The sequence below is a fragment of the Glutamicibacter sp. 0426 genome, assembly GCF_001906485.1.
Lineage (GTDB): Bacteria > Actinomycetota > Actinomycetes > Actinomycetales > Micrococcaceae > Glutamicibacter > Glutamicibacter nicotianae.
Map to the genome: position 1 here is coordinate 572,508 of NZ_MPBI01000001.1, position 230,686 is coordinate 803,193.

At 61.7% G+C, this 230,686-nt stretch carries 210 protein-coding genes, 7 tRNA genes, 2 pseudogenes and 1 riboswitch (2 of these 220 only partly in view); of the genes and pseudogenes, 145 read left to right on the forward strand and 74 right to left on the reverse strand.

Annotated features, from left to right (window positions below; translation table 11 throughout):
- The 10 genes from BKX98_RS02735 to hisF form a co-directional block, all read left to right on the forward strand.
- Positions 1-1,258, forward strand: the 3' portion of a protein-coding gene (locus BKX98_RS02735; protein WP_073706066.1) for an RsmB/NOP family class I SAM-dependent RNA methyltransferase. Its footprint begins 266 nt before the window's first position; 1,258 of the gene's 1,524 nt are visible here — the last part of the coding sequence; its start codon lies off the left edge, out of view; it ends in the stop codon at positions 1,256-1,258.
- 28 nt (positions 1,259-1,286) lie between these two features.
- The gene (rpe, locus tag BKX98_RS02740; RefSeq protein WP_066138876.1) at positions 1,287-1,949 is read left to right on the forward strand and encodes a ribulose-phosphate 3-epimerase; all 663 of its coding nucleotides are present in this window, start codon (positions 1,287-1,289) and stop codon (positions 1,947-1,949) included.
- Positions 1,950-1,990: 41 nt separating this feature from the next.
- Positions 1,991-2,128, forward strand: a riboswitch (FMN riboswitch).
- A gap of 115 nt (positions 2,129-2,243) precedes the next feature.
- Positions 2,244-2,945, forward strand: coding sequence for a nicotinamide riboside transporter PnuC (pnuC, locus tag BKX98_RS02745; protein WP_038991902.1), 702 nt, complete (start codon positions 2,244-2,246; stop codon positions 2,943-2,945).
- Positions 2,946-2,958: 13 nt separating this feature from the next.
- The gene (ribD, locus tag BKX98_RS02750; protein ID WP_073706067.1) at positions 2,959-3,999 is read left to right on the forward strand and encodes a bifunctional diaminohydroxyphosphoribosylaminopyrimidine deaminase/5-amino-6-(5-phosphoribosylamino)uracil reductase RibD; all 1,041 of its coding nucleotides are present in this window, start codon (positions 2,959-2,961) and stop codon (positions 3,997-3,999) included.
- Between the two features lie 34 nt (positions 4,000-4,033).
- On the forward strand, positions 4,034-4,657 hold the full coding sequence (locus BKX98_RS02755; RefSeq protein WP_038991814.1) for a riboflavin synthase: 624 nt from the start codon (positions 4,034-4,036) through the stop codon (positions 4,655-4,657).
- Positions 4,657-5,904 carry a bifunctional 3,4-dihydroxy-2-butanone-4-phosphate synthase/GTP cyclohydrolase II gene (locus BKX98_RS02760; protein ID WP_066138870.1) on the forward strand — a complete coding sequence of 416 codons (1,248 nt, stop codon included), beginning with the start codon at positions 4,657-4,659 and terminating at the stop codon, positions 5,902-5,904. The genes BKX98_RS02755 and BKX98_RS02760 overlap by 1 nt, the downstream gene beginning before the upstream one ends.
- Positions 5,905-5,939: 35 nt before the next feature.
- The gene (gene ribH, locus BKX98_RS02765; RefSeq protein ID WP_066138867.1) at positions 5,940-6,431 is read left to right on the forward strand and encodes a 6,7-dimethyl-8-ribityllumazine synthase; all 492 of its coding nucleotides are present in this window, start codon (positions 5,940-5,942) and stop codon (positions 6,429-6,431) included.
- Between the two features lie 72 nt (positions 6,432-6,503).
- Positions 6,504-6,767, forward strand: a complete 264-nt coding sequence (locus BKX98_RS02770) for a phosphoribosyl-ATP diphosphatase (RefSeq protein ID WP_038991810.1) — start codon at positions 6,504-6,506, stop codon at positions 6,765-6,767.
- A gap of 142 nt (positions 6,768-6,909) precedes the next feature.
- On the forward strand, positions 6,910-7,758 hold the full coding sequence (gene hisG / locus BKX98_RS02775) for an ATP phosphoribosyltransferase (protein WP_038991809.1): 849 nt from the start codon (positions 6,910-6,912) through the stop codon (positions 7,756-7,758).
- Between the two features lie 21 nt (positions 7,759-7,779).
- Positions 7,780-8,550: an imidazole glycerol phosphate synthase subunit HisF gene (gene hisF, locus BKX98_RS02780; protein ID WP_073706068.1), complete on the forward strand. Its 771-nt coding sequence runs from the start codon at positions 7,780-7,782 to the stop codon at positions 8,548-8,550.
- A 54-nt stretch (positions 8,551-8,604) separates the two neighbouring features.
- On the opposite strand, the gene BKX98_RS16720 is transcribed toward hisF, so the two are convergent.
- The 4 genes from BKX98_RS16720 to BKX98_RS02790 form a co-directional block, all read right to left on the reverse strand.
- Positions 8,605-9,495, reverse strand: a complete 891-nt coding sequence (locus BKX98_RS16720) for a hypothetical protein (RefSeq protein ID WP_143180998.1) — start codon at positions 9,493-9,495, stop codon at positions 8,605-8,607.
- A gap of 5 nt (positions 9,496-9,500) precedes the next feature.
- Positions 9,501-10,139 (reverse strand): DUF6318 family protein, encoded by a 639-nt coding sequence (locus BKX98_RS16725; protein ID WP_143180999.1) that lies wholly within the window; start codon positions 10,137-10,139, stop codon positions 9,501-9,503.
- A 568-nt stretch (positions 10,140-10,707) separates the two neighbouring features.
- Positions 10,708-11,016, reverse strand: coding sequence for a hypothetical protein (locus BKX98_RS16730; protein WP_143181000.1), 309 nt, complete (start codon positions 11,014-11,016; stop codon positions 10,708-10,710).
- A gap of 104 nt (positions 11,017-11,120) precedes the next feature.
- Positions 11,121-11,762: a TIGR03085 family metal-binding protein gene (locus BKX98_RS02790; RefSeq protein ID WP_038991805.1), complete on the reverse strand. Its 642-nt coding sequence runs from the start codon at positions 11,760-11,762 to the stop codon at positions 11,121-11,123.
- A 134-nt stretch (positions 11,763-11,896) separates the two neighbouring features.
- Between BKX98_RS02790 and hisI the strand changes: the two genes are divergently transcribed.
- The 12 genes from hisI to pyk all read left to right on the forward strand — a co-directional run bounded on the left by hisI (position 11,897) and on the right by pyk (position 27,302).
- Positions 11,897-12,298 (forward strand): phosphoribosyl-AMP cyclohydrolase, encoded by a 402-nt coding sequence (gene hisI / locus BKX98_RS02795; protein ID WP_038991804.1) that lies wholly within the window; start codon positions 11,897-11,899, stop codon positions 12,296-12,298.
- A 103-nt stretch (positions 12,299-12,401) separates the two neighbouring features.
- Positions 12,402-13,973, forward strand: a complete 1,572-nt coding sequence (locus tag BKX98_RS02800; RefSeq protein WP_073706070.1) for an anthranilate synthase component I — start codon at positions 12,402-12,404, stop codon at positions 13,971-13,973.
- Complete coding sequence (locus tag BKX98_RS02805) at positions 13,970-14,560, forward strand: Trp biosynthesis-associated membrane protein (protein ID WP_066138853.1); 591 nt, start codon at positions 13,970-13,972, stop codon at positions 14,558-14,560. The genes BKX98_RS02800 and BKX98_RS02805 overlap by 4 nt, the downstream gene beginning before the upstream one ends.
- A 158-nt stretch (positions 14,561-14,718) precedes the next feature.
- On the forward strand, positions 14,719-14,967 hold the full coding sequence (locus BKX98_RS02810) for an HGxxPAAW family protein (RefSeq protein WP_066138850.1): 249 nt from the start codon (positions 14,719-14,721) through the stop codon (positions 14,965-14,967).
- Position 14,968: 1 nt separating this feature from the next.
- Positions 14,969-15,793, forward strand: coding sequence for an indole-3-glycerol phosphate synthase TrpC (trpC, locus tag BKX98_RS02815; RefSeq protein WP_073706071.1), 825 nt, complete (start codon positions 14,969-14,971; stop codon positions 15,791-15,793).
- A gap of 110 nt (positions 15,794-15,903) precedes the next feature.
- Positions 15,904-17,235, forward strand: a complete 1,332-nt coding sequence (gene trpB / locus BKX98_RS02820; protein ID WP_038991799.1) for a tryptophan synthase subunit beta — start codon at positions 15,904-15,906, stop codon at positions 17,233-17,235.
- Complete coding sequence (trpA, locus tag BKX98_RS02825) at positions 17,236-18,018, forward strand: tryptophan synthase subunit alpha (RefSeq protein WP_073706072.1); 783 nt, start codon at positions 17,236-17,238, stop codon at positions 18,016-18,018. It abuts the gene before it with no gap.
- Entirely contained in the window at positions 18,018-19,052 is a 1,035-nt protein-coding gene (lgt, locus tag BKX98_RS02830) for a prolipoprotein diacylglyceryl transferase (protein ID WP_073706073.1), read from the forward strand. The genes trpA and lgt overlap by 1 nt, the downstream gene beginning before the upstream one ends.
- Positions 19,053-19,173: 121 nt before the next feature.
- Entirely contained in the window at positions 19,174-19,386 is a 213-nt protein-coding gene (locus BKX98_RS16735; protein ID WP_143181001.1) for a hypothetical protein, read from the forward strand.
- A gap of 236 nt (positions 19,387-19,622) precedes the next feature.
- The gene (gltB, locus tag BKX98_RS02835) at positions 19,623-24,242 is read left to right on the forward strand and encodes a glutamate synthase large subunit (RefSeq protein ID WP_369826758.1); all 4,620 of its coding nucleotides are present in this window, start codon (positions 19,623-19,625) and stop codon (positions 24,240-24,242) included.
- Entirely contained in the window at positions 24,235-25,704 is a 1,470-nt protein-coding gene (locus BKX98_RS02840) for a glutamate synthase subunit beta (RefSeq protein WP_073706074.1), read from the forward strand. The genes gltB and BKX98_RS02840 overlap by 8 nt, the downstream gene beginning before the upstream one ends.
- A gap of 86 nt (positions 25,705-25,790) precedes the next feature.
- Positions 25,791-27,302 carry a pyruvate kinase gene (gene pyk, locus BKX98_RS02845; RefSeq protein WP_073706075.1) on the forward strand — a complete coding sequence of 504 codons (1,512 nt, stop codon included), beginning with the start codon at positions 25,791-25,793 and terminating at the stop codon, positions 27,300-27,302.
- 185 nt (positions 27,303-27,487) lie between these two features.
- Here the strand turns inward: pyk and BKX98_RS02850 are convergent.
- Positions 27,488-27,572 (reverse strand) — tRNA-Leu (locus tag BKX98_RS02850).
- Positions 27,573-27,761: 189 nt separating this feature from the next.
- On the opposite strand from BKX98_RS02850, the gene BKX98_RS02855 reads away from it, so the two are divergent.
- The 4 genes from BKX98_RS02855 (at position 27,762) to BKX98_RS02870 (ending at position 30,786) form a co-directional block, all read left to right on the forward strand.
- On the forward strand, positions 27,762-28,379 hold the full coding sequence (locus tag BKX98_RS02855) for an ANTAR domain-containing response regulator (RefSeq protein WP_066138831.1): 618 nt from the start codon (positions 27,762-27,764) through the stop codon (positions 28,377-28,379).
- 290 nt (positions 28,380-28,669) lie between these two features.
- Positions 28,670-29,902 (forward strand): inorganic phosphate transporter, encoded by a 1,233-nt coding sequence (locus tag BKX98_RS02860; RefSeq protein ID WP_038991795.1) that lies wholly within the window; start codon positions 28,670-28,672, stop codon positions 29,900-29,902.
- Positions 29,899-30,147, forward strand: coding sequence for a hypothetical protein (locus BKX98_RS02865; protein WP_073706076.1), 249 nt, complete (start codon positions 29,899-29,901; stop codon positions 30,145-30,147). Before BKX98_RS02860 ends, BKX98_RS02865 begins: the two co-directional genes overlap by 4 nt.
- Positions 30,148-30,240: 93 nt before the next feature.
- On the forward strand, positions 30,241-30,786 hold the full coding sequence (locus tag BKX98_RS02870) for a dihydrofolate reductase family protein (RefSeq protein WP_038991793.1): 546 nt from the start codon (positions 30,241-30,243) through the stop codon (positions 30,784-30,786).
- A 79-nt stretch (positions 30,787-30,865) separates the two neighbouring features.
- Here the strand turns inward: BKX98_RS02870 and BKX98_RS02875 are convergent, their stop codons facing one another.
- Positions 30,866-31,348 carry a hotdog fold thioesterase gene (locus tag BKX98_RS02875; protein WP_073706077.1) on the reverse strand — a complete coding sequence of 161 codons (483 nt, stop codon included), beginning with the start codon at positions 31,346-31,348 and terminating at the stop codon, positions 30,866-30,868.
- 85 nt (positions 31,349-31,433) lie between these two features.
- Here BKX98_RS02875 and polA point away from each other — a divergent pair, with 85 nt between their 5' ends.
- From polA to BKX98_RS02900, 5 genes are all read left to right on the forward strand, one after another.
- Positions 31,434-34,046, forward strand: coding sequence for a DNA polymerase I (gene polA / locus BKX98_RS02880; protein ID WP_233125288.1), 2,613 nt, complete (start codon positions 31,434-31,436; stop codon positions 34,044-34,046).
- A gap of 68 nt (positions 34,047-34,114) precedes the next feature.
- On the forward strand, positions 34,115-35,023 hold the full coding sequence (locus BKX98_RS02885; protein WP_223308734.1) for a polysaccharide deacetylase family protein: 909 nt from the start codon (positions 34,115-34,117) through the stop codon (positions 35,021-35,023).
- A gap of 70 nt (positions 35,024-35,093) precedes the next feature.
- Positions 35,094-36,407, forward strand: a complete 1,314-nt coding sequence (locus BKX98_RS02890) for a GNAT family N-acetyltransferase (RefSeq protein WP_052253822.1) — start codon at positions 35,094-35,096, stop codon at positions 36,405-36,407.
- 219 nt (positions 36,408-36,626) lie between these two features.
- The gene (gene rpsA / locus BKX98_RS02895; protein WP_038990737.1) at positions 36,627-38,102 is read left to right on the forward strand and encodes a 30S ribosomal protein S1; all 1,476 of its coding nucleotides are present in this window, start codon (positions 36,627-36,629) and stop codon (positions 38,100-38,102) included.
- A 323-nt stretch (positions 38,103-38,425) separates the two neighbouring features.
- A complete protein-coding gene (locus BKX98_RS02900; RefSeq protein ID WP_143181003.1) occupies positions 38,426-39,670 on the forward strand; it encodes a hypothetical protein in 1,245 nt (414 codons plus the stop codon).
- Between the two features lie 28 nt (positions 39,671-39,698).
- On the opposite strand, the gene BKX98_RS02905 is transcribed toward BKX98_RS02900, so the two are convergent.
- The 3 genes from BKX98_RS02905 to BKX98_RS02915 all read right to left on the reverse strand — a co-directional run bounded on the left by BKX98_RS02905 (position 39,699) and on the right by BKX98_RS02915 (position 43,313).
- Complete coding sequence (locus BKX98_RS02905) at positions 39,699-41,399, reverse strand: HNH endonuclease signature motif containing protein (RefSeq protein ID WP_073706080.1); 1,701 nt, start codon at positions 41,397-41,399, stop codon at positions 39,699-39,701.
- Between the two features lie 61 nt (positions 41,400-41,460).
- Positions 41,461-42,642: a class I SAM-dependent methyltransferase gene (locus tag BKX98_RS02910; RefSeq protein WP_233125265.1), complete on the reverse strand. Its 1,182-nt coding sequence runs from the start codon at positions 42,640-42,642 to the stop codon at positions 41,461-41,463.
- The gene (locus BKX98_RS02915; RefSeq protein WP_073706081.1) at positions 42,639-43,313 is read right to left on the reverse strand and encodes a YigZ family protein; all 675 of its coding nucleotides are present in this window, start codon (positions 43,311-43,313) and stop codon (positions 42,639-42,641) included. Before BKX98_RS02915 ends, BKX98_RS02910 begins: the two co-directional genes overlap by 4 nt.
- Positions 43,314-43,338: 25 nt before the next feature.
- Between BKX98_RS02915 and coaE the strand changes: the two genes are divergently transcribed.
- The 5 genes from coaE to BKX98_RS02940 all read left to right on the forward strand — a co-directional run bounded on the left by coaE (position 43,339) and on the right by BKX98_RS02940 (position 48,202).
- Positions 43,339-43,935: a dephospho-CoA kinase gene (coaE, locus tag BKX98_RS02920; protein WP_073706082.1), complete on the forward strand. Its 597-nt coding sequence runs from the start codon at positions 43,339-43,341 to the stop codon at positions 43,933-43,935.
- A 2-nt stretch (positions 43,936-43,937) separates the two neighbouring features.
- On the forward strand, positions 43,938-44,186 hold the full coding sequence (locus tag BKX98_RS02925) for a hypothetical protein (protein WP_066138801.1): 249 nt from the start codon (positions 43,938-43,940) through the stop codon (positions 44,184-44,186).
- Between the two features lie 72 nt (positions 44,187-44,258).
- A complete protein-coding gene (uvrB, locus tag BKX98_RS02930) occupies positions 44,259-46,346 on the forward strand; it encodes an excinuclease ABC subunit UvrB (protein ID WP_038990744.1) in 2,088 nt (695 codons plus the stop codon).
- 246 nt (positions 46,347-46,592) lie between these two features.
- The gene (locus tag BKX98_RS02935) at positions 46,593-47,624 is read left to right on the forward strand and encodes a TerC/Alx family metal homeostasis membrane protein (protein WP_223308732.1); all 1,032 of its coding nucleotides are present in this window, start codon (positions 46,593-46,595) and stop codon (positions 47,622-47,624) included.
- A gap of 110 nt (positions 47,625-47,734) precedes the next feature.
- The gene (locus BKX98_RS02940) at positions 47,735-48,202 is read left to right on the forward strand and encodes a MarR family winged helix-turn-helix transcriptional regulator (protein WP_073706083.1); all 468 of its coding nucleotides are present in this window, start codon (positions 47,735-47,737) and stop codon (positions 48,200-48,202) included.
- An 80-nt stretch (positions 48,203-48,282) separates the two neighbouring features.
- Here the strand turns inward: BKX98_RS02940 and BKX98_RS02945 are convergent, their stop codons facing one another.
- Positions 48,283-49,569: an alpha/beta fold hydrolase gene (locus BKX98_RS02945; protein ID WP_073706084.1), complete on the reverse strand. Its 1,287-nt coding sequence runs from the start codon at positions 49,567-49,569 to the stop codon at positions 48,283-48,285.
- Positions 49,569-50,057, reverse strand: a complete 489-nt coding sequence (locus BKX98_RS02950; protein WP_038990749.1) for a GNAT family N-acetyltransferase — start codon at positions 50,055-50,057, stop codon at positions 49,569-49,571. Before BKX98_RS02950 ends, BKX98_RS02945 begins: the two co-directional genes overlap by 1 nt.
- Before the next feature lie 62 nt (positions 50,058-50,119).
- Here BKX98_RS02950 and BKX98_RS02955 point away from each other — a divergent pair, with 62 nt between their 5' ends.
- Positions 50,120-50,872: a metal-dependent hydrolase gene (locus BKX98_RS02955; protein ID WP_073706085.1), complete on the forward strand. Its 753-nt coding sequence runs from the start codon at positions 50,120-50,122 to the stop codon at positions 50,870-50,872.
- A gap of 51 nt (positions 50,873-50,923) precedes the next feature.
- Positions 50,924-51,874 carry a phosphotransferase gene (locus tag BKX98_RS02960; protein ID WP_083586596.1) on the forward strand — a complete coding sequence of 317 codons (951 nt, stop codon included), beginning with the start codon at positions 50,924-50,926 and terminating at the stop codon, positions 51,872-51,874.
- Between the two features lie 15 nt (positions 51,875-51,889).
- Here the strand turns inward: BKX98_RS02960 and BKX98_RS02965 are convergent, their stop codons facing one another.
- From BKX98_RS02965 to BKX98_RS02975, 3 genes are all read right to left on the reverse strand, one after another.
- Positions 51,890-52,081, reverse strand: a complete 192-nt coding sequence (locus BKX98_RS02965) for a hypothetical protein (protein ID WP_013349261.1) — start codon at positions 52,079-52,081, stop codon at positions 51,890-51,892.
- A 72-nt stretch (positions 52,082-52,153) separates the two neighbouring features.
- Positions 52,154-52,609, reverse strand: coding sequence for an NUDIX domain-containing protein (locus BKX98_RS02970; protein ID WP_038990752.1), 456 nt, complete (start codon positions 52,607-52,609; stop codon positions 52,154-52,156).
- Positions 52,609-55,143: an RNA helicase gene (locus BKX98_RS02975; RefSeq protein WP_073706086.1), complete on the reverse strand. Its 2,535-nt coding sequence runs from the start codon at positions 55,141-55,143 to the stop codon at positions 52,609-52,611. Before BKX98_RS02975 ends, BKX98_RS02970 begins: the two co-directional genes overlap by 1 nt.
- Positions 55,144-55,220: 77 nt before the next feature.
- Between BKX98_RS02975 and BKX98_RS02980 the strand changes: the two genes are divergently transcribed.
- Together BKX98_RS02980 and BKX98_RS02985 are read left to right on the forward strand one after the other, a co-directional pair.
- Positions 55,221-56,012 (forward strand): methyltransferase domain-containing protein, encoded by a 792-nt coding sequence (locus tag BKX98_RS02980; RefSeq protein WP_073706087.1) that lies wholly within the window; start codon positions 55,221-55,223, stop codon positions 56,010-56,012.
- A gap of 114 nt (positions 56,013-56,126) precedes the next feature.
- On the forward strand, positions 56,127-56,564 hold the full coding sequence (locus BKX98_RS02985; protein ID WP_073706088.1) for a GNAT family N-acetyltransferase: 438 nt from the start codon (positions 56,127-56,129) through the stop codon (positions 56,562-56,564).
- A gap of 23 nt (positions 56,565-56,587) precedes the next feature.
- Here the strand turns inward: BKX98_RS02985 and BKX98_RS02990 are convergent, their stop codons facing one another.
- Positions 56,588-57,247: an MBL fold metallo-hydrolase gene (locus BKX98_RS02990; protein WP_073706089.1), complete on the reverse strand. Its 660-nt coding sequence runs from the start codon at positions 57,245-57,247 to the stop codon at positions 56,588-56,590.
- A gap of 79 nt (positions 57,248-57,326) precedes the next feature.
- Here BKX98_RS02990 and BKX98_RS02995 point away from each other — a divergent pair, with 79 nt between their 5' ends.
- From BKX98_RS02995 to secG, 16 genes are all read left to right on the forward strand, one after another.
- Positions 57,327-57,704, forward strand: a complete 378-nt coding sequence (locus tag BKX98_RS02995) for a GntR family transcriptional regulator (RefSeq protein WP_038990756.1) — start codon at positions 57,327-57,329, stop codon at positions 57,702-57,704.
- A gap of 305 nt (positions 57,705-58,009) precedes the next feature.
- The gene (locus tag BKX98_RS03000) at positions 58,010-58,273 is read left to right on the forward strand and encodes a hypothetical protein (protein WP_073706090.1); all 264 of its coding nucleotides are present in this window, start codon (positions 58,010-58,012) and stop codon (positions 58,271-58,273) included.
- A gap of 31 nt (positions 58,274-58,304) precedes the next feature.
- On the forward strand, positions 58,305-58,580 hold the full coding sequence (locus tag BKX98_RS03005; protein WP_143181004.1) for a hypothetical protein: 276 nt from the start codon (positions 58,305-58,307) through the stop codon (positions 58,578-58,580).
- Between the two features lie 93 nt (positions 58,581-58,673).
- Positions 58,674-59,135 carry a hypothetical protein gene (locus tag BKX98_RS03010; RefSeq protein WP_143181005.1) on the forward strand — a complete coding sequence of 154 codons (462 nt, stop codon included), beginning with the start codon at positions 58,674-58,676 and terminating at the stop codon, positions 59,133-59,135.
- A 285-nt stretch (positions 59,136-59,420) separates the two neighbouring features.
- On the forward strand, positions 59,421-62,291 hold the full coding sequence (uvrA, locus tag BKX98_RS03015) for an excinuclease ABC subunit UvrA (protein WP_073706093.1): 2,871 nt from the start codon (positions 59,421-59,423) through the stop codon (positions 62,289-62,291).
- 86 nt (positions 62,292-62,377) lie between these two features.
- On the forward strand, positions 62,378-63,082 hold the full coding sequence (locus BKX98_RS03020; protein WP_073706094.1) for an HAD hydrolase-like protein: 705 nt from the start codon (positions 62,378-62,380) through the stop codon (positions 63,080-63,082).
- Positions 63,083-63,754: a 1-acyl-sn-glycerol-3-phosphate acyltransferase gene (locus tag BKX98_RS03025; RefSeq protein WP_038990762.1), complete on the forward strand. Its 672-nt coding sequence runs from the start codon at positions 63,083-63,085 to the stop codon at positions 63,752-63,754. It abuts the gene before it with no gap.
- A 3-nt stretch (positions 63,755-63,757) separates the two neighbouring features.
- Positions 63,758-65,701: an excinuclease ABC subunit UvrC gene (gene uvrC / locus BKX98_RS03030; protein WP_073706095.1), complete on the forward strand. Its 1,944-nt coding sequence runs from the start codon at positions 63,758-63,760 to the stop codon at positions 65,699-65,701.
- A gap of 9 nt (positions 65,702-65,710) precedes the next feature.
- Complete coding sequence (rapZ, locus tag BKX98_RS03035; protein WP_038990765.1) at positions 65,711-66,604, forward strand: RNase adapter RapZ; 894 nt, start codon at positions 65,711-65,713, stop codon at positions 66,602-66,604.
- Between the two features lie 5 nt (positions 66,605-66,609).
- Positions 66,610-67,635 carry a uridine diphosphate-N-acetylglucosamine-binding protein YvcK gene (gene yvcK / locus BKX98_RS03040; protein WP_073706096.1) on the forward strand — a complete coding sequence of 342 codons (1,026 nt, stop codon included), beginning with the start codon at positions 66,610-66,612 and terminating at the stop codon, positions 67,633-67,635.
- Between the two features lie 27 nt (positions 67,636-67,662).
- Complete coding sequence (gene whiA / locus BKX98_RS03045) at positions 67,663-68,643, forward strand: DNA-binding protein WhiA (protein WP_073706097.1); 981 nt, start codon at positions 67,663-67,665, stop codon at positions 68,641-68,643.
- Between the two features lie 61 nt (positions 68,644-68,704).
- Positions 68,705-69,334, forward strand: coding sequence for a superoxide dismutase (locus tag BKX98_RS03050; RefSeq protein WP_038990769.1), 630 nt, complete (start codon positions 68,705-68,707; stop codon positions 69,332-69,334).
- 183 nt (positions 69,335-69,517) lie between these two features.
- On the forward strand, positions 69,518-70,525 hold the full coding sequence (gene gap, locus BKX98_RS03055; RefSeq protein ID WP_038990771.1) for a type I glyceraldehyde-3-phosphate dehydrogenase: 1,008 nt from the start codon (positions 69,518-69,520) through the stop codon (positions 70,523-70,525).
- 16 nt (positions 70,526-70,541) lie between these two features.
- The gene (gene pgk / locus BKX98_RS03060; protein WP_073706098.1) at positions 70,542-71,771 is read left to right on the forward strand and encodes a phosphoglycerate kinase; all 1,230 of its coding nucleotides are present in this window, start codon (positions 70,542-70,544) and stop codon (positions 71,769-71,771) included.
- Positions 71,772-71,773: 2 nt separating this feature from the next.
- Positions 71,774-72,589: a triose-phosphate isomerase gene (tpiA, locus tag BKX98_RS03065; RefSeq protein ID WP_066138750.1), complete on the forward strand. Its 816-nt coding sequence runs from the start codon at positions 71,774-71,776 to the stop codon at positions 72,587-72,589.
- Between the two features lie 22 nt (positions 72,590-72,611).
- Entirely contained in the window at positions 72,612-72,863 is a 252-nt protein-coding gene (secG, locus tag BKX98_RS03070) for a preprotein translocase subunit SecG (RefSeq protein WP_038990774.1), read from the forward strand.
- Between the two features lie 67 nt (positions 72,864-72,930).
- On the opposite strand, the gene BKX98_RS03075 is transcribed toward secG, so the two are convergent.
- From BKX98_RS03075 to tkt, 9 genes are all read right to left on the reverse strand, one after another.
- Positions 72,931-73,626 (reverse strand): TrkA family potassium uptake protein, encoded by a 696-nt coding sequence (locus BKX98_RS03075; protein ID WP_052253671.1) that lies wholly within the window; start codon positions 73,624-73,626, stop codon positions 72,931-72,933.
- Positions 73,619-74,980: a TrkH family potassium uptake protein gene (locus BKX98_RS03080; RefSeq protein WP_073706099.1), complete on the reverse strand. Its 1,362-nt coding sequence runs from the start codon at positions 74,978-74,980 to the stop codon at positions 73,619-73,621. Before BKX98_RS03080 ends, BKX98_RS03075 begins: the two co-directional genes overlap by 8 nt.
- Before the next feature lie 193 nt (positions 74,981-75,173).
- Complete coding sequence (locus BKX98_RS03085) at positions 75,174-76,154, reverse strand: FAD-binding oxidoreductase (RefSeq protein ID WP_073706100.1); 981 nt, start codon at positions 76,152-76,154, stop codon at positions 75,174-75,176.
- A gap of 93 nt (positions 76,155-76,247) precedes the next feature.
- Complete coding sequence (gene pgl / locus BKX98_RS03090; RefSeq protein WP_073706101.1) at positions 76,248-76,988, reverse strand: 6-phosphogluconolactonase; 741 nt, start codon at positions 76,986-76,988, stop codon at positions 76,248-76,250.
- Entirely contained in the window at positions 76,978-77,919 is a 942-nt protein-coding gene (locus BKX98_RS03095; RefSeq protein WP_073706102.1) for a glucose-6-phosphate dehydrogenase assembly protein OpcA, read from the reverse strand. Before BKX98_RS03095 ends, pgl begins: the two co-directional genes overlap by 11 nt.
- Positions 77,916-79,436, reverse strand: coding sequence for a glucose-6-phosphate dehydrogenase (zwf, locus tag BKX98_RS03100; RefSeq protein ID WP_038990780.1), 1,521 nt, complete (start codon positions 79,434-79,436; stop codon positions 77,916-77,918). Before zwf ends, BKX98_RS03095 begins: the two co-directional genes overlap by 4 nt.
- Positions 79,437-79,443: 7 nt before the next feature.
- Positions 79,444-81,018: a glucose-6-phosphate isomerase gene (locus BKX98_RS03105; protein WP_073706103.1), complete on the reverse strand. Its 1,575-nt coding sequence runs from the start codon at positions 81,016-81,018 to the stop codon at positions 79,444-79,446.
- Positions 81,019-82,122: a transaldolase gene (tal, locus tag BKX98_RS03110; protein ID WP_073706104.1), complete on the reverse strand. Its 1,104-nt coding sequence runs from the start codon at positions 82,120-82,122 to the stop codon at positions 81,019-81,021.
- Positions 82,123-82,140: 18 nt separating this feature from the next.
- Positions 82,141-84,255 carry a transketolase gene (tkt, locus tag BKX98_RS03115; protein WP_073706105.1) on the reverse strand — a complete coding sequence of 705 codons (2,115 nt, stop codon included), beginning with the start codon at positions 84,253-84,255 and terminating at the stop codon, positions 82,141-82,143.
- 802 nt (positions 84,256-85,057) lie between these two features.
- Between tkt and BKX98_RS03120 the strand changes: the two genes are divergently transcribed.
- Positions 85,058-86,005, forward strand: a complete 948-nt coding sequence (locus BKX98_RS03120; protein ID WP_052253674.1) for a heme o synthase — start codon at positions 85,058-85,060, stop codon at positions 86,003-86,005.
- 811 nt (positions 86,006-86,816) lie between these two features.
- Here the strand turns inward: BKX98_RS03120 and BKX98_RS03125 are convergent.
- From BKX98_RS03125 to BKX98_RS03135, 3 genes are read right to left on the reverse strand one after another with little or no spacing between them, the layout of a single operon-like run.
- Entirely contained in the window at positions 86,817-87,755 is a 939-nt protein-coding gene (locus tag BKX98_RS03125; protein ID WP_073706106.1) for a heme A synthase, read from the reverse strand.
- Positions 87,756-87,785: 30 nt separating this feature from the next.
- Entirely contained in the window at positions 87,786-88,550 is a 765-nt protein-coding gene (locus BKX98_RS03130; protein WP_038990784.1) for an ABC transporter permease, read from the reverse strand.
- Entirely contained in the window at positions 88,547-89,500 is a 954-nt protein-coding gene (locus BKX98_RS03135; RefSeq protein ID WP_073706107.1) for an ABC transporter ATP-binding protein, read from the reverse strand. Before BKX98_RS03135 ends, BKX98_RS03130 begins: the two co-directional genes overlap by 4 nt.
- Positions 89,501-89,690: 190 nt before the next feature.
- Between BKX98_RS03135 and BKX98_RS03140 the strand changes: the two genes are divergently transcribed.
- The 6 genes from BKX98_RS03140 (at position 89,691) to BKX98_RS03165 (ending at position 94,919) form a co-directional block, all read left to right on the forward strand.
- Positions 89,691-90,476 carry a metalloregulator ArsR/SmtB family transcription factor gene (locus tag BKX98_RS03140; RefSeq protein ID WP_073706108.1) on the forward strand — a complete coding sequence of 262 codons (786 nt, stop codon included), beginning with the start codon at positions 89,691-89,693 and terminating at the stop codon, positions 90,474-90,476.
- Positions 90,473-91,933 (forward strand): Fe-S cluster assembly protein SufB, encoded by a 1,461-nt coding sequence (gene sufB, locus BKX98_RS03145; RefSeq protein WP_038990787.1) that lies wholly within the window; start codon positions 90,473-90,475, stop codon positions 91,931-91,933. Before BKX98_RS03140 ends, sufB begins: the two co-directional genes overlap by 4 nt.
- Positions 91,934-91,935: 2 nt before the next feature.
- Positions 91,936-93,216: a Fe-S cluster assembly protein SufD gene (gene sufD / locus BKX98_RS03150; RefSeq protein WP_083586597.1), complete on the forward strand. Its 1,281-nt coding sequence runs from the start codon at positions 91,936-91,938 to the stop codon at positions 93,214-93,216.
- A 61-nt stretch (positions 93,217-93,277) separates the two neighbouring features.
- Positions 93,278-94,036, forward strand: coding sequence for a Fe-S cluster assembly ATPase SufC (gene sufC, locus BKX98_RS03155; protein ID WP_038990788.1), 759 nt, complete (start codon positions 93,278-93,280; stop codon positions 94,034-94,036).
- Between the two features lie 10 nt (positions 94,037-94,046).
- On the forward strand, positions 94,047-94,391 hold the full coding sequence (locus BKX98_RS03160) for a metal-sulfur cluster assembly factor (protein WP_038990789.1): 345 nt from the start codon (positions 94,047-94,049) through the stop codon (positions 94,389-94,391).
- A 183-nt stretch (positions 94,392-94,574) separates the two neighbouring features.
- The gene (locus BKX98_RS03165; protein WP_038990859.1) at positions 94,575-94,919 is read left to right on the forward strand and encodes a metal-sulfur cluster assembly factor; all 345 of its coding nucleotides are present in this window, start codon (positions 94,575-94,577) and stop codon (positions 94,917-94,919) included.
- Between the two features lies 1 nt (position 94,920).
- Here BKX98_RS03165 and BKX98_RS03170 read toward each other — a convergent pair whose 3' ends face one another.
- The 6 genes from BKX98_RS03170 to BKX98_RS03195 all read right to left on the reverse strand — a co-directional run bounded on the left by BKX98_RS03170 (position 94,921) and on the right by BKX98_RS03195 (position 100,331).
- Positions 94,921-96,102 carry a thiolase family protein gene (locus BKX98_RS03170; protein ID WP_073706109.1) on the reverse strand — a complete coding sequence of 394 codons (1,182 nt, stop codon included), beginning with the start codon at positions 96,100-96,102 and terminating at the stop codon, positions 94,921-94,923.
- Positions 96,099-97,544, reverse strand: a complete 1,446-nt coding sequence (locus tag BKX98_RS03175; protein WP_073706110.1) for a class I adenylate-forming enzyme family protein — start codon at positions 97,542-97,544, stop codon at positions 96,099-96,101. Before BKX98_RS03175 ends, BKX98_RS03170 begins: the two co-directional genes overlap by 4 nt.
- A gap of 4 nt (positions 97,545-97,548) precedes the next feature.
- Positions 97,549-98,130, reverse strand: a complete 582-nt coding sequence (locus BKX98_RS03180) for a biotin transporter BioY (RefSeq protein WP_038990792.1) — start codon at positions 98,128-98,130, stop codon at positions 97,549-97,551.
- A gap of 43 nt (positions 98,131-98,173) precedes the next feature.
- Complete coding sequence (locus BKX98_RS03185) at positions 98,174-98,779, reverse strand: energy-coupling factor transporter transmembrane protein EcfT (RefSeq protein WP_038990793.1); 606 nt, start codon at positions 98,777-98,779, stop codon at positions 98,174-98,176.
- The gene (locus BKX98_RS03190) at positions 98,776-99,465 is read right to left on the reverse strand and encodes an energy-coupling factor ABC transporter ATP-binding protein (protein ID WP_038990794.1); all 690 of its coding nucleotides are present in this window, start codon (positions 99,463-99,465) and stop codon (positions 98,776-98,778) included. The genes BKX98_RS03185 and BKX98_RS03190 overlap by 4 nt, the downstream gene beginning before the upstream one ends.
- 149 nt (positions 99,466-99,614) lie before the next feature.
- The gene (locus tag BKX98_RS03195; protein WP_073706111.1) at positions 99,615-100,331 is read right to left on the reverse strand and encodes a LysE family translocator; all 717 of its coding nucleotides are present in this window, start codon (positions 100,329-100,331) and stop codon (positions 99,615-99,617) included.
- A 156-nt stretch (positions 100,332-100,487) separates the two neighbouring features.
- Between BKX98_RS03195 and BKX98_RS03200 the strand changes: the two genes are divergently transcribed.
- Positions 100,488-100,934, forward strand: coding sequence for an Lrp/AsnC family transcriptional regulator (locus BKX98_RS03200; protein ID WP_066138706.1), 447 nt, complete (start codon positions 100,488-100,490; stop codon positions 100,932-100,934).
- Here the strand turns inward: BKX98_RS03200 and BKX98_RS03205 are convergent.
- The gene (locus BKX98_RS03205; protein WP_073706112.1) at positions 100,931-102,148 is read right to left on the reverse strand and encodes an MFS transporter; all 1,218 of its coding nucleotides are present in this window, start codon (positions 102,146-102,148) and stop codon (positions 100,931-100,933) included. The two genes, BKX98_RS03200 and BKX98_RS03205, sit on opposite strands and share 4 nt — an antisense overlap.
- Positions 102,149-102,440: 292 nt before the next feature.
- On the opposite strand from BKX98_RS03205, the gene BKX98_RS03210 reads away from it, so the two are divergent.
- A complete protein-coding gene (locus BKX98_RS03210; protein WP_073706113.1) occupies positions 102,441-104,123 on the forward strand; it encodes an FAD-binding dehydrogenase in 1,683 nt (560 codons plus the stop codon).
- A gap of 105 nt (positions 104,124-104,228) precedes the next feature.
- Here the strand turns inward: BKX98_RS03210 and BKX98_RS03215 are convergent.
- Positions 104,229-104,302, reverse strand: a tRNA-Arg gene (locus BKX98_RS03215).
- Positions 104,303-104,461: 159 nt separating this feature from the next.
- Between BKX98_RS03215 and BKX98_RS03220 the strand changes: the two genes are divergently transcribed.
- The 3 genes from BKX98_RS03220 (at position 104,462) to ettA (ending at position 107,640) form a co-directional block, all read left to right on the forward strand.
- Positions 104,462-105,304 (forward strand): CPBP family intramembrane glutamic endopeptidase, encoded by an 843-nt coding sequence (locus tag BKX98_RS03220; RefSeq protein ID WP_083586598.1) that lies wholly within the window; start codon positions 104,462-104,464, stop codon positions 105,302-105,304.
- Between the two features lie 90 nt (positions 105,305-105,394).
- Positions 105,395-105,844, forward strand: coding sequence for a single-stranded DNA-binding protein (locus tag BKX98_RS03225; protein ID WP_066138692.1), 450 nt, complete (start codon positions 105,395-105,397; stop codon positions 105,842-105,844).
- A gap of 113 nt (positions 105,845-105,957) precedes the next feature.
- Positions 105,958-107,640, forward strand: a complete 1,683-nt coding sequence (ettA, locus tag BKX98_RS03230; protein WP_038990800.1) for an energy-dependent translational throttle protein EttA — start codon at positions 105,958-105,960, stop codon at positions 107,638-107,640.
- Positions 107,641-107,708: 68 nt separating this feature from the next.
- On the opposite strand, the gene BKX98_RS03235 is transcribed toward ettA, so the two are convergent.
- Positions 107,709-108,215, reverse strand: a complete 507-nt coding sequence (locus tag BKX98_RS03235; RefSeq protein WP_073706114.1) for a flavin reductase family protein — start codon at positions 108,213-108,215, stop codon at positions 107,709-107,711.
- 133 nt (positions 108,216-108,348) lie between these two features.
- On the opposite strand from BKX98_RS03235, the gene soxR reads away from it, so the two are divergent.
- Positions 108,349-108,855 carry a redox-sensitive transcriptional activator SoxR gene (soxR, locus tag BKX98_RS03240; RefSeq protein ID WP_073706115.1) on the forward strand — a complete coding sequence of 169 codons (507 nt, stop codon included), beginning with the start codon at positions 108,349-108,351 and terminating at the stop codon, positions 108,853-108,855.
- 111 nt (positions 108,856-108,966) lie between these two features.
- Positions 108,967-110,703, forward strand: a complete 1,737-nt coding sequence (locus BKX98_RS03245) for a 2Fe-2S iron-sulfur cluster-binding protein (RefSeq protein WP_073706116.1) — start codon at positions 108,967-108,969, stop codon at positions 110,701-110,703.
- A 31-nt stretch (positions 110,704-110,734) separates the two neighbouring features.
- Here BKX98_RS03245 and BKX98_RS03250 read toward each other — a convergent pair whose 3' ends face one another.
- Positions 110,735-111,628 (reverse strand): acyl-CoA thioesterase II, encoded by an 894-nt coding sequence (locus BKX98_RS03250; protein ID WP_038990804.1) that lies wholly within the window; start codon positions 111,626-111,628, stop codon positions 110,735-110,737.
- Between the two features lie 189 nt (positions 111,629-111,817).
- Between BKX98_RS03250 and BKX98_RS03255 the strand changes: the two genes are divergently transcribed.
- The gene (locus tag BKX98_RS03255; RefSeq protein ID WP_038990861.1) at positions 111,818-112,462 is read left to right on the forward strand and encodes a hypothetical protein; all 645 of its coding nucleotides are present in this window, start codon (positions 111,818-111,820) and stop codon (positions 112,460-112,462) included.
- A gap of 56 nt (positions 112,463-112,518) precedes the next feature.
- Here BKX98_RS03255 and BKX98_RS03260 read toward each other — a convergent pair whose 3' ends face one another.
- The 3 genes from BKX98_RS03260 to pepN all read right to left on the reverse strand — a co-directional run bounded on the left by BKX98_RS03260 (position 112,519) and on the right by pepN (position 116,160).
- Positions 112,519-113,037, reverse strand: coding sequence for a globin (locus tag BKX98_RS03260; protein WP_052253678.1), 519 nt, complete (start codon positions 113,035-113,037; stop codon positions 112,519-112,521).
- Between the two features lie 12 nt (positions 113,038-113,049).
- The gene (locus BKX98_RS03265; protein WP_073706117.1) at positions 113,050-113,526 is read right to left on the reverse strand and encodes an OsmC family protein; all 477 of its coding nucleotides are present in this window, start codon (positions 113,524-113,526) and stop codon (positions 113,050-113,052) included.
- A 78-nt stretch (positions 113,527-113,604) separates the two neighbouring features.
- Positions 113,605-116,160, reverse strand: coding sequence for an aminopeptidase N (pepN, locus tag BKX98_RS03270; protein ID WP_073706118.1), 2,556 nt, complete (start codon positions 116,158-116,160; stop codon positions 113,605-113,607).
- Between the two features lie 289 nt (positions 116,161-116,449).
- Here pepN and BKX98_RS03275 point away from each other — a divergent pair, with 289 nt between their 5' ends.
- From BKX98_RS03275 to BKX98_RS03335, 13 genes are all read left to right on the forward strand, one after another.
- Positions 116,450-116,923 carry a ribose-5-phosphate isomerase gene (locus BKX98_RS03275; RefSeq protein ID WP_038990807.1) on the forward strand — a complete coding sequence of 158 codons (474 nt, stop codon included), beginning with the start codon at positions 116,450-116,452 and terminating at the stop codon, positions 116,921-116,923.
- Positions 116,924-116,925: 2 nt separating this feature from the next.
- On the forward strand, positions 116,926-117,894 hold the full coding sequence (locus tag BKX98_RS03280; protein ID WP_073706119.1) for an Fpg/Nei family DNA glycosylase: 969 nt from the start codon (positions 116,926-116,928) through the stop codon (positions 117,892-117,894).
- Between the two features lie 186 nt (positions 117,895-118,080).
- Positions 118,081-118,151 (forward strand) — tRNA-Gly (locus tag BKX98_RS03285).
- A gap of 662 nt (positions 118,152-118,813) precedes the next feature.
- Positions 118,814-118,888, forward strand: a tRNA-Pro gene (locus tag BKX98_RS03290).
- 142 nt (positions 118,889-119,030) lie between these two features.
- A tRNA-Pro gene (locus BKX98_RS03295) sits at positions 119,031-119,105 on the forward strand.
- 156 nt (positions 119,106-119,261) lie between these two features.
- Positions 119,262-119,336: transfer RNA gene (locus tag BKX98_RS03300), tRNA-Pro, on the forward strand.
- Between the two features lie 86 nt (positions 119,337-119,422).
- Positions 119,423-120,754, forward strand: a complete 1,332-nt coding sequence (gene tig / locus BKX98_RS03305; RefSeq protein ID WP_038990810.1) for a trigger factor — start codon at positions 119,423-119,425, stop codon at positions 120,752-120,754.
- A gap of 223 nt (positions 120,755-120,977) precedes the next feature.
- Entirely contained in the window at positions 120,978-121,601 is a 624-nt protein-coding gene (locus BKX98_RS03310) for an ATP-dependent Clp protease proteolytic subunit (RefSeq protein WP_255209556.1), read from the forward strand.
- A gap of 47 nt (positions 121,602-121,648) precedes the next feature.
- Positions 121,649-122,308 carry an ATP-dependent Clp protease proteolytic subunit gene (locus BKX98_RS03315; protein ID WP_073706120.1) on the forward strand — a complete coding sequence of 220 codons (660 nt, stop codon included), beginning with the start codon at positions 121,649-121,651 and terminating at the stop codon, positions 122,306-122,308.
- A 169-nt stretch (positions 122,309-122,477) separates the two neighbouring features.
- Positions 122,478-123,770, forward strand: coding sequence for an ATP-dependent Clp protease ATP-binding subunit ClpX (gene clpX / locus BKX98_RS03320; protein ID WP_073706121.1), 1,293 nt, complete (start codon positions 122,478-122,480; stop codon positions 123,768-123,770).
- A 42-nt stretch (positions 123,771-123,812) separates the two neighbouring features.
- Positions 123,813-124,421, forward strand: a complete 609-nt coding sequence (locus BKX98_RS03325; RefSeq protein ID WP_038990814.1) for a DsbA family protein — start codon at positions 123,813-123,815, stop codon at positions 124,419-124,421.
- 926 nt (positions 124,422-125,347) lie between these two features.
- Positions 125,348-126,355, forward strand: coding sequence for a serine protease (locus BKX98_RS03330; protein ID WP_038990816.1), 1,008 nt, complete (start codon positions 125,348-125,350; stop codon positions 126,353-126,355).
- A 48-nt stretch (positions 126,356-126,403) separates the two neighbouring features.
- A complete protein-coding gene (locus tag BKX98_RS03335) occupies positions 126,404-126,613 on the forward strand; it encodes a hypothetical protein (protein ID WP_038990817.1) in 210 nt (69 codons plus the stop codon).
- A 61-nt stretch (positions 126,614-126,674) separates the two neighbouring features.
- On the opposite strand, the gene valS is transcribed toward BKX98_RS03335, so the two are convergent.
- On the reverse strand, positions 126,675-129,293 hold the full coding sequence (valS, locus tag BKX98_RS03340; RefSeq protein ID WP_038990818.1) for a valine--tRNA ligase: 2,619 nt from the start codon (positions 129,291-129,293) through the stop codon (positions 126,675-126,677).
- A gap of 144 nt (positions 129,294-129,437) precedes the next feature.
- On the opposite strand from valS, the gene BKX98_RS03345 reads away from it, so the two are divergent.
- From BKX98_RS03345 to BKX98_RS03400, 12 genes are all read left to right on the forward strand, one after another.
- On the forward strand, positions 129,438-129,869 hold the full coding sequence (locus tag BKX98_RS03345) for an isoprenylcysteine carboxylmethyltransferase family protein (protein ID WP_158024649.1): 432 nt from the start codon (positions 129,438-129,440) through the stop codon (positions 129,867-129,869).
- 58 nt (positions 129,870-129,927) lie between these two features.
- Entirely contained in the window at positions 129,928-130,692 is a 765-nt protein-coding gene (locus tag BKX98_RS03350; protein WP_073706122.1) for an SDR family oxidoreductase, read from the forward strand.
- Between the two features lie 30 nt (positions 130,693-130,722).
- On the forward strand, positions 130,723-131,463 hold the full coding sequence (locus tag BKX98_RS03355) for a sirohydrochlorin chelatase (RefSeq protein WP_038990820.1): 741 nt from the start codon (positions 130,723-130,725) through the stop codon (positions 131,461-131,463).
- A gap of 67 nt (positions 131,464-131,530) precedes the next feature.
- Positions 131,531-133,231 carry a nitrite/sulfite reductase gene (locus BKX98_RS03360; RefSeq protein WP_073706450.1) on the forward strand — a complete coding sequence of 567 codons (1,701 nt, stop codon included), beginning with the start codon at positions 131,531-131,533 and terminating at the stop codon, positions 133,229-133,231.
- The gene (locus tag BKX98_RS03365; RefSeq protein WP_073706123.1) at positions 133,228-133,950 is read left to right on the forward strand and encodes a phosphoadenylyl-sulfate reductase; all 723 of its coding nucleotides are present in this window, start codon (positions 133,228-133,230) and stop codon (positions 133,948-133,950) included. The genes BKX98_RS03360 and BKX98_RS03365 overlap by 4 nt, the downstream gene beginning before the upstream one ends.
- An 11-nt stretch (positions 133,951-133,961) precedes the next feature.
- Positions 133,962-134,885: a sulfate adenylyltransferase subunit CysD gene (cysD, locus tag BKX98_RS03370; protein ID WP_073706124.1), complete on the forward strand. Its 924-nt coding sequence runs from the start codon at positions 133,962-133,964 to the stop codon at positions 134,883-134,885.
- A 1-nt stretch (position 134,886) separates the two neighbouring features.
- Complete coding sequence (locus tag BKX98_RS03375) at positions 134,887-136,182, forward strand: sulfate adenylyltransferase subunit 1 (RefSeq protein ID WP_073706125.1); 1,296 nt, start codon at positions 134,887-134,889, stop codon at positions 136,180-136,182.
- Entirely contained in the window at positions 136,169-137,266 is a 1,098-nt protein-coding gene (locus BKX98_RS03380; RefSeq protein ID WP_073706126.1) for an ABC transporter substrate-binding protein, read from the forward strand. The genes BKX98_RS03375 and BKX98_RS03380 overlap by 14 nt, the downstream gene beginning before the upstream one ends.
- A complete protein-coding gene (locus BKX98_RS03385) occupies positions 137,266-138,009 on the forward strand; it encodes an ABC transporter ATP-binding protein (RefSeq protein ID WP_038990827.1) in 744 nt (247 codons plus the stop codon). The genes BKX98_RS03380 and BKX98_RS03385 overlap by 1 nt, the downstream gene beginning before the upstream one ends.
- Positions 137,981-138,838, forward strand: a complete 858-nt coding sequence (locus BKX98_RS03390; RefSeq protein ID WP_038990828.1) for an ABC transporter permease — start codon at positions 137,981-137,983, stop codon at positions 138,836-138,838. Before BKX98_RS03385 ends, BKX98_RS03390 begins: the two co-directional genes overlap by 29 nt.
- The gene (gene cobA, locus BKX98_RS03395) at positions 138,831-139,610 is read left to right on the forward strand and encodes a uroporphyrinogen-III C-methyltransferase (RefSeq protein WP_073706127.1); all 780 of its coding nucleotides are present in this window, start codon (positions 138,831-138,833) and stop codon (positions 139,608-139,610) included. Before BKX98_RS03390 ends, cobA begins: the two co-directional genes overlap by 8 nt.
- Positions 139,611-139,627: 17 nt before the next feature.
- Positions 139,628-141,082 carry an FAD-dependent oxidoreductase gene (locus BKX98_RS03400; RefSeq protein WP_073706128.1) on the forward strand — a complete coding sequence of 485 codons (1,455 nt, stop codon included), beginning with the start codon at positions 139,628-139,630 and terminating at the stop codon, positions 141,080-141,082.
- 231 nt (positions 141,083-141,313) lie between these two features.
- Here BKX98_RS03400 and BKX98_RS03405 read toward each other — a convergent pair whose 3' ends face one another.
- The 5 genes from BKX98_RS03405 to helR all read right to left on the reverse strand — a co-directional run bounded on the left by BKX98_RS03405 (position 141,314) and on the right by helR (position 148,025).
- Positions 141,314-141,766 carry a DUF2871 domain-containing protein gene (locus BKX98_RS03405; protein WP_038990831.1) on the reverse strand — a complete coding sequence of 151 codons (453 nt, stop codon included), beginning with the start codon at positions 141,764-141,766 and terminating at the stop codon, positions 141,314-141,316.
- Positions 141,759-143,861 carry an MMPL family transporter gene (locus BKX98_RS03410; RefSeq protein WP_073706129.1) on the reverse strand — a complete coding sequence of 701 codons (2,103 nt, stop codon included), beginning with the start codon at positions 143,859-143,861 and terminating at the stop codon, positions 141,759-141,761. The genes BKX98_RS03405 and BKX98_RS03410 overlap by 8 nt, the downstream gene beginning before the upstream one ends.
- 111 nt (positions 143,862-143,972) lie before the next feature.
- A complete protein-coding gene (locus BKX98_RS03415; RefSeq protein WP_198934345.1) occupies positions 143,973-144,593 on the reverse strand; it encodes a response regulator transcription factor in 621 nt (206 codons plus the stop codon).
- Positions 144,587-145,834, reverse strand: a complete 1,248-nt coding sequence (locus BKX98_RS03420) for a sensor histidine kinase (protein WP_073706131.1) — start codon at positions 145,832-145,834, stop codon at positions 144,587-144,589. The genes BKX98_RS03415 and BKX98_RS03420 overlap by 7 nt, the downstream gene beginning before the upstream one ends.
- Positions 145,835-145,847: 13 nt before the next feature.
- A complete protein-coding gene (gene helR, locus BKX98_RS03425) occupies positions 145,848-148,025 on the reverse strand; it encodes an RNA polymerase recycling motor ATPase HelR (RefSeq protein ID WP_073706132.1) in 2,178 nt (725 codons plus the stop codon).
- A gap of 449 nt (positions 148,026-148,474) precedes the next feature.
- Here helR and ileS point away from each other — a divergent pair, with 449 nt between their 5' ends.
- Genes ileS through ndk form a run of 4 tightly spaced genes read left to right on the forward strand, consistent with a single transcriptional unit; the run spans position 148,475 to position 153,975 of the window.
- Positions 148,475-151,735: an isoleucine--tRNA ligase gene (gene ileS, locus BKX98_RS03430; RefSeq protein WP_073706133.1), complete on the forward strand. Its 3,261-nt coding sequence runs from the start codon at positions 148,475-148,477 to the stop codon at positions 151,733-151,735.
- Positions 151,736-151,791: 56 nt separating this feature from the next.
- Positions 151,792-153,087: a folylpolyglutamate synthase/dihydrofolate synthase family protein gene (locus tag BKX98_RS03435; RefSeq protein WP_369826761.1), complete on the forward strand. Its 1,296-nt coding sequence runs from the start codon at positions 151,792-151,794 to the stop codon at positions 153,085-153,087.
- Complete coding sequence (locus tag BKX98_RS03440) at positions 153,087-153,518, forward strand: DUF4233 domain-containing protein (protein ID WP_038990837.1); 432 nt, start codon at positions 153,087-153,089, stop codon at positions 153,516-153,518. The genes BKX98_RS03435 and BKX98_RS03440 overlap by 1 nt, the downstream gene beginning before the upstream one ends.
- A gap of 40 nt (positions 153,519-153,558) precedes the next feature.
- Positions 153,559-153,975, forward strand: coding sequence for a nucleoside-diphosphate kinase (gene ndk / locus BKX98_RS03445; RefSeq protein WP_038990838.1), 417 nt, complete (start codon positions 153,559-153,561; stop codon positions 153,973-153,975).
- 64 nt (positions 153,976-154,039) lie between these two features.
- On the opposite strand, the gene BKX98_RS03450 is transcribed toward ndk, so the two are convergent.
- From BKX98_RS03450 to BKX98_RS03465, 4 genes are all read right to left on the reverse strand, one after another.
- Complete coding sequence (locus BKX98_RS03450; RefSeq protein ID WP_038990840.1) at positions 154,040-154,231, reverse strand: hypothetical protein; 192 nt, start codon at positions 154,229-154,231, stop codon at positions 154,040-154,042.
- A gap of 354 nt (positions 154,232-154,585) precedes the next feature.
- Entirely contained in the window at positions 154,586-155,887 is a 1,302-nt protein-coding gene (locus BKX98_RS03455) for an AI-2E family transporter (protein ID WP_038990842.1), read from the reverse strand.
- Positions 155,888-156,141: 254 nt separating this feature from the next.
- Positions 156,142-156,729, reverse strand: a complete 588-nt coding sequence (locus BKX98_RS03460) for a GNAT family N-acetyltransferase (protein WP_073706135.1) — start codon at positions 156,727-156,729, stop codon at positions 156,142-156,144.
- Between the two features lie 269 nt (positions 156,730-156,998).
- Positions 156,999-157,622, reverse strand: coding sequence for a vitamin K epoxide reductase family protein (locus BKX98_RS03465; RefSeq protein ID WP_073706136.1), 624 nt, complete (start codon positions 157,620-157,622; stop codon positions 156,999-157,001).
- Positions 157,623-158,228: 606 nt separating this feature from the next.
- Between BKX98_RS03465 and BKX98_RS03470 the strand changes: the two genes are divergently transcribed.
- From BKX98_RS03470 to BKX98_RS03520, 11 genes are all read left to right on the forward strand, one after another.
- Positions 158,229-161,066: an Rne/Rng family ribonuclease gene (locus tag BKX98_RS03470; protein WP_073706137.1), complete on the forward strand. Its 2,838-nt coding sequence runs from the start codon at positions 158,229-158,231 to the stop codon at positions 161,064-161,066.
- A gap of 227 nt (positions 161,067-161,293) precedes the next feature.
- Complete coding sequence (gene rplU, locus BKX98_RS03475; RefSeq protein WP_073706138.1) at positions 161,294-161,602, forward strand: 50S ribosomal protein L21; 309 nt, start codon at positions 161,294-161,296, stop codon at positions 161,600-161,602.
- A 49-nt stretch (positions 161,603-161,651) separates the two neighbouring features.
- Positions 161,652-161,906 (forward strand): 50S ribosomal protein L27, encoded by a 255-nt coding sequence (rpmA, locus tag BKX98_RS03480; RefSeq protein WP_013349162.1) that lies wholly within the window; start codon positions 161,652-161,654, stop codon positions 161,904-161,906.
- A 124-nt stretch (positions 161,907-162,030) separates the two neighbouring features.
- Positions 162,031-163,620: a GTPase ObgE gene (obgE, locus tag BKX98_RS03485; RefSeq protein WP_073706139.1), complete on the forward strand. Its 1,590-nt coding sequence runs from the start codon at positions 162,031-162,033 to the stop codon at positions 163,618-163,620.
- A 3-nt stretch (positions 163,621-163,623) separates the two neighbouring features.
- Positions 163,624-164,781, forward strand: a complete 1,158-nt coding sequence (gene proB, locus BKX98_RS03490) for a glutamate 5-kinase (RefSeq protein WP_038990846.1) — start codon at positions 163,624-163,626, stop codon at positions 164,779-164,781.
- 16 nt (positions 164,782-164,797) lie between these two features.
- Entirely contained in the window at positions 164,798-166,084 is a 1,287-nt protein-coding gene (locus BKX98_RS03495) for a glutamate-5-semialdehyde dehydrogenase (protein WP_143181033.1), read from the forward strand.
- Between the two features lie 118 nt (positions 166,085-166,202).
- The gene (locus BKX98_RS03500) at positions 166,203-166,415 is read left to right on the forward strand and encodes a hypothetical protein (RefSeq protein ID WP_038990848.1); all 213 of its coding nucleotides are present in this window, start codon (positions 166,203-166,205) and stop codon (positions 166,413-166,415) included.
- Between the two features lie 2 nt (positions 166,416-166,417).
- Entirely contained in the window at positions 166,418-167,023 is a 606-nt protein-coding gene (gene nadD / locus BKX98_RS03505) for a nicotinate-nucleotide adenylyltransferase (RefSeq protein WP_073706141.1), read from the forward strand.
- 82 nt (positions 167,024-167,105) lie between these two features.
- Entirely contained in the window at positions 167,106-168,494 is a 1,389-nt protein-coding gene (locus BKX98_RS16960) for a hypothetical protein (protein ID WP_158024650.1), read from the forward strand.
- A 57-nt stretch (positions 168,495-168,551) separates the two neighbouring features.
- Positions 168,552-168,932: a ribosome silencing factor gene (gene rsfS / locus BKX98_RS03515; RefSeq protein WP_073706143.1), complete on the forward strand. Its 381-nt coding sequence runs from the start codon at positions 168,552-168,554 to the stop codon at positions 168,930-168,932.
- Between the two features lie 72 nt (positions 168,933-169,004).
- A tRNA-Ala gene (locus BKX98_RS03520) sits at positions 169,005-169,080 on the forward strand.
- Positions 169,081-169,304: 224 nt separating this feature from the next.
- Here the strand turns inward: BKX98_RS03520 and BKX98_RS03525 are convergent.
- The 4 genes from BKX98_RS03525 to BKX98_RS03545 all read right to left on the reverse strand — a co-directional run bounded on the left by BKX98_RS03525 (position 169,305) and on the right by BKX98_RS03545 (position 173,305).
- Positions 169,305-170,504 (reverse strand): IS1249 family transposase, encoded by a 1,200-nt coding sequence (locus tag BKX98_RS03525; RefSeq protein WP_073706144.1) that lies wholly within the window; start codon positions 170,502-170,504, stop codon positions 169,305-169,307.
- Between the two features lie 114 nt (positions 170,505-170,618).
- Positions 170,619-171,020 (reverse strand): hypothetical protein, encoded by a 402-nt coding sequence (locus BKX98_RS03530; RefSeq protein ID WP_143181006.1) that lies wholly within the window; start codon positions 171,018-171,020, stop codon positions 170,619-170,621.
- 1,248 nt (positions 171,021-172,268) lie between these two features.
- Complete coding sequence (locus BKX98_RS03540; RefSeq protein WP_143181007.1) at positions 172,269-172,496, reverse strand: hypothetical protein; 228 nt, start codon at positions 172,494-172,496, stop codon at positions 172,269-172,271.
- 440 nt (positions 172,497-172,936) lie between these two features.
- Positions 172,937-173,305, reverse strand: coding sequence for a hypothetical protein (locus tag BKX98_RS03545; RefSeq protein WP_158024651.1), 369 nt, complete (start codon positions 173,303-173,305; stop codon positions 172,937-172,939).
- A gap of 180 nt (positions 173,306-173,485) precedes the next feature.
- On the opposite strand from BKX98_RS03545, the gene BKX98_RS03550 reads away from it, so the two are divergent.
- The 4 genes and pseudogenes from BKX98_RS03550 to BKX98_RS03565 all read left to right on the forward strand — a co-directional run bounded on the left by BKX98_RS03550 (position 173,486) and on the right by BKX98_RS03565 (position 177,744).
- Positions 173,486-175,216 carry an HNH endonuclease signature motif containing protein gene (locus BKX98_RS03550; RefSeq protein WP_073706148.1) on the forward strand — a complete coding sequence of 577 codons (1,731 nt, stop codon included), beginning with the start codon at positions 173,486-173,488 and terminating at the stop codon, positions 175,214-175,216.
- Positions 175,217-175,527: 311 nt separating this feature from the next.
- A pseudogene (locus tag BKX98_RS03555) lies at positions 175,528-176,415 on the forward strand (magnesium and cobalt transport protein CorA); the annotation flags it as partial.
- A 22-nt stretch (positions 176,416-176,437) separates the two neighbouring features.
- Positions 176,438-177,079 carry a GyrI-like domain-containing protein gene (locus BKX98_RS03560; protein WP_233125267.1) on the forward strand — a complete coding sequence of 214 codons (642 nt, stop codon included), beginning with the start codon at positions 176,438-176,440 and terminating at the stop codon, positions 177,077-177,079.
- On the forward strand, positions 177,070-177,744 hold the full coding sequence (locus BKX98_RS03565) for a DNA alkylation repair protein (protein ID WP_073706150.1): 675 nt from the start codon (positions 177,070-177,072) through the stop codon (positions 177,742-177,744). Before BKX98_RS03560 ends, BKX98_RS03565 begins: the two co-directional genes overlap by 10 nt.
- Positions 177,745-177,781: 37 nt before the next feature.
- Here the strand turns inward: BKX98_RS03565 and BKX98_RS03570 are convergent, their stop codons facing one another.
- The 3 genes from BKX98_RS03570 to BKX98_RS03580 form a co-directional block, all read right to left on the reverse strand.
- Positions 177,782-179,158, reverse strand: a complete 1,377-nt coding sequence (locus BKX98_RS03570; protein WP_066138557.1) for an amino acid permease — start codon at positions 179,156-179,158, stop codon at positions 177,782-177,784.
- The gene (gene hisC, locus BKX98_RS03575; protein WP_073706151.1) at positions 179,155-180,219 is read right to left on the reverse strand and encodes a histidinol-phosphate transaminase; all 1,065 of its coding nucleotides are present in this window, start codon (positions 180,217-180,219) and stop codon (positions 179,155-179,157) included. Before hisC ends, BKX98_RS03570 begins: the two co-directional genes overlap by 4 nt.
- 206 nt (positions 180,220-180,425) lie before the next feature.
- Positions 180,426-180,935, reverse strand: coding sequence for an Lrp/AsnC family transcriptional regulator (locus tag BKX98_RS03580; RefSeq protein WP_073706152.1), 510 nt, complete (start codon positions 180,933-180,935; stop codon positions 180,426-180,428).
- 135 nt (positions 180,936-181,070) lie between these two features.
- Here BKX98_RS03580 and BKX98_RS03585 point away from each other — a divergent pair, with 135 nt between their 5' ends.
- The 4 genes from BKX98_RS03585 (at position 181,071) to BKX98_RS03600 (ending at position 184,514) form a co-directional block, all read left to right on the forward strand.
- Positions 181,071-181,919 (forward strand): SDR family oxidoreductase, encoded by an 849-nt coding sequence (locus BKX98_RS03585; protein ID WP_073706153.1) that lies wholly within the window; start codon positions 181,071-181,073, stop codon positions 181,917-181,919.
- A 75-nt stretch (positions 181,920-181,994) separates the two neighbouring features.
- Positions 181,995-182,870 carry a VOC family protein gene (locus tag BKX98_RS03590; RefSeq protein WP_073706154.1) on the forward strand — a complete coding sequence of 292 codons (876 nt, stop codon included), beginning with the start codon at positions 181,995-181,997 and terminating at the stop codon, positions 182,868-182,870.
- A gap of 9 nt (positions 182,871-182,879) precedes the next feature.
- Positions 182,880-183,878, forward strand: a complete 999-nt coding sequence (locus BKX98_RS03595; protein WP_073706155.1) for an epimerase — start codon at positions 182,880-182,882, stop codon at positions 183,876-183,878.
- Between the two features lie 9 nt (positions 183,879-183,887).
- Positions 183,888-184,514, forward strand: coding sequence for a pentapeptide repeat-containing protein (locus BKX98_RS03600; protein WP_073706156.1), 627 nt, complete (start codon positions 183,888-183,890; stop codon positions 184,512-184,514).
- Here BKX98_RS03600 and BKX98_RS03605 read toward each other — a convergent pair.
- Positions 184,498-185,418: a LysR family transcriptional regulator gene (locus tag BKX98_RS03605; RefSeq protein WP_073706157.1), complete on the reverse strand. Its 921-nt coding sequence runs from the start codon at positions 185,416-185,418 to the stop codon at positions 184,498-184,500. The genes BKX98_RS03600 and BKX98_RS03605 overlap by 17 nt on opposite strands.
- 78 nt (positions 185,419-185,496) lie before the next feature.
- Between BKX98_RS03605 and BKX98_RS03610 the strand changes: the two genes are divergently transcribed.
- On the forward strand, positions 185,497-187,224 hold the full coding sequence (locus BKX98_RS03610; protein ID WP_073706158.1) for an FAD-binding protein: 1,728 nt from the start codon (positions 185,497-185,499) through the stop codon (positions 187,222-187,224).
- Positions 187,225-187,341: 117 nt separating this feature from the next.
- Positions 187,342-187,974 carry an AmiS/UreI family transporter gene (locus tag BKX98_RS03615; RefSeq protein ID WP_073706159.1) on the forward strand — a complete coding sequence of 211 codons (633 nt, stop codon included), beginning with the start codon at positions 187,342-187,344 and terminating at the stop codon, positions 187,972-187,974.
- Here the strand turns inward: BKX98_RS03615 and BKX98_RS03620 are convergent.
- A complete protein-coding gene (locus BKX98_RS03620; RefSeq protein ID WP_073706160.1) occupies positions 187,971-189,653 on the reverse strand; it encodes an ABC-F family ATP-binding cassette domain-containing protein in 1,683 nt (560 codons plus the stop codon). The genes BKX98_RS03615 and BKX98_RS03620 overlap by 4 nt on opposite strands.
- 70 nt (positions 189,654-189,723) lie before the next feature.
- Here BKX98_RS03620 and BKX98_RS03625 point away from each other — a divergent pair, with 70 nt between their 5' ends.
- Positions 189,724-190,626 (forward strand): hypothetical protein, encoded by a 903-nt coding sequence (locus BKX98_RS03625; RefSeq protein WP_073706161.1) that lies wholly within the window; start codon positions 189,724-189,726, stop codon positions 190,624-190,626.
- Between the two features lie 151 nt (positions 190,627-190,777).
- Complete coding sequence (locus BKX98_RS03630) at positions 190,778-193,330, forward strand: esterase-like activity of phytase family protein (RefSeq protein WP_073706162.1); 2,553 nt, start codon at positions 190,778-190,780, stop codon at positions 193,328-193,330.
- A 67-nt stretch (positions 193,331-193,397) separates the two neighbouring features.
- On the opposite strand, the gene BKX98_RS03635 is transcribed toward BKX98_RS03630, so the two are convergent.
- The gene (locus tag BKX98_RS03635; RefSeq protein WP_038991245.1) at positions 193,398-193,745 is read right to left on the reverse strand and encodes a hypothetical protein; all 348 of its coding nucleotides are present in this window, start codon (positions 193,743-193,745) and stop codon (positions 193,398-193,400) included.
- Positions 193,746-193,861: 116 nt separating this feature from the next.
- Positions 193,862-194,644: a hypothetical protein gene (locus BKX98_RS03640; RefSeq protein ID WP_143181009.1), complete on the reverse strand. Its 783-nt coding sequence runs from the start codon at positions 194,642-194,644 to the stop codon at positions 193,862-193,864.
- Positions 194,645-194,703: 59 nt separating this feature from the next.
- Between BKX98_RS03640 and BKX98_RS03645 the strand changes: the two genes are divergently transcribed.
- Positions 194,704-195,765: a PLP-dependent cysteine synthase family protein gene (locus BKX98_RS03645; RefSeq protein ID WP_073706163.1), complete on the forward strand. Its 1,062-nt coding sequence runs from the start codon at positions 194,704-194,706 to the stop codon at positions 195,763-195,765.
- On the opposite strand, the gene BKX98_RS03650 is transcribed toward BKX98_RS03645, so the two are convergent.
- Entirely contained in the window at positions 195,762-196,118 is a 357-nt protein-coding gene (locus tag BKX98_RS03650; RefSeq protein ID WP_073706164.1) for a cupin domain-containing protein, read from the reverse strand. The genes BKX98_RS03645 and BKX98_RS03650 overlap by 4 nt on opposite strands.
- 119 nt (positions 196,119-196,237) lie before the next feature.
- Between BKX98_RS03650 and BKX98_RS03655 the strand changes: the two genes are divergently transcribed.
- The 9 genes from BKX98_RS03655 to BKX98_RS03695 all read left to right on the forward strand — a co-directional run bounded on the left by BKX98_RS03655 (position 196,238) and on the right by BKX98_RS03695 (position 206,962).
- A complete protein-coding gene (locus tag BKX98_RS03655) occupies positions 196,238-196,999 on the forward strand; it encodes a YggS family pyridoxal phosphate-dependent enzyme (protein ID WP_073706165.1) in 762 nt (253 codons plus the stop codon).
- A gap of 160 nt (positions 197,000-197,159) precedes the next feature.
- Positions 197,160-198,884 (forward strand): ubiquinone-dependent pyruvate dehydrogenase, encoded by a 1,725-nt coding sequence (poxB, locus tag BKX98_RS03660; protein WP_073706166.1) that lies wholly within the window; start codon positions 197,160-197,162, stop codon positions 198,882-198,884.
- 74 nt (positions 198,885-198,958) lie between these two features.
- Positions 198,959-199,696 (forward strand): YggS family pyridoxal phosphate-dependent enzyme, encoded by a 738-nt coding sequence (locus BKX98_RS03665; RefSeq protein WP_038991236.1) that lies wholly within the window; start codon positions 198,959-198,961, stop codon positions 199,694-199,696.
- Between the two features lie 512 nt (positions 199,697-200,208).
- Complete coding sequence (gene nrdH, locus BKX98_RS03670; protein WP_013349130.1) at positions 200,209-200,439, forward strand: glutaredoxin-like protein NrdH; 231 nt, start codon at positions 200,209-200,211, stop codon at positions 200,437-200,439.
- A 43-nt stretch (positions 200,440-200,482) separates the two neighbouring features.
- Positions 200,483-200,968, forward strand: a complete 486-nt coding sequence (gene nrdI, locus BKX98_RS03675; protein ID WP_073706167.1) for a class Ib ribonucleoside-diphosphate reductase assembly flavoprotein NrdI — start codon at positions 200,483-200,485, stop codon at positions 200,966-200,968.
- Positions 200,965-203,103, forward strand: a complete 2,139-nt coding sequence (gene nrdE / locus BKX98_RS03680) for a class 1b ribonucleoside-diphosphate reductase subunit alpha (RefSeq protein WP_038991232.1) — start codon at positions 200,965-200,967, stop codon at positions 203,101-203,103. The genes nrdI and nrdE overlap by 4 nt, the downstream gene beginning before the upstream one ends.
- A gap of 214 nt (positions 203,104-203,317) precedes the next feature.
- Positions 203,318-204,292: a class 1b ribonucleoside-diphosphate reductase subunit beta gene (gene nrdF, locus BKX98_RS03685; RefSeq protein WP_073706168.1), complete on the forward strand. Its 975-nt coding sequence runs from the start codon at positions 203,318-203,320 to the stop codon at positions 204,290-204,292.
- 132 nt (positions 204,293-204,424) lie between these two features.
- Complete coding sequence (locus BKX98_RS03690) at positions 204,425-205,696, forward strand: MFS transporter (protein ID WP_073706169.1); 1,272 nt, start codon at positions 204,425-204,427, stop codon at positions 205,694-205,696.
- A gap of 51 nt (positions 205,697-205,747) precedes the next feature.
- Positions 205,748-206,962, forward strand: a complete 1,215-nt coding sequence (locus BKX98_RS03695; protein WP_073706170.1) for an FAD-dependent oxidoreductase — start codon at positions 205,748-205,750, stop codon at positions 206,960-206,962.
- Positions 206,963-207,030: 68 nt separating this feature from the next.
- On the opposite strand, the gene BKX98_RS03700 is transcribed toward BKX98_RS03695, so the two are convergent.
- On the reverse strand, positions 207,031-207,234 hold the full coding sequence (locus BKX98_RS03700; RefSeq protein WP_013349123.1) for a cold-shock protein: 204 nt from the start codon (positions 207,232-207,234) through the stop codon (positions 207,031-207,033).
- Positions 207,235-207,910: 676 nt separating this feature from the next.
- Entirely contained in the window at positions 207,911-208,846 is a 936-nt protein-coding gene (locus BKX98_RS03705; protein WP_073706171.1) for an NAD(P)/FAD-dependent oxidoreductase, read from the reverse strand.
- 75 nt (positions 208,847-208,921) lie between these two features.
- Between BKX98_RS03705 and BKX98_RS03710 the strand changes: the two genes are divergently transcribed.
- On the forward strand, positions 208,922-209,497 hold the full coding sequence (locus tag BKX98_RS03710; protein WP_038991224.1) for a helix-turn-helix transcriptional regulator: 576 nt from the start codon (positions 208,922-208,924) through the stop codon (positions 209,495-209,497).
- A 72-nt stretch (positions 209,498-209,569) separates the two neighbouring features.
- Positions 209,570-210,388, forward strand: a complete 819-nt coding sequence (locus BKX98_RS03715; protein ID WP_073706172.1) for a thioesterase family protein — start codon at positions 209,570-209,572, stop codon at positions 210,386-210,388.
- Here the strand turns inward: BKX98_RS03715 and BKX98_RS03720 are convergent.
- Positions 210,385-210,999, reverse strand: coding sequence for a uridine kinase (locus BKX98_RS03720; RefSeq protein ID WP_052253751.1), 615 nt, complete (start codon positions 210,997-210,999; stop codon positions 210,385-210,387). The two genes, BKX98_RS03715 and BKX98_RS03720, sit on opposite strands and share 4 nt — an antisense overlap.
- A 95-nt stretch (positions 211,000-211,094) precedes the next feature.
- On the opposite strand from BKX98_RS03720, the gene BKX98_RS03725 reads away from it, so the two are divergent.
- Positions 211,095-211,832: a lipoate--protein ligase gene (locus tag BKX98_RS03725; RefSeq protein WP_073706174.1), complete on the forward strand. Its 738-nt coding sequence runs from the start codon at positions 211,095-211,097 to the stop codon at positions 211,830-211,832.
- 62 nt (positions 211,833-211,894) lie between these two features.
- Here BKX98_RS03725 and BKX98_RS03730 read toward each other — a convergent pair whose 3' ends face one another.
- A complete protein-coding gene (locus tag BKX98_RS03730) occupies positions 211,895-212,173 on the reverse strand; it encodes a mycoredoxin (protein WP_073706175.1) in 279 nt (92 codons plus the stop codon).
- A gap of 126 nt (positions 212,174-212,299) precedes the next feature.
- Here BKX98_RS03730 and BKX98_RS03735 point away from each other — a divergent pair, with 126 nt between their 5' ends.
- A complete protein-coding gene (locus tag BKX98_RS03735; RefSeq protein WP_073706176.1) occupies positions 212,300-213,028 on the forward strand; it encodes an SOS response-associated peptidase in 729 nt (242 codons plus the stop codon).
- Here the strand turns inward: BKX98_RS03735 and BKX98_RS03740 are convergent.
- From BKX98_RS03740 to BKX98_RS03750, 3 genes are all read right to left on the reverse strand, one after another.
- Positions 213,025-213,549, reverse strand: coding sequence for a hypothetical protein (locus BKX98_RS03740; protein ID WP_073706177.1), 525 nt, complete (start codon positions 213,547-213,549; stop codon positions 213,025-213,027). The genes BKX98_RS03735 and BKX98_RS03740 overlap by 4 nt on opposite strands.
- Positions 213,550-213,649: 100 nt before the next feature.
- Positions 213,650-214,279, reverse strand: coding sequence for an MBL fold metallo-hydrolase (locus BKX98_RS03745; protein ID WP_038991218.1), 630 nt, complete (start codon positions 214,277-214,279; stop codon positions 213,650-213,652).
- Complete coding sequence (locus tag BKX98_RS03750) at positions 214,279-215,364, reverse strand: S-(hydroxymethyl)mycothiol dehydrogenase (RefSeq protein ID WP_038991217.1); 1,086 nt, start codon at positions 215,362-215,364, stop codon at positions 214,279-214,281. Before BKX98_RS03750 ends, BKX98_RS03745 begins: the two co-directional genes overlap by 1 nt.
- Positions 215,365-215,951: 587 nt before the next feature.
- Here BKX98_RS03750 and BKX98_RS03755 point away from each other — a divergent pair.
- The 3 genes from BKX98_RS03755 to BKX98_RS03765 all read left to right on the forward strand — a co-directional run bounded on the left by BKX98_RS03755 (position 215,952) and on the right by BKX98_RS03765 (position 220,444).
- A complete protein-coding gene (locus BKX98_RS03755; protein WP_233125289.1) occupies positions 215,952-216,260 on the forward strand; it encodes a DUF6504 family protein in 309 nt (102 codons plus the stop codon).
- Positions 216,261-216,296: 36 nt separating this feature from the next.
- Positions 216,297-219,752: a DNA polymerase III subunit alpha gene (locus tag BKX98_RS03760; RefSeq protein ID WP_073706179.1), complete on the forward strand. Its 3,456-nt coding sequence runs from the start codon at positions 216,297-216,299 to the stop codon at positions 219,750-219,752.
- An 83-nt stretch (positions 219,753-219,835) separates the two neighbouring features.
- On the forward strand, positions 219,836-220,444 hold the full coding sequence (locus tag BKX98_RS03765) for a nucleotidyltransferase family protein (RefSeq protein ID WP_038991214.1): 609 nt from the start codon (positions 219,836-219,838) through the stop codon (positions 220,442-220,444).
- Between the two features lie 6 nt (positions 220,445-220,450).
- Here the strand turns inward: BKX98_RS03765 and BKX98_RS03770 are convergent, their stop codons facing one another.
- Together BKX98_RS03770 and BKX98_RS03775 are read right to left on the reverse strand one after the other, a co-directional pair.
- Positions 220,451-220,891, reverse strand: coding sequence for a VOC family protein (locus tag BKX98_RS03770; protein ID WP_073706180.1), 441 nt, complete (start codon positions 220,889-220,891; stop codon positions 220,451-220,453).
- 125 nt (positions 220,892-221,016) lie between these two features.
- A complete protein-coding gene (locus BKX98_RS03775) occupies positions 221,017-222,594 on the reverse strand; it encodes an MFS transporter (protein ID WP_073706181.1) in 1,578 nt (525 codons plus the stop codon).
- Positions 222,595-222,673: 79 nt separating this feature from the next.
- On the opposite strand from BKX98_RS03775, the gene BKX98_RS03780 reads away from it, so the two are divergent.
- The 4 genes from BKX98_RS03780 to pdxS all read left to right on the forward strand — a co-directional run bounded on the left by BKX98_RS03780 (position 222,674) and on the right by pdxS (position 227,668).
- Positions 222,674-223,321: a helix-turn-helix domain-containing protein gene (locus tag BKX98_RS03780; RefSeq protein ID WP_073706182.1), complete on the forward strand. Its 648-nt coding sequence runs from the start codon at positions 222,674-222,676 to the stop codon at positions 223,319-223,321.
- A 108-nt stretch (positions 223,322-223,429) separates the two neighbouring features.
- The gene (thrS, locus tag BKX98_RS03785; protein WP_073706183.1) at positions 223,430-225,445 is read left to right on the forward strand and encodes a threonine--tRNA ligase; all 2,016 of its coding nucleotides are present in this window, start codon (positions 223,430-223,432) and stop codon (positions 225,443-225,445) included.
- 23 nt (positions 225,446-225,468) lie between these two features.
- On the forward strand, positions 225,469-226,035 hold the full coding sequence (locus BKX98_RS03790) for an HIT domain-containing protein (RefSeq protein WP_073706184.1): 567 nt from the start codon (positions 225,469-225,471) through the stop codon (positions 226,033-226,035).
- Between the two features lie 730 nt (positions 226,036-226,765).
- Positions 226,766-227,668 carry a pyridoxal 5'-phosphate synthase lyase subunit PdxS gene (pdxS, locus tag BKX98_RS03795; protein WP_073706185.1) on the forward strand — a complete coding sequence of 301 codons (903 nt, stop codon included), beginning with the start codon at positions 226,766-226,768 and terminating at the stop codon, positions 227,666-227,668.
- A 550-nt stretch (positions 227,669-228,218) separates the two neighbouring features.
- Here the strand turns inward: pdxS and BKX98_RS03805 are convergent.
- Positions 228,219-228,679, reverse strand: a pseudogene (locus tag BKX98_RS03805) (prevent-host-death protein).
- 444 nt (positions 228,680-229,123) lie between these two features.
- Here BKX98_RS03805 and BKX98_RS03810 point away from each other — a divergent pair.
- Positions 229,124-229,684 (forward strand): dihydrofolate reductase family protein, encoded by a 561-nt coding sequence (locus BKX98_RS03810; protein WP_073706186.1) that lies wholly within the window; start codon positions 229,124-229,126, stop codon positions 229,682-229,684.
- 74 nt (positions 229,685-229,758) lie between these two features.
- On the opposite strand, the gene BKX98_RS03815 is transcribed toward BKX98_RS03810, so the two are convergent.
- Both BKX98_RS03815 and BKX98_RS03820 read right to left on the reverse strand, forming a co-directional pair.
- Positions 229,759-230,526 (reverse strand): GNAT family N-acetyltransferase, encoded by a 768-nt coding sequence (locus BKX98_RS03815; RefSeq protein WP_073706187.1) that lies wholly within the window; start codon positions 230,524-230,526, stop codon positions 229,759-229,761.
- Positions 230,526-230,686: the final stretch of a M3 family metallopeptidase gene (locus BKX98_RS03820; protein WP_073706188.1), read on the reverse strand. It continues 1,852 nt past the right edge of the window; 161 of the gene's 2,013 nt are visible here — the last part of the coding sequence; the start codon falls outside the window, past its right edge — the gene reads right to left on this strand; its stop codon occupies positions 230,526-230,528. The genes BKX98_RS03815 and BKX98_RS03820 overlap by 1 nt, the downstream gene beginning before the upstream one ends.

The window sequence follows — 230,686 nt, forward strand, 5'->3', positions numbered from 1 at the left end:
ACTGGCCTACGGCGCCCTGCGTGGCCAGGGCTTCTACGACGCGATCCTGGCCACCTTGGTCGACCGCCCGCTGGCCGAGCTGGATCCGGCGATCCTCGATGCGCTGCGCCTGGGCGCCCACCAGCTGCTGGCTATGCGCGTGCCCAAGCACGCAGCGTTGGATGAAACCGTGTCGCTGGCCCGTGCGCAAATTGGCGCCGGCCCATCCGGCCTGATCAACGCGGTGCTGCGCCGCGTGTCCGCCCAGGAAGCCGCTGCATGGACCGAACAGCTGGGCAACGCCGCCGCATCGGATTCCGAGCGCCTGGCCATCGAGCACTCGCACCCGGACTGGATTGTCCGCGCCCTGCGTGGCGCACTGATCGCCCATGGCCGCGACGCGAGTGAACTTGAAGCCCTGCTGGAAGCGGACAACCTGGCCCCGGTGGTGAACCTCGTAGCCTTGCCCGGCCTGGGCGATCTGTCCGGAGCGCTGGAATCCGGCGCAGAGCGAGGCACCCTGCTCGCGGATTCTGCCACCTACAAGCACGGCGACGTCTCACGTGTACCTGGTGTCAAGGAAGGCACCGTGCGCGTCCAAGACGCCGGCAGCCAGGTCATGGCCCGCGCCCTGGCTGCTATCGAATTGCCCGAAGCCGGCGAAGACCGCTACTGGCTGGATATGTGCGCAGGTCCAGGCGGCAAGGCTGCACTGCTCGCGGCGATCGCCGTGCAGCGCGACGCCCGCCTGACCGCCAATGAGCCGGCCCCGCACCGTGCCCGGCTGGTCGAGAACTCCTTGGATGCTGTTCCGCATGACTACTGGATGGTCACCGGCGACGACGGACGCATCTTTGGCGGCGAGGATTATGCGGGGGACTACGACCGCATCATGGTCGACGCGCCATGCTCCGGACTGGGTGCACTGCGCCGCCGACCGGAATCACGCTGGCGAAAGGCACCACGGGACATCCCTGAGCTGACCAAATTGCAAGGCGAGCTGCTCGACGCCGCCTTCAACGCGGTACGCGTCGGAGGAGTCATCGGCTTCGTCACCTGTTCGCCGCATCAGGCGGAAACCCGCCTGGTTGTGGAAGACTTCTTGAAGCGTCACAAAAATGCTGCTCTGCTTGATACCAGCGCCGCCGTTTCCGCGGTGATGCATCAGGACGCCCCACCGGCAGGACACGCGCTGGCCGAGGGGAGCACCGTGCAATTGTGGCCCCATGTGCACGGCACCGATGCCATGTTCATGGCTATCCTGACCAAAAAAGCCTAGCCAAGCCCGAGTATTCCGAGGAGCATCCATGCCTAACGCGCGGATCAACCCGTCGATCCTGTCCGCAGACTTCGCCAACCTTGCCAGCGAGCTGGAACGCATCCACACCGCAGACGCGGTTCACGTGGATGTCATGGACAACCATTTCGTGCCCAACCTGACCCTCGGATTGCCGGTGGTTGATGCGCTGCGCAAGGTCAGCAAGCTGCCCATCGACGTGCACCTGATGATCGAGAACGCGGATCGCTGGGCGCCGGAATACGCGCAGCTCGGCGTGGACTCGGTAACTTTCCATGCCGAGGCATCGGCAGCCCCGATCCGCTTGGCCCGCGAACTGAGGTCGGCCGGCGCCAAGGCTTCCATGGCCCTGCGCCCGGCAACACCGATCGAACCCTACCTGGATATGCTCGGCGAGCTGGACATGGTCCTGCTGATGACCGTGGAACCAGGTTTCGGCGGGCAGAAGTTCCTGGATCTGGTCCTTCCGAAGATCAAGCGCGCCCGCGCAGCCATTGACGGCAGCGGCAAGCCGATTGCGCTGCAGGTCGATGGCGGCATTTCGCGCGACACGATCTTGCGTGCCGCCGAAGCCGGAGCGGATGTCTTCGTTGCCGGTTCCGCGGTGTACTCGGCAGAAGAGCCATCGGTGGAAATCGACGTATTACGCAATCTTGCGCTGGGTGGTCACTAGGACCACGCAAAGTGTGCCAGAATGTTTTCAGTAAACACGAATACGTGCTCCGGGGTCGGTGAAAGTCCGAACCGGCGGTCATAGTCCGCGACCCGCAACCAAAGCCACAAGCTGAGGGAACGGTTGAACTGGTGGAATTCCAGTACCGACAGTTAAAGTCTGGATGGGAGAAGCACGAATTTGATATGCCTTTTGGTACTGCCGGTAGCCCTCACAGGGGCTATCTTCTAAAGCAGAGCCACAGGCCCATCAAATGCACACCCCCGGAGCCGCCGCTTCGAGAAGGGTGGAATGATGGATTTCCTGCGGTGGCTCATTGAAGCTTTCAACTCACAAATTGCGATCGGCTCGTCGGCACTGCTGGTGCGCGAAGTCGTAGGCAATATCTTCGGCCTGGCCAGTGCCGTGGGCGGCATGCGACGCAAAGTCTGGGCCTGGCCCATTGGCATAGTCGGCAACCTCCTGCTGCTGACGGTCTTCTTGGGCAGCATTTTCGATACCGGCTACACAGCCAATCTCTGGGGCCAAGCAGGCCGCCAAATCATGTTCATTGCCGTATCGGTCTTCGGCTGGTACCGCTGGAAGCAGGCCAAGGACGGCACCGGCAGCGCGGTGACCCCGCAATGGGCGTCCGGCAAGACCCGACTGGGCCTGATTGCCGTGCTGATCCTCGGCACCGTCGCACTGACCCCGATCTTCCGCATGCTCGGATCCTATGAGCCGGTCTGGGCGGATGCCTGGACCTTCGTAGGCTCGTTGCTCGCAACCTACGGCATGGCCAAGGGCTGGGTGGAATTCTGGCTGATCTGGGTTGCCGTCGACGCAGTGGGCGTGCCCCTGCTGTTCTCCGCCGGATACTACGCCAGCGCCTTCATGTACCTGTTCTACGGCGCATTCACCCTGGTCGGCTTCTTCGTCTGGGCCAATTCCAAGCGCGGTGCCAAACCCCAGATCGAAACCGAAATGCTCGATCCGACTATTTCGCGCAAACGCTGAAAGGAATAGCACCATGATCACGACCCAGCAGCTCGACGCGGCATTGCGCACTGCGCTGGAAACCGCCGGTCGGGGCCACCGCGGAGCGAACCCGCTGGTCGGCGCCTGCGTTTTGGATGCAGAGGGAAATATCATTGCCACCGGTTTCCATATCGGTGCCGGGCACCCGCACGCCGAGATCGATGCACTGCGCCGACTGGGCAAGATGCCTGCGGCCAAGGCCCGCGAGCTGACGATGGTAGTAACCCTCGAACCATGCAACCACACCGGCCGAACCGGTCCCTGCGCCCAGGCCATTGTGGAAGCCGGCATTGGCCACGTGTACTACGCTGTCCCCGACAACACCGCCGCCAGCGGAGGCGCCGACTACCTGCGCAGCCACGGAACCCAGGCCACCCAGCTGGCTGATTCCTCCGCCGCGAAGCAGCTGAACCACCGCTGGTTCATCGCCAAGGAGGAGGGCCGGCCGTACATCACCGTCAAGATCGCGCAGTCGCTCGACGGCCGGATCAACGCACCGGACGGCACGAGCCAGTGGATCACGTCCACGGCGTCGCGCAATCACGCGCACGCCCTGCGCTCGCGAGTCGATGGCATCCTCGTCGGCACCAGCACCGCGATCATCGACAACCCGCGGTTGACCGCCCGAACCCCCGATGGCCAGTTGCAAGAGCACCAGCCCTTCCGGCTGGTCATGGGCGAGCGGGATCTGCCGGCTGATCTGGCGCTCGCCCAGGGTGATGACTGGGCGCAGGTCCGCAGCCACGACGTGCACGAGGTTATCGCCCGGGCCAATGAGCTGGGCCTGGCCCATTTGCTGGTTGAAGGCGGCGCCACAGTCGCCTCGGCCTTCATCGCAGCCGATCTGGCCGACGAGATCTACTGCTACCAGGCGCCGCTGCTGATCGGCGCAGGCAGCTCATCGGTCAACATGCCGAACACCACCACGCTTGCCGATGCGCGGCGCTTCCGGCTGGATTCGGCCAGCAACGAGTCTTTGACCAGGCTGGGCGACGACATTGCCCTGCATCTGGAACCGCTGCCCCGCGACTGATCGCCGGCAACCCCAAAATTTTCAAGGAGTAAACATGTTCACCGGAATTGTCACCGGCCAAGGCGTCATCGAAGGCATCGAGACCTTCACCGGCAAGGACCTGGCAGTATTGACCCTGCGCGCCCCGGGCCACACCGACAACCTGGGCCTGGGCGGCTCACTGGCCGTCAACGGGGTCTGCCTGACCGCCACCGAGATGGACGGGGAAAAGCTCAGCGTCGACGTCATGGGCGAAACCCTGCGCCGCACCACCATCGGCGCCCTGAAAACCGGCGACCAGGTCAACCTGGAACGCTGCACCCCAGCCGGCGGCCGGCTCGACGGACACGTGGTGCAGGGCCACGTGGACACCGTCGGCACGGTGCTGGCCCGCGAAGACCACGGCCAGTGGACCACCTTCCGCATCGGCATCGACGACGCGTACGCGCCGCTGACCGCCGAAAAGGGCTCCATTGCGCTGGACGGCATTTCGCTGACCATCACCGCGGTCTCCCCGGCAGCGGATGCCGGCAACCACTGGGTCGAGGTCGGCATCATCCCGATCACCCTGGCCGAAACCACCATGGGCACCCGCCAGGTGGGCGACAAGATCAATATTGAGGTCGACGTGCTCGCCAAGTATGTGGCACGCCTGAATGAATTCGGAGGCCAGCAGTAATGGCTACGTCAACGCTTGATTCCATCCCAACCGCGCTGGCGGCCCTTGCCGCGGGTCGTGCAGTTGTCGTTGTCGACGACGAAGACCGCGAGAACGAAGGCGACATCATCTTCGCCGCCCAGCACGCTACGGCCGAACTGATGGCCTTCACCATCCGCTACACCTCGGGGGTGATCTGCGTGCCGCTCGGCGCCCAACGTGCCGACGCGCTGCGCCTGGCTCCGATGGTCGGCATCAACCAGGACGCCAAGGGAACCGCCTTCACCGTCACCTGCGATGCCGCCGAAGGCATCACCACCGGCATTTCAGCCGCCGATCGTGCGCTGACCAGCCGCCTGCTGGCCGACCCGGACACCCAGCCGTCCCAGCTCTCCCGACCGGGCCACATCTTCCCGCTGCGCGCCGCAGCCGGGGGAGTGCTCGAACGCCGGGGCCACACCGAAGCAGCAGTGGACCTGTGCCAGGCCGCCGGGCTGGAACCGGTGGGCGTGATCGGCGAGATCACCAAGGACGACGGCGAAATGATGCGCCTGGATGACCTGCGGGTCTTCGCCGCCGAACACGACCTGCCACTGATCTCCATTGACGACCTGGCCCGCTGGCGCCGGGTCAATGACGAGATCGAGCTGACCGACCCGATCAAGCTGCCTACCGCCTTCGGGGACTTCACCGCCAGAGCAGCCACCGCAGAGAACCACGAGCACATCGTGCTCAGCCATGAAGGTCCCAATGGCGGCGCGCCGGGTAACCTGGTGCGCATCCATTCGGAATGCCTCACCGGGGACATCTTCGGCTCGTACCGTTGCGACTGCGGCGAACAGCTTCATGCATCGTTGGAAGCCATCGCCCGCGAAGGCGGCCACATCATCTACATCCGCGGGCATGAAGGCCGCGGCATCGGGCTGGCCAACAAGCTGCGCGCCTACGCGTTGCAGGAAGACGGCATGGACACCCTGGACGCCAACTTGCATCTGGGATTCCCGGCCGACGCCCGCGAATACTTCGCCGTCGCCGCAATTCTCAAGGCAATGGGCCTGGACGAGATCCGCTTGCTGAGCAACAATCCGGACAAGCAGCAACAACTGAACGACGCGGGAATCAAGGTGGCCGAGCTGGTCGGCCTGCAGATCGCGCCGCGCGAGCAGAACTCCGCCTACCTGCGGACCAAGCAGATTCGCTTCGGCCACCATCTGGACCTGCCCGATACCGACGATGACCAGCAATCCGACGCCTACCACGGCGCCTGAACACGACGAATCCAGAAGAACCAAGGAGCATCAAGATGAGCAAGCATGGCGCACCAACCGACGTCAGCGAACAGCTGGCCGCCCTGGCCAGTGACGAGAAGTTCTCCCAGCTCAAGGTGGCCATCGTAGCCGCCAGCTGGCACGAAGTGATCATGAACGGACTGATTGACGGTGCCCAGCGCGCCGCCAAGGACGCCGGCCTGGAATCCAGCACCACCCTGATTCGGGTACCGGGCACTTTCGAGTTGCCGGTCGCGGCTTCCACCCTCGCAGGGGACTACGACGCGGTCATCGCGCTGGGTGTGGTCATCCGCGGCGGAACCCCGCACTTCGACTATGTCTGCATGGCAGCGACCAATGGCTTAACCAATGTGAGTGTGGACACCAAAACCCCTATTGGTTTCGGCGTGCTCACCTGCGATAACGAAGAGCAGGCCCTGGACCGCGCTGGCTTGGAGAACTCCAGTGAGGACAAGGGCTATGAAGCCTACTCGGCTGCCGTCATGACAGTAGCCGCACTGCCTTAGCCGCGGGGCGGCCCTGTCACAAAGGGCCACCAGAATACGGCACCGGAAAAGAAAACAGCTAGGATAAGTTCCGTGAAAACTTTTGACGAGCTCTTCAGCGAACTATCGCTCAAGGCACAATCCCGCCCGGAAGGCTCACGTACCGTCACCGAACTCGACTCTGGTGTCCACGGCATCGGCAAGAAGATCGTCGAGGAAGCCGCCGAAGTTTGGATGGCTGCGGAGTACGAAACCGATGAGGCCGCGGCGGAGGAAATCTCCCAGTTGCTGTACCACCTGCAGGTTCTCATGATCGCCAAGGGCATGACCTTGGCCGACGTTTACAAGCATCTATAGCCGTCGCGCGACTGCGGCCTGATCCATTGCCGATCAGGCCGCAGTCAACGCACGGCGGCAGAAACAACGGCCAACGAATTAATCCTTGGCGCTTGTTTATGGCTAATCGCCGCAGCGCCATTCATGACGAAACGAGTCAAAAATGCTCCGCGTAGCCCTACCCAACAAGGGTGCCTTGTCCGAAATCGCTTCCACCATGTTCAAGGAAGCTGGCTACCTCCAGCGCCGCGATTCCCGCGAACTGGTCCTGGTCGACGAGGACAACCAAGTCGAATTCTTCTATCTGCGTCCCCGCGATATCGCTGTCTATGTCGGCCGCGGAATCCTAGACGTAGGCATCACCGGTCGCGACCTGTACCTCGATGCAGATGTCGACGACGCTGTCGAAGAGCAGCTCTCGCTGGGCATCGGCAAGTCGACCTTCCGCTTCGCTGCCCCGGTTGGCGCATTCAACGATGCCCAGCAGCTCAATGGCAAGCGCATTGCCACCAGCTACGACGTGCTGCTGCGCCACTACCTCGAGAAGTCCGGCATCGAAGCTTCAATCGTTCGCCTTGATGGCGCCATCGAGTCCTCGGTCCGCCTCGGCGTAGCCGATGCCATTGCCGACGTCGTTGAAACTGGCAACACCATCAAGGCCGCAGGCATGGAGATCTTCGGCGATCCGCTGCTGAACTCCGAAGCGGTCATGATTGGCCGTGTAGGGCACAAGCCATCTGGCCTGGATGTGCTGATCCGCCGCCTCAATGGCGTGCTCGTTGCTCGCCAGTACGTCATGCTCGACTACGACGTACGCCGCGAGTTGGCCGACAAGGCCTGCGCACTGACCCCAGGCCTGGAATCGCCAACCGTGTCGGACCTTGCCAACTCCGAGTGGGTCGCCGTGCGCGCCATGGTCAAGAAATCGCAGACGAACAACATCATGGACGAACTCTATGACGTTGGCGCACGTGCCATCTTGGTCAGCCAGATCCACGCCTGCCGCATCTAAGTAGACAAGGAAATTCCGCTGATGAGCGTTGCAATTCGTGTTATTCCTTGCCTCGACGTCGATGCCGGACGAGTCGTCAAGGGCGTCAACTTCGCGGGCCTTCGCGATGCTGGCGACCCAGTTGAGCTTGCCCGCCGCTACAATGACGCAGGTGCCGACGAGCTGACCTTCCTCGATGTCACCGCATCGAGTTCGGACCGTGAAACCACCTACGAAGTGGTCCGTCACACCGCAGAAGAAGTCTTCATCCCGCTGACCGTGGGCGGTGGCGTCCGCACTGCTGAAGACGTCGATCGGCTGCTACGCAACGGTGCCGACAAAGCCTCGATCAATACCGCGGCGGTGAACCGTCCCGAGGTCATCAACGAGATCACCCAGCGCTTCGGCTCCCAGGTGCTCGTGCTGTCCCTGGACGCGCGCCGCACCGATGATCCGTCGATCGCATCGGGCTACGAGGTCACTACCCATGGCGGTCGTACGGGCACCGGCATGTGCGCCGTAGCCTGGGCGAAGGAAGCTGCCGAACGAGGCGTGGGGGAGATCCTGCTGAACTCGATCGATGCTGATGGCACGAAGGATGGTTTCGATCTGGAAATGATCCGTGCGGTTCGCGCTGAGGTCTCGGTTCCGCTGATCGCTTCTGGCGGCGCGGGAAAGCCTGAGGACTTCCCTCCAGCGATCGAAGCGGGTGCCGACGCAGTATTGGCAGCCTCGATTTTCCACTTCGGACCGAAGGACATGATCGCCACGGTTAAGCAAGCGATCCGCGAAGCTGGTTACCCAGTTCGCTAGGATCCAAGCATGAGGCCCAGCACCACAAGGTGCTGGGCCTCATGCTGTACTTGGCTAATCGTTGGCAATGAGCTCCTTCTCAGTGCGCCAAACGTCGATTTCAATCGGTGTGCTTGCGACGGCGGCTTGACCGGGGATAGCTTGCCACGGACCGCCATCGAGGCTGAATTCTCCCCGGTAGAGAGTAATGACTCCTACCTTGAACTTGCCAGTCTCACCATAAGAATGACTTGTGGGGGTCTCATCTCTCAATGTATGGTTCGGCGCTGGTTCACCAGGGAAATTTAGATTCCGAGTGGTACCGTCGCCATAGTTCCAATTCCATTGAATTGGTATCGCCTTTATACGTGCCAAACTCTGCCCTATCTCCAAGTCGAAATATTGAACTTGGCTTGTTGCCCAGATATGAGTATGACCATTTCGCAAGGAAAAGTTTGCAGGAGAACTACTGATATCCGAAGCAACAATTGGAAATGATCGGAATTGTTCGAGCGTTACCGTGACGGATTCCTTGTTAATTTCCTCTATTCTTTGATCCTTCGGATCTTCTGGGCAAACTCGGAAAGAATCCACTATGTTGCCTTTGTTATCTCCTTCCACCACTAAAATTTGACGAATTATAGGGTAGGAACCGTCGTCGCAGACTCTTAGATCTGGGTTTGAACGGCATTCCATAAAGGAATCATTTGTAGGGTTGCATGAATCAAAATCACGGTAATCGTATTTAGGCCCCTGACGCTTTTCCTTGATCGGTTGTTTATCTCGATGGTATCCGCTGTCTTTGTCCTTCTTGGGGCAAAGTGACCATTTCACTCTTACATCCGTCTGACCGAGTGATTCTTTCTTTTGGCAAGGTATGAGATTCAACTGTTGCTCTGTTACCTGTACGGAATTAATTGAGGTAAAGAGTAAAAGTGAGGCTATGGTCAGTCGAAAATAAAGCATGAAAATTATTCTTCTTCTACAAGCAAATCTTCAACTGACCAGGACGAGTCAAATGACAACTGAAAAGTCGACAGAGTTGTTTTTACTTCTGAGTACTCCGCGACTACAGAATCAGGCTCTAAATACGTTTTGAAGGGTTCTGCAGAGAATCTAGCGGTGACGATGGCCTTTCCCGGCGCAGAAATATAAGAGTCGATCACTGATGCTTTGTATTCGCCGCCAACTTGCCATTCGCCTACGGAGGCACTCTCGTCAGCCGAGTCGATAATCGCTTCGGCGCATAATTTGCAACCGCGGGAAGTCACGTTCTTAATCGGATCGGTTTTAGTTGTTTCGACCGTGTAATTGATGAGGTCGAAGTAATAATTGGTGAATGCTGCTGCGCCTTCTTCTGAGTTTATTTTGGCGGCGGACGGTAGCTTTGGAATCGGAACGTTTTCCGCTGGCCCCTTCGCTGTGGCGGGTCTGTATTTATCAGACTCGCTCGGAGGAGGGGTAGTTGTCGGTGGACTCGATGCTGAAGGTGATGTGGAATTTTTAGCCGTTGATTCGGATGCTCCTTCGGTGTTCCCTGTGCTGCAGCCTGACAGTGCGAGTGCAACTGCAGCAACCGACGCGATAACTGCAACTTTCCGAGATTCCATCCGAACTCTCCATGATCATCGGGAATGCGAGGTTGTGCGCAATCCTATGCCCGTGTTTCAAGAAAGTGGAGAGTTTTCGATGAATCTGTGGAAAACCTGCCACAGCCTATTTCAGATCCTCTGTGAACTTCCGCCACTATTGATACGGCTCATACGTGCAGAGAGCAACCTCCTGGCCATCGGCTGCCGGCATGGCGTCAGCGTAGAACTTAGCAGTGTAACTGGTTCGAATGAATCCAGGCTCAAGTGTCGCGCCGTGTTGCTGAACGTGGATTATCAAGCGAGACGTCAGAGACTTTCCACCCGGTGTCGGTATATTCAAGTCCTACGGTGATCTCACCCAGATTTTGTTCTTCGAAGAATATGACTTCCTGATCTGGTCGTAGCAGGGAGCGTGGGGACAAGGTGAGCTCTCCCATCAGGTAGGCCTGGTTTCCGTCGAACTGGACGATGTAGTCCGTGCGGAGATAGTGGTAGCCACCGATCTGGCTGTCTTCTGGCCCTTTTCTCAGTTCGTCTTGATCTTGGAACGTTTTCCAGCATTGCTCCAATTCGCATTTGCCAGTAACTATCGGCGCGAAATCGGCGGGGGAGCGATAGAGGATTTCGTAATCGAGAAATCGGAAGAAGCGCCGTGCAGCTTCGAGCGCCCGTAATCCGATTTTTCATACAGAAGGCTTGCCGAGTCTGGAGGCTCCGGTTCGCTGGGTGGCGTCGCCTCTGCGGTGCAAGAACCGGTCGTCGATGAAGCCGAAGATTCGGCTTCGGCCGGTGCAACGGACACGATCAGCGCTGATGCCAGGGCGACCAGGACGAAAGCGGGGACTGCAGCGATAGCAGCACTAGAGTAACGGCGAACAATTTTCTGGGTGTTCATGTTCAAGCTCCGAAGCCGTTGGATATCGATTGCTCGAAATCCTAGGCCGGTGCGAAGCGAACATTGATGGCCCACCCACGAATGTGGATAAACGGGAGGGAGTGCTACAGCCCCGGCTTGAATCCCTTGACGATTTCCAAAGCGGTTTCGCCGCCCTCGAACAAGACCAGGCTCTGGTCGATGCGGCCGAACGAGTACATCATCAGTTCGGTCACCGGTCCGGTAATGGACACAGCGTTCGGCGCCTTCTTGGCAACATGGCGCTGGCCATCGGGACGCGTGAGAATAATGCCGATGGGCGCGTGGCGAAACAGCAGCCGGGACATGCGGGTCAGCGACTGCCAGAGCAGTTCTGTGTATTCCTTGTCCAGCACCCGCGGAGCCCATTGGCCGCGGGCCCGGCGAACATCCTCGGTATGGATGAAGAACTCCGAGAGGTTCGCCGACTGGTTGACCTTGTCGATGGCGAATGGCGAGAACGCGGGCGGACCCGAGCGGAAGCTGCGGACCAATTTCGCGTAGCCTTCCGGGGTCTGCGCCGCGACCACCATCTGGTTCAGTTTCGCTTCAAGCTTCTTGGAAAGCGGCTTGAAGAACGTACCAGCGGAAAGCAGCGAGCTTTCGCGCAACACGAGGTGCGCGGCGAGATGGCGGGTTTGCCAACCGTCGCAAAGGGTGTCGGCGGTAGGTCCTGCCGCAAGCAGGGTCTCGGCCAACGCAAGTCTGGAAGCCTGAACTAAGTGCATCACTTCTGAAACTAGCACGCTGCAACTGACTAATTGTGCAAGGCGAGAGAGGTGTCGCCCAGTCGGCATGGCGCGTCGACGAGCGGTACGTCACAGGTCTCAGGATTCCGCGGAAAACCAGTATGCTAATGGGGATGCCTACTTCTAACGACGGCTCGATTCCGAGCCCTGAATCCCACAGCCTCGACCCGGAGATCGCCTCTCGCCTCAAGCGCGATGCCAATGGCCTGTTTGCCGCCATCGCGCAGCAGTACGATTCCGGTAAGGTCTTGATGCTCGGCTGGATGGACGATGAAGCGCTGCACCGCACGCTGACCACCGGCCGGGTCACCTTCTATTCGCGTTCCCGCCAGGAGTACTGGCGCAAGGGCGACACCTCCGGCCACTACCAGTTCGTGAAGTCCGTGGCCCTGGACTGCGACGGCGACGCGCTGCTCGTCCAGGTCGACCAGGTGGGCGCCGCTTGCCACACCGGCACCGAATCCTGCTTCACCGATCGCGAATTGCCGGCCGTGGTGGGCCACCGTCCCGAGTAGGACTGCCGACGCACCGGCACCAGCAGCAGGCGGGCGCCGCGAATTCCGCACCCAGCTGCGCGTTGCCGCACCGGCTCGAAGAACACGTAGAAGAAGAACATTGATGAAAACCCTTGGCAAGATTTCCCCGTCCCGCGAGTCCTTCCGCGCCATGGCCGCGAACCGCCGCGTCATCCCGGTCACCATCACCGTGCTGGCCGACTCGCTCACGCCGATCGGCCTGTATCGCACGCTGGCACAGGGGCGGCCCGGAACCTTCCTGATGGAGTCGGCGGCCCCGGGCGGCGTCTGGAGCCGCTACTCGTTCATCGGGGTGAACTCTCCGGCCACGCTGAGTACCCGCGGGGGTGAAGCCTACTGGCAGGGGCACGCTCCTGACGGCCTGCCCACCGGCGGGGCGGGCGTGGAGGTGCTGCGCGACACCGTGCGTGCGCTGAAAACCGAACCGGTTCCCGGCATGCCTCCGCTGACCGGCGGCATGGTCGGCTTCATCGGCTGGGAATGCGTGCGCCATTGGGAGAAGCTGCCGAACCCTCCGGCGGACGACCTGAACCTGCCGGAGCTGAGCATGAACCTGGTCGCCGACATGGCGGCCCATGATGCGGCCGAGGGCACGGTCACGCTGATCGCCAACGCCATCAACTTCGATGGCAGCGACGAGAACGTCGATGCGGCCTACGACAGCGCCGTCGCCCGCCTGCAGGCGATGCTCGACCAGCTCGCGGTGCCGGTGGATTCGGCCGCGGCGGTGCTCACCGGCACCGATGTGCCGCGCGAAACCCTGATGGACGCAGTCACCCATTCCTGGGACGAGAACGAATACCTGGCGGCGCTGGCCAAGTCCAAGACCGCGATCGTGGACGGAGAGGTCTTCCAGATTGTCGTTTCGCGCCGCTTCGAGCTGGAAACCCAGGCCGACGCGCTGGATGTCTACCGGGTGCTGCGCGCAACCAATCCGAGCCCGTACATGTACCTGTTCAACTTCGTCAACGAGGACGGCGAACGCTTCGAGATCGTCGGCTCCTCGCCAGAAGCGCTGGTCACGGTGAACGACTCGCACGTGGTCACGCACCCGATCGCTGGCTCCCGGCCGCGCGGGGCCAACTACGAGGACGACCAGCTGCATGAGAAGTCGCTGGTCAACGACGAGAAGGAACGCGCCGAGCACCTGATGCTCGTGGATCTCTCGCGCAACGACCTTTCGCGGGTGTGCAAGGCCGGCACCGTGGAAGTCACCCAGTTCATGGAGGTCGAGCGCTTCAGCCACATCATGCACCTGGTCTCCAACGTGGTCGGCAAGACCCGCGACGACGTGGACGCCTACGACGTGCTCGCCGCGACCTTCCCGGCCGGCACGCTCTCCGGAGCGCCGAAGCCCCGCGCCCTGCAGCTGCTCGACGAGTACGAGCCGTACCGCCGCGGCATCTATGGCGGCGTGGTCGGCTACCTGGACTTCGCCGGCGACATGGACATGGCCATCGCCATCCGCTCCGCCCTGCTCAAGGGGGATCGCGCCTACGTGCAGGCCGGCGGCGGCATCGTGAACGACTCGAAGTTCGCCGACGAGGCACTGGAAACCGTGAACAAGGCGGCCGCCCCGCTGCGCGCCGTCTGGGCCGCGCAGTCCATGCGTGCCGCCCACACCATCAACACCGAATCAGGTGAAGCGAAGTGAAGAAATTGACCAGCGCCCGCAGCCTTGCACTTTTCGGCCTGGCCGGCGCACTGATCGGCCTCTGGTCGGCCACCCGGACCTGGATCACCGTTGATGTGGCCTCCAGCTCCGTGCAGATCCCGCAGATTGTCGTTGACGGGGCGACCGCGGCCGCCTCGGTCACCGCGGTCTGCGTGGTGGTGCTGGCCGGTTCGCTGGCGCTGCTGATCGCCGGGAAGATCGCCCGCTACATCATCGCGGCGATCTGCCTGCTCGCCGGCGCCACGGTGATCACCGCCGGCATTGGCGCGCTGCGCGACCCGCAGGCCGTGGCCTCCACCGCCGTGGCCGAAGCCACCGGCCTGGCCCAGAACGCCGGCGAGTACGCGCTCACCGCGTGGCCGGCGGTAGCGGTGATTGCTGGCGTGCTGATCGTGCTGCAGGCGGTGCTGGTGCTTGTCTTTGCCGGACGCTGGCCCGCGAAGGCCAGCAAGTACGACCGGCAAGCGGCCAAGGCCAGCGTGGAGCCCAAGGACCAGTCCTCGCGCAATATCGCCAGCTGGGAGCAGCTCTCGCAGGGCGAAGACCCGACCGCTGGCGGGAAATAGCCCAGGGCCGAGCGTGATTCGCACCACCGGCGCGCAACGAAGGCCCCTGGAATAGGAGGTTCTCGCGCGCAGGTGGCAGAATGGAACCTGAAGACCAACGTCCTTCGGCAGCAACGCCCTGCCGGGGCGCAGAATCACAACATGAGGAGACATCGAACATGTCGCAGAACACCGAGATCGATCCGGTTTACACCGAAGAGATTGGCCACGGCAACTCCATCGCAGCGTGGGCCTGCGTGCTGACCATGATTGTCGGTGCAATCGTGGCAGGGATCGCCTTCGCCTACCTCGCCTGGTCCATCGTCTGGGTCGGTTGCGGCATCGTCGTAGTCGGCCTGCTGCTGGGCTGGATCCTGAAGGCAGCCGGTTTCGGCGTCGGTGGCGCTCGCAGTGGAGCATCGCACTAAATTGACTGTTCTTGATGACATCATCGCGGGCGTCCGGGAAGACCTGGGCGCCCGTCGCGCAATCACCAGCCTGGAAGCGATCAAGCAGGCAGCGGCGGCAACCGCCCCTGCACGTGATGCGTTCGCCGCGCTGGGCGGCCACACCGATCAGGCCGCCCGCGACACCACGCTGCGTGTAATCTCCGAGGTAAAGCGCAAGTCCCCGTCCAAGGGCGCGCTGGCCGACATACCGGAGCCCGCCGTCCTGGCCGCCGAGTACGAAGCCGGCGGCGCCTCGGTGATTTCCGTGCTGACCGAAGCGCGCCGCTTCGGCGGTTCGCTCCAGGATCTCGATGCGGTGCGCGCCGCCGTGCAGATCCCGGTGCTGCGCAAGGATTTCACGGTCGACGAGTACCAGATCTATGAAGCCCGCGCGCACGGCGCTGACCTCGTGTTGCTCATTGTTGCGGCGCTGAATGATGAATTGCTGGCATCTTTCCTAGAATTGACTCACCAGCTGGGAATGAACGCCCTGGTGGAAACCCACACCGAGGAAGAGATCGCCCGCGCCATCAAGGCCGGGGCGAAGATCATCGGCGTGAATGTGCGCAACCTGAAGACGCTGGACGTCGATCCGGCCACCTTCGGCAAGCTCGCACCGCTGCTGCCGTCCGAGGCGGTGATCGTCGCCGAATCCGGTGTGGAATCCACCGAGCAGGTTGCCCAGTACGGTGCGGCCGGCGCCGACGCGATCCTCGTGGGCGAGGCGCTGGTGAAGCACGCCGATCCGCGCGCTTCGGTCGCCGCGTTCATCCAGGCCGGCACCGACGCCAAGCCGCAGCGCTAGCCGCGCACGGCAGCGTCGGACGCAGAATTGCATTTCGTGCCCCGCAGGAGCTTCCGGCGGGGCACGAGACTTACCACGAATCAAGCTTCGTACGAGAAAAGAGGGAATCGATGAGCACTCCGGAGAACTCCGAGCACAGCCAGTCGATCGATGCACAGTCGCTGAGGCACGCAAGCGGCCCGTACTTCGGAGCGTATGGCGGACGATGGATGCCCGAGTCCCTCATGGCCGCCATGGACGAGCTGAACGAGACCTTCGAGGCGGCCAAGAACGACCCCGAGTTCATCGCGCAGGTCAAGGACCTGAACAAGAACTACTCCGGACGCCCCTCGCTGCTTACCGAAGCCAAGCGCTTCTCCGAGCAGTACTGCGGAGGGGTGCGGATCTTCCTCAAGCGCGAGGACCTGAACCACACCGGCAGCCACAAGATCAACAACGTGCTCGGCCAGGCGCTGCTGGCCAAGCGCATGGGCAAGACCCGCATCATCGCGGAGACCGGCGCCGGCCAGCACGGCGTCGCCTCGGCCACCGCCGCGGCCCTGATGGGCCTGGAGTGCGTGGTCTACATGGGCGCCGAGGACACCCGCCGCCAGGCGCTGAACGTGGCGCGCATGCGCCTGCTCGGCGCCACCGTGATCCCGGTGACCGTCGGCTCCCAGACGCTGAAGGACGCGATCAACGAGGCGCTGCGCGACTGGGTCGCCAACGTCGAGACCACCCACTACCTGCTGGGCACCGCCGCCGGCGGCGCGCCGTTCCCGGCGATGGTCCGCTACTTCCACGAGGTCATCGGCGACGAGGCGCGCGAGCAGATCCTGGCCCAGGCCGGGCGCCTGCCCGACGCCGTGACCGCATGCATCGGCGGCGGCTCCAATGCGATCGGCATCTTCCACGGGTTCCTCGACGACCCGTCGGTCGAGATCTACGGATTCGAGGCTGGCGGCGACGGCGTGGACACCGACCGCCACGCCGCGACCATCACCCTGGGCCGCCCGGGCGTGCTGCACGGCGCGAAGAGCTACCTGATGCAGGACGAGGACGGGCAGACCGTCGAGTCGCACTCGATCTCCGCCGGTCTGGACTACCCGGGCGTCGGCCCGGAGCACGCCTACCTGGCCGACATCGGCCGCGTCACCTACGAGCCGGTCACCGACACCGAGGCGATGGACGCGTTCAAGGCGCTGTGCCGCACCGAGGGCATTCTGCCGGCGATCGAGTCCGCGCACGCGCTGGCCGGCACCATCCGGTTGGCCGCCCGCAAGATCGCCGAGGGCGCTGTGCCGCAGGAGACGATCATCATCGCGAACCTCTCCGGCCGCGGGGACAAGGACGTGGGCACCGCCGCCGCCTGGTTCAACATGATCGACGAAAAGGACGCCGAGGCCGAAATCAGCGCGGCCAACGCGCAGAACTCCGGCTCGCAGAACTCCGAGGAGAAGTAGATGACCCGCGTGACCAGCGCCCAGAAGATCGCCGCAGCCCGCGCCGAGGGCCGTCCGGCCCTCATCGGCTACCTGCCTGCCGGCTACCCGGACGTCGCCACCAGCATCGAGGCCGCCGTGGCGCTGGCCGAGAACGGCGTGGATGTCATCGAGATCGGCATCCCGTACTCCGACCCGGTCATGGACGGCCAGGTCATCCAGGAAGCCACCGTGCAGGCGCTGGCGAACGGCTTCAAGGTCCCGCAGATCTTCGAGATCGTGCGCGGGATCACCGAACGCACCGACGCGGCCGTGATGGTCATGACCTACTGGAACCCGGTGCTGCGCCTGGGCGTGGACGAATTCGCCCGGCGCTTCGCAGAGGCCGGCGGGGCCGGGCTGATCACCCCCGACCTGGTGCCCGATGAGGCCGCCGAGTGGATGGAAGCCAGCGAGAGGCACGGCCTGGAGCGCGTGTTCCTCATCGCGCCGTCCTCGGCCGAAGCCCGCGTGCAGCGCACGGTCGACGCCTCTTCCGGGTTCGTCTACTGCGTGTCGCTGATGGGCGTCACCGGCGCCCGTTCCGAGGTGTCCTCCGCCGCGCAGGCAGTGGTCGACGCCGCCCACAACGCCGGCGCCGAGAACGCCTGCGTGGGCCTGGGCGTCTCGCGCCGAGAGCATGTGGAAGAAATCGGCGCCTACGCGGACGGCGTGATCGTCGGCACCGCGCTGGTCGCCGCTTTGCGCAACGGGGGAGTGCCGGCAGTCGGCGCCCTGGCCGCCGAACTGAGCGGACGCGCCTGATGGCTTTCGCCATGCAGCTGGCCCTGGCCCTGCCGGCTTCGATCCCGTCTCCGCCGCCGGAGTTCTCGAAGATCTCGCTGGGCCCGCTGACCATCCACGCCTACGCGCTGTGCATCCTCGCGGGCATCCTGATCGCGCTGTGGCTGACCAACAAGCGGCTTTCCGCCCGCGGCGGGAACTCCGACATGCTCTGGGACATCGCGATCTGGACGATCCCCTTCGGCATCGTCGGCGGACGCCTCTACCATGTGCTGATCACCGACCCGATGTACTACTTCGGGCTCGGCGGGCAGAGTGCGCATCTGGCTGAGATCCCGCAGATCTGGCTCGGCGGGCTGGGCATCATGGGCGCGGTGTCGCTCGGCGCGCTCGGAGCCTGGATCGGCTGCCGGAGGGCCGGCATCCGGCTTTCTGCATTCGTCGACGCCGCCGTGCCCGGCCTGCTGCTGGCGCAGGCGGCCGGACGCTGGGGCAACTGGTTCAACCAGGAGCTCTTCGGTGCGCCGACCGACCTGCCGTGGGGCCTGGAGATCGACCCGGACAGCTACAACTTCCCGGCCGGGCTGCCCGCGGACACGCTTTTCCACCCGACCTTCCTGTACGAGTCGCTGTGGAACGTGCTCGGCGCCTTCGTGCTGATCGCGCTGGATCGGAAGTTCAGGCTGCGCCGTGGTGCGCTGTTCTGCTGCTACATGATCTGGTACGGGATCGGCCGCACCTTCACCGAATCGCTGCGCCTGGATGCGGCCGAGGTCATCGCCATCGGGCCGCTGGCCCTGCGCGTGCACCAGTGGCTGGCGATCGGCATGGTCATCGCCGGCATCCTCGCGCTGATCCTGGTCCTCGGCAAGCTGCGCGGCCAGCAGGCCGATGCGTTCTACCTGCCAGGAACGGCGCCCGCGCTGGCCCCGGCAGAAGGCGGCAAGCCAGCGGAAGGCACCGGTGCCCAGGACACGTCCGAATCGGGAACCACGTCCGAATCGGAAACCGCGTCCGAAAAGGGAACCGGCGCTGATCCGCAGAACGAGAAGTAGCGGCAGCGAATCCATAGCCCCATTGCGGTGGCCGGCAAGCATTCATGCTTGCCGGCCACCGCTGGTTTAACCCGTCCCGCGGCCTCCAGGATCGGCTTCCATGACGAGCCAGAGACGCAATATGGCGAAGAAGCGCGAAAAATTTGGCGGGATGCCGACGCGTGTGCGCAACATGCTTGAAACATTGGGCGGCTTTCAAAATCGGCTGGCGAAAACGGTTTTCGGGCGTTCTCCACCAAAAAACCTGGTTTTTCCGCGGGAACTGGGACAAAAGTTTTTAACATTGCGGAAACAGAAGCACGCGCATGGGAGAAACAAAACCTGCGTAACGTGAGATCCACGCACCGAACTGGTTGATCGACCCCTGGAATGGCCTGCCGGTGCAGCACCACAACGAGGTGGGAAATGTTCGTCCCCGAAACCTCGATGCGCAAGCAGACCCCGCTTAGCACTGTCGAAAAGTTTCAGCTAGATGAAACATCCAGGCGGCCGGAAGCCCTTGCGAAGAATTAGCCCTTTACCGGGGGCTGCCGCGCGCCTATCCTGCATGAACCACAGAAAGGCACGCTCATGAGCATGACCGGAGTCCAGATGAACGCCTCGCCAGGTTTTGGCGAGGAAGTCCCCTCGCCCTACACCCGTTTCTCCGCGCTGCCCGGCGCGCAGGGGCTGTACGATCCGGCGGCCGAGAAGGACGCCTGCGGCCTGGCGATGATTGCGTCCCTGAAGAACGAAGCCAGCCACGGCATTGTCGCCCATGCGCTGACCGCCCTGCGCCGTCTGGAGCACCGAGGCGCCATCGGCGCCGACGAGGGCACCGGCGACGGCGCCGGCATCCTGCTGCACCTGCCTGATGCATTCCTGCGCAGCGTCACCGCATTCGATCTTCCCGCCGCCGGCTCCTACGCCGTGGGCATGGGCTTCCTCCCGGCCGACTCCGGCGAACGTGCCTTCGCCCAAGAAGAGCTGGAAACCATGGCCGCCGAGGAAAACCTCGCGGTGCTCGGCTGGCGCGAGGTACCGGTCAACGCCGACGTGCTCGGCGCCTCTGCCCGCAAGGTGATGCCCTGCATCACCCAATTCTTCATCGCCGCCCCTGCCGGCGCCCCGGCCGCCACCAGCCGCGAGCTGGACGCCGCCGCCTGGCGCATCCGCCGCCGCGCGCACAACAAGATGGGCGTGTACTTCGCCTCGTTCTCCTCGCAGTCCATCGTCTACAAGGGCATGGTCTCCACCGCGCAGCTTGAGCCCTTCTACCCGGACCTGTCCGATAGCCGCTTCGCCAGCCGCTGCGCGATCGTGCACTCGCGTTTCTCCACCAACACCTTCCCGTCCTGGCCGCTGGCCCAGCCGTTCCGCACCATCGCGCACAACGGCGAGATCAACACGGTCAAGGGCAACCGCAACTGGATGCGCGCCCGCCAGTCCACCCTCGCCTCGCCGCTGCTCGGCGAGGTGCCCGAGGAACTGTTCCCGATCTGCACCGCCGGCGCCTCCGACTCGGCCTCCTTCGACGAGGTCGCCGAAATGCTCATGCTCTCGGGGCGCAACGTCGCCGAGACGATCATGATGATGATCCCGCAGCCGTGGGAAAACGACGACCAGATGGACGCGGATTTGCGCGCCTTCTACCAGTACCAGTCCATGCTCATCGAGCCGTGGGACGGCCCGGCAGCTGTCTGCTTCACCGACGGCCAGATGGCCGGCGCCGTTCTTGACCGCAACGGCCTGCGCCCGGCCCGCTGGTGGGTCACCGACGACGGCCTGGTGGTGCTTGCCAGCGAGGTCGGCGTGATCGACACCGACGAAGAGCACATCGTGGCCAAGGGCCGTGTCGCCCCGGGCAAGATGTTCGCGGTGGATCTGGCCGGCCAGCGCATCGTCGAAGATGCCGAAATCAAGGCTGAAGTGGCCGCCTCCAAGCCATGGCGCGACTGGGTGGCGCAGAACCTGAAGACCCTGGACGACTTCCCGGATCTGGAGCATGTTCGCCACAATTCGGCTTCCGTGGCCCTGCGCCAGCTGACCTTCGGCTACACCACCGAGGAGCTGCGCGTGCTGCTGGCCCCGATGGCCGCCGCCGGCGCCGAGCCGCTGGCCGCCATGGGCACTGACACCCCGATCGCCGCCCTCTCGCAGCGCCCGCGGCTGCTGTTCGACTACTTCACCCAGTCCTTCGCCCAGGTCACCAACCCGCCGCTGGATGCGATCCGCGAAGAGCTGGTCACCTCCATGGGCACCGCGATCGGCCCGGACGGGAACCTGCTGTCCCTGGACCGCGTCGAGCAGACCCAGATCGCGCTGGACTACCCGGTGCTGACCAACGACCAGCTGGCCAAGATCGCGAACCTGCGCGACGAATCCGGCGCCAAGTACACGCTGAAGGTGCGCGGGCTGTACCGCCCGGCCGGCGGCGAATCCGAGCTGCGCGCCCGGCTGCAGGAAATCTGCGAGAAGGTCTCCGCCGCGGTGAACCGCGGGGTGCGCTACATCGTGCTCTCGGACCGCGACTCCTCGGCCGCCTGGGCGCCGATCCCGTCCCTGCTGCTGACTTCCGCGGTGCACCACCATCTGCTCAAGAGCTCGAACCGCACCCGCGTCTCGCTGATCATCGAGTCCGGCGACGCCCGCGAAGTGCACCACATCGCGCTGCTCATCGGCTACGGCGCCAGCGCGATCAACCCCTACCTCGCCCTGGAATCGGTCGAGCAGATGGCCGAGAACGGCGAGCTGCCCGGCGTCGACGGAAGCCAGGCCAGCGCCAACCTGATCAAGGCGCTGGGCAAGGGCGTGCTGAAGATCATGTCCAAGATGGGCATCTCCACGGTCTCCAGCTACTGCGGCGCGCAGACCTTCGAAGCCGTCGGCCTGTCCCAGCGCGTGGTCGACCAGTACTTCACCGGCACCGCCACGAAGCTCTCGGGCATCGAGCTGGACGTGGTGGCCGCCGAAGCCGCCGCCCGCCATGCGCGCGCCTACCCGGAGATCGACGGCGGCGCCCAGCCGCTGGAATTGGAGACCGGGGGAGAGTACCAGTGGCGACGCGAAGGCCCGCCGCACCTGTTCAACCCGGAAACCGTCTTCCGCCTGCAGCATTCCACCCGCACCCGCCGCTACGACGTGTTCAAGGAGTACACGAAGGCGGTGGACGACCAGGCCGCGCAGCTGAAGACCCTGCGCGGGCTGCTGAAGTTCAAGACCGAGGGCATCACCCCGATCAGCATCGACGAGGTGGAACCGGTCTCCTCGATCGTCAAGCGGTTCTCCACCGGCGCGATGAGCTACGGCTCGATCTCCGCCGAGGCGCATGAGACCCTGGCCATCGCGATGAACCGGCTGGGCGCCAAGTCCAACACCGGCGAGGGCGGCGAGGACCCCGAGCGCCTGCTCGACCCCGAGCGGCGCAGCGCCATCAAGCAGATCGCTTCGGGGCGCTTCGGCGTGACCAGCCTGTACCTGACCAATGCGGATGACATCCAGATCAAGATGGCGCAGGGCGCCAAGCCCGGCGAGGGCGGCCAGCTGATGAGCGAGAAGCTCTACCCGTGGATCGCCAAGACCCGGCACTCCACCCCGGGCGTCGGGCTGATCTCCCCGCCGCCGCACCACGACATCTACTCGATCGAGGACCTGGCCCAGCTGATCCACGACGCGAAGTGCGCCAACCCGTCGGCCCGCGTGCACGTGAAGCTGGTCTCCGAGTCCGGCATCGGCACCGTCGCGGCCGGCGTGGCCAAGGCCAAGGCGGACGTGGTGCTGGTCTCCGGGCACGATGGCGGCACCGGCGCCTCGCCGATGAACTCGCTGAAGCATGCCGGCACCCCGTGGGAGATCGGCCTGGCCGAAGCGCAGCAGACGCTGATCCTCAACGGGCTGCGCGACCGCGTCACCGTGCAGGTCGACGGCCAGCTGAAGACCGGCCGCGACGTGCTGATCGGTGCGCTGCTCGGGGCCGAGGAGTTCGGTTTCGCCACCGCCCCGCTGGTGGTTTCCGGCTGCATCATGATGCGCGTTTGCCATCTGGACACCTGCCCGGTGGGGGTAGCCACGCAGAACCCCACGCTGCGCGAACGCTTCACCGGAAAGGCCGAATTCGTGGTGAACTTCTTCGAGTTCATCGCCCAGGAGGTGCGCGAACTGCTCGCCGCGCTGGGGGCCCGCACCCTGGACGAGGTGATCGGCAAGGTCGAGCTGCTGGACACCGATGCCGACCAGATCACCGCCCACGACAAGGTGGCAGGGCTGGCCCTGGATGCGATCACCCATGTCCCCGACGTCGAGCTGGCCGCGCGCCGCCGGCGCATCGGCCAGGACCACGGGCTGGACACGCACCTGGACCAGCAGCTGCTCGCCGCCGCCGCGCCGGCGCTGGCAGACCGCCTGCCGGTGAGCATCGACGCGAAGATCGTGAATACCGACCGCTCCACCGGCACGCTGCTGGGCCACCACGTGACCAAGACCTTCGGGGTGCAGACCCTGGAGCAGGACACCATCAAGGTGAACCTTTCCGGCCGCGCCGGCCAGTCCCTGGGCGCGTTCCTTCCCGAAGGGATCACGCTGAAGCTCTCCGGCGACGCGAACGACTACGTGGGCAAGGGCCTGTCCGGCGGCCGGATCGCGATCCACCCGCCGCACACCACCCTGTCCAAGCCCGAAGAGCAGGTCATCGCCGGCAACGTGGTCGGCTACGGCGCCACCAGCGGCCAGCTGTTCATCAACGGCATGGTCGGCGAACGCTTCGCGGTGCGCAACTCCGGGGCGAGCATCGTCACCGAGGGCATCGGCGAGCACGGCTGCGAGTACATGACCGGGGGACAGGTGCTGATCCTGGGCGCCACCGGCCGGAACTTCGGCGCCGGATTCTCCGGCGGCACCGCCTGGGTGCTGGACTTCGATCCGGCCAAGCTGAACCCGCTGGCCGCCGAGCATGGCGACCTGCTGGTCGCCCCGGTCAGCGACGCGGAAGCCGAACGCATCCGCGAGCTGCTCACCGAGCACATCGCGTTGACCGCGTCCCCGCTGGCCTCCCGCCTGCTGCTGGACTGGGAGAACACCCGCGGCCGGCTGACCAGCATCACCCCGCGCGACTTCGCCGCCGTGCAGCAGCTGCGCAGCGATGCGGTGGCCAGCGGGCAGAACCCGGACTCGCCGCAGGTATGGAACAAGATTTTGGAGGTGACCCGTGGCTGATCCACGCGGATTCCTGAAGGTGGCCGAACGCGTCACCCAGCCCAAGCGCCCGGTCCCGGTGCGCCTGATGGACTACAAGGAGGTGCTGGAGCGCCAAAAAGCCGGCACCCTGAAGGAGCAGGCCGGCCGTTGCATGGACTGCGGCGTGCCGTTCTGCCACAACGGCTGCCCGCTGGGCAACCTGATCCCGGAGTTCAACGACCTGACCTACAAGGGCCGGATGGACGACGCGGCAGCCCGGCTACTTTCCACCAACAACTTCCCGGAGCTGACCGGCAAGCTGTGCCCGGCCCCCTGCGAGGCCTCCTGCGTGCTGGGGATCAACCAACCCGCGGTGACCATCAAGCAGGTCGAGGCGGAGCTCGCCGGGCACCTGATGGATGCCGGCGGCTTCGAGCCGCAGCCGCCAGCCAGACACACCGAGCACCGAGTGGCGATCGTCGGCTCGGGGCCGGCCGGCCTGGCCGCCGCCCAGCAGCTGACCCGCGCAGGGCACACCGTGGCGGTGTACGAGCGCGACGAGGCCATCGGCGGCCTGCTGCGCTTCGGCATCCCGGATTTCAAGCTGGAAAAGCAGGTCATCGACCGCCGCCTGGAGCAGATGGAAGCGGAAGGCACGATCTTCCGCACCGGCATCGAGATCGGCAAGGACATCAGTTGGAAGCAGCTGCGCCGCGACTACGACGCGGTCATCGTGGCCACCGGCGCGACCGTGCCGCGCGAGCTGCCAGTGCCGGGCAACCACCTCGACGGCGTGCACCACGCCATGGAGTTCCTCACCGATAACAACCGCGTGGTGGCGGGGCTGAAGTCCGAGCGCTCGATCGACGCCAAGGGCAAGCACGTGATCGTCCTCGGTGGCGGCGACACCGGTTCGGACTGCATCGGCACTGCTCTGCGCCAAGGCGCCGCCAGCGTCACCACGCTGGCCATCGGCAAGCAGCCGGGCACCGAACGCCGCGAGGACCAGCCGTGGCCGATGATGCCGGTGCTGTTCGAGGTGCAGACCTCCCATGAGGAAGGAGGCGAGCGGACCTACCTGGCCTCGACCGTCAACTTCATCTCCGGCGAGGGAACTGAGCAAAACAAGGTGATCGGTGTTACAGTTGCAGAGACAGAATTTGTTGCTGGCAAGCGCCTCCCGAAGCCTGGAACCGAACGCGTAATCAAAGCGGATCTGGTCCTGCTTGCCCTCGGGTTCACCGGTCCGGAAGTTTCCGGATTGGACGAACAGGTCAGTATCGAATTCGACAACCGGGGCAACGTCGCCCGAGATGGCTACTACATGACGAACACCGAGTCGGTATTCGTCGCCGGAGACGCCGGTCGGGGACAGTCGCTGATCGTGTGGGCTATCGCCGAAGGACGCGCTTGCGCGGCCGCGGTCGACAAGTTCCTCACGGGATCGACTACCCTCCCTGCACCGGTTGCTCCAACCGATAGGGCCATCAGCATCATTTGAGTGACATAGGCTTGAATGCGGCGCACCCGAAAACCGGGTGGGCCGCATTTTGCCTATGTGAACATGAAAGGCATTTGGCTGACGGAATGAGACGCGCAAAGATTGTGGCAACCTGGGGCCCGGCCCTGGCAAGTTATGAAAACACTGTAGCGGTACTGAAGGCGGGCGTGGACGTCGCCCGCTTGAACATGAGCCATGGAGACCACTCCATGCACGCGCAATCCCTGGCGAATGTGCGCAATGCGGCCGCAGAGGTAGGCCGTGCTGTCGGCATCTTCGCCGACCTGCAGGGTCCGAAGATCCGCCTCGGCCGCTTCAAGGACAACGCCAAGTACATCCTCGAGGCCGGTGAGGAATTCACCATCACCATCGAGGACATCGAAGGCACCAGGAACCTGTGCTCGACCACCTTCAAGGGACTTCCCACCGATGTGCAGCCAGGCGACTTCCTGCTGATCAACGACGGCAAGGTCAAGCTCAAGGCGCTGGCTGTTGACGAGACCTCGGTGCGTTCGGAGGTCGTCGTGGGCGGCGAAGTGTCCAACAACAAGGGCATCAACCTGCCTGGCGTGGCCGTGAACGTGCCTGCGCTGAGCGAAAAGGATGAGGACGACCTGCGCTGGGCCATCCGTGCCGGCATCGACATGGTCGCCCTGTCCTTCGTGCGCAACGCCGAAGACATCCAGCGTGTCCACGAGATCATGGATGAAGAAGGCCGCCGTGTGCCGGTCATCGCCAAGATCGAGAAGCCGCAGGCCGTGGCGGCACTGGAAGAAATCGTCAACGCCTTCGACGCGATCATGGTCGCCCGAGGCGACTTGGGCGTCGAGTTGCCATTGGAAGAAGTTCCACTGGTGCAGAAGCGTGCGGTCGAGCTGGCTCGCCGCTGGGCGAAGCCGGTCATCGTCGCCACCCAGGTGCTTGAATCGATGATCGAATCGCCAACCCCGACCCGTGCCGAGGCTTCGGACTGCGCCAACGCGGTGCTCGACGGTGCCGACGCGGTCATGCTCTCGGGAGAGACCTCCGTAGGCGAGTACGCGGTGGAAACGGTGGAGACCATGTCGCGGATCATCTCTTCGACCGAAGAGCACGGACTGGATCGCATTCCACGCCTGGGCTCCAAGCCGAAGACCCGCGGCGGTGCGATCACCCGCGCCGCAGTGGAAATCGCCGATCAGCTCGATGCGAAGTACATCGTGGCCTTCACCCAGTCCGGCGACTCGGCGCGGCGCCTGTCGCGGCTGCGCCCGAAGAAGCCGGTGCTGGCCTTCACCCCGCTGCAGCAGACCTACAACATCATGACCCTGATGTGGGGTGTGCAGGCACGCTTGGTGGCCTACGCCGATCACACCGACAAGATGACTGCCCAGGTGGACGAAGCTTTGCTCTCCGAGGGACTGGCTGACCTCAACGACCTGGTCTGCATCGCAGCCGGTTCCCCTCCAGGGCAGGCCGGCTCGACCAACTCGCTGCGCGTGCACAAGATCGGCGACCTGGCAGATGCCGGCCAGCTGGTCGATGGCAAGCCGATGCCTGCACGCGAGAAGGTTGGTCCGTGGGATCCGGAGAACGTCTCGGCTCCGAAGAACCTGTAGTCTCCGCTACCCTCTAGCCCAAGCGTATCGATCCGTCCTGTCCCAGAAGCTGGGGCAGGGCGGATTCTGCTTGGGTCGGCGAATGCGGGTTGTGAACTCGAGCACAGCCAATCGACAACCCATCGGCCGGGGGCGCGAAAAAGGCCGTTGGACCGGAAATATTTCCGGCCCAACGGCCTTGAAGCTGGTGCCCAAGGTGGGACTCGAACCCACACATCTTTCGATACCGCATTTTGAGTGCGGCGCGTCTACCGATTCCGCCACTTGGGCTGGCACTTTGACTACTTTACTAGAGGTTTTCCAGATTTCCTAATCAGGATCCTCGCGTCTTCGCCTGAACAAGAGTACATGCCAGTAGGCTTAGAAGTGAAACCGAGGCAACGTGGCTTCGCTGAACCTAAACCACCTAGATGCCGCCCGCGCAGCGGGCAGGAACTCTGACCATGGAGGAAGGCGCCAATGAGCGAACTACCTGAAATCACCCGCATCCCATCCGAGGTGCAAACCACTCCGCGTCGCGTGGTCGTTGCCGAGGACGAAACCCTGATCCGCCTGGACATCGTCGAAATCCTCCGCTCCGAGGGCTACGACGTCGTCGCCGAAGCCGACAACGGCCAGGCGGCTCTGGAAAAGGCCCGCGAGCTGAAGCCCGACCTGGTGCTCATGGACGTGAAGATGCCGGTCATGGACGGCATTACCGCCGCCGAAGCCATCGTCAAGGAACGCATCGCCCCGGTGGTCCTGCTGACCGCCTTCAGCCAAAAGGAACTGGTGGAGCGCGCCCGCGAAGCCGGGGCCATGGCCTACGTGGTCAAGCCGTTCACCCCTGCAGACCTCACCCCGGCAATCGAAATCGCGATTTCCCGCAATGACGAACTGCGCGCGCTGGAAGAAGAAGTCAGCAACCTGGCCGAGCAGTTCGAAACCCGCAAGCTGGTGGACCGCGCCAAGTCGCTGCTCATCACCAAGATGGGCCTGACCGAGCCGGAAGCGTTCCGCTGGATCCAGAAAACCTCCATGGATCGCCGCTTGAGCATGCGCCAGGTCGCCGAGACGGTCGTCGACCAGGTCAAGTAGGCACCGCCAGCCACAAGAGTGTGCGCCAAACCACGTATGGTTTGGCGCACATTTTTTATGCCCTCGACCGGCTGGAACGGCGTTCGACTGGGCGTTCACCGTTCCGTAACCTTTTGTTCACCCTTTTTTCCGCTGAATGGGGTTGCAATCCTGGATTGACGTACTGCGTGGTGGGCCTAAGATGGAAATTGCGCCGAGAACGAAGACCCGCACGCCATTACCCTCCGCAGGACCCTTCTTCATGGCCCGTTCACTTTTCCTTGCCGTTCGACCCCTCAGGCTGGTATTCAATGGATTTGACGCTTATCGTCGTCCTGGTCATTGCCTTGGCGTTGTTTTTCGACTTCACCAATGGTTTCCATGACACGGCCAATGCGATGGCCACTCCAATCGCAACCGGAGCAATTTCCCCTAAGAAGGCTGTTGCCCTCGCCGCAATTCTGAACCTCGTCGGCGCTTTCCTCTCCACCGAGGTAGCGAAGACCATTTCAGGCGGCATCATCAACGAAGACCCGACCACGGGCGTAGCGATCGGCCCGGCGATGATCTTCGCGGGCCTGATGGGTGCCGTGATCTGGAACCTGTTCACCTGGCTGCTGGGCCTGCCATCGAGCTCCTCCCACGCACTGTTCGGCGGCCTCGTTGGCGCCGCGATCGTCGGTGCGGGGTTCGCATCGGTGAACTACAGCGTGCTGCTGTCCAAGGTGCTGCTCCCGGCCATCTGCGCGCCACTGATCGCGGGCATCTCCGCGTACCTGTGCACCAAGCTGGCGTACGCCATCACCAAGCGTGAAAACGGCGCCTCGCCGAAGCGTGGCGGTTTCCGCTACGGCCAGATCTTCTCCTCCTCGCTCGTTGCACTCTCGCACGGCACCAACGATGCGCAGAAGACCATGGGCATCATCACCCTGACCCTGGTGGCTTCGGGCCTGCAGGACTCCGACTCCGGAGTGCAGTTCTGGGTGGTCGCCACTTGCGCCTTCGCCATCGCACTGGGTACCTACACTGGCGGCTGGCGCATCATCGCCACCATGGGATCGGGCCTGACCGACGTGAAGCCTGCGCAGGGCTTCGCCGCTGAGATGTCCACCGCTTCGGCGATCCTGACCTCCTCGCACCTGGGCTTCGCGCTGTCGACCACCCAGGTGGCTTCCGGCTCGGTGATCGGTTCGGGCATGGGCCGCAAGGGCGGCGAAGTCCGCTGGGGCACCGCCGGTCGAATCGCCCTGGGCTGGCTGTTCACCCTGCCGGCTGCCGGCATTGTCGGCGGCATCGCCGCCGCCATCACCCACCTGGGCAACATCGGCATCGTGATCGTCGCTGTCGCTGGTACCGGTGCGATGCTGGCCATCTGGTTCATTTCGCGCAAGCAGCCGCATGACCACGAGTCGAACATCTCCGACATCGACAACTCCGGTGCAGCCGTGAACATCCTGTCCAAGAAGGAACGCCGCGCCAAGGCCAAGGCGGAAGCCAAGCAGGCCAAGGCCGCCGCCGCGCAGAAGGAAGCTGATAATTCATGATCGACTGGACAGCATTCCTGGTCGTCGCCGTCGTCACGTGGGTTGCCGCGTTGGCCATTGTGGCCGCCTACTCCTTCGGAGTCCGCCTGCTTGCGGTTGCCAAGGATGGCGGCCGCAGCCAGGGCGTGAGCAAGGCCGGCGCTTACGCCTGCTTCGTGGTGTGCGGGCTGATCGTCGCCTTGGGCGTCGTGCTGATCGTGCCGCAGCTGAGCGAGGCCATCCTGGGCATCTCCTCAAGCCACTAGAGCCGCGCTCGGCATCCGGCGGATCCGACACGAATCCGGGCTCCCCGGCCAACTTGATATCGCCTTCGATGGAGGCACCCCTAGACTGGAGCCATGACTAGCTTCAAGTACTACGTGGGTGCCTCCATCGATGGTTTTATCGCCGATCGCAACGGCAGCGTGCAATGGTTCACGCCCTATGCCTCGCAGCCGGGAGTGAAAAAGCATTTCGACGAGTTCTTCGAGACCGTCGGCGCCGTAGTGATCGGCGGCAAGACCTATGAGAACATCGTCCGCGACGCCACAGAGGGATCCGTGCCGTGGGTGTTCGGCGACAAGCCGGTATGGGTCTTCACCCACCATGAACTGCCGACACTACCCGGAGCGGACCTGACCTTCATCCGCGGCGAGGTGGGCTTCTGGAGCCAGGACATCGCCCAAAGCGCAGGGGCTGGCGACGTGTGGGTGGTCGGCGGAGCCGACCTGGCCGGTGCCTTCGTCGAGGCCGATGCGCTCGATGAGCTGCTGCTGGTCACCGTTCCGGAAGTGCTCGGCGGCGGGGCGAATCTCTTCGGCCGCGCGATCAGCACGCAGCTCTCCTCCCTGGAGGTCACCGACCTGGGAGCGGACATCGTCCTCTCGCGCTACGCGATCGGCTAGGCGGCGCCGGAGCCCGGCCGAAAACGCGGCGGCACTCCAGGAACGCACGGCTTGCCCGGAGCGCCGCTTGCACGGATTGCTAGTCGACGGGCAGCAGCATGTTGGTGATGCGGGCGGTGGCTACCCGCTGGCTCTGCTCATCGCTGATCACGATCTCATGGCAGGTGCTGCTGCGGCCCAGATGCACCGGGGTGCATACCCCGGTGACAACCCCCGAACGGCCGGCCTTGTGGTGGGTGATGTTCAAATCAACGCCGACCGGGTTGGCGCGGCCGGCGCCATGCAACGCGGCAGCCATCGAACCTAGGGTTTCGGCCAGCGCTGCGGACGCCCCGCCATGCAGGATCCCATAGACCTGGGTATTGCCCGCCACCGGCATCGTGGCCGCCACGCGCTGGGTTTCGAACTCGGTGAAGACGATGTCCATTTTCTCCACCAGCTCGCCCACGCCATTTTGCCGCAGATGGGGCCACATGCTTTCGGGGATGCCATGGCGCGATAGCTGCGCGGCAAACGGATGTGCCGAAGATTGCGTGGTTTGAGAAGTGAAATTGTCGCTCATGGCAACTAGGCTTTCAGGTGTGAGCGAAACAACCAAACCGACTGCTTCGTCGGACAAGAGACTGCTGATCATCGACGGACACTCCATGGCATTCCGCGCGTTCTATGCGCTGCCTGCAGAGAACTTCGCAACAAGCACCGGCCAGCACACCAATGCAGTGCACGGGTTCGTGTCGATGCTGCTGACGATGATCCGCCAGCAAAAGCCCAGCCACGTTGCGGTGGCCTTCGACTTGGACACCCCGACGTTCCGCTCGCTGGAGTACACCGAGTACAAGGGCGGACGCAATAAGACCCCCGAAGAGTTCTACGGGCAGATCGACCTGATCAAAGAGGTCATGAAGGCGATGAACATCCCTTCGATCACCTTGGAAAGCTTCGAGGCCGACGACATCCTGGCCACGCTGGCCACCCAGGGCGAAGAAGCCGGGTTCAACGTGCTGGTGGTTTCCGGCGACCGCGACGCCTTCCAGCTGATCACCGACAAGACCCTGGTGCTGTACCCGAAAAAGGGCATCAGCGATATCCCGCCGATGGATGCCGCCGCGGTGGAAGCCAAGTACTTCGTGCGCCCTGAGCGCTACTCGGATTTGGCCGCGCTAGTGGGCGAAACCGCCGACAACCTGCCAGGCGTGCCGGGCGTGGGACCGAAGACCGCCGCGAAATGGATCAACCTCTACGGGGACCTCGCCGGGATCCTGGAGAACATCGAGAACATCAAGGGCAAGGTCGGCGACTCCCTGCGCGAGCATGTGGACAATGTGACCCGCAACCGCCGGTTGAACCAGCTCAAGCACGACCTGGAACTGCCGGTCACGCTCGATGAGATGGAACTCGAAGCCCCGAACCGCGAAGAGATCGAGAACCTGTTCGACGCGCTGGAATTCAACACCCTGCGCAAGCGGCTGTTCGACCTGTTCGCGGCCCAGGAAGAGGAAGCGGCGCCAGAGGTTGCCGAATTCTCCCGGGTGCTCGATGCCGATGCCGACGCGCTGCGCGGATTCATCGAGGCCGGGAAGGGCGCGGCCATCGCGATCCAGCCCGCCGTGGCTGGCGGCGAAGCCGTGGGCCTGGCCCTGTTCCGCGGCGCCGAAGCGCTCTGGCTGGAACTGGCGGACCTCGATCAGGCCACCGAGGCCGTGCTGGCGCAGTTCCTCGCCGATGAGAACGCCCCGAAGCGCTTCCACGACGCCAAGGCCGTCATGCACCTGCTCATCGAAAGAGGGCTGGAGATCGCCGGCATCAGGGACGACACCCTGATCAGCGCCTACCTGATTCAGCCCGATCGCCGCAGCCATGACCTGGTTGACGTGGTGCAATACCACCTGAAGTACACGGTGCCGGTACACCAGGCCAACAAGGGTGAACTGGATCTGGGACTGGCCTCCGAGCTGGCCGAACCGGCCCTGGCCCAGGCGCAGGCCATCCACGACCTCTCCGCCTACCTGGCCTCCAAGCTGGCGGAGAAGCACGCAGACAAGCTGGCCGCCGAGATGGAGCTGCCGCTGATTCCGGTGCTCTTCGAGATGGAACGCGCCGGCGTCGCGGTGGACGTGGACAGGCTCAACGAGCTGCGCGCCCACTTCACCGAACAGGTGGACCAGGCGACCAATGACGCGTTTACCGCGATCGGCCACGAGGTCAACCTCTCCAGCCCGAAGCAGCTGCAGGTGGTCCTGTTCGAGGAACTGGATTTGCCGCGCACCAAGAAAATCAAGACCGGTTTCACCACCGATGCCGAGTCGCTGCAGGATCTGCTGGTCAGGACCGGGCACCCGTTCCTGGTCGCGCTGATGGCCTACCGCGATGCGATCAAGCTGCGCCAGACCGTCGACGGCCTGCTCAAGGCCACCCACGACGATGGCCGGATCCACACCACCTATGCGCAGACCGTGGCCGCGACCGGGCGCCTGTCCAGCCTGAACCCGAACCTGCAGAACATTCCCGTGCGTTCGGAAGAAGGCCGGCGCATCCGCGACGTGTTCATGGTCGGCGGGGGCTACCAGAGCCTGCTGACCGTGGACTACTCGCAGATCGAAATGCGCATCATGGCCCACCTCTCCGAGGATGCAGGGCTGATCGAGGCCTACCAGAACGGCGAAGACCTGCACCGCTACGTCGGTTCGCGCGTGTTCAACGTCGAGCCGGAAGACGTCACCAGCGAGATGCGCTCCAAGGTGAAGGCGATGAGCTACGGCCTGGCTTACGGGCTGAGCAGCTTCGGGCTCTCAAAGCAGCTGAAGATCGGCGTGGACGAGGCCCGCAAGCTCATGAAGGACTACTTCGACCGCTTTGGCGCCGTGCGCACCTACCTGCGCTCGGTGGTCGACCAGGCCCGCAAGGACGGCTACACCGAAACCATCTTCGGCCGCCGGCGCTACCTGCCGGAGCTGAACAGCTCCGATCGCCGGCTGCGCGATATTGCCGAGCGTGCCGCGCTGAACGCCCCGATCCAGGGATCGGCCGCCGACCTGGTCAAGGTGGCCATGCTGCGCATCGCCGAAGGCCTGGAAGACGGCGGGTACAAGTCCCGGATGCTTTTGCAGGTGCATGACGAACTCATTCTGGAGATCGCCGAGGGCGAGCTGGAACCGGTGCAGGAGCTGGTGACCCGCGAAATGGGACAGGCAGCAGACCTGCTGGTGCCGCTGGATGTCCAGCCGGGCATCGGCCGGACCTGGCACGACGCCGCGCACTAGCGCGCTGCAACCAGCAGGGCAGGAGCACTGCGTCGTGCTCCTGCCCTTTGGCATGACCCAAAGGCTTGATGAAAGAGGCGGACGTGGAGCAGTATTCGCGGCGTTGGGCGCTGAAAACCGGCAGCCTGGGGCTCGGCGCGTTGGCCGCCGGGCTGATCTCCGGTTGCAGCGCAGTTGCCCCCGAACAGCGGTCCACGGCCCCGGCAGCCTCGGCAACCCCACCGCCTTCCGCCGCGGCTTCGTCCCAGCCAGCGTCCGTCTTTTCTGCGGCATACCCGAGCCGGAACCAGGTGATCGAAAAGTTCAAGGAGGTTCCGGCCGGGCAGTTCGGGCTGGATATCCCGGGCATCGAGCTGGGCTTGCCTAAGGGCAGCGAATTCGCGACGTTGACCTTCGATGCCTGCGGGGGACCAAACGGCTCCGGCGCGGACGAAACCCTGCTGGATGCCTTGCGCGAGTTGCAGGTGCCGGCAACCCTGTTCGTGAACCAGCGCTGGGCTCGGGCCAATGCGCGGCTGCTGGCCGAACTGGCCAGCGACGAGCTGTTCGAGATCGCCAACCACGGTACCAGCCATGCCCCGCTGGCCACCGGGGGCCAGAGCGCCTACGGCATCATGGGTACTGGATCGATCGCCCAGGCCTACGACGAAGTGATGGGCAACCAGCTGTACCTGGCCGAGCGGTTCGGCATCACCGCGCAGTTCTTCCGCTCCGGCACCGCCCACATGGACGAAGCCGGCGCGGCGCTGTGCCGCGAACTGGGCGTGCTGCCGATGAACTTCACAGTCAACCTGGACGCCGGGGCGAGCTTCGACGCGACGACCGTCGCCGTGCAGGTTAGCCAGCTGCGCGCCGGGGATGTCGGCATCGGGCACTTCAACCAGCCAGCTTCGGGCACGGCGAAGGGCCTGGCACTTGGGCTGGTCCAGGCGCTGGATTCAGGCTTGCGATTCGCCAAGCTCTCCGATGCCTGGTGAGGCCTTCCCCTTGCAACAGGCCAGCAGGGGCATAGACTGTGACCAGCCGACTTCCACGCCAAGGAGCACGATGAGACCAGAGCCCCAGCCGCAGCTGGAAACCCGGACCTTCCAGGCCGATGCGCGAAGCGGGGAACTCGACGAAGCGATCAAGCTGTTCCATCGGGCCACCGGGATCGGCTTCTACGAGCAGCTGCCGGACGAGCCCAACTGGAAGAACTACCTGGACCTGACCTACGCGCAGAAAATGCGCTTCTGCCTCGTGTTCGACCCGCACGCCGAACCGCACTCGCGCCATGCAACCGAACCGGTGCACACCTACGGGGCATTTCCCGGGCTGCTCAATGCCGGAGGCGGCGAACCGGTACCGGCGCACAAGATCACTTCGGTCACCGTGGCCCCGAGCTATCGGCGGCGCGGCGTGCTGGGCAGGCAGATTACTGCCGATCTGGCCTATGCCCAGCAGGAAGGATTCCCGCTGGCCGCGTTGACCGCATCGGAAGCGACGATCTATGGCCGGTACGGTTTCGAACCGGCCACCTTCCAATGCCGTTTCACGCTCAAATGCGCCGGCGGGTTGAAGCTGCGAGTCCAGCTGCCGGGCAAGGTGATGGATGCCGATCCTGCCCGCCTCGAAGCTGACTACTCCGCGCTGGCCGTCCGCGCGTTCGAGCGGACCTTCGGCTCCGTGGACAGCACCGAGTACGACAATGGCTACGCCCTGGGCCGCTGGGACAACTGGGAGACCTTGGACAAGCCGAAGAACCTGCGCTTTGCCGCCTACTACGACGATGCCGGCCAGCTCGGCGGGTTCGCCACCTACAAGTTCGGCGGCTGGGACGAACCAAAGGCGAAGCTCGTGGTGCACAAGCTGATCGCCACCAGCGATGCCGCCCGGATCAAGCTCTTCGAATATCTGGGCAACCATGATCTGGTGGAGGAAGTGCATGGCCAAGGTCCGGTGGCCGATCCGCTGCGCCAGGTGCTGGACAACGTGCGGGACTACCACGTGCGTTCCATCGACGATTCGCTATGGCTGCGCGTGCTGGATGTTGCCGCCGCTTTCCAGGTTCGCGGTTACCAGCATGATGCCCGGTTGCTGTTGCGCGTGAACGACCGGATGGATTTGATTTCCGGGACCTACCTCTTCGACGTGGCCGATGCCCGCGCCACGGTGACCCGAATCGACGAAGGGCAGTCCGATCCCGACCTGCCGCTGGTCGCGCTCTCTGAAAGGGAGGTGGCTGGCCTCTATCTCGGGACCGTGCAACTTGATCAATTGCTGGATTCCGGCCGTGCAGAACTGGTCGGCGGGGCAGGCGCAGGGAACTGGCGGCGAGCGTTCAGCGTGGCGCGCGAGGGATTCACGCCACACGGTTTTTAGCGGGATGGGGGGGCGAAAACCGGATATTATGACGAAGTTCACAAAATGCTGGCGTGGATGTTAGCGGGTTACGCTTTGACCCGCGGTGTGGTAGGCGCGTAGACTTGAACAGCGTGCCATGGCTTTGCCGTGTCCGCAATCAAGTTTTACCCCCTTCGAAATTCCGGGACTTCCGGGGTTTCGACTGATCAAATCTATCCACATCGGAGTCCCTACTACATGACCATCACCTCGAACGAGAACAACAGCGCACCAGTCGTCGCAATCAACGACATTGGATCTGCTGAGGACTTCTTGGCCGCAGTCGACGCCACCATCAAGTACTTCAACGATGGTGACCTCGTCGAAGGCACCGTCGTCAAGGTTGACCACGACGAAGTTCTGCTCGACATCGGTTACAAGACCGAAGGTGTCATCCCTTCCCGCGAGCTTTCCATCAAGCACGACGTCGACCCAGGTGAAGTTGTCACCGTTGGCGACAGCGTCGAAGCCTTGGTCCTGACCAAGGAAGACAAGGAAGGCCGCCTGATCCTGTCCAAGAAGCGTGCACAGTACGAGCGCGCTTGGGGCGACATCGAAAAGATCAAGGAAGAGGACGGCGTCGTTACCGGTACCGTCATCGAGGTTGTCAAGGGTGGCCTCATCCTGGACATCGGCCTGCGTGGCTTCCTGCCAGCATCGCTCGTCGAGATGCGCCGTGTGCGCGACCTGGCTCCATACATCGGCCAGGAAATCGAAGCCAAGATCATCGAGCTGGACAAGAACCGCAACAACGTTGTGCTCTCCCGCCGTGCATGGCTCGAGCAGACCCAGTCCGAGGTCCGCTCGACCTTCCTCAACAAGCTGGAAAAGGGCCAGGTTCGTCCGGGCGTTGTTTCCTCCATCGTCAACTTCGGTGCCTTCGTGGACCTGGGCGGCGTAGACGGCCTGGTACACGTTTCCGAGCTGTCCTGGAAGCACATCGACCACCCATCCGAGGTTGTCGAGGTTGGCCAGGAAGTCACCGTCGAGGTTCTGGAAGTCGATCTGGACCGCGAGCGCGTTTCCCTGTCGCTGAAGGCTACCCAGGAAGATCCATGGCAGACCTTCGCCCGCACCCACGCACTGGGTCAGGTTGTACCGGGCAAGGTTACCAAGCTGGTTCCATTCGGTGCGTTCGTACGCGTCGAAGACGGCATCGAAGGCCTGGTTCACATCTCCGAGCTGGCAGTTCGCCACGTTGAACTGGCCGAGCAGGTTGTCTCCGTGGGCGACGAGCTGTTCGTCAAGGTCATCGACATCGACCTGGAGCGCCGCCGCATCTCGCTGTCGCTCAAGCAGGCTAACGAAGGTGTTGACCCAGAGGGCACCGAGTTCGACCCAGCACTCTACGGCATGGCTGCAGAGTACGACGAGGCCGGCAACTACAAGTACCCAGAGGGCTTCGACCCAGAGTCGAACGAATGGCTCGAGGGCTTCGACGCTCAGCGCGCTGCATGGGAAGCACAGTACGCTGCTGCCCAGGAGCGTTGGGAAGCACACAAGAAGCAGGTTGCTGCCGCAATCGCCGCCGATGCAGAAGCAGAGCCTGCTGCTGCCGGTGGTTCCGAGCCAGCTCCAGCTTCGTACTCCTCGGAGGCACCAGCCACCGATGCAGGCACCCTGGCTTCGGACGAAGCACTGGCTGCACTGCGCGAGAAGCTGACCGGCAACTAATTCCGGCTTCTGCCACGTGCGGAAATCGTGATTAGCTTTAGCTGATCTACGAAGGTCCAACCCTGCAAGGGTTGGACCTTCGTTCGTTAACCCGTGGATATGTCCGGTTTATCGCTGCGGCCAGTCTTCTTCGTAATTATTTATGCTGACGGTGGCCGGCCAGAAATAGCTCCCGAGGAGCACTGAAATTAATACCTGCTGACGCTAGACTAAAAGTGTACCGATCAAGTAGATTCGCAAACGACAGGTATATGCACATGGCAACGGCAAGGAATTCGCAGGCAGGCTACGCGGCAGGTACCGTTGCCGGGCGTCAGATCCCGATGCGCCAGGTCAGCCACGAAGAATGGGCGTCCGTTCCACGCACCATTCCCAATTTCTGGGTGGCGGCAGCCACCTGGCTTCCACTGGTTGCTTTAGTGGTCCTCGTCCGTCAAGATCTTCTGCATTCGCCGTACCTCGACCAGGGTTTCTGGCATATCGCGTCCTTTTCGATGATCGCTACCGTCCTCGCCATGATCTTCGGCGGCGGCCGGCAAGCACCGTGGATGGGATTGGGTGTAGCAGCTGGAGTTTATTTGCTGCTGGCCCCTGCCGGGGATCTGCAACGGATGCTGATGCTGTCGATGGCCTATTTCCTTCTGCTCTCCCTGACCGTAGGCATCCTCGATGCCCGGCTCAGACGCCAGCTGAAATCCTGGAAACGTGAAGCAACAGGCGGCATCGAACTGGCCGCGGGTCAGGAACGCGATTTCGGAATCACCAAGCAAATGCCGCCCACGGTCTGGAAACTGGCGTTGGGCGCCCTGGCTTATCCAATTCTCCGGCTGGGCTGGGAACTGATCAGCACAGAAGTGCATTCGTTGCATGACTTGGATGAAAGATACCGGCTTGACGTGTTGGCTGCGGTAATCCTGTTGGGCATCAGCTTGCTGATCAGCGTATTGCGCTGGATGCACCTGCAAGCAATGGGCCTTTTCGCACTCGAAGTGCCAGCGGATCACCGGATCGGCCCAACCTCTTTACGGGCCTGCGGAAACGCGATCCTCATCGACACGGATGAAACCGCGAATTGCCTGTGCCGGAACGACGACATGAACGGATCCAAGACGGAATTCGAAGATCCGCGATTCATTTTCTGTTCCGAGGTTTGCCCCGAGCACGGGGTGCATGCGGTCAATCAGCTCTCCCACGAGGAGTTCCTGGGCATTGCGGCCCAGCCCTGGGTCTACGGGGAGAACCTGAATGGGAAACTGCTTGAAGGAACCGGCCAGCGTTTGGTCATCGCGGGATTAAGCGGTTGGGGCTCGCGCCCGATTGCCGTGCGGGCATCCTGGCTCTATGGGGGAGGGAAACAGGCGAGCGCCTACTACTCTCCGGAATCCGCACGCGAACCGCTGAACCGCAGCAAACGACGCCTGGCGGTTAAGACGCCGAATGGCGACTCAGTTCTTGGCGATGACTTCGACAATAACAAGCGGGCCGAGATCGACCGGATCGACCTGCATCCCATAGGTATCAACGCCCATGCAGTGCGCGTGCACGGTGGGCGCCCATTCTTGATCTAACCGGGTATGGATGCCGTAGGACCGCGAGCTAGGCGGCCGCTGCCATGTGGTAGTTGTTGCGTACCGGTTGCTGGGCAGGATCGATGAAGCTGGGCAGGATGACCTTGGGCACCCCGCCATCGGGAATGACCTTGATCAGTCCGGCATGCACGTCATGATGATGCGTGTCGCAGAGCATCGCGCTCCAATAGACCGCGGTGACACCGCCCTCGGACCAGAACCAGATGTGGTGGATGTTGCAGCGCTCGGGATCCATAGTGCACCCGGGCACAATGCAGCCGCGATCGCGCACGGCGATACCCAGCCGCATGTATCCCGGATGCTTGCGTTGGCTGCGGCCGATATCCAGCAGCTCGCCCTTGCCGCCGAGCACCATCGGGATGATGCGTGCCCTGGCGAGGGTCTGGCGCAGGTCGGTAGCGTTGAGCTTGAATCCATGCTGGGTGATGCCGTGGGTTCGTGCCCGGCCTTCCAGCTCATCCAAGGTCAGCAATACCACGATTTTCGGCGTGATGGCGGGGACCTTGACGGAGCCGTCAGCAAGATCTTCGGTGCCCTGTCCGGATTCTCCGTTCTGCACTGCGTGGAGCAACTCCTGCAAGCGTTTCGAATTGATCTCCAGTAAATTCATCAGGCCGTTGAGACGGCGTGCCGCGGGAGAAAGTGGCTCAGGGCCAGGTTCTTCGCTGGCCGCGGCTTCTTCATCGGTGACGAAGTCCGGATGGGTTCCACTGCCTGGCTGGTAGAAAGTGCCGTCTCCAGTGTCTTGCCCTGGATCGTCTTGCAGCGGATCGGTGAAAGCTTGGCGCGCGGCCTGGCCCGGTGCAGAGCGTGGATTGTCGATTTGCGAGATGCCCGACTCGAAGAGCTCCGCACGGGTGGGGCGCAGGGCGAGATCGTAATGGACCAGCCCGTCGCGTTCACCTCGCCGGAACACCCCTTCCAGCGCTTCGGGCCGCTTCTTGCCGAGTCGTTCTTTCTGGGCCTTGAGGAAGTTGCCGACCAAGCGGCGGCGGGTGCCCGGATCAGGCTCATCCAAGTGCTCATCGACGACGGATTCAAGCAGCTCGCCGTCTTCGCTGAGCGCCGAGGCAGTGGCCGGTGCGGCGAATTCGTCCAGAGTGGGTTCCAGCGCGGCCAGGCGCCGGGCCGCGCTGAGCACTTCGGCTGGCGGCTGGTGCGGGTCATTGAAGCGCTCGGCCAGCAGCGGGAACTGTGCAGGGTGCCTCTGGTGCTGGTAGTCGTATTGCGCGTAGACGTGGTGGGCGGCATGGACGCGGCGTTTGGCCTCGAAAGGCTCGGTACGCAGCCAGGAAGCCAACAGCGTCGCGGGCCCGGGGGAGCCGGGCCGTGCTCCGGTGCGCGTGGCGGGAATGCTGAAATCGCTCCGGTTCTCGCGGGCCGCGGCCAGCTCTTCCGGGATGAGGGTGTGGGCGGCGGTGTCCTCGATGAGGTGGGCCGCGTAGATCTGCAGGCGCTGTCCCTGGTGGGTTGCTGCCTCGGCGGCGGTGGCCAAGGCCAGGGCATAGCGCGGGTCGTGCAGGTAGTGCGGCACGGAGCCGGCGGACGGAACATCGGAGGGCTGGGTGGACGAAGTGTCCGGGAGCAGGGTCTGCTGCAGGCGAGGGAGGAACGCGGCCAAGGCCAGTGCGTCGTCGACGTTGAGGGCCGGCGTGTCCTCGATTGCTTGTGCCAGCCCGGCGAGGGCTTGGCTGATTGTTCCGCTCATGGACCCAGCATGCGGCTGGTCGCGCGCGGCGTGCCGGGGCGGGACGCGGGCTGTGGAAAAGCTAGCGCGCGCGGGTGGATGCGGTGACGGTGAAGGTCTTGTCGCGGGCCAGCTGCCTGGTGGGGCCGACCCGGCGAACCAGTTCGCTGCGGTAGCGCAGGTGCGAGTTGAACACGCACAGCAAGGTGCCGCCGGGGGCGAGCACGCGGGCGGCGTCGTCGATCAGCTTGAACGCGATGTCGGCAGTGACGGTGTTGCCGATGTGGAAGGGCGGGTTCAGCGTGATGAGTGTGGCGCTGGCGTCGGGCAGGCGGCTCAGGGCATCATCCTGCACGGCGGTGATGCGGCCGGCCAGCTGGTTGCGCTGCGCGGCGGCCAGCGTGGAGGCGACGGCGGAAGCCGAATGGTCCGAGGCGTCCACGCGCAGCTGCGGATTGCGCAGGGCAGCGAAGATGCCGATCGAGCCGTTGCCGCAGGCCAAATCGACGAGCGTGCTGTGTTCGGACAGATCCGGCAGGTTTTCCAACAGCAGCCGGGTACCCGGGTCCAGCCGCGCGTTGCCGAAGGTCCCGGCACCGGCATGCAGGGTGAAGCTGGTGCCGCGCACCTGGTGGGTGGCGGTGGCCGGAAAGCTGCTGGAGGGCTGCTCGGCGCGCGGGCTGCTGGCGGTGAGCACCCGGGACTTCTGCCGGGCGTGCGAGACGTCCACGCGCTCGAAATGCGCCGCGAGCACCTCGTTCATGGAACGGCTCATGTGCTTGATCCGGCCGCCGGCGAACAGCCGTGCACCGGGGGCGGCCACGGCGGCCACCGCGGCGGCCTGCTCGCCAAGCACGTCCAATCCGCGGGGCAGGGCCAGCAGGACGACGCTGGCCTGTGCAGCGACCTGCTGGAGCGGGAAGAAGTCGAGGCGCTCGGCCGCTTCGGGCATCAGCCGGGCCAGGTTGGCCTCGATGGCGCGGCGGGCGGTGAGCGAATCGGTGTGCACGCGCACGCTCGTGCTGCCAAGCGCCAGCGAGCCCAGTGCCAGCGCGCCGTAGTGGTCGCCGATCACCGCGATGGATGCCGGCCAGGAGCCGGTTCCGGACGCGGCGGCGCAGGAGTCAAGGATGAGCCGGTCCGAGGCATCGGCGGCGAAGAGGTTCGGCGCTTCGACATCGGGCCAGCGGCGCAGCGCCGGAAGCAGGGCCTGCAGCGCGCTGGCGCCCTCGTCGGCGTCGTGGGAATCAGCGGCAGTGTTCAAATCAGGTCAACCCATTGCGTGTTGGCGGCGGCCAGTTCTCCGGCGCCGGAAGTGAGCGTGGCGATATGGGTGCGCAGCTGGTCGGCGGCTTCCGGGGTGTCCGGGACGCCGATCTGCACGATCGCGGCATCGGCCTGCCAGGCGGTCGGCTCGATTTGGTAGCCGGCGGCGCGCAGGTCGTTCTCGTAGCGGGCCGCGTCGACGTGGGAGGCGGCGAAGGTGTGGATCCGCATGCGCTGGCGCAGGTGCAGCTGCGCCTGGTCCAGTGCGGAGGACACCGCCTCGGAGTAGGCGCGGACCAGCCCGCCGGCGCCGAGCTTGATCCCGCCGAAGTAGCGGACCACCACGGCCAGCACGTCCGAGAGCACGCTGCCGTCGGCGATTTCGCGCTTGGCCAGGGCATCGAGCATCGGAATGCCGGCGGTGCCCGAGGGCTCGCCGTCGTCGTTGGAGCGCTGCGCCATCCGATCGGGGCCCAGGATGAACGCGCTGCAGTGGTGGCGGGCATCGAAGTGGCTCTTGCGCAGTGCGGCAATATGCTCGCGGGCGGCCGCCTCGGTCTCGACCCGGTAGAGGTAGGTGATGAAGCGCGAACGCTTGATTTCCAGCTCGTGCACGCAATCGCTGGTCAAAGTCGTGTACCGGGTCGCGGCCGAGTCGTTGGTGTTCATCCCCCTTAGTTTATAGGGTGGAAGCATGAAGCATGTGGGACTGACCGGGGGAGTGGCCTCCGGAAAATCGGCGGTCGCGGCCAAACTGGCATCATTGGGCGCCGTCGTCATCGATGCCGACGCATTAGCCCGCCAGGTCGTGGAACCCGGCACGCCCGGGCTGGCTGCGATCAAGGACACCTTCGGCGAGGGGATTCTGCTGCCCGACGGATCGTTGGACCGGCCCGCCTTAGGCGCGATCGTATTCTCCGATGCGGCGCAGCGGGCCAAGCTCAATGAGATCGTGCACCCGCTGGTGCGCGACCAGGCAGAGGCCCTGCGCGAGGCCGCGGCACCCGGTGCGCTGGTGGTGGAGGACATCCCGCTGCTGGTCGAGTCCGGGCAGGCGGACCGCTTCGATGCCGTGATCGTCGTCCAGGCCCCGCATGATGAACGCATCCGCCGCATGGTCCAGGACCGCGGCTGGAGCCGCGACGACGCCGAAGCCCGGATGGCCGCTCAGGCCACGGACGAGCAGCGGGCGGCAGTGGCCGACTACCTGCTGGATAATTCCGGCAGCCTGGAAGAACTCGAGGCCCAGGTCGCCTCCCTCTACCGCCAATTGGCCCCAGCACAGGAGTAGCAATGTACAAGATCTGCAAGTGGACCACCCTGCTCGCCTTTGCCGCAGCACTGGTGCTGTGGCTGGGATTCGGCGGCCGCGAGGAATTCGTCGCCAGCGAATCCGGGCCGTATTCGCCGGTGGTCTACATTTCCGGCTGGCTGGGCCTGATCGGCCTGGCCGCCGCGACCGTCATGACCGTCGGCTTCTTCGGCAGCAGCATCCAGCGCACCGTCAAGCGCAATGCGATCCGTTACGGGATGCGCAAGTAGCACCCGGGCATTAAGCTGAAAGCTGGCTCGGGCGAGCGGCCATCGGCAGGTGCAAGTGGATATGCTGGAAGCATGAGTCTTGCACAGCCCATCAAGCGCGTGGTCGCCCCTTTCGAAGTCATCAGCGAGTACGAGCCTGCCGGCGACCAGCCGCAGGCCATCAAGGAGCTGACCGAGCGGATCAACGCCGGCGAGAAGGACATCGTGCTGCTCGGCGCCACCGGCACCGGCAAGTCCGCGACCACCGCCTGGCTGGTCGAGCAGGTGCAGCGCCCCACCCTGGTGCTGGTGCAGAACAAGACCCTGGCCGCCCAGTTGGCCAACGAATTCCGCGAGCTGCTGCCGAACAATGCGGTGGAGTACTTCGTCTCCTACTACGACTACTACCAGCCCGAGGCCTACGTCCCGCAAACCGATACCTTCATCGAGAAGGACTCCTCGATCAACGAGGAGGTCGAACGGCTGCGCCACTCGGCCACCAACTCGCTGCTCACCCGCCGCGACACGATCGTCGTCGCCACCGTCTCCTGCATCTATGGCCTGGGCACCCCCGAGGAATACGTGGCCGGAATGGTCACCGTGCGCCAGGGCGAGGAACTGGACCGCGACGCGATGCTGCGCCAGTTCGTCGCCATGCAGTACACCCGCAACGACATGGACTTCCACCGCGGCACCTTCCGGGTGCGCGGCGACACCGTGGAGATCATCCCGATGTACGAGGAGCAGGCGGTGCGCATCGAGTTCTTCGGCGACGAGGTGGAGGCCATCTACACGCTGCACCCGGTCACCGGCGAGGTGATCCGCGAGGAAACCGAGATGTACATTTTCCCGGCCAGCCACTATGTGGCCGGCGCCGAGCGGATGGGCAAGGCCATCAAGTCCATCGAGGACGAGCTGGCGGTGCGGCTGAAGGAGCTGGAGTCGCAGAACAAGCTGGTCGAGGCCCAGCGGCTGCGCATGCGCACCACCTATGACCTGGAAATGATGGAGCAGATGGGATTCTGCAACGGCATCGAGAACTACTCGCGGCATATTGACGGCCGAGAGGCAGGTTCCGCACCGCACTGCCTGCTGGACTACTTCCCGGACGACTTCCTGCTGGTCATCGACGAGTCGCATGTGACCGTGCCGCAGATCGGCGCCATGTACGAGGGCGACATGTCGCGCAAACGCACCCTGGTGGAGCACGGCTTCCGCCTGCCATCGGCGATGGACAACCGCCCGCTGAAGTGGGACGAGTTCCTGGAGCGCATTGGGCAGACGGTGTACCTCTCGGCCACCCCGGGCAAGTACGAGCTGGGCAAGTCCGACGGCTTTGTCGAGCAGATCATCCGCCCGACCGGCCTGGTCGACCCGGAGATCATCGTCAAGCCGACCAAGGGGCAGATCGACGACCTGCTCGACGAGATCCGCACCCGGGTGGACCGCGACGAGCGCGTGCTGGTCACCACACTGACCAAGCGCATGGCCGAGGATCTGACCGATTATCTGACCGAGCACCAGGTCCGGGTGCAGTACCTGCACTCGGATGTGGACACCATCCGCCGCGTGGAGCTGCTGCGCGAGCTGCGCATGGGCTCCTTCGACGTGCTGGTCGGCATCAACCTGCTGCGCGAGGGCCTGGATTTGCCCGAGGTGTCGCTGGTGGCGATCCTGGATGCCGACAAGCAGGGCTTCCTGCGCTCGGCCACCTCGCTGATCCAGACCATCGGCCGTGCCGCGCGCAACGTGTCCGGCCAGGTCATCATGTATGCGGACAAGATCACCGATGCGATGGACCAGGCAATCGAGGAGACCAACCGCCGCCGGGCGATCCAGGAAGCGCACAACAAGGAGCACGGGATCGACCCGATGCCGCTGCGCAAGAAGATCGCCGACATCACCGACCAGCTGGCGCGCGAAGATGCCGATACCCAGGAGCTGCTGAACAACAACCGCTTGGCGAAGAATGCCAAGCGCAGCAAGGCCTCCCCGGCGGTGCGCAAGGATGGCCTGGCCGCGGCTCCGGCCGAGGACCTGCTGGGCCAGATCGAGGAAATGACCGAGCAGATGCATGCGGCGGCCGCCGAACTGCAGTTCGAGCTCGCTGCCCGCATTCGCGACGAAGTGTCCGAGCTGAAGAAGGAACTGCGCCAGATGCAGGCCGCCGGCCACGCGTAACCAGGGTGCTGTTCAGCGCAGTGTGGCGACATCCACTGACCCTGTGCGGTTCCTGTGCGCTACACTTGATCACTGGACGTAGGGGAGTATCCCAATGCTGTGAACGTCAACACGCGGACCAATGATGTTCCGCCGGGCGCAGCAGCCGACCAGCACTACGGGTGCCACGAGATTTCGGGCACCGTGCAGGCGGCGGAGAGACTTGCGGCGATTTTGACATACCCTCCAACGAAAGGTCGCTCGTCCGTGGGCACTTCTGGAATTAGCCTTCAATTCGAGATCATCGCACTGGTAGTCCTGTGCGTGGTCTTGGCCGCTGACTTACTGTACGTAACGAAGCGTCCGCACATTCCTTCCATGAAGGAAGCTGGCATCTTCGTCAGCATCTACATCGGCTTGGCTATCGCCTTCGGCGGCTTGATCTGGTGGCAGGCCGGCCCGCAGCTCGGCCAGGAATTCTACGCCGGCTGGATCACCGAATACGCGTTGTCGGTGGACAACCTGTTCGTCTTCATCATCATCATGGCCCGCTTCTCGGTACCGCGAAAGTACCAGCAGGAAGTGCTGATGTTCGGCATCATCATCGCGCTGATCCTGCGCGCGATCTTCATCGTGCTCGGTGCCGCAATCATCGAGCAGTGGTCGTGGGTCTTCTACATCTTCGGCGCCTTCCTGCTGTGGACCGCATGGAACCAGCTCAAGGACGAGGACGAGGACGAGGAAAGCGGCCTGGTCAGCAAGCTGACCAGCAAGCTGCCGATCTCCAAGGACTTCGATGGCGCCAAGCTGCGCACCGTGGTCGACGGCAAGAAGCTGTTCACCCCGATGGTGCTGGTCTTCGTGACCATCGGCATGACCGACCTGCTGTTCGCCTTCGACTCGATTCCGGCGATCTTCGGCCTGACCAAGTCCGCGTTCATCGTCTTCACCGCGAACATCTTCGCGCTGATGGGCCTGCGCCAGCTGTACTTCCTGCTCGGCGGGCTGATGAACCGCCTGGTCTTCCTGAAGCACGCACTGAGCTTCATCCTGGCCTTCATCGGCGTGAAGCTGGTCTTCCACGCCCTGCACGAGAACCAGGTGCCGTTCATCAACGGCGGCGAACCGCTTCACTACGCGTGGCTGGACATCTCCGTTGGCCTCTCGCTGCTGGTGATCCTCGGCGCGATCGTCATCGCCACCGTGCTCTCGCTGTGGAGCCCGTGGGGCAAGCGCGCAGCCGCGAACGCCGAAGCCGCCGCAGTGGCCGACGCCGCTGAGCTCGCGAAGCACGACTAACCCCGGGTAGCGCGAATAACAGCCCGCCGGGACCGGTTCATTTGAACTGGTCCTGGCGGGTTTTGCGTACCCGGATAGTGTGCCTATGCAGTTCTGCTAAGGTGATTCCCATGAGCGATCCATCAACAGAAGCCAGCGATATTGCCACCGGCGTGGCACTCGCCTCGGGCACCATGTCGCGGCTGCTTGGACGCGCGGCAGGGCAGGGCCGATCGGTCACCGCGTGGCGGGTGCTTTCCACCCTGGACCGCTTGGGTCCGCAGCGCGTGGGAGACCTTGCTGTTGAGCAGCGTGTAGCGCAGCCGACCATGACCGGCCTGGTCATCCGCATGGAGAATGACGGGTTGGTGCAGCGCCAGCCGGACCCGAAGGACGGCCGAGCCAGCCTGGTCAGCCTGACTGGCGACGGCAAGGAAGCGATCGAAGCCTACCGGCAGCGCGCGATCGCCTCGCTGGCAGGCGGCATCGATTCCTTCAGCGCCGAGGAGCGGCAGGTTATGGCGCAGGCGGTGCCGCTGCTGCAACGGCTCAATGGCCAGGTCGCCGCGCAGCTGGACACCCACGGACAGCAGGCTTAATCGGCAACGCGCTTGAATCCTCGGCGGGATTCAAGCGCGTTGCCTGTTTGCCATCTCAGCTGACGGATCGGCTCCCTTGTCTAGTCGTCGTTGGACGCGGCCTGGGGTTCCTCGCCATTGGCCATGGCCAGCAGGCGGCGGAAGATCGCCGGGCCGTCATCGCCGATGCCGTCATGGTGGTAGTCCTCGGTCACCCACACCTGCAATCCTGCCACCTGCGAGGCCGTGCGCAGCGAAAGCTCGCGGTCCACATAGACATCGTCGTGGTAAACCGCCGCGGCCACCGGCACCTTGTTCTTGGCCAGCACGTCCAGGTCGTACAACGGGCCGAAGCCCTCGTGCTCGGCCAGGATGCGGGCCACATCCTCCAAGGGGCGCAAGGCAGGATCCTCGGAGAAATGCCAGCCGTAGATCATCTCGCCGGTCAGCAACGGGGTCGCCGCGTGGTATGTGAAATCCGGGAACTCCGGCAAGACCTGTTCCGCGGCGAAATTGGTCGCCTCGCCTTGCGCGTAAATGGTTTCGTGCATCAGCGCATAGAGCGGGTTCGATGCGAACGAGGACTGCGCGTTCAGCGCTTCGAGGAAGGCGTCCGAGAGGCGTTCGCCGCCCGGGGTATCGCTGAAGGCCTCCTCGAAGATGTGGTGCAGCAGGTGCACCCGGGTGTTGCCGCCCAGGTACATGCCCAGCATCTGCACCAGCGGGACGGTGACGCGCTGGCCGTTGGGCAGGCGCTCATCGTCATTGGTGCGCACATGCTCGTAGATCCTGTGCAGCGTCTCATAGTCCTCGGGATACCAGGAGAAGTACTCGCGGTTGCGTTCGGCCATGCGCTGGTAGGTGGCACGGTAGACGGTCTTCGCATCGGCATCCAGCGAGGCCAGCCCACCGGTGACCAGGCAGCGGGTGAGCGACTGCGGGAAGAGCGAGAGGTAGGTCAGGGTGCAGAACCCGCCGTAGCTTTGGCCCAGGGTGCTCCATTGCGCGATGCCCAGATGCTCGCGCAGCGCCTCGGCATCGCGCACGATCGAATCGGCCCGGAAATGCGTGAGGTAGCGTGCCTGGGCCGCCGAGTCCCCGCGCAACGGAAGGGTCTTGCGGTTGGCCGGGGTGGACAGCCCGGTGCCGCGCTGGTCCAGCAGCAGCACACGGAAGTGCTTGGTGGCCTCGGCCAGCCACCCGGAGAGAGACCCCGGGCGCGGGGACTTGCCGCCTGGCCCGCCCTGCAAGAACAGCAGCCAGGGCTTTGATGAGTCGGTGCTGATCTCGCGGGCGAAGACCGAGATCTTCTCGCCCTGCGGGTCCGCATGGTCCAGCGGGACCTCGATGCGATGGTCGGTGACGTCCATGCCGCGGTAATGCCGCATTAGTTTGCTCCTCGAGTGCCAAGTGCGTGCAGTGCTTCGCCGTCCAGGCGGCGTGTGGTCCAGCCGTCCATGGAACCAGCGCCGATCGCGTCGTAGAACTTGATCGCCGGTTCATTCCAATCCAGCACCGACCATTCCAGGCGCTTGTAGCCGCGCTGGACGCAGATCTGCGCCAGGGTGCGCAGCAACGCGGTTCCGGTGCCCGAACCGCGTCGCGCTTCGCGCACGTAGAGGTCTTCGAGGTGGATGCCGTGCCGGCCTTCCCAGGTGGAGTAGGTCAGGAACCACAGGGCCATGCCCTTCAGCTCGCCGGATTCATCCTCGGCCACGTGGGCGAAAACTTGGGGATTGGGGCCGAAGAGGTGCTCTTGCAGATCAGCTACGGTGTTGTGCACCGCATCTGGTTCCTTCTCGTAGTCGGCCAATTCCTGGATCATCTCCAAGATCTGCGGGCAGTCGCCCGGAACAGCTTCACGCACAATACTCATGTGTTCCAGCTTACCTCCGTCGCACCGCTAAAACGTCGGTGACCAGACCTAAGGTTGAATGCATGATGGGTGGACACCACGCGGTGAGCGGCGCAGCCGCATGGTTGGCAATAACGACTCCGGTCACCGTGGGATCGGTGAACCTAGGGCTGGGCACCTTCCAAATGGACCGCTGGGAAACCCTGGCCGGAGCGATCGTGTGCGCAGGTGCCGCCCTGCTGCCCGACGCCGATCATCATTCGGCCACGATCGCCCGTTCACTGCCGCCAATTTCCAGCATCTTCACCCGGATCATCGGTTCGGCTTCCGGCGGGCACCGCAATGGCACCCATTCGCTGATCGGCATCGCCTTCTTCATCTTCCTGGCCTGGCTGGCCAACGGCTGGGATGTGCAAACCGCGGCCCTGGGGACGGTTTATCCGGCGGCGGCGCTGTTCGCGATCCTGCTGATCTCCTTCGCGGTGAAGACCATGAAGTTCATGCCGCCGCTCTTGTGCTGGATTATCGCCCTGGCCGCCGGCACCTTCGTGGGGATGAACACTCCGGCGGAGAACCAGTGGTTCCTGCTGGCGGTGGCCATCGGCGTGATCGCGCACGTGGTGGGGGACATGCTGACCATCGGAGGCTGCAATCTGCTGTGGCCGATCAAGATCGGCTCCCCGCGCTGGTTCCGCCGGATGCCGGTCATCGGCGGCTGCTGGAAGTCCAACGGCCGGTTGGCGCTGCCGATTCTGGGCGAAACCGGCTCCACCTCCGAATGGCTGCTGGCCACGGGACTGACCACCTATGTGGGCATCGCGCTAATCGTCGCCTAGCTGCCCGCAGGCACGCCAGAACATTTTTGGGAGATGGCCTAAGGCCATGGCATGATCCAAACCATGGTGATCCACTACACGCAGCGCATCAGCTGGCCAGATCTTCCTGCCGAACTGCGCGAACTGATTGAATCGCACTTGGGATCGCAAGTCATCACGGCGCATAGCCAATACGGCGGGTTCTCTGCGGGCAGCGCCGACCGGCTGCTCACCGCCGCAGGGCAGAAGGTGTTCGCCAAAGCTGTCAGCCACGGGCTGAATGGCCCGGGCGCCGCCCTGCATGCGCGAGAGGCGGATATTGCAGCGATGCTCCCGGCTTCGATGCCGGTTCCGAAATTCCTGGGACGGATTCGCTGGGATGACTGGGAGGCGTTGATTTTCGACCAAGCGCCAGGGGGTAACCCGCAGCTTCCCTGGGGTGCCGACGAGCTTATCCGGGTGCTGGACACGCTCGCGCAGCTGGCGGATCAGCAGCCAGCTGGAATCACCAGCTTGCTTCCTGCCCTCGAAGTAGATCTGCGCGAGGACGCCAGCGGTTTTGCTCGGATCATGGCTGATGAATGGATTCCTGCAGACCCTTGGTTGGCGCAAAACCTGGAAGCACTCCATGAACTGGCCATCGAAGGAATTGGGGCGCTGGCCGGAAACCAGCTGGTGCACACCGATCTGCGCTCGGACAACATCTTGCTGGGCGAAGATGGGGGCGTGCTTCTGGTCGACTGGCCGTGGGCTTCGCGTGGAGCCGCGTGGTATGACGCGTTGACGGTGCTGGTTGAGGCCAGGATTTTCGATCCGGCACTGGATGCGGACGCCATTGCATCATCCCACCGGATTTTCGCCTCGGCGAGCTCCGATGCTCTGACTGGAGTGCTGGCTGGTTTGGCTGCCTACTATGTTGATGCCGCGCGCAGGCCAGAAGTTCCGGGGCTGCCCACCCTGCGCAGCTATCACGCCAAGCAGGCAACGGCCTGCGTAGCCTGGCTCAAAGCCCGATTGGGGTAATGCTAAGACCTGTTGCTAGCCGGACCCGGGCATCTCGGCGTTCTCCCCGCGGTAGATCAGGGCAAGGCCGAGGAATATCAGGCCGAGTTGGAGAACGGTCGCGACCCATGCGCCGGAAGCAAAGAGTTCCGACCAACCGCTGAGCAGCCCTATCAGGACCAGCAGCAATATGCCTGCTCCAAGCAGGCGCAGCTTGAATCCATTCATGGCCACACCCTACGACAATGCCCGCAACATTGCTACCGGTTTCCGGCAGGATGTTGCGGGCATTGTGTGCGACTAGTCCAGACGTTGGGGCTGGGGCGTTTCCGTGCCGAATCCCATGGAAAGGATCGGCGGCAGGTCGGAATCCAGCCTGGAAAGTACCAGATCTTCCTGTTCAACGAGGTTATCCGGAAGGGCATCCAGCGGGAACCAACGCAGCTGCGCGGCTCGCTCCGGCTCCATAAGTCTCGGTACACCATCCCACTGGCTGGTGCGGAAGAAGAAATCCACGTAGCTGCCAGCTTGCTGGTTACGATGCACCGTGCACAACGGCTGAAGCTGTGCCGGATCGATGTGGATTCCCAGCTCTTCGCCGGCTTCACGCACGGCGGCGGCCTGGGCAGCTTCGCCGGGCTCAACATGCCCGGCGGCCGCAGTGCTCCAGTGCCCGTCCATGTAGCCGGTTCCTTGGCGCAGCTGCAGCAAAACCTCATCGCGGTGTTGCAAGATGACGTAGCTGATCGCCCGCATCAGTTGTCCAGACGGCCCACGGAGGTCACGGTAACCACCGGTTCGCCTACCTCGTCCGAGTCATCCAGCGAGATGGTCGCGGAAATACCCCAGTCGTGGTGCTCGGATGGATCAGCGAAGACCTGGCGTACTTCCCAGATGCGGTTAGGCAGTTCCTTGACGATGAACAGCTTGGAGCTGCGTCCAACCGGACCGTCATCGATGTCATCGTGCTCATCGAAGTAGCCATCCATCGCATCGGCCCAGGTGTCCGCATCGAAGCCACTGTGCTCATCGAGTTCGCCCAGCGCCTTGTCTTGCTCGTCAGCGAAGAGCTTCACGCGGCGGAACATCTCGTTGCGGACCATCACCCGGAAGGCCCGGACATTGCTGGTCAGCTTTTCCGGTGCCGGAGGCGGTGCGGTTTCGGTTTCCTCGTGCAGCTCGCCGCGGGAGAGCTCTTCCCACTCGTCGAGCAGCGAGGAGTCGATCTGGCGGATCATTTCGCCCAGCCACTCGATGAGGTCTTCGAGATCCTCGCGCAGCGCATCCTGCGGGACGGTCTGGCGCAGGGCCTTGTACGCGTCAGTGAGGTAGCGCAGCAGCACGCCCTCGGAGCGGGCCAACTGGTAGTACTGGACGAAATCGGAGAAGCCCATGGCGCGTTCGTACATGTCGCGGACGACCGACTTGGGCGCCAGCTCGAAATCGGCCAGCCACGGCGCACCGGAGCGGTACTGCTCGAACGCGCTCTCCAGCTTCTCCGCCAGCGGCATCGGGTAGGTGACCTCATCCAGCGCGTTCATGCGGTCGTTGTAGTCCATTCCTTCGGCCTTCATCGCGGCAATAGCCTCGCCGCGGGCCTTCTTCTCCTGGCCGGAGAGCACCTGGCGCGGCTTTTCCAAAGTAGCCTCGATCACCGAAACCACATCCAGCGCATAGCTGGCCGAATCCGGGTCCAGCAGGTCCAAGGCGGCCAGCGCGAAAGGCGAAAGCGGCTGGTTCAGCGCGAAGTTCTGCTGCAGGTGCACGGTCAGCTCATACCAGTTGCCGTATTCGTCGGGCTGCTCCCGGCGCACCACCACCTCGGTGGCGATCAGCTCGCGCAGGATGCCGATGGCGCGCTTCTTGAGCTTGCGCTGCGCGGCCGGGGTCTCGTGGTTTTCGCTGAGCAGGCGCACAGCGGCCTCGAACGCGTTGTCTTCGCGTTCGAGCAGGTTCAGCAGCATCGAGTGCGAGACCTGGAAGGAGGACTTCAGCGTTTCGGGGGCGGCCTCGACGATCTTCTCGAAAGTCTTCTCGCCCCAGGTCACGAAGTTCTGCGGCGGCTTCTTCTTCGGGATCTGCTTGAGCTTGGACGAGCCCTCGCCATGCTTCTTCAGGGCCTTTTCCATGGCCTTGTGGTTCTCGATCGCATGCTCCGGGGCCTGCACCAGCACGGTGCCTGCAGTATCGAACCCGGCGCGTCCGGCGCGGCCGGCAATCTGGTGGAATTCGCGGGCATTGACGATGCGGGTGCGGGTGCCGTCGAATTTGGACAGGGCGGTGATCACCACGGTGCGGATCGGCACGTTGATGCCCACGCCCAGGGTGTCGGTGCCGCAGATGACCTTGAGCAGGCCTGCCTGGGCCAGTTGTTCGACCAGACGGCGGTACTTGGGCAGCATGCCGGCGTGGTGGATGCCAATGCCGTGGCGGACCAGGCGGTTCAGCGTCTTGCCGAATCCTGCGGCGAAGCGGAAGCCGCCGATCATTTCGGAGATCTTTTCCTTCTCCTCGCGCGTGGCCACATTCACGCTCATCAGCCCGGTCGCGCGGTCGATGGCATCGAGCTGGGAAAAGTGCACGATGTAGATCGGGACCTGCTTGGTCTTGATCAGTTCCTCCACGGCTTCCTGCACCGGCTCCATGGAGTAGTAGAAGTGCAATGGGATCGGACGCTCGGTGTGCGCGACCGTGACCGTGGTCTTGCCGGTGCGTTCTTCGAGTTCCTTCTCGAAACGGGTGACGTCGCCCAGGGTTGCGCTCATCAGCAGGAACTGCGCCTGCGGCAGCTCGATCAGCGGAACCTGCCAGGCCCAGCCACGCTGCGGATCGGCGTAGAAGTGGAATTCGTCCATGATCACGCAGCCCACGTCGGCCTTGGAGCCTTCGCGCAGGGCGATGTTCGCCAGGATCTCTGCGGTGCAGCAGATGATCGGGGCGTCGGCGTTCACCGAGGAGTCGCCGGTGACCATGCCGACGTTCTCCGCGCCGAAGATCTTGCACAAGTCGAAGAACTTCTCGGAGACCAGGGCCTTGATCGGCGCAGTGTAGAAGCTGATCTGGTCTCGGGCCATGGCATAGAAGTGCGCAGCGATGGCAACCATGGACTTCCCCGACCCGGTGGGGGTGGCCAGGATGACATTGTTGCCGCCGGCCAGCGCCATCGACGCTTCGTCCTGTGCGGGGTAGAGGCTGATGCCGCGCGTCGCCACCCACTGGCCGAAAGCCTCGTAGATTTCGTCGTCGGATACGTTCTTGGTGTCTGCTGGCAGATAATCGGTGAGCAACATGATGTTCCTAGCCTATCGGTTGAGAACTACGACTGGGGGCTGGATGTTGCCTGCGCCTCGGGTTTAGGCTCAGGAACATGAAATGGGATCCGACGAAATACACTGAATTCTCCGACTACCGCGGCCGCCCATACAAGGATTTGCTGGGACAGCTGGCAGGGGTCGAGGCGTCGAAGATCATCGATCTGGGCTGCGGCCCGGGAAATATGACCCGGCTGCTGGCCCAGCGCTGGCCGCAGGCGAAGGTCACCGGACTGGATTCCTCGCCAGAGATGATCGCGCGGGCTTCGCAGAGCGAGCACGAGAAGAATCTGGGCTTCGCACTGGCCGACGCCACGCAGTGGATCCCTGACGCCGATACGGACCTGTTGTTCTCCAACGCCATGCTGCAGTGGCTTCCTGGGCATCGCGAGTTGCTGGCAGGATGGCTGGTCAACCTGAGGCCCGGTGCGAACGTGGCTATCCAGGTCCCGGGCAATTTCGGTTCACCTTCGCATGCGGTAATGCGCGCAGTCGCCGACAGCCCGAAGTGGTCCGGCAAGCTGGCAGGGGTGCTGCGCCATGACGACGTGGTCGGCGAGCCGGATGAATACCAGCGGATCTTCCTGGACGCGGGGTTCCAGGCAAATGTCTGGGAGACCACGTACCACCAGCTGCTCGCAGGCGAGGACCCGATCCTGAACTGGGTTCGCGGTACCGCGTTGCTGCCCGTTCGGCACGCGCTCAGCGACGAAGACTATCGGGAGTTCGAAAACGACTACCGGGCCGAAGTCTCCGTCCACTACCCTTCATTCACCTCGCAGGACGGAACCATCTTGACGAACTTCCCGTTCCGCCGGATCTTCATGGTCGGCCACAAGCTCGGCTGACACCGCTCATCCTGGACGCTGCGGGGCTGCAGGCTCTGGCGTCCACGGAGCCAAACGGAGCATACTTTCTGCACGCACGCGTACGATGCCTTTCTTGCGGGACCGGAGCACAGCCTGAACCTGGCCCGCTTGCAAGCGGACTTCAATCGGGAATTCGATTCGCCATGCCCACCGGTTGCGATGGTTGCACGGCGCTTGGAGGCCATGCTGGCAGGAGACCAGTGTTTCGCCATCGTCGCGGGGAATGGGCGCGGCTTGGTCGGGCATGCCCTGGTCACGCTGCGACCCACAATCTATTTCGACGGGCCGCTGGCCGTGCTTGACGAACTCTACGTGCAACCCGCATTGCGTGGCCGGGGCATCGGCTCGGCCCTCGTCAACTGCCTGCTGCAGGAACTGGCGCTGCGCGGAAGCCTGGAACTGCATATCAACGTGGACGAGGACGACACCGCAACTCGGCGCTTCTACGAACGCCACGGGTTCGCCAACAACTTTCCGGGAAGCGACTGGCGGATGCTGTTGTACTACCAGGAGCTGCCGCCGACTAAATAGCCGGCGGCAGCTGCTGCAAGCTCCTACCAGCCGCGCTCCAGCCACTCGGGCAGCGAGGGGCGTTCGGCGCCCAGCGTGGTGCCATCACCATGGCCCGGAAGGATCACCGTCTCATCCGGGAACCGGTCGAAGATGCGGGAGGTGACATCGGCATAGAGCGACGCGAAACGCTCTGGATCCTTCCATGTGTTCCCTACGCCTCCGGGGAAAAGACTGTCCCCAGTGAGGATGATGTGCTGTCCGGAAGAATCCGCGAGCGCGAATGCAATGGAGCCAGGGGTGTGGCCACGCAGGTGGATTGCTTCGAGCGTGACCTCGCCCAACTGGATTTGATCGCCATGGGAGAGCGGGTGCGCCACCTGCACTCCGGATTCCTCCAGGATGCCGGCGACATCATCGGCCCCCGCATAGGTAGGGACCGGGTAGGCGGCCACCGCGTCGGACAGGGCGCGCACGTGGTCCCAGTGCTGATGGGTCGTGGCGATCGTGGCGACCTGCACTTCGCCCTTCGGCGTGTCGGCCGCAGCCGCTGCCAGCAAGTCCTGGATGGCCGGGAAGTCATCCGCGGCGTCGATCAATATTTGCTGTCCGCTGGCCTTGTCGGTCACGACGTACACGTTGTTGGACATGTCCGAAACCGAAATCCAGCGAACACTGAAGTCATCTAGCTGTAGTTCATTCATTCCTCCAGACTACGGTGAAACCGGTCCGCCACACGATAGGCTCAAGAGACATGAAGCACACGACGAAACGGAACATCGCATGACCGAGTTGCCCTTCCTGCGCGTGGACACGGAATCCACGGTGGCCCCGTACCAGCAAGTCCGCGAGCAAATCCTGACGGCAGTGGCCGAGGGCAAGCTTGCTCCGGGCACCAAGCTTCCCTCGGTGCGCGCGCTCGCCGGCACCCTCGGTTTGGCGGTCAATACCGTGGCCAAGGTGTACAAGGAGCTCGAACTCCAGGGTGCGGTCGTCACCCGCGGACGCCACGGCACGGTCATCCAGGCCGCCGAGGACCGGGCCGAGCAGGAAGTCAGCGATGCCGCCGCAGACCTGGCGCGGATCGCGCAGCAATGGTCGGTGGATGAGGAAACCGCGGTGAAGTACCTCAGGGCAGCTTTCAGCTCGCTGCCCCAATAACACGTCCGCATCGACCGGATCCCAGCAGCGATTCTGGTCGACTGCACGCAACACAACGCACATCACGCGTCCGCACCTGAGAATGAGCTCAGGATATTCGGGAGTTCGCCCATGAGCACTTTCAACACCGCACACCGCCAGCGCCAGATCGGCGCCACTCTGGGTGCCGCCCTGCTCTTGGGCGCCCTGGCCGGATGTTCCGCCACTGAGACCGAACAGCCCGTGCAGCATCTGGGGCAGGAGCAAGTGCGGACCGCAAGGACAAGCTGCTCTCCGAAGCCCACGTCGACGAGGCTGGGAATGTCGTGCTTGCCGACACCCTGGTGGGCAAAACTCCCTATCTCGTAGCCCGGGACCTGGCCACCGGGGAAGAAGTCTGGAAGCGGAAGTCCGAAGTCGGCAACACGCCGTCCAGCATTGCCTTCGAGGTCAGCGTAGTGGAAAACAACGGCAAGAAATACGTGTCGTTGCTGCAGCTGGTGGAGAAGGATAAGCTGCGGCCCGCGGTGCTCGATCTGGAAACCGGGCAACGCGTCTCCAAAGGATCCAGGATCCCTCTACGACATTGACCGCCCCAGCAAATGCGGCAATACCTGGTGCATGTTGGCAGCAAGCCCTGACACGGGAGGTAACGTCGACTACTACTACTACGACTGGCCTTCGAACAGCTGGAAGAAGGCAAGGAAGCCCATCGAAATGCCTGATCCGAAGAAAAATCTCGAGGACTACTACCTCGGTGAAGGGCTTTCCATCTCCAGCGACCAGGAATCCGGCAGGTCGGTCCTGAGCTATGCCCATGAGGGGGCTCTGGCGTGGAACAAGGACTGCGAAGAAATCTACGATGAGCACTACTCCACGGGCGGCGGCTGGGCTTAGGAGACCTTCGATGGGGAACGAAGTACATTGGTGGGCTCCGGCAATCGCGCCTTCTACCAGTTTGAACTCGGCGGGAGGGAGTTCGAGTGGGATATGGCAACGGATTCCATGCTGGTGGGGCTTGACCCGCAGACCGGCGATGGCCGTTGGTCGTTGCCCGGCGCGGATTATTCCTGCTTGGGCATCATCGATCTGCACGGCGTTCACACCGACAGCACCCTGGTGACCTGCCAGATCAATTCCGGTACTGCCGAGGCTAATGCCCAAGATGATGGCACTGCCAAGCTCGGCGGCATCAAGAATTTCGAGGGAAATTTCGTCGGCATCGAGCAAGGGTTGGGGCAGACCGTGTTGTGCACCATGGAACTTGACGGCGTCGACGCGCAACGCTCGGGCAATGACAAGGACATCGCGAACCTGTTGCCGGCAACGGCAGTCCAGTCCTGCGACCGCGATACTCGCACGAAGAGCGATCAATTGCCGTTGTTCGCCGAATTCCAGCGGGCCGGCTACCAGGAAGGCGCCACCGTGGTCCTGGAAGGCGAAAGGGCTTGACCGCTTACACCATGCCGTCTGCCACCGATCCAGCCCCGGAATCCGTCGATAACTAGTGTCCAAGGCGCCGTGCTTGGGATGCCGAATGGAGGTGGCGAACTGCCCGCGAGCGAACAGCCCAGCAGTCATTCGCGGGCAGTGCCTTGTTGGCAGTCCAGCGCCTGGACTTGTTTAGGCGGTGGCGCGGCGCCCTCTCCAAGCACCGGATCAGGGGTTTCCAGATTTAACTGTGAGTTGCATCCATTCGTACATGTATTCGAAGCAGTTTTCGATTAGTATTGCTTCGTGGCTATTACTGCAGAGAGCAAGAGAACAGATCTGACTCGCCTGGTCGTCAAGGGGGCCCGCGAGCACAACCTGAAGAACGTGGACATTGATCTGCCGCGTGACGCGATGATCGTCTTCACCGGCCTGTCCGGTTCGGGCAAGTCCTCCTTGGCCTTCGACACCATCTTCGCCGAAGGCCAGCGCCGCTACGTCGAATCGCTCTCCGCCTACGCCCGCATGTTCCTCGGCCAGGTGGACAAGCCCGATGTGGATTTCATCGAGGGCCTGTCGCCAGCGGTGTCCATCGACCAGAAATCGACCAGCCGCAACCCGCGCTCCACCGTGGGCACGATTACCGAAGTGTACGACTACATGCGCCTGCTCTGGGCGCGTGTGGGCCGTCCACATTGCCCGATCTGCCACGAACCGATCTCCAAGCAGACTCCGCAGCAGATCGTCGACCAGCTGATGGAGCTTCCGGAGAAGACCCGCTTCCAGATCCTCGCCCCGGTGGTGCGCTCGCGCAAGGGCGAATTCGTCGACCTGTTCGCCGAGCTTTCCTCCAAGGGCTTCGCCCGTGCCCGGGTGGACGGTGAAACCATCCAGCTGAACGATCCGCCGAAGCTGGCCAAGCAGGTCAAGCACACCATCGAGGTGGTGGTGGACCGCCTGGCCATCAAGGAAGACGCCCGCCAGCGCCTGACCGACTCCATCGAAACCGCCCTGGGCATTGCCGAAGGCCGCGTGCTGGCCGACTTCGTCGACCTGGACGCGGATGACCCGAAGCGCGTGCGCGCATTCTCCGAGAACCTGGCCTGCCCCAATGAGCACCCGCTGGCCATCGACGAGATCGAACCGCGCACCTTCTCCTTCAACAACCCGTTCGGAGCCTGCTCGGCCTGCTCCGGCATCGGCACCAAGCTGGAAGTCGACGAGCACCTGATCGTCCCGGACACCGAGGTCACCCTGGCCGAGGGCGCGATCGCCCCATGGTCGCTGGGCAAGGCCACCACCGAATACTGGAACCGGCTGATCGAGGGCCTGGGCAAAGAGCTCGGCTTCACCATGGACACCCGCTGGCAGGACCTGCCGGCGGCCGCCCGCGAAGCGATCCTCAACGGCAAGGACCACAAGGTGGTCGTGCAGTACAAGAACCGCTTCGGCCGCGAACGCAAGTACTCCACCGGCTTCGAGGGCGTCATCTCCTATGTGCACCGCAAGCACCAGGAGACCGAATCCGACCACGCGCGCGACCGCTACGAGCAGTACATGCGCCAGATCCCGTGCCCTACCTGCGGCGGCGCGCGCCTGAACCCGGCATCGCTCTCGGTCCTGGTGGGTGGGCGCTCCATCGCCGAGGTCTCCGCCATGGACCTGCGCAGCGCCGCGGAATTCCTCTCCTCGATCGAGCTCAGCGCACGCGAGGCGCAAATCGCCGCGCAGGTGCTCAAGGAAATCGACGCGCGAATGAAGTTCCTGCTGGACGTCGGGCTGGAATACCTGACCCTGGAACGCGCCGCCGGTACCCTGTCTGGCGGCGAGGCGCAGCGCATCCGCCTGGCCACCCAGATCGGCTCCGGCCTGGTGGGCGTGCTCTACGTGCTCGACGAGCCGTCCATCGGCCTGCACCAGCGCGACAACCGCCGGCTCATCGACACCCTGTTGCACCTGCGTTCGCTGGGCAACACCCTGATCGTGGTGGAGCACGACGAGGACACCATCGCCGAAGCCGACTGGATCGTGGACATCGGCCCGGGCGCCGGCGAGCACGGTGGCGAAGTGGTGCATTCCGGTTCCCTGGAAGACCTGAAGCAGAACACCAAGTCGCTGACCGGCGACTACCTTTCGGGCCGCAAGCAGATCGACATCCCAGTCAAGCGCCGCAAGGTCGACAAGGACCGCAAGCTCAAGGTGGTCGGCGCCAGCGAGAACAACCTGCAGAACCTCTCGGTGGAGTTCCCGCTGGGTGTGCTGACCGCGGTGACCGGCGTGTCCGGCTCGGGCAAGTCCACCCTGGTCAACGACATCCTCTACAAGGTGCTGGCCAATAAGCTCAATGGCGCCAAGCAGGTGCCGGGCCGGCACACCCGCGTGCAGGGCCTGGAGCACCTGGACAAGGTGGTCCACGTGGACCAGTCGCCGATCGGTCGCACCCCGCGATCGAACCCTGCCACCTACACGGGCGTTTTCGACCACATCCGCAAGCTGTTCGCAGAGACCAATGAGGCGAAGCTGCGCGGATACCAGCCGGGCCGCTTCTCCTTCAACGTCAAGGGCGGGCGCTGCGAGGCCTGCTCGGGCGACGGCACGCTGAAGATCGAGATGAACTTCCTTCCCGACGTGTATGTGCCTTGCGAGGTCTGCCATGGTGCCCGCTACAACCGCGAGACCCTGCAGGTGCTGTACAAGGGCAAGAACATTGCCGACGTGCTGGACATGCCGATTGCCGAAGGCGCCGAATTCTTCAGCGCGTTCACCCCGATCGCCCGCCACCTGCGCACGCTCGTGGACGTGGGCCTGGGCTATGTGCGCCTGGGGCAGCCGGCCACCACGCTCTCGGGCGGCGAAGCCCAGCGCGTGAAGCTCGCTGCCGAGCTGCAGAAGCGGTCCAATGGCCGCTCGATCTACGTCCTGGATGAGCCGACCACCGGCCTTCACTTCGAAGATATCCGCAAGCTGCTCAAGGTGCTGCAGGGGCTGGTCGACAAGGGCAATACCGTGCTGACCATCGAGCACAACCTGGATGTGATCAAGTCGGCGGACTGGGTGATCGACTTGGGTCCGGAAGGCGGTTCGGGCGGTGGCACGATTTTGGCCACTGGCACCCCGGAGAAGGTGGCCAAGGTGGCCGATTCGCACACCGGAAAGTTCCTCGCCGAGATCCTGTAATGCCTCGCGGAGAATGTTCGACATATGCAATTTCAGTTATGGATTGCTAACCCGCGTCCGCTTCATGGGAAGATGGCTAGGTGAATATGTCGGTAACAAGCGTGCTCTTTGATCTGGATGGGACCCTCGTGGACCCTGCCGGTGCCATAACTTCGGGTATCCGCCACGCGGTGACCTCCCATGGTTTGGCCGATCCGGGCGAAGCCCGGGTCGAGGCGCTGGTGGGCCCGCCCCTGCAAATCGGCTTGCGTACGCTCGACGGGGTGACCGACGAGAACATCGGCTCCATAATTGCCGCCTACCGCGCCCGGTATGCGGATACGGGCATGGCCGAATCGGTGATCTACCCGGGCATGGTGGCGCTTTTGGACGCATTGCGATCGGCCGGGATCCACGTCGCGGTGACCACTGCCAAGCCGATCAACATCGCGCGCCAGCTCATCGCCCGAAAAGGGCTGGATGCGCATCTCGACGCGATTCACGGCAATGCGGACGAACACGGGAGCATGGGTTCGAGCAAGACGCACATCGTCGCCGAGGCTTTGGAACACGGCCAGCTGGACCCGGAGCGCAGCGTCGTGGTGGGGGACCGGCACTATGATTGGGATGCTGCCCGCGAGAATTCGGTGGCATCCATCGGTGTCGCCTGGGGCTTTGCCCAGGGCGATGAACTGCAGCACGCGGACGCCATAGCCGTGACCGCCCGGGATCTGGCCGTGCTGCTGCTCGGCGCGGAACGGGCAAACACCATTAACTTCGACGAAGACTTCATGCAGGAAGGTGCAAAGTAGATGAGCATCTACACCATGACCCGTTCGTCGATTCGGGGCATCATCCACGGCGTCTGCCGTGCGGAAGTGACCGGGCTGGAGAACGTCCCGAAGGAAGGTGGCTTCATTGTCGCCTCCAACCACCTGTCTTTTTTCGACTCCTTGATCATCCAGGCGCTGACCCCGCGCGACGTGGCGTTCTTCGCGAAGGCTGAATACTTCACCACTCCTGGCCTGAAGGGCAAGATGATGAAGACCTTCTTCGAATCCGTGGGATCCATCCCGGTGCAGCGTGGCGAGCAGGCGGCCTCCGTGGCGGCGCTCGACTCGCTGGTGGAAATCATCGAGGGCGGCTCCGGCATCGGAATCTACCCGGAAGGCACCCGTTCGCGCGACGGCAAGCTGTACCGGGGACGCACCGGCGTGGGCTGGCTGGCGCTGACCACCGGTGTGCCAGTGGTCCCGGTCGGGCTGATCGGCACGGAGAAGCTGCAGCCTGCTGGCTCCAAGGGCTTCAAGCCCGCCAAATTCCAGATCCACTATGGCGAGCCGCTGTACTTCGACCAGCTGGGACGCAAGCACCCGTTGCCGCAGCGCCGCCAGGCCACAGACCGGATCGTGGATGCGATCGCCGAACTGTCCGGCCAGGAACGCGTCGATTCCTACAACCAGCTGCCGCCGGACGCGAAATAGGCCATGGCTGATCCGGCAAGCTACCGTCCGAAGACCTCGGACATCCCCACGAAACCGGGCGTGTACCGTTTCCGCGACGAACACGGCCGGGTCATCTACGTCGGCAAAGCCAAGGTCCTGCGCAACCGCTTGACCTCCTACTTCGCCAACCCAGATCGGCTCACGCCGAAAACCCGGGCGATGGTCTTCACTGCCGGGTCCGTGGAATGGACCGTGGTGGGGTCCGAGCTGGAAGCGCTGCAGCTGGAGTATTCCTGGATCAAGGAATACAACCCCCGGTTCAATATCGTTTTCCGCGACGACAAGACCTACCCGTACCTGGCTGTCACGCTCAATGAGAAGTACCCGCGCGCCCTGGTGATGCGCGGTGACAAGCGCAAGGGCGTGAAGTATTTCGGCCCGTTCTATCCGGCGAAGGCCATCCGCGAAACCCTCGATACGCTGCTGCGGGTCTTTCCCGTGCGCAGCTGCGCACCCGGCGTGTTCAAGCGTGCCGAAGCCTCGGGCCGTCCGTGCCTCTTGGGCTACATCGACAAGTGCTCAGCTCCCTGCGTCGGACGGATCAGCGAGGAAGACCATCGCCAACTGGCCGATGACCTCTGCACCTTCATGGGCGGCGAGGCGACCAAGTTCACCAAGGCGCTGACCGTGAAGATGCAGGAAGCCGTCGCGGAGCTCGAATACGAGAAGGCCGCCCGCTATCGCGATGACATCGCTGCCTTGAACCGGGTCTTCGAACGCAACGCAGTGGTCCTTGACGACCGGACCGAAGCCGACATCTTCGGCATCCATGGCGATGAGCTGGAGGCCGCCGTGCAGGTCTTCCATGTCCGCGACGGCCGCATCCGCTCGCAGCGCGGCTGGGTCGTTGAAAAGGTCGCAGATACCACCGACGCAGAATTCGTCGAGCAGCTGCTCACCCAGATTTACGCCGATCACGCAGACCGGATTCCCAAGGAAATCCTGGTTCCGGCACTGCCCGAAGACATCGAGGATGTCACCACCTGGCTTACCGAGCTGCGCGGATCCAAGGTCTCCCTGCGCGTCGCCCAGCGGGGCGATAAGGCGGCTTTGGCAGCCACCGTTGTGGAGAACGCGGAACAAGCGCTGCGTCTGCACAAATCGAAGCGCGCAGGCGATATCACCACGCGATCGCTGGCCATGCAGGAACTGCAGGACGCCCTGGGAGCGGAGCAGGCGCTGCTGCGCATCGAATGCTATGACGCGTCGCATACCCAGGGAACCAACGTGGTCGCTTCCATGGTGGTCTTCGAAGACGGGTTGCCCAAGAAGAGCGAGTACCGCAAGTTCTCCATCACCGGCGAGGCCGCACGCGACGATACCGCCAGCATGTACGACGTGATCTACCGCCGCTTCAGCCGCTACCTGAAGGAGAAGGTCGACCCGACGAGCTTCGCCACCGGGCAAGTGGATGAAGCCACCGGCGAGCAGGAAAAGAAGAAATTCTCCTACCCGCCTTCCCTGGTGATCGTCGATGGCGGCCCGCCGCAGGTGGCCGCCGCGCAAAAGGCCATGGACGATCTGGGAATCGATGATATTCCCGTCGTCGGCTTGGCCAAGCGCCTGGAGGAACTGTGGCTGCCGGATGATCCGTTCCCGGTGATCCTGCCGCGAGCTTCCGCCTCGCTGTATCTGGTCCAGCGGCTTCGTGACGAGGCCCACCGTTTCGCGATCACCTTCCATCGGGCCAAGCGGGCCAAATCGATGATCGCTTCCGATCTGGATGCGATCCCGGGCCTGGGCAAGGCCAAGCAGGCCGCCCTGCGCAAGCACTTCGGGTCGATGAAGAAGATCCGGGCCGCAAGCGTCGCCGAACTGATGGAAGTGCCCGGCGTCGGTGAAAAACTTGCTACTTCCATCAAAGAGTCCCTAGAAGACGCTTCATTAACCGGTGTGAATATGACTACCGGCGAAATTGTCGACTAGCCTTGTGATATGACCGCTGAGTATGAAGCAGTAAAACCCCCTGAGTCCGAACTCGTGATCGTGACAGGCATGTCAGGTGCCGGTCGCACCACCGTCGCGCATGCTCTGGAAGACCAGGGCTGGTACGTGGTGGAGAACCTTCCACCGGCCATGCTCGGACCCCTGACCGAGATGATGAGCCGCTCGCAGGGTTCTATCCCGAAGATGGCTGTCGTGATGGACGTGCGTTCCAAGGAAATGTTCCCGGAGATCCGCGACGCGTTGGCGAACCTGACGGCCAGCGGAGTGAAATTCCGGCTGGTCTACCTGGATGCCAGCGACGAGGTGCTGATTCGCCGCTTCGAGCAGGGACGCCGGCCGCACCCGCTGCAGGACGACGGCCGCATCGTCGACGGCATCAAGCGCGAACGCGGAATCACCGACCAATTGCGCGAAGCCGCCGAAATCATCCTGGACTCCACGACCATGTCGGTGCACGACCTGGCGCGTGCAGTCAATGAGCTGTTCAGCGAATCCGGGCCGATCATCCTGCGCATCAACGTCATGAGCTTCGGCTTCAAGTACGGCTTGCCGGCAGACGCCAACTACGTGGCAGACGTCCGCTTCATTCCCAACCCGCACTGGGTTCCTGAACTGCGCCCGCAGACGGGCAAGGACAAGGAAGTCTCGGACTATGTCCTCAGCCAAGAAGGCACCAGCGAGTTCATCACGAACTACCTGAAGGCGCTTGAACCAGTCTTCGAGGGCTACCGCCGCGAGAATAAGCATTACGCGACCATCGCCGTGGGCTGCACCGGCGGCAAGCACCGCTCGGTGGCAACCACCATCGAGCTGGGCCGGCGGCTGGCACAGTTCCCGAACGTACGGGTGAACATCAGCCACCGAGATCTGGGGCGTGAGTAGGAGCAATGGCCTTTGCCACAGGTCCGATCCCGATCCAGGGACTGACGCGAAGCGATGATTACCGCAACCCATCGGTGGTTGCCTTGGGCGGGGGACATGGCTTGTCCTCCTCGCTTTCTGCCCTGCGTCGCCTGACTACCGACCTCACCGCCATCGTTACGGTGGCCGATGACGGCGGCAGCTCCGGGCGCCTTCGGGGCTCGTTCGATGTGCTGCCCCCGGGCGACTTGCGCATGGCCTTGGCCGCGCTGTGCGATGACAACGACTGGGGTCGGACCTGGCGCGATGTCATGCAGTACCGCTTCGAATCGACCGAAAACATCGAAGAGCCCTTGAACGGCCATGCCGTTGGCAACCTGCTGATCCTTGCCCTCTGGGAGTTGCTCGACAACCCGGTAGCTGGGCTGCGCTGGGCCGGAGCGCTGCTCGGTGCCCGCGGCCAGGTCCTGCCGATGAGCACCGTTCCGCTGTCCATCCATGGCGAGGTACTCGAATCGGACCCGGTGAACGACACCTTGGTGCGCCGCCGCATCGATGGGCAGGCCAAGCTGGCCCGCGCCGGTTCTGGCGGTCTGGTCACCAATGTCTATCTGGAGCCATCCGATGCGCCGGCCTGCTCCGAAGCGCTGGAATCCATCGACCTGGCGGACTGGGTGATTCTTGGTCCCGGATCCTGGTACACCTCGGTGCTGCCGCATCTGCTGCTGCCAGATATGCGCCAGGCTCTGGCATCGACAACAGCCAAGAAGCTGCTGACCATGAATCTGGCCTTCGACACCGCCGAGACCGCCGGGATGGATGCCGCCGCGCACTTGGAGGTGCTGGTCCGCTACGCACCCGAGATCAAGTTCGATGCGATTATTGCCGACGAATCCAAGATTCGTAACAAAGAGCGATTTGAGCTGGCAGCGCAAAAACTCGGCGCGCGGGTCTTTTTTAGTACAGTAGGAGTATCTGACGGTCGTGCCGTGCACGACCCGTTGCGACTAGCGGCGGCCTATCATGAGGTGTTTACCGCGATCGGATCTTAGGAAGATCCAAGTAAGGGAGTTTGATTCATGGCATTGACGGCTTCCGTCAAAGACGAGCTGTCGCGGGTAGAGATTCGCAAGCCGTCGGTCCGCAAGGCCGAGGTTTCGACCATGCTGCGCTTCAGCGGCGGACTGCATATTGTCTCCGGGCGAATTGTCATCGAAGCAGAAGTGGATCTGGCAGCGACCGCCCGGCGGTTGAAGATCGCTATTGGCGAGCTGTACGGGCACGATGCCGAGATCGTAATGGTTTCCGGTTCTGGCATCCGCAAGGGGAGCCGCTACATCGTGCGCGTGTCCAAGGATGGAGAAGTGCTGGCCCGCCAGACTGGCCTGCTTGATCAGCGCGGCCGGCCGGTACGCGGCCTGCCCTCGGTCATCGTCAACGGTTCCACCGCCGACGCCGAAGCGGTATGGCGAGGCGCATTCCTGTCCCATGGTTCGCTGACCGAACCAGGACGCAGTTCCGCATTGGAAATTACCTGCCCTGGACCGGAAGCAGCATTGGCCCTGGTCGGTGCGGCTCGCCGCCTGGGTCTAACGGTCAAGGCCCGCGAGGTGCGCGGCGTTGACCGCGTAGTGATCCGTGATGGCGATGCCATCGCCCAGCTGCTCACCCGCATGGGCGCCCACGATGCGCTGATGGTCTGGGAAGAACGCCGCATGCGCAAGGAAGTGCGCGCCACCGCCAACCGCCTGGCGAACTTCGACGACGCCAACCTGCGGCGCAGTGCCCAGGCGGCGGTCGCTGCCGGGGCGCGCGTCGAGCGTGCGCTGGGAATCTTGGGCGACGAGGTTCCAGAGCACCTGCGCTATGCGGGGCTGCTGCGCCTGGAGCACAAGCAAGCCTCCTTGGATGAGCTCGGCCGGATGGCCGAACCGCCAATGACCAAGGACGCCATCGCTGGCCGAATTCGCCGCCTCTTGGCTATGGCGGATAAAAAGGCGAGCGATCTGGGAATACCAGGTACGGAGTCCAGCATTCCAGGAGAAGAACTGGAACACTAAAAATGTCCCCGCGGGAGCCCTCCCGTGGAGATTCAACCAATTGAGAAGATTGAGGAGAATCATGGCTGTTTATTCACTGCCAGAACTGCAGTACGACTACGCCGCACTGGAGCCGAACATCTCGGCTCGCATCATGGAACTGCACCACTCCAAGCACCACGCAACCTACGTTGCAGGCGCAAACTCGGCACTGGAGCAGTTGGCTGAAGCTCGCGAAAAGGGCGAATTCGGCAACATCCCGAAACTGTCCAAGGACTTGGCTTTCCACCTGGGCGGCCACACCAACCACTCGATCTTCTGGAACAACCTGTCCCCAGAAGGCGGCGACAAGCCTGAGGGCGAGCTGGCAGCTGCCATTGACGACTTCTTCGGTTCGTTCGACGCATTCCGCGGCCACTTCACTGCTGCTGCCATGAGCCTGCAGGGCTCGGGCTGGGCAGTCCTGGCCTACGACGCACTGGGCGGCCAGCTGGTCATCGAGCAGCTGTACGATCAGCAGGGCAACATCCCAGTGGCAACCACCCCGCTGCTGATGCTGGACATGTGGGAGCACGCCTTCTACCTGGACTACGTCAACGTCAAGGCAGACTACGTCAAGGCCTTCTGGAACATCGTGAACTGGGCAGATGTCCAGGCGCGTTTCGAAGCCGCACGCAACGGTGCAGCATCGCTGATCGTACCAGGCAAGTAATACTTATCTGGTAAGTTAGCTCACATTCTCCGCTGATATAGCGTAGTATGTTTCTAGTGTGTTGCGGATCCCAGCTCCGGCTGGGATCCGCAAGCACGGCACAACGGAGTGTCCTCTTAAAGAAGGCCACCTCCGCTAGTGCGCGGTCGTGGCATCATCATCCCATTTAGAGGAGATAGTCACGTGACAACTCGTGTTGGAATCAATGGTTTCGGTCGCATCGGACGCAACTTCCTGCGTGCAGTACTGGCCCATAAGGCAGACATTGAAATCGTCGCCGTCAATGACCTTGGTTCAATCGATTCGCTTGCTCACCTGGTGAAGTTCGATTCCGTGCTCGGCCCAGTGGGCGAGCCGGTATCCGTAGACGGCGATACCATCGTCGTGGGAGAACGCCGCATCAAGGTTCTGTCCGAGCGCGAGCCGGCCAACCTGCCCTGGGGCGAATTGAAGGTTGATGTCGTAATTGAGTCGACCGGATTCTTCACCAACGCAGAAGACGCCAAGAAGCACGTAGCTGCTGGCGCGAAGAAGGTCATCATCTCGGCTCCAGCCAAGAATGAAGACATCACCATCGTGATGGGCGTCAACCAGGACAAGTACGATCCTGCAAACCACGCCATCATCTCGAACGCATCCTGCACCACCAACTGCCTGGCTCCAGTGGCCAAGGTGCTGAACGACGAATTCGGCATTGTTGACGGCCTGATGACCACCATCCACGCCTACACCGCCGATCAGCGCCTGCAGGACGCGCCGCACAGCGATCCGCGCCGTGCCCGCGCCGCAGCGCTGAACGTCATCCCTACCTCCACCGGTGCCGCCAAGGCCATCGGCGTGGTGCTCCCAGAACTGAAGGGCAAGCTGCACGGTTACGCTATGCGCGTACCAGTTCCCACCGGCTCGGCCACCGACCTGACCGTGAACCTGGCCCGCACCGCAACTGTGGAAGAAATCAACGCGGCCTTCGAGAAGGCTGCCGCCGAAGGCGCATTGAGCGAATACCTTGAGTACTCAACCGATCCGCTGGTTTCCTCGGACATCGTGACCAATTCCCACTCGGCAATTTTCGACTCCGGCCTGACCACCGTAATGGGCAACAGTGTCAAGGTCGTCGCGTGGTACGACAACGAGTGGGGTTACTCATCACGGCTCGTCGATCTCGTTGAATTCGTGGGATCCAGCCTCTAGTCGATAACCTAGAGACATGTCTTCTCACACCATTGACGAATTGATCGCTGACAACGGCGTCCGCGGACGGTACGTTCTGGTCCGCAGTGACCTGAACGTGCCGCTCGACGGTGCAACTGTGACCGATGATGGCCGCGTCCGCGCGTCGCTGCCAGTCATCAGCAAGCTGGCCGAGGCCGGCGCAAAGGTCATCGTGATGGCCCACCTGGGACGCCCCAAGGGCCAGGTCGATGCCAAGTACTCCATCGCTCCAGCAGCGAACCGCCTGAACGAACTGGCTGACTTCGACGTAATTGTCGCCGAAGACGTGGTGGGCGACTCTGCCCGCCAGGCTGCGGCAAACCTCGAAGAAGGCTCCGTTCTGGTTCTGGAGAACGTCCGCTTCGATGCCCGCGAAACTTCCAAGGACGATGCGCAGCGCGCGGAGTTCGCCAAGGAGCTGGCTGCGCTGACCGGCGAGAACGGCGCCTACGTGAACGACGCTTTCGGCGCCGTGCACCGCAAGCACGCTTCGGTCTACGACATTGCCAGCCTGCTGCCGAGCTACCAGGGCGACCTGGTGGCTACCGAGGTCAAGGTCCTCAAGACCCTGACCGAGGCGTCGAAGCGCCCCTACGTGGTGGTGCTTGGCGGGTCGAAGGTCTCGGACAAGCTCGCTGTCATCGACAACCTGCTGGGCAAGGCTGATCAGCTGCTGATCGGCGGCGGCATGGCGTTCACCTTCCTCAAGGCGCAGGGCCACGCCATTGGCGGCTCGCTGCTTGAAGAAGACCAGATCGCCACCTGCCAGGAGTACCTGAAGCGGGCCGAGCAGCTCGGCTGCGACATCATCGTGCCTAGCGATGTCGTTGTGGCAAGCAAGTTCGGTGCCGATGCTGAGCATGAGGTGCTGGCGGCAGACAAGATCGAGGAAGCCAGCTTCGGCTCCAACGGCCTTGGGCTGGACATCGGTCCGAAGTCCGCTGAACTGTTCGCAAGCTACATCACCAGCGCCAACACCGTGTTCTGGAACGGCCCAATGGGCGTCTTCGAGATTCCTGCTTTCGCTGAAGGTACCCGTACCGTCGCGCAGGCTCTGGCGGACTCGGAAGCGTTCAGCGTAGTAGGCGGTGGCGATTCGGCCGCGGCTGTCCGCGCGCTGGGTTTCTCGGAGGATGACTTCGGCCATATCTCCACCGGTGGCGGTGCTTCGCTGGAGTACCTCGAAGGCAAGACCCTGCCGGGTGTTGCCGCATTGGAAGGCTAGGAATGACCATTTCGCAGAACGGCGCTTTTGTGCGCCAGCCGCTGATTGCCGGCAACTGGAAGATGAACATGGACCACGTCCAGGGGATCACCCTGGTGCAGAAGCTGGCGTGGACCCTGAAGGACCACGAACACGATTACGATCGTGCCGAGGTCGCTGTGTTCCCTCCGTTCACCGACATCCGCGGCGTGCAGACACTGACCCTGGGCGACAAGCTGGACATCGTCTACGGTGCCCAGGATCTGTCGGCGCAGGATTCAGGCGCGTACACCGGTGAAATCTCGGGCCAGTTCCTCAAGAAGCTCGGTTGCACCTACGTTTTGGTAGGCCACTCCGAGCGTCGCGAGTACCACAACGAGACCAACCAGGTGATCGCCGCCAAGCTGGCAGCCGCGTACCGCCACGAGCTGACCCCGATGCTCTGCGTCGGCGAAGGCCTGGAAGTGCGCAAGGCCGGCGAGCACGTGGCTTTCACCTTGGAACAGTTGGCGCAGTCGCTGGAAGGCGTTACCGCTGAGCAGGCCGCAAACCTGGTCATCGCCTACGAGCCGGTGTGGGCCATCGGTACCGGTGAAGTTGCGGGACCGGCCGACGCGCAGGAAATGTGCGCCGCGATTCGCGGTGCGCTGGCCGAGCGCTTCGGAGCGGAGATTGCCGAGAAGACGCAACTGCTCTATGGCGGTAGTGTTAAGGCAGCAAATGCCGCATCGATCATGCGCGAACGCGATGTCGATGGCGTGTTGGTTGGCGGTGCCAGCCTGGATGCCGAGGAATTTGCTAATATTGTCAGGTTCGAGCATCATCTCGTCACCGACTGAATCTAACTAAGGAACCGTCGACTTGGATATTATCAAGATCATTCTGCAGGTATTGCTGGGCATCACAAGCGTCCTGCTCACCCTTTTGATCCTTTTGCACAAGGGACGTGGTGGCGGTATGTCCGACATGTTCGGCGGCGGCATGACCAGCTCCATGGGATCTTCAGGTGTTGCCGAGCGCAACCTGAACCGGATCACCATCGTTCTCGGTCTGATCTGGGGTGCCGTGATCATCGGCCTTGCCCTGGTGCTTCGATTCAGCGTCGAAGCCTAGGCAGCGCCCTTCCGCAGCAGCCAAGAGGCGCCTTCCACATCACGTGGAGGGCGCCTCTTGCGCGTCATCAGGCCAGTTGCCCGAATTTCTCCGTATCGGCAATCGAGCCGAGCACGAGAATCTTGTCTCCAGTGCTAAGGACGGTGTTGCCATCGGTGTTCTGCCATTCGCCGGCAGCATTGGTCGTGGCCGCGATGGTCACCCGGTACTTGTTGCGCACCGCCGCATCGCTGAGCTTCACCCCATGCAACGTGGCTGGCGCGCTCATTTTGACCATGGCATAGCCGGGATCGACCTCCAGGTAGTCCATCATGGATCCGCGCACCAGGTGGGCAACACGCTTGCCCATGTCCTTCTCCGGGTAGACGATGTGATGGACCCCCAGCTGCTCCAGGATCAGTCCATGCCGATCATCTTGCGCCTTGGCCCAGATCTGCGGGATCCCCATGCTGACCAAGAGCGAGCAGCACAGGATGGATGACTGCAGGTGGCTGCCCACGGCCACCACCACACGGTCGAATTCGTGGATCGATAGCTGTTCCAGGACTTCGCGGCTTGATGCGTCGGCACGGACCACCTGGGTCAATTCGCCATTCAGCGACTGGACGTTGTTCTCGTGCACGTCGATGCCCAGAACTTGGGTGCCTGACTTCATCAGTTCCAGGGCAAGGGATTCTCCGAAGCGCCCGAGCCCGATCACCGCCACGGAGTGAGCTTTGGGCAGTCCCTTGGCATCATTGCGAAAATTCAGTAGCTTAGCCAATTGAAGGCCTTTCCTTGGGGAGTTCATAGAGCGCTTTTCGATCGCGCAGGGCAAGCGCGGAACCCAGCGAGAGGACACCGATGCGGCCGAGGTACATCAACGCGATGAGAATGCCTTTGGCGGGATCCGGCAAGTCCGGGGTGATGCCCGTGGACAGCCCGACGGTGCCGAAGGCCGAGGTGGCTTCGAAGAGACAGCGGTCCAGGGAATAGTTGGTGAGCAGCAGCAGGCCCATCGTGCCGGCGAACACCGCCGCGACGCCCAGCAGCGCCACCGTGATGGCTTGGCGGTGCACCGAGCGGGAGAGCCGCTTGCCCAGGACGTTGACTGCGGTCTCGCCGCGCAGCTCGGTCATGATGATGAACAGCAGGATCGCGGCCGTGGTGATCTTGATGCCGCCGGCGGTGCCGGCCGGTCCGCCGCCGATGAACATCAGCACATCCATGCCCAGCCAGGAGGCTGGATGCATCGCGCCGATGTCGATGGAGTTGAAGCCTGCGGTGCGCGTTTGCACAGATTGGAAGAATCCGGCCAGGATCCGCTGCGCAGGTTCGAGCTCGCCGAGAGTCTTCGGATTGGTCCATTCCATAGCGGTGATGAAGATGGTGCCGCCAACGAGCAGCAATGCGGTCATCAGAAGAACCAGACGGGTGTTCATGCTCCATTTCAGCGTGTTCCGCCAGTGCTGCCTCAGCTGGACCAGGACCGGGAAGCCCAGGCCGCCAAGGATGATGGCGAGGCTGATAGGGATGCAGAGCCACGGGTCAGCGACGAAGTCCATCAGGTTATTCGAATACAGGGCGAAGCCCGCGTTATTAAAGGCCGAGACTGCATGGAATGCGCCATGCCAGATCGCACCGGCTGGATCGTCGCCGTAGGCCAGCCCGAAGCGGATGGCTAAGATGGCCGCCACGACTGATTCGATGGCCAGCGACAGCTTGATGATCATCAATGCGGCGGTGCGCACATCTTCGCCTGATACCGCGGAGCTTTCGCGTTGGGTGGAAAGCCGGGTGAGGTAGCCAATGCGGCCGATGACCAGCATGCTCAGCAGCGAGGCAATCAGCATCAGGCCCAGGCCGCCGGCCTGGATCAGGATGAGGATGACGAGCTTGCCGAAGAGGGTGTAGTGGGTTGCGGTGTCCAAGACAGTCAGGCCGGTCACGCACACCGCTGACGTGGCAGTGAAGATCCCGTCGACCAAGGATGTGAAGACGCCTTGGGTATTGGCTGCCGGGGAGGACAGGAGCAATCCGCCAACGAGAATCGCACCGGCGAAGGCAAATGCTACTGCGCGTGCCGGTTTGGCCAGCACGCTGTGCTGCGCGGCCGGCCGGGGCGCGGGAAAATTCATGGAGATCGCAATCGTAGGAATAACGTCTCGCGAAACCGTGGGACGAGGAGTACGAAGGAAATACTACGCCCGGAAAAACGGGTGTCAATGGTGATTCCCGTCACCGATGGCAGTGCCGGCCAGGCCGCCGCGGGAGAGCTTGAACCGGCGGCCGCGCAGTATCTGCGCGGCTGCCGGCAAGCCGAGGGCATCGCTAGCTGCCGAGCAGTTCCACGACGCGCTGCGCGGTGCCCCAGGACAGGGTCACGCCGGCGCCTCCATGGCCGTAGGCGGCAATGACGGGCACCGCATGCCCCTCGATGCGCTCCAGGCGGATCGTCTCGCGTGCCGGGCGCAGCCCCACCTTGTGCTCCAGGATCTCGCAGCCTTCCAGTTCCGGGACGAGGCCGATGGCGCGGCTGAGCATCTGGCTGGCGGTCTGCGGGTCGGCTTCGAGGTTGAAGTCGTGGTCCACGTCGGTGCCGCCAACGATGATGTCATCGCGGCGCGGAATGATGTAGCTGACGCCTTGCGGATGCTCGTCGTAGCAGAGCCAGTCGGACAGTCCTGCGGTGTTGGCCAGGCGGATCACCTGGCCGCGGATGGGGTAGACGCTCTGGTCGTCCCCGGTGAGCTCGCCGCCGCGCAGGCCGGCTGCCAGCACGACGGTGTCGGCATCGTCCTTCAGCTCGTCGAAGGAATCGACCGTGCGCCAGATGAAACGCACGCCCAAGGCCGCGGCCTGGTCCTGCAGCCAGGACAGGTAGGTGGGCATGGTGATCACCGGAACCGTGGCATGCATTCCGGCGGCCGCAATCGGCGGGATCGCTTCTGCCGGTGCCTCGGTGGCGTTGGTGACGATCTTCGCCCAGGAGCGGTCCTCGTCCGCCGAGCCCTCCAGGTTCAGTCCGTAGCGCAGATCGATGCCGGTTTCCGCGATGCCCGACAGCTGCTCGAAGCGTGCCAGGGAACGGGCGAGCAGCAGGTCGGCAGCTTCGGAGTTCTCCGAGTGGTAGGGGAACCAGATGGCGGCGGCCACCGCGGAGACCGTCTGCTGCGGCTGCTGGTCGGCGATCACGGTGACCTCGTGGCCGGCGGCGGCCAGCTCGTGGGCGGTGGACAGGCCGATGACCCCGGCACCGATCACGGTGACCTTGCGGGGCTGCGCGGCTTCGGGCAACGGTGCGGAAAGCATGGAATCCTCTCGGGCAGGCGGTGCTGGAAAAGCGAAGGCCGGTGCCGCGAGCCCGCCATCGGCAGGATCGCGGCACCGGCGATGAGGTGTTGGCTAGAGCAAGGTGGCCGCGGCGCGGTCGATGATCCAGCGGGTAGCTTCGGTGCCGTGCACGGCCGAAGCCGGGACGGCAACCTCGTTGACCTCGTGCTGCGCGGCGGCCAGTGCCGGGGCCTTCTCGGCGCCGGCCACGAGCAGCCACACCTCTTTGGCGGTATTGATCGTGCCCATGGTGAGCGTGACGCGGTCCGCCGGCGGCTTGGGGGAGTCGTGGACTGCGATGACTCCTGGCTCATCCGACCGGGTGTGGTTGGGGAAGAGCGAGGCGACATGCGAGTCCGGGCCCATGCCGAGCATCAGCACATCGAAGGCCGGATTCAGCGCGCCTTCTTCGGCTTCCTCGGCCAGCTCCCGGGCGTAGGCTGCGGCGGCCTGCTCTGCTGTCTCGTACTGGTCCCTGGCGCCCATGGCGTGCACGGTGGCCCGGTCCAGCCCCAGGGTGTCCAGCGCCTCGAACAGGGCGGCCGCCTGGCGCACATTGCGGTCAGCCGAATCGGAGGCGACGAAACGCTCGTCGCCCCACCAGAAGTGCACCTGCGACCAATTGACCGAGGTCTTGGCGGGGTTGGCCGCGACGGCTTCCAAAGCGGCGATGCCCAGCGAACCGCCGGTGACCACCACATGGGCGACACCGCGGGCCGCCAGCGCATCGGCGATCGTGGTGATCAGCCGGGCGGCGATGGCGTGGGCGGTAGCCTGTGCATCCTCGTGGATGAGAATCTGCCTAGCGATCACTGGATCTGATGCTCCTCAGGTTGGTCAGGGCCAGGCCCTTCGTGATGACCTCGCCGAAGACGTCGTCGGCGTCCAGGCGGCGCATCTCCTCGGCCAGGCATTCTGCCACCGAACGCCGCGGCAGCGAGATGCGCTGCGGCGCGCTGCCGGGCAGGTACAGGTGGGCAACCGCGCCGGAGGGGCGCGAGAGCTCCACGTCGCCGTCTTCGCGGGCGAGCCGGACGCTGGAGAGCCCGCCGTTGGACTTGTCCGCGGCGATGGTTACCGGGACGTCCAGGCACAGGGTCAGCCAGGCCGCCAGCAGGGTGGTGGACGGCGAATTGTCCGAGCCCTTCACGGTGATGGCAGTCAGCCCGTCGGTGCCGATCAAGTCGATGATGCTCGCCAGCTGGGCACGCCACAGGGTCAGCCGGGTCCAAGCAAGGTCGGTGTCTCCGGCCCGGTAGGTGGCAATGCGGCTGAACAGCGCGGCGGTCGGGTCCTCGGTCTCCGCCGAATCCGTGATGCGGCGGTGCGCCAGCCTGCCCAGCGCGGTGCCGGCCGGATCCTGCGGCACCCCATGCGGCCACCAGGCCACGATCGGTGCATCGGGCAGCAGCAGCGCGGAGATCAGCGCCTCGTCGGCCACGACATCCGGGCCGTAGGTGCGCATCACGATCACTTCGGAGGCGCCGGCGTCCCCGCCCACGCGGATCTGCACGTCCAGGCGGTTGGCCTCGGACTTGTTGCCGCGCACCACCACGATGATCCGGCAGGGGTGCTCGCGGCTGGCCAGGTTGGCCGCCTCGATCGCGTTCTCGGCGAAGCCCTCGCGGGTGATGACCACCAGGGTCAGCACGCGGGACAGCGCCACCACGCCGTGGGTGCGGCGCGAGGAGATCAGCTTCTTGGCCACCTTGGAGGTGGTGGTGTTGGGAAGATCGATCATCATGGTCGTCGCCACGTCCTTCCATCCTTGGCCATCAGCTCGTCGCTGCTTTCAGGTCCCCAGGAGCCCGGAGCGTAGGGATCCGGCTGGGTGGGCAGCGAGGCCCAGTACTCCTCGAAAGGATCCAGGATGCGCCAGGACTGCTCGACTTCCTCGTGGCGCGGGAACAACGGCGGTTCGCCGAGCAGCACGTCGAGGATCAGCCGTTCATAGGCTTCGGGGGAGGACTCGGTGAAGGCGTTGCCGTAGCCGAAGTCCATGGTCACGTCGCGGATCTCCATCTGGGTGCCGGGCACCTTGGAGGAGAAGCGGATGGTCGCGCCCTCATCGGGCTGCACGCGGATCACGAAGGCGTTCTGGCCGAACTCGTCGTCCTCATGGTCGGTGAACAGCAGGTTCGGGGCCTTCTTGAACACCACCGCGATCTCGGTGACGCGCCGGCCCAGGCGCTTGCCGGCACGCAGATAGAACGGCACCCCGGACCAGCGTCGGGTGTTGATCTCCAGCTTGACCGCGGCATAGGTCTCGGTCTTGGACTTCGGGTTGAAGCCCTCCTCGTCGAGGAAGCCGACGACCTCTTCGGCGCCCTGCCAGCCGGAGGTGTACTGGCCGCGGGCGCTGGCCGCCCCCAGGTCCTCGGGCAGCTTCACCGCGGTGAGCACCTTTTCCTTCTCGCTGCGCAGGTGGTCGGCGTCGAAGGAGATGGGCTCCTCCATGGCAGTCAACGCCAGCAGCTGCAGCAGGTGGTTCTGGATGACGTCGCGGGCGGCGCCCACACCGTCGTAGTAGCTGGCCCGGCCGCCGATGCCGATGTCCTCGGCCATGGTGATCTGCACGTGGTCCACGTACTTGTTGTTCCACAGCGGCTCGAACATCTGGTTGCCGAAGCGCAGCGCCAGCAGGTTCTGCACCGTTTCCTTGCCCAGGTAGTGGTCGATGCGGAACACAGCATCCGGCGGGAACACCGACTCGACGATGGAGTTCAGCTCGCGCGCGCTGGCCAGGTCGTGGCCGAAGGGCTTCTCGATGACCACGCGTTCCCAGCCGGGGTTCTTGTCCTGGGCCAGCTTGTGCTCCGAGAGCTTCTGGCAGACGACCTCGAACCAGCTTGGCGGGATCGAGAGGTAGAAGGCGTGGTTGCGGCCGGTGGAGCGCGATTCGGCCAGCTCGTCCAGGGTGGCGGCAAGCTGCTCGTAGGCGCCGTCATCGTCGAAGGCGCCGGAGATGAATCGCATGCCGGCCGCCAGCTGGGCGAAGACTGTTTCGTTGAAGGGGGTGCGGGCGCTGGCCAGGATCCATTCGCGGGCCTGGTCGGCGAAGTCCTGCGCCGTCCAGTCGCGGCGGCCGAAGCCGACGATCGCGAAGTTCGGGGGCAGCAGGCCGCGGTTGGCCAGGTCGTAGACCGCTGGCATGAGCTTCTTGCGGGCAAGGTCGCCGGTGATTCCGAAGAACACCAGCGCGCCCGGACCGGCAATGCGGTTAAGCCGCCGGTCGCGGGCGTCGCGTAGTGGATTGCTCATTCGTGCCTTACTTCGCTGCCTCTAGCAGGGCGGCGATTCCCGCCGCGCGGTCCGTGAGGTTCACGCGCAGCACCGGACGGTTGTGCTCGGCGTCGGCCAGCACCGCGCCGTCGCCGATCGCCTGGGCGGTGATCAGCCCGCCGAAGGTGTACGGACGGCCAGGAATCTCAAGGTCTTCCTGGTGATCCGCGGTGACCTGCAGGAACACGCCCTGTGCCGGGCCGCCCTTGTGGTACTGGCCGGTGGAGTGCAAGAAGCGCGGGCCCCAGCCGAAGGTGACCGGACGGCCGGTCTTCTCAGCCAGAGCATCGCGCAGCGCTTCGAGCTGCTGGTCGGCGGTGCGATCCAGGTAGGCCTGGATGGCGAGGTAGCCATCGTCCGGCAGCTGCGCGGTGAGCGCATCCAGGGCTGCTTCCAGGTTCGCGGCCTCGGTGCCGTAGAGCTCGACCGGGCCGTCCACGGCATCCGGTGCGCTCTGCGCCGGCGCTTCGAGCATGGAACGCGCGGCCACCTTCGCGGCCTCGACATCCGGCTGGTCGAACGGGCTGATGCCCAGCAGGTAGCCGGCCACGGCGGTGGCGTACTCGAAGATCATGAACGCGGTGCCCAGCGGCGCGCTGAAGTGCACGGCGGTGGAGTCCTCGTCGATTTCCTCCGGCAGCTGCTCGTAGATGAACAGCGGCAGCACATCCTGCGCAGGGTTCTGCAGCTCGGGCGCATCCACATGGGCGGCAACCGGCAGCACGCCCTTGCCGTCCTTGCCGGTGGATTCGGCGATCAGCTGCTCGGCCCAGTCGCCGAAGCCCGGCAGGGCATCGCCCACGCAGGCGATGAGCAGCTTGTCGCGGCCGGCGGTGGCCATGGCCGCCCCCAGGTGCAGCGCGAGGTTGTCCTCGTCGTCCATTGCCAGCACGTCGTTGATCAGTCCGGATTCTTCCACCAGCGCTTCGATGTCGGCGCCGGCCAGGCCCGAGGGAACCAGGCCGAAGGCGGTCAGCGCCGAGTAGCGGCCGCCCACATTCGGGTCGGCGTTGAAGACCGCGCGCACCCCTTCCGGGTTGTCCATCGGCGAACCCGGGTCGGTCACCAGCACCAGGCGGGTGGCCGGGTCGATGCCGGCCGCCTCGAAGGCTGCGGTGAACGCACGGCGCTGCGAATCGGTCTCCACCGTGGAGCCGGACTTGGAGGCGACCACCACGACGGTGTGCTCCAGATCGGTTTCCACGATGCCCTTGACCATCGACGGATCGGTGGTGTCGCAGATGACCAGGTCCACCTCGTCATGCGCGGTGATGACCTCAGGGGCCAGCGAGGATCCGCCCATGCCGCACAGCACGATGCGGGTCAGTCCCTCCTCCTGCAGCTCGTCGCGCAGATCCAGGATCTGCGGGATCAGCTTGCCGGCCGCCTCGAAGGGGTTGACCCAGCCCAGGCGGATGGAGGATTCGGCCTCGGCCGCCGGACCCCAGATGGTGGGATCCTGCGCGGCAATGCGGCTGCCGATTTTCGCGTCGATCAGCTGCGGCAGCAGCGCATCGACGGAGGCCAGAGCCTGTCCGGAAGTTACCAGGCCAAGTTCCATCTATTTGGCTCCCTTCAGGGCCTCGGCCATGTCCTGGAGCAGCTCGTTCCAGGCGATGTCGAACTTCTGCACGCCCTCGACCTCAAGCAGGTTCACGACCTCGTTGTAGTCGATGCCCAGGGCGGCGAGCTTGTCCAGCACGCGGTTGGCGGCATCGTAGCCGCCGGCGATCGCGTTGCCGCGGATCTCGGCTTCGGCCGCGGTGGCATCCAGGGTCTTCTCCGGCATGGTGTTCACCGTCTGCGGGGCGACCAGTTCGGTCACGTACAGGGTCGACGGGTAGGCGGGGTCCTTCACGCCGGTCGAAGCCCACAGCGGGCGCTGCACGTTGGCGCCGGCAGCGCTCAGCACCTCGTAGCGGGCCGAAGCGAAGGACTCCTCGAAGACCTGGTAGGCCAGGCGGGCGTTGGCCACGCCGGCCTGTCCGCGCACGGCGGCCGCGGCTTCTGTGCCGATGGCATCCAGGCGCTTGTCGATCTCGGTGTCCACGCGGGAGACGAAGAAGGACGCGACCGAGTGGATCTTGGACAGGTCCAGGCCGGCGGCATGGGCCTTCTCCAGACCCAGCAGGTAGGCGTTGATGACCTCGCGGTAGCGTTCCAGCGAGAAGATCAGGGTCACGTTTACCGAAATGCCGGCGGCAATGGTTTCGGTGATGGCTTCCAGGCCTTCGATGGTGGCAGGGATCTTGATCAGCACGTTTTCGCGGTTCACGCGCTCGTACAAGGCCTTCGCCTGGGCGATGGTCGGTGCGGTCTCGTGCGCCAGGCGGGGGTCCACCTCGATGGACACGCGGCCGTCGAAGCCGTTGGAGGACTCGTAGATGCCCTTGAACAGGTCGCAGGCCGCTGCCACGTCGTCGCTGGTGATTTCCGTGATCGCGTCCTCGACGGAGCGGTGCTTCTGCTCGGCGATCGCCTCGCCGTACACCTCTGCCTTGGACAGCGACGCGGCGAAGATTGCCGGGTTGGTGGTGACGCCGACGACGTTCTTCTCTTCGATCAGCTTGGCCAGGGAGCCGCTGGTCAGGCGCTCGCGCGAAAGGTCGTCCAGCCAGATGGAGACGCCGGCGTCGGACAGGGCCTGAGTATTCGGGTTGCTCATGATATGTACTTCAGTTCCTTAATTGGCAGCGTTGTTGATGGAGGTTTCGGCGGCAGCGATCACTGCCTCGGTGGTGATGCCGAATTCCGAGTACAGCTTCTTGTAGTCGGCGGACGCGCCGAAGTGGTCCAGCGAGATGATTTCGCCGTGGGCGCCAACCAGTTCGCGCCAGCCCTGGGCCACGCCGGCCTCCACCGAAACGCGGGCGGTGATCGCAGCCGGAAGGACCTCTTCGCGGTAGGCGGCATCCTGCTTGGCGAACCATTCCAGCGACGGCAGCGAGACGACGCGCGCCGCGATGTCCTTGGCCGCCAGCGCTTCGCGGGCCTCGACGGCGAGCTCGACCTCGGAGCCGGTGGCCAGCAGGATGACATCCGGCGTGGTCTCGGCGCCGTCGCGCACGGCCTCGGCCAGGATGTAGCCGCCCTTCAGCGTGCCTTCGGCGCCGCGGAAGCCGGTGGCCGAACGGTCGTAGATCGGCAGGTTCTGGCGCGAGAGCACGATGCCCGATGGGGTGGTGGACAGTTCCAGCATTCCGCGCCAGGCGTAGGCGACCTCGTTGGCATCCGCCGGGCGGACAACGTCGAAGTTCGGGATGATGCGCAGCGAGGCGAGCTGCTCCACCGGCTGGTGGGTCGGGCCGTCTTCGCCCAGGCCGATGGAGTCGTGGGTCCAGACGAAGATCGACGGGACGCCCATCAGCGCGGCCAGGCGGATGGCCGGACGCTGGTAGTCGGAGAAGATCAGGAAGGTGCCGGAGAACGCGCGGGTCGGGCTGGAGAGCACGATGCCGTTGACGATCGACGCGGCGGCGTGCTCGCGGATGCCGAAGTGCAGCACACGGCCGTACGGGCTGGCCGACCAGGAATCGGTGGAGCGGCGCTCGGGAGCGAAGGACTTCGCGGTCTCGATGGTGGTGTTGTTCGAACCGGCCAGGTCGGCGGAGCCGCCCCAGAGTTCTGGCAGCTCATCGGCGATCGCGTTGATGACCTTGCCCGACGCGGCGCGGGTGGCCATGGTGGAACCAGGCTCGAAGGTAGGAAGCTTCTCGGTCCAGCCTTCTGGCAGCTCGCCAGCCTGCAGGCGTTCCAGCAGGGCGGCCTCTTCCGGGTTTGCAGATTTCCAGGCGTTGAAGGTCTCGTTCCACGAGGCGTGCAGCTGCGCTCCGCGGGTTACGACTTCGCGGGCGTGGGCCAGCACGTCATCCTCGATCTGGAAGTTCTTCTCCGGGTCGAAGCCCAGCACCTTCTTCAGGCCGGCAACTTCCTCGGCACCCAGCTTCGAGCCGTGGATGCCGCCGGTGTTCTGCTTGGTTGGCGATGGCCAGCCGATGATGGTGCGCAGCGAGATGATCGACGGGCGAGAGGTCTCGGCCTTGGCGGCGCGGATGGCGGCGTCCAGTGCGGCCATGTCCTCGACGTATTCGCCGGTGGCGGACCAGTCAACGCGCTGGGTGTGCCAGCCGTAGGACTCGTAGCGGCCCAGCACGTCCTCGGTGAATGCGATGTCGGTGTCGTTCTCGATGGAGATCTTGTTGTCATCGTAGATCACCACAAGGTTGCCCAGTTCCTGGTGGCCGGCCAGCGAGGAAGCTTCGGAGGTGACGCCTTCCTGCAGGTCGCCATCGGAAGCGATGACGTAGACAGTATGGTCGAAGGGGCTGGTTCCGGCTTCGGCGGCTGGATCCAGCAGGCCGCGCATGCGGCGCTGGGCGTAGGCGAAGCCAACGGCGGAGGCCAGGCCCTGGCCCAGTGGGCCGGTGGTGATCTCGACGCCGGCGGTGTGGCCGTACTCAGGGTGGCCAGGGGTCTTCGCGCCCCAGGTGCGCAGCGCTTCGATGTCTTGCATTTCCAAGCCGTAGCCGGAGAGGAACAGCTGCAGGTACAGGGTCAGCGAGGTGTGGCCTGGGGAAAGCACGAAACGGTCGCGGCCGATCCAGTTCGGATCCTTCGGGTCGTGGCGCAGGTGCTTCTGGAAAATCAAGTAGGCGGCAGGAGCCAAGCTCATTGCGGTACCGGGGTGGCCATTGCCAACCTTTTCGACGGCGTCGGCTGCCAGGACACGGGTGGTGTCGATGGCCTTACGGTCCAACTCGGTCAGTGAGAATTCTTCAACTAAGGATTCAGTCGCCACAGCGGCGTTCCTTCCATTCAGGCTTGGACGGGAGATGCCTCCCGCTGACACGCAATACGCCGTCGCCTCCCCATGCCTCCGATATTGCTTAAGTTAGAGGAATGCAGGTCGCGACGGCGCAATCTGAGTCAACTCTATCGCGAAACGGCGCCTTCGGGCGCTGGATTTAGCAAGATGACACATAATTATTCGGTTTGCGCAGGGGTGCGACCCGATGTGACCTTTCATGCCTTGGCCTGAGCCAAGCGCTCAGTCATTCTGCGCAATGGTGCACAGGTCGTTGCAGGTGTGTCCCGGATGGCTGTGTACCCGGAGTTGCTGACGCGTTGCCCTGGAGAGGTGTACAAAAAATCAATCTTGTTTCCAGGTTGCTTACAGCTTGTGGAATTTGTCCTGGTGCTGCGGGTGCCAGGAATATCTGACGTCTATTAAAGGCCGAGGTCCTGTGGCCGCTGCCTCGGAGGCTGCCGCCTGTGCAAGTGGCCGGTGCGTGAACGGGCGGGGCTCTTGGCCCCCGCCTGCTGAACTGGAGGTAATCGCAGTTGTGAGTGAAGGACCGGCCCGGATAGCCGATTCGAACGCCGGAGATCGATCTGAGCACCCATCGGGTGCGGCGCTTGGTACGTAGCCGGTTTGGGCATTGCAACTATTTAAATTGAGCCAAATCACCCTTTTTGAATGTGATCCTCTCCGTGGGGAGTTTCAATCAATTTCTATCCAGCGTAGAATGAATGTGTCTGTCTTGTACCCGTGAAGAACTGAGTGCGTTTAATTGAAGACTCAAAGTGTCGCCGCAGCATCAGTGCCACGCGCATCGCGTCAGCCTGATGAAACTGCCGGCGACTTTCTGAAGCGCAAGGCCAATGCGTATGTGGCGTTGACGAAGCCTCGCGTTATCGAGTTGCTGCTAGTGAGCACCCTTCCGACCATGATCTTTGCCGAGCGGGGCTTTCCTTCCGTCTGGCTGATGATTTCCACCCTCGTTGGTGGAGCTATGGCCGCAGGCGCATCCGGAGCATTCAACTGCTATATCGATCGCGATATGGACAAGTTGATGAAGCGTACCAAGGGGCGCCCTTTGGTGACTGGTGACCTGACCCCGAAGGAAGCCTTGGTCTTCTCTTGGGCCCTGGCAATCGCATCCTTGGTGATTCTCTGGGTTGGCACGAATCCGCTGACGACCGCGTTGGGCCTGGCGGCCATTCTGCTCTACGTGGTGTTCTACACTTTGATCCTCAAGCGCCGGACGGCTCAGAATATTGTGTGGGGTGGCATCGCCGGCTGCATGCCAGTACTGATCGCTTGGGCTGCGGTGACCAACACAATTGAGTGGCCAGCGATCATCCTGTTCCTGGTGATCTTCCTCTGGACACCGCCGCATTACTGGCCGCTGTCGATGAAGTACGCGGATGACTACAACGCGGCTTCGGTGCCAATGCTTGGCGCGATCGCCAACGCCCGCCGCGTTTCGGTGCAGGTCGTGCTTTATGCCTGGGCCACCGTCGTTTGCTCGATGCTGTTGGTTCCACTGGGTGGCGCCGGCATCGTGTATACCGCAATCGCGGGCGGCGCAGGTTTGTGGTTCGTCTACGAGTCTCACGTGCTTTACCGCGAGGCGCAGAACGACCACAAGCCGGCTGAGATCAACCGCAAGGCCATGAAGGTCTTCCACATCTCCATCACCTACTTGTCGATCGTGTTCTTGGCATTGGCCATTGATCCGTTCGTGGGCAGCCCGCTGTTCGGCTGAGTTCAACTCCGCAACGAAGCTTCACAAGCGCCTTGCTTGGAACCCAAATTCGTTTGGATTCCAAGCAAGGCGCTTTTCTTTAGCTTATGCACGCCGGTCTCTAGAGCATTGGATGCATCTGGGCCATTCATTCAACCGGAGCAGAAACTGGGTCCTTTGATAATTCTGGCTTAGGCAACGCAACTCCCGGTTGTGCCTGTCCAGCACCAAAGAAGTCATTACCCGCCATTCACTGGCGGGCTGCCGATCTCTATGCGCTCGGTTCCAAAACGGACAGTGATGAATGCGGCACGGAACTTGCTGCAACCTTTGATCTCCTGGAGGGTAACTCCGTTGCGGGAGCTCGTATTCTCTGTTTGCGGCGATGATCAACAGCGGATTGCTGGATACCCGTCGCTCGATGAACTCACCGCCAGAGGCACGTGATTTCTCTGAAGTCCATCAAGCTATCAGGCGAGAAATGTGGCAACGTCATGGTAGCGGTATAGGTTATCGAAGACGGCGAGGCTTTGGCAGCAGAGCGCTGTGAAAAAGAAGGACGGGAGCGGCAAGTCGAGGATGGCGTGCCGTTGCCGGTTTGATGAAGCGAGAATGCAGTTGCAAGCTGATTCGAATTGCCAGGGGCACTAGCTTGCTTTCGATGGCGGAGATCTTGGGTGCGGGTCGTTTGCTGACCGGAGCTGCCTACCTATAGGACTCACTGGATTGCTGGGGTCGTAGACCTCGGAACAACAAGAAGATAGTTAAAGCGATTCGGGGGTTGCCGTGCACTTTGAGTGCAGGGCAACCCCCGAAACGTTTACGCAGAATGCTATGAAGCGATGACCCTGTATCCCGGAAGGATAGCGGCCCGGTCCCAGACGTTTGCAGAAGCTGAGAGCAACAAGCTGGCGCCGAGCATGTGAGAGAGAACCAGGGCAACCGGCAGGCCATTGAAGTGCTGGATGTATCCGATCGCTGCCTGAATCGCGATAGCGGCCACGAGCCACCAAATGGCGTTGCGAAGCTGGCTGTTTCCGCCCTGCTTGTAGGCCAGGATGAGAACAACAACGGTGGCGGCGACCAGCAAGTACACCGGAGCCGTGTGCAGCCGGGTCACGAACAGTGGATCGAACAGGTGACGAGGAGCATCGGCATCACCAGCGTGCGGTCCGGTGCCTGTTACGACAGTTCCGAACGCGACAGCGAGCAGCGAGAAGATCCATGCGGCAAATGAAATCTGGCCGATGGACTTGGTGCTCCGCGGAATCTCCCGGCTTTTCAGTTCCTTGGCCGTACGGTTGACCTGGAACGTGGCCATGATGACCAGAGCCCCGGAAATCAGGAAATGCACCGACACAACCCAGGCATTCAGGCCAGTCCATACGGTGATGGCGCCGACAAGGGCCTGAAGTGCGATGCCGGCGAGCAAGCCGACGGCCAGTTTGTACAAGGTACGGTGCGTCGGGCGCATCTTCCAGATGGAGACCAGGAAAGCAACGGCGATAACCAGCAGGACGAAGGTCAGCAGGCGGTTGCCGAACTCGATGATGCCGTGGATACCCATTTCCGGAACAGGAGTCATCGAGCCGGGGACGCAGTTGGGCCAATGTGAGCAACCGAGTCCCGACTCGGTAAGCCTTACGGCCCCTCCGGTGACGATAATGCCAATCTGCGAGATCAAGGATGCGATCGCCAGACCATGCACGAGGCGGTTTACCTTCGTGGGCAACTTATCGGCCCAGCTCTGTTTGGCTTGGACTGAAGTCAAGGAAATCTCCCTCTTGGAATTGAGTGGTGGTTAGCTCCATTTGAACAGCTTGATGGCTGCAAAGGAGCCGGCTGCTGCCCAGAGGATCAAGAAGATCAGTCCAGCGATGCTGAACTGGCCATGGATGAGGGCATCGCGCATGGCATCGCCCAGCGCTGCCGAAGGCAGTGCATTCAGCGTCGGCTGTGCCCAATCTGGGGCCATGCTCAAGGGATACAGGACACCGCCGGCGCCGGCCAGCAGGATCCAGGCAAGGTTGGTGATGGCCAACGTGGCTTCAGGGCGAACGGTGCCAGCAATGAGCAGGCCCAGCGCGGTAAACGCCGCTGCACCCAAGAGCAGGAAGAGGATACCCGGGAGGATTCCCCAGGGGTTCGGATGCCAATCCAGGAACAGCAGCGCGACTGAGCAGATCAAGACGACCTGGATCAACAAGACGGACAGCACTGCAATGACTTTGCCGAAAATCAGTCCGGTTTTCCCCAATGGTGTCGTTGAGAACATGGTCAGCACGCCGTAGCGGCGGTCAAAACCTGTCCCGATTCCCTGTCCGGTGAAAGCCGTTGAAATGACGCACAGGGCGAGCACGCCGGGTACAGCTGCATCAATGCTTCGGTCGGCCACGTCATTGACGAGATCGGTGAGGGTAAGCACGAACAGCGCAATGAGCGGCATGACAACAGCGAGAATGAGTTGCTCGCCATTGCTGAGCATCTGGATGGATTCGTATCTGCCTTGGTTCAGGATTCTGCGCAGTGGCGAGGCAGCATTGGAGCGCGTGAGTGCTTGGCTCATGCTTTTTCCTCCTTGATCGCGATTTCGAGGAAAACGTCTTCGAGGCTTCGAGACTGGAGATTAAGCTCGATTGGCAAGATGCTTTCCTTCAGCCACCACTGCGTGAGCCAGTTCAAGTGTTCGGGGGAGTTGACCCCGTCGAGGCGGTACTGGCCGGAGGCGGTTTCTGCCAGACGCAATCCTGCCGGCGGTTCAGGCAGCCGCAGGCCAGCTGGGGCCGAGAAAGAGACCGGGCGGGTGTCCTGGTCTTCGGCAGCGCGGGCAGTCAGCTCTGTAACAGTGCCCTGCGCCACGGTGCAGCCCTTGTCGATGATGTAGACATAGTCGCTGAGGCGCTGTGCGTCGTCCATGAGATGGGTCGTCAAGATGATGGCCTTGCCAGCATCGCGAAGTTCGGCAATGAGGTCGAAAACCACCTGGCGCGACTGCGGGTCCAATCCGGCGCTTGGCTCATCGAGGAAAAGCACTTCCGGATCTCCGGCCAACGCGACTGCCAATGCGACGCGCTGTTTTTGGCCGCCGGATAGACGCCGGATCGTGCGGGTGCCGAATGACTCGAGATCAAGGCGTGTGATTAACGCATCAATGTCAATGGGCTTCTGATAGAGGGATGCGACATGCCGCAAGAGCGGAATCGGGCGCATTGACGGAGGCAAACCGCCATCCTGGAGCATGACTCCGACGCGGGAGCGCAATTCGGGGTTGTCGCCGAAGGGATTCTGGCCCAGGAGTTCGACTGTGCCGCCTTCGGGCTGAAGCAGCCCCTGGGCACAGGCCAGAGTCGTGGACTTGCCGGCTCCGTTAGCTCCTAAAAGCGTGGTGACCTGACCGGGAAAAGCTTTTAGGGACACCGACTCCAGGACTCGCAGCATGCGATTGTCCAAGGCGGGGACTGGACCTAAATCTTTGGCCAGCTCGTTGATGACGAGGCTGGGGGATACAGAAGACACTAGAACATTCTACGACATGTCGAACTGGCTGAGTTGAGTGGTTGGTCACCAAGCCTCGAGTTCCGCTTAAGGGGGCGAGACAATGGAAGTGCAAGAGGTTTGAGGCAGGCAACGCCCTAGTCGGGCTAGCTTGCCCTTAGTAAGTCCTTCCTTACTAGACCTAGAGTAAAAATTTACGCATGATTGTGTTGTGTATTCATCAAATTCAGAATCAGCTAGTGGCTCCGCTGCCGCGACGGTTGGCGCAGTTGGGGATACCGAGGAGCGCACGCGTGACCGCGTCCTATACGCAGTATTAGAGGACGGACCGGTCAGTGCCGCCGAGCTTGGAACCAAGCTGGGCTTCACGCCTGCTGCGGTCCGCCGCCACCTGGACGCGCTCTCGAAATCGGGACTCGTCGAGGTAAAACTGGTAGCCAACCAGAAGACCGGTGCTGGACGCCCGTCTCGCCGCTACGTGCTTTCGCACCGCGGCCAGACGAAGCTGGGCAACGACTACTTGGAGATCGCTTCCGATGCATTGAAGATGCTCGGGGATGCGGCTGGCGAGGACGCGATTCGCAAGTTTGCGCGTAATCGATTCGCATCCATGGAGGAGCGGTACGCCAAAGCACTGGTCGGCGTTGAAGGTTTGGAAGCACGAGCCGAAGTGCTGGGCAACCTGCTCAGTGCCGATGGATTCGTCGGATACACCCGAAAAGTGGATACCAAAGTGGCATCTGCTCTGATGCATAGCGTGCAGCTATGCCAGGGGCACTGCCCGATACAAGACTTGGCACGAGAGTTTCCGGTGTTTTGCGACATGGAAACTGAAATGTTCGCCCGCTTGCTGGGCGTCGACGTTCGACGACTGTCGACACTGGCCGGCGGAGGACACGTGTGCACGACCCACATCCCTGTGGGGCGTGAAAAGGCGCCAATGCGCGCCGAGAAGAGAACTCGAATTCAGTTCACGAAGCAGGAGAGGCCGCGATGACGGATCAGATTGCACAGGAGTCTGCCGACCCGGGTGTAATTTCCGAGATTCTGGAGAAGAACCCCGAACTCCACGGAATCGGCAATTACGAGTACGGCTGGTCAGATAAGAACGACGCGGGTGCAAATGCGCGCCGTGGCGTTGACAAGGACGTAGTGGCGAATATTTCTGCCCTGAAGTCCGAGCCAGAATGGATGCTGGAGCGTCGCCAGAAGGCGCTGAAGTACTTCGATCGCAAGCCAATGCCTACCTGGGGTCCAGACCTCTCGGGTATTGATTTCGACAACATCAAGTACTTCGTGCGTTCCACCGAGAAGCAGGCAACCTCGTGGGAAGATCTTCCAGAAGACATCAAGAACACCTACGACAAACTGGGCATCCCCGAGGCTGAAAAACAACGCCTGGTTTCCGGTGTTGCCGCCCAGTACGAGTCCGAGGTCGTCTACCACCAGCTGCGTGAGGACCTTGAAGCACAGGGCGTCATCTTCCTTGACACCGATACCGGTCTGAAGGAACACCCGGAGATCTTCCAGGAGTACTTCGGCTCGGTCATTCCAGCAGGCGACAACAAGTTCGCTTCGCTGAACACCGCCGTATGGTCCGGCGGCTCGTTCGTGTACGTCCCGAAGGGCGTCCACGTGGAAATCCCGCTGCAGGCTTACTTCCGTATCAACACGGAAAACATGGGCCAGTTCGAACGTACCCTGATCATCGCCGATGAGGGCTCATACGTGCACTACATCGAGGGTTGCACCGCGCCGATCTACCAGTCGGACTCGCTGCACTCGGCTGTTGTGGAAATCATCGTGAAGAAGAACGCCCGCGTCCGCTACACGACGATCCAGAACTGGTCCAACAACGTGTACAACCTGGTGACCAAGCGTGCTATCTGTGAAGAAGGCGCCACCATGGAATGGGTCGATGGCAACATCGGCTCAAAGGTCACCATGAAGTACCCGGCTGTCTACCTGGTGGGCGAGCACGCCAAGGGCGAGACCCTGTCCATCGCCTTCGCCGGCGAAGGCCAGCACCAGGACACCGGATCCAAGATGGTCCACATTGCACCGAACACCTCCTCGGCAATTGTTGCCAAGTCGGTAGCCCGCAATGGCGGCCGTTCGGCCTACCGCGGCCTGGTACAGGTCCAGGAAGGCGCCAAGGGCACCAAGAACTCGGTGGTCTGCGACGCATTGCTGGTTGACCAGATCTCGCGTTCGGATACCTACCCATACATCGACGTCCGCGAGGACGACGTGACCATGGGCCACGAGGCAACGGTTTCCCGCGTGTCCGAGGAACAGCTGTTCTACCTGCAGTCCCGCGGCCTGGCCGAGGACGAGGCCATGGCAATGATCGTGCGCGGCTTCGTCGAGCCAATTGCACGCGAGCTGCCGATGGAGTACGCGCTGGAACTGAACCGCCTTATTGAACTTCAGATGGAAGGATCGGTCGGCTAAGAATGTCGGAGACCACCACCCATATCCCAGAAGAGAAGGCGCGCATCGGCGCACCATCGATTCCTGGTTTCACCGAAGAGGGCGAAGACCTTTCGCCGATCAACGACAACGGCGGCTCGCCGCTGGCTGGCGCCTCCACCAAGGCGCACAGCCATGGCGGCGGCGTTGGCGTTCCGGATTCGTCGCGTGCTGGTCGACTGACCAGCACCAACGTTGATGATTTCGCCAAGCTGACCGGCCGTGAAGAGGACTGGCGCTTCACCCCGCTCAAGCGCCTCAAGGGCCTGCATACCGATGAGCTCACCGGCGCAGCTCCGAAGATCGAGCTGACCGGCAACGACATCGCCAAGCTGTCGGTTGTTGCGGCTGACGATGCCCTGAACGGCGTTGCGCACACCCCGGATGACCGCGTGTCGGCAAACGCCTGGAAGTACGCTTCCGAGACCCACGTGGTTACCATCCCGAAGAATGCCGAGGGTGCCAAGGCAACTCTGCGCATCACCGGCGAGTCGCTGGCAGCGGCAGCCCAGCACGTGATCGTTGTCGCCGAGGAGAACTCCGAAGCTACCGTCGTGCTGGATCACGTAGGTTCGGCAGTGCTGGCCCAGAACGTCGAGTTCGACGTCCAGGCCAACGCACGCCTGACCGTGATCTCGCTGCAGGCTTGGGAAGATGACGCAGTCCACGCGTCCTCGCAGCAGGCACTGGTTGCAGCTGGCGCTTCCTTCAAGCACATCGCCGTGTCCTTTGGTGGCGACCTGGTTCGTGTGAACCCATCGGCCCGCTTCACCGGCGAACGCGCTGAGATCGAGCTCTACGGCCTGTACTTCGCTGATGCCGGCCAGCACCTGGAGCACCGCCTGTTCGTTGACCACGCGGTGGCCAACTGCAAGTCGAACGTGCTGTACAAGGGTGCATTGCAGGGCAAGGACGCGCACACCGTCTGGGTTGGCGATGTGCTGATCCAGAAGGCTGCTGTGGGCACCGACTCCTACGAAGCAAACCGCAACCTGGTTCTGACCGATGGCGCCCGCGCCGATTCGGTTCCAAACCTGGAAATCGAAACCGGCTTGATCGATGGCGCTGGCCACGCATCGACCACCGGCCGCTTCGACGACGAGCACCTCTTCTACCTGATGGCTCGCGGTATCGATGAAAAGACCGCTCGCCGCCTGGTAGTGCGCGGATTCCTGAACGAAATTGTTCAGCAGATTGGCGATGAGGCTCTGGAGGAGCGTCTGACCGAAACCATCGAAGAAGAATTGGCTGCAACTAGCAACTAGCTAGTGCCTGCTTCACCAGCTTTTTAGCCTTAGCGCTTTTTAGAAAGAAACGGAACGACGTATGTCTACTCTGGAAATCAAGGACCTGCACGTCTCGATTGACACCGAGCAGGGCGAGAAGGAAATTCTCAAGGGTGTAACCCTGACCATCAAGACCGGCGAAACCCACGCAATCATGGGCCCCAACGGCTCGGGCAAGTCGACCCTGGCATCGACCATCGCTGGCCACCCGCGCTACAACGTCACCTCCGGCTCCATCACCCTCGACGGTGAAGATGTCCTGGAGATGAGCGTTGACGAGCGTGCAAAGGCTGGACTGTTCCTGGCTATGCAGTACCCGGTAGAGGTGCCAGGCGTAACCATGACCAACTTCCTGCGTACCGCAAAAACCGCAATCGACGGCGAAGCTCCTAAGCTGCGTACCTGGACCAAGGACGTCAAGGAAGCGATGACCAAGCTGAAGATCGATGCCGACTTCGCGCAGCGCAACGTGAACGAAGGCTTCTCCGGTGGTGAGAAGAAGCGTGTCGAAATCCTGCAGCTGGAACTGTTCAAGCCTAAGTTCGCAGTGCTGGACGAGACCGACTCAGGCCTGGATGTCGACGCTCTGAAGGTTGTCTCCGAGGGCGTCAACCGCGCGCAGGCCGAGAACGAGATGGGCACCCTGCTGATCACCCACTACACCCGCATTCTGCGCTACATCAAGCCAGAGTTCGTGCACGTGTTCGTTGACGGCAAGGTAGCCGAAGAGGGCGGCCCAGAGCTGGCTGACCGTCTGGAAGAAGAAGGCTACGACCGTTACCTGAACGTCAAGGCCTAAGGGTACAGTCATGAGCGAATCGACCGAACAGAGCACGGGAGCCGCTACGACTCCTCTGGAAGACGTTGAGGAAGCGCTCAAGGACGTCATTGACCCGGAATTGGGTGTCAACATTGTCGACCTGGGCTTGCTATATGGCCTGAAGTACGCTGATGACGGTGTGCTTTTGCTGGACCTCACGTTGACCACTGCCGCCTGCCCGCTCACCGATATCATCGAAGAGCAGGTTGCCAAGGCGCTGGAGAGCGTTGTAGACGACCACCGTCTGAACTGGGTCTGGATGCCGCCTTGGGGTCCAGAACGAATCACCGATGACGGTCGCGATCAGATGCGAGCCCTGGGCTTCAACATCTAATCACGCCTGAAGAGAACAGAACCGCGTATCACCGAAAGGGTACGCGGTTTTGTTCGTTAATGCTGAGCCTCTGCTGTATTCGCCCTGAGCATCCTGCTGAAAGGGTCGAAAAATCAGAAAAACGTGCGTAAAGTTGCGTTTAATTAAATTAGGCATACCTCTAGGAGGATTGAGATGTCCAGCATGACTGGAACAGCACCAGATGCGAGTGCCCACGCAGCACGTCCGCTAGGAGAAATCGAAGAGGCGCTCAAGGACGTAATTGACCCCGAGCTGGGAGTCAATATCGTTGATTTGGGCCTGCTCTACGGGTTGCGTTTTAGCGACGACTCCGTTCTGGACATTGACCTGACATTGACAACTCCTGCGTGCCCGCTGACCGAGATTCTTGAAGCGCAGATCGATGAAGCACTGAAAGATCTCGTCGATAATCACATTATTACCTGGGTTTGGACGCCGCCGTGGGGTCCTGAGCGCATCACCGATGATGGTCGGGATCAAATGAGAGCGCTAGGGTTCAATATCTAACTTAACAGTCATTCAAATCCAGATGAAGGGTTGACTCGAATGCAAGGGCGCTTCCGGTACCACCGGCAGCAGCCATGAGGGCTATGGCTTGCTGGCCATCCACTTGGGCCTGCTGCGACTGCCAAAACAAGCGTGTAGTCAGAATTGCACCGCTGGCACCGTATGGATGGCCCAATGCCAAGGCCCCGCCATTGAGATTCACGTTTTGCTCTGGAATTCCCAATTCATCGAGGCATGCGAGCGCCTGAACGGCAAAGGCTTCATTGAATTCAATGAGGGGAGTGCCGGATGCGGTGGCAGACGGCAAGAGGCTGATCAGCTTTCGGTAAGCCGGCACTGCCGTCATTCCGAGAACCTGGGGATCGCAAGCACCGTGCGCTGAGGCCAGATATCGCAGTGCAAAGTTCGCGTTCAGTGCCCGGCGCATTTGTCCGCTGACCAAGATCACCGCGGCCGCCCCGTCATTGATCGGGCAGGAGTTTCCCGCCGTGACCGTGCCACCGGGTACGAAGGCGGGCTTGAGTGCTGCGAGCTTTCGGAGTGTCAGCCCGGACCTGGGGCAGGTGTCAGACGCGATTCGTCCGCTACTCGTGCCGACGGAAACGAGCTCATCCGCGAAGAGTCCGGCAGATTGAGCGCGCAGGGCACGTCGATGGCTGCGCAAAGCGAACTCGTCTTGACGTTCCTGGGTAATCGCCTTGGACTGGGCGATGGCTTCCGCGGCAACGCCCATGTCGGGATCTGGATCGGGAGCCGGGGTGAATCGCGCACGCGAGTATAGCCTTGGCGGATCGACAACGGATGATTGCTTTTCGACGCGCCACGGAGCCGTACTCACGGACTCCACTCCGCCTGCCACAACAACATGGGCTTCACCGCAGCGGATCATTCGGGCACCGGCTGCAATGGCGTCCAATCCACTAGCGCATTGGGCATCAATGCTCGTCGCGCCGACAGTGTTCGGCAGTACCGATGCCAACGCAGACACGCGGGCAATATTTCCTCCCGGACCAGCCGCGTTTCCGGCAAACACATGGTCGACTTGAGCAGGAGAAATTCCGGTTCGTTCCAATAGCGTATTGATCACCTGCGCAAGCAGATGATCAGCACCAACCCGGGAGAATTCTTTGCCTGCCCTGACGATCGGGGTACGTGCCGCGTCAATGATGTATGCCTTGTTCATCTGAGCCAGTCGCTCCGTTCGATGTCCAAGTCCTGGTCATTCAACGCCGCGGTATTCAATTTGCCGCTGAAGGTTTCCGGCCACGATCTCAGGTACGTAATCCGGTGAGGGATCTTGTATCGCGACAAATGTTGCCCGAGGCTGGAGAGAAGCGTGGACCGACTGCGTGGTGGCGAAACGGTGTACGCCACCATTTGGGGTTCAGGACCCGATTCATCTAGTCGTACGATGGCGTTGGGCAGTCCGACGGATTCCAGTGCTGTGCTGACTTCACCGGGGTGGATATTGTTGCCGTTGAGATTCATCATCTCGTCGTTGCGGCGAGCGAGCACGACGCGGGCTGAACCCGACGCCAGCATCGCACGATCTCCGATGCCGATCGACTTGCCGCATCGGGAAACGGACGCTTCCGAGCTGGCATCGTAGCCTTTGGCATTGAAAGGGCTATCGATATAGAGCAGGCCGAAACCGGTAGCAGAATCTTTGCCATGGATGTGTGCCCGTACTCCTGGAAACAACTGGCCTTCGAAATATGGTGATGCGGGCTGGTCGGGTTTGCGTTCGCGATAGGCGATGAGGCTGTGTTCGCTGCTTCCGAAGTATTCAACGCAACGTGCCATAGGGGCGATCTCATGAAGCAATTGCACTGTTTCTTGGTGCAGCGCCTCGCCGCCACTGACAACTACTAGCAGGTTGGACAGAAAAGTCGGCTCGGCCAGCTCAAGCACCCTCCTGAGAATTGTCGGGACACTGACGATGCGGGTGCAACTGGACTGAGAGAGCAACGACCTCATGCCGTTCAGATCCCATTTTCCGGTAGCCAAGAATGTGCCGCCAGAATGAACGGATTCGACCATCGCGTACAGTCCCAGGCCATGGGATATTGGACTCGGGCAGAGCGTGGCCTGATCGAGCGAAGCGCCCAGGATTCGGGAACCTGCACTCAAGGATTCTTCTTCCCAGGAGCCAACCGTCCGGACTACCGGTTTGGGCCGCGATGAGCTTCCCGAAGTGCATATGACTAGCAAGTCGCGGGAACCGGATAAGTTTGCCGCGGACGCGACGTAGTCGTCGTCCGCCGGCGACTCTGGAAATGCCATGAGCCTTGATACCCCGGGCAATGTCGTCAAATTGGGAGATTCAATCATGTACTTGCAGTGAAGGCTCGCTGCCATCGTGCTTGCCAAATTCTCGGGCCAAGCGGGGTCAATGACAACCAACGTTTTGCCACTGGCCGCAATGGCGTAGAAGGCGATGGCCATTTCTATTGGGTCGCTGGTACGCGCACCAATGCGAGTGCTCTGCAATGAATCCAGCTGCCGGGCGATAGCGCTGCTTCTCCTCTTTAGCTGCCCGTAGGTCAGCTGTCTTCCAGGAGTCAGCACGGCAAGGCGATCCGGTTGTTGGTCGGCCCACCTCGCCAGCGACTGCCACAGTTCCACGGAACTAGCCCATCAACCCGCGGTAGCTGCGATGCACGGTCAATGCCACCAATGTCGTCACGACAGCCTTGAAGACGTCCCCTGGCAGGAAGCCGAGCGAGCCCAGCAGCGAAGTTCCCAGACCAAGCCCGGTAGTAGCCGCGGTCCACGGAACTCCGAACAAGTAGATGACAACGACGCCCCCGAGGAGCACCGAGATCAGTCCGGACACGAATCGGACACCCTTATTTTCATTGCGCAGGACCCAGTATTTGAAGAGTGCTCCGATAACGAGGGAGCCGAAAATCCAGCCAACGAGGTAACCTCCGGTCGGCCCGAAGAGGACGCCGAGCCCTCCGCGTCCACCAGATAACAGGGGCAATCCTGCCAATGACAGGACAACCACCACAAGTGAGGCCAATGCTCCGCGCCACGGCCCAAGCAACGCACCGGCCAGCATGACACCGAGAGTTTGCAGGGTAATCGGCACAGGGATGATTCCCAGCGTTATGGGCGGGAGGAGCCCCATAGCGGCGATCATTGCGGCAAAGACCGCTACATAGACAGTGTTGCGCGTCTGCGATGTTGAGTCGGTTTTCGTTGGCATAAGAATTCCTTGTCAGTGCGAGTGAGGTTGAAGGACAAATGGACTAGCGTCGGTATGGAGCTGAATCGTAGCCGCGGGCGTCGAGCGCCTCAGCTGTTTCGTCTGCGATTTTTAGTGACCTGATCACTAGCGGAACGCTCACGGCCAACGGGTTGTTGCCCAGGCCACGAGCATGCTGTGCCTCGCGAACTTCCAGATATACCTTTTTCAATTCCGGAATGAAGCGAATAGTCATGGATAAACCCAAGGCGATTTGCGCAGGATTCGCCCCGATGAAACGTAGGGGAGATGCAACCTGCTGGAACAGTTCCAGCATGGCGTCGAAGCTTGTGGTCAGGCTGACAGAATACGCAAACAAGCACATGGTCAGGAGCCGCAGAACCGAAACTATGGCATTGCCCCAATCTGTTTGCAATCCCAGGAGAACAAACACCACGCTGAGGATCATGGCCAACGACATCAATGGCATGCGCAGTTGCTTGAACCCAACCTTGGCCGACAACAGCAGGACAATGCTCAGTATGAATGACAGCAACAAAAGTTGCCACGAGTCAATCAAATAAAGGCTGATGCTCAGTACCAATAGGGCTCCGAATTTCCATCCGGGTTTTATGCGAGCTAGGTACGAAGAATTTTTGGAAGCGATCATGCGTGGCTCCATTGGCGGTAATTCGCGATCGCTTCATCAGGTCGACCATCGAATGCGATTCGGCCATCGGTGACAACGAGGACTCTGTCGAAATCCTCGAGGATTTCCAAATCGTGCGTCACCACTATCGCGCGTTGCTCCAATTTCGCGATCTCACGTTGGAAGGCAAGGCGGTTGCGCAGATCCAGCATCGTGGTGGGTTCATCGAACACAATGGTTCGAGGCTGCATGGCCAAGACGGAAGCGAGCGCAACCATTTGCTGCTCACCGCCCGAAAGCGTGTGGCTTTCACGGTCCGCAAGATGAGAGATGTTCAGCTCTGCCAGAGTCTCGTGTACACGCTTCTGCCTTTCGGCTTTTGGAAGCTGCAGATTCTTCAGGCCGAATGCGATGTCCTCTGAAACCAGAGGCATGATGATTTGATTTGCCGGATTCTGAAAGACGAAACCCACATCGCGACGTATTTGCTTTGCATGCTTTTGCGTATCCCGGTCGCCAACAAACACGGCTCCTTGCGTGGGCAGTACAAGTCCATTGATGAGCCGCGACAGCGTACTCTTTCCAGCGCCGTTTGCCCCGATAATTCCGATGCGTTGCTCGTTGAGCGTAAGGCTGACATCTTTGAGCACGTCGCGCTCTTCAAAGCTGACCGTGACGTTTTCGAATCGTATTGGCGGTAGTTCCACGAATGCTCCAGCGCGAGGATCATAGCTTGAACATCTGATTCGTTGAATGGGCAGTAGTTCATGCTTGCGTTATCGATGACCGGAGTGCCATCGATAACGAGCATACTTGATCACCGTTCAATTGTCTTGATCAGTGTTCAATATATTTCCTATGCGACGAAGAATTGCTCGTAGATCAGGCCTGCGGAAAGGAGGATCATGATGATTCCGGAACACAGTGTTACCACGCGGGCCGCCATCGGCCGTGAGCGGAGCAGTGCGCTCGCGGCCAATGCGACGAGGAAGTAGACGGGGATTGAAACCGAGAAATGCGTCAGTCCAAGCAGGCCTGTTTGCAAGGACAGCGGAAGCGGCTGGGACGAATCCAAGTACTGGGGTATGAGGGCCACATACAGCAATAGGGCCTTGGGATTGGTGCCACTGGTGAGCAGGCCTTTAATGAATTGGCTGCGAGGTGACCGTTGTTCAACTTTATCGAGCAGGGCCACAGACCCCTTGGACGGTTGAGGCAAGGATTGAGAAGAATTTCCGGTCAGCGCTTCAGGTTCTGGGAGTGAAGCCGCATCAGGATTAAAGAATCTCGCGGTCTTGCAGGAACGCAGCGTCGCGACTCCCAGCCACAGCAAATAGAGCGATCCGGCCGCGGTCAGCCACAAGAGAATGGATGGGGAACTCGCTACCAAGGCAGCAATTCCACACACCAAGAGGGCTGTATGAACCAAGTAACCTGCGAGTAATCCCCATACGGCTGGGCGAAAGCCCGCTTTACCAAGTGCCGAGGAAATGATGTATGCCCAGTCTGCGCCGGGCGTGCAGGCCAAGGTAACTGATACCAGGAGGAATCCGGCGAACTGTGCGAGGTCCAATGCTTCTCCAAAAATCCATATTTCAGTGATGTGGCAACCTTAGGCAAAAATTTGTGAAATGTGCTTGCTGAATTTCTGGGGATATCCGTCCGGAAAGCAAGAAAAATAGTACCTGAATGAGTTCTGCGCAAATTATTTGTGCAGTAATCTGAATTCATGGATGATTTAGATCGAGCGATTTTGGCCGAACTGCAGAACGACGGGCGCATGAGCGCGACTGCCGTAGCGGCGAAAGTCGGACTATCTGTGGCTCCCTGCCATCGACGGATCAGAGAACTTGAACGCAAGGGGGTGATCAGCGGATACCAGGCGGTAATTGACCCCGAGCTCATAGGTCTGGGGTTCGAAGCTCTGGTTTTCGTCACCTTGAAGGACCGAGCGCAGCTGAAGCACTTTGAATCAGCCGTAGAGCGTGAGGAGCTAATAGTTGATGCTCAACGCCTTTTCGGCGAACCAGATTTCTTGCTACGTGTCTTCGCCACTGACCTGCCGCATTACCAGCGGGTATACGACGAGGTGCTTGTGGAGTTGCCTGGAGTGGAAAAGCTGACAAGCACCATCGTCATGCGGAATATCAAGGAGCGAGCCATGCTGCCGGTTTAGGAGTTCTTGTCCGCCGGCTTGCCAATGCGAGTTACCGCAGGCGTCAACAGCAGAGAAGTAATGAGCACAATCGCGCAGATCCATAGTGCCTGAGGCAGCTTCAGCGTATCGACGACGAAGCCGATAAAAGGCGGCCCACCTAGCATCGCGCCATAGCCAAAGGCGCTCACGATGCTCACAGCCTTGGGTCCAAGCCGTTCACCGCGGGAAGCGGCAATGCTCATTCCAAGGGGGAATCCCAGTGAACTGCCCAAGCCCCACATCATTGAGCCGAGGCCCACGAGGTACGGGTTTGTTCCGGTGATGAACAGGGCAACACCGAGCAGGCCGATAAGTCCCATGATCAGGAGAGTGTTCTTCGTACCGAGCCGGTCCACTAGTCGACCACCGACAAAGCGTCCCAGCGTCATTGCGGCGACGAATAGGGTGAACATGAGCGCACCGATTCCATGTTCGAAGCCGTGTCCGTCAACTGAAGTTACGGCGATCCAATCATTGGCCGCACCTTCTGTGAAGCTCAGTCCGGCAACCATTACACCCAGTAATAGCAATAGCCAGTTCTTCCTGGTGGCCTGCGCCGGACCTTGGCGGGCATCTTGGTTGCTAGGAACGAAGTTCTCGTTTTCCCAGCAGGTGACGCCCCTATGGGCAATGTAGGCGAGAATGGCAATGAGTACTGAAACTAGGGAAAAGTGCCAGACGCTAGGAATGTGCATCGAGATGGTTGCAGTTGCCAGACCGGCACCTAGTAGTGTTCCCAAGCTGAAGAAGCCGTGAAGGGAAGGCATGATGCTACGCCCCACTCGTCGCTCTACCTGCGCTCCGCTGACATTCATCATGATGTCCAGGCAGCCAAAGGTGATCCCGTATAAGAAGAGTGCAATGTAGGCAAGCGCGGCATTCGACGTTATGGAGATAGCTATGCCGAGCATGACTAGGCATGCTGCGAGTCCAATGGGTAGGCAGCACAATAATCGTCGCGTCGGTACAAATTTGCTGATAGTTGGAATGAGAGAGATGCCGAGCAGCGTGCCGACGGTGCTGCAGATCAAGAACGACCCAAGGCTTAGGCCAGAGAAGTCGAAAACGGTATCGATGATCGATAGGCGGCCCGCCCAAGTCGCAAAAGATAATCCTGCCAGAAGGAATATTAGGTTGATGCTGGTACGTTCCGTGATTCGCTGTCGCGCGAGGTGGGCGACCAGTTGGACCATCAGAGACTATCCCTTTCGATTTCTACAATTCCTAGAGTTTATCTCAAAATAGCGGGATAAGTTACTGTTCAGTCCGGATTCCGTTTGATTATGCGCCGTTGCACCGCTGGTGGTCATGAGATTCACAGAATCAAGGGCCAGCACAGGGCAAAGGAATTGGTTCTCGGGAAGCAATCTGCGCCAGTCAGGTGCATGGGGACGGAGCGTATAGCCATGGTGACTTTGCTCACCAGCAAGTAGGCTCTAGGTAAATAATCGTTCACTACATACCATCCGAGGTGGCAATAATCCGATGGGGTCAGAATTTGGCAGTGTAGTGATAATCGGTGCGGGGCTGGCTGGATTGGTGGTTGCAGCCGAAGCACTTGATGCCGGTCTAAAAGTCCGGATCCTAGATCAGGAAAACTCGGCGAATCTTGGCGGCCAGGCCTACTGGTCTTTCGGTGGATTGTTTTTGGTTGACACCCCGGAACAACGTCGTTTAGGTGTCCGCGATTCATTTGATCTTGCGTGGTCGGATTGGCAACATAGCGCTCAATTCGACCGCCTGGGAAATGAGGATGTGTGGGCGCATCGGTGGGCGAAAGCTTATGTCGAGTTCGCGGCCACTGAAAAGCGATCTTGGATCAAGCGAAAAGGTATTGATCTGACACCAGTAGTGGGCTGGGCTGAGCGCGGCGACGGTCGTGCCGAGGGCCATGGGAATTCGGTACCGCGATTTCACATCGCGTGGGGAACCGGGACTGGCGTATCAGAACCATTCGCCGACAGGATCCGCGAAGGACTGCGCATGGGGCAAGTTCAATTGCTCAATCGCCATCGAGTCACCGAGCTGGTGACTACTGGCCGCTCGGTCACCGGTGTTCGTGGCGAGGTCCTGTCGCCAGATGACGCTCCGCGGGGACAGGGTTCCACCAGAACCGTCCTGGGCCAATTCGAATTTTCGGCTGAGGCAGTGGTCGTTGCGACTGGTGGAATTGGTGGGAACCACGACCTGGTGCGAAAATTCTGGCCGTCTAGGCTTGGCGATGCACCAGAACACATGATCACCGGGGTTCCGGAATACGTTGATGGAAGCGGTATCGAGCTAGCGCAGGCATCTGGTGCACGTTGGGCCAATCAGGATCGAATTTGGCATTACACCGAGGGAATTCAGAATTGGAACTCGATTTGGCCGTCACACGGAATACGAATCCTGCCTGGTCCCAGTTCCATGTGGTTCGACGCAGAGGGAAACCGGCTCAAAGCGCCATGTCTTCCGGGGCATGACACCCTGGGCACGCTGAAGTATCTTCGAACGGATCCAATTGCGCGAAAGTACGACTACTCATGGTTCGTGCTGAACCAGCGAATAGTTGAGAAAGAATTCGCTCTGTCCGGCTCGGAACAGAATCCGGACCTGACTAATCGGGACAAGGCCGGGGTTGTGAAAGACCGGATCTTCGGCAAAGGGGCGCCGGCGCCGGTTCGAGACTTCTTGGACAAAGGCGCTGACTTCGTTTCGGCTACTACCGTGGAAGAACTTGCTACGAAGATGAATTCCATAGCGCCAGAAGCATTTGTTGAGCCGGAGCGTCTCCGCCAGCATTTGCTTGTTCGGGATTCACAAATTGAGAACCCATTCAGCAAGGATCAGCAAATTCAGTCGATCCGCAATGCGCGCAAGTACATTGGCGACCGTCTCACCCGGGCGGTAGCTCCTCACAGGATTCTTGATCCTACTGCCGAGCCGTTAATTGCAGTGAAGTTGCATATTCTGACGCGAAAATCCCTAGGGGGATTGCAGACGGACCTTTCCGGAAGGGTTCTCAAGGAAGATGGAAGCATTTTTGACGGACTCTATGCAGCCGGTGAAGCCTCTGGGTTCGGTGGGGGTGGGATGCATGGATATAACGCGCTCGAGGGCACTTTTTTGGGAGGGTGTTTGTTCAGTGGACGTCAAGTAGGTCGAGCCCTGGTAGGAGCGCTGCAATAAGGAATGGAAACTGTGGTCAAACTATGGTCAAAAACCTGTTTCCGAGTAAACAAAAAGAAACCGCAGTTCACTTGTTTGACCAAGTGAACGGCGGTTTCTTGTCCGTGCCCCCGGCGCGACTCGAACGCGCGACCTAGAGATTAGAAGGCTCTTGCTCTATCCAGCTGAGCTACGGAGGCATAACCGAAAATAGTTTAGCTCATTGTTCCCCAAAAATACGACTTGAGGCCGTTAGGCTGGTGAGATGTACGCGCATCATCATCTGATCTGGGGTAGTTAAGTTGCCGAAATTGAGAATCGGTGGCATTTTGAGCATAGTTTGCTTCTGTGTACTCAGCATGGCGCTGGCCTGGGCGGTTGCACTTCCACTTTGGCGAGGAGATGGCATTAACGATGCCAGGTTGCCGGGCATCGCCACGGCCATGATGTTTACCCCGACAGTAGCTGCTCTAATGATCGCAATTGCAGAGCGACGGGTGAAGAGCTTCCCCGCGGATGTCGGGCTGTGGCCTATCAAGCGACCTGGAAAGTTCCTAATTGCTCTGGTGCTGTCTTACATGATTCCGCTAGCTCTCATTCTCCAGGCGCCGCTCGTCGGAACGTGGCTCGGCGTATTCCCCGGGGATCTGGAGAGCTTTACAGTTCTGCACTTCGTTTCCGGCGAGGCCGGACCAGCCAAGTACCTCCTAGGGCAAGCCGGGGTGATAGTTATCGCCAGTCTCTTCAACACGCTGTTCGCCTTAGGCGAGGAGGTCGGGTGGCGTGGTTGGCTTTGGGTTCGGTTGCAATCGTACGGACAGCTCCCTGCCATCTTGATATCCGGCGCTATCTGGGGCGCTTGGCATGCGCCGCTGGTTCTGTTGGGGTACAACTATCCGATGGCGAAGGGGCCATGGGGTGTCCTGGCCATGTGCGGCATGTGCATCGTATTTGGTGCGTTCCTTGGTTGGTTGCGAACTTACAGCGATTCCGTGTGGCCAACGGCCTTAGCACACGGCGCATTCAATGCGAGCGCCGGACTCGTCTCGCTATTCATGGTGCTGGGAGTACCACTGGATGCAACAAAGGGATCTATTTTAGGGTGGTCCGGCTGGATACTCCCAGGTCTGGTCATAGCAGTAATGATTTCGTTCGGGGCTTTCAAGCAGCAAAGAACAAAGAACTTATCCCCACTCCGCTGATTCCAATACCATCGTCACTTTTAGTGGGCCACCATCAGATTCAATGGCAGAAAAAGTTTCTGGCATTCGGGTCAAGAAGGAGACAGGTTCATGAGTGACCTTGTGACAATCCGAGGCATTGTTGGAACGGAGCCTCAACTCAGCATTACGCCGAAGGGCGTTTCAATCCTGAAATTCCGCGTAGCTACACATGAGCGTAAACGCGACCTTGAAACCGGGCAGTGGGCTGATGGGCCGACCAATTGGTATGCCGTCTCGGCCTTCCGCACGCTGGGGGAGAACTCCATGGAATCGTTGGCGCAAGGCGACCACGTTATGATTTTTGGAAAACTGCAGATCCGGGACTTTGAACGCGCCGATGGAACTCGCGGAATCAGCGCAGACATCGAAGCGTATTCAATTGGTCACGATCTTCGTTTCGGGACCAGTTCATTCAGCCGAGTGCGGGCAGACACTGGCGAAATCGATCGAGTTCAGCATCCATCACGCTCGGCGGACACCGAAGGAAGCTGGCAAAACGATGATGGGGAAGCGGCCTAAACAAGCACGCTTTGGTGGTGTTCGATGGTTTCGTGTGAATCCGGGCACCACCAACTCAAAATAGTGGTGTGTGGATTCGGAAATGACCACGGTAACCGACTAGCCTTAAAGGTATGGCGGAATTCATTTACACGATGACCAAGGCCCGCAAGGCCGTTGGTGACAAAGTCATCCTTGACAATGTCAGCATGTCGTTCTTCCCCGGTGCCAAAATTGGTGTCGTGGGCCCAAACGGCGCTGGTAAGTCAACGATCCTGAAGATCATGGCGGGACTCGATACCCCGTCGAACGGTGAAGCACGTCTTTCACCCGGCTACTCGGTAGGCATCCTCCTGCAGGAACCACCACTAAATGAAGAAAAGACCGTTCTGGGCAACGTCCAGGAAGGCGTCGGAGAAATCTACGAAAAGATCACCCGATTCAACGAGATCTCTGAAGAGATGGCTCAGGAAGGCGCCGATTTCGACGCGCTGCTGGAAGAGATGGGGAAGCTGCAGGAAGCGATCGACGCAGCCGACGCATGGGACATCGACAACCAGCTAGAGCAGGCAATGGACGCCCTGCGCTGCCCACCGGGCGACGAGAAAGTCACCCATCTCTCCGGTGGTGAACGTCGACGCGTAGCATTGTGCAAGCTTCTGCTGCAGAAGCCGGATCTGCTGCTGCTCGATGAGCCCACTAACCACTTGGATGCCGAGTCCGTCCTGTGGCTGGAACAGCACCTGGCATCGTACCCAGGTGCCGTATTGGCCGTAACCCACGACCGCTACTTCCTGGACCATGTCGCCGAATGGATCTGTGAAGTTGATCGTGGTCGCCTGCACCCATACGAGGGCAACTACTCCACTTACCTGGAGAAGAAGCGCGAACGCATGGAAGTACAGGGCAAGAAGGACCAGAAGCTTGCTAAGCGCCTGGCAGAAGAGCTTGAATGGGTTCGTTCGAATGCCAAGGGCCGTCAGACCAAGTCCAAGGCCCGTTTGGCACGATACGAAGAAATGGCAGCGGAGGCCGAGCGCACCCGCAAGCTGGACTTCGAGGAAATTCAGATCCCACCAGGCCCGCGTCTTGGCCAGGTAGTCATCGAGGCCGAGAACTTGAAGAAGGGCTTCGGCGATCGTGTGCTGATCGATGGCCTGTCGTTCTCTCTTCCTCGTAACGGCATCGTTGGTGTCATCGGTCCTAACGGTGTTGGCAAGTCGACTCTCTTCAAGACCATTGTTGGACTTGAAGAGCTTGACGGCGGAACGCTCAAGATCGGCGACACCGTCAAGATCTCCTACGTCGACCAGAACCGCGAGAATATTGACCCTGAGAAGTCGTTGTGGGAAGTAGTCTCGGATGGTCTTGACTACATCAACGTCGGACAGGTTGAGATGCCGTCGCGTGCCTACGTTTCGGCCTTCGGCTTTAAGGGTCCAGACCAGCAGAAGAAGGCAGGTGTGCTCTCCGGCGGTGAGCGCAACCGACTCAACCTGGCCTTGACCCTTAAGCAGGGCGGCAATCTGTTGCTGCTCGATGAGCCTACTAACGACTTGGATGTCGAAACTCTTTCGTCGTTGGAAAACGCATTGCTCGAGTTCCCGGGCTGCGCTGTCGTGGTCTCGCACGATCGTTGGTTCCTGGACCGAGTCGCGACCCACATCCTGGCCTACGAGGGCACTGAGGAAGATCCGGCGAACTGGTACTGGTTCGAGGGCAACTTTGACTCCTACGAGAGCAACAAGGTTGAACGACTGGGCGCCGATGCGGCCAAGCCGCACCGCGTCACCCATCGCCGCCTGACCCGTGATTAATAGCAGGTCATAAAATTAGCCGCCACGAATGTGGCGGCTAATTTTATGCCCTGTGTGGCCCGCATCTGTTAATTCGATGCGGAAGCAGCACGCAATTCGGAGAGCTTCAGATACTCTCGATCCTGGTAGACCAAGTGTTGCTGCAGCCGTTGACCGTGGAGGACTTCGTGGACTTCAGCCGCGATCAGTCGGGAACCTCCAATGCTGATCGAAGAATGAATGCTGGCCCGAAAGGCAACCGGTGCTTCAATAAAGTGCGGTTCACCGGTCGGGAGGATCCGGAAGTTCTGATCACGCGTGAATCGCGGGGCACCGGGCTGGGCAAAGTTGCCAGCCAACTCTTGCTGGTCTTCTCCAAGTAAGTGGATGACGAAGCTTTGTGCAGCAAGTACGGCGCCGGCGGCTCCTGATTCTTTGGCCAGCGAAAACGAAACGGCAACTGGATCGATTGACAGCGACGCCAGAGAAGAGATCGTTAAGCCGTAATATGCCTGGTCGATGGTTGCTGTTATTAGTGCTACTCCAGCCGGGTGGTGACGGAAGGCTGTGCGGAAGTCACTTGATAATTCGCTCACTGAGTACCTCCTTTGCCTGAAGTTAGAGTGCCAACCCCAGTAACTGATGCAAAAGCCCGAGCCTTTGCCAACAACTTTGAATACCTCTACCCTAAGACCTCAAGTAAACTTGAGGTCAAGAAAGGGGCAGGTGATGCTTCACACAGCGGAACATGGCGATTGTGCAAATGAATATCCCGGGCAAGAGCTGCTCAGTATCGGTCAAGTCAGTGACCGCACTGGCGTGGCCAGGTCCGCTCTGCACTACTACGAAGAAATTGGCCTGATCGCGGCTACACGAACGGCTGGAAATCAGCGACGCTTTCCCCGCCACCTGTTGCGGCGGATCTCTTTGATCACTGTGGGCAGCAAATTAGGTATTCCACTCAGCGACATCAAACGTGCCTTGGCGCAAGTGCCTATGGGGAAAATCCCTACAGAAAACGATTGGTTGCGGGCAACTGAAGAGTGGAAGAAAGTTCTCGAAGCGCGGCGACGTGCTATTGAGGAACTAGAAGATCGGCTTATGGGGTGCATCGGATGCGGCTGCCTATCGATGCAGGCCTGCAGCCTGCTGAATCCGGAAGACCAATTAGCGCATGAGGGCGCGGGAGCGCGGCGATTGGAAACTCCTGGAGCTGTTGCGAACGAATCGGAATAGCAGCAGGCCAGGCCTTGAAGCTGGCTCGAAATTTCCATGAATGCGGGGTTGACTTCGATGCGACCCGTTCCGAATTCTCGCAATGAACCCAGATCTAGCTAGAATGCCACCATGAGGATTGCTCAAATATTCCGTTTCCCTATTAAGGGGTTGCCGGGCGAAAAAATTGACTCGGCGGCCGTGAGAAAAGGAAGCGGTCTGGAAGGCGACCGTCGCGTTGCCTTAGGCAATGGCACCATCATGCATCGCGAAGACCAGTGGGAGAGCTGCCTTAGCTTCACGATCCTAAAGAACAACAAGAGCTTGCAAAAGTGGCGGGTCCATTCTCGGCCTCCGCTGATCACCATGACAGCCCCTGCTTCGACCGGTGCGGCGCCTCTCAGCTTTGACGTGAATAACCAAGCTGACATGGATGCCGCTCGTGCGTACCTGTCGAAATACTTGCCACCGCAGGGACCTATTCCGCGGAAATTAGTGTCGGCCCCGCAAGGAATGTTCGATTCCCGTCTGTCTGGCATTTCGATCATTAACCCGAATACGGTTGCGGAACTATCGAGAGTATCAGGTGTGCACATGGATCCGCGCCGGTACCGGGGAAACCTGTTGATTGAGGGGGTGCCAGCCTATGCCGAGTACGGGCTAATTGGAAAAGTGCTGCGCATAGGTGATGTCCGTATTGCTATCACCAAGTCGATCGCTCGTTGCTCAGCGACATCTGTAAATCCGGTGTCGACCGAAGTGGATACGAATGGACCACGTTTGCTGGCGACTTACTTTGGCCATATCCACTGTGGCATTTACGGAACTGTCTTGGTACCAGGCGTCTTGGAGACTGGCGCTGAGATTCAAATAGAAGACGATCCATCCGGAGCTGAAGAACTCGTGCCATCCAAGGTTTCGCCACGGTTCATGACCGTATTGCGGAATCAGGAGTTGGGTGCCGGAGTGGTCGAACTCCTGCTTGAGGATCCCTTCGGATGGATTGACGGGCACTATGAAGCCGGGATGCACTTGAGGGTTCACCTGCCGGACCCTCTGTGGAGAAATTACACCATTACATCCGTGGCTGGCTCGAGGATTGGTATCGCTGTACGTGTCCAGGGCGAAGCCTCAAGCAAAATCGCACAATTGGATGAGGGCGAGCAAGTTCTTGTTTCGGGGCCCTACGGGGTCTTGACCTCGACCAAGGTCCTGGGAGCCTGCACCGCGATTGTCAGCGGAGGCATTGGCATTACCCCTGCCTTGGGGTTGCTCGGCGATGCGGCCGCGGCCAATGACAGCCGCAAGTTGCGGATCATTCATGTTGAACGTGGAAGAGCCAGCGCTCTGTACTCCCGTTTGGAGCAGATGGCTTCTGAACTGAAATCGTCAATCTGCCTGAACCGAATCGACACAACTGAGGGCAGGCCCGGGCCTGCTGAGATAGCGCAGTATCTACAGGGTTGTGACAGCGTAGTGGTGTGCGGACCGGAAAAATTCACCAGTATGGTTTTTGAGGCATGCGAACGAGCGGGAATTCCGGCTTCGCAGATTCACCGTGAAGTCTTCGCCTCGCCCACTACTGATCTGGACAGGTTATTCGAGGACTATCCATCCGCGGAGGTCACTTGTCGTGACAGCCGAAGGTCATTTACTTGGAGTGCCAAAGACGGCGTATTGCTCGAAGCACTCGAAGATCAAGGCGTTGAACCTGCAAGCCTTTGCCGTTCGGGTTCGTGCGGCGAGTGCGCTGTGAAGCTTCTGAGGGGCAGAGTCTCGTACCCGTTAGAGCCAAGCGCCCGCGTGGAACAAGACCAGATCCTCACCTGCATGGCTGTGCCAGCGGGCGACATTGAATTAGGAGCATGAACTGCACGGGCGCTGCGCTTCAGATAAGTAACTAGTGTCCGTCCGAGAACTCGGGCAGGCGAATCATGCCTTCTTGGGCGACGGTAGCGACCAGCTCGCCGGCTTTGTTGTAGAACTTTCCAGTTCCAAGCCCACGGGCTGAAGACGCCGATGGAGAATGAAGTACGTAGAGCAGCCATTCATCAACACGGAAATCTCGATGCCACCACATCGCGTGGTCGAGGCTGGCGATGCTCAACCCGCGATGAACCCACGGCACACCATGGGCTCTCAGGGCGGGTTCAAGCAACATGTAGTCGCTGGCATACGCCAAAGCTGCGCGGTGAAGCGACAAGTCATCTGGCATTGCCGACGTAGTGCGGAGCCAGACCGCGCTATCGGCGATCTTGCTCGAATTGCCAGGTAGATAAATCGGTTCGGAAACATGACGTACGTCGAAGGGCCGTTCGAATGCCCATTCCTTGGCTACCGGGTGGTCAAAGTGGCCCACGAGATCCGCTGTCGTCGGAAGCGACTCCGGCTCTGGGACATCGATGGGCATCGGATCATGATGCTCCAAGCCGATGGCAGGCTCTTGGAACGAGGTGATCATCGACAAGATCGGTTCGCCGTTTTGGTAAGCGTGCACTCTGCGAGCGGAGAATGAGCGGCCATCGCGCAAGCGCTGTACGCCGAAGGTAATGGTCTGGTTCGGATCTCCCGGGCGCAAGAAGTATCCGTGCAGGGAATGGATGGCACGGGTCGGCTCGATGGTGCGCGTGGCAGCGATTATGGACTGGGCTAGAACCTGTCCTCCGAAAACGCGGGGTCGATTCTGAGCAGGGGTATGACCGATGAAGATATCCTCATCTGTGCGCGCCTGGTCTTCTCCATCCAGGTTCAATAGATCCAGCAGGATCTGGGTGGTGCCTAAGTCTTCGGTCACTGTGCGGGCTCCTCGTCATGCGCTAATGGAACTGAACCAGGGTCAATGTTACTTGAAAGTAACAATTTCTCATGGAAATTCGGTCTCATAGGAAAACTATACGTATCCTCGGTCGATATCACGCCATGAGCAAACTCGCCGCACATCGCTGTGGCTACGTGAGATTATGAATGTATGGCGAGTGATGCAGTGAACTTCGACGACAGCAATTCAGTAAGCGACTTAGCGAACTTTATTAGCCGCGCGAAAACGATTGAGGATGGCGCGGCCCAATTCGTCGCCCGAAAGACGGCTTTAGCAGTCTATGTACCGATTCTTGTCCCTGCTGATCTAGGGCAGGGTGGTTACACCATTCTCGGGATGCGCGTGCATCGCCTGGCCCAGCCTGCGGAAGTCAATGCCAGTTACTCTCTGGCTTCCATTCAAGATCGCCTTGCCCGCATGGGGGAGACGTCCGTTGAATTCTCCCTCCCGCCGGTTGAAGAGAATCCAAAATGGGCCGGGATCTCAGTTCCCGTTTCCGGTTGGGAAGACGCTGGGGCCGTAGCGAACGACACATTGTCGTCCTCAGCTCAAAGCGGCATCGACGCCGTGGCCCAGGCGTTGCCCGAAAACCCTGGATTGCCGGTGCTAGTGCAGGTGCGCCAGCGAATCTGGTCGACACAGGTGCCAGACGTGGGAATGGAAATTCCGATGGGCGCTGCATTTGCCATGCATGCGCTGGGATTCTTGATTCCTGGCGGACAGTGCCGAGTCCTTCGCAACGGCAGCTGGACTCGACTGAGCAACGAACGAGGGCACGTCCTGGTGCGCAAGGCTTCACTGCTCGTCTAAGCCGAATTAGAGAAATGGGCTAGAATTCGCCGTTTGGCGGTTCTAGTCCATATTTTCTAGAGCAGGCTCTGGTGTCCGTCCGGAGTGTTCAGCAACGAGTGGGCTGCGCGCTCAAAATAATCGCGCAAAGTATCTGCTTGCAGCATCGGCAGCTCGAGTTGGTCGATAGCCTTATTCATGTGGCCCAGCCACACGTCACGATAGTGGCTGTTCACTGGGTAGTTGGCATGGCGCATGCGCAGTCGCGGGTGACCACGATGCTCGGAGAAAGTCGTTGGACCGCCCCAGTATTGTTCCAGGAACAGCTGGAGTCGAACCTGTGCAGCATGAAGTTCCTTTTCCGGATACATCCGCCGGAAGTCTGCATCTTCGGCAACTGAACTATAGAAATTCTTCGTTAACTGCGCGAATACCTCACGGCCGCCGACTTCTGCATAAAAGGTTCCCGGGAAGTCGGCAACATCAATCGGTGCCTCTGCGGCATCCAAGAACTCTTGGCTGGAGCGGCCTAGAACCAACGGATTGCTGAAGGGATCCTTCTTGCGGTCGGAGGCCGTGGGCTGGTTTTCAGTCATTCGTAAATTTCCTCAGGAGGCGCTAGGGGCAACCGGCTCGTGGAGAACCGGGAAGTTGACAGACCGGGCGATGAAGCAAACCTTGTTTGCTTGGGCGTGGAGCGAATCGGCAAGCTCGCGCTGGGATTCATCGGCAAGATGGACTGTGGGCCGCAGCATGACCTGGGTGAACTCACCGCTGTTATCTCGGTTAAGGCGCAAAGTTCCATAGGCATCATCCGTGTAAGCGGTCACATTCACGCCATGGGTGACTGCTACATGGAGGTACGAGAGCATGTGGCATTGGCTTAGGGCAGCTAGCAAAAGCTGTTCTGGATTCCAGCGATCGCGATCCCCGTGGAAGGTTGGATCCGCGGTGCCTGGCAATTCTGGCAACCCCAATGCACGCAATACATGGTCGCGACCGTAGCTTCGGTAGCTTTCGGTTCCGGTTCCACGATTGCCGGTCCATTCGAGGCCCACCCGGTATTCATGTTGCGAGAGGTCCATGAATCCATTCTCCCACTTTTAACCACAAGGTGGTGGCTACTTCCGCATTGAGCGGAAGAAGCCACCACCTGAACGACCCTAGATTCCTGGAACCAACGCATCGGCCTTGCGTGCGGCTAGCGCGCGGACGACGTCGGCACGCGACTCCACCAGCAATCGGCGCATCGCGGCGTGCTTGGAGCCCAAGGACTCCAGGAATTCATCCGTCTGCTTCAAGGTTTCCTCCGAAACGTTGGAGCTAGGGTAGAAGCCCAGCAGGATCTGCTTGGCCATCTCGTGGGAGTAGGATTCCCAGGCATTGACGAGCAACCCGAAGTACTCCTCTGCGTAGCCGGCGATCAGCGTGTTGTCGTGCACGTTGTTGAAACCGTTAATAACTGCGCTTTGCTGATCGTTGGACAGGGTGGCTGCGGTTGCAGCCGCGAATGCCTCTGCTTTCGATTCAGCAGTGGGTCGGGAAGCCCGCGCTGTGTACCACGACGCCTTGCCCTTGGCGGTATCGTCGTTGGCCAGAACGGCGTCGAGATCGGCATCGCTCATGTAGCCGCCAGCACTCAGCGCAATGGCCAAGGACCAACGCAAATCGGTGTCCACTACGAGGCCTGCCAAGCTTGCCGAGCCGTCGAACAGGCTTTTGACCTGGTCCAGCTGCGCGGTGGTGCGCGAGCGGTGGGCAAAGGCCTTTACGAACTGCAGCTGTGCGTCCGAACCGGCTTCAGCCTCGGAGGCAAGTTGCCACAGACGGTCTGCAGCCTGAACCGAAAGCTCTTCGCTGTGTTCGGGCGCGACGTAGAGGTCCAGTGATGTGTTCAGCTGGCGCAGCAGCACCATGATCACGGTGGAATCTACTTCGTGGCCAATGTTGTTCAGCAGCAATTGGACGAAGGTGCTCGCAGGCGCTTCGGCATCGCGCACAGAATCCCAGGCCGCAGACCAGACCAAGGTCCGGGGCAGCGACTCTTCGAAGTCCTTCAGATGCTCGGTGGCAGTAGCCAAGGAAACTTCATCCAAGCGAATCTTGGCATACGTCAGGTCATCGTCGTTGAGCAGGACCAAATCTGGACGTTGCCGGCCTACAAGCGCTGGAACTTCGGTGAGTTCGCCATCGATATCAAGTTCCTCGCGGTGCACTCGCTGCAGCACGCCAGCCTCGTCCAGCGAGTAGAAGCCTACGGCTAGACGATGCTGGCGCAGGGTCGGATACTCCGCCACTGCGGACTGGCGGATGGCGAAGGAAGAGATGGCGCCGTCTTCATCGATAGCCATCTCCGCCTTGAGCGTGTTCACTCCAGCAGTTTCCAGCCATTGAGCGCCCCAACCGCTCAGATCGCGGCCGCTGGCTGCTTCCAATTCCCTGAGCAGATCTGGCAGCTCGGTGTTTGACCAGGCGTGCTTGGAGAAGTACTCGCGCACGCCTGACATGAATTCTTCCTGGCCCACGAAAGCTACCAGCTGTCGCAGAACGCTAGCGCCCTTGGCGTAGGTGATGCCGTCGAAGTTGACCTCGACGTCTTCCAGATCATTGATCGGGGCGACGATTGGGTGGGTGGATGGCAGCTGGTCCTGGCGGTAGGCCCAGTTCTTCTCCAAGGTGTTGAAGGTGGTCCAGGCACTGGTGAACTCGGTGTTCTGCGCTGCGGCCAGCGTGGACATGAACTCGGCGAATGATTCGTTCAGCCACAGATCGTTCCACCACTTCATGGTGACCAGGTCCCCGAACCACATGTGGGCCAGTTCGTGCAGGATGGTGATTGCGCGGCGTTCCACCATGGCGCCGGTGGGCCGGGACCGGAAGACGTATTCTTCGAGGAAGGTCACCGCTCCCGCGTTCTCCATGGCTCCGGCGTTGAACTCCGGCACGAAAAGCTGGTCGTACTTCTCAAACGGGTACGGAGTGCCGAAGTTCTTCTCATAGAACTCGAAGCCCTGTCGGGTGATGGTCACGATGTTCTCTACGTCCAGGTATTGCATCATTGATGCGCGGGCGAAGACGCCGAGCTCAATGGTGCGTCCGCTGGAGGAAACCAAGGAATCGCGGGCCACTTGGTAGGGGCCAGCAATCAGGGCGGTGATGTAGCAGGAGATGCGCTGGGTCGGCGCAAAGTCCCAGGTAGCGGAATCGCCGTTTTCGATTGGCTCGGGAGTAGGTGCGTTGGAGACTACGTTCCAGTATTTTGGTGCGGTTACCGAGAACTGGAAAGTGGCTTTCAAATCGGGTTGTTCGAAGACAGCAAACATGCGCCGGCAGTCCGCAACCTCGAACTGGGTATACAGGTATACCTCCTGGTCCACTGGGTCAACGAATCGATGCAGGCCCTCGCCGGTATTCATGTACAGCGCGTCTGCGTCAATCACCAGCAGGTTTTCTGCAGCGAGGTTCGGCAATTGAATGCGGATGCCATCGGAATGCTCGGCAGGGTCCAGCTCTACTCCGTTGAGATTGATCGAGCGTACCGAATCGGTGACTGCATCAATGAAGGTCGACGCGCCGGCAGTGGCGGTGAAGCGAACAATAGTTTTTGAAGAAAAGACGCGCTCACCCTGAGTGAGATCCAGGCTTACCTCGTAGCTGTCAACGTTGAGCAGATTCGCGCGTTCGCTGGCCTCCGCGCGAGTGAGGTTCATTCCTGGCATGGGTTCTCCAATTCTTGGTGATGGTTATCCATCAGCGGAAGTTGTGAAACGAATATTGAATATCTGTCCATTGTGTCACTTGCGACGGGGCATTGCGCAAGTCATTGGGCCGAACAATTTACTCAATTTTCCAATAACTCCCGTAAATTGCGTGCTTTGGGACGAGCGCAAGACTTATTGGGTTAATACTCCAAGGTGTGAGGCTGCGAAGTAGCGAGAGTGTGTGCTGCGGTCGCTATCCTAGATAGGACAGTAAAAGACCCCTCCCAAGTAAATGAGGCAATAGATTATGCGCGTGCATATCGCCACTGACCATGCAGGACTCGAGCTCAGCGACTACCTGGTGAAGCACCTGACGGCCAAGGGCTACGAAATGGTCAACCATGGGCCGAAGTCTTACGACCCAGAGGATGACTACCCGGCGTTCTGCATCAACGCTGCCTTAGCGGTCGTCGAAGATCAGCGTGCCGGCGTGGACGCGCTGGGCATCGTTTTGGGTGGATCGGGAAATGGCGAACAGATTGCGGCTAACAAGGTCGAGGGTATCCGTGCTGCACTGGCATGGAACTTGGACACCGCCAAGCTCGCCCGTGAACACAACAATGCAAATGTCATCGCTGTAGGCGGGCGCCAGCACTCGGTGGAAGAAGCAGCAGAACTTATCGAGGCCTTCCTTGCGGAGCCATTCAGCGAAGCTGAACGCCATGTACGCCGCATCAGCAAGATCGCAGCATACGAGACTACCGGCGAGGTCATCGAGTAGTCGTGCCGGAAGGACATTCCCTTCACCGCCTTGCCCGCCAATTCGACGATGTCTTTGGCGGGCAAACGGTTCTCGTCTCGTCCCCGCAAGGCCGTTTCAGTTCTGATGCGGAACGAATCGATGGCCACCAGCTAGAGCACGCCTTTGCCAAAGGCAAGCAACTGTTCTGCCGTTTTTCCAACGATTTGTATCTTCGCGTGCATTTAGGACTCTATGGTGCTTTCAGCTTCGGCGGCGATCAGCACTTTACTGGTGCCTCGTCGATCGGTGCGCCACGGAAGATTGGCGAAAGCGAAACAGGCACCACTTCCGACGCTGAATCGTACAACGGGCCGCCTGCGCCGGTTGGCGCAGTACGGGTACGAATCGTTTCCGAGCATGGTTGGGCGGATTTGCGTGGGCCGACGGCGTGCGAGGTGTTGGATCATGACCGGGTTCAAGCACACCTGAATAAGCTGGGGCCGGATCCATTGATTGGTTCTGCGGTTCGGTTTAGAGCTGCCAAGGGCCACGCGGACATCGCGGACTCCGAAACATTGCTTGAAGCAGGGCGCAAAGAATTTCGTGCCAATCTGTTGAAGACGAAGACTCCCATCGGCGTCGCGCTAATGAATCAGTCTGTCATCTCCGGCGTTGGGAACATTTACCGTGCCGAAGCGTTATTCCGGAATCGTATTTCTCCGGCGCTGCCAGCGAATGAGCTAAGTGCTCAGAAAACCAAGAAACTTTGGTGGGACATCGTCTCCGTCATGGAAGACGGTGTTCGCGATGGCAAGATCATTACTACCTTGCCCGAGGACCGGGACCCTCAGGGCGTGATTTGGCCGGACAACGCGTATTACGTTTACCAACGGCAAGGCATGCAGTGCCGTAAATGCTCGGCCCGGATTTCCCTGGCTGAAGTCGCGGCTCGGAAGTTGTATTGGTGCCCACGCTGTCAGAAGAGGCCTCGTCAACGACACTCGACTTAGTCGGTAAGTGCCACGATGAGACGGATGGAATTCTTTTCGTTCCGACTTATCGGCGTGTTTTGCCGGCCAGTCTTTCGTACGGGTGCTAGGGGAGAGGACCCAAGTGAGACGTGGAATCCTCGATTTGCAAAGCAAGAGTTTTATGGTCTAGACTGAATCTTGTTCGAAGCGCAGGTGCTTCGAAATGGGGATGTAGCTTAATGGTAAAGCCTTAGTCTTCCAAACTAATGACGCGGGTTCGATTCCCGTCATCCCCTCCGTTTGAAAAGGTTCCGCTGTGCGGGACCTTTTCGCATACCCGGCAGAAAATCGGTTCTTCCAAACTTTTTATTCTGAGGTGCCGGTTGTTTTAAACGGACTGCCCTTATCCGATCGACGTCTCCAAATGATCGGCCCTGGATGTTGCTTCGCGGTTTTTCTGGCGAGGTTATCCATCGACTGCTTGAAATACGCTTTCGATTGCTTGAGCATTTTGCCGGTTTGCCAGATTGCGAACCGGGAATCACCAGCGTGCCTCGGTGCACGGCAGTTGCCCATGGTTACTGCCGGCTTTTTTGAAGGCGCAGCGTACGTGCACAAATCTCTGGAATATCGATTTGGCTATGCCTATGGCTCTGGCAGTGGGTTCCCTTGAGGGATCTCGGTGTCCGTTGGCCCGGGAACGAGGATTCCGGAGGTTGAGAATACACTTGTAATTCAACTCACGAATATGCGATTTCTGGAACGAATCCGGCAGGTGAAATGGGGAAAACCGCGGAATTACGCGGATGTCATTGTGCTACTTGCAAAATCCTCGATTTTGCTTTTGGTTCGAACCCGTGTAACTTAGTTTCTTGTGATCAGCACGGGAAACAAAAAATTCCCGAGCCGATTACAAAGCGGTTTGTCCAGATGAAACAAGCTTTCTTCTGAACTTCACCGGGGTGTAGCTCAGCTTGGCTAGAGCGCGCGCTTTGGGAGCGTGAGGTCGCAGGTTCGAATCCTGTCACCCCGACTTTATGACTGGAGGAGTCTGGTCATGGAATTGAGATTTGAGAAATCAAGTCTCGTGAGTAATGGCGATTGAGAAATCTTCACTATTCAAGCAACACGGTTAGTTGGAAGCAGTCATCCTAGGATGCAGCTTCCTGGCTAATCGGGGTGTAGCTCAGCTTGGCTAGAGCGCGCGCTTTGGGAGCGTGAGGTCGCAGGTTCGAATCCTGTCACCCCGACTTTGCGAGTGGATATCTTCGGATGGAGCCCGTGAAAATTGAGAGCTAAATATAATTTAGATCTTGTGATCACTAAGAACCGCAAAAGGTAACTAGTAAGCATCACAAACGATTAGTGGATACAGGATGACTCGGGTTAGACTGTTCACTGCTAATCGGGGTGTAGCTCAGCTTGGCTAGAGCGCGCGCTTTGGGAGCGTGAGGTCGCAGGTTCGAATCCTGTCACCCCGACTCTGTCGAACAACCCCGCAACGCCACCATGTTGCGGGGTTTTTGCAGATTAGACCTAATATTAGACAACTCAGGAGTACAACGCTGTGAAGAGCGCCGTCGAAAACGTCAACCCGACCCGGGTTAAGCTGACCGTTGAAGTTCCTTACGAGGAACTGAAGCCCCGCGTCGATGAGGCGTACAAGACCATCGCTCAGCAGATCCAGATCCCCGGCTTCCGCAAGGGTAAAGTTCCTGCAAAGCTGATCGACCAGCGCGTCGGCCGTGGCCACGTCATCGAGACCGCTGTTAACGAAGGTCTGAACGAGTACTACCAGAAGGCAATGGTTGAGAACGAACTCACCCCATTGTCCCGCCCAGAGGTAGACATCACCGAACTGCCATCCCTCGAAAAGGAAGGCGAAGGCCAGCTGGTCTTCACCCTTGAGGTAGACGTACGTCCGAAGGTTGAACTTCCGGACTACAAGGGCATCGAGGTTTCTGTTGAAGCCAAGGAAGTTGCTGACGAGGACATCGAGAAGGCTCTCGACGACCTGCGCGGCCGTTTCGGCACCCTGAAGGAAGTTGAAGCTCCAGCAGCTGCAGACTCCTTCGTAACCATCGACCTGACCGCTTCCGTTGAAGGCGAAGAAGTCGACTCCGCACAGGGCCTGTCCTACCAGATCGGTTCCGGCAACATGCTTGAGGGCATGGACGAAGCCGTTACCGGCCTGTCCGCTGGCGAAGACGCAACCTTCGAAACCACCCTGGCTGGCGGCGAGCACGCTGGCAAGTCCGCAACCGTCAAGGTCGTAGTCAACGCTGTGAAGCAGCGTGAACTGCCAGAAGCTAACGACGACTTCGCTCAGCTGGCTTCGGAATTCGACACCATCGCCGAACTGCGCGAGAACCTGGCAAAGGACGCCGCAGAGGGCAAGGTCGTCGAGCAGGGCGTAGAGGCTCGTGAGCTGGTTCTGGACAAGCTGGTTGAGCTGGTTGAGGTCCCTGTTCCTGCTTCGGTTATCGACGAGCAGATCGAGCAGCACTTCAACGCTCCGAACTCCGAAGAGGGCCACGACACCGAGGAGCACCGTGCAGAGGTTCGCGAGAACACCGAGCGTGCCTTCAAGAACGAAATCATCCTGGACGCAGTTGCAGATGCTGAAGAAGTTGGCGTCGAGCAGTCCGAGCTGATCGACTACATCGTCCAGACCGCAGGCCAATACGGCATGGAGCCAAACCAGTTCGCACAGATGCTGGACGGCGCAGGCCAGGTTCCGATGCTCATGGGCGAAGTTCGCCGCCGCAAGGCACTGGCAAAGGTTCTCGAGTTCGCTACGGTCACTGATTCCAACGGTGCCGCAGTTGACCTGACCTCCTTCGTCAAGCCAGCCGGTGAAGAAGAGGCAGCTGAGGTTGAAACCGAAGAAGCCAAGTAGTCTTCACTAAACTCTGATGGCCGTCGGCCGCTTGTTCAACGCAAGCCGCCGATGGCCATTTTTGTTCGCTTCAGGCGTGCATCATGCGCCGTGAGCGAAACAGGGGCATGAAACGGCCCAAGATCGCCTTGAAGTAAGTAATCTCAAAGTAACCAGTTGCAGCTATGGGATTAGAAACAGAGATTCCAGAAACTGATCTACACGTTTGGAAGAGGTAGAGAACATGTCAAATGATTCGCGCACTCCCACTATGGCAGCCGCAGAGCCGGCCGGCCGTGATGACTACATCTACAACCGCCTGCTCAAGGAGCGCATCATCTGGCTGGGCTCCGACGTCCGCGACGACAATGCGAATGCCATTTGCTCGCAGTTGCTGCTGCTCTCGGCAGAGGATCCTGAGAAGGACATCTACCTGTACATCAACTCGCCAGGCGGCTCGATCACCGCTGGCATGGCCATCTACGACACCATGAACTTCATCCCGAATGACGTGGTGACCGTAGCTACCGGCCTGGCAGCATCGATGGGCCAGTTCCTGCTGTCCTCGGGCACCCCAGGCAAGCGTTTCGCCACTCCGAACGCACGCATTCTGATGCACCAGCCATCGGGCGGCATCGGCGGTACCGCCTCGGACATCAAGATCCAGGCTGAACTGATCATGCACATGAAGAAGGTCATGAGCGAGCTGACTGCAGAACAGACCGGTCAGACCGTGGAGCAGATCCTCATCGACAACCAGCGTGATAAGTGGTTCACCGCAGAAGAAGGCCTGAAGTATGGCTTCTTCGATCAGATCGCAACCCACGCAGGCTCGGTCACCGGTGTTGTAGGCGACGACGACAAGTAGTCGTACCGCACCGCTTGATACCCAAAGATTTGTCCAAGGAGAAAACCATGAACTTCAATCCGGAAGCCGTTAGCGGTCAGATGCCGTCGGCCCGCTACATCCTGCCACAGTTCGAAGAGCGCACCCCATACGGATTCAAGCGCCAGGACCCTTACGCAAAGCTGTTCGAGGATCGCATCATTTTCCTCGGCGCCCAGGTCGATGACGCATCGGCTGATGATGTCATGGCCCAGCTGCTGGTCCTGGAATCCATGGACCCAGAGCGCGACGTCACCCTTTACATCAACTCGCCAGGTGGTTCCTTCACCGCGATGACTGCAATCTATGACACGATTCAGTTCATCCGCCCAGAGGTGCAGACCGTCTGCCTCGGCCAGGCTGCATCAGCAGCAGCAGTACTGCTCGCAGCTGGCACCCCGGGCAAGCGTTTAGCACTGCCTAACGCCCGCGTGCTGATCCACCAGCCAGCAATGGGTGGCGGCGAACGCGGTACCGCGACCGACCTGCAGATCCAGGCCGAGGAAGTCATGCGCATGCGCAGCTGGCTGGAAGAGACCATTGCGTCCCACTCCGGCCAGAAAGTTGAGAAGGTCCGCGATGATGTGGAGCGCGACCTGTTCATGACGGCGAGCGAAGCGAAGGTCTACGGCATCGTCGATGAGGTATTGACTCCTCGCAAGCTGAACCGCGCCCAGCTGGGAAGCTAGCGAATACGTGGAATAATCCAGGATGAATGGCGGTTTACCTAGTTGCCGGTCTGTCCAAAGGCAGATAGGGCGCAACACAGGTAAACCGCCATATTCATCTAATTTGGGGGACAACTAGCCTAGAATTGAGTAAGTCCACAGCTACTCAAGTAAACGGGAGAATGGTGCGATGGGACGCATGGGTGAAGGCTCGGATCTGTTGAAATGCTCTTTCTGCGGAAAGAGCCAGAAGCAGGTTAAGAAGCTAATAGCAGGCCATGGTGTCTACATTTGTACTGAATGCATCGAACTCTGCAATGAAATCATCGCCGAAGAGTTTGCTGAAGAGCAGGTGCATGAGGAGTTCTCCCTGGCCAAGCCACGCGAGATCTTTGATTCGCTGCAGGAATACGTCATCGGCCAAGAGAACGCCAAGCGGGCGCTCTCGGTTGCTGTCTACAACCATTACAAACGCATCCACGGCAACCAGGACCACGGTCCCGTTGCTGCGCTGACTAACGAAGACCCACTGGATGATGTGGAAGTCTCGAAGTCCAACATCATGCTTATCGGTCCTACTGGATGCGGCAAAACCTATCTGGCTCAGTCGTTGGCGAAGAAGCTGAATGTTCCGTTCGCAGTCGCCGACGCAACGAGCCTTACCGAAGCTGGCTACGTGGGAGAAGACGTGGAGAACATTCTCCTCAAGCTCCTCCAGGCCGCCGATTATGACGTCAAGAAGGCTGAAACCGGTATCATCTACATTGACGAGATCGACAAGATTTCCCGTAAGAGCGAGAACCCCTCGATCACGCGAGATGTCTCGGGCGAAGGTGTCCAGCAGGCACTGCTGAAGATTCTTGAAGGTACAGTTGCAGCCGTGCCACCTCAGGGTGGCCGCAAGCACCCGCATCAGGATTTCATTCAGCTCGACACCACCAACATTCTTTTCATTGTTGCCGGCGCCTTTGCAGGCTTGGAAGAGATCATTTCTTCTCGCGCAGGACAGAAAGGCATTGGCTTTGGGGCCCCGCTGACCGCGCTGAAGTCCGAAACTGCTTCCTATTCGGATGTTCGGCCTGAGGACCTGCTCAAGTTCGGACTGATTCCAGAATTCATTGGACGCCTCCCGGTGATCACTACGGTGGAGCACTTGGACAAGGATGCGTTGGTTCGAGTGCTGACCGAGCCGAAGAATGCACTGCTCAAGCAGTACCAGAAGATGTTCCAGATGGACGGCGTAGCATTGAGTTTCGACCAATCCGCTCTCGACGCCATCGCGGAACTGGCTATTGCACGTGAGACGGGCGCACGTGGCCTGCGTTCAATTCTTGAAGAAACTCTTGGCGGAGTGATGTTCGATTTGCCAAGCCGCGACGATGTAGCTGAAGTGGTAATCACTCGCGCCACCGTAATCGACCGCGAAGAGCCCACGCTGCTCTCGCACGCGATGGTCGCCAAGCGCGACAAGAAGTCTGCATAGACCACGTCCATAAAATTTTTTTCGGAAGAAAGTTGGTAGTTCATGGCTGAACGTCAGCAAGTTGATTTCTGGTTCGACCCAATCTGCCCATTCGCATGGGCGACGAGCCGCTGGATCAAGGAAGTAGAAAAGGTCCGCAACATCGATGTGACCTGGAATGTCATGAGCCTTTCAATGCTTAACGAAGGACGGGATCTTCCCGCTGACTACCGTGCGATGATGGACAACTCATGGGGACCGGTACGTGTGATCACCCGTGCCGCCCAGGAGCACGGCGATGACGTTAAAGACAGCCTGTACACGGCAATGGGCGAGCTGTTCCATTACGAAAAGATCGAAGACCGTGGGGAAGTGATTTCCAAGGCTCTGGCGAAGGTCGGACTCCCAGCAGAACTCGCTGAGGCGGCGGATACTGACGCCAATGACGCGGCCTTGCGTGCCAGCCACGAGGTTGGAATTGGCAAGGTGGGCCAGGATGTAGGAACTCCAATCGTCGCCGTTGATGGTGTTGCCTTCTTCGGGCCGGTTATCACTCGCATTCCAACCGGAGAAGATGCAGGAAGGATGTTTGATGCCGCGGCGCAACTCGCATCGTTCCCATACTTCTTTGAAATGAAGCGTACCCGCACCGAAAGCCCAATTTTCGACTAAGCGAAAATTCATTTCCCGAAGGACGTTGTCTCATGGAGAGACAACGTCCTTTGTGCTTAGCAGGGAACTCAGCGGCAGCGTCAGCGTGGATCTACCGACCTTCCGCGCTTCGATTGATGCAGTTATCCATCCGATGTGCTCCTTGTGCGGCGGAGAATTGGCCACACTGTCCTGAGGGGTTGCGTCGATCATTTCACCGGATCTTCGTGGAGCGCGGAAACTGGCTCACACATTGCCGGCGAAAATGATTCCAGGCAGCCATTCTCATTGGCCGGCGCTCGCTAACGGATGCTTCAGGTAATCGGCGCGCGAGGTTCGACGGAATCCTTGGGTCGATTTCGCCGAAAAGAACGGACGGCCGATGACTTAGGCCATGCGCCCATCGTTTTGGTGGTGAGCCCGAGATGCCCCTGCAGGGACCTGCGAACGCAGAACGCGGTGTCGCAGGAAGGCCCCTGGTGATCCAGGCGTTGGTTCCGTGTTGTGCTCAGACGCGTGAATAAGTCCATTTTCGACATCTAATTAACTCATATTTTTTCCTTCTGCCCAGCCATCGTACTGCCGAAAAGTACCTGTTACCGAAGTTTCCGTTTCATATATTCGCGGTTGCTGGCCCGCCGTTGAAAGATGAATTCTGGAGATCCAATAGTGATTTGATTCACAAGTAATTTTGGGGTCGAGCCGAAACCGGCTGATCTGGCTGGGCTATCAGCGGGGGAGCGGGCAACGTGCGCGGACGAATTAAAGTATCTGTTCCAGGCTAATTTCGCTTCACAAATTGAGTGCCGCAGGCGAATCACGACACGGTCGACGGAGGGAAAGATTCCTGTAGAAAATGCTTGAAGTGTGTGTTTGACTATTTCCCACGAGTGCAACCGCACCCCCATCGATAGTGGCAAAGAAGCCTCTGGACAAGGAGTTAAATCGTGCAGATTCGTTCTCTAATTACGGATTCATCCAAGGGCAGAGGGCGCCGCAAGCTGGCAGGCGCCGCAGTCCTTGCGAGCGCACTGATGCTTAGCGCGGCCCCAATGGCCTCGGCAACGCCGACGACAACGGGCGGAGAGATCGAGTCGATCACGATCTCTCAGCAGAAGGCTGAAGCTGCGGTGGACTACTGGACCGCAGACCGGATGAAGGCCGCAAAGAACGCAGATTCACTCGTTGCTGGAAAGTCGGGCTCGGCCGCCAAGGTCGAAATCGGCAAGCCTGCCAAGGTGGCTGGCCATGGAGCTGAAGTTGCCGCGGGCAAGCAGACGCAGAAGAAGGGTGGCAAGACCCGCGCAACCCAGGAAACTCCGGTCTCGCACATCGGCAAGGTCTTCTTCACCCTTGGTGGATCAGACTATGTCTGCTCCGGCAATGCTGTGGTCTCCGCCAATGAGTCGACCGTCTCCACTGCAGGGCACTGCTTGAACGAAGGACCGGGCGCATTCGCCACCCGTTGGGTATTCGTCCCGGCCTATGAGAATGGCAACGCACCGTACGGCTCCTTCGCAGCGACCGAGCTGGTGGCGCCAACCGAATGGTCCAACGGCGGTGACATCTCCTATGACACCGGCTTCGCAGTCGTCAGCACGAGCGGTGGTTCGACCCTGACAGATGCCGTCGGCGCATCCGGCGTTGCATTCAACCAGGCACGCGGCGAGCAGTACACCGCGTACGGCTACCCAGCTGCCTCGCCATTCAACGGCGAGACCCTGCAGTCATGCACCGGCTACGCGAGCGACGATCCCTTTGGCCAGTCGCAGTCCCAGGGCATTCCATGCAACATGACCGGCGGCTCCTCGGGCGGACCATGGTTCCTGGGCAGCGGTTCGGACGGCTACCAGAACTCGGTGAACAGCTTCGGATACAGCTCCGTGCGCGACACCATGTTCGGGCCATACTGGGGTTCGGTGATCCAGCAGGCTTACCAGAACGCGCAGAACTAAACGCTCACTCGCCGGCGGCTGGACATTGATGGGGATCCAGCCGTTGGCATGGAGCAGAAGGGAAAGATGATGGCCAATGGAGATTCGCCAGCTGACCGGTCCAAGACTCCGGTCCAGAGGCATCGTCTTGAGAACAGCGCCGAAGACCAGCTGAAATACTTCACCGACCAACGTCGACGCGCAGCTCGTCCCATAGAAAAAACCCGTGAATCTCCACTGCAGAAGGACCGTCCAGATCCGGGGGAGAAAGAGGAATAGAAACGGAAAAACCGGTTGCCATCCCGTTGAGGGGATGGCAACCGGTCCTGTTTATTGGCGCTTATGCCTCTTCGGCCGGAGCCAATTCGACGTTGGCGACAGTCAGTTCGCCTTCGGCTTCAACCAAGGACAACTCGCGGGCATTGGCTGCGGACTTCAAGTCCTCGAAGCCTGCCTTGAGCTGGGCAACCTGGGCTGCAGGCGCGTGGATCTCGCCCGAGAGCACCTCGGTGCGCTGCTTGACCTTTGCATCGGACTTGGCCTTGCGGATTCCCGAAAGGGCTACGCCAACCAGCGGCAGTACTGCAGGGTCGGCGCCCTCGACTGCTGCCGACAGGTGCTCGGTGCTTGGCCACTGGGTCAGGTGCACCGACCCGTTGCGCCACCAGCCCCACACTTCTTCGGTGGCGAACGGGAGGAACGGAGCAAACAAACGCAGCACCGAATCCAAGGTGGTGGCCAAGGCAGCCAGAACAGAAGCCTGCTCGGCTTCTCCATGGCCACCGTATGCGCGGTCCTTGACCAGTTCCACGTAGTCGTCGGTGAACGACCAGAAGAACGACTCGGTGATATCCAGAGCTCGAGCATAGTCGTAGTTGTCGAAAGCGCGCTTGGCATCTTCGATAACGGTCGACAGGCGGGCGAGCAGCGAGCGGTCAAGGCCGTTGGTGACTACCGAAGCATCATCGGTCAGCACATTGGCCTCGGTGGCACCCAAGTTCAGCACGAACTTCGAAGCGTTCAGGATCTTGATGGCCAAGCGGCGGCCGATCTTCATCTGGTTCACTTCATAGGCGGTGTCGGCACCGAGCTTGGCACTAGCGGCCCAGTAGCGGACGGCGTCCGCACCGAACTTGTCCAGGACTTCGTTCGGAACCACCACGTTGCCCTTTGACTTGGACATCTTCTTGCGGTCCGGGTCCAGGATCCAGCCCGAAATGGCGGCGTGCTTCCACGGAGCGTTGCCATGCAGGGAATCTGCACGCACCGCGGTGGAGAACAACCAGGTGCGGATGATGTCGTGGCCCTGGGGGCGCAGGTCGAACGGGTAGACCTTCGCGAAGAACTCGTCGTCGCGGCCCCAACGGCCCACGATCTGCGGGGTCAGCGAGCTGGTTGCCCAGGTGTCCAGCACGTCGGCATCGCCAATGAAGCCGTTGGCCGCCCCACGCTGGTCCTCGGTGTAGCCGGTAGGCGCGTCGGCCGCCGGATCAACCGGAAGCTGGTCGATGGTCGGCAGCAGCGGTGCATCGTAGTTCGGTTCGCCGTGCTCATCGACTTGGTACCACACCGGTACCGGTACGCCGAAGAACCGCTGGCGGGATACCAGCCAGTCCCCGTTCAGGCCCGACACCCAATTCTCGTAGCGCGAACGCATGAACGACGGGTGGAAATCAATTTCCTGGCCGCGGGCGATCATCTGGTTGCGGCGCTCTTCGTCGCGGCCGCCGTTGCGGATGTACCACTGGCGCGAGGTCACGATCTCCAGCGGCTTGTCGCCCTTTTCGAAGAAGTTCACCGGACGGGAGATCTTCTTCGGCTCGCCATCGAGCAGGCCGGCTTCGGAAAGCATCTCAACGACGGTTTCCTTGGCGGAGAACACGGTCTTTGCCGAAATCTGGGCGTAGGCTTCCTTGCCGGCCTCGGTGGTGATCCACTCCGGGGTCTCGGCCAGGACGCGGCCGTCGCGTCCGATGATCGGACGGGTTGGCAGCTGCAGTTCGCGCCACCAGGTCACGTCGGTCAGGTCGCCGAAGGTGCAGACCATGGCAATGCCCGAACCCTTGTCGGCCTGGGCCAACGGGTGCGGGTGCACGGTGACTGGAACGCCGAAGAGCGGCGAGGTCACGGTCTTGCCGAACAGGTGCTGGTAGCGTTCGTCATCCGGGTGCGCCACCAGGGCGGCGCATGCTGCCAGCAGTTCCGGGCGGGTCGTCTCGATGAAGACCTGCTCGCCGTTGTCCGCAGAGAATGCGTAGCGGTAGTAGGCGCCCGGCATTTCACGGTCTTCGAGTTCGGCCTGGGCCACGGCGGTACGGAAGGTCACGTCCCACAGGGTTGGGGCCTCGGCCATGTAGGCGTCGCCCTTGGCCAGATTCTCCAGGAACGCACGCTGCGAGGCCGCACGCGAGTTGTCGTCGATGGTGCGGTAGGTCATGCGCCAGTCAACCGAAAGGCCCAGGGTGGTGAACAGCTGCTCGAAGACCTTCTCGTCCTCGACCGCGAGCTCTTCGCAGATCTCGATGAAGTTCTTGCGGCTGATGACGTCCCAGTCGCGCTGGTTCTTCGCCGGCTTTTCTGGTGGACGGTAGCCCTCGATGTAAGGCTTGGTCGGGTCGCAACGGACACCGAAGTAGTTCTGCACGCGGCGCTCGGTCGGCAGCCCGTTATCATCCCAACCCAGTGGGTAGAAAACGTTCTTGCCGTTCATGCGCTGGTAGCGGGCCAGTACGTCGGTCTGCGTGTAGGAGAACATGTGTCCTACGTGCAGCGAACCCGAAGCAGTTGGCGGGGGAGTGTCGATGGAGTACACGGCTTCGCGAGTCGTATCCTCATTGAAGTGATAGGTGCCCTCGGTGCGCCACCGGGAGGAAAGACGTTCCTCCAAGCCTTCCAATGCTGGCTTGTCAGGAACGGAAACCGTTGCGGGCGTGTCTGTGCCCAAGTTTTCTTCTGCCATGCCTCTATTCTTTCATGTTTTGCCCGGTGCCAAGACATTGTTGCCCATGGCTTGCACCACGCGGCGCCCGTGGCGAGTACCATCTTGTGCATGGAGCGACGAAGAGCACCTCGAATGCCGCCACCGGCCATTGCAGCAGCCGCGATGGCTGCACAACGGCTGCTGGTTCCCGAGGTGCGTTCATCAACCGGGTTAAAACTCATGGCCGGGCTCTTGGCCATTGGCGGTGCTGGCCTTGCCCTAGGCGCAGGACTCTCTTTCCATGCCGCCAAGACCACCGCGAACCCGCGGCGTCCGGAGAACAGCACCGCTTTGGTCACGACGGGACTCTTTGCCCGCACCCGCAATCCGATGTACCTGGGAATGGTTGCCGTATCCACCAGTTATGCCATGTGGCGGGGCTCGCTACTGGGGCTTGTTCCCAGCGTCGCGCTCGCCTGCTGGCTCGACCAGTTCCAGATACCCGCTGAAGAAGATGCACTGGCGCAGAAATACGGACAGGCGTATTGGCAGTACCAGCGGGCGGTGCCGCGCTGGATTCCTTCCACTGAGCGCGGCAAAACCCATGCCAGATGAAACGTAAGAGAAATTCATGCCTTACCAACTGGTAATCATCTAGTTCTACAGTTGTTGCATGACTACTACTAATAGCACTTCATCCCGTTCGGCCGTCGTGACCGGAGCTTCCAGCGGAATCGGGCAGGCAACCGTACGCGCTCTGCGCGCTCAAGGGTGGACCGTCTTCGCGGTGGCCCGCCGTGCAGAACGTTTGGAAAGCCTCGCTGCCGAATGCGGCGCGATCGCCGTTCCAGCAGATGTCAGCGTGCAGGCTGATGTCGACTCGTTGGCGGAAACCGTGCTCGCCCAGGGCGGCGTCGACACGCTGGTCAACTGCGCTGGCGGTGCCCGGGGAACGGAGACCTGGGCGGATGCGATTGACGAGAACTGGGAATTCATGTGGCAAGCCAATGTAATGGGAACCATGCGCCTGACCCGTGCCCTGCTGCCGCAGCTGCGCGAGGCGCGCGGCACCGTCCTGAACGTCACGTCCACGGCGGCACTGGCCAGCTACGAAGGCGGCAGCGGCTACAACGCGGCGAAAGCTGCAGAACGGGCCATGACCCAGGCTCTGCGCCTGGAAGAAGTCGAGAACGGGTTGCGCGTTATCGAGATCCTGCCTGGCCTCGTGCAGACAGAAGAGTTCTCCCTGCGCCGGTTGGGCAGCCAGAGCGCTGCCGATAACGTCTATGCTGGCGTGGATCATCCGCTGACCGCCGAAGACGTTGCCGAGGTGATCCGCTATGCGGTGAGCGCCCCGGCCCATGTGAATCTCGATGAGATTGTCATCCGCCCGCAGGCGCAAGCCGCGAACCACAAGCTCATCCGCAATGCCAAATAGGCGCCCAACTTCATCCATGAGGACCAAATCATGAGCCAAAAGACCCAGCAGACGATCCATGTCGTGGCCACATCGCATGGCACGGACAACCTCCACGGGCAGCAGCTGATCCACGATCTGCGTGCCGATCTTGAACGCATGAGCGCACAGCAATTCCCGGGGCAGCTTCTCTGGCACGAAGCCTATGTGGATGTCCAGGAACCCCGGCTCGAATCGGTCATCGCGGCACTGCCCGAAGGCGAGCCGGCAGTGGTCCTGCCATTGCTGGTCTCAGACGGGGTGCATACGACCGACGATATTGCGCAGGCTGTCGCTTCACGCCCCGGCACCTTAGCCGCACCGCCGTTGGGCCCGCTGCCAGAACTGGCCCAAGTTCTGGCGCAGCGTGCCGCCGGGCACCTGGAGAAAGGCCCGCTGGTCATCGTGGCCGCCGCGGGCACACGATTGGAAGTCGGCCAAAACCAGGTCGAGAACCTGGCCGAGCAGGTCGCGGGCCTGCTGGAACGCGAAGTGCTGGTGGGATATTGCGCGGGCGCGCAGCCGCGGATCGCTGAGCTCGTGGGCGGCGCGGCCGGTCGTCCGGTGCTGGTGCTCAGCGCGTTGCTCGCCGACGGATACTTCCAGCAGAAGCTGGCTAGCACAGGCGCCGACGTGGTGACAAGCCCACTGCTGCCTGACGTCATGATCACTCAATGTTTCCTTGTGCGACTGCAAAAGGCCCTTCAAGAAGGGCTTTTCATGTCTCCAGATGACGAACTCCTAACCCGTTAGTCAACGCGTAGCCATGTGACATCAGCAGGTTGCTGACCCCCTGGGGGCAGTTCCTAGGCTGATGGGCATGACGCAGACAACCACACCAGTTCGCCCCAAAAGAGCGGCCAAGCCCAACGGCCAATGGAAGGTCGATGGCACTACGCCGCTGAACGCCAACGAGGAAATGAAGGCCGCCGACAACGGCCTGAACGTGCGCCAGCGGATCGAAGAGATCTACTCCGTGCAGGGCTTCGACTCCATCGACCCGGATGACCTGCACGGGCGTTTTCGCTGGTGGGGCCTGTACACCCAGCGTGCCCAGGGCATTCCCGGCGGCAAGACCGCCACGCTGAGCCCTGAAGAGCTCGAGGACCGCTACTTCATGCTTCGCGTGCGCATCGACGGCGGGGCGCTGACCACCGAGCAGCTGCGCGTCATCGGCCAGATCTCGAAGGACTTCGCCCGCGACACGGCAGACCTCACAGACCGCCAGAACGTGCAGCTGCACTGGGTGGACGTCGTCGATGTTCCAGAAATCTGGCGCCGCCTCGAAAGCGTGGGGCTGCACACCACCGAAGCCTGCGGCGATGTCCCGCGCGTCATCCTCGGTTCCCCGGTAGCTGGGATCGCCAAGGACGAGATCATCGATCCCACCCCGGTGATTGCCGAGATTTCGCGCCGCTACATTGGCAATCCGGAGTTCTCCAATCTTCCGCGCAAGTACAAGACCGCGATCACCGGCCACCCCAGCCAGGACGTAGTCCACGAGATCAACGACTTCGCCCTGATCGCGGCCATCCACCCGGAACTCGGCCCCGGCTACGACCTGTGGGTCGGCGGGGGACTGTCGGCCAACCCGCGGCTCGGCGAGCGCCTTGGCGCCTTCGTCTCCCAGGAACAGGCCGCCGACGTATGGGAGGGCGTCACCTCGATCTTCCGCGATTACGGGTACCGCCGGCTGCGCAACCGCGCCCGCCTGAAGTTCCTGCTGGCCGACTGGGGCACCGAGAAGTTCCGCCAGGTGCTGCAGGACGAGTACCTGGGCTACGCGCTGCCTGATTGCGAACTGCCGGCCCAGCCCACCTCGGCAGGTGACCACAGCGGCGTGCACGAGCAGAAAGACGGCCGTTTCTACGTCGGCCTGACCGCCCCGGCAGGACGCGTCTCGGGCAGCACGCTCGTGGCCCTGGCCGACCTGGTCGAGGCGCACGGCTCCACCAGGCTGCGGACCACGCCGCACCAGAAGATCCTTGCGCTGGATATCGCCGAGGAGCAGGTCAAGGAATTTGTCGGCGCAGCGCGCGCCCTCGGACTGGAAGCATATCCCGGACTGCTCAAGCGGTCGGCTATTGCCTGCACCGGCATCGAATTCTGCAAGCTGGCCATCGTGGATACCAAGGACACCATGATCGACGCGGTAGCGAAGATCGAGGAACGCCTGGCCGATCACCAGGGCAAGCTGCCCCGGGCGTTGGCGCTGCACGTCAACGGCTGCCCGAACTCCTGCGCCCGCATCCAGACCGCAGACCTCGGGTTCAAGGGCCAGCTGATCACCAATGAGGCCGGCGAGCAGGTGCCAGGTTTCCAGGTTCACCTGGGCGGCACCTTGGCCGGCCGGGAAAACGGCGAAGCGACCATGGGCCGTACCGTACGCGGCTTGAAGGTGGCTGCCGATGAATTGCCCGACTACGTTGAGCGGGTTGTGAAGAACTATTCGGCCTCCGCGGACGACGGCGAATCCTTCGCGGCCTGGGCCCACCGAGCTGAAGAGGACGAACTGAAATGAGCGAGCAGAACCCCGTGCGAACCCGCAGTGAAGCCGAACTGCGGCGGATCGCCAAGCTCGGCGCCGATGAGTTGGGCTGGGAGGCCACGGCCGAGCAGGTCGTCGCCTTCGCCGCCGAGCACCTGGGCGCCGATGAGGTGGCGGTGGCCTGCTCGATGGCCGACGCAGTGCTGCCGCACCTGGTCGCCGCGCAGCTGCCGAAGGTCGACGTGCTGTTCCTGGAGACCGGATACCACTTTGCCGAAACCCATGTCACTCGCGACGAGGTCGCCCGCACCCTGGACGTGAACGTCGTGGATGTGCTGCCTGAGCTGAGCGTTGCCGAACAGGACGAGAAGTTCGGCAAGGACCTGTTTTCCCGGGATCCGGCCGCCTGCTGCCAGCTGCGCAAGATGGACCCGCTGGCTCGTTCGCTGTCCGGATACAGCGCATGGTTCACCGGGGTGCGCCGCGACGAGGCGCCGACCCGCAGCAACACCCCGCTGGTCGTTTTCGATGAGAAGCACGGACTGGTCAAGTTCAATCCGGTCGCCCCATGGAATTTCGACCAGCTGATCGGCTACGCCACCGAGCACCAGGTGCCGGTGAACCTGCTGCTGTCCAACGGCTACCCATCCATCGGCTGCCAGCCGTGCACCCGCCCGGTGGCCGAGGGCGAAGACCCCCGGGCCGGCCGCTGGGCCGGCTTGAGCAAGACCGAATGCGGAATCCACGTCTAAAGGAGCGAATCATGACCATTACCGCTAACGCCCCCGCCGGCACCCAGCGCAGCGTCCTGGACGCCCTGGAAGCCGAATCCATCCACATCATCCGCGAAGTGCTCGCAGAGTTCGACAAGCCCGGGCTGCTGTTCTCCGGCGGCAAGGACTCCGTCGTGGTGCTGCACCTGCTGGCCAAGGCCGTCTACCCCAGCCGCGTCCCCATCCCCGTGGTGCACATTGACACCGGCCACAACTTCGCCGAAGTCCTGAACTTCCGGGACGCAGTGGTGGAAAAGTACGGCCTGAACCTGGTGGTCGGCTCCGTGCAGGACTACATCGACCGCGGAGAGCTTGCCGAGCTGCCCGACGGCACCCGCAACCGGCTGCAGACCCGGGTGCTGCTGGACACCATCGAAGCCAACGGCTTCGACGCGGTGTTCGGCGGGGCCCGCCGCGATGAGGACAAGGCCCGCGCCAAGGAGCGCATCCTGTCGCTGCGCGACGAGTTCGGCGTCTGGGATCCGCGCAACCAGCGCCCGGAAATCTGGAACCTGTACAACGGGCGCCACGAGCCGGGCTGGCACGTGCGCGCCTTCCCGATCTCCAACTGGACCGAACGCGACATCTGGGCCTACATCCAGCGGGAGAACATCGAGCTGCCGCCGATCTACTTCGCGCACTGCCGCCAGGTGTTCGAGCGCGACGGCATGTGGCGGGCGCTGACCCCCGTCAGCCAGCCCACCGCAGAGGAGCCGGTGGTGATCAAGCAGGTGCGCTACCGCACCGTGGGCGATGCCAGCTGCACCGGCGCGGTGCTCTCCGCCGCCGACACCGTGGCGAAGGTGCTGGACGAGCTGGCCGTCGCCACCATCACCGAACGCGGCGCCACCCGTGCCGATGACCGAATTTCCGCCGCGGGCATGGAAGACCGCAAAACCGAAGGGTACTTCTAAGATGACCACCACACTTTTGCGCATCGCCACCGCCGGCTCGGTGGATGACGGGAAATCCACCCTTGTCGGCCGCCTGCTCCACGACGCCAAGGCCATCCTCGCCGACTCGCTGGACGACCTGGCGCGCACCAGCGCCGAACGCGGCTTCGGCGGGGCGGCCGGAAGCCTGGACCTGGCGCTGGTCACCGACGGGCTGCGCGCCGAACGCGAGCAGGGCATCACCATCGATGTGGCCTACCGCTACTTCTCCACCGGCAAGCGCTCCTTCATCCTGGCCGATTGCCCCGGGCACGTGCAGTACACCCGCAACACTGTCACCGGCGCCTCCACCGCCGATGCGGCCATCGTGCTGGTCGACGCGCGGCACGGGGTGCTGGAGCAGACCCGCCGCCACCTGGGCGTGCTCGCGCTGCTGCGGGTGCCCCAGCTGGTCATTGCGGTGAACAAGATGGACCTGATCGACTGGGACGAGGAGGCCTTCAGCAAGATCGAGGCAGAAGTGCTGGCGCTCGCCGAGCAGCTGGGTGTGCAAGCCACCACCGTCATCCCGGTCTCCGCCCTGCAGGGGGACAATGTCGTCGAGCCTTCGGCCAGCGCCGACTGGTACGCCGGCCCGACCTTGCTCGGACTGCTCGAAGACCTGGAGCCGGCGTTGCCGAAGGGCACCGCCCGCCTGGATGTGCAGTACGTGCTGCGCCCGCAGGGAGCGCTGGCACCGGGGCTGGACCCGGAAGCGTTCCGCGACTACCGCGGCTACGCCGGAACCCTGGTGGACGGGACCCTGAACGTGGGAGACCAGGTGCAGGTGCTGTCCAACGGGCAACCGCTGGTCACCCGCATCAAGTCCATCAGCACGCCAGCCGGCAGCACCGCCCAGGCGCGGCCCGGCGACGCGATTGCCGTGGAACTGGAGGACGAGTTGGACATTGCGCGCGGCGACACGCTGGTCGCCGGCGAGCTGCCCGAAGCCCAACGGGAGTTCCAGGCAAATATCTGCGTGCTGGATCCAGTGCAGCTGGGCAAGGGCCAGCGGGTGCTGATCAAGCACGGCACCAAGATCGCCGCCGCGAAGCTCGCCGACATCAACTACGTCATTGATATTGCCGACTACTCGCAGCTGCCAGCCGACAGCCTCGGGCTCAACGATCTGGGACGGATCACCGTGCGCAGCTCGGCCGCGGTAGCCATCGAGCAGTACAGCACCTCGCGCACCGGCGGCAGCTTCCTGCTGATCGACCCCGCCACCGGCCGCACGCTGGCGGCCGGGATCACCGAGGCCGAGCATGCAGCGGCCTGATGCCGGCACCCGGATCAGCCACGGGGCACGAATCCGCCTGTCCGCGGCCAGCCCGGCGACCGGGTTCCGCGGGAGGATCGCTGGCCTGGCCGGCGTCGTTGCACTTGCCGCGCTGGCGGTGCTCACCACCGTGGTGCCCGGACCAGGCCAGGCCCCGGCGCATGCGGCGGACCTCGGCCCGGCGGCAGAGCTCAAGCTGGGCTATTTCGCCAACCTGACCCACGCCCCGGCCCTGATTTCCACGGGCCAGGGCTTGCTTGCAGACCAGCTTGAGGCTGATGGCACGAGCCTGGAAACCCAGCTGTTCAATGCCGGTCCGGCAGCGATCGAGGCCTTGAACTCCGGTGCCATCGATGCGGCCTACCTGGGCCCCAGTCCGGCGCTGAACAGCTACCTGGCCAGCGGGGGGAAGTCACTGAAAATCGTCGCCGGCGCCTCATCCGGCGGTGCAAGCCTGGTCGTGTCCCCGGATATTTCCGAGCCCGGCCAATTGGCTGGCACCGAGCTGGCCACCCCGCAATTCGGCGGAACCCAAGACGTGGCGCTGCGCCATTATCTGGCCGAGCACGGGCTGGATCAGCAAGCCACGGTGACGCCCAGCTCCAATGCCACCCTCACCCAGCTGTTCGGGCGGGGCGCCATTGACGGGGCGTGGGTTCCCGAGCCCTACGCCTCCTTGCTGGTGGAGAACTACGGGGGTCATCGATTAGTGGACGAATCCACGTTGTGGGAGAACGGGAAATTCCCTACGACCGTTCTGGTCGTCTCCCAGGACTACCTCACCGAGCATCCGCGAACCGTGGAAAAGCTCGTGGCCGCGAACTCCGAAGCCATTGGATGGCTGAACTCGGCAGATCAGCAGCACAAGGCCGCGGCAGTCCAGGAGGCCCTGGCCGCAGCGAACGGCAGCTCCTTCGATGAGACGGTCATTGCCGCTGCACTGGAAGAAGTTTCCTTCGACGAGGACCCGCTGGCCGATACCTACCAGACGCTGATCGACCATGCGGCGCAGGTTGGCATCGGGCAGACCGGTTCGGTTGACGGCTTGGTGGACACCCGTTTCCTTGCAACGCAGGAGCACTGATGGGCGTATTGATCAATGAAGTCTCGCTGAGCTATCCGGGCACCGGGCTGGTGATCGACCGGCTGAGTACTGAGATCGACGACGGCGAATTCATCGCGGTGCTGGGTGCCTCGGGATGCGGGAAGTCATCGTTGCTGAACATGATCGCCGGGCTGCTGGCCCCAAGCTCCGGCTGGTTGGAAGTCCCGCACGACGGGGCGGCATTCATGTTCCAGGATTCCAATCTGCTTCCGTGGCTGACCGCCGGGCAGAACGTGGATTTGGCGCTCAAGCTCGCCGGCTATCCGGCGGCCCAGCGGACCGCGCGCACCACCGAACTGCTGCAGCTGGTTCAGCTGGGGCACGCCATCGGGAAGAAGCCTCATGAGCTCTCCGGCGGCATGCGGCAGCGCGTCGCCCTGGCCAGGGCTCTGGCGCAGGACCGCCAGGTCTTGCTGATGGACGAGCCGTTCGCCGCCTTGGACGCAATCACCCGGGACATGCTCCACGAGCAGCTGCGCGCCCTGTGGGAGCAAACCGGCAAGACGATCATCTTCGTCACCCACAACGTCCGCGAGGCGATCCGGCTTGCCGGCAGGATCCTGGTGCTTTCCTCGCACCCCGGCAGGATCCTGGAAACCCGTCAGATCACCGATCACCTGCGCAACGATCCGGCGCAATCAGCCGCACTGGCCAACGAACTGACCGCGATACTGCGAAAGGAGCAGCGAAAGCATGAGCTCACTGACCCAAGCGCCGGCTAAGGCCGCAACGCCGGCACAGGCGAAGAAGCGCACCCGCAGCAAGCTTGATGCCGTCGTCGCTCCGATTCTTACCGTCCTGGTGCTGCTCAGCCTGTGGCAAATTGCCTCGTGGGCCAGCCCCTTGCGCGAAGACCTGTTCCCCGGACCGGTCGCCGTGGCCGGCAGGCTGCCTCAGCTGCTGGCCGACGGTTCACTGGTTCAGGCCGTAGGCACCTCGCTGTTCCGCGCCGTGAGCGGATTCGGGATCGCGGTGCTGATTGCGACTCCGCTGGCGCTCTTGCTGGCCCACCAGCCGCTCTTGCGCCAAGGGGTTGGACCGCTGGTGTCGGCCATGCAGGTCCTGCCGTCCATTGCCTGGGTGCCAGCGGCGATCATCCTCTTCGGGCTCTCCGACGCGACGATTTATACCGTCCTGCTCCTGGGCGCGATCCCGTCGATCATCAACGGCCTGCTCTCGGGAATCGACATGATCCCGACACAGTACAAGGCGCTATCCAAGGTGCTCGGCGCCTCCCGGCGCGAGCACATCCTGTACATCGAACTGCCCGCTGCTTTGCCCGGTTACGTGGCAGGCCTGCGCCAAGGCTGGGCTTTCGCCTGGCGCTCCTTGATGGCGGCCGAACTGATTGCTGTCGGCGGCTCGCTGGCCTTGGGCGTAGGCTCGCTGCTCCAGCGCGGCCGGGACCTCGCCGATCTGCCGCTGGTGATGTTGGTCATATTGACCATCTTGCTGGTTGGCGTACTTATCGAACTTCTATTCTTCGCCCCGATCGAACGCAAGCTGATGGCCGATCGAGGAATGACCCGGACTGGAGAGAACAATGGCTGATGGCCGCATCACACTGATTGGCGGTGGGCCGGGGGATCCCGAGCTGATCACCGTCGCCGGATACAAGGCCTTGATGGCCGCAGACGTCGTCCTGGCCGACAAGCTGGGCCCCACCGCGCTGCTGGCCGAGCTGCCTGAGGACGTGCTGGTTATCGATGTGGGCAAGTCGCCTGGATGCCATGTCAAAACCCAGGATGAAACCAATGAATTACTGGTCAAATACGCTTTGGAAGGCAAGCGGGTGGTCCGCCTGAAGGGCGGCGATCCGTTCGTGCTGGGCCGCGGCGGCGAGGAAATGCTCTACGTCGCGGAATATGGCATTCCTGTACGCGTGATTCCAGGCATTACCAGTGCCGTCTCGGTGCCCATGGCTGCCGGCATTCCCGTCACCCATCGGGGCATTGCTGCCGGGTTCACCGTGGTCAGCGGGCACGGGGAACTTGCTGATGTGCCGATCCGGTCCGATCACACCTTGGCGGTGCTGATGGGAGTATCGAATTTGCCGCAAATTGTTGAGACATTGCTTACCCGTGGTTTACCGTCAAGTACCCCAATTGCGATAGTTGAGCGAGGTTACTCACAGACGCAGCGCACAACTATCGGTACGCTAGAAGGGATTGTAAAGCGCGCCCGCAAGGCCGCAGTGGCGAATCCGGCCGTTATCGTTATAGGTGACGTCGTTCGGCTAGCCCCGGAAGCCTCCGACCAACTGGTAGACCTCCTGCCGCTAGTGAATGCCGAAGCCACCGCGCCGGCCTCATTCGTTGACTAAGAAAGAGAAGTTGTTTGATGAGTGAAATTACCGTCCCTGAGCACCTCACTTCCCGGGCGCTGCGTGTTGCCATCGTTGGTGCCGGTCCAGCTGGCATCTACGCCGCCGACCTGCTGAACAAGAGCCAGCCAGTCGCCTCCGGCGAACTGAAGCTGCACGTTGACCTCTTCGACGAGCTGCCGACTCCCTTCGGATTGATCCGCTACGGCGTTTCGCCTGACCACCCACGCATCAAGGGCATCATCAATGCCCTGCACAAGGTGCTCGACAACGACTGGATCGACTTCTACGGCAACGTCGGCCTGGGTCGGGACATCTCGCTGGAGGACCTGCGCACCCGCTACGATGCAGTGATCATCTCGACCGGCGCCCAGAAGGACGCCGACCTGAATATTCCGGGCATCGATCTTGACGGCTCCTTCGGCGGCGCCGACTTCGTTTCCTGGTACGACGCGCACCCGGATGCCGACAAGAACTGGGACCTCTCGGCCAAGGAAGTTGCCGTCATCGGCAACGGCAACGTCGCCTTGGACGTCGCCCGCATTCTCTCAAAGCACGCTGACCAGCTGCTGGAAACCGAAATCCCGGAGCACATCTACGAGCAGCTGAACGACTCGGCCGTCACCGACGTGCACGTCTTCGGCCGCCGCGGTCCGGCACAGGTCAAGTTCACCCCGCTGGAACTGCGCGAACTCTCGCACTCCAAGGACGTGGACATCGTGCTGTACCCGGAGGACTTCGAATTCGACAAGGCCTCGGACGAAGCCATGAAGACCAATAACCAGACCAAGACCATGGTCTCCACGCTGACCAACTGGCTGATCGAGCAGGAAGAACGCGAAGAAGCTCCAAGCGCCTCGCGTCGCCTGCACCTGCACTTCCTGCAGTCCCCGGTCGAGGTTCTGGGTGAGGATGGCAAGGTTTCCGGTCTGAAGGTTGAGCGCAATGAGCTTGACGGCAATGGTGGCGCACGCGGTACCGGTGAATTCATCGAGTACCCGCTGCAGGCCATCTACCGTGCAGTCGGCTACTTCGGCTCAGCGGTCAATGACATTGAATACGACGGTGCCAAGGGCGTGCTGCCAAACGCTGAAGGCCGTGTGCTGGATGCTTCGGGCAATCACGTTCCTGGCCTGTACGCCACCGGCTGGATCAAGCGCGGCCCTATCGGCCTGATTGGCCACACCAAGGGCGACGCCTTGGAGACGATCACCCACCTGCTTGAAGATCTCACCAAGCTGGCACAGCCGGATTCTTCCCAGAAGATCGCCGAGCTGCTGGAAAGCCGCGGCGTGAACTTCTCCAACTGGGAGGGCTGGAAGAACCTGGATGCCCACGAGAAGGAGCTGGGCGCTGCGGCCGGCACCGTTTCGACCCGTTTCGGCGAGATCACCCGCGACCGCATCAAGGTTGTTGAGCGCGAAGCGATGATGGAATTCTCTTCGGCAAAAAAATTGGTTGAGAGCCTGTAAGTTTCACCCCGGGCTCTAGCACGCAATGGGCAGGGTCCCTCGGCAAATCTGCTGAGGGACCCTGCCCATTGGTGTTTTCAGCCCGCAACTTCTTCGACTTGCTACCGGCCGAATCAGTATCAGCTGCCATGAGCAGCGCTGCTGCCAGGGCCACCGCGCGATGTTCAGACCCGCCCAGCCAGCCAGTTCACCGGCCAGCCGGGAACGGCAAATCGACGACGGGCCGATTGCCTAGCCCTCGACTGCCCGCTTCCGTGGGGCCTTCTGTTGATCACCGGCGCCGACACTGCGGCGGAGCATGATGAACAGCAGGATCATGCCTGCAGTGATCGACATGTGTCCAAGGCCCGCGATGCCGGAGACCATCTTGGAGGACTCGATGCCCAGCACGGTCATGATGCCGTGGGTGAGCTGCATGCCCGCAGTGAGGAGCACACCCGCGTTGTAGGTTCCCATGAACCATGCGAAGAGCTTGCGATGCTGGCTCAGGACGAAGGCCTTCTCCAGCAGGAGCACCAGCAGCAGGATGATGAAGCCGAGGACGAGCAGATGGGTATGGACTACCGATAGCTGGGTCCACGCTCCCTCCGGGAAACCGTTCATCTTGGTGAATTCCCGGTAGAAGAGACCAGAGGCGACTCCGAGGATCATGTAGGTGAAGGAGAAATTGACGAGCTTACGCATTGATGTTGCTTTCTTTCTGAGTGGTTGGTTCTGCAGATGCTTCCGCAGGGGAGGAAACGTGGCCGAAGACCGGGCGCTTGGCCGAACCCAGGACCGCGAACAGCGCGGGCAGCAGCAAGGTCCGAACAACGAATGTGTCCAGCAGGACGCCGAGTCCGACGATCAGGCCGAGCTGGCCCAGGACGGTCAGAGGCAAGGTCGCCAGGGCGGCGAATACTCCGGCGAGCACGAGCCCGGCACTGGTGATGACTGATCCGGTGCGGCTTGCTGCCAAGGCAACTGCTTCATGCAGTTCCAGCGCCTGTGCATCCTGGCGCACGCGCTGGGTCAGGAAGATCGTGTAGTCCACGCCGAGCGCTACCAGGAAGACGAAGGCCAACAGCGGCACTTGGACATCCAGCGCGTCAGCCTCGAAGACGACTGAGGAAACCAGCGAACCCAATCCGACAGCAGCTGCAGCACTGAGCAGGTTCACCACTCCCAGAGCCAGGGCAGTGCGCCATGAACGGGTGAGCCAGCCGAGCATCACGAAGCAGATCATCATGATCAGCGGCGCAATCACGTAGAGGTCTCGCAGGTGCATTTGATGTGAATCCAGTTGTTCTGCGCTCTGTCCGCCAATCAGCACCTGCCCGTCTCCTCCACGGGCTGCGGCATCACGCAGCTGCTGCACAAGATCCTGGGCCTTCGCCGAGTTGGGATCAACGTCGAGAATCACCGAGAACTCCTGCCACGCGGTAGTGCCGAGCTGGCTTGCCTCGCCGACGCGTTTCACGTTCTCAAGGCGAGCGAATTCATCTCGCAATGGGCCAGTCCCTGCACCCTGCGCCAAGACGGTGACCGGCTGGGTTTCCCCGGCGGGGAAATGCTCTGCCAGCAGGTCCATGGCACTGGAGGATTCGGTTGCCGTTCGGAATTGCTGGGTTTGATCCAGGCCAATACGCGTACCGGTGAGTGCTCCGGCAAGCACCAGAAGCAATAGTGCCATCGCGGTGAGGTTCAGTCCCGGACGGTTCATCACGGAGCGAGCTGCACGGCCGAAGAAATTCTCCGTCTTGGCTTCCTGTCCTGGACGGGGAATCAATGGCCAGAAGGCGTTGCGGCCGCACATGGCCAGGATCGGGGGTAAGAGGAACAGCGCGAAGATCGCCGCGATCAGCAAGCCGACGGCGCAAACGATACCCAATCCGCGCGTATCGTCCATGACTGCCAGGCCCAGGGTGAGCAGAGCCAAGACCACGGTCAGGTTTGAAGTGAGAATGGCCTCGAAGCTGGATGCCCAGGCTTTAGCCAGCGCCTGGCGGTGATCAGCATGCTTATGCAACTCATCGCGGTACCTGGAGATCAGCAGCAGGGCGTAGTTGGTGCCTGCGCCGAAGACCAGGACGCTGAGCACGCCGGAATCGAAGTGCAGGTCGAAGGCATTGCCCAGCAGGTTGGCCACCAGAGAGGCGCTGCGGTCGGCGATGGCAACGACCGCCAACGGGATCAGCCAGAGCACCGGCGATCGGTAGGTCAAGACCAGCAAGACAGCCACGATTGCCACGGTGACTGCCAAGAGGGTGAAGTCGGCACCGGCAAATGCATTGGTGACATCGACTGCAAAGGCGGTAGGCCCGGTGACCTGAAGCTGCAAATCTGCTGATGGATGATCCTGGATCCAGCTTCGAATCGACTTGAGCGTTTCCCGGTCGGCCGCATCGGACACGGTATTCCAGGAGAGCGGAACCATGGCTGCCTGCTGATCCTCGCTGGCCATGGTGCGGCCAGCGGTGACGTTCGCTGCGTGACCCAAGGCATCTGCCTGGCGATCAATCATTGCGCGGTCGTTGTCGCTGAGCGCGTTGCCGTCGCCACGGCTGGCCACCAGCAGGGCCGTGGCTTCGGACTCGTTGGAGTTCGCATCGATGAGCTGGGCGACCTTGGCCGAATCCGAATCGCCAACCAGCGAGCTCGCAGACCGGGCCGGAGCCTGGACGCTGCTCAGCGCGCCAAAGAGGACGAGAATTGCTGCGACGATGCCGACGGCCCACAGGCGAGCGCCGCGCCGGCTGGTCAGCGAATCGCCGACCCGGGAAATAACTGGAACTTTCATAGTTCCAGTTAATGATTTTTTGCAGGTCAATCCATCGTGGAAAAGGGCGAATAAAAGTTCAACCGAAAGGTTGAGGCGGTTACCGGCGTGTCTTCCGAATGCCGGAAGAACTTAGAGCAAACCGTGCTCTGTCGCCTTGTTGATGGCATCTGTGCGGCTGGATGCTTGGAGCTTGTCGAAGATATGCACCAGATGGGTCTTCACCGTTGCCTCAGACACGAACAGCGCCTTGGCGATCTGCTTGTTTCCGGCACCGGTAGCCAGTTGGGCCAGCACGTCTTTCTCGCGTGCAGTCAGCTCGATCTTCGGCCGACGCATGCCCTCGACAACCCGCAGGGTCATCTCTGGGGCCAGCACCATCTGGCCGGCCGCTGCTTGGCGAATGGAATCCACGATGGTTTGCGCACTGACGTCCTTGAGCAGATAGCCGGCGGCTCCGGCTTCGATGCAGGCCAAGATTTCCGAGTCCTTGTCGAACGTGGTCAGGATCAGCACGTGGGGAGGCTTGGATAGCTTGCGGATGGCTGCCGTGGTCTGCGCGCCGTTCATCCCGGCACCGAGGCGCAGATCGCACAGCACGACATCAACCGGGTTGTCCTTGACGAACGCTAGCGCTTCCTCGCCGCTGGAGGCCTCGCCGATCACTGCGATGTCTCCGAAGTTCTCAAAAAGCGCCCGCAACCCGGTGCGAACGATGGGATGGTCATCGACTAAGAGGATGCGGATCACGATTTGTCCTTTGCGACGTTGATCGGAAGATGCGCGCACAGTGCTGTGCCTTCGCCTGGGGAGCTTTCGATGTCCAGTCCGCCGCCGAGCTCCCGCAGCCGCTGGTTCATGGCTTTCAGGCCGAACCCGCCAGCCTCGGTGCTGGTTTGCGCGGGACCGGAATTCGGCGTGAACCCAACACCGTCATCCACGATATCCAGGCGGACTTCGTCGCCACTGCTGCTCAAGCTGATAGCAACGATTGAAGCGTGGGCATGGCGAAGGACGTTAGAGAGCGCCGACTGCGCGGTGCGCAGCAAGGCAATCTGCACGCTGGGCTCCAGGGCGGGCAAACCCGGCTCGATGTCCAGCCGGGTGCCGACGTTCGAATCAGCTTCGAAATTCTCCAGTATCCGGTTCAATGCGCCGGCCAGTGCCTGCGAATCCAGTTCAGCGGGTGCGAGCGCGGCGATAATGCGGCGCAAATCGGTCAGCGCCTGTCCGGAAAGCTCATCAATGCGAACCAGTGCTTTCTCGGCTGCGTCCGGTTCCTTGGAGGCCTCTGCCGCCTTGGCATGCAGGCCGATGGAGGACAGCTGCTGTGCGACAGTGTCATGGATTTCGCGGGCCAGGCGCGTGCGTTCCGTTGCGATGCCCGCCTCGTGCTGCGACCTCGCAAGTTCCTCTTGGAGGTCGGCCATTTCATGCTGGGCGCGGACCAGGGAATTCACGAGCGAAGTGCGCACTTGGGCATCGCGTTCCATCTGCAGGTAACCGCGGGAAATGCCCCAAGCGAACAAGCCGCCGACTAATGGACCGGCTATGGCCGCAATGCTCAGTCGCCCATGGTGCAGATACGGAGCAAGCAGCGTAAAAGCGTAGACGACCACCGACCACAAGATTGAGGGTAGGAACGGCAGCTGGTGGCCCAAGAGCAGCCACAGACTGAAGGCGAGCCACATGAATTCGGCCGAAACGAAAAGGCTTGCTACCCAAATCCCGAGCAGCAGCGCCAGCCACCATGCGCGCACCGCGAAGGCGCCAGCCTTGGAATGGGCAATGAAGCCTGCGCTGTACCAGCCAGCGAAAAGCACTGAGACGAGGATGGCAGGCAACGCGGCATCCTGAGTTGCTAGCTGTCGCAGCAGCGCAATGGCAAGGAGAATCGCCGTGACCAGATGCTGGCCCCAACGCAGCACGCTTGGTGAGGCGAAGGCGTGCTGTTGATTCCGGGTTTCCAACCGTTGCGGTTCGGCAGTGCTCATGGAAGCCAGCCTACTAAAGGCTGCCCGATGGTCGTTGCTCGGCCAATATGACCAATTGAGCTGTCGCTCGGGTCATGGCCACGTACCGGCGTACTGCGCCGCGCCGGGTCTGGCCGAAGTTCTCAGGTTGGCAGACGAGCACCAGATCGAATTCCAGTCCCTTGGCGTGTTCAGGAGTCAGCACGCTGACTCGTTCGGAGGCGGGGAAACCCGGAAGCCCAATCACCGCAGCGGTGCCTTCATTATTTTCGGCCAGCCATTGGTCGAGAATCTTCTTGAGGTGTGAAGGATGGGCGTAGCGTACCGGTGCACCGTTTGCTCGCAGCGATTGCGGCACGTTGGCCTCCGGCATCTCCGGCAGGATCTGCGCTGCTGCGGCTTCCATGATCTGTGCGGTGCTGCGGTAGTTGACCCGCAACCGGGAGATGGAGATGTCGTGAATGCCTATGCTTGCTAGCCGCTGTTCCCATGACGTGCTGAAACCGTCAACGGCCTGGGCCCTGTCGCCGACAATCGTCAGGCTGCCCGACGGGCAACGGCGTTGGATCATTGCCCATTGGGCATCGGTCAGGTCTTGGGCTTCATCGACGACGACATGCGAGAAGGGCCCGTCGAAACTTTCCTTCGCCAACGGGGTCTCCAAGCTATGGCTGAGCAGATGCTCCTGGAGATCGTGGTGCATGAGCTGAGATGCCAGGTCTTCCTTGTCATCAGCCGAGGCCATCAGATCGTCTATGACGTTCGTCCATCGGTTTCGCTCTGCATGGATTCGAGACTGCTCGTCACGATGGCTGGTCTCGCTGTCCTGGTCTCCGATCAGATAGCGGGAATAATCGATCAACGGAATATCTGATGTCGTCCATGCGACTGGACGTGGGGCGGACAGCAACTTCTCGATCTGGTCGTCAGTGAGTTCCGAGCCGCTGTACCGAAGCAATGCGGGCGTCGAATACAAAGCCTTCAGGAGATTCAGCGGATCCAGGATGGGCCAGTATTCATTGAGCAGCGCTCCGAGTGCAGAACTTCGTGCCGCATCGGCGCGAAGTTGCGGTTCAGCGGCATTGCTGCCTGCTAGCTGGGGGAGCAGCAGGTCAACCAGAGCTTCGCGCAATTGGATGCGCGCTTCGTTGTGCGGAGTCTCGGAGTCGATCATGCCCACCGCGTCGCGCCATAGTTGCGCAGTGGCCTTGGCTTGGAATTCACCGATATCGAGCACCACCTCGGTGGCGGGCGGCTCTTCAAAGACCTCGACTGCTTTCTTCAGCGCACTCAGCATGGCGGCACTGGATTTAATGCGCTGGACTTCGGGATCTTGTTCGGCAGGGAGATCTTGCCCTATCGAAACTATGTTCGAAAGAGTGGCAATGAGAACATCATCCTCTCCCAAATTCGGCAGGATATCAGAGACATAGGAGGAGTAGGCTTCATGCGGACTCACGACCAGCACCTTGCCTCCTTGGCTGCGCAGGCGCTGATCCGCGTAGAGCAAGTACGCGGCGCGGTGCAGGGCGACGACCGTCTTGCCGGTGCCTGGCCCGCCGTCAACCACCAGTGCGCCGCGCGAGCTGCTGCGGATGATCGCGTCCTGATCGGACTGGATCGTCGAGAGCACGTCCCGCATTTTCGGTGTGCGCTTGCTGCCAAGTGACGCGAGAAAAGATGAGTGGTCATCCAGGCGGGTATGGGATTGCAGCTGGGAGGAATCGAATACTTCGTCCCAGTAGTCGGAAATGCGCTGCCGGCGCCAGCGGTAGCGGCGACGCATCGACAGCCCGTAGCTCTCTTCATGCGTGGCAGCGAAGAATGGTTCGGCCGCCGGTGTGCGCCAGTCCACCATCAGCTGCTTGCCTTGGGCATCGCTCAAGCCGGCTCGTCCGATGTAGAGGCGCTCGCCGGTCTGGGCGAATTGCATGTACCCCAAGCAGGCGTATGGTCCCATGAGGTCCAGCTGGCGCAGCCGCTGAGCCAGTTCGTTCAGCTCGACATCGCGCTGCAGGGATTGCTGGAGGGTGCCGGCCCGGTCCTTGCCGCGTGCAGCGATGCGCTCAACCGCTTCGCAGCGGAGCTGCTTGATGCGCGCGGCGATCTCTTCCAGCCGTTGCTGGTCCTGCGCGATGTCTTCCGCGAGTTCGGGTGTGGCATGTTCGTGGATGGAATTGAAGTAGCTGGTGTTAGAAGTTGCAGCAGGCACGCAGGCTCCCTGATCTGGATGGTTCTCGTGGGGAAGGTATCGATTATGGGCCATGGGTGGGGCCTTGCGGCAAGGCCCCCTCAACGCGCTATCCTGAAAATGCAGGCAACGGAGATTTCCCTGCATCAGCCCCTTTCCTCGGTGCTTGGGCCACAAGGCTGTGAGCCTGAACTCATTGCCATCTTGGGTGATCTGGGAATTTTCACCACGCGCATCACGCGGTACGATATAAGGACTGCGACTTCGATCCGGCTATCACCGGTGAGTCTTCGGAAGAACCGCGAACCTCGGGTTTGCCCAGTAGAACCGAACGGGACCAGCCCGTCACAGCTGATGATAAGTGGTTCTCCGCGATTTAGGCGGGGGATAAGCGGGGTGGTACCGCGGCATTATCGCCGTCCTCGTAGGCAAGGATTTATCGACCCTACGCTTGAAGGACGGCCCATTCGATGAGCTTCTACCCGAAGGTCACTACAGACCCAACCGGTTCGACCCCGGCTTCACCGCGATTCCCAGAACTTGAGAAGCGCGTCCTCGAATACTGGAAGAACGACAACACGTTCCAGGCCTCCATCGACCAGCGCGAAGGCGAAGAATTCGTCTTCTACGACGGACCTCCCTTTGCCAACGGCCTGCCGCACTACGGCCACCTGCTCACCGGCTATGTCAAGGATCTCGTCGCCCGCTACCAGACCCAGCGCGGCAAGCGCGTCGAGCGCCGCTTCGGCTGGGACACCCACGGCCTGCCAGCCGAGCTGGAAGCCATGAAGCAGCTGGGCATGACCGACAAGAAGCAGATCGAAGCCATGGGCATCGACAAGTTCAACGACGCCTGCCGCACCTCGGTGATGAAGTACGCCGACGAGTGGAAAGAGTACGTGAACCGCCAGGCCCGCTGGGTCGACTTCGAAAACGACTACAAGACCCTGAACGTCGAGTTCATGGAATCGGTCATCTGGGCATTCAAGCAGCTGTCCGACAAGGGCCTGACCTACCAGGGCTTCCGCGTGCTCCCGTATTGCTGGAAGGACGAGACGCCGCTGTCCAACCACGAGCTGCGCATGGACGACGACGTCTACAAGAACCGCCAGGACCAGACCGTTACCGTCGGCTTCACCATCCTCGCCGGCGAAACCGAGGCCTCCAAGGCCCTGGCCGGCGTGCAGGCCCTGGCCTGGACCACCACCCCGTGGACCCTGCCGACCAACGAGGCGCTGGCAGTGCACCCGGACATCGAGTACGTCGTTCTCCCCGCCGGCGAAGCTGGCGTGAAGGCTTCGGCCGCCGCCGGCCCATTCCTGCTGGCCCGCGACCTGCTCGGCTCCTATGCCAAGGACCTGGGCTACAAGGACGCGAAGGAAGCCGCCGCCGCGGTCACCGCCAGCTACACCGGCGCCGACCTGGCCGGCGTGCGCTACGCCCCGCTGTGGGACACCTACACCGACACCGAGAAGTACGGCACCGAAAACGCCTGGCAGATTCTCACCGCCGACTATGTCACCGTGGCCGACGGCACCGGCATCGTGCACCAGGCTCCGGCCTACGGCGAGGATGACCAGAAGGTCTGCGAAGAGCACGGCATCCCGGTGATCCTCTCGGTGGACGAGGGCGCCAAGTTCCTGCCGGTCTTCGCTGGCGGGCCGCTGGCCGACATCGTCGGCGTGCAGGTCTTCGATGCGAACAAGACCATCACCAATGTGCTCAAGGACGAGGCCAAGCTGGTCAAGCAGGCTTCCTACGAGCACTCCTACCCGCATTGCTGGCGCTGCCGCACCCCGCTGATCTACCGCGCGATCTCCTCGTGGTACGTCGAGGTTTCCAAGTTCAAGGACCGCATGGTCGAGCTGAACGAGCAGATCAACTGGATCCCGGGCAACGTGAAGCACGGCCAGTTCGGCAAGTGGCTGGAAAACGCCCGCGACTGGTCGATCTCGCGCAACCGCTACTGGGGTTCGCCGATCCCGGTCTGGGAATGCTCGGGCGCCGAGTGCACCCACCGCGAGGTCTTCGGGTCGCTGGCCGAGCTGAAGGACTTCTTCGGCCGCCTGCCGGTGAACCACGAAGGCCAGCCGGATCTGCATCGACCGTTCATCGACGAGCTGACCCGCGCCCACGAAGGCTGTGCCGAAGGCGGCACGCTGACCCGCGTGGAAGACGTGCTCGACGTCTGGTTCGACTCCGGCTCGATGCCCTACGCCCAGGTGCACTACCCGTTCGACAACCAGGAATGGTTCGATTCCGGCCACCACCCGGCGGACTTCATCGTCGAGTACATCGGCCAGACCCGTGGCTGGTTCTACACCATGCACGTGCTGTCCACCGCGCTGTTCGACCGCCCGGCCTACACCAACGTGATCTCCCACGGCATCGTGCTCGGCTCGGACGGGCAGAAGATGTCCAAGTCTCTGCGCAACTACCCGGATGTCACCGAGGTCCTGGACCGCGACGGCTCGGATGCGATGCGCTGGTTCCTGATGGCTAGCCCGATCCTGCGCGGCGGCAACCTGGTGGTCACCGAGCAGGGCATCCGCGATGGCGTGCGCCAGGTGCTGCTGCCGCTGTGGAACGTCTGGCACTTCTTCAACCTCTACACCAACTCCGCCAACAACGGGGCCGGCTACGAGGCCAAGTTCACCACCGCTTCCACCGACCCGCTGGATGCGTACATGCTGGCCGCCACCGGCCAGCTGGTGCGCGAGGTCACCGAGGCGCTGGATTCCTACGAGGTTTCCGATGCCACCGAGGCGGTGCGCCACTACATGGACACGCTGACCAACTGGTACGTGCGCCGCTCGCGCCAGCGCTTCTTCGACGAGGACACCCAGGCCTTCGACACCCTGTACACCGCGCTGGAAACCCTGGTGAAGGTCACCGCTTCGCTGCTGCCGCTGGCCAGCGAAGAGATCTTCCGCGGGCTGACCGGGCAGCGCTCGGTGCACCTGGCCGACTGGCCGGATGCCGAGCAGTTCCCGACCGACGCCGCGTTGCTGGAAACCATGGAAACCACCCGCAAGATCTGCTCGGTGGGCTCCTCGCTGCGCAAGGCCAAGAACCTGCGCGTGCGCCTGCCGCTGGCCGAGCTGAAGGTTGTGCTCACCGATGCCGCCCGCCTGGAGGGCACCTACGCATCGATCATCAAGGACGAGCTGAACCTGAAGGCAGTGACCCTGATCGACGCCGAGGGCGTGGACGCTGCCAGCTACGGCATCAGCCAGCAGCTGGTGGTCAACGCCCGTGCCGCCGGCCCGCGCCTGGGCAAGAACGTGCAGCAGGCGATCAAGGGCGCCAAGTCCGGTGACTGGTCCGTCGCCAACGGTGTTGTCACCGCCGGCGGCCTGGAACTGGCCGAGGGCGAATACACCCTGGACACCGTGGTGGATGCGGCCGGCGAGATCGCCGCGGCGGTCATCGATGGCGGCTTCCTGGTGCTGGATACCGAGGTCACCGAGGCGCTGGCCGCCGAGGGCACCGCCCGCGACATGATCCGCTCCATCCAGTCCGCCCGCAAGGACGCGGACCTGCAGGTTTCGGACCGCATCCGCACCGTGATCACCGCCAGCGCGGCCACCATCGCGGCGCTGGAAGCCAACCGCGAGCTGGTGGCCGGCGAAACCCTGAGCGCGCAGCTGGAGCTCGTCGCCGACGATTCGGCCCAGGGCGAGCAGGTTGCCGTGGCCAAGCTGGATTCCGGCAAAGTCGAGGCCAACTAGTGAGCGAACTGGACCGTGTCTACGCGCAATTGCTGTCCCGGGCCCCGGAGAACAAGATGGAGCCGCGCATGGCTCCGATGTTCCGGGCCATGGAGATCCTCGGCGAGCCCAACAAGGCCTGCCCGGTCATCCACATCACCGGCACCAACGGCAAGACCTCGACCGCACGCATGATCGAATCGCTGCTGATGGCGCACGATCTGCGCACCGGCCGCTACTCCTCGCCGCACCTGATTTCGGTCACCGAGCGCATCGCCATCGACGGCGCGCCGGTGGATGACGAGACCTTCGTGCGCGTATGGGATGAGATCAGCCCGTTCCTTGAGATCGTGGACGCCGAGCTCGTCGAGCGCGGGGAAAACAAGCTGACCTACTTCGAGGCTGTCACCATCCTCGCCTTCGCGGTCTTCGCCGAAGTCCCGGTGGATGTCGTGGTGCTCGAAGTGGGCCTGGGCGGCATCACCGACGCCACCAACGTGGCCGATGCCGATGTTTCGGTGATCACCCCGATCTCGCTGGACCACACCGACCTGCTCGGGGACACCCCGGGGGAGATCGCCGAGGAGAAGGTCGGCATCCTCAAGCCCGGAGGCTACCTGGTCTCCTCGGTGCAGCCGGTGGACGCGGCCGACGTGCTGCTGGCCCGTGCCCGCGAGCTCGACGTGCCGGCGGCCTTCGACACCCTGGACTTCAAGCTGCTGGATCGCCAGCATGGCGTGGGCGGGCAGCTGCTGTCCATCCAGGGCCAGGCTGCCCGCTACGACGAGATCTTCCTGCCGCTGTTCGGCGCCCACCAGGCGCAGAACGCCACCGTGGCCTTGGCCGCGGTGGAGGCATTCCTCGGCGGCGGACAGCGCGAGCTGAACGCCGACCTGGTCCGCGACGGCTTCGCCGCGGCGACGAGCCCGGGCCGGCTGGAACTGCTGCGTGCGGCCCCGAGCATCCTGGTGGATGCCGGGCACAACCCGGACGGCATCCGCGTCACCGCGGAAGCGATCAAGGAATCCTTCGGCTTCACGCGTCTGGTCCTGATGGTCGGCATCCTGCAGGAGAAGGACGCCGAGGCGATGCTCTACACCCTGCGCGAGGAATACGGGGACATGGTCGAGGACATCTGCATCACCCAGTCCTCCTCGCCGCGAGCCATTCCCGCCGGCGAGCTGTCCACCCTGGCCATCGATGCCGGCTGGCCGGAAGCTGACATCCACGTCACCGAAAACCTGGAAGACGCCATCGAGTGGTCCGTTGGCCGCGCGGAGGCAGGCAACGACCTGTCCGGCGGAGTGCTGGTCACCGGTTCGATTACACTGGTGGGCGAGATTTCACTATTGCTCAAGGGAGGCAAGTCCTAATGGCCAAACTCACCCGTGCCCAGCGCGAGTGGCGACCTGGGATGAAGAAGAAGCAGCGTTCCACGAAGATGATGTTCGCATCAACCGTGCTGGTCTGCGAGGCGCTGCTGGCGGTGTTCGTCACCCTCGCGGCCTTCGGGCTCAAGCGCGGCGAACCCGCAGTGGTGCTCAGCCTCGGCGCTGCCGTGGCGCTGCTGTGCATCTTCAACTGCGCCCTGCTGGGCAAGAAGATCGGCTACATCATCGGCTGGATCCTGCAGGTAGTGTTCTTCCTGAGCGGCTTCATCCTGGTGGACATGTTCTACCTGGCCGCGGCGTTCGCCCTGTGCTGGTGGTTTGCGCTGTCCAAGGGCGAGGAAATCGACGTGGAAAACAAGCGCCGTGCCGCCGCCCAGGAAGCCTGGGAAAAAGCCAACCCCGAGCAAGCCTAAGATTCCAAGAAGTACATCAACGATACGAAGAGGTAGTCACATGACTGAACGTACCCTGATCCTGGTCAAGCCAGATGGCGTCAAGCGCGGCCTGACCGGACAGATCCTTGCCCGCATTGAAGCCAAGGGCTACACCATTGCCAAGCTGCAGCAGCTGGAAGCTACTCGAGAGCTGCTCGCCGAGCACTATGCAGAGCACGAAGGCAAGCCGTTCTACGAGCCGCTGGTGGAGTTCATGCTCTCCGGTCCAGTGGTGGCGATCGTGGCTGAAGGCCAGAGCGTCATTGCAGGCTTCCGTTCGCTGGCCGGCACCACCGACCCGACCACCGCAGCCCCAGGCACCATTCGTGGCGACTTCGGCCGCGACTGGGGCCTGAAGGTCCAGCAGAACTTGGTCCACGGCTCGGACTCCGTTGAGTCCGCAGAGCGCGAGATCGGCATCTGGTTCGGCAAGTAAGCTGATACGCAAAAATCCCGGCAGCCATGGGCTGCCGGGATTTTTTGATACCTGAAAGCGGAACCTAGAACCAGTCATCCAAACTGTCCTGGGCGAGCGCGGACGGTTGCTGTACCGAACTTCCGGACGCCTGCGCGGCCGAGTCCAGTGGCAGCTGCTCCGCGGCACCGATCCTGACCACCTGATGGCGGTCGGCGATTGGGCCGACGGTCAGCGAAAAATACTTATCTGCTCCGTCATTGCTGGATTCCAGCACGTGGATACCTCCCAGTCTTCAGTACGCGTTAGCGCATTGATTGCGGGCGAAGCATGGCGCGGGATTCTCCCTGTTGGGGAAAACGAAGACATGCTGCAAAACTTCTCAAGGTGCTTGCGCATCCCGCGTCGCTCCACTTCCATCACTTCAGTCACATTAAACACAGAAACAACACGCACGGCAACGCGGGATTAGCCATCCACGCTCTGCTCCCAGCGTGAAAACCCTGGAAATTCGGGGCTGGGAGGGCGCATGAACTCCTTGAGAATTATTTGGAAATAATTCGAACGACAGCATTAAGTGGCGTAAGAAAGGGGCGCCCCTGCAATGCAGGAGCGCCCCCACTGGCGACAATTACGCAGAATCCTGAGGGGATTCCATGTGCTGTTCCCTGTGCTTCTCCTTGGCTTCGAGCTTTTCGATAGCCGCGTCCTCTTCGCTGATTTCAACTTCGGACTTGATGTCTTCACTGGCTTCAGCCACCGCATCGGACTTGTCGCGTCCGGTCCACACCTTGATCACCGCCCACGCTGCCGCAACCAGCGGCACCGCCAGGACGGCGCCAACGATGCCAGCGAGGACGGTGCCAGCGGTCAGCGCCATCAAGACGACCAGCGCATGCAGGCTCAGGGCATTGGCCATGACGACCGGCTGGAGGAAGTTGCCCTCCAGCTGATTCACCAAGATCACCGCGGCAAGCACGATTAGCGCAATCACTGGACCGTTGGTCACCAAGGCGATCAGCGTGGCCAGGATTCCGGCAACCGTAGCACCGACCATCGGGACGAAGGATCCGAGGAAGACGATGACACCCAGCGGGATGGCCAAGGGCACCTGCACGATCAGCAATGTTGCGGTGATGCCCAAGGCATCTACCGCGGCCACGGTGGCAGTACCGCGGATGTAGCCGCCGAAGGTGCGCAGGGCCCGATCGCCGGAGAGAATCCACTTGTTGCGGTAGTGGCGTGGAGTCCACGACACGGCAAAGGCCCAGATCTTGTCTCCGTCCTTCAGGAAGAAGAACAGGATCACCAGAAGCAGGATCAAGCCAGTGACGAAGCTGCCGGCGGCGCTCAGCGTGTTCAATGCACCGGTGCCAAACTGGGAACTGGTCAAGAATCCGGTGATTGTTTCAACGACGCTATCGATCTGGCTCTGGTCGATGTTGAACGGCATCGTGCCGATGAAGCCCTGGACCATCTCATTGAGCTGGTTGAAACCCTCGACAGCTTGGTCAACGAGCTTTGGCCATTCCCTGATGACCGAGAAGACCAGGCCGGTGCCGATGCCTCCTAGGATCAAGAGCGAACCGAGGAATACGATCCATGCTGCCAGCATCGGTGAAACGATTTTGCGCAGTTTGACGACAAGTGGCCATAGCGCGCAGGAAATGATGACGGCCAGCAGTGTCGGGATCACGATCATGGTCAAGCGGAGCATGCCGATGATGAGGAATGTTGCCAGAGCGCCAACGATCAATAGCTGCGCGCTGCGGATGCCCAGTCGGCCTAGCAAGTCGGTCCACAAGCTGGTGACAGTGAATTCTGGTTTGGCGTCCTTGGCCGGAACGCGGTGGTGCTCGGCAGGTGTCGGCTTGTCATCTTGAGACTGGTTCTTCGACAACGCGGCGAGCCTGACCTTACGGAAAAAAGCCATAGTCGCTCCTTGTAGCTGGTTCTGATAGCTCTAACAATAGGCTAACGACTTGACAAGGTTCCGGGGCAACACCGCGAGACTGATTATTTAGTGTTGGCTAGGCCAATAGAACCTGCTTCTGCACCATTAAGCCGAAGATTCCTGCAACTATTGGCTGATTTTACAAGCGCTCTGGAGGCAAGCTCATGCAAAGCAACGGGGCCGCGCGCTGCGCGGCCCCGTTGCTTTCAAATCTTGTTCGCTGCCTCTCCGGGCTATTTGGCGCTGAAGTATTCCTTGGCCAGCAGCCCCATGATGATCTTGTCGTGGAACGAGCCGTCGTGGAATCCAGCTTGGCGCACCCTGCCCTCTTCACGGAATCCTGCGCGGTTGAAGGTGCGTAGCGCGCGCTCGTTGTATGCCCAGACGTTCAGGCCGATGCGGTTCAACCCCATTTCGCGGAAGCCGTAATCGATGATCATCTTGATGGCCATTGTGCCGTAGCCCTGGCCAACATTGGATCCGCCGATCATGATCATCAGCTCGGCAGAACGCGCTGGAGCGTTGTATTCGTACAATGCTGTGTGCCCAATCAGCGTATCGTCGGGAAGCGTGATCGACAGTCCAACGCCGTCGGTGGTGCCCCGGTTGATGCTCCGGGACTTGAAGAGTTCTGCGGCCTCGGTGACCGGGTGGGGAAGTACCAGGTTGCCTTGCAGGGCCATGAACTCCGGACTGTTCCACCATTGGGTGAGGAATGCAAGATCTTCCTCTTGCAGTTCACGCAGCCGTATGTGTTCGGAAATTAGCAGATTAATTCCGTAGTCTTGGGCATTTTCTGTGTTCCATATGTCACTTGCCATGCATCCAATCTACCGGGTCTAGCTGAGCGGTGCCCGGAAAATCGTTGTTGGCGAAGCCGTGCAGGCGCCGCCATGTGTCCTATAAGCGCTAGTCGCAGCGGGAATTGGGATTCCTTTGCGCATTGGCGCGTCGGGGGCAACAAAAAGTGGTACAAGGTCTGGACATGACCTATTTGGCCGGCGGGGTGGGGCGGAATGCCGGGAACAGCAGTGCGGGGCCGTCACCGAAGTGGCGGCCCCGCAGGTACGTGAGGAGATCTGGAGTTTTTCTAGCCGAAGAAGGCGTGCGGGAAACGCAGGACGACCGATGCGGCGAGGAGCACCCAGATGATAGCGGTGATGATCCAGCTCCACTCGCTGAAGAACTTCTTCACGCCGGGGCCTGCGGGAATCACGCCGGTGAGCACATTGCGTGCGGTAGTGAAGACGAACAATGGAATCGTCATGACCCAGACGACCATGCAGTATGGGCACAGTGCATTGATTTCGTAGAGGGCCTGGGACCAGAACCAGATCACCAACCCCATGGCCGCCGTCACGCCCAGCTGGAAGCACAGCCAGAACCAGCGCTTCAGGTTGCTTGCGCCGGCAAGCAGGGCGAAGCCGATCGTGATTACCACTGCGAAACAGACAATCCCGAAAAAGGGGTTGGGGAAACCGAAAATGCCTGCTTGCTCGGACTTCATCACGGTGCCACAAGAGATCCAGGGATTAACATCGCAACTGGTGATGTAGTCGGGGTTCTTGTAGAGCTCCAAGCGTTCCAGAACCAGGATTCCGGCGGCGAGCCAAGAGACCACCCCGGTAACGATGATGAACAGACCGAAGCCGCGTTCCTTAGCCCACCAGGGCAACACGCCCGAGCCGCGGCTATTTTCTAGTGATGAAACCATGTTTTGACTATTCCATAAGTTCATAGGAAAGCGGGTAATTCCGCCGTGGGCTTTTTCATCCTAGGAAGCGTTTCTGTGCAACAGGTGAGAAGCAATGAACAAGGCGTGAACGAAATATGAGAGAATGTAAATGGTTGTTCGCGGATCCACAGTCTGCTTTCAACCCGACGACAGACTTTTGAAACGACAGATCGACAGGCGATGCATCGCTTCGGTTGAGTGCCCAATATGTGCGCCTCCCGAGGGAATACCGCGGATCGTAGGGCTGCAAAGGAAAGCAGCCGGTTTTCTTAGGCCACGTTGATCCGTAGGATTTGCGCATGGTTCAGAATTTTGGACCTGCGTTGAACCCGCGGAAAATAGCGAGCTTTTGTGTCCGGCCTACTGGAAGTCAGGTAGGCCAAGCGACACGTGATGATTGTAGTTTCAGCGACGGCGCCGTCTGTGGAGGATGCCGAAGCGGGACATAGTAGGAGTACGCGAATTTAAATGAGCGCAGCAAATCAACGAAAGGGTGGAGCGCAAGGTAATAAGCGGGGCAACCGTTCAACTCGAGCCCGCCGTACCAGTGTTTCAACCACGCCTGCGCGGCCACTGCGTCGCGCCATGACCTTGGCCGAACTCAATGCCGCTGCCGGTGTCGAGGAAAGCCCATACCGCTGGCGGGCCACCCGCCGCACCCAGGTTTCCACGCCTGATTCCACCAAGCGGGCCAGCCGCCAAGCAGAACGCCGTGCCCAGGCGGCACGCGATACCGCCAATGACGCGGCCGTCGAGCTTGCCGCAGCCAAGCATGAAGACGCACAGGCGCAGAACGCCGAAGCAGCTGAAGCCGCCGAGCAGGAAGCTGCCCCGGTGGAAGAGGCGAACGACGTTGACCAGACCGGCATGCTGCTGGCCGAACACGGCAGCAGCATGATCCTCAATCCGTTTGCCGTGCCGGAAACCGCCCAGGCTGTGCTGGCCGCAGCCGTCGCGAAGAAGCAGGAACCTGCCCGCCGTGCCGCTGCCTCGAATTCCGCTGAAGACGCCGATTCAGACGACGTGACCTCGCGTCGCCGTCGCCGCCGTCGCCGTGGCGACGTGGATCTGGAGCTCGAAGGCGGCTCGCAGGATGATCCGCCGAACACCGTCACCCGCGTACGTGCTCCGCGTGGAAGCATCGAGAGCCACAGCTCGGTCAACAACAAGGTCGCCTCGGTGCGCGGTTCCACCCGTCTGGAAGCCAAGCGCCAGCGCCGCCGCGAATCGCGCGAAACCGGACGCCGCCGCCAGGTGATTACCGAGGCCGAGTTCCTGGCCCGCCGCGAGTCCGTCGAGCGCAAGATGATCGTGCGCCAGCGCGAAGACCGCATCCAGATTGGCGTGCTGGAAGACGGCGTGCTTGCAGAGCACTTCGTCTCCAAGACCCAGCAGGATTCGCTGATCGGCAACGTGTACGTCGGCAAGGTGCAGAATGTGCTGCCCTCCATGGAAGCCGCTTTCGTGGATATCGGACGCGGCCGCAACGCCGTGCTGTACGCAGGCGAAGTCAACTGGGATGTGGCAGCGCTCGAAGGCGCGCCACGCCGCATCGAGAACGCATTGAAGGCCGGCGACTCGGTCCTTGTCCAGGTCACCAAGGACCCGGTAGGCCACAAGGGTGCCCGCCTGACCAGCCAGATCTCGCTGCCGGGCCGCTACCTGGTCTACGTGCCGGGCGGTTCGATGACCGGCATCTCGCGCAAGCTGCCCGATGTTGAGCGCCAGCGCCTGAAGAAGATCCTCAAGGACCACCTGCCGGAAAACGCTGGCGTCATCGTGCGCACCGCCGCCGAAGGCGCCTCCGAGGAGGAGCTGACCAACGATATCAACCGGCTGCGCGCGCAGTGGGAAGGCATCGAGGAACAGGCGAACTCCACCAAGACCCTGGCTCCGGAACTGCTGTACTCGGAACCGGACCTGACCATCAAGGTAGTCCGCGACGTCTTCAACGAGGACTTCACCAAGCTGATCGTCTCGGGCGAGCACGCCTGGGACACCATCGAGGCCTATGTCATGTACGTGGCCCCGGATCTGATGGGTCGCCTGGAGAAGTGGGAAGCCGAAGAGGACATCTTCGCCAATTTCCGCGTGGACGAGCAGATCGCGAAGGCACTGGACCGCAAGGTCTTCCTGCCTTCGGGCGGCTCGCTGGTCATCGATCGCACCGAGGCGATGACTGTCATCGACGTCAACACCGGCAAGTTCACCGGTTCGGGTGGCAACCTCGAAGAGACCGTGACCAAGAACAACTTGGAAGCGGCCGAGGAAGTCGTGCGCCAGCTGCGCCTGCGCGACATCGGCGGCATCATCGTCATTGACTTCATCGACATGGTGCTTGAGTCGAACCGCGACTTGGTGCTGCGCCGCCTGGTCGAGTGCCTGGGCCGCGACCGGACCAAACACCAGGTGGCCGAAGTGACCTCGCTGGGCCTGGTGCAGATGACCCGCAAGCGCATGGGCACCGGACTGCTCGAAGTCTTCGGCGAAGAGTGCGAGCACTGCGCTGGTGCTGGTGTCATCACCCACGACGAGCCGGTCGAATCGCGCAAGTCCTTCAACTCGCATGGCGAAGCGCATGGCAAGAAGTTCAACGACAAGCCGAGCCGCAATTCCCGCCGCCGTCGCGGCGGCGAGAAGGACGAGCAGAAGCCGGTTGAGAAGCAGGACCAGGCAGCAGGGGAGAAGGACGAAGCCACGCGCAACGCCCTGGCCAGCATCGCCGCCGCCTCGCACCTTGACGGCCCTGCTGATAACGCAGTGAGCATCGAGGGCGAGCAGATTCCGGTGACGAAGTCCGTGGTCCCCGCACAGGCCACCGCGGCCCCTGCGCAGGCCGCCGAGGCTTCGGTGACCCTGGAGGCCCTGGAAGCCGCCTTGCCTGGCAAGGAAGAGTCCAGCGAAGAGCACGATGGCAGCCGCAAGCCGCGCCGCCGTTCGCGCTCCCGCGGACGCAACCGCAACCAGGCCGAGGAAAGCGGTTCGACCAACGAGGACGCACAGGCCAGCCAGGAACAGCAAGCTGCTCCTGAACCTGTTGCTGCCCCGAAGTCCGAAGAGCAGCCTCGCAAGCGTTCGCGCCGTGCATCGCGTCCGCAGGAGTCGGCGCAGCAGGACCAGCCGGTGCTTACCGGCCTGGCCATGCCAGCTGCCAGTGCTCCTGCCGCTGCAACTGCACCTGCTTCCGCTCCGGCTGCCGCCACGGCAACCCCGCAGATTTCCACGAAGCCAAAGCGCCGCAGTCGTCGGGCCACCTCGGTCCAGGGCGATGCGACGGCAGAGGTCCTCGTGGCAGAGGTATCCGCCGCTACCGGTTCGGTAGTCCAGATGGATGCCTCCGGTTCGAAGAAGGAAAAACCAGCTGAGCCTGCCGGGAATCCGGTCATGCTCGGTGTGGGTGTTCCGGTACGCGAACTGAAATAGATGAACTTGATCACGCTTCCCACGCTGGGGCAGTTTGTATTTGCTCCAGCGGTGGGGACTAGCGTAATCTAGTTGATCGGTGCTAAACGCCAAGATCACGGACTTTTGGTCCGCTCGGCGTCAAGGCACAAGCGCATGAGATCCCCGGATCGCATCCACTATGTGGGTGTTCGGGTCGATATCTGCGCCGGTAAGACAATAAACGTCGAGTAGAAGTGAGTACCCACGTGGTGTACGCAATTGTCCGCGCAGGCGGCCACCAGGAGAAGGTTTCCGTAGGAGACCTCATCACCGTTGACCGTCTTCAGGCTGCCCCAGGCAGCTCCATCGAGCTTCCAGCTTTGCTGTTGGTAGATGGCGAGAAGGTAACTTCCGCAGCTGCCGATCTGGCTAATGTCAAGGTCACCGCTGAGGTTGTAGAAAACCTTCGCGGCGAGAAGATCGTTATCCAGAAGTACAAGAACAAGACCGGTTACAAGAAGCGCCAGGGCTTCCGTGCCGCTCTGACCAAGGTCAAGGTCACCTCGATCGCCTAATTCAGGCAATCGTAGAATCCATTTTTTGTAGCGAAAGAGGCTAAAAGGCATGGCACATAAGAAAGGTGCGAGTTCCACTCGCAACGGTCGCGATTCCAACGCACAGTACCTAGGCGTAAAGCGCTACGGTGGTCAGGAAGTCAAGGCAGGCGAAATCATCGTTCGCCAGCGTGGCACCCACTTCCACCCAGGCGCCGGCGTAGGCCGTGGCAAGGATGACACCCTGTTCGCATTGGCTGCTGGCGCAGTCGAGTTCGGCACCCGTCGTGGTCGCCGCGTGGTGAACATTGTGGCTGCTGCCTAATTCAGGTATCAGGCAAATTTTTTAGTACACAAGGGGTGGGCCGATTTCGGTCCGCCCCTTGCGTGCATAGTTAGACTTTTAAGCGAGTATCCCTCGCAACCCCGTACTAGGAGTAGATGGCCCCGTGGCTGCATTCGTTGATCGCGTAACCCTTCATGTCACCGCAGGTAATGGTGGCCACGGTTGTGTGTCCATCAAGCGTGAGAAGTTCAAGCCGCTTGGCGGTCCCGACGGCGGCAATGGAGGCAAGGGCGGCGACATCATCCTGCGCGTCGACCCCCAGGTCACCACGCTGCTGGACTTCCACCATCTGCCGCACCGCAAGGCTGGCAACGGAGAACCGGGCAAGGGCAGCCTGCACCCGGGCAAAAGCGGCGAGGATCTGGTCCTCGGCGTACCTGCCGGCACCGTCATCAAGACCAAGGACGGCGACATCCTCGGCGACCTGGTCAATCCGGGCGACGAATACATCGCAGCCATCGGCGGCATGGGCGGCCTGGGCAACGCAGCCATCGCCTCGGATAAGCGCAAGGCCCCGGGCTTCGCATTGCTGGGCATCCCTGGCACCAGCCAGGACATCGTCCTGGAATTGAAGTCCATGGCCGATATCGCCCTCGTGGGCTACCCCTCGGCCGGCAAGTCCTCGCTGATCGCCGCCCTGTCCGCGGCTCGCCCGAAGATCGCCGACTACCCCTTCACCACGCTGGTGCCCAACCTGGGAGTGGTCGAAGCTGGCGAAACCCGCTTCACCGTCGCCGACGTGCCTGGCCTGATCCCGGGCGCTTCCGAAGGCAAGGGGCTGGGCCACGAGTTCCTGCGCCACGTCGAGCGCTGCGCGGCGATTGTGCACGTGCTGGATTGCGCGTCGCTGGAATCGGACCGCGACCCGATCAGCGACCTGGAGATCATCGAGTCGGAGCTGGCCAATTACGAGGCCGATTCCACCTTCGCCGGCACCGATGGCACCATCGTGCCACTGATCGACCGCCCGAAACTGATCGCGCTGAACAAGGTCGACATGCCGGACGGCGCTGACATGGCCGAATTCGTTCGCCCGGAATTGGAGAAGCGCGGCTACCGCGTCTTCGAGATCTCCGCGCTCTCGCGTAATGGATTACGCGATCTGTCCTTCGCTATGGCTGAATTGGTAGAGCAGGCCCGTGCCGAACAGGTGGTTGAAGCCCCTGTCGTCGAGGTGCCTGTGATCCGTCCGCGCGCAGCCAAGCGCGTCGAATTCACCATCCGCCGCGAGGAGCAGAACCTTGAGCCGATGTGGCGGGTGATTGGCGAGAAGCCGGAACGCTGGATCATGCAGACCGACTTCCGCAACGATGAAGCCGTAGGCTACTTGGCCGACCGCCTGGCCAAGCTGGGCGTCGAGACCCAGCTGTTCAAGTCCGGCGCCAAGCCGGGGGACGCGGTGATCATCGGCGCGGAGGACGACGCAGTGGTCTTCGACTGGGAGCCGACCATGGCTGCCGGTGCCGAACTGCTCGGCGGCAGCCGGCGCGGCGAGGATATCCGCCTCGAGGAGCGCGGCGATCGCAAGACCCGCGAGGAGAAGCGCGCCGAGCACGAGGAGCGCAAGGCCGCCAAGGCGGCCGCCCGCGCCGAGCTGGAAGCCGAGCGCAAGGCCGGCATCTGGACCGAATCCGTGGACGCCAAGTACGGACGCAAAACTGCTGAACCAAAGGCAAACCAGGAGGAAAATTAAAGTATGAGTGAAAGCGCCACTAAGACAATTTCAGCCATTACCTCGCCCCACCAGCTGCCGCAAGCCAAGCGGCTGGTCATCAAAGTGGGATCCAGCTCGTTGACCACGGTCAGCGGCGGGATATCGCACGAGCGGCTGAAGTTCCTGGTGGACACGCTCGCTGAAACCTTGCGCAACGGAACCGAGGTCATCCTCGTTTCCTCCGGCGCGATCGCCGCCGGCCTGGCCCCGCTCGGGTTGGCCAAGCGTCCCAAGGACCTGGCCACCCAGCAGGCCGCCGCCGCCGTCGGCCAGGGCCTGCTGCTGGCGCAGTACACCCAGCTGTTCGACGAGTACGACCAGCGCGTGGGCCAGGTGCTGCTAACCGCCGATGACCTGATGCGCCGCTCGTCCTACACCAACGCGCTGCGTTCCCTGGTCCGCCTGCTGAACCTGGGCGTGCTGCCCATCGTGAACGAAAATGACGCGGTAGCCACCCGCGAAATCCGCTTCGGCGACAACGACCGGCTCGCCTCACTGGTAGCCCACCTGGTCAAGGCCGACGCACTGCTGCTCTTCTCCGACGTGGACTCCGTCTACGACGCGCACCCGGACGACGGCGGCAGCCGCATCACCACCATCGAGCACCCCGACGAGCTCGAAGCCGTGGACCTGGGCACCCCGGGTGCGGCCGGGGTGGGCACCGGCGGCATGATCACCAAGGTCGACGCCGCGACCCTCAGCTCCTCGGCAGGCATCCCGACGCTGGTGACCAGCACCGACAATGCGGCCAAGGCGCTGCGCGGAGAGGACGTGGGCACCTGGTTCGCCGCCCGCAACTCCCGGCGCTCGGCCCGCGACGTCTGGCTCGCATACCTGGCCAACATCGAAGGCAAGCTGATCCTGGATGCCGGCGCGGTCAAGGCCATCGCCAGCGGCACCAACTCGCTGCTGGCCGCCGGCATCACCGCGGTGCGCGGGGAATTCGAAGCCGGCGACGCCGTCGAAATCTGCGATGCCAAGGGGACTCCTTTCGCCCGCGGGCTGGTGAATTTCGACTCCCACGAACTGCCCGACATGCTGGGTCACAGCACCACAGAGCTGGTGGAAGAACTCGGCGCAGGTTACGACAGGTCGGTAGTGCATGTCGATGATCTGGCTTTGATCGAACCCATTTTCTAGAATGAGGAGCATGAGTATGGACGCCGTAAACACCGAAGCAACGACCACCGACGTCACCACCTCGGTCCATCAGCTGGCCGATCGCGCACGCCGCGCCTCGCGGATCCTCAAGCGCGCCAACCGCGACTGGAAAGACCGCGCCCTGGCCGCCATGGCCGCGCGCATCGACGAGAATCGCTCGATGATCCTGCGCGCCAACGAGCAGGACTTGGCCTCGGGCCGCGCCAATGGCACCTCCGAAGCACTGCTTGACCGGCTGAAGCTCGATGGCCCGCGCATCGACGGCCTGATCGCCGCGCTGCATGAGCTCGCCGGGCTGCCCGACCCGGTAGGCCGCGTGGTGCGCGGCGAAACCCTGCCCAACGGCCTGCGCATGCGCCAGGTCAACGTGCCGCTGGGCGTCATCGGCACCATCTACGAAGCCCGTCCCAACGTCACCGTGGACATTGCCGGCCTGGCGCTGAAGAGCGGCAACGCCGTGCTGCTGCGTGGCGGCTCGGCCGCGCTGAACTCCAACCAGGCGCTGGTCGCGGTGATCCGCGACGCGCTGGAGTCCGTCTCCCTGCCGCGAGACATCGTGATCTCGGTCGACGAGTTCGGCCGTGCCGGCGCCGACGCCATGATGGGCGCGCGCGGAAAGATCGACGTGCTCATCCCGCGAGGCGGCCGCGAGCTCATCCAGCGCGTGGTCACCACCGCCAAGGTCCCGGTCATCGAAACCGGCGAAGGCAATGTGCACATCTTCCTCGACGCGAGCGCCGACGAGGAAATGGCGGTGGACATCCTGCTCAACGCGAAGACCCACCGTCCCAGCGTCTGCAACACCGTGGAAACCCTGCTGGTCCATAAGGACGCGGCAGCCGCCCCGGCAGTGCTGCAGGCCCTGTCCGCGGCTGGCGTGAGATTGCACACGGACGATCGTGCCGCCGCACTGGTTCCGCAGCTGCAGACCATCCCCGCGGGGGAGGAGGACTGGGGCAACGAGTACCTGGACCTGGACATCGCGGTGAAGGTCGTCGACGGCATGGACCAGGCCCTGCAACATATCCGCGCCTACTCCACCGGCCACACCGAGGCGATTGTCACCTCTTCGCTGGCCGCCTCCGAGCAGTTCGTCGCGGAGATCGACTCGGCGGCCGTGATCGTCAACGCCTCCACCCGGTTCACGGACGGCGGGCAACTGGGCCTGGGCGCCGAAGTGGGCATCTCGACCCAGAAGATGCACGCCCGCGGCCCGATGGGCCTGGCCGAACTGACCACGACCAAGTGGATCGTCCAAGGCGACGGACATATCCGGAAATAGTTTCTGACCGCCCTTTTCGGTACGATGTAGAAGAAACGTACCGTTACTTTTCGAGCCGCTGCTCCATCCGCCCAGGCTGATGGCACAGCGGGCTCGTGAAAACGACTGGAGAATTATCTTGAACGCGCTGATTTTGGCTTCCGAAGCCGCTTCCACCGGCATGGACCCTCACACTTTCGCTGTGATCATCGGTGGTGGCATCTTCGCAGCACTGATGATCCTGCTGTTGATCACCGTGTCCTACACCAACGTAGGCAACCGCCACGACGCCAAGCCTGAGCCAGAGGACACCCACCGCCAGTTCAAGACTCACGTACCGCATAGCCACTAGTCTTGGCAGAGCAAAAGCCTCAAGACCGCCCATTGCGCCTCGGCGTGATGGGCGGTACTTTTGACCCCATCCACAATGGCCACTTGGTCGCCGCCAGCGAGGTAGCTGCCGAATACGACCTGGATGAGGTTGTTTTCGTACCCACCGGCCAACCATGGCAGAAGGCCGATCGCCAAGTCACCAGCGCCGAGCACCGCTACCTGATGACGGTGATCGCCACCGCGTCGAACCCGCGCTTCACCGTAAGCCGCGTCGACATCGACCGCGAAGGCGCCACCTACACGCGGGACACCTTGCTCGATCTGCGTGCCCTGCGCCCGGACGCGGAGCTGTTCTTCATTACCGGTGCCGACGCGATGAGCCAGATCATGAGCTGGCGCGACATCGACCAGGTCTTCGACCTCGCCCACTTCGTTGGCGTGAGCCGTCCTGGTTACGTCATCGCGGATCTGGGCCGAGACAACGTCTCGCAATTGGAGATTCCCGCTCTGGCAATTTCCTCCACCGATTGCCGGGAACGTGTCGCCGCAGATAAGCCGGTTTGGTATCTGGTGCCGGACGGTGTGGTGCAGTACATTGCAAAATATGGGCTGTATACCGAGTCGTAACCTCACATAGGGTGGGGTAACACGGCATAATCTCTAGGTAAGGGTGACGGTATTTGTCTATGCGGTCGGGAGAAGTATCAGGATGAGCGATAACTCGCAGCCGGTTTCAAGCAGGCGAGCTCTGCGCGAAAAACGACGTGCTGAGATGGAAGCATTGCTGGCCAGCAGCAAGGCCGAACAGGAAGCCAAGGAACTCGCGTCAAAGGACACGGCCGAGGATTCGGCGAAGCCAGCGAAAAGCGACGCGGCCCCGCAAGCCAAGCCGGCACCCAAGGCAGAGCCTGCAAAATCGGCGTCGGCCAAGGAGCAGGCACCCAAGCCTGCCGCCAAGGAGTCCGGCGCCAAGCCGGAAGCGGCCAAGTCTGCCCCGCAGGCACCTGCCGCCAACGCCGTTCAGGCCAAGCCGCAAGCGGCGAAGCCTGCTCCGGCCAAGGCTCCCAGCGCCAAGCCGGCTGGTGCACCGCAGGCCGAAGAACCTCTGGGTGAGCGCGCATCGCTGCGCCGTGCCCGCGACCGTGAGGCATTGCGCGAGCGTCGCCGTCTTGAAGAAGAAGTCGGCGCGCTGACCACCAACATTCCAACCGTTGCCCCGGCCGAGGAGCCGAAGCCGCTGACCCGCCGCCAGCTGCGCCTGCAGGCGTTGGCTGATCAGGGCAAGGCCGAGCAGGAACCCGCCGCTGCGAAGAAGCCTGCGCCAAAGGACGACGCCCCGGAGACTACCGTCATGAGCGTCGAGCAGGCGTTGGCCGCACGCCGCGCCCACGCGCCCAAGGCTCCGGTTGATCCGAACCTGCTGGGGGAGGACGACTCCGAGATCGATCTCGAGGTTCTCGCCCACCAGCGTGAAATGGCCGCTCGCGCAGCCATCATTTCCCGCCGTGCCGCGGAGCGCGAACGACTGCGCGTGCAGAACGCCAACCAGGGCAAGGACGACCAGGCTTCCGACCCGTTCACCGGAGCCATGGGCAACATCCGCGAGGTCGAGGACCGCATCGCCAAGACCGGCGTGCAGGGCCCGAAGACGCAAAGCGTCTCGCTGGACTTCACCGCAGGATCCAAGAAGGACGAAGCGGCACCAGCGGCCAAGAAGCCGATGGCCAAGCCGGCACCCAAGCCGGCGGCGAAGGCTCCAGCGAAGCCTGCGGCCAAGGCCTCGGCTAAGCCGGCTCCGAAGCCAGCGGCGAAGGCTCCGGCCAAGCCAGCGCCCAAGGCCCCAGCCAAGCCCGTTGCAAAACCGGCAGCCAAGCCAGCGGCAGAGGCGCCGGCCAAGCCCAAGCCGAAGGCCGAGCAACCAGCTGCTGACGTCGACATGCCACGCATCGACGCGGTCAACGCGCAGGGTCTGCAGCCGCTTGACGTGCAGGCCCACGGTCTTCGCCGAGCCAACAACATGCTGATCGCGATGATCGTCGCCCTCAGTGTGGGCGGTGCCGCGTTAGTCGCTGGCCTGATCATGTTGCTTGGCAACTAGTTTTCGTAGGACAATTAGGTTCTCGATCTACACCTCTATAAGGAGACACTCCACTCAATGGGAGCACACGCAGAATCAATCGCCCTCGTGAAGGTCGCCGCGCATGCGGCTTCCGAAAAGCTGGCAGAAAACATGGTCGCGCTGGATGTTGCCGACCGCCTGGGCGTCACCGACGCTTTCTTGATTGTTTCTGGTGGGTCAGAACCTCAGGTGAACGCGATCGTCGACGAAATCGTTGCCGAGGTGCTCGACAAGTACAGCATGCGCCCGATCCGCCGCGAAGGCTTCGGCCTGGGCCGCTGGGTACTGCTGGACTACGGCGACGTCGTCGTCCACGTCCAGCACCAGGAAGACCGCATCTTCTACGCGCTTGAACGTCTTTGGGCCGACTGTCCAGTCATCGAGCTGCCTACCGAAAACTCTGAAAACCAGAAGTAGCCCTCAATTTGCATCCTGATCAGGTAGTCATCTATGATTATGGAGTTGCCTGATCAGGGCAGCAATCCTTTTGGGGGTATGGCGCAGTTGGTAGCGCGTCTGCATGGCATGCAGAAGGTCAGGGGTTCGAATCCCCTTACCTCCACCAAATTAGTAGTATTCCAACAATTGACCGAGTAAACATCAGATAATGATGTTGCTCGGTCAATTGTCATTTCAGACCCGTTTTCGTCGCCAAGGTTCCCCCCAAGTATGGCGGTGAGGGATTGCCCTTGCCTACGGGCGTTCCAGGCGTCTTTGGGGGCTATAGGCAATAAATGGTGTCTGGCCCGGGTGTGTCACCCGGGCCAAACCCCGTTCTAGGACCAATTTCTAGCGAGTTCTTCCAGCCCAACCAGCCCTGGAATACAGTCCTTCCTCAGCCGTTGCGGTGGTCCCGTAGAGCTCCGGACCAACAGGGTCTTCCGCAGCTTTCTGCTTTGCCTCTGGCTGTTCTTGTTCGTAGGCCTTGTTGGCCTTGATCAACGCCGGCAAGGTCGGCCGTGAGCTCTTATCCGCGTGCGTCCAGCAGAACCATTCGCACGCCCGCCTCCGGTGCTCAATCGGCATCCCGCGATGGTTGCGGATCATCTCCCGGATCCCGGAGTTGATCGCTCCTTCGATCATGTTCGTCGTCGCGTTGATCCCTAATCCTTCCAAATCGTGGTCGAGGTAGGTGAACAGGTGGCCACGCCGCAGCGCCCGGTTCATGCTTTCATAGGCCTTGCGCAACTTGTCGTGCGTGTACCACCAGGTCCGGGTCTTGCGCAGCCCTTTAGACCGTGGACCGGCCCAGTCGCGAGCGTAGGTGCGTTCAGCGAGCAGGTCCTGGTGCTCGGTGTGCCATGCAGCGAACGCGGCCATCCATGCCGTGGCTTCTTCTTGGGTGCGGATACGCGTCAGTTGCAGGCTCAACTGGCGCAACGCCTTGCCTGCGGCCAGGCGTGGGTTCAGGGTCAGGTGCGTGCGCACGTTGCGCTGGATATGTACCAGGCACCGCTGGACCTTCACCTCGGGCCAGAGGTTCTTCAAGGCTTTCATCAGTCCTGAGCCGCCGTCGGTGACGATGACTTTCGGTTCCGGAAGATGCTGCAGCAGCGCGGTCCATGCTGCTGCTTTCTCGTGGTTGCACCATTGCCAGGAGATGACTTTGCCGTTGGCGATGGCGATCAAAAGGCACCAGCCGCGGCGCAGGTAGATTCCGTCGACTTGGATCTCGTCGAAGACTTCTCCGGTGTGGTTCAGATAGGGGTGGGTGTTCCAGCACCATTGGGTTTGGTGGTGGAAGGTTCGTCCGGTGCCGCCGGCGTGTTCGGCTTGGGTGAGCTTGCCCATCAGCCAGGTGATGAAGCTTGCCAGCTGGTTCCGTGCGGTGAGGTCAGGGCGGTTGTGTGTGGTGGAGGCGTTGCAGTTGGTGCATCGCCAGCGTTGCTTGCCGTTGCGTTGCCTGTTCTTCTTTAGAGGGCTTTGGCAGATACTACATAGGTGGGTGTTTTTTCTATTAAGGGTCACGCCTATGGGAACAACATCCATAGTCGACTTGATTCTGCCCCGGGATTCCGGGGCAGGATCAGGTCGCGCGACACCACTTATTGCCTATAGGCCCTATACGCTCTTGTTCGGGTGGCTTGAGTGAATGAATTCTGATTAGATCGAAGACCCGAAGGAGATCGACTTCGCAAGTTTTTGTACTGACTGCGATCGCTCTGTTTCTGCGTCGATGTCTTTACGAAATTGAGTTTCGGTCATGTCTTGGTAGTGCTGGAACTTCTCGCTTTGTTGGGCAAGCGCGCAGGCAATTGCAAAGGCTAACCCGTCACGGAGCTCTTCGAGAGAGGTATTTGATATCTCTAACCGTCGGTTAGCGATACTGAGTTTGATGTCAGCGTAGCCAGATGACGCAAGTTGTTCCTGAACCTCGGAACTTAGGATATTTCGAATCTCTTCTGGTTCAGGGCGGCGATTAAACACTGCTGCAACCATATATTTTTCGGGTGCATGCGCAGTAAAGAGGGTTCCAGGAAGCGAATCCACCAGTACGTCACCCACAGTTAGAGGCTCGTGATTTGTTGGGAAACGTTGTGATTGATGTTCCATAGGTCATCATCTCTCGTATTGGGAATAGGAAGCTCCAAGATCAGTTGCATTGACTGGGTACGGAGCTGAAGGTTGTGGGAGGACTAGTTCGGATTTGACTCGGGACCCAGATGAGGTTCTTGAGCGCTGTAGGCTACGCGATGCCAGCCACAGAAAGTGCAAGTCCACATCACTTCTCGCATCGTCACTTCTACGTCTTGATGCATTCCTTCGTCATGGCCTCCGTCGTTGTCCCAGCGACGTAGTTGATTTTCATCGTCTTGGTAGCGACGGGTTTCCGTTTCCACCAGTGATTTCCTGAGGCATCGTGGGCATCGCTCGGGCTTTTGCATGACGTTGACACTGCTCCTTCCGAGCTAATTGCTGCGTGTTCACGAAGCAACCGGATGTATAAATTTCGGGTGGTCTCATACCATGCAGCTTCGACGAATCATCCTTTTCGCTAGGTCCAGACGCGGATCGTTGCGGATAAGACGGAGCAGTCTGAACATACCAGGCCACAAATTCGTGGCAGGTGGTTGAACGAGCTCGATGGATCTCTTCTTGGAAGACTGCTATAGACGTGGAATGAAGCGTGCATCGCGCTATTTTTGAGAGCCCAGTAGAAAATTTGCTCTCTGGTTGGGGTGCAACCGGTTCAACACTGTTGCTTTAACCTGAACGTCGTCTGTCAGAAGGAGACGGCACAAGAGTCATACGCCGGTGAAGAACCCCGGAAACGGCATATATCGGTAAGGGAGTGCTTCAATACCAGTGTACGCCTGAATAGCTGACAAAGTCATGGCATATTTAAGTTGGTTAGATGGTGATCAGATATTGCCCATGCTTGACCACGCCCATGTGAACTAGAAGAGTACACGATTTTGTAGCCTGTAGTCTACGGAGACTTCAAGCCCATGACTATTAGGAAAATTCCGACAGCTAGGCAAATGAATGCTGCTATAGATCCCAGCATGGTACTACTTCCAACTGCATAGAACAGTATCCACAAGCTGATTAACGACATGAGGATCCCAGCTATGCATAGACCAATGATTGCTGCACCCTTAGAATCCATTGTCGTTTCCAGACACTCTCGAACATTCGATACTTTGCCGCGGATTTCGGTGAGAGCGGTAGTTTAGAAGGTCCTATAGGAAGGAATAACGCGCTTGTGCTCTCGGACTAGTGATTTTGTAGACAGGTCGCCATAGGCCAGAGTTAGACCTCGAAAATGACATCCTCGATAAAACACCAGATGCCAAAAACTTCGCCAATGTCATCTTTGGCGAGGACATAGATCAGCCCGTGTGTTTTTACGACGGCTTCTGCTTCGACGTGCAGGGAACTAATAAGGACGGGCAGCTTAACAGAAACTGGCTTATGTGGGCTAAATGTGGTTGCCGCAGCGTTGAAGTCTGGGCTAAAACGCATGAGATCGTATTCCACTCCGTGGTGTGTGAACTTTCGGGCTGGGAATTTTGAGCTAGGAGGGGGTCTGCGAGTGTTATTCATGGTGCAACTGTAGTCCTATTGTTAGGCTTAGGACCGGCACCGGTCTGAAATGCTTTCGAACCTTGTCCCATTGAAACCTTGTTGATTCACCGACTGTAGATGTACCGGTGTCATTGTTCTTACTGGGTTGGACATGATGTTTAGTTACCGAAAATCATTCACTATTGAATTGAGTATAATTTTTCCTGCTTCTAATAGTCGCAGGAATTTAGATTTTCTGGTTGTTATCACGTGTCAGAAAATCAACGCTCTATCTGTCTTCGTGACTTCTTTGCGAAGCCACGAAGGCTAGTTCCAATAGGCTGAACTATGCTCAACTTGCCAGAGCGATGCTCAAAGATGCAATGAAGGAGGCGATGAAAGCGCAAAAGAAGTCACTTGGAGCGAGTGGAGAATCCGTTTCGGAGGAGTAGATTCCGTACTGCACTAGCTGAGACGCCGATGCGTTGACCAACCTTGGCGAGTGACATACCGTTTCGATACAAGTGGATTGCAAGTCGTTGGTTCTCGATAGAGATCCGACTATTTTGAATGCGTACAGCGTTCTTGCGTAACAATTCAATGACGCTGGTTTTTGAGATACCGAACTCGATTCCCAATGCGGCGGAGGATTTACCTTGTTTGTAGCCGGTGATGAGGGACTGAATTTGTTCAGCGTTTATCCTGCGATCCACTCGTTGTGGTTGATGTTTTGGCTTTCTGCTGACTTGCTGCTTCGCGCCAGATATCTGATGCTTATGCATGATTTCCACTAACCGCAGGAGACGATTTTGGTAGTGGCGGCCCCTGTTGGAGTACTCCTGAACAGCCTCCACAAATTAAAATCCTGCGAGTCGGCTCGGGCGGAATCGCAGGATTTTTACTTTTCCACAGTCTGGCCGAGCCCGCCTTTGTGCACTCTGGATTCAGTGCAAGCTGTATCCATGACCACCGACACCGCCAAAGCACTGCAACAGCTCGCTGAAGCCTTCGAGCTCATCGGCGCAGCCACCGCTGTGCTTGGTGCGGGCAATATTCCCGCCGGTCATGCTGCCTGCTACGCCAAATTAATCGAGCGTATCGCCCAGCAAACGTCCCGAGCCCAGATTCGCGCTGCGCACGCGTTGCGCCGCACCGGGGCCCACAAGCTCGACCAGTCTTCCTTCCAGGCTATCGAAGAAGCCACCGAGCACCCGACGCTGCAGAACATCGAAGATGCAGCCGGCTGCACCATTACCGGCCGGACCCACTTCAGGAACACGCGTGGAATGATGCGCGACTGGCTGGATATCCCGCTGGGCACCGCCAGTGAACGGCCCATCCTTGCTGACTGCTTGCTTGGCGGCGTCGATGAGGCAGGACTGCCGAGGCCCCCGTGGCTGCCCCAGCTTGCGACCGAGTTCAATGATCCTGCGTCAGACCCACGTCTGGTCCTTGCTGCCAGCAAGAAACTGCATTCGGCACGCAAGGACTTGGGCGAGGGGGAGGCCGGTCAGGCCAAGAAGGCGCAGCTTGAACGAGATTCCTTGACATTCATGCATGCAGAGCCCAAATCGGCCCGAAAGCATATCAGCGACTTGGTGGCGCAGGTGAAGGCCGGTAAGCGTTCGATCAAGGCGCTGCTGGAAAGCATCGGAATCTTCAAAAAGGGACTTCGCCATGGCCTCATCGAATATGTGGTGAAGGCGTTGCCTTCCCAAGCAGCGTATATCGAGGCGTTCTTCGCTTCGCTGGACAACCCGGCGACCGTGGCGGGCAACCGCGAGGGCTTGAAGGATGCCGAAGCGCAATTCACGGGAGAAGAAGCCCGCGATTGGGACGATAAGCAGTCCATGCCCGATTGGGCTCAAGATCATGCCGAAGGCACCGAATCCGATGACGACGATGCACAAGCGGACACCGAGGCACCCGAAGCCACGGACCCAGACGATGCAACAGGTGCCGAAACCGCGAATGAGCATGAAACTACGGAACACCAGCAGGAACCAGGCACCGAATCGGCCCCTTGGGAAGATCTGAAACCTGAACGCCGGAGGCTTATCGGGTTCATGGCACTGCTGATGAGCGATCGAACGGCAAGCCCGCCGGACAAGCAACCGGGACTAGCCACTCCGCAGGTGAGCATCATCCTGAATTACGAGCGGATGCTGGCACAGGCATCTGATTTCGCGGTCACTTCTTCGGGAATTCAGCTATCGCCGGGCGAAGCCAGGGCAGCGTTGTGCCAAGCAGGGATCTATCCGGTGGTACTGAACGGCAAGAGTCTGCCTCTCGACTTGGGCCGGACGCAACGGTTGTATTCCAAGGCTCAACACAGGGCGATACGGGCAGCTTACCGGGGCTGTTCCTATCCTGGGTGCAGCATGCCTGCCGAACGGTGCGAAATCGATCATCTGGACGCATGGGAAAAGGGCGGGCGCACGGATATCAGGAATGCGGCCTTGAGTTGCCTGATCCATCACACGGCCCGTCATTGCGGACTGTTTCATGCGGTGAAGATCCCGCAAAGCAGACCCATGGTGCTGCTGTCACCCGAATTGGATCCCGAGCAGAAATTGCGAATCAATACCTATTTCATGACACCGGCAGAGGCGATGGAAGCTGAAGCGTTGGCCGATGAGACTACGGAACTGTGGCGCGCCGGAAAGCTGGATGCAGAAATCGTCGCCCCCTAGGCTTCGGCCGCCAAGAATCGGCCGGCGAAAAGCCGGAGAACTGAGCAACGCCGAAATGCGTTCGGGGCTTGCCATACTTGAATGAACGAAGATCATTCAGGAGCAAAATGTCACGAGTTCAACGCCGGGCAGCGAACGCCAGAGCAGCCTATGGAACCCATCAGTCATCACATGCCTCGATGGCAGTGCGTTATATTGACGACGGCACCGTGGAATCCGCACCGGAAGGCACCAGCGCAGCCGATGTGTTGGCCTTCGGCAAGTCCGGACCGCAGCGGATCGCGTAGTCACTCTATCCCACCCCGGATGAAGCTGACATCCAAGAACTCACCGAGGCGTGGGACCTGCACCCGGTGCTCGTTGAAGACCTCGTCCACGCCCGCCAGCGGCCGAAGCTCGAACGCTACGGCGAGGTGCTGCTGCTAGTTGTGCGTTCGGCACTGTACCTGGACGAAACCGAAGAAGTGGAGCTGTCCGAGTTCCACATCCTGGTCCGCAAAGGCGCTGTAGCTGTCCTCTGCCAGGACCGCCGATGGATCGATGGCACCGACGGCGAAGGGTTTGTCGAGTCAATCAGGAATGGGCGCCTGCGCAAGGACCAGTTGCTGCTCAAGGAACCGGAACTGCTCCGTCTGGGCGCTGAGGCAGTCCTGTACCGGATCCTGGATGAGATCGTCGATGGATACGTCCCGGTGCTCCACGGGCTGGGCATCGACAAGGAACAGATCGAACGCCAAGTCTTCAGCGGGGACGCTGCGGTCACCGAACGCATCTACCGATTGAGCCAAGAAGTCATCGACATGCAGCACGCGACCGCGTCGTTGCTGGAAGTGGTGCAATCGCTCGATGACGGGTTCAAGAAGTACCCAGTGCCGGACGAACTGGAAACCTACCTCCAGGATGTCACCGACCACCTCACCCGCGCGCATTCCCAAGCCGTGGAATACAGGGATGCGCTCTCGCAGATCTTGAACGTGAACTCCACCCTTGTAGCACAGCGCCAAAACGAGGACATGAAGAAGATCTCGGGTTGGGCTGCCATCCTGTTCGCGCCGACGCTGATCGCAGCCATCTACGGGATGAACTTCGATAACATGCCAGAACTTCACTGGTCATTCGGCTACCCGGTGGCAGTCTGCCTCATGCTCGGCTTTGCCGCAGCCTTGTATGGTGTATTCAAATGGCGTAAATGGTTCTAGACGGAAGGCTTCAGGCGAGACCTTGCCGGAGAAAATTGACTTCAAGAAATCGCTGGACGGATACCGGTCGAAAGCGGGGGAAATCCGTGTCCTGCAGGTGCCAGCAGCACAATACCTGATGATCGACGGAACCGGAGATCCCAACACCAGCGATGCGTACCAGCAAGCCTTGCAAACTCTGTATCCCGTCGCCTACAAGCTCAAATTCGCGAGCAAGGCCCAGGGCCGCGACTATGTCGTCCCGCCATTGGAAGGCCTCTGGTGGGCCGAGGACATGGCAGTGTTCACCGAGCGGCGGGATAAGTCGAAATGGAACTGGACGATGATGCTCATGGCTCCTGCATGGATCACCGAGGAAGACTTCGCGTCAGCCGTGGAAGCGGCACAGGAGAAGAAGCAGCTGCCATGCCCCGAACGCATCCGCTTCGAGACGCTCGACGAAGGCCAATGCGTGCAGACACTGCACATCGGCCCCTACGATGACGAAGCCGGAATTTTGGCCACGATGCACCACGAATTCATTCCGGCGCAGGGTTTGCGCATGACCGGCAAGCACCACGAAATCTACCTCGGCGACCCGCGCAAGGTGGCACCGGAAAAGCTTCGCACCATCCTGCGTCAGCCCGTTGAACCGCTTCAGCAGAAGGAAGACACATGGAACTGACACCGCAGAGCACCGTTGCCGACGTGCAGCAGGCCTTGGCCGAACTTGAAGACCCCAAGCACCGGGCAGTCAATGAGAAGCATGGCGACGATTTTGGCGTGAACCTGGGCAAGCTCAGGGCACTGGCCAAGGCGTTGAAAAGCAACCAGGAACTTGCCAACGAGCTCTGGGCGACGGGGGACACCGCAACCCGGCTGGTCGCGCTGCTGATCGCCAAGCCGCGCAGTTTTTCACTCGACCAGCTGCAGGCCTGGAGCAAGGACGCCACCACTCCCAAGGTCCAAGCCTGGTTCCTGAGCTACATCGTCAAGAAATCCAAGCTGCTCGAAGAACTCCGCGTCCTGCTCATGGGGGAGTCCGACCCGGTGCAACAGGCTGCCGCGTGGGAATTGACCGCGCACCAGGTCGTGAAGGCCCCGGAACAGCTGAATCTGGAGCAACTGCTGGACACCATCGAATCCGAGATGCGTACCGCACCGGAGCGCTTGCAATGGGCGATGAATACGACGCTGGCACAGATCGGCATCGAGCATGAGCGGCTGCGCCCGCGCGCGCTGGCGATCGGCGAGTCGCTGCAGGTGCTGGCGGACTATCCGACCTCTGCCGGGTGCATTTCCCCCTTCGCGCCAATTTGGATCACCGAAATGGCAAAGAGAAAAGCCTAGGCCCAGCAATTGCTGGACCTAGGCTTCACGGAGATTTTCAGGCGTCCGCCGAATCCCCGCTCTTATCGCGCAGCGCGATCTTGGAGATCACCCAGATCGCGGCGGTCAGCCCGCCGGTGAGCAGCAGCTGGGTGCGTGCGGCTGGATCGGTCATCGCAATGGCGACAATCGCTGCCAAGAGGACGATCGTCGCGATCGACAAGCCCGGGAAACCCCACAGGCGCAACGGCAGGTGCGCACCGTCGCGGTCCGCACGACGACGCAGGATCAGCTGCGTGACGGCAATGAACGCCCAGATGACGATGATGGTCGAACCGACCACGTTCAGCAGGATCGGCATGACCGCATCCGGCCAGATCCAGTTCAGGCCCACGGCCAGGAACGAGAAGGACACCGAGCTGATGACGGACTTCGCCGGCACGCCCTTGCCGGTCACATGGGTGACGGCGCGCGGGGCGAGCTTGCGCTGGCCCAGCGAGTAAAGCATGCGCGAGGAACCATAGATGTTCGCGTTCATCGCCGAAAGCAGCGCGACCACGACCACGGCGTTCATCATGAAGCCCACGCCCGGAATGTGCATGACATCCAACGCGGCGGCAAATGGCCCTTCGGCGACGGCCGGGTCATTCCATGGCACCAGGGCGACAATCACCAGGATCGAACCGAGGTAGAAGAACAGGATGCGCAGCATCACCGACTTGACCACGCGCTTGATGTTGCCAGCCGGGTCCTTGGACTCGGCGGCCGCGATCGAGACGACTTCGGTGCCGCCGAAGGAGAAGATGACGATCAGCACGGCCGCGGCAATCCCTGCCATGCCGCCGGGGGCGAAGCCTCCGTGGGCGGCCAGGTTGGCGAAGCCCACCGGTTCAGGGGTGGGAATCACGCCCGCCAGTACCAGTGCGCCGAAGGCCAGGAAGGCGATGATCGCCGCCACCTTGATCACGGCGAACCAGTATTCGAAACGGCCGTAGTTGCGCACGCCGAGCAGATTCGCCCCGGTGAGGATCACCACGAAGCTGAGCACCCATGCCCACTGCGGGAATGCGGGCACCCACCCGGCGGTAATGGCGGCGGCCCCGGTGGCTTCTGCGGCGATCACCACGACCAGCTGGACCCAGTACAGCCAGCCCAGCGTGGAGCCGGCGCTGCGGCCCATGGCCTGGCCGGCGAAGGTCGAGAACGCACCCGAGGAGGGGTTCGCGGCAACCATTTCGGCAAGCATCGCCATGATCACGATGATCACGGTGCCGGCGATCAGGTAGGAGACCAGCACCGCCGGTCCGGCAATGGAGATCGCCTGGCCGGACCCGACGAACAGGCCAGCGCCGATCGCGCCACCCAGGCCCATCATGGAGATCTGGCGCTGGGTCAGCCCGGCATGCAGCTGCTCGGGGGCTTTGACTGCGCTCACGCGGTGGCCTCCTGCACGGCTGGCAGGGCAGCGAGCACGCGGTCGACATCTTCCGCGGTGCCCGAAGAGATCCGCAACCCGTCACCGGGGAAGGCACGAACCACCACGCCGCCGGCTGCCAGTTTGGCTTCAAGCTCCACGGTCGCCTCGCCGGCGTCCACCCAGACGAAATTCGCCTGCGACTTCACGACCGGGTATCCGGCAGCGGCCAGGCCCTCGTGCATGCGTTCGCGCTGGGCGACGACTTCCTCGATGCGCACCGACAATTCGTCGATGGCGGCCAGCGAGGCCACCGCCGCGCGCTGGGCCAGGTCGGTGACACCGAATGGCACGGCGACCTTGCGCAGGTTCGCAGCGACTTCCAGCGGACTGATCGCGTATCCCACGCGCAAGCCGGCCAGCCCGTAGGCCTTGGAGAAGGTGTGCAGCACCGCCACATGCGGGTACTTGCGGAACAGCTCGATCCCGTCGGCCCGCACGGCCGAACGGTCGAAATGCACGTAGGCTTCGTCGACGACGACCAGCACATTGCGCGGCACGGCGTTGATGAAGGCGTCCAGGGCCTCGGCCTGCACCACGGTGCCGGTCGGGTTGTTCGGGTTGCAGATGAAGATCAGCCGGGTCTTCTCGGTGATGGCGTCCAGCATGGCTGGAAGATCGTGTCGGCATTCGGCATCCAGCGGCACCTCGACGGGGGTGGCCCCGGCGATGCGCACCAGCGAGGGGTAGGCCTCGAAGGAGCGCCACGCGTACATGACCTCGTCGCCTTCGGCGGCCACTGCATGGATGATCTGGGCCGCGACCTCGACCGATCCGGCACCCAGGGTGATGTGCTCGGCCGGGATGCCGAACTGCGCGCTGAGCGCGCCGGTCAGTTCGGGTGCCGCAATGCTCGGGTAGCGGTGGATGGTGGCCAGGCCGTCCTGGATGCTGTCCAGCACCGATGGCAACGGCGCATGCGGCGACTCGTTGGATGAAAGTTTCGAGGCTCCAGCGGCTGCGGGCTTGCCTTGCTTGTAAGCGGGCACATCCTGCAAGGAGGGGCGCTGGTGAAGGGTCATGAGGTTCCTCTCTGACTGCCAGAGCTGCACGAGGCCGGCAATCGTTCGTATGGCAAAGCCGTGGTGCGTGGTCAGCGGTGGCCCTGCTCATATCCTCGCGTGTCGCGATTCACAAGCATCGACTGTAGGTTGATTGAATCTGCCGACGCAATCGCGACCCCTGTTCCTATGCAGGCTGCATAGCGTTCTCCGCCAAGTAACCCATTTTACTGGTCAATCTGCCCACCCTTTTCCACATCGGCCTCGCTCCTAGCGCACGCTGCGACCAGTGGCAGGGTTCTCCCCTGGAAATGCTCGTGCAGGGCGAAAGACGATGAGGTCCTTGCCACACCTGGCACCTTGTTGATCCGGTTGAAGATTTCCTGCAGGTCCTCGGGGGTCCGGGCCACCACGCGCAACTGCAAATCCGAGCTGCCGGTCACGGTGTACATGTCGACGATCTCCGGGATGGATTCCTCCAGCGCGGTCGCCACCGGGTCATGCCCATAGCGCTGGATGATCTCCACCTGGCAGAACGCGACCAGCGTGTAGCCGAACCCGGCAGGCTTGATCCGCGGGATGATGCCCTGGATGACGCCGGCCTCGTGGAGCCGGGCCAGCCGGCTGCTGATCGTGCCGCGGGCAACACCCAGGCGCCGGGCGCACTCCATCACCGGCAGCATCGGCGATTCGGTGAGCAGTTCGATCAAATCCGCGTCCAAGCGGTCAATGCGCACGGTCGTCCTTTCGACAAGTCGGTCCAATGCTCCAAGGCTAGCGGTGAATGCTGGGCGCACTCGATGAAAATAGCCCAATTGTTAGCCGCGACACAGGCTAGGCTGATGCCATACGGATCCTGAAGGAGTACAGATATGGGCAAGACGCCTCTTGAATCGGTAGCCGGTTTGCATGTCTTGATCACCGGGGCGGCGCAGGGGATGGGCTTGCTCTTCGCCAAGCAGGCCTGCCGCGAAGGCGCGGCGCGCGTGGTCATCTGGGATATCGACACGGCAAGGCTCGACGCGGCCGCAGAAGAATTGCGCCGGCTCGGCGGCACTGTCGAGGCGTACGTGGTGGACCTTGCCGACCCGGCCCAGATCCACCACTACGCAGCCGAAGCGGTTGAGAGCGGGGGAATCGACGTGCTGGTCAACAACGCCGGGGTGGTAACCGGCACGTCCTTCGCGAAACACCGCACCGCGCAGATCACCGCGACCATGCAGGTCAACGCACTGGCCCCGATGTACTTGACCCACGCCCTGCTTCCGCAGCTGGGGCGGCGAGGCAAGGGCCGGGTGTTGACCATGGCGTCGGCGGCCGCATTGGTGTCCAACCCGAACATGAGCGTCTACGCCGCTTCCAAGGCCGCGGCTCTGTCCTTCAGCGATTCGCTGCGCCTCGAACTGGAGGACAACGACCAGATCGCGGTGAGCACGATTTGCCCGACCTATATCAGCACCGGCATGTTCGCCGGCGCCAAGTCGATGCTGCTGACCCCGATCCTGGAACCGGAAGCGGTGGTGGACCGCGCGTGGCTGGCGATGCTTGCGGGCACCCCGCTGGTGCTGATGCCGTGGACCAGCAAGCTGGGCCAGCTGCTGCGCGGCGTGCTGCCCCGTCCGGCCTGGGATTTCGTGGCCGGCAAGGTCATCGGCGTCTACCACTCGATGGACGAGTTCACCGGGAGAACACCGCGGGACGCGCAGGTGAATCGGGGCTGAAAATTCACTGTTCCACCTGTTGCCAGCGGGCCTGAAAGGGTAGTTTGGGAGCATCGCCCAGCTAGGAGGTTCGTCATGCAAAATCTCGTTGTCAATCTATGGATGCAAGGCAATGGCGAGGAGGCGGGGGAGTTCTACGCCCGTGCCTTGCCCGAGGCAACTACCGAAGTTGAATCGCGTTACCCGAGCGAGGGACTGCTGGAATTCCAGCAGCCCCTTGCCGGCAAGCCGCTGACAGTGTCCCTGTGGGTGCGCGGAACGAAAATCACGCTGATCAACGCGGGCCAGGAATTCAAGCCCAATCCCTCCATCTCGATCATCCTGGTCTTCAGCACCGGCCAGCGCGAGTCGCTCGACGCCACCTGGTCCGCGCTGATGGAAGGCGGCACCGCGCTGATGCCGCTGGATGCCTACCCGTTCAGCACACGCTACGGCTGGGTGAACGACAAATACGGCGTTTCCTGGCAGCTGATGGAAACCAGCGAACCGGTCGAGCCCCGTGCGTCGGTGATTCCCTCGCTGATGTTCGGCGGTGCCGCCCAAAACCGGGCGGCCGAGGCCATTGAGTTCTACGGGCAGGTGCTCGGCGCGAAGCTGGACAGCGCCTACCCGTACGGGGAGCCGACAGAATCCGCCACCGCCGAAGCGCTGATGTACGCCCAATTCACCCTGGGCGAGGATTGCGTGGCGGCCATGGACTCGGGGGTGCCTCAGGATTTCACCTTCACCCCCGGCGTCTCGCTGGAATGGCACTGCGATGGGCAGGCCGAGATCGACCGCGTCTGGGATGCGATGTCGGCGGTGCCCGAAGCCGAGGCCTGCGGCTGGCTCACCGACAAATTCGGGGTGAGCTGGCAGATCGTCCCGTCGAACATGGGCGAGTTGATGGAGCGGCCCGGCGCTTTCGAGAATATGCTGAAGATGAAGAAACTGGTGATCAACGACTTCTAGCGGGGAACAATGGGCGGCGCTGCACGGCGGGCGGTAGTGGCAGGAGCCAGCGGGTTCATCGGCGTGCGGCTGATCGCGCAGCTGCGCGAGGGCGGATACGAAGTGGCGGTGATCGGCCGCGGCGAGAAGTCCGATGCCCAGTGGGGCGATGGCCCGGGGCTGGAGGCACTGGTCGACGGCGCGGATCTGCTGGTGAACCTGGCCGGGAAGAATGTCGGCTGCCGCTATCACGATGCGGCCCGAAACGAGATCCTCGCTTCGCGGGTGGACACGACCCGTGCGCTGCACGAAGCGGTTAGCCGGGCCGCGAATCCGCCGCAGCTGTGGCTGAATGCGTCAACCGCGACCATCTACCGGCACAGCATGGATGCGCCGAACAACGAGGCCGACGGCCGGATCGGCGAAGGCTTCTCGGTGGATGTGGCGCGCAACTGGGAACGCGAGTTCTTCCGCGGCCAGCTGCCCACGCGCCGGGTGGCCCTGCGCATGGCGATCGTGCTCGGCGATGGCCCAGCCACGCGCAAGCTGCTGGCCATTGCGCGGCTGTGGCTTGGCGGGGCGCAGCACGATGGCTGGTGGCCTGCGCATCGGCGGTACCGCGGCATCGGGGAAGACCCGAGCGGATCCGAACGCAGCGGCTGGCATCGCACGCGCGCGAACCAGCGCTTCAGCTGGATCCACGTGGATGATGCGCTCGGCGCGATCAGGCATATCATCGAGCACCCCGAAATCTCCGGGCCGGTCAATATCAGCTCGCCGTACCCGGTAGCCAATCGGGAACTGATGGCCTCGCTGCGCCGCGCCGCAGGCAGGAAATTCGGGTTGCCCGCGTATCGTTGGATGCTGGAACCGGCCATGTTCGTGCTGCGCGTGGAACCCGAAATGCTGCTGAAGTCCCGTTGGGTGCTGCCCGGGGTGCTGCAGGACAGCGGCTACGAATTCCGCTGGCCGCACCTGGAGGTGGCACTGGAAGACGTCGCCGGGAATCTGGCCGGAAAACAACTTTAAGGACGCGCATTGGCACCGAGGATCCGCCGCTTCACCCTGCCCGAGCTGGCCCGCGGCTACCGCGGAGACCTGGGAGACGAATACATTGAACTGCTGCACTTCCGGGATTTCGATGCACCGCTGGCGGCCGATGACGCGCGGCTGGAAGAATGCCGGTTCAGTTCCGTGCAGATCGAGTCCGTGCGCAACGCCCGGCTGATCCAGTGCGAGCTCGAGCAGGCCGGGGCACCGGCGCTGCAGGCTGCCGGGGTGTTCCTCAACGACGTGCGGGTCAACCACAGCCGCTTCGGCTCCGCGGATTTCGCTGAGGCACAGCTTGATGGCGTGGTGTTCGAGAACTGCAAATTCGGCTGGCTGAACCTGCGCGGCGCCACGGTGCGGGACGTGCTCTTCCGCAATTGCCAGTTCGAGGAGATCGATCTGGGCGGACGGATCCAGCGCCTGGGCTTCGCCGATTCGCGGGCAGGGCAGATCAACTGCCATGGTGCGCAACTGCGCGAGGTGGATTTGCAGGGGCTGGATTTTGCTGATGTGGAAGGTGTCGATGGGTTGCGCGGCGCGCAGATCAGCTCGCTGCAGCTGGGCCTGCTGGGCGAGGCGATGGCCAGCCACCTGGGGATCAAGCTAGGTAGCTGATTTGCCCGTGCCTAGCCGCCAGCTGCGCGGCCGTTTCGGACAGCAGGTGCTGCATGGCCGCGGCCGCGCGGGTCAATGAGACATCGCGCCGGTGCGCCAGTCCGATGGTGCGGGCCAGCGGTTCGCGCAGGGCAATGGAGCGCACGCCTGGGGCGTCCAGCGCCACCGTCGCCGGAACCACGGCGACGCCGAGCCCGCGCTGCACGAAGCGCAGCACCGCGTCCATTTCCCCGCCCTCCACGACGATATTCGGCACCAGGCCGGCCAACTTGTAGGCGGCGGCGGTGCTGGCGCGCAGGTCGTAGCTGTGCGCGAAGGCCAGCTGCGGCACTGGCGCCAACGCGCGCAGGTCGAGTTCGCTGCCGGCCAGATGCGGGTGCTCCAGCGAGTCGATGACCACCAATTGTTCTTCCAGCAGCGGCAGGTTCTCCAGATGGCTGCCGTTCACCGCGTGCTCCGAGGTCACGATGAGCGCCAGATCCAGCGCGCCGCCGTCGAGCTGCTCCAGCAGCTTGTGTGATCCTGCTTCGAACATTTGCAGCTGCACCCCGGGGTAGCGGGTGCGGAAGATCGACAGCGCTTCGGCCACCAGCGATACGCACAGTGACGGAGGCGCGCCCAGGCGAACCCGGCCGCGGCGCAGCCCTGCCAGATCAGCCATTTCGGTGCGGATGGATTCCTCGTCGGCCAGCATCCGGCGTGCACGGGGCAGCAAGGCCTGTCCGGCGGCGGTGAGCGTGATGTTGCCGCGGGCGCGGTGGAACAGCTCGGAGCCCAGCTCCTGCTCCAGCGTGGCGATCTGCCGGCTCAGTGAGGGCTGGGTCAGATGCAGCTGCTCAGCGGCACGGGTGAAGTGCCCCACATCGGCGATGGCGGTGAAGCCGCGCAATTGCTCTAGATTCATGATGCATAGCCTACTGCTATGGACATCATGCCAATAATTCATTGGACGTATTCTTGGGGTGGGTCGATGCTGGAAAACATGAGAAATGAACAGCAGATATCCACTTCCGTACTGGTCATCGGCACCGGCGGTTCCGGCTTGCGCGCGGCCATCGAGCTGGCCGAGGCGGGCACCGATGTGCTGGCCGTGGGCAAGCGCCCGCGCCACGATGCGCACACCGCGCTGGCCGCCGGCGGCATCAACGCGGCGCTGGGCACGATGGACGCCGAGGACAGCTGGCAGCAACATGCGGCGGACACCATCAAGGAGAGCTACTTCCTGGCCGATCCGCGCACCGTGCAGGTGGTCGCCGAGGGCGCGGCCCGCGGCATCGAGGACCTGGAACGTTACGGCATGAACTTCGCCCGCGAAACCGACGGCCGCATCTCGCAGCGCTTCTTCGGCGCCCACAAGTTCCGCCGCACCGCCTTCGCCGGGGACTACACCGGGCTGGAAATCCAGCGCACCCTCATCAAACGGGCTGAGCAGCTACAGGTCCCGATCCTCGACACCGTCTACATCACCGAACTGCTCACCGCCGAAGGCCGGATTTTCGGCGCCTACGGCTTCGACGTCAACGATGGCACCGGCTACCTCATCCACGCCGACGCGGTCATCCTGGCCGCCGGCGGGCACAACCGCATCTGGCGCCGCAGCAGCTCGCGCCGCGACGAGAACACCGGCGACTCGTTCCGCCTGGCCGTCCAGGCCGGCGCCCGATTGCGTGACCCGGAACTGGTGCAGTTCCACCCCTCGGGCATCATCGAACCGGAAAGCGACGCCGGAACCCTGGTCTCCGAGGCCGCGCGCGGCGAAGGTGGTATCCTCACCAATGCGCTGGGCGAACGCTTCATGGCCCGCTATGATGCGAAGCGCATGGAGCTGTCCACCCGCGACCGCGTCGCACTGGCCGCCTACACCGAAATCCGCGAGGGCCGCGGCACCGAAAACGGCGGAGTCTGGCTGGACGTGTCGCACCTGGACCGCGAGGTCATCATGAAGCGGCTGCCGCGGGTCTATCAGACCATGATGGAACTGCAGATGCTGGACATCACCGAGCAGAAGATGGAGATCGCCCCGACCGCGCACTACTCCATGGGTGGGGTGTGGGTGGATCCGCTGACGCATGCCACCGAGGTTCCCGGGCTCTACGCCATCGGCGAGGCCTCCTCCGGGCTGCACGGGGCCAACCGGCTGGGTGGCAACTCGCTGATCGAGCTGCTGGTCTTCGGGCGCATCGTGGGGCAGCACGCGGCGCAGTATTCCGCCTCGCTGGCCGCCCAGCCGCGCTCGGCCCAGGCCGTCGCCGACGCCCGCGCCCGCATCGCCGAGCTGCTCGGATCCCGGGGCCATGAAAACGTGCGCAGCCTGCAGCGCGCCATTCGGGACCTGATGACTGAGCATGCCGGGGTGGTGCGTGATGAAGCGGGATTGCTGTCAGGCCTGGCGAAGCTGGAGAGAATCGAGAAGCGCATGGAGAACGTGGGAATCCACCCGGACATCGCCGGCTACCAGGACCTGGCGCACGCCTTCGACCTGAAGTCCTCGGCGTTGGCCGCCCGCGCCACGCTGGAAGCAGCGCTCGAACGCCGCGAAACCCGCGGCTGCCACAACCGCAGCGACTACCCGGCCATGGACCCGGCCCTGCAGGTGAACCTGGTCTGGTCGCCGAGCACCGGGATCACCCGCGAAGCGATTCCCGAGGTCCCGGAGCAGATCGCGGAACTGATCACCGAAGTCTCCCAGGAGGGCAAGCTGGTCGAGTAACGATTTCACCCGAATTTGCCAGCCGGGCATCGGTACCTGAAACTGTCGTTAGCGGCAGGACACGGGTCCGGTTCCCGGATCCGCATCCGGGGGTGAGCCGCGCGAGTGGAGGAATCAATGGCCCACGTCGGGCTGGTCTTCGTAGGCCTGATCTTGTTCATCAACGGGCTGGTGTCCCTGGGCCGAATTCCGGCCCATTCGGCCGCAGTGCTCAACCTCATGGTGGGCGGCGTGCAAATCCTGCTGCCTACGCTGATCATGGTCCAGGCCGGCAGCGACACCCTGATGGTCAATGGCGCCTGGCCGAGCTACCTGTTCGGAATGACCTATCTTCTGGTGGGCCTGAATACGCTCTGCGGCTTCGATACCGGCGCCTTCGGCTGGTTCAGCGCCTTCGTGGCGGTGATCGCCGTGTACAAGGCGGTGATGTCCCTGAGCACGGATCCCATCTTCGCGGTGATTTGGCTGTCGTGGGCGCTGATGTGGCTGTGCCTGTTCCTGCAGCATGCGCTGGGGGTGCAACGGCTAGGTGGCATCGAGCTGCAGCGCTTCGCCGGCTGGCTGCTGGTCAGCGCCGGAATCCCGTCCAGCACGGTGCCGGCGCTGTTCGCCCAGAACGGGATCTGGACGACCGCCCCGGCTGCCGGCCTTGCGGCGTTGGCGGCTCTGGCGGTGTCACTGGGCTTCAGCGCCTGGCAGGGGCTTCGCTCGGACAGAACGCTGGAGGCGCGCCGGAACCTCGCGGCCTAGCGTTCGCGCTGCACCCGGGCCTCGTCCCACACCGGCGTGTCGGACTCGTAGACTTTGCCGTCGGAGCCGAAGACCAGGAAGCGGTCGAAGCCACGGGCGAACCAGCGGTCGTGGGTGACTGCCAGGACGGTGCCCTCGAACGCGTCGATGGCGCGTTCCAGCGCCTCGCCCGAATGCAGGTCCAGGTTGTCGGTGGGCTCATCGAGCAGCAGCAGCGTCGCCCCGGAGAGCTGCAGCAGCAGGATCTGGAAACGTGCCTGCTGGCCGCCGGAGAGCGAGTCGAACTTCTGCTCCGACTGGCCGGCCAGGCCGTAGCCATCCAGCGCGCCGGCGGCCGCCTCGCGCGGCAGGCCCGAGCGGTGCTCGTCGCCGCGGTGCAGGATTTCCAGCAGCGTGCGGCCGAACAGGTCCGGGCGCGAATGGGTCTGCGCGAAGTAGCCGGGGCGGATGCGCGCCCCGAGCTTCACCGTGCCGGCGTGTTCCACCGGCTCGATGACCACGTCGGAGACCGGCAGGTGCTCGCGCTCCGGGTCGGTGCCGCCGGAGGCCAGCAGGCGCAGGAAGTGCGATTTGCCCGAGCCGTTGGATCCCAGGATGCCGACGCGGTCGCCGAACCAGATCTCGGTATTGAAGGGCTTCATGAGGTTGGTTAGCTCAAGCTTCTCGGCGACGATCGCGCGCTTGGCGGTGCGACCGCCCTTCAGCCGCATCTGCACGTTCTGCTCCAGCGGGATGGCCTGCGGTGGGCCGGCTTCCAGGAACTTCTCCAGCCGGGTGGTGGCCGCCTGGTAGCGGTTGGCCATGTCGGAGCGGAACGCGGCCTTGGTCTTGTACATGTTCACCAGCTCCTTGAGCTTGGCATGCTCCTCGTCCCAGCGCTTGCGCAGCTCCTCGAAGCGCTCGTTGCGCTCCTTGCGGGCGTCCACATAGGAACCGAACGCCCCTCCGTGCACCCAGGCGGTCGCCCCGCCATGGCCCGGCTCCAGGGTGACGATGCGGGTAGCGGCGTTGTTCAGCAGCTCGCGATCGTGGCTGATGAACAGCACGGTCTTGTTGGAGCGGGACATCGTCTCCTCCAGCCAGCGCTTGCCCGGCACGTCCAGGTAGTTGTCCGGCTCGTCCAGCAGCAGCAGCTCGTCGTTGCCCTCGAACAGCGCTTCGAGCACCAGGCGCTTTTGCTCGCCGCCGGACAGGGTGCGCGCCAGCCGGTCCCCGGCCTTGTCGAAGCCGACACCCAAGGCGGCCATGCAGACCTTGTCCCAGGTGGTTTCCAGCTCGTAGCCGCCGGCGTCGCCCCATTCGATGATCGCCTCGGCGTAGCGCATGTGGACTTTCTCGTCCTCGCTGGTGAGCATCTTCGCCTCGTACTCGGCGACCTTGGCGGCGGCCTGGGCCAGCGCCGGGGCGGCGGTGGACAGCAGCAGGTCCTTCACCGTCGACTCGTCGCGCACCTGCCCGACGAACTGGCGCATGATGCCCAGGGTGCCGGTGCGGTTAATGGAGCCTTCGTCGGCCTTCAGATCTCCTGCGATGATCTTGAACAGGGTGGTCTTGCCGGTGCCGTTGGGTCCGATCAGCGCGGTCTTTGAACCGGCGGTGACTTTGAACGCCACCCCGCCCAGCAACTGGGTGCCGTCGGAAAGGAAATACTGGATGTCTGTTACGTCGATATGGGCCACTTGGCAATCCTATCGGGCTTTGGCCGGTTCGTTCCCGCCGCGGCAACCCGCGCTAGGCTAGCGTAGTGCCATGCAGATCGAATTGGACATCTCCGGCGCGCTTCATGCCTGCTGCCATCCGGGCTTCGCAGTGGGCGAGAAGGTGCTCTGGGAGATCGCGCGGCTGCGCTACCCGGATGGCACCGTGGTCTACGAGCTGAATGACCACGACACGTTCAGCGAATCCGGGATGCCGGTGAGTCCGGTGCACGGCATAGTGGCGGACATCCACTACATCGACCACCACTACGAGCCGGCCATCGGCGATCCCGGAGTGCTGCAGCCCTCCGGGGAACCGGCCAGGATCACCCCGACCACCAGCGTCCCTGCGGGCACGGACTTCAATCACGATCTCATCCACGTCATCCTGGAACTTCTCGACCCAAACCAGCTGCCGCAGATCTGCGACTGGGATCCGCAATTGGACTGCCCGTCGGATCCCTCAGCGCGCGAAGACGCCGCTCGCGCGCAGTTCGAGCTCAGCAGCGCAAGCGTCCACTTGCGTGAACTCGCTGAGGAACTGGCGAAGCGCTACGGCCACTTGGCCCAGGTGCGCTCCGATAGCCTAGGCCAGATCTCGATGCTGCCGCGGGCCGCCGGCGCCGCCGAAGTGCACTGGCGGCTGGATTTCAGCGATGTCCCCACGCAGCTGGTGCTCACCGTGGCCGGCGCCGAGTGGACCTGGCCAGCTGATGCGGCATCGATCGGGCAGCTGGCGCAGATCGTGGAAGCGGTCGCCGCCGGGCGCCTTGAAGAACAGCGGCAGGCAACCGGCGCCAGCATGGTCCTTGCGATGAGCATCGAGCTGGCCGATGGCACCACACTGATCCAGAGCGACACGGTCCACGGATTCGGTGGGCAGGATGCATTTGCGGTTATCGGTCCCTTGGGCGACCGGTTGGCCCGAACTGGCGAGTTCACGCCCTGGGCCTAGCGGCCGCTTGCCTGCTGGATCAGTTGCGTCGAAAGCGACGTCCAGCGGACACCCGGGCGTCACCTGGTGTTCGCCTGCCGGCCTCAAAGGCTTGCGAATCTTGGGAGGTCATCTCAAGCAAACGCCAAGCAATTTTCGGGGGACTACCGACGTGAATCGAACCGCACAGAGGTCAGCGGGCATCCTTGCCGCGCTGGCATTGGGGGCCGGGAGCCTCGCACCGCTGGCACTGGCCGCAGGGGCCAACGCGGAGAGCGGAAGCTATTTCGAGCGCACCGCCACCTACCCGGTGCACCAGAACCATCCCGAGGGCGCCGCGGCGCAGACCGCCGCGGAAATCTCCACCGTCTCGGCCGATGGGCAGACGCTGATCTACACCGATGCGCTCTCGCGCCAGATCGGCTTCGTCGACATTTCCGACGCCGCGAAGCCGGTGGGCCTGGGCACCCTGCCGCTGCACCAGCTGGGCAGCGCCCAGGACGAGCCGACCAGCGTCGCCGCCTTCGGCGAATACGTGCTGGTTCTCGTCAACACCTCCACCAGCTACAGCGATCCCTCGGGCCGCGTGGACGTGGTGCGCATTGCCGACCGCACGCTGGTGCACAGCATCGCGTTGCCGGGCCAGCCCGATTCCATTGCGCTGTCCGCCGACGGCGCCTATGCGGCGATCGCCATCGAGAACGAACGCGACGAGGATGCCGGCGACGGAGGGCTGCCGCAGGCCCCTGCCGGTTCGGTGGCGATCCTCGACACGGTGGGCGAGTCCCCGGCGGACTGGTCTCTGCGCGAGGTGCCGCTGGCCGGCGGAACGCGCGAGAACCCCGAAGCGCTGGATGAGCTGTCGCAGGCAGGGCTGGACACCCCGCAGGATCCGGAACCCGAATACGTGAGCATCAACTCGCGCAACCAGGCGGCGGTCACCCTCCAGGAAAACAACGGCATCGTGCTGATCGACCTGCCGAGCGGCACCATCGCCAAGGCCTTCAGCGCCGGCACCGTGGACCTGGAAGGCATCGATACCGACGAGGACGGAAGACTCGACCCCGCAGGCTCGCTGCAGGGCGTGCCGCGCGAACCGGATGCCATTGGCTGGATCCAGGACCGCTACCTGGCCACCGCGAACGAGGGCGACTGGAAGGGCGGCAGCCGCGGCTTCACCGTCTTCGATACGGGCACCGGCGAACCGGTGTGGGATGCGGGAAGCAGCTTCGAGCATCTCGCGCTGTCCCAGGGGCTGTTCCCCGAAAGCCGGGCAGGGAAGAAGGGCACCGAACCGGAGGGCCTGGCCATCGGCGAATACCAGGGCACCGACTACGCCTTCGTCGCCGCCGAACGCGGGAACTTCGTTGCGGTCTACGATATGACCGACCCGCGCGCGCCGAAGTACCTGCAGACCCTGCCCACCACCAACGGGCCGGAAGGCATCCTGCCGATCCCGGGCCGCGAGATGCTCGCCGTCTCCTCGGAAACCGACGAGGCCGAGAACGGGGTGCGTTCGGCGCTGAACCTGTTCAGCTTCGGTGCCGCCGCGCCGCAATTCCCGCAGCTGTCCTCGGACCCGGCCGATCCGGTGCCGTTCGGCGCGCTCAGCGGGCTGTCGGCCAACCCGGCCGATGCCTCGCAGCTCTTCGCGGTCAGCGACAACGCGTACCAGCCGCGCATCTACACCCTGGAAGCCGGAACCCCGGCCACCGTCGAATCCTCGATGGAGGTCACCGAGGCCAGTGTCGAACTGGACCTGGAAGGCCTTGCCGCCCGCGCCGACGGCGGATTCTGGGCAGCCCATGAAGGGGAAAGCGGGGCGGAGAACCTGCTGGTGCGCATCGACGCGGAAGGCGTGGTGCAGGAGGAGATCGCGCTGCCTGAATTGGCGGAGCTGGGCAAGCACGGGCTGGAAGGCATCGCCGCCACCGGCTCAGGCGAAAAGGAAGAAGTGGTGTTCGCGGTGCAGCGCGAGCTGCCCGGAGAGGATTACGTCCGCCTGGGCAAGTACCTCGCGTCCACCGGCGAATTCAGCTGGTACGGCTACCAGCTGGAAGCTGCCGCGGACGGCGCCTGGAACGGCTTGTCGGAAATCACCGCCCTGTCCGATGGATCCTACGCGGTGATCGAGCGCGACAACCAGGCGGGGCCTGACGCCGCGCACAAGAAGATCTATCAGGTCCGGCTTCCGCAGGCGGTGGCCGGGGAGATGCCGCTGGTGGAGAAGACGCTCGCGGCCGATGTGCTGCCGGCGCTGCAGGAAACCAGCGGATGGACCCAGGAGAAGCTCGAGGGCCTGGCCGTTGCCGATGGCGAGGTCTACGTGGTGACCGACAACGATGCAGTGGACGACGCCACCGGCGAGACCGTGTTCGCGCACCTGGGTGCAGCCGATGAGGTGTTCGACCTGGCCGGCCCGGAACCGAGCACGGAACCGAGCGACGAGCCAAGCCAGCAGCCGGGCGAGCAGCCAAGCGAGGAACAGAGCGAAGCTCCGGTTGCGGAACCAACGGCGAGCCCTTCGCAGTCCCCGCAGCGGGAATCCGGACAGCCCCAGGCGCCTACGGATGCGCCGCAGCAGTCGCGGCCAGCCGAGCCTGAAGCCGGAGAAAACCTCGCTGACACCGGTGCCAACAGCTTCTGGCTGATCCCGGTGGGCGCGGTGATGGCGCTGCTCGGCGCGGCGGCGGCGATCAAGAGCTCACGGGCCCGCGCCAAGTAGCCGGAGGGTCCCCGGGCACAGCGAAGGCGTGGCACCTGCACGGGTGCCACGCCTTCGCGGACTAAAGCTAGTTCTTCTTCTGCGAGATCACGACCGCTGCCACGGCGGCGATGACCAGCGAGATGAGCAGGAACTTGCCGCCCTTGCCGGACTTCTTCTCCGGAGCGGAGAGGCTCTTCTGGGCCGCCTGCACGGCGTTCTCCACGGAGGCGCGAGCCCGCTTGGCGGCCTTGGAGTTCCCGCCGACATTCTCGATCAGGTTTGCGCCGGCCTTGCTGATGGCATCGGTGTTGACGCCGGCGACGGCCTCGTTCCAGCTGCCGCGGATTTCCTTGGGCAGCTCTTCCTTGGCGGTCTTGGCGAGTTTCGCCAGCGACTTCTCAACTTGCTTCAAGCTCTTGGCAGTTTTCGACATGTTGTTCCTCTCTGGTGGACCTGGAGTCGGGTAGACCTTGAGGTCTCGTTTCCAGCCTAGCCAGCCGGAGGTTGGCGCTCAAGGACGCGCCGTTGCGCTCACTGCGAACTGGGAACTTACTGGGAGGGCCGGCGCAGCGCGCGGATCCGGGTGCGCAGTGCGCTGAACAGGCACAGCAGCATCAGGATCGCGGCGACCGAGAGCACCGTCGCGAACCCTGGCGAGGTGGACTGCCCGGTATAGCGGTCGGCGATGATCCAGCCGATCACCCACAGCGCACCGGCGTTCAGGTAGATCCCCATCGGGTTCTTGAAGCTGACCGCGCTGAGGAACAGCGCCAGCAGCAGCACCGCGAGGGCGCAGGCGCCCTTGAACATCAGCGAGCCGGCGTCCGCGCCGGAGTGCGCGGTGACGGCGACGGTTTCGGCCAGCACGATCACCGAGAGCCACCCGGCGAACAAACCGAAGCTGGCGCGGGTGATCCACCGGTCCACCTGCCGCAGCGCCGCGGTCCTGCCGACCATTACCACAATGCGGATCAGCAGGGCCAGCAGGAGCAGGCCGAAGGCCAGGGAGACGCCGATGCGGTCGCGCTCCAGGAATGCCACCCACAGCGCATTGCACAGCACCGCGCCGAGCACCCAGGGCCGCAGCCGGTGGTGCAGCCCGGTGCGTTCTTGCGGCAGGCACTGCCAGATCGCGTAGAACGCCACGGCGGCCATCAGCCCGAACCAGGGCAGCTGCCCGATGCGCGGAACGGAGGCGACGGTGGCATCCTGGCCCAGCCAGCCGCCGGCGAGATCTTCCAGCCCGGCGGCCGAAAGCACCGCCCATGCCGCCCAGCCCAAGCCGAGCAGGATGGCGGCCGCATAGCCCACGGTAACCAGCCTTGTCTTCACGATTCCGAACGTACCACGGCCCGGGGACCAAAACGGTTCGCCACGGCTAGAGTGGAAGCATGACTGAGCCTTGGGTACGACGTGCCATTTCCCTGCTCGACGCTGACGCGAACCGCAGCGCCGACACCCACCTGCATCGCTTCGAGCTCCCCGGCCACTGGGGGATCGAGCTCTACCTGAAGGACGAGTCGGTGCACCCCACCGGCTCGCTCAAGCACCGGCTGGCCCGCTCGCTGATCCTCTACGGGCTGGTCAACGGAAAGATCGCCGAAGGCACCACGCTGGTGGAAGCCTCTAGCGGGTCCACCGCGGTCTCCGAAGCCTACTTCGCGCGGATGCTGGGGCTGGAGTTCATCGCGGTGGTGCCCAGGTCCACCAGCGCGGAGAAGATCGAGCTCATCGAGTTCTACGGCGGCCGCTGCCACCTGGTGGACGCGGCCGGAGAAGTCGACGCGGCGGCCCGCGAGCTGGCCGCCGGCACCGGCGGCTATTACCTGGACCAGTTCACCTATGCCGAGCGGGCCACCGACTGGCGCGGGAACAACAACATTGCCGAGTCGGTGTACGCGCAGATGGCTGCCGAAGCGCATCCGATTCCCAGCTGGATCGTCGTCGGCGCCGGGACCGGCGGCACCAGCGCCACGTTCGGGCGCTATGCGCGCTACAAGCGGCATGAGACCCGGATCTGCGTGGGCGACCCGGAAGGCTCGTCATTCTATGAGGGCTGGCGCACCGGGGACCTGGGCTACGCCACGGGCCGCGGATCGCGCATCGAGGGGATCGGCCGGCCCAGCGTGGAGCCGAGCTTCGTCCCCGGGGTGATCGACCGCATGGTGCAGGTGCCCGACGCCGCCTCGCTGGCCGCCATGCACTTCCTGCGCGCCAAGACCCGCTATTTCGCCGGCGGTTCCACCGGAACCAACCTCTATGCGGCCTTTACGATCATCGCGCAGATGCTGCAGCGCGGCGAGCAGGGCTCGGTGGTGACGCTGATCTGCGACTCCGGCGAGCGCTACGCGAAGACCTACTACAACCCCGACTGGGTGGCCGGGCAGGGCCTGGACCTGGCGCCCTATCAAGCGCAGCTCGAGCGCTTCCTCGAAACGGGAGCCTGGGACTAGCTGCGCAGGCTGGGCATCAGCCCGGCATTGTGCTTGCGCTGGTGCACCGAGAAGTAGCCCAAGCCGGCGTCGCCTGCCACGAACTGCCGCTGGGAGCGGGCGGGCAAGTAGATGATGTCGCCGATGGCCAGCTCGATGGATCCGCTGGCCGTGCGCAGCACCCCGGAACCTGCAAAGACGTGCAGCAGCACGTCGAGCTCCGGGCCCTGGTGCTGCCCGATCTCCTCGCCCGGGGCCAGGGAGATGACGTTGGCGTCCAGGTCGCGCTGCTCGGGTTCCAGCTTCCAGATCGCTCCGTTGGATTTTCCGGCGGCCAGTTCGGTGGTGTTGGCCATGCGGCGCGGTTCGGGCATTGTCTCTCCTTGAAGTGCTGTGCTGCTGCTTCCAGCCTAGCCAATCCCGCAGGGCGCCGGAGCGGCGGCAGGTGCGGATGCAGGCGATTGGTGCCTAGGATGAGAGCCAAGGAGGGACGATGACTGAAAGTCCAGCGGCGCGGCACGCGAGCACCCAAGCGGATTTCGCAGCGAACCTGGCTTCCATCCGCGCGCGGATTGCCGCGGCGGAGGCCAAGGCCGGTCGGGCGGCGGGCAGCGTGCGGCTGCTGCCGGTGACCAAGACCGTCCCGGTCGAACGGCTGCGTCTGGCGATCGCGGCCGGGGTCCACTGGCTGGGGGAGAACAAGGTGCAGGAAGCGTGGGAGAAATCCCAGGCGCTGGCGGACCTGCCGCAGCTGAAGTACTCGGTGATCGGGCACCTGCAAACCAACAAGGCCAAGTACGTGGCCCGGTTCGCCGACGAGTTCCAGGCCCTGGATAATCTGCGCCAGGCACAGGCGTTGGAGCGCCGGCTGGAGATCGAGGACCGCACCCTTGAAGTGTTCATCCAGGTGAACACGTCGTCAGAAGAATCCAAGTTCGGGCTGGAACCTGGCCAGGCTCCGGAATTCCTCAGGCAGTTGCAGGGCTTCGAGCGGCTGCAGGTTAAGGGATTGATGACCTTGGCGGTGTTCTCGCCACAGCAGGAACTGGTCCGCGCCTGCTTCCGGAAGCTGGTTGCCGTGCGCGAAGAGCTTCGCCAATTGAATTTGGGCAGCGTGGAAGAGCTGTCCATGGGGATGAGCGGGGACTTCGAGCTGGCCATTGCCGAAGGAGCCACGGTGGTGCGCGTGGGCCAGGGCCTATTCGGTGCACGGGCCTTGCCTGATTCGCACTATTGGCCAGGGTTCGCCGGCTAGTTTCCGGCGGCGTGGGAGGCCGGTCTGCGCTTGTTCGTCCTGTCACAGGCCGGTGTGCTGGGAAGAACTTGAAGTTGCGGCGTATGCCCATGACAGCAGCCGGTCGGCGCAGTAGGCTGAAGAGCAGACCCACTGGAACATTGTGTGCAGGAGGAATGTTTTGCCTACCGTAGCCGACCACCTGATTGAACAGCTCGATACCCAGGGAGTGCGCCGCATCTACGGCATCCCGGGCGATTCCCTGAACGGCTTAACCGATTCCCTGCGGGAGAACGGGCGGATCGAATGGGTCCACCACCGCCATGAGGAAGCCGCCGCCTTCGCGGCAGCGGCGGAGGCGGAAATCACCGGCGAGCTGACCGTCTGCGTCGGCTCGTGTGGACCGGGCAACCTGCACTTGATCAACGGGCTGTACGACGCGAACCGCTCGCGCGTCCCGGTACTGGCGATCGCCGCGCACATCCCTACCGGGGAGATCGGCTCCAACTATTTCCAGGAGACCCACCCGGTCGAAGTCTTCCGCGAATGCTCCGTCTATGCCGAACAGGTTTCCGATCCGAAGCAGATGCCCCGGATGCTGCGCATTGCGATGCGCGAGGCTATCGAGAAGCGCGGTGTGGCGGTGCTGGTGATTTCCGGCGATGTGGCGCTGGCGGAGATGGAACGCACGCCAACGCAGAAGATCATCAAGACCAATCCGCGGGTGCTGCCCAATGAAGAGGAGCTCGAGCGCGCCGCCGAGGTCCTCGAAACCTCGCGCAAGGTCACCATTCTCGCCGGCGCAGGTGTGGCCGGAGCGCATGAGGAGGTCATCGAGCTGGCTGGCAAGCTCGCTGCGCCGATCGTGCATGCCATGCGCGGCAAGGAGCATATCGAATACGACAACCCGTACGATGTGGGCATGACCGGCCTGCTGGGCTTCGCTTCGGGTGCCAAGGCGATCGCCGAATGCGATGTGCTGCTGATGCTGGGCACCGATTTCCCCTACCAGCAGTTCTACCCGCAGGATGCGACCATTATCCAGGTGGATATCCGCGGCGAGCAGATCGGCAAGCGCACCCGGGTGGATATCCCGCTGGTCGGCACGGTGAAGGACACGGCCGCGGCACTGGCCGCCGTGCTTCCGGTGCAGACCCACCGCAAGCACCTGGAGGCCGCGGTGGAGCACTACCGCAAGACCCGTACGAAGCTCGACGAGCTGGCTACGCCCTCCAAGGCCGGCGCCGCAATCCACCCGCAGTATTTGGCCCGGCTGATCGACCAGCACGCAGATGAAGATGCGATCTTCACCGCCGACGTGGGTTCCCCGGTGATCTGGGCGGCCCGCTACCTGTCGATGACCGGCAAGCGCCGGGTGCTCGGCTCCTTCAACCACGGTTCCATGGCCAACGCGCTGTGCCACGCCCTGGGAGCCCAGGCAATTGACCGGAAGCGCCAGGTGATCGCCTTCGCCGGGGATGGCGGATTGGCCATGATGCTCGGCGAGCTGCTCACTGCCACGCAGAACAAGCTGCCGGTCAAGATCGTCGTGTTCAACAACTCCTCGCTGAATTTCGTGGAACTGGAGATGAAGGCCGCCGGGTTCGTCACCTACGCCACCGATCTGCACAATCCCGACTTCGGGGCCGTGGCCACCGCCTCCGGGCTCAAGGGCTACCGGGTGGATGATTCGGCGCAGCTCGAAGCCACGGTGGAAGAATTCCTGGCTCATGACGGTCCGGCGCTGCTGGATGTGGCGACCGACCGCCAGGAGATGTCGATGCCGCCGGAAATCAAGCTGGAGCAGGCCAAGGGCTTTGCCTTGTATGCCCTGAGGACCGTGCTCTCCGGACGCGGCGACGAGCTGCTGGATCTGGCGAAAACCAACTGGCGCCAACTGTTCTAGCGGATTTGTGCCTATGCTTGTTGCTGGTGCCCTTGGTACCAGCAACACGTTTGTGACATCAGAAAGTTGGCGCTTTGGCTTCGCAACCTGCCGCTCTGCATGCGGCCACCATCGAGGATTTCACCCGCAACCTGGCAACTGTCAACCAGAAGATCGCCGCGGCGGCAACGGCTGCGGGCCGGGACGCCGGCTCGGTCCGGCTGCTTCCGGTGACCAAGACCATCGATACCGACCGCTTGGCCTTGGCGATCGCCGCCGGTGTGGACACGCTGGGGGAGAACAAGGTCCAAGAGGCGCAGGGCAAGTACGAGCATTTCTGCGAGAAGTTCCCGCACCTGCGCTATGCGATCATTGGTCCGCTGCAGACGAACAAGGCGAAGTTCGTGGCGAAGTTCGCTGATGAATTCCATGCGCTGGACTCGCTGAAACTCGCCGAGACCTTGCAACGCCGACTGGAGCTCGAAGATCGGACGCTGGAGGTCTTCATCCAGGTCAATACCTCCGGGGAGGAAAGCAAATCCGGAATCCAGGCTGATGAGGCAGCCGGGTTGCTTGCCGGTTTGGCGCCGCTGGACCGATTGAAGCCGGTGGGCCTGATGACCATGGCGGCGAATACCACCGATGAAGCATCCATCCGCGGCAGCTTCTCCTTGCTGCGCGAGACCCGTGACCAATTGCAGCAGGTTGCTCCTGACAGCTTCCAGCACCTGTCCATGGGCATGAGCGGCGACTACGAGCTGGCCATCGCCGAAGGAGCCACTGTTGTGCGCGTGGGCCAGGGAATCTTCGGTGCCCGCACCTACCCGGCCTAGAAGACTTCTGCATCGTTTCCGAGCTTCGCGACCAGGGGCAGCTGATATTTCTTAGCTGCCCCTGTTTGGCGTTCTCCACAATCGGTCGTGCGGCTCCCAAACTGTCGGTTCAGAGGCTGACACTACATGTAGGGGTGCACGATGTGCACCCGGAACTGGATAGGGGAAGCGAAACACGCCGACGAACATCTCACAGAAGAATTTTTAACCCACAATGGAGTTCTGCCAACCTGTGGACAAAGGAGCCGGGTCCGCTAGAAATCGCGGTTTAAACGGGGGTTAATATCCACAGATCCTGTGGACGTCATCGTGGATGAATGACATACTTGTAATACATCATGTTGTGGCCGCTTGACCGGCCAAACACAAGATGTAGTATTGAACCCGTTGGTGCGGCTCGCACCAGAAGCACCTCGAAGCAGTGGTTTCGAGGCATCCGAGAGGATGGCTAGGTACTTTCCGAGAATCCGGGAACCTAGCCGAAAATAGACTTTCCAAAGGGGATCAGGGACATGGCCATCACGGTTTACACGAAGCCTTCCTGCGTTCAGTGCAACGCTACTTACCGCGCGCTGGATAAGAAGGGTGTCGAGTACAACAAGGTAGACATCTCTCAGGATGCGGCAGCCTTGGAGCACGTTCGTGGCTTGGGCTACATGCAGGCACCTGTCGTAATCACCGATGACGATCACTGGTCGGGTTTCCGCCCAGACAAGATCGAGTTGCTGGCACCAGCCAACTAATTCAGAACTCCATCCGCTATCTTCTAGTGGAGGCGAAAAAATAATGGCACCTGCAGCACTTGCCGACAGGCAAAATGCTGAGGCCCAGGAACCGCTGGAATTCACCGATTCGAACCTGATTTACTTCTCATCGGTTTCGGAGAACACGAAGCGTTTCGTGGAGAAGCTCGAGATGGATGCCGCGAGGATTCCGGTCTACGCGACCGAACCGCAGCTCATCTCGACAGCCCCGTACGTGCTGCTCATACCCACTTATGGCGGAGAGCAAGGCAAGCGTTCAATCATGCCGCAGATCATGAAGTTCCTGCGGCATGATGTGAACCGGGCGAATCTTCGCGGCGTGATCGGTGCGGGGAATACAAACTTCGGCGAGTACTACTGCATTGCGGCCAAGCGCATTGCCGAGAAATGCAACGTACCCGTGCTTTATACATTCGAAATTATGGGAACCTCAGAAGACGTTCTCAACGTCAAAGAAGGGCTTGAAACCTTTTGGACACCAGCGTCGCAGAACCGGCAGCAACGATGAAGAGCTCAAAGGAGCTCCCAGCCCAGTTCCAGGGCTTGAGCTACAACGACTTGAACGCCATGCTGAACCTCTACGGTCCAGATGGAAAGATCCAGTTCGAGGTAGACCGCTATGCGGCTCGCCAGTATTTCTTGGATCACGTGAACAACAACACCGTGTTCTTCCACGATCTGGACGAGAAGCTTGAATACCTCGTCAAGCACGAGTACTACGAACGCGAAACCCTCGACCAGTACTCGATGAACTTCATCCGGGATCTGTTCAAGCACGCCTTCGGCAAGAAGTTCCGCTTCGAAACCTTCTTGGGCGCCTTCAAGTTCTACACTTCGTACACTTTGAAGACCTTCGACGGAAAGCGCTACCTGGAACGCTATGAAGACCGCGTCTGCATGGTGGCCCTGCACCTGGCACGCGGCGACGAGAAGCTGGCCCGGCATCTGGTCGACGAGATCATCGAAGGCCGCTTCCAGCCTGCTACCCCAACCTTCCTGAATGCCGGCAAGGCGCAGCGCGGCGAACTGGTCTCCTGCTTCCTGCTTCGCATCGAAGACAACATGGAGTCCATCGCCCGCGCGGTGAACTCGTCGCTGCAGCTTTCCAAGCGCGGCGGTGGTGTTGCCCTGTCGCTGACCAACCTGCGTGAGCATGGTGCCCCGATCAAGCAGATCGAGAACCAGTCTTCCGGTGTCATCCCGGTCATGAAGCTTCTTGAAGATTCCTTCTCCTACGCGAACCAGCTCGGTGCACGCCAGGGCGCCGGTGCCGTCTACTTGAACGCGCACCACCCGGATATCTACCGCTTCTTGGATACCAAGCGCGAAAACGCTGATGAGAAGATCCGCATCAAGACCCTGTCCCTGGGTGTTGTCATTCCGGATGTCACCTTCGAACTGGCGCGCAAGAACGAAGACATGTACCTGTTCAGCCCGTACGACGTCGAGCGCGTCTACGGCCAGCCGTTCAGCGAAATCTCCGTCACCGAGAAGTACTACGACATGGTCGACGATGCGCGCATCAAGAAGACCAAGATCAACGCCCGCGAGTTCTTCCAGACTCTGGCCGAGATCCAGTTCGAGTCCGGTTACCCGTACATCATGTTCGAGGACACCGTGAACAAGGCAAATCCAATTGCCGGCCGCATCACCATGTCCAACCTGTGCTCGGAAATCCTCCAGGTTTCTTCCGCTTCGGAATTTGCTGACGACCTGAGCTACAAGACCGTCGGCAAGGACATCTCCTGCAACCTCGGTTCGATGAACATCGCCAAGGCCATGGACGGCAAGGATCTGGCTACCTCGGTAGAGATCGCCATCCGTGCGCTGAGCGCCGTTTCGGACATGTCGGACATCGCTTCGGTTCCTTCGATTGCCGATGGCAACCGCAAGTCGCACGCCATTGGCCTGGGCCAGATGAACCTGCATGGCTTCCTCGCTCGCGAGCACATCTACTATGGCTCCGAAGAAGGCATCGACTTCACGAACATCTACTTCTACACGATCCTTTTCCACGCGCTGACTGCTTCGAACAAGATCGCGATGGAACGCGGCGAGACCTTCGACAACTTCGAGAACTCGAAGTACGCCTCCGGCGAGTTCTTTGACAAGTACACCGAGCAGGAATGGGCACCAGCTACCGAGCGCGTCCGCGAACTGTTCGAAGGCATGCACATTCCTACCCAGGAAGACTGGAAGGCGCTGAAGGCTTCGGTCATGGAGCACGGCATCTACAACCAGAACCTCCAGGCAGTTCCTCCAACCGGTTCGATCTCGTACATCAACAACTCGACCTCCTCGATCCACCCGGTCGCAGCGAAGATCGAAATCCGCAAGGAAGGTAAGATCGGCCGCGTTTACTACCCGGCTCCTTACATGAACAACGAGAACATCGACTTCTACGAAGACGCTTACGAAATCGGCTACGAGAAGATCATTGACACCTACGCCGCTGCAACCCAGCACGTCGACCAGGGCTTGTCGCTGACCTTGTTCTTCAAGGACACCGTCACTACTCGTGACATCAACAAGGCCCAGATCTACGCATGGCGCAAGGGTATCAAGAGCCTGTACTACATCCGCCTGCGCCAGCTCGCGCTGGAAGGCACCGAGGTTGAAGGTTGCGTCTCCTGCGCACTGTAAAACCTTGAGCCATTGACCGGTTAGCCGGTCCATGGCATCACGCAACAGCTGCCGCAGGGCTCCGCCCAGCGGCAGCTGTTGCACATCAAAACCACTTCAGATCGTGTCAACGATCCGACATGAACTCGGGACCTTGCTGCACCGGCACCGTTCGAAAGAACGGTAGAGTTGTAGGCAAAGTTCTTAACACGATTTAGCTTTTCGATGAGGGGCAATGACCGAGAAGATTCAGCTCACCAACAAGGTTGAAGCAATCAACTGGAACCGTATCCAGGACGATAAGGACGTGGAGGTCTGGAACCGACTCGTCAATAACTTCTGGCTTCCGGAGAAGGTGCCGCTGTCCAACGACATCCAGTCCTGGGCCACCCTGACCGAAGACGAAAAGCTGCTGACCATGCGTGTCTTCACCGGCCTGACCCTGCTGGACACCTTGCAGGGCACCGTAGGCGCCGTCTCGCTGATTCCGGATGCACTGACCCCGCACGAAGAAGCCGTGTACACCAACATTGCCTTCATGGAGTCGGTGCACGCCAAGAGCTACTCCTCGATCTTCTCGACCCTGGCCTCCACCAAGGAAATCGATGAAGCCTTCCGCTGGTCCACCGAGAACGTGAACCTGCAGAAGAAGGCCCAGATCATCGAGAGCTACTACCACGGCGAAGATCCGCTCAAGCGCAAGATCGCTTCGACCCTGCTCGAATCGTTCCTGTTCTACTCGGGCTTCTACCTGCCAATGCACTGGTCCTCGCATGCCAAGCTGACCAACACTGCTGACTTGATTCGCCTGATCATCCGTGACGAAGCGGTCCACGGCTACTACATCGGCTACAAGTTCCAGAAGGGTCTGGAAGACGCCAGCGAGGAACGCAAGCAGGAGCTGAAGGACTACACCTTCGAGCTGATGTACGAACTGTACGAAAATGAAGTCCAGTACACCCATGACCTCTACGATCCGGTTGGCCTTTCCGAGGACGTTAAGAAGTTCTTGCACTACAACGCCAACAAGGCTCTGATGAACCTGGGCTACGAGGCCATGTTCCCATCCACCGTGACCGACGTATCCCCAGCGATCTTGGCCGCGTTGAGCCCGAACGCTGATGAGAACCATGACTTCTTCTCCGGTTCCGGTTCCTCCTATGTCATCGGCAAGGCAGTAAATACCGAAGACGAGGACTGGGACTTCTAGTACCTAGCTTTTCCGACACTGGCCCCACCAATTTGGTGGGGCCTTTGTCATGAGCGGCGCTATACGCAACGCACAGCGGCAATTGGTAGATACTTGGAAAGTACGAGTTGCTATCAATGCGCGGGAGTCAATGTGCAGATCGAATCCACTTCGGATGAACAAAGTTCATTGGACGACCAGCAAATTCAGCGGATTCGACGCAAATCCATTTCTGTCCTCGCCGCAGGACAGATTCTTGGTGGCTTGGGCAGTGGCGCAACCCTGACCTTGGGGTCGCTGCTGATTGTGAATGTTTCCGGGCTCGATGAACTGGCCGGCATGGCGGCAACCATGAATACACTGGGTGCCGCCATCATGGCACTGCCGCTGGCGATGCTCGCTCAGAAATTCGGCCGGCGTGTTTCGCTATCAACAGGTGCCTTGCTGGCGGCCAGCGGCGTCACCATCATCATTGCCTCAGCATTCCTGAGATATTGGCCGCTGCTGCTGCTCGGCATGCTGGTTCTAGGAACCGGCTCGGCAATGAATCTCCAATCCCGATTCGCTGCCACGGATTTGTCCAGCAAATCCACTCGCGGCCGTGATCTCTCCGTCGTCGTATGGTCGACAACCATCGGCGCAGTAATTGGTCCCAACTTGTTCGAGCCTGGCGAAGAACTCGCTCGGTTCATAAGTCTCCCATCGTTTACCGGAGGCTTTCTCATCGCCATGTGCGCGCAACTGATCGGCGTGCTGGTTTACTGGGTTGGCTTGCGTCCCGACCCTTTGCAGATTGCACAGCAACGAGCTGCTGTCCACACGCAAAAAGCCCAGCTTCGCCGCAGTGGCTGGAACATCCTGAAAAACATTCCCGCAGCTCGACGCGCGGTGCTCACCGTGGCTTTGACCCACCTCTACATGGTGTCCATGATGTCAATGACTCCAATCCACATGCAGCATCAAGGGGCAAATCTGACGCTCATCGGCATCACGATTTCAATTCATGTTGCCGGGATGTACGCATTGTCGCCGGTATTCGGCTGGCTCACGGACAAGGCAGGAGCGCGGACGATCATCTTCGCAGGGCAAGCATTGCTGATCACGGCAAGCATACTCGTGTGGATCGATTCAGAGAGCCACACCGTGACAACCTTTGCTTTGCTGAGCCTGGGACTCGGCTGGTCTGCGGCCACAGTTGCCGGGGCAACAATGATTTCCGGGGCGGTTGGTATTTCAGAACGTCCACAACTGCAGGGCACCTCGGATCTCTGCATGAATCTTGCCGGTGTGCTTGGAGGGCTTAGCGCTGGCCCGGTCCTGGGAGCCGTCGGGTTCCAAGGGCTGGCCGTGGTGCTGTTGATCTTCGCGATGCTCATGATTGCTGTGAATTTGAAGCCAAACAGCTCGGATGCTGTCTACGATTAGCGGATAGTGCCAAGCTGGAAGCCGGTTACTTCACACGGAAGGTACGGGCTCATGGCAGAAGATACACGGTGCGTCATTGTTGGGGGAGGGCCGGCCGGAATGGTGGCCGGTTTGCTGCTTGCCCGCAGCGGTGTGCCAGTAACGGTTCTTGAGAAGCACGCAGATTTCCTCAGGGATTTTCGTGGCGACACCATCCACCCCTCAACGCTGCAGTTGCTTGATGAAATCGGGCTGATAAGCGAGTTCGAAAAGATCAATTTCAGCAAGGTTGCTCAAGCGAGCATCCCCGCCAGGGATGGCTCGCCAGCTACAGTTCTCGACCTGTCGCGGTTGGAGCATCCATTTCCGTTCATCGCCATGGCGCCGCAGTGGGATTTCCTCAACTTGTTGGCTCGTGCAGGTGAAGCCGAACCGAATTTCGAGCTGAGGATGAGTACCTCGGTAACTGACGTTGTCACCGAAGGAGGCCGCATAATTGGCGTCAAGTATGAAGACTCGGCCGGCGGCGGTGAAATGCGTGCATTGCTCACTATTGCGGCAGACGGCGGGTGGTCCCGTGTCAGAGAAGCAGCCGCACTGCCGATGAGGGAATTCTCCGTACCGATTGATGTGTGGTGGTTCAAGATTCCAAGCAACGTGGATCGAAAGAACGAACTGACTCCAGCATTTGCCAAGGATCGATCTTTTGTCCTGATTCCGCGCGAGGGATATGTGCAGGCAGCCATGCTTTTGCCGAAGGGGCACGATGCCCGGCTACGCGCAGAAGGCGTCCAGTCATGGAGGAAGTCAATCATCCAGGCCGCTCCCGAGCTGGCAGACGGCGTACAAAGTTTGGCCCTTGATGATGCGAAGCTTCTGGACGTCAAGCTAAATCGCGCGAAACAGTGGTGGCGGAGAGGCCTGCTGTGCATTGGGGATTCTGCCCATGCCATGAGTCCAGTTGGGGGAATCGGCATCAACTTGGCTGTGCAGGATGCTGTAGCAGCGGCACGGATCTTGGCGCGGCCTCTTCGGGAAGGGACGATTTCTGATCATGATGTGGCAGCAGTACAACGCCGCCGAACCGTCCCGACAGTTGCTACACAGATGGTTCAACGAGTTATGCATCGCGGGCTAACCCGCGTCATGCAGGCCAGCGGCGAATTCCGGGTGCCGATGCCGGTAGCTTCCGCTTTTCGCTTGTTCCCGAAGCTCACGACATTGCCAGCTCGTCTGCTTGGTGTAGGGGTTCTTCGCGAACGACCTCCGGTCGAAGCCTGCCGGTAGAAAACGGTTAAAAGCAGCAAAGGTGCAGTTCCATCCTTGCGGGGAACTGCACCTTTGAAGAAAGTCTCTTAGCGAGCCTGGATGTTGGTAGCCTGTGGGCCCTTTGGACCAGCTTCCAGGGTGTACTCAACGGTCTGGCCCTCTTCGAGGCTACGGAAACCGAAGCTCTGGATTGCGCTGTAGTGTGCGAAGACGTCAGCCGATCCATCCGAAGGAGCGATGAAGCCGAAGCCCTTTTCAGCGTTGAACCATTTTACGGTGCCAGTGGCCATAGTGTTATTTCCTTATTTATTGATGGCCACGATGTGGCCTGGTTGCCGATCCGAAGTTTCGAATCGGAAAATTTAGGGGTTACCTCGCGCAGAGCTGCCGAGAACGATTCGCCTGCCGTCGATACGGAGCATCGAATACTGATTTTGCCGGTATCGGCCAAAACGGGGGTCGCTGCACGTGCTTAGACATCATCGGTTTCCAGGCTGCTAACGGGTAATGACCCCACGCTAACGGAGTAGAACAAGGAAGCCACAGAAAAGTGACGCACGGAGACGTCGAGATGTTTTATCTGCAGTGAAGAAGAGAAGATGAAGAATTCGTTTCGATAGGAGTTCATTCAATCTGAAGATCGATGAACCGATTTGCAAAGCACAGACGATTTGTTGGCTGTGCTACAAATCCTACTGCTAACAATTGCTGGCGGGGACTCACACCTGCAACCGTTGAGGTAACGAATAAAGCCTACCATTGATCGCCGGCCGGTGGGGCGTGACGTGTGATACGTGGGTAATCTGCCGAGGAAAATCACACCATCGGAGTTCACGACTTGTCGATTGACTAGTACGTTAGCAAGATGTAATTCTCTGCAGAATTGATGAGCATTATTCTCGCGCCCATCGGGTGGCCGCAGCACGGCCCCCTGGAAATTAGTGCGCCAGGGGGCAGGGGCAGCAGCTACGGTTTCGCTGGCGCTGGGGCCTTAGCCAACCGACTGCCCAGCAGATCAGCATTGATGGCAGCTCCTGCGACCGTTCCAGATGCTGCCGCGGCCATGACCATCGCGCCCAGGTTACTGGCGTTTCCCGCGGCGTATACTCCGGGCAGAGCGGTAGCGCCCATTTCATTGACTTGGATGAAGGTGCCAAGCGGATTTTCGGCAAGCTGCCCGCCGAGCGACAGGTAAAGCGAGGCTTGCGCGTTCATCTGGCTTGCCACTACCAGTGCCTGCGCGTTGACCTTTCGGCCGTCTGCAAGGGTCACTGAATCCAGATTCCCCTGAGCATCGAAATCGATCGCTTGCACTGCTTGCTCGATGACCGGTATTTCCAAGGCGGCAAGTGTTGCGCGATTCTCGTCGTTCAATGCGGCCGGGGTGTGGTTGATGAAGGTGACGTTAGGGCTTAGCTGGCTGAACATCATCGCTTGATGGGTGCTCATAGGTCCGATACCGAGAACCAGGATTTCCTGGTCGCGGACTTCCCAGCCATGGCAGTAAGCGCAGTGGACCGCGGTATCGCCCCATGCGCGGGCCAAGCCTGGAATCGCAGGCAAGTCATCGACCAGACCCGTCGCCAGCACGATGCGGTCTCCGCTGAATGCTTGGCCGGACATCGTGACGCGGAACCCGGTTTCCATCGATCCGCTGAGGCCGTCGACTGCACCTTGGATAATTTGCACTCCGTAGTTCATGGCCTCCTGCCGTCCGCGGGACAAGAAGTCAAGGGGATTGATGCCTTCGTTTCCCAGGATGTTATGCGCATGCTGCGCTGCAGCGTTTCGCGGCTTTCCTTCATCGATAACCAGCACAGTGCGCCGCGAACGGCCTAGCGCGATGGCGGCCGCGAGTCCCGCACTGCCGCCGCCGATGACGATTGCTTCGTAATGTTCCATGTCCCTCTCCTTGCTGCGTTCGGTGTACTGTCCACGGTATCGACGACTTGCGCGAAAGGGTGTACCGTTTTGCGCATGACGCAAGAAATCGATGTGGATCAGATTATCCGGCAACGTATCAGGACGCTTCGGCAGAATCTCGGATGGTCATTGGAATCATTGGCGAGCAAGGCATCCCTCAGCGTTTCCACGCTCAGCAGGATCGAAACAGGAAGCCGTCGTATTGCCCTTGACCAGCTGATACCCATAGCCAAGGCGCTGAACACCAGTTTGGACGAGCTCGCGTCAACCTCTGAGGCCGAGATCATTATCCGCCCGGAGCCGATTTCGATGCCGGGGGTCACCATGTGGAAGCTGTCCACCGATGACGCGGTGAACGGTGTGAATGTTTCGAAAATGCGCTTCGATCCTTCGCAGGCGCCCGCTCCCACCGAGCTGCGCATCCATCCGGGCAAGGAATGGTTCACAGTGCTCCTCGGCGAGATCCAGCTGAAGCTGGGGGATCGAACCTACCATGTGAAGGCAGGTCAATCCGCCCAGTTCGACACCATGACTCCTCATGCGATGTGGGCGGTCAATGGTGTTGCCGAGGTGCTCGGAATCATGGATCATGCCGGCCAGCGAGCCCATGAGCACGACACAGCCGGCTAGTTTAGTGAATTCAATTACTCTTGGATAGCCTGAGGGCAGAGTATTGAACACCGCGATGCCAGGAGGGCAACGATGACGCACCAGCTCAACGAAGAGCTAGAACAGACCCTAGCTGATGGCGATTTCTATTTTGAAGCTCTTGGCGATGGGCGCTATCGCTCGTCATGGCATTCCCAGGGTGCGTGGAATCCGCATGAGCAGCATATGGCTCCCGCCTCGGGAATCTTGGCTTATGCCTTGGAAAATTTCCAGCCACGCGCAGACATGCGCATCGCACGGATCAGCTACGAAATCCACGGTCTGATCCATGCCGGGGAATTCGAGATCTCAACGCGAATGGTCCGTCCCGGCCGGACGATCGAATTGATTGAGGCCGAGATGACTGCCAAGGGCCGCACCAGCATCGTTGCGCGCGCCTGGCGAGTCATCCAGAGCGACACCAGTGCGGTAGCAGGGATCGAAGACAAGGAAATCCCGGGTCCAGATGCCTGCTCGGTCCGGGACATCAGCGAGAAATGGCCTGGTGGCTACATCAAATCCATCGAGATGCGTGCCAATGATGAGCTGCGCCCAGGTCGGGGCTTCGCATGGCTGCGTACTCCTTATGTGCTGGTCGACACGGGAGACGCTACTGCGTTATCCAGCCTGGTGGGAATGATCGACACGGCAAACGGCGTGGTGCCACGTGTGGATCCGGGTGAAGGGACCTGGATCTACCCGAACGTGGATCTCCAGATCCACATGTATCGCATGCCGGTAGGCGAGTGGCTGGGGCTGGATGTCCAGCAGAGCTTCGGCACCGACGGCATCGGACTGACCTCAACGGTTTTGCACGATGAAACTGGCCCTTTCGGCCGGGCCGAGCAGATCCTGACGGTCCGTTCGCGCTAGTTCGATGCGCCGGCTGAAAGCTTGGCCAGCAGCTTCTTGAGCTCTGGCTTGGACTTCAGCGTGAACTGCCGCTGGCGGTACTTTTCCCGGTCTGCGCTGTGGGCCTGGAAAAGTGCATAGCCGCGCTTGGCCAGGAATAAGATCGGCTTCCGGCGCTGTGCCACGTCGCGAACGAATCTCCGAAGAGCGGTGACCAAGGCCGGTTCGTCGACATAGTACGCCTGGACATTGATGCCCTTGGCACGCAGCGGCTCAAGGATTTCGTAGAGGAAGATGCCTTCGGCGACGATCGGTCCTCCGGCGCACGTGATTTCGCGATGCCCGTTGTAGCTCGAGGTTGCGATTGAGTAGTTGGGGACCATGGTGGTACCGCGCTGGAGCAAATCATCGATTGCCTGCAGCGCGGCTTCCTGATTCCAGGTAGCCGAATCGTCCCAGTCGATTTCGCCGTAGCCGGTGCGGGGGAACTCAACAGGATTCCCGTCTTCACTGATCTGGCGGTAGAACTCGTCCAGCGGCAGATGAGGCTGGCCGAATTTCGACGCGAGATAGGACTTGCCGGATCCGGACGGCCCGGCAATCAGGATGACAGGGGTTGAAGAATTTGGCACGCCTTTTATTATGGCCCAGAAATGCCGGCCTTCGGCAACCAGCTGCTGTGACATCTACTCCACCTGAATCGATTTGCTGAATTAGACTCAGTTCCATGAGTTTGTGGAATGCCCAGTCAGATGCGCCGTTATCCGTGGAAATCGAAGTTCCAAGCGGAGACCCGGCAACTGACCTAGAACGCGGAGTGCAGTTGCTGCGCGATGTCCAGTCGGGCGAGAGGGGTTCTTTGCTACGGCTCTATCGTCCGGACCCGACTCTGGCCTTTGGCCAGCGTGATGTGCGTCTGGACGGCTATGAGGAGGCGCGGGAGGTGGCGCAGCAGCTCGGCTTTGCGCCATTGGTGCGCAAAGCCGGTGGCCGAGCCGCGGCATATCACCGGGGCACATTAATCGTTGACCACATTGAGCCCGAAGCTGAGGCAGTGATGCGCCAGCAAAGCCGCTTCGAGGTATTTGCCCGCGTCTACGCCAACGCCTTCCAGCGCCTTGGCGTAAATGCGCAGGTCGGGCCAATCCCGGGGGAGTACTGCCCCGGCGATCATTCGGTACATGGTCTCCCTGACGGGAACTCGCCGCGCAACTATCCAGTGAAGCTGGTAGGAACGGCTCAGCGTGTGGTTTCCGGCGCATGGCTGTTCTCTTCAGTCTTTGTTGTCGAGGATTCTTCGTCCTTGCGCCAGGTCCTTGATGGGGTCTACCAGGCAATGGGTGTTCCGATGGATCCGACAACGGTAGGCGCAGCGAACGATTTGCTCGCCGGTGTCACCACTGAAGCATTTGTTTCCGCGTTGCTCGAGGAATACCGCGAGCACGCAACGCTGCACGGTGCATAGCGCAGCTTAAAAAAGCATCGGCACCTGCTAGGGGGTGCCGATGCCTGGTCTTGCGAGTGGAACTATGCGCCGACGCGCTCAACAACCTCGTCGATGCGCGGGTTGGTGGCTGCGGATCCATCCGGGAAAATCAGAGTTGGAACGGTCTGGTTGCCGTTGTTGAACGACTCGACGATCTCCGCGGTGCCTTCAACTTCTTCGATATTCACCTCGGTGTAGGCGACACCCTTCTGGTCCATCAGGCGCTTGAGGTTGCGGCAGTAGCCGCACCAGCTGGTGGTGAACATGGTGACTCCGCCGGCAGCGGGAACGTACTGGTCAAGGTTCAATTCATTGCTCATAGTTGGTGTAACGGCACGCATGTTGACTTTGTTCCCGGCTGGCCGGAAAAAGTTCGCTGAATTCTCGGACGCTGCTCGCTAGACTGGGGAGCAGATTTTCCTTGAGGCCGGACTAGGGGGCAAGCGATGTGCGGACGATATGTGATGGCCAAAGCTATCGGCGATCTGGTGGCGGAGGCCGAGGCCGAAGCTGACGACAACCTGGAATTGCGCCAGTCATGGAACGTTGCGCCAACCACCGATGTGCCGATTGTGCTCGAGCGGCTGATCGGCGATGATCTGCACCGCCAGGTCCATGTCGCCCGGTGGGGGCTGGTGCCAGGCTGGGCGAAGGAGCTTTCGGTCGGGGTGCGTGCCTTCAACGCGCGCAGCGAGACGGCCAGCACCAAGCCGACCTTCCGCTCAGCAGTGAAGAAGCGCCGAGCCGTCGTCCCGGTGGAAGGCTACTACGAGTGGAAGAAGGAGGGCAGCAAGAAACGCCCCTTCTACGTGCACCGCGAGGATGGAAAGCTGATCTTCTTCGCCGGCCTCTATGAATGGTGGAAGGACGAGGACGGATCCTGGATTCTTTCCACCTCGATCATGACCATGGACTCGCCTTCGGCTGAAGAACCAGGGGTGCTTGGCGAACTTGCCGGCCTGCACGACCGCTTGCCCATTCCGCTGGGCAAGGAGATGATGGGCCGTTGGATGAACCCTGCCGAGGAAGATGGCGAAGGGCTGATCGAGCAGATTCGTGCAGAAGCGTTCGATGTGGCCTCAGAATGGACCATGCATGAGGTCGACACCGCTGTCGGCAATGTGCGCAACAACTCTCCGGAGCTGATCGAGGCGCACAGCAACTCGCTGTTCTAGCGCTGGTGCCGGGCGGCGTGCTGCACCATCCAGGCGCCGTTGGCCATGGCGAATACTGCCAGCCCCAGTCCCATCAGCCGCCGCGCGGCAACGCCCGCCGGGGACGTGGCCAGCGAGGACAGCTGTGCGTGCGTCAGCGGCTCGTAGGCGAACCAGCCCAAAGGCACCGGTTGCAGCGTATCCCAGATCTTCAACCCGGCCCCTGCCAGGAACAAGGCCAAGGCGAGCGCGGCCAGGATCCAGGGCACGGCTCTGAGGGGGCGCACCGCCAGGATGCGGCGCATCAGGAGGATCCCGGCAGCCAAGCAGAGGGTGACGACGCCGAAGAACACCAGCGCTCCTGCGGCAAGGAGCACTGGGCTCGGCGACTGCGAGATCGCTCCGGCGGCCGAGGAGAAGCTATCTGCGGCGGTGGCCACAGGTTGGCGGCCGTCGTGCCAGATCAAGACGAGGCCGCAGAGCAGGGCGGCAAGGCCGCCATAGCCTGCCGTTCTCTGGATCCGCAAATGCGTTTCAGGCATGGATTCATTATTCCATCGATGGTGCGGGAAACAAGGATGGCGGCAGCAGCCGGCCCGCAGGCCGGCTGCCGCCGCCATTTGGTGGAATCGCTGTCGCGGGTCAGTGCCCGCGCTTGATCCATTCATCCAGGTTCGGCGCTTCGGCACCGATGGAAGTGGCATCGCCGTGACCGGTATTGACCACCGTTTCGGCTGGCAGCACCAGCAGCTTGGTGCGGATCGATTCAATGATCGTCTCGAAGCTGGAGTAGCTGCGCCCGGTAGCACCCGGTCCGCCGTTGAACAGGGTGTCGCCGCTGAACAGCACGCCGAGGTCTTCCGCATAGAAGCAGGTTGAACCTGGCGAGTGCCCCGGGGTGTGCAGCGCGGTCAGCGAGGTGCCGGCGATGGTGAATGAATCGCCTTCGCTGATTTCCGCGTCCACGTCGCGCTCCGGGTAGACAGCTTCCCAGAGCATGCGGTCTTCCGGGTTCAAGAACAACGGTGCATCAACGGCGTCGGCGAATTCGCCGGCGGCGCGGATGTGGTCGTCGTGCCCGTGGGTCAGCAGCACGGCCATGACTTCGCGCTCGCCCACGGCTTCGCGGATCTTGGCAACATCGTGTGCCGGGTCGATCACCATGACCTCGGAATCATCGCCGATGATCCAGACGTTGTTATCGACATCCCAGGTGCCGCCATCCAGCGAGAAAGTGCCGGAGGTGACGACGTTCTCGATGCGGGCAGCCATTAGAGCTCCACCACCGAACGCAGCACGGTGCCTTCATGCATCTTCTTGAACGCCTCTTCGATTTCATCGATCTTGATGCGTTCCGTGACGAAGGAGTCCAGATCCAGCCGGCCGAGCTTGTACTGCTCGACAAGCATCGGGAAGTCGTGGCTTGGCAGGCAGTCGCCGTACCACGAGCTCTTCAGCGAGCCGCCTCGGCCGAAGACGTCCAGCAGCGGCAGCTCGAGCTTCATCTCCGGGGTCGGGACGCCCACCAGCACCACGCGGCCTGCAAGATCGCGGGCGTAGAAGGCCTGCTTGTAGGTTTCCGGACGGCCTACAGCATCGATCACCACATCGGCGCCGAAGCCGCCGGTCAGTTCCTGGATGGCTTCCACGGCGTCGACCTTGGCGGAATCCACGGTGTGGGTGGCGCCGAAGGTCTTCGCGGTTTCCAGCTTGTCAGGGTTGACGTCCACCGCGATGATGGTGGTCGCGCCGGCCAGCTGCGCGCCGGCGATGGCGGCGGCGCCGACGCCACCGCAACCGATCACGGCAACCGACTCGCCGCGCTTGATTTCACCGGTGTTGATTGCCGCGCCGATGCCGGCCATGATGCCGCAGCCGAGCAGGCCGACGGCTGCCGGATCCGCTTCTTCATCCACGATGGTGCACTGGCCGGAGTGGACCAGGGTCTTCTCGGCGAAGGAGCCGATGCCCAGGGCAGCCGACAGCTCGGTGCCGTCCTCGAGGGTCATCTTCTGGGTGGCATTGAACGTGTTGAAGCAGTACTTCGGCTCGCCCTTGGCACAAGCGCGGCACTGGCCGCAGACTGCACGCCAGTTCAGGATCACGCGGTCGCCGACCTTCACGTTGGTGACGTTCTCGCCGATCTGGCTGACGACTGCGGTGGACTCGTGGCCCAGCAGGTAGGGGTACTCGTCGCCGATGCCGCCGAGCTTGTAGTGCAAGTCGGTGTGGCAGACACCGGTGGTGAGCACGTCGACGACTACTTCTCCGGGACCCGGGTCCGGAACGATGATGTCGACGACCTCTACCGGCGCATCCTTGGCGCGGGAAACAACGGCTTTGACCTTATGAGGCATGGGATTTAGCTCCTGGAACGATTGACTGTTGCTGTCTCGATGCTATCGGTGTCCTCGGCGCTTATGGAACATTCGTGACACAATGACGCAGGCTGTTTCGCCCAGAGCCAATTTGCGCAGGTGCACCACGAGTTTCCCGGAACGTATGTGACGGCGCAAGGGCTGCGCCTCGGGCTCAGGCTCCGCTGAGCAGGAGGACGGCACCGAGGGCGGAAACCAGTGCCCGCGCCGAATTGGCCTTGATCCACTGTGGTGCATAGAGCTCCCAAGCCAGCGACCTGCTGCTCCAGCCGCCGATTGAGCGGAACGTTGGCTCCGAGGGTGAGCGGGGCACCGTTCCCATCGGGCTACATCGCCAAACTGCGCCTGGCCTTGGCCCATGATGCGCTGCTTGCCTGCGATGTCGGATGTTCCTCGCCCTTTCGTTTATCGCGGCCTTTCGCAGGGCCTATTCAGCCAGCTCATCGACGCTGCGAGCCGCTGCGCTCGGCTAACCCAAACTGTCGGTCGCGCTGACTAGTGTAACTGTCATTCGAACACGTGTTCGAATAGAATGGTTCTACTAGGTAAGGAGTGCGCACGTGGGGATGTTCACCGAGTCGATCGAGGTGGCTCGCGCAGCGAATGGGATGCCGTTGCGCGTGACCTGGCAGGGGCAGGACTACCGCTTGGTGGCTGAACCGCAGCGCTGGTTCGAGCGCCGCAAATGGTGGGATGAGAACCTGCGGATTCCCCGCGGAGCCGGTGCGGGGATTGCCGACTACGAGATGTGGCGCCTGCAGCTGGTCGCCGTGCGTGGATCCCGCCAAGTGCACAGCGTCGATGTGAGTTTTGATGCGCAAACTGAACGGTGGCGCCTGGTGCGCGTGCATGACTCGCTGGCCCGCAGCGCCTGATGTGCCGGCAGGGGAACATATTTTCGAAGGACATCCATGAGCTTCACCCATCTGAACGTCAGTTCTTCATACAGCGCCCATTACGGCGTCTCGCACCCAAAGCAGCTGGCCCAGGCGGCCAAGGCGCAGGGGGCGCAGATGCTCGCGCTGACTGACCGGGATGGGCTGTACGGGACGGTCAAGCATGTGACAGCCTGCATGGCAGAAGGGCTGCACCCGATTCTCGGGGTGAACCTTGCGGTGCTCGATAGCCACGGGGAAACCCAGGGGCGGATTGTCCTGCTGGCCCGCGGGCGCTGCAACGGTGCGGGATATGCAGCGCTGTGCCGGGCCATCACCCTCGCGCATGGCACTGCGCACGGCGTTCCGGGGCTGGAAGCCGGGCAGTTGGCGCATCTGGGCGCCGGCGGAAACCTGATGATCCTGCTCGGCGGGGAATCGGATGTGGCCCGCGCAATCCTCAAGGGAAACTATGCCCACGCCCGGGCGCTGCTTGCCAGCTGGAAGAAGCGGCTGGGAAAGATGCTGCGCGTGGAGATCACCACGCACCTGTCCAGTCCCGGATCGCGCTACAGCCTCGGCGGAGCAGCCCGCTTGCTGCGCTACGCCCATGAGCGGGGGATCAAGGCCGTCCTCACCAATGCCGTGCGCTACGTAGACCCTGACGGGGCGGTCACCGCAGACATCCTGGACTCGGCGCGCGCCCTGCACAGCCTGAAGAACCTTGACTCCTGCCAACCCAACGGCCAAGGATGGCTGAAAACCCCGCAAGAGATGCGCCAATTGGCCAAGGAAATCGGCCAAGCCACCGAAAGAAGCTGGGCTCAACAGCTGTTGCGGGAAACCGAGGCGCTTGCCGAATGGGCTGCGGCCGACCCGGTAGCCGATCTCGGATGGAAGAAGCCGGTCATCCCCGAAGCCAAGGTCATCGGCCTGCATCGTCCGGCCATGCAAGAACTCACCGAGCGAGTCCACGCAGCGGTGCCCGGGCTCTTGCCGCACGCCAAACCCAGCCTCATTGAAAAACAGCTGGCTCTGGAACTCGGGGTGATCGACCGGCTGGACTTCGCCGGGTACTTCCTGACTGTCGCCGAAACCGTCAACCTCATCACCGAGATGGGAGTGCGCGTTGCGGCCCGCGGCTCCGGTGCCTCCTCGCTGGTGAACTACCTGCTGGGCATCAGCCAGGTGAATCCGCTAGCCCACGACCTCGTGTTCGAACGCTTCCTCTCCGATACCCGCACCACCTTGCCGGACATCGACATCGACGTGGAATCCGCCCGCCGCCACGAGATCTACCGCAAGATCTTCTCCAGCTTCGGCGAAGAGCGCGTGAGCCTGATGAGCATGCAGAACGCCTACCGTGCCCGCGGCGCGGTCCGCGATGCTGGAACCGCCCTCGGGGTGGAGCAGGAGCAGATAGACGAGATCGCTAAGCAGCTGTGGCGCTTCTCCGCATCCTCTTTCCGCGAAGCGCTCACCGAGAAGCCGGAACTGGCAGCATTGGCCGAACGCATTACCGATGACACCCAGCTCGATATCCTCATCGACGCCACCGAACGCCTGGACCGGCTGCCGCGCCATATTTCCATGCACCCCTGCGGTGTGATCCTCTCCGACGCGAGCCTGCTGGACCGCACCCCGGTCCAGCCGTCGGGCATCGGGCTGCAGATGAGCCAGTTCGACAAGCACGACATGGACCTGATGGGGCTGATCAAGCTCGACGTACTCGGGGTGCGCATGCAATCAGCCATCGCCTACACCCTGGAAGAGATCGCCCGCATGCACCCGGACAAGCAGGCGGTCGCGCGCGCCGGAGGGCACGTGGACGACAGCTATATCTCCGCTGCCGGAGCGATCGATCTGTCCCGGGTACCGCTGGATGACGAACCCACGTTCGAATTGATCCGCTCCACCCACACCCTGGGCTGCTTCCAGATTGAATCCCCGGGCCAGCGCGAACTGATCGGCAAGCTCGCCCCACGCGAATTCAACGACCTGATCATCGACATCTCGTTGTTCCGCCCCGGCCCCATGCAATCGAACATGGTCAAGCCCTATCTGGAGCACCGTCACGGTTTCGCTCCGGCCCAATACCTGCACCCGGATCTGATCCCAGCTCTCGCCGAAACCCATGGGGTGACCGTCTTCCACGAACAGGTGCTGCGCATCCTGGATGTGATGACTGGTTGCGGGCTGGGCATGGCCGATGTCTACCGCCGGCTGCTGGGAAACCCGGAAAAGGAACCAGCCGTAGAACGCTATGTGCGCACCGAAGCAACCAAGCGCGGCTACAGCCAGGAGACGATCGACAAGGTCTGGGAAGTGCTCTCCGGCTTCGGGTCCTTCGGCTTCTGCAAAGCCCACGGGGCGGCCTTCGCCGTGCCCACCTACCACTCGGCCTGGCTCAAGGCCCACCACCCCGAAGCCTTCCTTGCCGGCATCTGGGAACATGACCCGGGCATGTACCCCAAGCGGCTGCTGGTCTCCGAAGCCCGGCGCATGGGCATCCCCATCCTGCCGCTGGACATCAACCGCTCCACCGGGCACTACCGGGTCGAACGAGTATTCGAATCCGCTCCAGCGAAGCTCCCGGTGGTGCCACGCGCGCCCAGCTCGCTGCGCCCTGGACGCTACGGGGTCCGCCTGGCCTTCCGCGACATCCACCAGATGAGCGAACGCGAAGTCGAACGCCTGGTCGCCGGCCAACCCTATGAGCACCTTGCAGATGTCCGCGCCCGCGCGGGGCTCTCGCGCCGCACCTACCAGAACCTCGCGGCCCTCGGCGTCTTCGACTCCCTGCTCGCCGGGACCTCGCGTGCCGACACCATCGCCCACACGCAATCCATGGCCCACAGCTCCCTTCCGCCCAAATACCGGCCTGGCCCCGGGCAGCTGGCGCTTGACCTTGGGAAAATCGAACACATCAAGGCCACGGGAACTGAGCTGGAACCTGCCGAAGTGGTGCGTACCGAACTGGACCTGATGCACCTGGATGCCAGCGAGCACCTGATCTCTTCCTACCGGCAACGCCTGGCGCACCTTCCCATCACCCAAGCGGCCGAGCTGCTGCAGTTGCGCAACGGAACCGAGGTCCTCGTCGCTGGAGTGCGCGTGGCCACCCAGACTCCTCCCATGCGTGGAGGCAAGCGAGTGGTCTTCATTTCCGTGGACGACGGGACAGGCTGCATCGATGCGACCTTCTTCGACGACACCCAGCAACGCACCGGGCCGTTGCTTTTCTCTACCCGCATGCTGCTCATCCATGGCGTCACCCGGCGCACCGGACCACGTGGCATCTCGCTGCAGGCGCTGAACGCCTGGGACCTGCATCAGCCCGAAACCTTGCCCGCTGCGGGGTACCTTGAAGAGCAGGGCCGCCCGCAAATCAGCTACCGGCCAAAGCTCGGCGAAGGTGCTCGCAGCATCGAAAGCGTCGGCGAGCTGGCAAAGCGGATGGAAGCCGAAGGGCTGGACCAGAGAGGGGCATGATGCGCTGGTTCGCTGACAGGGTTTTGCCCAGCATGTACATTGGCTCCAAAGGAACAAGTACTTGACGCGAGGGGCAAAGGAACGTGAATGCACAGGATGAACAATTCTTTCTCAAGTGCGTTCAGGCAAACCCCGTCAACCAGCAAATCCTCCACCTCGCCCCGCAGCTAGGTGTTTCGGACTGGTGGCTCACTGCAGGCGCACTATTCCAAACGGTATGGAACGTGCTTGAGGGCAAGGAGCCGCAAAACGGAATTCGCGACTACGACCTCTTCTACTTCGATGAGGACACGTCCTATGAGGCAGAAGACGCAGTCATACGCCGGGCCAAAAAACTCTTCAAAGGCATCGACGCAGAAATCGAAGTCCGCAATGAAGCACGCGTCCACATGTGGTACGAAGAGCACTTCGGGGTGCCAGCCATTCCCTTCACCAGCTCCACGGATGCCATCGATCATTTTGCGGCGAAGACCTGCTGCTTTGCGGTCACCCGTGATGCGCATGGGCAAATAGCCACCTACGCCCCGCATGGATTTGCAGATCTATTCGCCCGGAAGATCGTTCCGAACCCAGTGCTTGCCCCGCGGGAAGTCTACGAAGCCAAGATCAAAAGGTGGTTATCCCAGTGGCCCTCGCTGAGCGCTGACCCCTGGCCCGAGTCGAAAGCATCGACGAACATCACCGAAGGCTGAAAAACCTCACACCGAAGACACGTGCCCGTCCGCGTCGATCACGAAGGACGGATTGTGCACGAAATCCCAGCGGAACCCGTCCGGGTCGGCCACGCAGGCACTCTTGCCGCCCCAAGGCTGAACCGTCGGTTCGGTGACCGACGTTGCTCCAGCATCAAGCGCTCGCCGGTAGAACCGCTCGACTTCCTCATCGGTGTGCACGTTGTGCCCCAGCGACACAGGGGGAGCCTTCTCGCCGTGTCCGATGTCGCCATACTCGCTTGGCATCTGCGTAACGTCCCACAAGGCCAGCATCAAGGAATGCCCGGCACGGACAAAGGCAATCTCCGGGTGGGCTGGCTGCACCAGCTCGAAACCCAGTCCCTCGGTATAGAACCTGGTTGAAGCACCGACATCACGCACGCCGAGGGTGATCGCGCTGATGGTCGGCGGGGCCGACTTGTTCATGTAACCAGCCTAGGGTGCCCTGATCTCGATTGATAGGCCTGGGAGCAGTCGGACGACGATTCTCAAGCCGTAAGGCTCTGCACGCTGGCGATTTCCGAACCGCCAGGGCCGCAAGCCGACACTGACTACAGATGGATCCACTGTTCGTTGCGAGGCGACGACAGGTCGCGCTCACGCTGGGCGCGGAGTTCCAGGTCGACGCGGCTCGGCAGGTGATGGTTGCGCTGTACGCTGCTGGGAGTGCGGCGCAAGCCAAGCCGCCGGGACGAAACGGATGAGTTTGATGCTGGATAGTTTTTCATGCTCGGTTCTCCTTGAACCTGCGTCGGCTCGTCTTCTGCAGAAACCAAACCTGCAGATTCCTTCGCCTCCACTTCGATCTGAGAATTTGCGCTCGCCGGTTCGCTGGACCACTGATCCGGGTGCGGGATGCCGCGCACGTGCCGTGAGCACCAGGCGGCGATAGCTGCAACGATCACCAGTGAGCCGAAGAACAGCAATGTCGGTCCCATGCCCAGCCATTGCAGGCCGAGCCCGGTGAGGAACGGCGCCAGCGGCAGAGCCGACAGGGCCATGAACAAGATCAGGGAATTGGCTCGTCCTGCCATTTCCCGCGGGACTACTGCCATGAAGTAGCCTCCGACCGACGCGTTCAACGCAGGAACGCTCAGGTAGGCCACCAGCAGCATGGCACCCAGCCAGAGCAGATTTGTGTTGAAGCCCATTAGCAGCATCGCTCCGCCCAGAATGCTCAGGCAGCTGCAGGCCAGCACGCCCGTCCGGAATTTCTCGATCAAGCGTCCGGCGAACAGCGAACCGGCGAACATGCCCAGGCCCATGAATGTGGATACCAGGCCGATTACCCATGGGGTTTCGCCGCGTTGCTGCAACCCATAGATCAACGTCGTGTTCAGTCCGTTGGTTCCGATATTGATGACGGTGATCAGGATGAGCATGCTGCGCAGCTGCGGCCTGGCGAAGCACCATCGCATGCCCGCCGCGATGCCGGGCGAGACCGGACGGCTGCCGGCCGGGGAGTGCTCCATGGGCTTTGAAATGGCTTCGGCTGCGCGCAATGGTCCGCGCAGCGCGAACCCCGAAGCGGCGGCGAGCAGCTGCAGGAAACTGACAGCCAACAGGGCAAACCCTGCTCCGAATCCGAGCAGGAGCCCGCCCAGCGGAGCCGCGCCCAGCATGAGCACCGAATCGCGTCCCTGATTTGCCGCCATGGCTCGTCCCAACTGCTTGGGATGGACCACGTCCTTGAGTGCGGCATTCGTGACGGCACCGAAATAGCCTGAACGCAGTTCCATGAGCACGTGGGCCAAGCAGAGCACTGCTACGCTCAGCGAGCCGCTCATGCTGGTCACTGCCAGTGCCAAGGTGAGTGTCGCACCGCAAATCCCTCCGGTGAGCATCATGCGTGCCCTGTCGGAACGGTCGGCCACGGAGCCGCCAAGCAGCGTCAAGCTGGCCCGCGCGGCCAGTCCCAGGGCGGCCAGCGTGCCGGCCTGCACCGTCGAACCGGCCAGTCCCAGCAGGATCAGCGGCAGCACGAAGGAGTAGATGCCGCCAGCCAGCAAGGCCGTGGTGTCGGCAACCCACCAGATGCGGTAGCTGCGCTGGTAATGCAATGCCGGCAGCAGTTGTGCGCCGGCAGCGGTCGCCTGCGGCTGAATCAGGGGAGTCTGGTCCGTGGTCATGCATCAACCATAGACTCGCAAATAAACTTGCGCAATAGAATTTGCGCAACTTAATTTGGGCAATTGCTATGCTGATCCCATGACCCAAGCACAGTCGAATGTCACGTTCACCACGCCAATGCTCAAGGCCATGGCCAACCCGTTGCGTAGGCAGATCTTCGATGCATTGGCCGCGATGGGCACCGGGCGTGCCTCCGATATCGGCGAACTGCTGGGTCTGGCCCCGAACAAGGTCAGCTTCCACCTGCGCGAGCTGGCCAAGGCCGAGATGATCGAGGAGGCTCCCGAGCTGGCGCGCGACAAGCGCGACCGCGTCTGGCGTCCGGCGGCTACCGGCTACACCACGGGCCAGCCCGCGGACCGCACCGGGGATGGTTCTGCCACCGCCATGAACGCCTACCTCGGGCAGGTCATGCACGACGAGCAGCGGCGCTTGGAAGCCGCCTTGGCCCACGCCCAGCGCTGGTACGGAGCCAGCGATTCCAGGCCGGACCTGGCGCAGCTGAGCACCAGCAACCTGATGCTCACCGAAGATGAACGCCAGGAGCTGCAACGTCGTTTGGATGCGGTGATCCCCGCCTTCCGCAAGGACCAGCAGAGCGGGAAGATCGCAAGTTCGCAACCAGCCTCTCAGCGCAAGCTGTGGCACTACTCCGGGCTGCTGTCGGCCGACGAGCTGTTGAACGGGTCACACTCGGGCGAACAATCGGCACAAAACCCGAAGTGAACCGGTTGCGCGACGCAATGCTGAACTAAACTGGATTCTGGCTGGCTGTGGCCAAGGTATGCCACAAGCTATGAAGCCATCACAGATTGAAAGGTAGAACCCGATCTCATGAGCGAGCAGCTGACTCTCACCATTGACGGCGAGCAGGTACAGGTGGACGCGGGAACGACCGGTCTGCAGCATTTCGCCAATGACAAGGACGTGGTTGTCATGCACGTCGATGGCGTACTGCGCGACCTGGCCCGCGAACTGGAAGCCGGAACCACTGTCACCCGCGTAACCATCAACGATCCAGAAGGATTGGAGGTGCTGCGCCACTCGACCGCCCACGTGATGGCCCAGGCTGTGCAGCAGCTGCGCCCGGATTCCAAGCTGGGCATCGGCCCGTACATCACCGATGGTTTCTACTTCGACTTCGATGTCGAAGAACCGTTCACCCCGGAAGACCTCAAGCAGCTGGAAAAGATGATGCAGAAGATCATCAACCAGAACCAGCTCTTCGTCCGCCGCGAAGTATCCCCGGCGGAAGCCAAGGCCGAAATGGCCAACGAGCCCTACAAGTGCGAGCTGCTGGCCAAGGCCGACTCCGCAGACACCTCGGGCGAAGGCGTGACCGTCGAGGTCGCCGCCGGGGAGACCACCATCTACGACAACGTCGACCGCAAGTCCGGCGACACCGTCTGGAAGGACCTGTGCCGCGGCCCGCACCTGCCGAACACGAAGCTGATCAAGAACGCGTTCGCACTGACCCGCTCGGCCGCCGCGTACTGGCTGGGCAGCGAGAAGAACAAGCAGCTGCAGCGCATCTACGGCACCGCCTGGCCAACCAAGGAAGACCTCAAGGCCTACCAGGAGCGACTGGCCGAGGCCGAGCGCCGCGACCACCGCAAGCTCGGCGCCGAGCTGGACTTGTTCTCCTTCCCCGACGAGCTGGGCTCGGGCCTGCCGGTGTTCCACCCCAAGGGCGGCATCATCAAGCGCGAGATGGAAGACTACGTGCGCGACCGCCACGTCGAAGAGGGCTTCCAGTACGTGGGCACCCCGCACATCTCCAAGGACGGGCTGTTCCACACCTCGGGCCACCTGCCGTACTACGCGGACACCATGTTCCCGGCACTGCACATCGACGAGGAGCGCGACGAGGACGGCAACATCACCAAGCAGGGCCAGGAATACCGCCTGAAGGCGATGAACTGCCCGATGCACAACCTGATCTTCCGCGGCCGCGGACGCAGCTACCGCGAACTGCCGCTGCGCCTGTTCGAGTTCGGCCACGTCTACCGCTACGAGAAGTCCGGCGTGGTTCACGGCCTGACCCGTGTGCGCGGTTTCGCCCAAGACGACTCGCACTCCTACGTCACCAAGGAGCAGGCACCGGCCGAGGTCGAGCACCTGCTGAACTTCATGCTCTCGCTGCTCAAGGACTTCGGCATGGACGACTTCTACCTGGAGCTGTCCACCCGCGATCCGGAGTCGGACAAGTTCATCGGCACCGACGAGCAGTGGGCGGAAGCCACCGCGGTGCTTGAGCGTGTGGCCACCGAATCCGGCGTGGAACTGGTTGCCGACCCGGGTGGTGCAGCGTTCTACGGGCCGAAGATCTCGGTCCAGGCCAAGGACGCCATCGGCCGCACCTGGCAGATGGGCACCGTGCAGTACGACTTCAACCAGCCGGCACGCTTCGGCCTGGAGTACCAGGCTGCCGACGGAACCCGCCAGGAACCGGTGATGATCCACGCCGCGAAGTTCGGCTCCATCGAGCGTTTCCTTGGCGTGCTCACCGAGCACTACGCCGGCGCCTTCCCGGCATGGCTCTCGCCGGTGCAGGTTCGCGCGATCCCGGTGGCCGAGGCCTTCAACGGCTACCTCGAAGAGGTTGTCGCCAAGCTCAAGGCGCAGGGCGTCCGCGTGGAACTGGATGACTCGTCGGACCGCTTCCCGAAGAAGATCCGCAACGCGTCCAAGGACAAGATTCCATTCGTGCTCATCGCCGGCGGCGAAGATGCTGATGCGAACGCCGTGTCCTTCCGCTTCCGCGACGGCAGCCAGGAAAACCAGGTGCCCATCGATGATGCGGTAGCCCGCATCGTTGAAGCCATCAAGAACCGCGACAACAACAACTAGTTCGGCCAGGGAGTCCATTGAGCATGCAGGAACACGCAGACCAGTCCGTGACCGACGACTTCGAACTCGCCGGAGTGCCGGATTCGTTCCAGCGCCTGTGGACTCCCTACCGGATGGCCTATATCAAGGGCGGGCAGGAACAGGTCAAGGATGAGGCCAGCTGCCCATTCTGCGCAGGTCCCGGCCGTACCGACGAGGAGGCGCTGATCGTCCACCGCGGCAAAACCTGCTACGTGATCCTGAACCTGTTCCCGTACAACCCCGGCCACCTGCTGGTCTGCCCGTACCGCCACGTGCCGAACTACACCGACATCACGGTTGAGGAGACGGCGGAAATGGCGGAGCTGGCGCAGCAGTCCATGCGCGTGCTGCGCAAGGTGTCCAATCCTGCCGGCTTCAACCTGGGCATGAACCAGGGCGAAGCCGGGGGAGCCGGCATCGCCGCCCACCTGCACCAGCACATCGTGCCCCGGTGGAACGGCGACGGGAACTTCTTCCCGATCATCGCGCAGACCAAGGCGATCCCGCAGACCCTCTCCGAGGTTCGCAGCGCCATTGCCGAGGCATGGGACAGCGAAACGCTGAACTAGGCATTAGCCGGCTCACGGGCCCGGCAGGACATCAATATGTCCTGCTGGGCCACTGGTTTTTAACGCGATTTTAACGCGAGAATCGCGATGCTGGCCTGAATCAAAGCAGTGTCTCATAGATAGTTGCGGAAACTTGGCGCAACGCCTCGCGGTCGAGGCGCCGAGCGAGTCTCAATACCATCTAGGGCTCTTGGGCGCTGTCCGGCAGATGATCGCGCGCGGCTTCAGGTCATGGAAGCGGGGAACCCTGGGATTGATGAGTTCGCGGAATGCCTCGCAGGCATCCAAGAACGTGTCGACGACCCGGATCCGTCTTATACCCGCGCCTGGACCACGCGGCTCTTGGGCGATGCCTGATAACTGCGGGAAGCGGCTGCAACGATTCAAAGAGGCATGAGCCTATTGCAATGCATGTCCGATGAAGCGGTGCGATGGGATGCCGGGGAATATGACGCGGGTGGAGGGCGGCAAAAGGGGCTGTGGCTGAGGTACTGGAAGCAAACCCTCAACTACGTGCCTAAAATATGTTTGACTAGTACATTTGTGCCGAAAGACTATGTTACGCACTAACCTCTGATCGGTAGACAAGTCTCCCGGTGCTGGATTGTGACGCAACACGTGAGGTAATAAAGCAAAGCGATCCTACGATTACTGGCGTACCACCTCGCTTAAAACCCTGAAATTCTGGGGCAAAACGAGTCACCGCAGTGTCGAAAGGAACCATTCCTCCATGTCTACGAACAACCAGAACTCCGTCGTCGGTTCGGACCGCGTCAAGCGCGGCATGGCCGAAATGCTCAAGGGCGGTGTCATCATGGACGTAGTCACCCCGGAGCAGGCACGTATCGCAGAAGACGCCGGTGCCGTGGCAGTCATGGCGCTGGAGCGCGTTCCCGCCGACATCCGTGCCCAGGGTGGCGTCTCGCGCATGAGCGACCCGGACATGATCGACGGCATCATTGCCGAGGTCTCCATCCCGGTCATGGCCAAGGCCCGCATCGGCCACTTCGTCGAGGCGCAGATCCTGCAGTCCCTGGGCGTCGACTACATCGACGAGTCCGAGGTCCTCTCGCCAGCTGACTACGAGAACCACATCGACAAGCAGCCGTTCACGGTGCCGTTCGTCTGCGGTGCCACCAACCTCGGTGAGGCCCTGCGCCGCATCAACGAGGGCGCTGCAATGATCCGCTCCAAGGGCGAGGCCGGCACCGGCGACGTCTCCAACGCCACCGGCCACATGCGCAAGATCCGTGCAGAGATCGCCAAGCTGTCCGCCCTGCCAGAGGACGAGCTGTATGTTGCAGCCAAGGAATTGCAGGCTCCATACGAACTGGTCAAGGAAGTTGCCGCCAACGGCAAGCTTCCGGTCGTGCTGTTCACCGCTGGCGGCATCGCCACCCCGGCCGATGCAGCAATGATGATGCAGCTGGGTGCCGACGGCGTCTTCGTCGGCTCGGGCATCTTCAAGTCCGGCAACCCGGTGCAGCGTGCCGAAGCCATCGTGAAGGCCACGACCTTCTTCGACAACCCGGACGAGCTGGCCAAGATCTCCCGCGGCCTGGGCGAGGCAATGGTCGGCATCAACGTCGCCGACGTGCCGGTGCCACACCGCTTGGCTGAGCGCGGCTGGTAAGCCCTGACTCCATAAGTGCTAAACGCCCACGCTACCGAACTTCTCGGTGGCGTGGGCCTTTGCTACCGGTTGCTGGTCAGAGGCCCAACCATTTACCCGTGCAGGAGCGGCGTCTGGATAGAACTATTTCCAGGTTCTAGTCGAGTCCGGCAATTGCTGACTGCTGGAACGGACGCGGCGTATGCCAGCGCTCGAAGTTAGTTCGTATCGTTTCGATGAATGGTGTGCACCTGTTCCAAGTACACCGTATGGTCGCTCACGTAGAACCAGATCCGAGCGGTACCCTTCGCAGTTGGCTTATGCTGCCACCTCTCATGGATCGACCCACCGCGTTTGACCGTCCCGAGTTCACCTTTCAGCCGATAATTCGTCGGAGTGGTGGCTTAGGGTTTGCGTGTGAGGAAGTCCCAGGCGTCCGACATTGGATTTCGGATCGTCGCAACCAGGTCCCGCCATCCTTTCTGGGCATCGGTAGTAGCGAAGCGGATCTCGTATTCGACCTTCTTCGGAGGCCGGGGGACCAGATTCCCCTTCTTGGCAGCGGCCACGATCAGGGGCGCTCCACGACGATCTCCACGTCATCTAGCCACTCAAGATCGGCGCTGCCGAGTCCCGCGGCGACTGCCGTAGCAGTCTCTTTCCATGACGTCAGCTCCGCGATCGCCAATTGAGGCTGGTTGGTGGAGAAAGAGGCCCGAGCAGCATCGACAAGCTCCTGCGCACAGGACTCGCGATCAGCAGGCGACAGGGCAAGCACCATGGCAAGTTCTGGTTCATGCGCTCGGCCAGTGTACCCCGGTCGTCGAGGGGCACGATGATCAATTGCGCAGCAAAGTGCAGTAGTCGGGCGCGTCCATCGGCCTCCCGCTGTGACATCAGCACCGGTGTCTCCCCGTCACGACGGGTTACCGTCACTGGATGTTCTTCCGCCTCGGCGAAGACCTCGGCCGAGTGCTTGCTCAGATCTGAGGAGCGCCTAGTCCGGGTTGGAGGCTCAGCTGCGATGGATATATTTCAATGCTATTCGGAATGTATTCGGAAGCCTAGAAGATGGGCGGTTGGCGACCGTAGGTCGAATTCCTGCGATCGGAGACGAGTTCTCGGGTCGAGCCAAGCAGAAAATGCCGATTGAGAATTCGATCAGACCTTGCTGCTGGTCGCACTGGTGTGTACCAACCACGTGCATTGGGCTAAAGCTCGGAGATGCCGATCAGGCGCTGCCGGCAGATATCAACCCGGCGTGCGGCACTCGGCGGCGCAGATCGTTTTGTGTACGTCAAGGCCCATGTGCCGGTCTCGAGTGGGGCCATCGCTGAGCAGGCACGCTACACCTTCGTTGACGATGGCTTGGCGTTCGAGCATTATCGTCCGTCACGGAACTTGCGTGGTGCAAGCGCGAATTGATCCCAGTGGAGTCGTAATTAATAGTGCTTGAGACATGGCAGACTGGAGAGCATGGGCGAGATCATTTTCGACGCAGCTGTCACCCTCAACGGCATTCTGGCAGATGAAAACCATAGCCTGCAATGGCTCTTCGATGTTCCGGGGGCCCAAGACCCCGACCCGGACCTGCTGCCCAAGAATGTCGGCGTGCATGTGGAAGGCGCGAATACCTACCTATGGCTGATCAAGAACGAGCAGTTCATCGAGAACCCGCAGAAGTGGCAGGAATATTATCGGGGGATCACCACGTATGTTTTCACCTCGCGGGACCTGCCAATTCCCGAGGGCGCTGACGTCCGCCTGGTCAATGGTGCGGTCGGAGAATTCTTGCCTGTAATCCGGGAGGCCGCGGGGGAGAAGAACATCTGGGTGCTCGGCGGAGGAGAGCTGCTGGGACAGTTCCTGGACATCGATGCACTCGACACCCTGGCATTGACTGTTGCGCCAGCAGCATTGTCTGCAGGAGCCGCATTGCTGCCACGCAGTATTGGCAGTGACCGGTTGGAACTGGATGAAGCACGGAAAGCCGGGCCATTTGCCCGCCTCGTCTACCGGGTCCTTCCAACTAAGTGAACAAGTTTTAAAAGACTCGACTGGCCACCGGAAAATTCGGTGGCCAGTCAAGTTCCCGCCGTTTTAGCTGTTCGCTACTGGTTCCACGAGCGCAACACCATGTGGCGTCCGCGACCAAGAAGCTTGAGCCCATTGGCGCTGAAGAAGTCGGCGCTGGACGGCGTGGCCGCCGCGAGCAGCTCCTGCGGCACCTCGTCGTCTGGAGGCGACAGCGGATTGATCATGGAACGCGACAGGCCGTGCAGCAAGGCGGTGCCAATGCCATGGCGGCGATGTTCCTTGCCTACAGCTAGGGCATGCACCATGAGCTGTCCGTTCAGGCCCTGCTGGGCAAAGCCCCGGCCGACGATCTCTCCCTCGTCGGTGCGAGCCAAGGCATGCTCAACACGACGCAAGGCCGGATGCCCGCTGGATAGCTGGGTACTGGTCTCGCGCCACAGATTCGTCACGTTCAGCTCGGCCGCATCAGCGCCGGAGGCCTCAGGCACATTATTGCCCAAACGGATCTTTCCGTTCCAGCGATCCATGGGAATGGCCAACGGGCCAGCATGCCATGAGACTTGGGCATTATCGGAGAATCCTGCTGCCTTCAGCTCATCCGAGTGGGCGCCTGAGTTGACCCATGCTTCCACGCGCCGGGCGCCTAGCCGGTGGCCTTCGGCCAGCGCCGGGCGCAGGCCCGCCTGCTCCGGCTGCTCGGGGAACAACAGGATCAGGCGCTTGCGTACCGGCTGCCAGGCCCATGAGCATCCGTGTGTGGTAAAGATCTTGCCGCCGGTGGCTACTGCCAGTGCCTGATGCCAGTGGCTTAGCGCTTCCTGTGCGGAGGCAATAGTGGTCATTATTCTGCGTTCACCAATCCTCGACGGCGCAGCAACGGTTCAACCACTGCGGTGCGGCCGCGGAATAACTCGTAGGACTCAAGGGGATCGCGCGTATTGCCGCGCGACAGCAGTTCCTCGCGGAACCGATTACCATTTTCGCGCATCAAGCCGCCATTTT

Bases quoted from the DNA above. Each gene is read 5' to 3' on its own strand.
- rpe (WP_066138876.1), top strand. From the start codon at position 1,287: ATGCCTAACGCGCGGATCAACCCGTCGATCCTGTCCGCAGACTTCGCC.
- pnuC (WP_038991902.1), top strand. From the start codon at position 2,244: ATGGATTTCCTGCGGTGGCTCATTGAAGCTTTCAACTCACAAATTGCG.
- ribD (WP_073706067.1), top strand. From the start codon at position 2,959: ATGATCACGACCCAGCAGCTCGACGCGGCATTGCGCACTGCGCTGGAA.
- BKX98_RS02755 (WP_038991814.1), top strand. From the start codon at position 4,034: ATGTTCACCGGAATTGTCACCGGCCAAGGCGTCATCGAAGGCATCGAG.
- BKX98_RS02760 (WP_066138870.1), top strand. From the start codon at position 4,657: ATGGCTACGTCAACGCTTGATTCCATCCCAACCGCGCTGGCGGCCCTT.
- ribH (WP_066138867.1), top strand. From the start codon at position 5,940: ATGAGCAAGCATGGCGCACCAACCGACGTCAGCGAACAGCTGGCCGCC.
- hisG (WP_038991809.1), top strand. From the start codon at position 6,910: ATGCTCCGCGTAGCCCTACCCAACAAGGGTGCCTTGTCCGAAATCGCT.
- hisF (WP_073706068.1), top strand. From the start codon at position 7,780: ATGAGCGTTGCAATTCGTGTTATTCCTTGCCTCGACGTCGATGCCGGA.
- BKX98_RS16720 (WP_143180998.1), bottom strand. From the start codon at position 9,495: ATGCTTTATTTTCGACTGACCATAGCCTCACTTTTACTCTTTACCTCA.
- BKX98_RS16725 (WP_143180999.1), bottom strand. From the start codon at position 10,139: ATGGAATCTCGGAAAGTTGCAGTTATCGCGTCGGTTGCTGCAGTTGCA.
- BKX98_RS16730 (WP_143181000.1), bottom strand. From the start codon at position 11,016: ATGAACACCCAGAAAATTGTTCGCCGTTACTCTAGTGCTGCTATCGCT.
- BKX98_RS02790 (WP_038991805.1), bottom strand. From the start codon at position 11,762: ATGCACTTAGTTCAGGCTTCCAGACTTGCGTTGGCCGAGACCCTGCTT.
- hisI (WP_038991804.1), top strand. From the start codon at position 11,897: ATGCCTACTTCTAACGACGGCTCGATTCCGAGCCCTGAATCCCACAGC.
- BKX98_RS02800 (WP_073706070.1), top strand. From the start codon at position 12,402: ATGAAAACCCTTGGCAAGATTTCCCCGTCCCGCGAGTCCTTCCGCGCC.
- BKX98_RS02810 (WP_066138850.1), top strand. From the start codon at position 14,719: ATGTCGCAGAACACCGAGATCGATCCGGTTTACACCGAAGAGATTGGC.
- trpB (WP_038991799.1), top strand. From the start codon at position 15,904: ATGAGCACTCCGGAGAACTCCGAGCACAGCCAGTCGATCGATGCACAG.
- trpA (WP_073706072.1), top strand. From the start codon at position 17,236: ATGACCCGCGTGACCAGCGCCCAGAAGATCGCCGCAGCCCGCGCCGAG.
- lgt (WP_073706073.1), top strand. From the start codon at position 18,018: ATGGCTTTCGCCATGCAGCTGGCCCTGGCCCTGCCGGCTTCGATCCCG.
- BKX98_RS16735 (WP_143181001.1), top strand. From the start codon at position 19,174: ATGGCGAAGAAGCGCGAAAAATTTGGCGGGATGCCGACGCGTGTGCGC.
- gltB (WP_369826758.1), top strand. From the start codon at position 19,623: ATGAGCATGACCGGAGTCCAGATGAACGCCTCGCCAGGTTTTGGCGAG.
- pyk (WP_073706075.1), top strand. From the start codon at position 25,791: ATGAGACGCGCAAAGATTGTGGCAACCTGGGGCCCGGCCCTGGCAAGT.
- BKX98_RS02855 (WP_066138831.1), top strand. From the start codon at position 27,762: ATGAGCGAACTACCTGAAATCACCCGCATCCCATCCGAGGTGCAAACC.
- BKX98_RS02860 (WP_038991795.1), top strand. From the start codon at position 28,670: ATGGATTTGACGCTTATCGTCGTCCTGGTCATTGCCTTGGCGTTGTTT.
- BKX98_RS02865 (WP_073706076.1), top strand. From the start codon at position 29,899: ATGATCGACTGGACAGCATTCCTGGTCGTCGCCGTCGTCACGTGGGTT.
- BKX98_RS02870 (WP_038991793.1), top strand. From the start codon at position 30,241: ATGACTAGCTTCAAGTACTACGTGGGTGCCTCCATCGATGGTTTTATC.
- BKX98_RS02875 (WP_073706077.1), bottom strand. From the start codon at position 31,348: ATGAGCGACAATTTCACTTCTCAAACCACGCAATCTTCGGCACATCCG.
- polA (WP_233125288.1), top strand. From the start codon at position 31,434: ATGGCATTCCGCGCGTTCTATGCGCTGCCTGCAGAGAACTTCGCAACA.
- BKX98_RS02885 (WP_223308734.1), top strand. From the start codon at position 34,115: ATGAAAGAGGCGGACGTGGAGCAGTATTCGCGGCGTTGGGCGCTGAAA.
- BKX98_RS02890 (WP_052253822.1), top strand. From the start codon at position 35,094: ATGAGACCAGAGCCCCAGCCGCAGCTGGAAACCCGGACCTTCCAGGCC.
- rpsA (WP_038990737.1), top strand. From the start codon at position 36,627: ATGACCATCACCTCGAACGAGAACAACAGCGCACCAGTCGTCGCAATC.
- BKX98_RS02900 (WP_143181003.1), top strand. From the start codon at position 38,426: ATGCGCCAGGTCAGCCACGAAGAATGGGCGTCCGTTCCACGCACCATT.
- BKX98_RS02905 (WP_073706080.1), bottom strand. From the start codon at position 41,399: ATGAGCGGAACAATCAGCCAAGCCCTCGCCGGGCTGGCACAAGCAATC.
- BKX98_RS02915 (WP_073706081.1), bottom strand. From the start codon at position 43,313: ATGAACACCAACGACTCGGCCGCGACCCGGTACACGACTTTGACCAGC.
- coaE (WP_073706082.1), top strand. From the start codon at position 43,339: ATGAAGCATGTGGGACTGACCGGGGGAGTGGCCTCCGGAAAATCGGCG.
- BKX98_RS02925 (WP_066138801.1), top strand. From the start codon at position 43,938: ATGTACAAGATCTGCAAGTGGACCACCCTGCTCGCCTTTGCCGCAGCA.
- uvrB (WP_038990744.1), top strand. From the start codon at position 44,259: ATGAGTCTTGCACAGCCCATCAAGCGCGTGGTCGCCCCTTTCGAAGTC.
- BKX98_RS02940 (WP_073706083.1), top strand. From the start codon at position 47,735: ATGAGCGATCCATCAACAGAAGCCAGCGATATTGCCACCGGCGTGGCA.
- BKX98_RS02945 (WP_073706084.1), bottom strand. From the start codon at position 49,569: ATGCGGCATTACCGCGGCATGGACGTCACCGACCATCGCATCGAGGTC.
- BKX98_RS02950 (WP_038990749.1), bottom strand. From the start codon at position 50,057: ATGAGTATTGTGCGTGAAGCTGTTCCGGGCGACTGCCCGCAGATCTTG.
- BKX98_RS02955 (WP_073706085.1), top strand. From the start codon at position 50,120: ATGATGGGTGGACACCACGCGGTGAGCGGCGCAGCCGCATGGTTGGCA.
- BKX98_RS02960 (WP_083586596.1), top strand. From the start codon at position 50,924: ATGATCCAAACCATGGTGATCCACTACACGCAGCGCATCAGCTGGCCA.
- BKX98_RS02965 (WP_013349261.1), bottom strand. From the start codon at position 52,081: ATGAATGGATTCAAGCTGCGCCTGCTTGGAGCAGGCATATTGCTGCTG.
- BKX98_RS02970 (WP_038990752.1), bottom strand. From the start codon at position 52,609: ATGCGGGCGATCAGCTACGTCATCTTGCAACACCGCGATGAGGTTTTG.
- BKX98_RS02975 (WP_073706086.1), bottom strand. From the start codon at position 55,143: ATGTTGCTCACCGATTATCTGCCAGCAGACACCAAGAACGTATCCGAC.
- BKX98_RS02980 (WP_073706087.1), top strand. From the start codon at position 55,221: ATGAAATGGGATCCGACGAAATACACTGAATTCTCCGACTACCGCGGC.
- BKX98_RS02990 (WP_073706089.1), bottom strand. From the start codon at position 57,247: ATGAATGAACTACAGCTAGATGACTTCAGTGTTCGCTGGATTTCGGTT.
- BKX98_RS02995 (WP_038990756.1), top strand. From the start codon at position 57,327: ATGACCGAGTTGCCCTTCCTGCGCGTGGACACGGAATCCACGGTGGCC.
- BKX98_RS03005 (WP_143181004.1), top strand. From the start codon at position 58,305: ATGTTGGCAGCAAGCCCTGACACGGGAGGTAACGTCGACTACTACTAC.
- BKX98_RS03010 (WP_143181005.1), top strand. From the start codon at position 58,674: ATGGCAACGGATTCCATGCTGGTGGGGCTTGACCCGCAGACCGGCGAT.
- BKX98_RS03020 (WP_073706094.1), top strand. From the start codon at position 62,378: ATGTCGGTAACAAGCGTGCTCTTTGATCTGGATGGGACCCTCGTGGAC.
- BKX98_RS03025 (WP_038990762.1), top strand. From the start codon at position 63,083: ATGAGCATCTACACCATGACCCGTTCGTCGATTCGGGGCATCATCCAC.
- uvrC (WP_073706095.1), top strand. From the start codon at position 63,758: ATGGCTGATCCGGCAAGCTACCGTCCGAAGACCTCGGACATCCCCACG.
- rapZ (WP_038990765.1), top strand. From the start codon at position 65,711: ATGACCGCTGAGTATGAAGCAGTAAAACCCCCTGAGTCCGAACTCGTG.
- yvcK (WP_073706096.1), top strand. From the start codon at position 66,610: ATGGCCTTTGCCACAGGTCCGATCCCGATCCAGGGACTGACGCGAAGC.
- whiA (WP_073706097.1), top strand. From the start codon at position 67,663: ATGGCATTGACGGCTTCCGTCAAAGACGAGCTGTCGCGGGTAGAGATT.
- BKX98_RS03050 (WP_038990769.1), top strand. From the start codon at position 68,705: ATGGCTGTTTATTCACTGCCAGAACTGCAGTACGACTACGCCGCACTG.
- pgk (WP_073706098.1), top strand. From the start codon at position 70,542: ATGTCTTCTCACACCATTGACGAATTGATCGCTGACAACGGCGTCCGC.
- tpiA (WP_066138750.1), top strand. From the start codon at position 71,774: ATGACCATTTCGCAGAACGGCGCTTTTGTGCGCCAGCCGCTGATTGCC.
- BKX98_RS03080 (WP_073706099.1), bottom strand. From the start codon at position 74,980: ATGAATTTTCCCGCGCCCCGGCCGGCCGCGCAGCACAGCGTGCTGGCC.
- BKX98_RS03085 (WP_073706100.1), bottom strand. From the start codon at position 76,154: ATGCTTTCCGCACCGTTGCCCGAAGCCGCGCAGCCCCGCAAGGTCACC.
- BKX98_RS03095 (WP_073706102.1), bottom strand. From the start codon at position 77,919: ATGATGATCGATCTTCCCAACACCACCACCTCCAAGGTGGCCAAGAAG.
- zwf (WP_038990780.1), bottom strand. From the start codon at position 79,436: ATGAGCAATCCACTACGCGACGCCCGCGACCGGCGGCTTAACCGCATT.
- BKX98_RS03105 (WP_073706103.1), bottom strand. From the start codon at position 81,018: ATGGAACTTGGCCTGGTAACTTCCGGACAGGCTCTGGCCTCCGTCGAT.
- tal (WP_073706104.1), bottom strand. From the start codon at position 82,122: ATGAGCAACCCGAATACTCAGGCCCTGTCCGACGCCGGCGTCTCCATC.
- BKX98_RS03130 (WP_038990784.1), bottom strand. From the start codon at position 88,550: ATGAGCCAAGCACTCACGCGCTCCAATGCTGCCTCGCCACTGCGCAGA.
- sufB (WP_038990787.1), top strand. From the start codon at position 90,473: ATGACGGATCAGATTGCACAGGAGTCTGCCGACCCGGGTGTAATTTCC.
- sufD (WP_083586597.1), top strand. From the start codon at position 91,936: ATGTCGGAGACCACCACCCATATCCCAGAAGAGAAGGCGCGCATCGGC.
- sufC (WP_038990788.1), top strand. From the start codon at position 93,278: ATGTCTACTCTGGAAATCAAGGACCTGCACGTCTCGATTGACACCGAG.
- BKX98_RS03160 (WP_038990789.1), top strand. From the start codon at position 94,047: ATGAGCGAATCGACCGAACAGAGCACGGGAGCCGCTACGACTCCTCTG.
- BKX98_RS03165 (WP_038990859.1), top strand. From the start codon at position 94,575: ATGACTGGAACAGCACCAGATGCGAGTGCCCACGCAGCACGTCCGCTA.
- BKX98_RS03170 (WP_073706109.1), bottom strand. From the start codon at position 96,102: ATGAACAAGGCATACATCATTGACGCGGCACGTACCCCGATCGTCAGG.
- BKX98_RS03180 (WP_038990792.1), bottom strand. From the start codon at position 98,130: ATGCCAACGAAAACCGACTCAACATCGCAGACGCGCAACACTGTCTAT.
- BKX98_RS03185 (WP_038990793.1), bottom strand. From the start codon at position 98,779: ATGATCGCTTCCAAAAATTCTTCGTACCTAGCTCGCATAAAACCCGGA.
- BKX98_RS03200 (WP_066138706.1), top strand. From the start codon at position 100,488: ATGGATGATTTAGATCGAGCGATTTTGGCCGAACTGCAGAACGACGGG.
- BKX98_RS03205 (WP_073706112.1), bottom strand. From the start codon at position 102,148: ATGGTCCAACTGGTCGCCCACCTCGCGCGACAGCGAATCACGGAACGT.
- BKX98_RS03210 (WP_073706113.1), top strand. From the start codon at position 102,441: ATGGGGTCAGAATTTGGCAGTGTAGTGATAATCGGTGCGGGGCTGGCT.
- BKX98_RS03220 (WP_083586598.1), top strand. From the start codon at position 104,462: ATGGCGCTGGCCTGGGCGGTTGCACTTCCACTTTGGCGAGGAGATGGC.
- BKX98_RS03225 (WP_066138692.1), top strand. From the start codon at position 105,395: ATGAGTGACCTTGTGACAATCCGAGGCATTGTTGGAACGGAGCCTCAA.
- ettA (WP_038990800.1), top strand. From the start codon at position 105,958: ATGGCGGAATTCATTTACACGATGACCAAGGCCCGCAAGGCCGTTGGT.
- soxR (WP_073706115.1), top strand. From the start codon at position 108,349: ATGCTTCACACAGCGGAACATGGCGATTGTGCAAATGAATATCCCGGG.
- BKX98_RS03245 (WP_073706116.1), top strand. From the start codon at position 108,967: ATGAGGATTGCTCAAATATTCCGTTTCCCTATTAAGGGGTTGCCGGGC.
- BKX98_RS03260 (WP_052253678.1), bottom strand. From the start codon at position 113,037: ATGACTGAAAACCAGCCCACGGCCTCCGACCGCAAGAAGGATCCCTTC.
- BKX98_RS03265 (WP_073706117.1), bottom strand. From the start codon at position 113,526: ATGGACCTCTCGCAACATGAATACCGGGTGGGCCTCGAATGGACCGGC.
- pepN (WP_073706118.1), bottom strand. From the start codon at position 116,160: ATGCCAGGAATGAACCTCACTCGCGCGGAGGCCAGCGAACGCGCGAAT.
- BKX98_RS03275 (WP_038990807.1), top strand. From the start codon at position 116,450: ATGCGCGTGCATATCGCCACTGACCATGCAGGACTCGAGCTCAGCGAC.
- BKX98_RS03310 (WP_255209556.1), top strand. From the start codon at position 120,978: ATGTCAAATGATTCGCGCACTCCCACTATGGCAGCCGCAGAGCCGGCC.
- BKX98_RS03315 (WP_073706120.1), top strand. From the start codon at position 121,649: ATGAACTTCAATCCGGAAGCCGTTAGCGGTCAGATGCCGTCGGCCCGC.
- clpX (WP_073706121.1), top strand. From the start codon at position 122,478: ATGGGACGCATGGGTGAAGGCTCGGATCTGTTGAAATGCTCTTTCTGC.
- BKX98_RS03325 (WP_038990814.1), top strand. From the start codon at position 123,813: ATGGCTGAACGTCAGCAAGTTGATTTCTGGTTCGACCCAATCTGCCCA.
- BKX98_RS03335 (WP_038990817.1), top strand. From the start codon at position 126,404: ATGGAGCAGAAGGGAAAGATGATGGCCAATGGAGATTCGCCAGCTGAC.
- valS (WP_038990818.1), bottom strand. From the start codon at position 129,293: ATGGCAGAAGAAAACTTGGGCACAGACACGCCCGCAACGGTTTCCGTT.
- BKX98_RS03345 (WP_158024649.1), top strand. From the start codon at position 129,438: ATGGCTGCACAACGGCTGCTGGTTCCCGAGGTGCGTTCATCAACCGGG.
- BKX98_RS03350 (WP_073706122.1), top strand. From the start codon at position 129,928: ATGACTACTACTAATAGCACTTCATCCCGTTCGGCCGTCGTGACCGGA.
- BKX98_RS03355 (WP_038990820.1), top strand. From the start codon at position 130,723: ATGAGCCAAAAGACCCAGCAGACGATCCATGTCGTGGCCACATCGCAT.
- BKX98_RS03360 (WP_073706450.1), top strand. From the start codon at position 131,531: ATGACGCAGACAACCACACCAGTTCGCCCCAAAAGAGCGGCCAAGCCC.
- BKX98_RS03365 (WP_073706123.1), top strand. From the start codon at position 133,228: ATGAGCGAGCAGAACCCCGTGCGAACCCGCAGTGAAGCCGAACTGCGG.
- cysD (WP_073706124.1), top strand. From the start codon at position 133,962: ATGACCATTACCGCTAACGCCCCCGCCGGCACCCAGCGCAGCGTCCTG.
- BKX98_RS03375 (WP_073706125.1), top strand. From the start codon at position 134,887: ATGACCACCACACTTTTGCGCATCGCCACCGCCGGCTCGGTGGATGAC.
- BKX98_RS03380 (WP_073706126.1), top strand. From the start codon at position 136,169: ATGCAGCGGCCTGATGCCGGCACCCGGATCAGCCACGGGGCACGAATC.
- BKX98_RS03385 (WP_038990827.1), top strand. From the start codon at position 137,266: ATGGGCGTATTGATCAATGAAGTCTCGCTGAGCTATCCGGGCACCGGG.
- BKX98_RS03390 (WP_038990828.1), top strand. From the start codon at position 137,981: ATGAGCTCACTGACCCAAGCGCCGGCTAAGGCCGCAACGCCGGCACAG.
- cobA (WP_073706127.1), top strand. From the start codon at position 138,831: ATGGCTGATGGCCGCATCACACTGATTGGCGGTGGGCCGGGGGATCCC.
- BKX98_RS03400 (WP_073706128.1), top strand. From the start codon at position 139,628: ATGAGTGAAATTACCGTCCCTGAGCACCTCACTTCCCGGGCGCTGCGT.
- BKX98_RS03405 (WP_038990831.1), bottom strand. From the start codon at position 141,766: ATGCGTAAGCTCGTCAATTTCTCCTTCACCTACATGATCCTCGGAGTC.
- BKX98_RS03410 (WP_073706129.1), bottom strand. From the start codon at position 143,861: ATGAAAGTTCCAGTTATTTCCCGGGTCGGCGATTCGCTGACCAGCCGG.
- BKX98_RS03420 (WP_073706131.1), bottom strand. From the start codon at position 145,834: ATGAGCACTGCCGAACCGCAACGGTTGGAAACCCGGAATCAACAGCAC.
- ileS (WP_073706133.1), top strand. From the start codon at position 148,475: ATGAGCTTCTACCCGAAGGTCACTACAGACCCAACCGGTTCGACCCCG.
- BKX98_RS03435 (WP_369826761.1), top strand. From the start codon at position 151,792: ATGGAGCCGCGCATGGCTCCGATGTTCCGGGCCATGGAGATCCTCGGC.
- BKX98_RS03440 (WP_038990837.1), top strand. From the start codon at position 153,087: ATGGCCAAACTCACCCGTGCCCAGCGCGAGTGGCGACCTGGGATGAAG.
- ndk (WP_038990838.1), top strand. From the start codon at position 153,559: ATGACTGAACGTACCCTGATCCTGGTCAAGCCAGATGGCGTCAAGCGC.
- BKX98_RS03455 (WP_038990842.1), bottom strand. From the start codon at position 155,887: ATGGCTTTTTTCCGTAAGGTCAGGCTCGCCGCGTTGTCGAAGAACCAG.
- BKX98_RS03460 (WP_073706135.1), bottom strand. From the start codon at position 156,729: ATGGCAAGTGACATATGGAACACAGAAAATGCCCAAGACTACGGAATT.
- BKX98_RS03465 (WP_073706136.1), bottom strand. From the start codon at position 157,622: ATGGTTTCATCACTAGAAAATAGCCGCGGCTCGGGCGTGTTGCCCTGG.
- BKX98_RS03470 (WP_073706137.1), top strand. From the start codon at position 158,229: ATGACCTTGGCCGAACTCAATGCCGCTGCCGGTGTCGAGGAAAGCCCA.
- rpmA (WP_013349162.1), top strand. From the start codon at position 161,652: ATGGCACATAAGAAAGGTGCGAGTTCCACTCGCAACGGTCGCGATTCC.
- proB (WP_038990846.1), top strand. From the start codon at position 163,624: ATGAGTGAAAGCGCCACTAAGACAATTTCAGCCATTACCTCGCCCCAC.
- BKX98_RS03495 (WP_143181033.1), top strand. From the start codon at position 164,798: ATGGACGCCGTAAACACCGAAGCAACGACCACCGACGTCACCACCTCG.
- BKX98_RS16960 (WP_158024650.1), top strand. From the start codon at position 167,106: ATGAGCGATAACTCGCAGCCGGTTTCAAGCAGGCGAGCTCTGCGCGAA.
- rsfS (WP_073706143.1), top strand. From the start codon at position 168,552: ATGGGAGCACACGCAGAATCAATCGCCCTCGTGAAGGTCGCCGCGCAT.
- BKX98_RS03525 (WP_073706144.1), bottom strand. From the start codon at position 170,504: ATGGATGTTGTTCCCATAGGCGTGACCCTTAATAGAAAAAACACCCAC.
- BKX98_RS03545 (WP_158024651.1), bottom strand. From the start codon at position 173,305: ATGCATAAGCATCAGATATCTGGCGCGAAGCAGCAAGTCAGCAGAAAG.
- BKX98_RS03550 (WP_073706148.1), top strand. From the start codon at position 173,486: ATGACCACCGACACCGCCAAAGCACTGCAACAGCTCGCTGAAGCCTTC.
- BKX98_RS03565 (WP_073706150.1), top strand. From the start codon at position 177,070: ATGGAACTGACACCGCAGAGCACCGTTGCCGACGTGCAGCAGGCCTTG.
- hisC (WP_073706151.1), bottom strand. From the start codon at position 180,219: ATGACCCTTCACCAGCGCCCCTCCTTGCAGGATGTGCCCGCTTACAAG.
- BKX98_RS03585 (WP_073706153.1), top strand. From the start codon at position 181,071: ATGGGCAAGACGCCTCTTGAATCGGTAGCCGGTTTGCATGTCTTGATC.
- BKX98_RS03590 (WP_073706154.1), top strand. From the start codon at position 181,995: ATGCAAAATCTCGTTGTCAATCTATGGATGCAAGGCAATGGCGAGGAG.
- BKX98_RS03595 (WP_073706155.1), top strand. From the start codon at position 182,880: ATGGGCGGCGCTGCACGGCGGGCGGTAGTGGCAGGAGCCAGCGGGTTC.
- BKX98_RS03605 (WP_073706157.1), bottom strand. From the start codon at position 185,418: ATGAATCTAGAGCAATTGCGCGGCTTCACCGCCATCGCCGATGTGGGG.
- BKX98_RS03610 (WP_073706158.1), top strand. From the start codon at position 185,497: ATGAGAAATGAACAGCAGATATCCACTTCCGTACTGGTCATCGGCACC.
- BKX98_RS03615 (WP_073706159.1), top strand. From the start codon at position 187,342: ATGGCCCACGTCGGGCTGGTCTTCGTAGGCCTGATCTTGTTCATCAAC.
- BKX98_RS03625 (WP_073706161.1), top strand. From the start codon at position 189,724: ATGCAGATCGAATTGGACATCTCCGGCGCGCTTCATGCCTGCTGCCAT.
- BKX98_RS03635 (WP_038991245.1), bottom strand. From the start codon at position 193,745: ATGTCGAAAACTGCCAAGAGCTTGAAGCAAGTTGAGAAGTCGCTGGCG.
- BKX98_RS03645 (WP_073706163.1), top strand. From the start codon at position 194,704: ATGACTGAGCCTTGGGTACGACGTGCCATTTCCCTGCTCGACGCTGAC.
- BKX98_RS03650 (WP_073706164.1), bottom strand. From the start codon at position 196,118: ATGCCCGAACCGCGCCGCATGGCCAACACCACCGAACTGGCCGCCGGA.
- BKX98_RS03655 (WP_073706165.1), top strand. From the start codon at position 196,238: ATGACTGAAAGTCCAGCGGCGCGGCACGCGAGCACCCAAGCGGATTTC.
- nrdH (WP_013349130.1), top strand. From the start codon at position 200,209: ATGGCCATCACGGTTTACACGAAGCCTTCCTGCGTTCAGTGCAACGCT.
- nrdI (WP_073706167.1), top strand. From the start codon at position 200,483: ATGGCACCTGCAGCACTTGCCGACAGGCAAAATGCTGAGGCCCAGGAA.
- nrdE (WP_038991232.1), top strand. From the start codon at position 200,965: ATGAAGAGCTCAAAGGAGCTCCCAGCCCAGTTCCAGGGCTTGAGCTAC.
- nrdF (WP_073706168.1), top strand. From the start codon at position 203,318: ATGACCGAGAAGATTCAGCTCACCAACAAGGTTGAAGCAATCAACTGG.
- BKX98_RS03695 (WP_073706170.1), top strand. From the start codon at position 205,748: ATGGCAGAAGATACACGGTGCGTCATTGTTGGGGGAGGGCCGGCCGGA.
- BKX98_RS03700 (WP_013349123.1), bottom strand. From the start codon at position 207,234: ATGGCCACTGGCACCGTAAAATGGTTCAACGCTGAAAAGGGCTTCGGC.
- BKX98_RS03705 (WP_073706171.1), bottom strand. From the start codon at position 208,846: ATGGAACATTACGAAGCAATCGTCATCGGCGGCGGCAGTGCGGGACTC.
- BKX98_RS03710 (WP_038991224.1), top strand. From the start codon at position 208,922: ATGACGCAAGAAATCGATGTGGATCAGATTATCCGGCAACGTATCAGG.
- BKX98_RS03715 (WP_073706172.1), top strand. From the start codon at position 209,570: ATGACGCACCAGCTCAACGAAGAGCTAGAACAGACCCTAGCTGATGGC.
- BKX98_RS03725 (WP_073706174.1), top strand. From the start codon at position 211,095: ATGAGTTTGTGGAATGCCCAGTCAGATGCGCCGTTATCCGTGGAAATC.
- BKX98_RS03730 (WP_073706175.1), bottom strand. From the start codon at position 212,173: ATGAGCAATGAATTGAACCTTGACCAGTACGTTCCCGCTGCCGGCGGA.
- BKX98_RS03735 (WP_073706176.1), top strand. From the start codon at position 212,300: ATGTGCGGACGATATGTGATGGCCAAAGCTATCGGCGATCTGGTGGCG.
- BKX98_RS03740 (WP_073706177.1), bottom strand. From the start codon at position 213,549: ATGCCTGAAACGCATTTGCGGATCCAGAGAACGGCAGGCTATGGCGGC.
- BKX98_RS03745 (WP_038991218.1), bottom strand. From the start codon at position 214,279: ATGGCTGCCCGCATCGAGAACGTCGTCACCTCCGGCACTTTCTCGCTG.
- BKX98_RS03750 (WP_038991217.1), bottom strand. From the start codon at position 215,364: ATGCCTCATAAGGTCAAAGCCGTTGTTTCCCGCGCCAAGGATGCGCCG.
- BKX98_RS03755 (WP_233125289.1), top strand. From the start codon at position 215,952: ATGTTCACCGAGTCGATCGAGGTGGCTCGCGCAGCGAATGGGATGCCG.
- BKX98_RS03760 (WP_073706179.1), top strand. From the start codon at position 216,297: ATGAGCTTCACCCATCTGAACGTCAGTTCTTCATACAGCGCCCATTAC.
- BKX98_RS03770 (WP_073706180.1), bottom strand. From the start codon at position 220,891: ATGAACAAGTCGGCCCCGCCGACCATCAGCGCGATCACCCTCGGCGTG.
- BKX98_RS03775 (WP_073706181.1), bottom strand. From the start codon at position 222,594: ATGACCACGGACCAGACTCCCCTGATTCAGCCGCAGGCGACCGCTGCC.
- BKX98_RS03780 (WP_073706182.1), top strand. From the start codon at position 222,674: ATGACCCAAGCACAGTCGAATGTCACGTTCACCACGCCAATGCTCAAG.
- thrS (WP_073706183.1), top strand. From the start codon at position 223,430: ATGAGCGAGCAGCTGACTCTCACCATTGACGGCGAGCAGGTACAGGTG.
- BKX98_RS03790 (WP_073706184.1), top strand. From the start codon at position 225,469: ATGCAGGAACACGCAGACCAGTCCGTGACCGACGACTTCGAACTCGCC.
- pdxS (WP_073706185.1), top strand. From the start codon at position 226,766: ATGTCTACGAACAACCAGAACTCCGTCGTCGGTTCGGACCGCGTCAAG.
- BKX98_RS03810 (WP_073706186.1), top strand. From the start codon at position 229,124: ATGGGCGAGATCATTTTCGACGCAGCTGTCACCCTCAACGGCATTCTG.
- BKX98_RS03815 (WP_073706187.1), bottom strand. From the start codon at position 230,526: ATGACCACTATTGCCTCCGCACAGGAAGCGCTAAGCCACTGGCATCAG.